Annotated in this window: 192 protein-coding genes, 2 tRNA genes and 4 pseudogenes (1 of these 198 only partly in view); 94 read left to right on the top strand and 104 right to left on the bottom strand. The window is 60.3% G+C overall.

The features are described 5' to 3' along the window. Together aguA and AC1DU9_RS00510 are read right to left on the bottom strand one after the other, a co-directional pair. Positions 1-549: the beginning of an agmatine deiminase gene (aguA, locus tag AC1DU9_RS00505; protein ID WP_223462733.1), read on the bottom strand. It extends 558 nt beyond the left edge of the window; 549 of the gene's 1,107 nt are visible here — the first part of the coding sequence; the start codon lies at positions 547-549; its stop codon lies beyond the left edge, outside the window. Positions 550-824: 275 nt separating this feature from the next. After that, positions 825-3,737 carry an aminotransferase gene (locus tag AC1DU9_RS00510; protein WP_477809620.1) on the bottom strand — a complete coding sequence of 971 codons (2,913 nt, stop codon included), beginning with the start codon at positions 3,735-3,737 and terminating at the stop codon, positions 825-827. A 190-nt stretch (positions 3,738-3,927) separates the two neighbouring features. On the opposite strand from AC1DU9_RS00510, the gene rfbC reads away from it, so the two are divergent. From rfbC to AC1DU9_RS00530, 4 genes are all read left to right on the top strand, one after another. Continuing rightward, positions 3,928-4,473 (top strand): dTDP-4-dehydrorhamnose 3,5-epimerase, encoded by a 546-nt coding sequence (gene rfbC / locus AC1DU9_RS00515; protein WP_223462735.1) that lies wholly within the window; start codon positions 3,928-3,930, stop codon positions 4,471-4,473. 91 nt (positions 4,474-4,564) lie between these two features. Further along, a complete protein-coding gene (locus AC1DU9_RS00520; protein WP_223462736.1) occupies positions 4,565-6,373 on the top strand; it encodes a sensor histidine kinase in 1,809 nt (602 codons plus the stop codon). Next, positions 6,370-7,764: a sigma-54-dependent transcriptional regulator gene (locus AC1DU9_RS00525; RefSeq protein ID WP_477809621.1), complete on the top strand. Its 1,395-nt coding sequence runs from the start codon at positions 6,370-6,372 to the stop codon at positions 7,762-7,764. The genes AC1DU9_RS00520 and AC1DU9_RS00525 overlap by 4 nt, the downstream gene beginning before the upstream one ends. Positions 7,765-7,804: 40 nt before the next feature. Continuing rightward, positions 7,805-8,260 (top strand): YiiD C-terminal domain-containing protein, encoded by a 456-nt coding sequence (locus tag AC1DU9_RS00530; RefSeq protein ID WP_223462738.1) that lies wholly within the window; start codon positions 7,805-7,807, stop codon positions 8,258-8,260. Positions 8,261-8,334: 74 nt separating this feature from the next. On the opposite strand, the gene cysQ is transcribed toward AC1DU9_RS00530, so the two are convergent. Both cysQ and nudE read right to left on the bottom strand, forming a co-directional pair. Continuing rightward, entirely contained in the window at positions 8,335-9,162 is an 828-nt protein-coding gene (gene cysQ, locus AC1DU9_RS00535; RefSeq protein ID WP_477809622.1) for a 3'(2'),5'-bisphosphate nucleotidase CysQ, read from the bottom strand. Then, complete coding sequence (gene nudE, locus AC1DU9_RS00540; RefSeq protein WP_223462740.1) at positions 9,159-9,725, bottom strand: ADP compounds hydrolase NudE; 567 nt, start codon at positions 9,723-9,725, stop codon at positions 9,159-9,161. The genes cysQ and nudE overlap by 4 nt, the downstream gene beginning before the upstream one ends. An 88-nt stretch (positions 9,726-9,813) precedes the next feature. Between nudE and yrfG the strand changes: the two genes are divergently transcribed. After that, positions 9,814-10,476, top strand: coding sequence for a GMP/IMP nucleotidase (yrfG, locus tag AC1DU9_RS00545; protein WP_150755608.1), 663 nt, complete (start codon positions 9,814-9,816; stop codon positions 10,474-10,476). A gap of 128 nt (positions 10,477-10,604) precedes the next feature. Here the strand turns inward: yrfG and lysM are convergent, their stop codons facing one another. Next, a complete protein-coding gene (lysM, locus tag AC1DU9_RS00550) occupies positions 10,605-11,045 on the bottom strand; it encodes a peptidoglycan-binding protein LysM (RefSeq protein ID WP_477809623.1) in 441 nt (146 codons plus the stop codon). 128 nt (positions 11,046-11,173) lie between these two features. On the opposite strand from lysM, the gene AC1DU9_RS00555 reads away from it, so the two are divergent. From AC1DU9_RS00555 to AC1DU9_RS00570, 4 genes are all read left to right on the top strand, one after another. Continuing rightward, positions 11,174-12,061, top strand: a complete 888-nt coding sequence (locus AC1DU9_RS00555) for a LysR family transcriptional regulator (protein WP_223462742.1) — start codon at positions 11,174-11,176, stop codon at positions 12,059-12,061. A gap of 92 nt (positions 12,062-12,153) precedes the next feature. Further along, the gene (gene fdhD, locus AC1DU9_RS00560; RefSeq protein WP_218429609.1) at positions 12,154-12,993 is read left to right on the top strand and encodes a formate dehydrogenase accessory sulfurtransferase FdhD; all 840 of its coding nucleotides are present in this window, start codon (positions 12,154-12,156) and stop codon (positions 12,991-12,993) included. Continuing rightward, complete coding sequence (locus tag AC1DU9_RS00565) at positions 12,990-15,338, top strand: FdhF/YdeP family oxidoreductase (RefSeq protein ID WP_477809624.1); 2,349 nt, start codon at positions 12,990-12,992, stop codon at positions 15,336-15,338. The genes fdhD and AC1DU9_RS00565 overlap by 4 nt, the downstream gene beginning before the upstream one ends. Positions 15,339-15,698: 360 nt before the next feature. Further along, complete coding sequence (locus AC1DU9_RS00570; RefSeq protein WP_223462744.1) at positions 15,699-16,184, top strand: glycine zipper domain-containing protein; 486 nt, start codon at positions 15,699-15,701, stop codon at positions 16,182-16,184. Positions 16,185-16,250: 66 nt separating this feature from the next. Here the strand turns inward: AC1DU9_RS00570 and AC1DU9_RS00575 are convergent, their stop codons facing one another. The 3 genes from AC1DU9_RS00575 to AC1DU9_RS00585 form a co-directional block, all read right to left on the bottom strand. Beyond that, entirely contained in the window at positions 16,251-16,673 is a 423-nt protein-coding gene (locus tag AC1DU9_RS00575) for an acyl-CoA thioesterase (RefSeq protein WP_477809625.1), read from the bottom strand. A gap of 173 nt (positions 16,674-16,846) precedes the next feature. Then, positions 16,847-18,073, bottom strand: coding sequence for a 3-hydroxyacyl-CoA dehydrogenase (locus AC1DU9_RS00580; protein ID WP_477809626.1), 1,227 nt, complete (start codon positions 18,071-18,073; stop codon positions 16,847-16,849). 246 nt (positions 18,074-18,319) lie between these two features. Then, positions 18,320-20,254, bottom strand: coding sequence for a RecQ family ATP-dependent DNA helicase (locus AC1DU9_RS00585; RefSeq protein ID WP_477809627.1), 1,935 nt, complete (start codon positions 20,252-20,254; stop codon positions 18,320-18,322). A gap of 267 nt (positions 20,255-20,521) precedes the next feature. Between AC1DU9_RS00585 and AC1DU9_RS00590 the strand changes: the two genes are divergently transcribed. From AC1DU9_RS00590 to AC1DU9_RS00620, 7 genes are all read left to right on the top strand, one after another. Then, the gene (locus AC1DU9_RS00590) at positions 20,522-21,586 is read left to right on the top strand and encodes a S8 family peptidase (RefSeq protein WP_477809656.1); all 1,065 of its coding nucleotides are present in this window, start codon (positions 20,522-20,524) and stop codon (positions 21,584-21,586) included. A 252-nt stretch (positions 21,587-21,838) separates the two neighbouring features. After that, the gene (locus AC1DU9_RS00595) at positions 21,839-22,129 is read left to right on the top strand and encodes a hypothetical protein (RefSeq protein WP_223462748.1); all 291 of its coding nucleotides are present in this window, start codon (positions 21,839-21,841) and stop codon (positions 22,127-22,129) included. Between the two features lie 240 nt (positions 22,130-22,369). Then, a complete protein-coding gene (locus tag AC1DU9_RS00600) occupies positions 22,370-22,591 on the top strand; it encodes a tautomerase family protein (protein WP_007972813.1) in 222 nt (73 codons plus the stop codon). Continuing rightward, positions 22,588-23,244: a DsbA family oxidoreductase gene (locus AC1DU9_RS00605; RefSeq protein WP_477809628.1), complete on the top strand. Its 657-nt coding sequence runs from the start codon at positions 22,588-22,590 to the stop codon at positions 23,242-23,244. Before AC1DU9_RS00600 ends, AC1DU9_RS00605 begins: the two co-directional genes overlap by 4 nt. Positions 23,245-23,288: 44 nt before the next feature. Further along, the gene (locus AC1DU9_RS00610) at positions 23,289-23,999 is read left to right on the top strand and encodes an SDR family NAD(P)-dependent oxidoreductase (protein WP_477809629.1); all 711 of its coding nucleotides are present in this window, start codon (positions 23,289-23,291) and stop codon (positions 23,997-23,999) included. Between the two features lie 368 nt (positions 24,000-24,367). Next, complete coding sequence (locus tag AC1DU9_RS00615) at positions 24,368-24,742, top strand: hypothetical protein (protein WP_477809630.1); 375 nt, start codon at positions 24,368-24,370, stop codon at positions 24,740-24,742. Positions 24,743-24,913: 171 nt separating this feature from the next. After that, a complete protein-coding gene (locus AC1DU9_RS00620; protein ID WP_477809631.1) occupies positions 24,914-25,789 on the top strand; it encodes a hypothetical protein in 876 nt (291 codons plus the stop codon). Positions 25,790-26,162: 373 nt separating this feature from the next. On the opposite strand, the gene AC1DU9_RS00625 is transcribed toward AC1DU9_RS00620, so the two are convergent. The 9 genes from AC1DU9_RS00625 to AC1DU9_RS00665 all read right to left on the bottom strand — a co-directional run bounded on the left by AC1DU9_RS00625 (position 26,163) and on the right by AC1DU9_RS00665 (position 33,482). After that, complete coding sequence (locus tag AC1DU9_RS00625) at positions 26,163-26,522, bottom strand: hypothetical protein (RefSeq protein WP_477809632.1); 360 nt, start codon at positions 26,520-26,522, stop codon at positions 26,163-26,165. Between the two features lie 515 nt (positions 26,523-27,037). Then, positions 27,038-27,853, bottom strand: a complete 816-nt coding sequence (locus AC1DU9_RS00630; protein WP_477809633.1) for a hypothetical protein — start codon at positions 27,851-27,853, stop codon at positions 27,038-27,040. A gap of 108 nt (positions 27,854-27,961) precedes the next feature. Further along, positions 27,962-28,037: transfer RNA gene (locus AC1DU9_RS00635), tRNA-Thr, on the bottom strand. Positions 28,038-28,115: 78 nt separating this feature from the next. Further along, positions 28,116-28,940, bottom strand: coding sequence for an FkbM family methyltransferase (locus AC1DU9_RS00640; RefSeq protein WP_457265700.1), 825 nt, complete (start codon positions 28,938-28,940; stop codon positions 28,116-28,118). Positions 28,941-29,284: 344 nt separating this feature from the next. Further along, on the bottom strand, positions 29,285-30,514 hold the full coding sequence (locus AC1DU9_RS00645) for a methyltransferase (RefSeq protein ID WP_477809634.1): 1,230 nt from the start codon (positions 30,512-30,514) through the stop codon (positions 29,285-29,287). Then, positions 30,495-31,184, bottom strand: a complete 690-nt coding sequence (locus tag AC1DU9_RS00650) for an ABC transporter permease (protein ID WP_223457877.1) — start codon at positions 31,182-31,184, stop codon at positions 30,495-30,497. The genes AC1DU9_RS00645 and AC1DU9_RS00650 overlap by 20 nt, the downstream gene beginning before the upstream one ends. Next, positions 31,181-31,876 carry an ABC transporter permease gene (locus AC1DU9_RS00655; protein ID WP_477809635.1) on the bottom strand — a complete coding sequence of 232 codons (696 nt, stop codon included), beginning with the start codon at positions 31,874-31,876 and terminating at the stop codon, positions 31,181-31,183. The genes AC1DU9_RS00650 and AC1DU9_RS00655 overlap by 4 nt, the downstream gene beginning before the upstream one ends. Positions 31,877-31,948: 72 nt before the next feature. Further along, positions 31,949-32,695: an ABC transporter substrate-binding protein gene (locus AC1DU9_RS00660; protein WP_223457875.1), complete on the bottom strand. Its 747-nt coding sequence runs from the start codon at positions 32,693-32,695 to the stop codon at positions 31,949-31,951. Positions 32,696-32,708: 13 nt separating this feature from the next. Continuing rightward, complete coding sequence (locus AC1DU9_RS00665) at positions 32,709-33,482, bottom strand: ABC transporter ATP-binding protein (protein ID WP_007972784.1); 774 nt, start codon at positions 33,480-33,482, stop codon at positions 32,709-32,711. 564 nt (positions 33,483-34,046) lie between these two features. On the opposite strand from AC1DU9_RS00665, the gene gabP reads away from it, so the two are divergent. Next, a complete protein-coding gene (gene gabP, locus AC1DU9_RS00670; RefSeq protein WP_457265697.1) occupies positions 34,047-35,438 on the top strand; it encodes a GABA permease in 1,392 nt (463 codons plus the stop codon). Positions 35,439-35,515: 77 nt separating this feature from the next. Here gabP and vapC read toward each other — a convergent pair whose 3' ends face one another. The 12 genes from vapC to AC1DU9_RS00730 form a co-directional block, all read right to left on the bottom strand. Next, positions 35,516-35,923, bottom strand: coding sequence for a type II toxin-antitoxin system tRNA(fMet)-specific endonuclease VapC (gene vapC / locus AC1DU9_RS00675; protein WP_477809636.1), 408 nt, complete (start codon positions 35,921-35,923; stop codon positions 35,516-35,518). Further along, on the bottom strand, positions 35,923-36,153 hold the full coding sequence (gene vapB / locus AC1DU9_RS00680) for a type II toxin-antitoxin system VapB family antitoxin (RefSeq protein WP_056725827.1): 231 nt from the start codon (positions 36,151-36,153) through the stop codon (positions 35,923-35,925). Before vapB ends, vapC begins: the two co-directional genes overlap by 1 nt. A 170-nt stretch (positions 36,154-36,323) precedes the next feature. Then, positions 36,324-36,776: a hypothetical protein gene (locus AC1DU9_RS00685; protein ID WP_223457869.1), complete on the bottom strand. Its 453-nt coding sequence runs from the start codon at positions 36,774-36,776 to the stop codon at positions 36,324-36,326. 6 nt (positions 36,777-36,782) lie between these two features. After that, positions 36,783-37,199 (bottom strand): hypothetical protein, encoded by a 417-nt coding sequence (locus tag AC1DU9_RS00690; RefSeq protein ID WP_008046520.1) that lies wholly within the window; start codon positions 37,197-37,199, stop codon positions 36,783-36,785. A gap of 91 nt (positions 37,200-37,290) precedes the next feature. Beyond that, a complete protein-coding gene (locus tag AC1DU9_RS00695) occupies positions 37,291-38,265 on the bottom strand; it encodes an alpha/beta hydrolase family protein (RefSeq protein WP_477809637.1) in 975 nt (324 codons plus the stop codon). Between the two features lie 68 nt (positions 38,266-38,333). Continuing rightward, positions 38,334-39,392: a PDDEXK nuclease domain-containing protein gene (locus AC1DU9_RS00700; protein WP_223457867.1), complete on the bottom strand. Its 1,059-nt coding sequence runs from the start codon at positions 39,390-39,392 to the stop codon at positions 38,334-38,336. A 499-nt stretch (positions 39,393-39,891) separates the two neighbouring features. Beyond that, positions 39,892-40,683, bottom strand: coding sequence for a TSUP family transporter (locus tag AC1DU9_RS00705; RefSeq protein ID WP_223457866.1), 792 nt, complete (start codon positions 40,681-40,683; stop codon positions 39,892-39,894). A 413-nt stretch (positions 40,684-41,096) separates the two neighbouring features. Next, positions 41,097-41,172, bottom strand: a tRNA-Phe gene (locus AC1DU9_RS00710). 103 nt (positions 41,173-41,275) lie between these two features. After that, positions 41,276-41,548, bottom strand: coding sequence for an oxidative damage protection protein (locus AC1DU9_RS00715; RefSeq protein ID WP_007989188.1), 273 nt, complete (start codon positions 41,546-41,548; stop codon positions 41,276-41,278). Continuing rightward, entirely contained in the window at positions 41,545-42,612 is a 1,068-nt protein-coding gene (mutY, locus tag AC1DU9_RS00720; RefSeq protein WP_477809638.1) for an A/G-specific adenine glycosylase, read from the bottom strand. Before mutY ends, AC1DU9_RS00715 begins: the two co-directional genes overlap by 4 nt. Then, the gene (locus AC1DU9_RS00725) at positions 42,609-44,840 is read right to left on the bottom strand and encodes an AsmA family protein (protein WP_477809639.1); all 2,232 of its coding nucleotides are present in this window, start codon (positions 44,838-44,840) and stop codon (positions 42,609-42,611) included. The genes mutY and AC1DU9_RS00725 overlap by 4 nt, the downstream gene beginning before the upstream one ends. 78 nt (positions 44,841-44,918) lie before the next feature. Continuing rightward, on the bottom strand, positions 44,919-45,323 hold the full coding sequence (locus tag AC1DU9_RS00730) for an acetyl-CoA sensor PanZ family protein (RefSeq protein ID WP_223457863.1): 405 nt from the start codon (positions 45,321-45,323) through the stop codon (positions 44,919-44,921). Positions 45,324-45,555: 232 nt separating this feature from the next. Here AC1DU9_RS00730 and AC1DU9_RS00735 point away from each other — a divergent pair, with 232 nt between their 5' ends. From AC1DU9_RS00735 to AC1DU9_RS00765, 7 genes are all read left to right on the top strand, one after another. Beyond that, positions 45,556-47,220 (top strand): OFA family MFS transporter, encoded by a 1,665-nt coding sequence (locus tag AC1DU9_RS00735; RefSeq protein ID WP_223457862.1) that lies wholly within the window; start codon positions 45,556-45,558, stop codon positions 47,218-47,220. Positions 47,221-47,495: 275 nt separating this feature from the next. Further along, positions 47,496-48,089: an imidazoleglycerol-phosphate dehydratase HisB gene (gene hisB, locus AC1DU9_RS00740; protein ID WP_223457860.1), complete on the top strand. Its 594-nt coding sequence runs from the start codon at positions 47,496-47,498 to the stop codon at positions 48,087-48,089. After that, positions 48,089-48,727 carry an imidazole glycerol phosphate synthase subunit HisH gene (hisH, locus tag AC1DU9_RS00745; RefSeq protein ID WP_007972757.1) on the top strand — a complete coding sequence of 213 codons (639 nt, stop codon included), beginning with the start codon at positions 48,089-48,091 and terminating at the stop codon, positions 48,725-48,727. The genes hisB and hisH overlap by 1 nt, the downstream gene beginning before the upstream one ends. Beyond that, entirely contained in the window at positions 48,728-48,985 is a 258-nt protein-coding gene (locus tag AC1DU9_RS00750; RefSeq protein WP_223457858.1) for a DUF2164 domain-containing protein, read from the top strand. It abuts the gene before it with no gap. Positions 48,986-49,027: 42 nt separating this feature from the next. Beyond that, positions 49,028-49,765, top strand: coding sequence for a 1-(5-phosphoribosyl)-5-[(5-phosphoribosylamino)methylideneamino]imidazole-4-carboxamide isomerase (gene hisA, locus AC1DU9_RS00755; protein WP_020795736.1), 738 nt, complete (start codon positions 49,028-49,030; stop codon positions 49,763-49,765). 10 nt (positions 49,766-49,775) lie between these two features. Further along, the gene (gene hisF, locus AC1DU9_RS00760; RefSeq protein ID WP_007972752.1) at positions 49,776-50,546 is read left to right on the top strand and encodes an imidazole glycerol phosphate synthase subunit HisF; all 771 of its coding nucleotides are present in this window, start codon (positions 49,776-49,778) and stop codon (positions 50,544-50,546) included. A gap of 72 nt (positions 50,547-50,618) precedes the next feature. After that, the gene (locus AC1DU9_RS00765; protein WP_223457856.1) at positions 50,619-51,374 is read left to right on the top strand and encodes a substrate-binding periplasmic protein; all 756 of its coding nucleotides are present in this window, start codon (positions 50,619-50,621) and stop codon (positions 51,372-51,374) included. 36 nt (positions 51,375-51,410) lie between these two features. Here the strand turns inward: AC1DU9_RS00765 and AC1DU9_RS00770 are convergent, their stop codons facing one another. The 5 genes from AC1DU9_RS00770 to gpmI form a co-directional block, all read right to left on the bottom strand. Beyond that, complete coding sequence (locus tag AC1DU9_RS00770; protein ID WP_477809640.1) at positions 51,411-52,829, bottom strand: trypsin-like serine peptidase; 1,419 nt, start codon at positions 52,827-52,829, stop codon at positions 51,411-51,413. 207 nt (positions 52,830-53,036) lie between these two features. Further along, positions 53,037-53,828, bottom strand: a complete 792-nt coding sequence (locus AC1DU9_RS00775) for a divergent polysaccharide deacetylase family protein (protein WP_477809641.1) — start codon at positions 53,826-53,828, stop codon at positions 53,037-53,039. 1 nt (position 53,829) lies between these two features. Then, complete coding sequence (locus AC1DU9_RS00780) at positions 53,830-55,149, bottom strand: S41 family peptidase (RefSeq protein ID WP_223457849.1); 1,320 nt, start codon at positions 55,147-55,149, stop codon at positions 53,830-53,832. 31 nt (positions 55,150-55,180) lie between these two features. Continuing rightward, positions 55,181-56,476, bottom strand: a complete 1,296-nt coding sequence (locus AC1DU9_RS00785) for a murein hydrolase activator EnvC family protein (RefSeq protein ID WP_223457847.1) — start codon at positions 56,474-56,476, stop codon at positions 55,181-55,183. Between the two features lie 253 nt (positions 56,477-56,729). Next, positions 56,730-58,259: a 2,3-bisphosphoglycerate-independent phosphoglycerate mutase gene (gene gpmI, locus AC1DU9_RS00790; RefSeq protein WP_223457846.1), complete on the bottom strand. Its 1,530-nt coding sequence runs from the start codon at positions 58,257-58,259 to the stop codon at positions 56,730-56,732. Positions 58,260-58,411: 152 nt separating this feature from the next. Here gpmI and AC1DU9_RS00795 point away from each other — a divergent pair, with 152 nt between their 5' ends. Genes AC1DU9_RS00795 through secB form a run of 3 tightly spaced genes read left to right on the top strand, consistent with a single transcriptional unit; the run spans position 58,412 to position 59,623 of the window. Next, entirely contained in the window at positions 58,412-58,825 is a 414-nt protein-coding gene (locus AC1DU9_RS00795) for a rhodanese-like domain-containing protein (RefSeq protein WP_110659530.1), read from the top strand. A 1-nt stretch (position 58,826) separates the two neighbouring features. Then, positions 58,827-59,081, top strand: a complete 255-nt coding sequence (grxC, locus tag AC1DU9_RS00800) for a glutaredoxin 3 (protein WP_477809642.1) — start codon at positions 58,827-58,829, stop codon at positions 59,079-59,081. Between the two features lie 56 nt (positions 59,082-59,137). Further along, positions 59,138-59,623: a protein-export chaperone SecB gene (gene secB, locus AC1DU9_RS00805; protein WP_008047739.1), complete on the top strand. Its 486-nt coding sequence runs from the start codon at positions 59,138-59,140 to the stop codon at positions 59,621-59,623. Between the two features lie 118 nt (positions 59,624-59,741). Here secB and AC1DU9_RS00810 read toward each other — a convergent pair whose 3' ends face one another. Next, positions 59,742-60,197: a tRNA (cytidine(34)-2'-O)-methyltransferase gene (locus AC1DU9_RS00810; protein ID WP_223457845.1), complete on the bottom strand. Its 456-nt coding sequence runs from the start codon at positions 60,195-60,197 to the stop codon at positions 59,742-59,744. On the opposite strand from AC1DU9_RS00810, the gene AC1DU9_RS00815 reads away from it, so the two are divergent. Beyond that, positions 60,196-60,636 (top strand): hypothetical protein, encoded by a 441-nt coding sequence (locus AC1DU9_RS00815; RefSeq protein WP_223457844.1) that lies wholly within the window; start codon positions 60,196-60,198, stop codon positions 60,634-60,636. The two genes, AC1DU9_RS00810 and AC1DU9_RS00815, sit on opposite strands and share 2 nt — an antisense overlap. Positions 60,637-61,190: 554 nt before the next feature. On the opposite strand, the gene ntrC is transcribed toward AC1DU9_RS00815, so the two are convergent. Together ntrC and glnL are read right to left on the bottom strand one after the other, a co-directional pair. Further along, positions 61,191-62,627: a nitrogen regulation protein NR(I) gene (gene ntrC, locus AC1DU9_RS00820; RefSeq protein WP_223457843.1), complete on the bottom strand. Its 1,437-nt coding sequence runs from the start codon at positions 62,625-62,627 to the stop codon at positions 61,191-61,193. Further along, positions 62,624-63,709 carry a nitrogen regulation protein NR(II) gene (gene glnL / locus AC1DU9_RS00825; RefSeq protein WP_057712404.1) on the bottom strand — a complete coding sequence of 362 codons (1,086 nt, stop codon included), beginning with the start codon at positions 63,707-63,709 and terminating at the stop codon, positions 62,624-62,626. Before glnL ends, ntrC begins: the two co-directional genes overlap by 4 nt. Positions 63,710-63,732: 23 nt before the next feature. Here glnL and AC1DU9_RS00830 point away from each other — a divergent pair, with 23 nt between their 5' ends. Beyond that, positions 63,733-63,891 (top strand): hypothetical protein, encoded by a 159-nt coding sequence (locus AC1DU9_RS00830; protein WP_223457842.1) that lies wholly within the window; start codon positions 63,733-63,735, stop codon positions 63,889-63,891. 48 nt (positions 63,892-63,939) lie between these two features. Here the strand turns inward: AC1DU9_RS00830 and AC1DU9_RS00835 are convergent, their stop codons facing one another. The 3 genes from AC1DU9_RS00835 to glnA form a co-directional block, all read right to left on the bottom strand. Continuing rightward, positions 63,940-64,560: a DUF4124 domain-containing protein gene (locus tag AC1DU9_RS00835; RefSeq protein WP_223457841.1), complete on the bottom strand. Its 621-nt coding sequence runs from the start codon at positions 64,558-64,560 to the stop codon at positions 63,940-63,942. Beyond that, complete coding sequence (locus tag AC1DU9_RS00840) at positions 64,557-65,072, bottom strand: DUF4124 domain-containing protein (RefSeq protein ID WP_223457839.1); 516 nt, start codon at positions 65,070-65,072, stop codon at positions 64,557-64,559. Before AC1DU9_RS00840 ends, AC1DU9_RS00835 begins: the two co-directional genes overlap by 4 nt. A 299-nt stretch (positions 65,073-65,371) precedes the next feature. Beyond that, the gene (gene glnA, locus AC1DU9_RS00845) at positions 65,372-66,778 is read right to left on the bottom strand and encodes a glutamate--ammonia ligase (RefSeq protein WP_110660758.1); all 1,407 of its coding nucleotides are present in this window, start codon (positions 66,776-66,778) and stop codon (positions 65,372-65,374) included. 328 nt (positions 66,779-67,106) lie between these two features. Between glnA and thiI the strand changes: the two genes are divergently transcribed. Continuing rightward, positions 67,107-68,561: a tRNA uracil 4-sulfurtransferase ThiI gene (gene thiI / locus AC1DU9_RS00850; RefSeq protein ID WP_223457836.1), complete on the top strand. Its 1,455-nt coding sequence runs from the start codon at positions 67,107-67,109 to the stop codon at positions 68,559-68,561. Positions 68,562-68,700: 139 nt separating this feature from the next. Next, the gene (gene typA, locus AC1DU9_RS00855) at positions 68,701-70,521 is read left to right on the top strand and encodes a translational GTPase TypA (RefSeq protein ID WP_116264161.1); all 1,821 of its coding nucleotides are present in this window, start codon (positions 68,701-68,703) and stop codon (positions 70,519-70,521) included. Positions 70,522-70,749: 228 nt separating this feature from the next. Here typA and AC1DU9_RS00860 read toward each other — a convergent pair whose 3' ends face one another. Then, on the bottom strand, positions 70,750-71,187 hold the full coding sequence (locus AC1DU9_RS00860) for a YkgJ family cysteine cluster protein (RefSeq protein ID WP_108216195.1): 438 nt from the start codon (positions 71,185-71,187) through the stop codon (positions 70,750-70,752). Between the two features lie 255 nt (positions 71,188-71,442). Here AC1DU9_RS00860 and AC1DU9_RS00865 point away from each other — a divergent pair, with 255 nt between their 5' ends. The 5 genes from AC1DU9_RS00865 (at position 71,443) to AC1DU9_RS00885 (ending at position 80,590) form a co-directional block, all read left to right on the top strand. After that, positions 71,443-73,893: a glycogen/starch/alpha-glucan phosphorylase gene (locus tag AC1DU9_RS00865; RefSeq protein WP_223457834.1), complete on the top strand. Its 2,451-nt coding sequence runs from the start codon at positions 71,443-71,445 to the stop codon at positions 73,891-73,893. Between the two features lie 303 nt (positions 73,894-74,196). Then, positions 74,197-77,388, top strand: a complete 3,192-nt coding sequence (locus tag AC1DU9_RS00870; protein WP_223457832.1) for a DUF2339 domain-containing protein — start codon at positions 74,197-74,199, stop codon at positions 77,386-77,388. Continuing rightward, positions 77,385-78,758, top strand: coding sequence for a DUF3999 domain-containing protein (locus AC1DU9_RS00875; protein ID WP_223457829.1), 1,374 nt, complete (start codon positions 77,385-77,387; stop codon positions 78,756-78,758). Before AC1DU9_RS00870 ends, AC1DU9_RS00875 begins: the two co-directional genes overlap by 4 nt. Positions 78,759-78,973: 215 nt before the next feature. Beyond that, positions 78,974-79,984, top strand: a complete 1,011-nt coding sequence (locus AC1DU9_RS00880; RefSeq protein ID WP_108216199.1) for a class 1 fructose-bisphosphatase — start codon at positions 78,974-78,976, stop codon at positions 79,982-79,984. A gap of 3 nt (positions 79,985-79,987) precedes the next feature. Further along, positions 79,988-80,590, top strand: coding sequence for a DUF924 family protein (locus AC1DU9_RS00885; protein WP_223457827.1), 603 nt, complete (start codon positions 79,988-79,990; stop codon positions 80,588-80,590). Between the two features lie 115 nt (positions 80,591-80,705). On the opposite strand, the gene AC1DU9_RS00890 is transcribed toward AC1DU9_RS00885, so the two are convergent. Beyond that, positions 80,706-81,470 (bottom strand): methyl-accepting chemotaxis protein, encoded by a 765-nt coding sequence (locus AC1DU9_RS00890; RefSeq protein WP_411740693.1) that lies wholly within the window; start codon positions 81,468-81,470, stop codon positions 80,706-80,708. A 93-nt stretch (positions 81,471-81,563) separates the two neighbouring features. Further along, positions 81,564-82,598: pseudogene (locus tag AC1DU9_RS00895) on the bottom strand (HAMP domain-containing protein); the annotation flags it as partial. 281 nt (positions 82,599-82,879) lie between these two features. On the opposite strand from AC1DU9_RS00895, the gene AC1DU9_RS00900 reads away from it, so the two are divergent. Both AC1DU9_RS00900 and AC1DU9_RS00905 read left to right on the top strand, forming a co-directional pair. Next, a complete protein-coding gene (locus tag AC1DU9_RS00900; RefSeq protein WP_008018937.1) occupies positions 82,880-83,134 on the top strand; it encodes a hypothetical protein in 255 nt (84 codons plus the stop codon). A gap of 30 nt (positions 83,135-83,164) precedes the next feature. Further along, on the top strand, positions 83,165-83,734 hold the full coding sequence (locus tag AC1DU9_RS00905) for a lipocalin family protein (protein WP_223457823.1): 570 nt from the start codon (positions 83,165-83,167) through the stop codon (positions 83,732-83,734). 108 nt (positions 83,735-83,842) lie between these two features. On the opposite strand, the gene AC1DU9_RS00910 is transcribed toward AC1DU9_RS00905, so the two are convergent. Then, a complete protein-coding gene (locus tag AC1DU9_RS00910) occupies positions 83,843-85,207 on the bottom strand; it encodes a formimidoylglutamate deiminase (protein ID WP_223457821.1) in 1,365 nt (454 codons plus the stop codon). Between the two features lie 146 nt (positions 85,208-85,353). On the opposite strand from AC1DU9_RS00910, the gene hutC reads away from it, so the two are divergent. The 18 genes from hutC (at position 85,354) to mdoH (ending at position 108,587) form a co-directional block, all read left to right on the top strand. Continuing rightward, positions 85,354-86,064: a histidine utilization repressor gene (gene hutC / locus AC1DU9_RS00915; protein WP_162135916.1), complete on the top strand. Its 711-nt coding sequence runs from the start codon at positions 85,354-85,356 to the stop codon at positions 86,062-86,064. Between the two features lie 10 nt (positions 86,065-86,074). Then, positions 86,075-86,644, top strand: coding sequence for a HutD/Ves family protein (locus AC1DU9_RS00920; RefSeq protein ID WP_223457819.1), 570 nt, complete (start codon positions 86,075-86,077; stop codon positions 86,642-86,644). Positions 86,645-87,092: 448 nt separating this feature from the next. Further along, entirely contained in the window at positions 87,093-88,775 is a 1,683-nt protein-coding gene (hutU, locus tag AC1DU9_RS00925; RefSeq protein WP_223457817.1) for a urocanate hydratase, read from the top strand. Between the two features lie 178 nt (positions 88,776-88,953). Continuing rightward, positions 88,954-90,423 carry a purine-cytosine permease family protein gene (locus AC1DU9_RS00930; RefSeq protein ID WP_223457815.1) on the top strand — a complete coding sequence of 490 codons (1,470 nt, stop codon included), beginning with the start codon at positions 88,954-88,956 and terminating at the stop codon, positions 90,421-90,423. A gap of 69 nt (positions 90,424-90,492) precedes the next feature. Further along, the gene (locus tag AC1DU9_RS00935; RefSeq protein ID WP_223457813.1) at positions 90,493-91,461 is read left to right on the top strand and encodes an ABC transporter substrate-binding protein; all 969 of its coding nucleotides are present in this window, start codon (positions 90,493-90,495) and stop codon (positions 91,459-91,461) included. A 70-nt stretch (positions 91,462-91,531) separates the two neighbouring features. Beyond that, positions 91,532-92,383 (top strand): ABC transporter permease, encoded by an 852-nt coding sequence (locus AC1DU9_RS00940; RefSeq protein WP_103396924.1) that lies wholly within the window; start codon positions 91,532-91,534, stop codon positions 92,381-92,383. Continuing rightward, positions 92,380-93,210, top strand: a complete 831-nt coding sequence (locus tag AC1DU9_RS00945) for a quaternary amine ABC transporter ATP-binding protein (RefSeq protein ID WP_007975542.1) — start codon at positions 92,380-92,382, stop codon at positions 93,208-93,210. Before AC1DU9_RS00940 ends, AC1DU9_RS00945 begins: the two co-directional genes overlap by 4 nt. Before the next feature lie 164 nt (positions 93,211-93,374). Next, entirely contained in the window at positions 93,375-94,898 is a 1,524-nt protein-coding gene (gene hutH, locus AC1DU9_RS00950) for a histidine ammonia-lyase (protein WP_223457811.1), read from the top strand. Between the two features lie 113 nt (positions 94,899-95,011). Beyond that, a complete protein-coding gene (gene hutH / locus AC1DU9_RS00955) occupies positions 95,012-96,544 on the top strand; it encodes a histidine ammonia-lyase (RefSeq protein ID WP_223457810.1) in 1,533 nt (510 codons plus the stop codon). A 110-nt stretch (positions 96,545-96,654) separates the two neighbouring features. Then, positions 96,655-98,061, top strand: coding sequence for an amino acid permease (locus tag AC1DU9_RS00960; RefSeq protein ID WP_223457809.1), 1,407 nt, complete (start codon positions 96,655-96,657; stop codon positions 98,059-98,061). Positions 98,062-98,078: 17 nt separating this feature from the next. After that, positions 98,079-99,284 carry an imidazolonepropionase gene (hutI, locus tag AC1DU9_RS00965; RefSeq protein WP_223457808.1) on the top strand — a complete coding sequence of 402 codons (1,206 nt, stop codon included), beginning with the start codon at positions 98,079-98,081 and terminating at the stop codon, positions 99,282-99,284. A gap of 10 nt (positions 99,285-99,294) precedes the next feature. Beyond that, a complete protein-coding gene (gene hutG / locus AC1DU9_RS00970) occupies positions 99,295-100,098 on the top strand; it encodes an N-formylglutamate deformylase (RefSeq protein WP_223457807.1) in 804 nt (267 codons plus the stop codon). A 264-nt stretch (positions 100,099-100,362) separates the two neighbouring features. Continuing rightward, positions 100,363-101,319, top strand: coding sequence for a choline ABC transporter substrate-binding protein (gene choX / locus AC1DU9_RS00975; RefSeq protein WP_223457806.1), 957 nt, complete (start codon positions 100,363-100,365; stop codon positions 101,317-101,319). Positions 101,320-101,472: 153 nt separating this feature from the next. Beyond that, positions 101,473-102,378 carry an alpha/beta hydrolase gene (locus AC1DU9_RS00980; protein WP_223457805.1) on the top strand — a complete coding sequence of 302 codons (906 nt, stop codon included), beginning with the start codon at positions 101,473-101,475 and terminating at the stop codon, positions 102,376-102,378. Between the two features lie 104 nt (positions 102,379-102,482). Further along, entirely contained in the window at positions 102,483-103,454 is a 972-nt protein-coding gene (gene pip, locus AC1DU9_RS00985) for a prolyl aminopeptidase (RefSeq protein WP_223457804.1), read from the top strand. Next, a complete protein-coding gene (dtd, locus tag AC1DU9_RS00990; protein WP_223457803.1) occupies positions 103,451-103,888 on the top strand; it encodes a D-aminoacyl-tRNA deacylase in 438 nt (145 codons plus the stop codon). Before pip ends, dtd begins: the two co-directional genes overlap by 4 nt. 321 nt (positions 103,889-104,209) lie before the next feature. Further along, entirely contained in the window at positions 104,210-106,024 is a 1,815-nt protein-coding gene (locus tag AC1DU9_RS00995; protein WP_317851110.1) for a glucan biosynthesis protein G, read from the top strand. Beyond that, entirely contained in the window at positions 106,017-108,587 is a 2,571-nt protein-coding gene (gene mdoH, locus AC1DU9_RS01000) for a glucans biosynthesis glucosyltransferase MdoH (protein WP_223457799.1), read from the top strand. The genes AC1DU9_RS00995 and mdoH overlap by 8 nt, the downstream gene beginning before the upstream one ends. Before the next feature lie 191 nt (positions 108,588-108,778). Here the strand turns inward: mdoH and AC1DU9_RS01005 are convergent, their stop codons facing one another. The 11 genes and pseudogenes from AC1DU9_RS01005 to ubiE all read right to left on the bottom strand — a co-directional run bounded on the left by AC1DU9_RS01005 (position 108,779) and on the right by ubiE (position 116,975). Then, a complete protein-coding gene (locus AC1DU9_RS01005; protein ID WP_458237075.1) occupies positions 108,779-109,651 on the bottom strand; it encodes a methyl-accepting chemotaxis protein in 873 nt (290 codons plus the stop codon). Further along, positions 109,634-110,695 (bottom strand): annotated as a pseudogene (locus tag AC1DU9_RS01010) (methyl-accepting chemotaxis protein); the annotation flags it as partial. The gene AC1DU9_RS01005 and the pseudogene AC1DU9_RS01010, both read right to left, overlap by 18 nt. Positions 110,696-110,918: 223 nt before the next feature. After that, positions 110,919-111,626 (bottom strand): 16S rRNA (uracil(1498)-N(3))-methyltransferase, encoded by a 708-nt coding sequence (locus AC1DU9_RS01015; protein ID WP_223457795.1) that lies wholly within the window; start codon positions 111,624-111,626, stop codon positions 110,919-110,921. Next, entirely contained in the window at positions 111,623-112,417 is a 795-nt protein-coding gene (gene tatC / locus AC1DU9_RS01020) for a twin-arginine translocase subunit TatC (RefSeq protein WP_223457793.1), read from the bottom strand. The genes AC1DU9_RS01015 and tatC overlap by 4 nt, the downstream gene beginning before the upstream one ends. Next, positions 112,414-112,854 carry a Sec-independent protein translocase protein TatB gene (gene tatB, locus AC1DU9_RS01025; RefSeq protein WP_223457790.1) on the bottom strand — a complete coding sequence of 147 codons (441 nt, stop codon included), beginning with the start codon at positions 112,852-112,854 and terminating at the stop codon, positions 112,414-112,416. Before tatB ends, tatC begins: the two co-directional genes overlap by 4 nt. Positions 112,855-112,864: 10 nt before the next feature. Beyond that, positions 112,865-113,137 (bottom strand): twin-arginine translocase TatA/TatE family subunit, encoded by a 273-nt coding sequence (locus AC1DU9_RS01030; RefSeq protein WP_108216223.1) that lies wholly within the window; start codon positions 113,135-113,137, stop codon positions 112,865-112,867. Between the two features lie 25 nt (positions 113,138-113,162). Further along, complete coding sequence (locus AC1DU9_RS01035) at positions 113,163-113,495, bottom strand: phosphoribosyl-ATP diphosphatase (protein ID WP_008047820.1); 333 nt, start codon at positions 113,493-113,495, stop codon at positions 113,163-113,165. Continuing rightward, on the bottom strand, positions 113,488-113,889 hold the full coding sequence (gene hisI, locus AC1DU9_RS01040; protein WP_150796910.1) for a phosphoribosyl-AMP cyclohydrolase: 402 nt from the start codon (positions 113,887-113,889) through the stop codon (positions 113,488-113,490). Before hisI ends, AC1DU9_RS01035 begins: the two co-directional genes overlap by 8 nt. A gap of 91 nt (positions 113,890-113,980) precedes the next feature. Continuing rightward, the gene (gene ubiB, locus AC1DU9_RS01045; protein ID WP_477809643.1) at positions 113,981-115,585 is read right to left on the bottom strand and encodes a ubiquinone biosynthesis regulatory protein kinase UbiB; all 1,605 of its coding nucleotides are present in this window, start codon (positions 115,583-115,585) and stop codon (positions 113,981-113,983) included. Beyond that, a complete protein-coding gene (locus AC1DU9_RS01050) occupies positions 115,582-116,205 on the bottom strand; it encodes a ubiquinone biosynthesis accessory factor UbiJ (protein ID WP_223457786.1) in 624 nt (207 codons plus the stop codon). The genes ubiB and AC1DU9_RS01050 overlap by 4 nt, the downstream gene beginning before the upstream one ends. Next, positions 116,205-116,975: a bifunctional demethylmenaquinone methyltransferase/2-methoxy-6-polyprenyl-1,4-benzoquinol methylase UbiE gene (gene ubiE / locus AC1DU9_RS01055; RefSeq protein ID WP_007989286.1), complete on the bottom strand. Its 771-nt coding sequence runs from the start codon at positions 116,973-116,975 to the stop codon at positions 116,205-116,207. Before ubiE ends, AC1DU9_RS01050 begins: the two co-directional genes overlap by 1 nt. A gap of 155 nt (positions 116,976-117,130) precedes the next feature. Between ubiE and AC1DU9_RS01060 the strand changes: the two genes are divergently transcribed. From AC1DU9_RS01060 to AC1DU9_RS01070, 3 genes are all read left to right on the top strand, one after another. Continuing rightward, a complete protein-coding gene (locus AC1DU9_RS01060) occupies positions 117,131-117,406 on the top strand; it encodes a polyhydroxyalkanoic acid system family protein (RefSeq protein ID WP_108216228.1) in 276 nt (91 codons plus the stop codon). Positions 117,407-117,650: 244 nt separating this feature from the next. Then, positions 117,651-118,073, top strand: a complete 423-nt coding sequence (locus AC1DU9_RS01065; RefSeq protein ID WP_223457784.1) for a phasin family protein — start codon at positions 117,651-117,653, stop codon at positions 118,071-118,073. 10 nt (positions 118,074-118,083) lie between these two features. Then, positions 118,084-118,920: a phasin family protein gene (locus tag AC1DU9_RS01070; protein ID WP_477809644.1), complete on the top strand. Its 837-nt coding sequence runs from the start codon at positions 118,084-118,086 to the stop codon at positions 118,918-118,920. Positions 118,921-119,112: 192 nt separating this feature from the next. Here AC1DU9_RS01070 and AC1DU9_RS01075 read toward each other — a convergent pair whose 3' ends face one another. The 10 genes from AC1DU9_RS01075 to AC1DU9_RS01120 form a co-directional block, all read right to left on the bottom strand. Beyond that, a complete protein-coding gene (locus tag AC1DU9_RS01075) occupies positions 119,113-119,733 on the bottom strand; it encodes a TetR/AcrR family transcriptional regulator (protein WP_223457781.1) in 621 nt (206 codons plus the stop codon). A gap of 59 nt (positions 119,734-119,792) precedes the next feature. Then, on the bottom strand, positions 119,793-121,475 hold the full coding sequence (gene phaC, locus AC1DU9_RS01080) for a class II poly(R)-hydroxyalkanoic acid synthase (RefSeq protein WP_223457779.1): 1,683 nt from the start codon (positions 121,473-121,475) through the stop codon (positions 119,793-119,795). A 115-nt stretch (positions 121,476-121,590) separates the two neighbouring features. Continuing rightward, positions 121,591-122,445, bottom strand: coding sequence for a poly(3-hydroxyalkanoate) depolymerase (gene phaZ / locus AC1DU9_RS01085; RefSeq protein WP_008047834.1), 855 nt, complete (start codon positions 122,443-122,445; stop codon positions 121,591-121,593). Positions 122,446-122,601: 156 nt separating this feature from the next. Beyond that, complete coding sequence (phaC, locus tag AC1DU9_RS01090) at positions 122,602-124,281, bottom strand: class II poly(R)-hydroxyalkanoic acid synthase (protein ID WP_223457778.1); 1,680 nt, start codon at positions 124,279-124,281, stop codon at positions 122,602-122,604. A 259-nt stretch (positions 124,282-124,540) separates the two neighbouring features. Further along, positions 124,541-124,918, bottom strand: a complete 378-nt coding sequence (locus AC1DU9_RS01095; protein WP_096513806.1) for a gamma-butyrobetaine hydroxylase family protein — start codon at positions 124,916-124,918, stop codon at positions 124,541-124,543. Positions 124,919-125,037: 119 nt separating this feature from the next. Then, entirely contained in the window at positions 125,038-126,375 is a 1,338-nt protein-coding gene (gene hslU, locus AC1DU9_RS01100; RefSeq protein WP_477809645.1) for an HslU--HslV peptidase ATPase subunit, read from the bottom strand. Positions 126,376-126,430: 55 nt separating this feature from the next. Next, entirely contained in the window at positions 126,431-126,961 is a 531-nt protein-coding gene (gene hslV, locus AC1DU9_RS01105) for an ATP-dependent protease subunit HslV (RefSeq protein ID WP_046031180.1), read from the bottom strand. Positions 126,962-127,193: 232 nt separating this feature from the next. Beyond that, positions 127,194-127,907 carry an SPOR domain-containing protein gene (locus tag AC1DU9_RS01110; RefSeq protein ID WP_007975583.1) on the bottom strand — a complete coding sequence of 238 codons (714 nt, stop codon included), beginning with the start codon at positions 127,905-127,907 and terminating at the stop codon, positions 127,194-127,196. A 1-nt stretch (position 127,908) separates the two neighbouring features. Then, positions 127,909-129,645 carry an arginine--tRNA ligase gene (gene argS, locus AC1DU9_RS01115; protein WP_223457776.1) on the bottom strand — a complete coding sequence of 579 codons (1,737 nt, stop codon included), beginning with the start codon at positions 129,643-129,645 and terminating at the stop codon, positions 127,909-127,911. Between the two features lie 147 nt (positions 129,646-129,792). Continuing rightward, the gene (locus AC1DU9_RS01120; protein WP_223457775.1) at positions 129,793-132,012 is read right to left on the bottom strand and encodes a primosomal protein N'; all 2,220 of its coding nucleotides are present in this window, start codon (positions 132,010-132,012) and stop codon (positions 129,793-129,795) included. Between the two features lie 286 nt (positions 132,013-132,298). On the opposite strand from AC1DU9_RS01120, the gene rpmE reads away from it, so the two are divergent. The 3 genes from rpmE to AC1DU9_RS01135 all read left to right on the top strand — a co-directional run bounded on the left by rpmE (position 132,299) and on the right by AC1DU9_RS01135 (position 134,792). Beyond that, the gene (rpmE, locus tag AC1DU9_RS01125) at positions 132,299-132,517 is read left to right on the top strand and encodes a 50S ribosomal protein L31 (protein WP_007975586.1); all 219 of its coding nucleotides are present in this window, start codon (positions 132,299-132,301) and stop codon (positions 132,515-132,517) included. Positions 132,518-132,552: 35 nt separating this feature from the next. Then, entirely contained in the window at positions 132,553-133,341 is a 789-nt protein-coding gene (locus AC1DU9_RS01130; protein WP_223457774.1) for a thermonuclease family protein, read from the top strand. Positions 133,342-133,523: 182 nt separating this feature from the next. Beyond that, positions 133,524-134,792, top strand: coding sequence for a malic enzyme-like NAD(P)-binding protein (locus AC1DU9_RS01135; protein WP_056725708.1), 1,269 nt, complete (start codon positions 133,524-133,526; stop codon positions 134,790-134,792). 233 nt (positions 134,793-135,025) lie between these two features. Here AC1DU9_RS01135 and AC1DU9_RS01140 read toward each other — a convergent pair whose 3' ends face one another. Then, positions 135,026-137,467, bottom strand: coding sequence for a penicillin-binding protein 1A (locus tag AC1DU9_RS01140; protein WP_411740691.1), 2,442 nt, complete (start codon positions 137,465-137,467; stop codon positions 135,026-135,028). A 219-nt stretch (positions 137,468-137,686) separates the two neighbouring features. On the opposite strand from AC1DU9_RS01140, the gene AC1DU9_RS01145 reads away from it, so the two are divergent. The 11 genes from AC1DU9_RS01145 (at position 137,687) to hemE (ending at position 153,492) form a co-directional block, all read left to right on the top strand. Beyond that, a complete protein-coding gene (locus tag AC1DU9_RS01145) occupies positions 137,687-138,751 on the top strand; it encodes a pilus assembly protein PilM (RefSeq protein WP_223457770.1) in 1,065 nt (354 codons plus the stop codon). After that, a complete protein-coding gene (locus AC1DU9_RS01150) occupies positions 138,751-139,317 on the top strand; it encodes a PilN domain-containing protein (RefSeq protein ID WP_223457768.1) in 567 nt (188 codons plus the stop codon). Before AC1DU9_RS01145 ends, AC1DU9_RS01150 begins: the two co-directional genes overlap by 1 nt. Continuing rightward, entirely contained in the window at positions 139,314-139,937 is a 624-nt protein-coding gene (pilO, locus tag AC1DU9_RS01155) for a type 4a pilus biogenesis protein PilO (protein WP_223457766.1), read from the top strand. Before AC1DU9_RS01150 ends, pilO begins: the two co-directional genes overlap by 4 nt. Then, a complete protein-coding gene (locus AC1DU9_RS01160) occupies positions 139,934-140,461 on the top strand; it encodes a pilus assembly protein PilP (RefSeq protein WP_223457764.1) in 528 nt (175 codons plus the stop codon). The genes pilO and AC1DU9_RS01160 overlap by 4 nt, the downstream gene beginning before the upstream one ends. Before the next feature lie 13 nt (positions 140,462-140,474). Further along, the gene (locus tag AC1DU9_RS01165) at positions 140,475-142,544 is read left to right on the top strand and encodes a type IV pilus secretin PilQ (protein WP_223457762.1); all 2,070 of its coding nucleotides are present in this window, start codon (positions 140,475-140,477) and stop codon (positions 142,542-142,544) included. A gap of 4 nt (positions 142,545-142,548) precedes the next feature. Then, entirely contained in the window at positions 142,549-143,067 is a 519-nt protein-coding gene (aroK, locus tag AC1DU9_RS01170) for a shikimate kinase AroK (RefSeq protein ID WP_015093141.1), read from the top strand. Between the two features lie 150 nt (positions 143,068-143,217). Further along, entirely contained in the window at positions 143,218-144,318 is a 1,101-nt protein-coding gene (aroB, locus tag AC1DU9_RS01175; protein ID WP_223457759.1) for a 3-dehydroquinate synthase, read from the top strand. A gap of 10 nt (positions 144,319-144,328) precedes the next feature. Next, the gene (locus tag AC1DU9_RS01180; RefSeq protein WP_223457757.1) at positions 144,329-145,924 is read left to right on the top strand and encodes an AAA family ATPase; all 1,596 of its coding nucleotides are present in this window, start codon (positions 144,329-144,331) and stop codon (positions 145,922-145,924) included. Positions 145,925-146,273: 349 nt separating this feature from the next. Continuing rightward, positions 146,274-150,719 carry a glutamate synthase large subunit gene (gene gltB / locus AC1DU9_RS01185; protein WP_223457756.1) on the top strand — a complete coding sequence of 1,482 codons (4,446 nt, stop codon included), beginning with the start codon at positions 146,274-146,276 and terminating at the stop codon, positions 150,717-150,719. A 32-nt stretch (positions 150,720-150,751) separates the two neighbouring features. Continuing rightward, complete coding sequence (locus AC1DU9_RS01190; protein ID WP_223457755.1) at positions 150,752-152,170, top strand: FAD-dependent oxidoreductase; 1,419 nt, start codon at positions 150,752-150,754, stop codon at positions 152,168-152,170. Between the two features lie 254 nt (positions 152,171-152,424). Further along, positions 152,425-153,492, top strand: coding sequence for a uroporphyrinogen decarboxylase (gene hemE / locus AC1DU9_RS01195; RefSeq protein ID WP_223457753.1), 1,068 nt, complete (start codon positions 152,425-152,427; stop codon positions 153,490-153,492). Between the two features lie 153 nt (positions 153,493-153,645). Here hemE and AC1DU9_RS01200 read toward each other — a convergent pair whose 3' ends face one another. Further along, on the bottom strand, positions 153,646-154,920 hold the full coding sequence (locus AC1DU9_RS01200) for an MFS transporter (protein WP_223457751.1): 1,275 nt from the start codon (positions 154,918-154,920) through the stop codon (positions 153,646-153,648). A gap of 118 nt (positions 154,921-155,038) precedes the next feature. Between AC1DU9_RS01200 and AC1DU9_RS01205 the strand changes: the two genes are divergently transcribed. Together AC1DU9_RS01205 and AC1DU9_RS01210 are read left to right on the top strand one after the other, a co-directional pair. After that, positions 155,039-155,941 (top strand): LysR family transcriptional regulator, encoded by a 903-nt coding sequence (locus AC1DU9_RS01205; protein WP_223457749.1) that lies wholly within the window; start codon positions 155,039-155,041, stop codon positions 155,939-155,941. A gap of 523 nt (positions 155,942-156,464) precedes the next feature. Beyond that, on the top strand, positions 156,465-156,731 hold the full coding sequence (locus AC1DU9_RS01210; protein WP_223457747.1) for a DUF6124 family protein: 267 nt from the start codon (positions 156,465-156,467) through the stop codon (positions 156,729-156,731). A gap of 252 nt (positions 156,732-156,983) precedes the next feature. Here AC1DU9_RS01210 and AC1DU9_RS01215 read toward each other — a convergent pair whose 3' ends face one another. From AC1DU9_RS01215 to AC1DU9_RS01310, 20 genes are all read right to left on the bottom strand, one after another. Continuing rightward, the gene (locus AC1DU9_RS01215; RefSeq protein WP_457265692.1) at positions 156,984-158,210 is read right to left on the bottom strand and encodes a beta-ketoacyl-ACP synthase; all 1,227 of its coding nucleotides are present in this window, start codon (positions 158,208-158,210) and stop codon (positions 156,984-156,986) included. Further along, positions 158,210-158,938 carry a 3-oxoacyl-ACP reductase FabG gene (fabG, locus tag AC1DU9_RS01220; RefSeq protein WP_457265691.1) on the bottom strand — a complete coding sequence of 243 codons (729 nt, stop codon included), beginning with the start codon at positions 158,936-158,938 and terminating at the stop codon, positions 158,210-158,212. Before fabG ends, AC1DU9_RS01215 begins: the two co-directional genes overlap by 1 nt. Continuing rightward, on the bottom strand, positions 158,935-159,396 hold the full coding sequence (locus AC1DU9_RS01225; RefSeq protein ID WP_457265690.1) for a hotdog family protein: 462 nt from the start codon (positions 159,394-159,396) through the stop codon (positions 158,935-158,937). Before AC1DU9_RS01225 ends, fabG begins: the two co-directional genes overlap by 4 nt. Continuing rightward, positions 159,393-160,589 (bottom strand): beta-ketoacyl-[acyl-carrier-protein] synthase family protein, encoded by a 1,197-nt coding sequence (locus AC1DU9_RS01230; protein WP_457265689.1) that lies wholly within the window; start codon positions 160,587-160,589, stop codon positions 159,393-159,395. Before AC1DU9_RS01230 ends, AC1DU9_RS01225 begins: the two co-directional genes overlap by 4 nt. Further along, the gene (locus AC1DU9_RS01235; protein WP_457265688.1) at positions 160,586-161,218 is read right to left on the bottom strand and encodes a hypothetical protein; all 633 of its coding nucleotides are present in this window, start codon (positions 161,216-161,218) and stop codon (positions 160,586-160,588) included. Before AC1DU9_RS01235 ends, AC1DU9_RS01230 begins: the two co-directional genes overlap by 4 nt. Further along, entirely contained in the window at positions 161,218-161,943 is a 726-nt protein-coding gene (locus AC1DU9_RS01240) for a class I SAM-dependent methyltransferase (protein ID WP_457265687.1), read from the bottom strand. Before AC1DU9_RS01240 ends, AC1DU9_RS01235 begins: the two co-directional genes overlap by 1 nt. After that, positions 161,940-163,187 carry an NAD(P)/FAD-dependent oxidoreductase gene (locus tag AC1DU9_RS01245; RefSeq protein ID WP_457265686.1) on the bottom strand — a complete coding sequence of 416 codons (1,248 nt, stop codon included), beginning with the start codon at positions 163,185-163,187 and terminating at the stop codon, positions 161,940-161,942. The genes AC1DU9_RS01240 and AC1DU9_RS01245 overlap by 4 nt, the downstream gene beginning before the upstream one ends. Next, positions 163,174-164,331, bottom strand: a complete 1,158-nt coding sequence (locus tag AC1DU9_RS01250) for a sodium:proton antiporter (RefSeq protein ID WP_223457905.1) — start codon at positions 164,329-164,331, stop codon at positions 163,174-163,176. The genes AC1DU9_RS01245 and AC1DU9_RS01250 overlap by 14 nt, the downstream gene beginning before the upstream one ends. Beyond that, on the bottom strand, positions 164,331-166,670 hold the full coding sequence (locus tag AC1DU9_RS01255) for an MMPL family transporter (RefSeq protein WP_223457732.1): 2,340 nt from the start codon (positions 166,668-166,670) through the stop codon (positions 164,331-164,333). Before AC1DU9_RS01255 ends, AC1DU9_RS01250 begins: the two co-directional genes overlap by 1 nt. Next, positions 166,654-167,358 (bottom strand): outer membrane lipoprotein carrier protein LolA, encoded by a 705-nt coding sequence (locus AC1DU9_RS01260; protein WP_223457729.1) that lies wholly within the window; start codon positions 167,356-167,358, stop codon positions 166,654-166,656. Before AC1DU9_RS01260 ends, AC1DU9_RS01255 begins: the two co-directional genes overlap by 17 nt. After that, positions 167,355-167,780 (bottom strand): acyl-CoA thioesterase, encoded by a 426-nt coding sequence (locus AC1DU9_RS01265; RefSeq protein ID WP_223457727.1) that lies wholly within the window; start codon positions 167,778-167,780, stop codon positions 167,355-167,357. Before AC1DU9_RS01265 ends, AC1DU9_RS01260 begins: the two co-directional genes overlap by 4 nt. After that, complete coding sequence (locus tag AC1DU9_RS01270) at positions 167,773-169,317, bottom strand: HAL/PAL/TAL family ammonia-lyase (RefSeq protein ID WP_223457725.1); 1,545 nt, start codon at positions 169,315-169,317, stop codon at positions 167,773-167,775. Before AC1DU9_RS01270 ends, AC1DU9_RS01265 begins: the two co-directional genes overlap by 8 nt. After that, positions 169,298-170,239, bottom strand: a complete 942-nt coding sequence (locus AC1DU9_RS01275; protein WP_223457723.1) for an LpxL/LpxP family acyltransferase — start codon at positions 170,237-170,239, stop codon at positions 169,298-169,300. The genes AC1DU9_RS01270 and AC1DU9_RS01275 overlap by 20 nt, the downstream gene beginning before the upstream one ends. Continuing rightward, on the bottom strand, positions 170,236-170,970 hold the full coding sequence (locus AC1DU9_RS01280) for a glycosyltransferase family 2 protein (protein WP_223457721.1): 735 nt from the start codon (positions 170,968-170,970) through the stop codon (positions 170,236-170,238). Before AC1DU9_RS01280 ends, AC1DU9_RS01275 begins: the two co-directional genes overlap by 4 nt. Positions 170,971-171,116: 146 nt before the next feature. Beyond that, a complete protein-coding gene (locus AC1DU9_RS01285) occupies positions 171,117-172,796 on the bottom strand; it encodes an acyl-CoA synthetase family protein (RefSeq protein ID WP_223457719.1) in 1,680 nt (559 codons plus the stop codon). Further along, positions 172,793-173,338 carry a COG4648 family protein gene (locus AC1DU9_RS01290; RefSeq protein WP_108216270.1) on the bottom strand — a complete coding sequence of 182 codons (546 nt, stop codon included), beginning with the start codon at positions 173,336-173,338 and terminating at the stop codon, positions 172,793-172,795. Before AC1DU9_RS01290 ends, AC1DU9_RS01285 begins: the two co-directional genes overlap by 4 nt. After that, entirely contained in the window at positions 173,335-173,589 is a 255-nt protein-coding gene (locus AC1DU9_RS01295) for an acyl carrier protein (RefSeq protein ID WP_007992314.1), read from the bottom strand. The genes AC1DU9_RS01290 and AC1DU9_RS01295 overlap by 4 nt, the downstream gene beginning before the upstream one ends. A gap of 9 nt (positions 173,590-173,598) precedes the next feature. Beyond that, complete coding sequence (locus AC1DU9_RS01300; RefSeq protein ID WP_223457717.1) at positions 173,599-173,874, bottom strand: phosphopantetheine-binding protein; 276 nt, start codon at positions 173,872-173,874, stop codon at positions 173,599-173,601. Then, entirely contained in the window at positions 173,852-174,664 is an 813-nt protein-coding gene (locus AC1DU9_RS01305) for a lysophospholipid acyltransferase family protein (RefSeq protein WP_223457715.1), read from the bottom strand. The genes AC1DU9_RS01300 and AC1DU9_RS01305 overlap by 23 nt, the downstream gene beginning before the upstream one ends. After that, the gene (locus tag AC1DU9_RS01310; protein WP_223457714.1) at positions 174,640-175,365 is read right to left on the bottom strand and encodes a beta-ketoacyl synthase chain length factor; all 726 of its coding nucleotides are present in this window, start codon (positions 175,363-175,365) and stop codon (positions 174,640-174,642) included. The genes AC1DU9_RS01305 and AC1DU9_RS01310 overlap by 25 nt, the downstream gene beginning before the upstream one ends. Positions 175,366-175,721: 356 nt before the next feature. On the opposite strand from AC1DU9_RS01310, the gene AC1DU9_RS01315 reads away from it, so the two are divergent. Further along, positions 175,722-176,492 carry a ParA family protein gene (locus AC1DU9_RS01315; RefSeq protein WP_223457713.1) on the top strand — a complete coding sequence of 257 codons (771 nt, stop codon included), beginning with the start codon at positions 175,722-175,724 and terminating at the stop codon, positions 176,490-176,492. A 110-nt stretch (positions 176,493-176,602) separates the two neighbouring features. On the opposite strand, the gene trxC is transcribed toward AC1DU9_RS01315, so the two are convergent. Beyond that, positions 176,603-177,037: a thioredoxin TrxC gene (gene trxC, locus AC1DU9_RS01320; RefSeq protein WP_223457711.1), complete on the bottom strand. Its 435-nt coding sequence runs from the start codon at positions 177,035-177,037 to the stop codon at positions 176,603-176,605. A gap of 202 nt (positions 177,038-177,239) precedes the next feature. On the opposite strand from trxC, the gene AC1DU9_RS01325 reads away from it, so the two are divergent. Next, positions 177,240-177,470 carry a hypothetical protein gene (locus tag AC1DU9_RS01325; RefSeq protein ID WP_223457710.1) on the top strand — a complete coding sequence of 77 codons (231 nt, stop codon included), beginning with the start codon at positions 177,240-177,242 and terminating at the stop codon, positions 177,468-177,470. A 9-nt stretch (positions 177,471-177,479) separates the two neighbouring features. Here AC1DU9_RS01325 and selO read toward each other — a convergent pair whose 3' ends face one another. From selO to AC1DU9_RS01350, 5 genes and pseudogenes are all read right to left on the bottom strand, one after another. After that, the gene (gene selO, locus AC1DU9_RS01330) at positions 177,480-178,943 is read right to left on the bottom strand and encodes a protein adenylyltransferase SelO (protein WP_223457708.1); all 1,464 of its coding nucleotides are present in this window, start codon (positions 178,941-178,943) and stop codon (positions 177,480-177,482) included. Between the two features lie 48 nt (positions 178,944-178,991). Continuing rightward, on the bottom strand, positions 178,992-182,360 hold the full coding sequence (mscK, locus tag AC1DU9_RS01335) for a mechanosensitive channel MscK (protein WP_223457706.1): 3,369 nt from the start codon (positions 182,358-182,360) through the stop codon (positions 178,992-178,994). 34 nt (positions 182,361-182,394) lie between these two features. Further along, the gene (locus tag AC1DU9_RS01340; protein ID WP_223457704.1) at positions 182,395-184,137 is read right to left on the bottom strand and encodes a potassium/proton antiporter; all 1,743 of its coding nucleotides are present in this window, start codon (positions 184,135-184,137) and stop codon (positions 182,395-182,397) included. Between the two features lie 244 nt (positions 184,138-184,381). Then, the gene (locus AC1DU9_RS01345; RefSeq protein ID WP_477809657.1) at positions 184,382-185,254 is read right to left on the bottom strand and encodes a methyl-accepting chemotaxis protein; all 873 of its coding nucleotides are present in this window, start codon (positions 185,252-185,254) and stop codon (positions 184,382-184,384) included. After that, positions 185,237-186,007 (bottom strand): annotated as a pseudogene (locus AC1DU9_RS01350) (MCP four helix bundle domain-containing protein); the annotation flags it as partial. The pseudogene AC1DU9_RS01350 and the gene AC1DU9_RS01345, both read right to left, overlap by 18 nt. Before the next feature lie 274 nt (positions 186,008-186,281). Between AC1DU9_RS01350 and AC1DU9_RS01355 the strand changes: the two are divergent. From AC1DU9_RS01355 to AC1DU9_RS01370, 4 genes and pseudogenes are all read left to right on the top strand, one after another. Continuing rightward, entirely contained in the window at positions 186,282-186,491 is a 210-nt protein-coding gene (locus tag AC1DU9_RS01355) for a hypothetical protein (protein WP_095943263.1), read from the top strand. Continuing rightward, positions 186,488-186,790, top strand: a complete 303-nt coding sequence (locus AC1DU9_RS01360) for a cell division protein ZapA (RefSeq protein ID WP_102698611.1) — start codon at positions 186,488-186,490, stop codon at positions 186,788-186,790. The genes AC1DU9_RS01355 and AC1DU9_RS01360 overlap by 4 nt, the downstream gene beginning before the upstream one ends. A 145-nt stretch (positions 186,791-186,935) precedes the next feature. After that, positions 186,936-187,967 (top strand): annotated as a pseudogene (locus tag AC1DU9_RS01365) (HAMP domain-containing protein); the annotation flags it as partial. A gap of 132 nt (positions 187,968-188,099) precedes the next feature. Next, the gene (locus AC1DU9_RS01370) at positions 188,100-188,831 is read left to right on the top strand and encodes a methyl-accepting chemotaxis protein (protein WP_477809658.1); all 732 of its coding nucleotides are present in this window, start codon (positions 188,100-188,102) and stop codon (positions 188,829-188,831) included. A gap of 142 nt (positions 188,832-188,973) precedes the next feature. Here AC1DU9_RS01370 and AC1DU9_RS01375 read toward each other — a convergent pair whose 3' ends face one another. Continuing rightward, the gene (locus AC1DU9_RS01375) at positions 188,974-190,776 is read right to left on the bottom strand and encodes an acyl-CoA dehydrogenase (RefSeq protein WP_477809646.1); all 1,803 of its coding nucleotides are present in this window, start codon (positions 190,774-190,776) and stop codon (positions 188,974-188,976) included. A 255-nt stretch (positions 190,777-191,031) separates the two neighbouring features. Continuing rightward, positions 191,032-194,982, bottom strand: coding sequence for a trifunctional transcriptional regulator/proline dehydrogenase/L-glutamate gamma-semialdehyde dehydrogenase (gene putA / locus AC1DU9_RS01380; RefSeq protein WP_477809647.1), 3,951 nt, complete (start codon positions 194,980-194,982; stop codon positions 191,032-191,034). Positions 194,983-195,443: 461 nt separating this feature from the next. Between putA and putP the strand changes: the two genes are divergently transcribed. The 3 genes from putP (at position 195,444) to AC1DU9_RS01395 (ending at position 200,346) form a co-directional block, all read left to right on the top strand. Next, a complete protein-coding gene (gene putP / locus AC1DU9_RS01385; RefSeq protein WP_223457691.1) occupies positions 195,444-196,928 on the top strand; it encodes a sodium/proline symporter PutP in 1,485 nt (494 codons plus the stop codon). A gap of 267 nt (positions 196,929-197,195) precedes the next feature. Then, on the top strand, positions 197,196-198,608 hold the full coding sequence (locus tag AC1DU9_RS01390) for a PAAR domain-containing protein (RefSeq protein ID WP_477809648.1): 1,413 nt from the start codon (positions 197,196-197,198) through the stop codon (positions 198,606-198,608). A 1,408-nt stretch (positions 198,609-200,016) separates the two neighbouring features. Then, on the top strand, positions 200,017-200,346 hold the full coding sequence (locus AC1DU9_RS01395; protein ID WP_223457686.1) for a hypothetical protein: 330 nt from the start codon (positions 200,017-200,019) through the stop codon (positions 200,344-200,346). A 128-nt stretch (positions 200,347-200,474) separates the two neighbouring features. On the opposite strand, the gene AC1DU9_RS01400 is transcribed toward AC1DU9_RS01395, so the two are convergent. After that, a complete protein-coding gene (locus tag AC1DU9_RS01400) occupies positions 200,475-200,969 on the bottom strand; it encodes a DUF2165 family protein (RefSeq protein WP_477809649.1) in 495 nt (164 codons plus the stop codon). A gap of 207 nt (positions 200,970-201,176) precedes the next feature. On the opposite strand from AC1DU9_RS01400, the gene AC1DU9_RS01405 reads away from it, so the two are divergent. Next, a complete protein-coding gene (locus tag AC1DU9_RS01405; protein WP_223457684.1) occupies positions 201,177-202,016 on the top strand; it encodes a 23S rRNA (adenine(2030)-N(6))-methyltransferase RlmJ in 840 nt (279 codons plus the stop codon). A 54-nt stretch (positions 202,017-202,070) separates the two neighbouring features. On the opposite strand, the gene msrA is transcribed toward AC1DU9_RS01405, so the two are convergent. The 5 genes from msrA to AC1DU9_RS01430 form a co-directional block, all read right to left on the bottom strand. Beyond that, positions 202,071-202,736: a peptide-methionine (S)-S-oxide reductase MsrA gene (gene msrA, locus AC1DU9_RS01410; protein WP_223457682.1), complete on the bottom strand. Its 666-nt coding sequence runs from the start codon at positions 202,734-202,736 to the stop codon at positions 202,071-202,073. Positions 202,737-202,869: 133 nt separating this feature from the next. Next, positions 202,870-203,388 (bottom strand): DUF3299 domain-containing protein, encoded by a 519-nt coding sequence (locus AC1DU9_RS01415; protein WP_477809650.1) that lies wholly within the window; start codon positions 203,386-203,388, stop codon positions 202,870-202,872. Between the two features lie 11 nt (positions 203,389-203,399). Continuing rightward, complete coding sequence (locus AC1DU9_RS01420; RefSeq protein ID WP_477809651.1) at positions 203,400-204,665, bottom strand: ABC transporter permease; 1,266 nt, start codon at positions 204,663-204,665, stop codon at positions 203,400-203,402. Between the two features lies 1 nt (position 204,666). Beyond that, positions 204,667-205,377 (bottom strand): ABC transporter ATP-binding protein, encoded by a 711-nt coding sequence (locus tag AC1DU9_RS01425; protein WP_477809652.1) that lies wholly within the window; start codon positions 205,375-205,377, stop codon positions 204,667-204,669. 130 nt (positions 205,378-205,507) lie between these two features. Then, positions 205,508-206,098, bottom strand: coding sequence for a DUF2796 domain-containing protein (locus tag AC1DU9_RS01430; RefSeq protein ID WP_477809653.1), 591 nt, complete (start codon positions 206,096-206,098; stop codon positions 205,508-205,510). Positions 206,099-206,233: 135 nt separating this feature from the next. Here AC1DU9_RS01430 and AC1DU9_RS01435 point away from each other — a divergent pair, with 135 nt between their 5' ends. Next, a complete protein-coding gene (locus AC1DU9_RS01435; RefSeq protein WP_223457677.1) occupies positions 206,234-206,575 on the top strand; it encodes a hypothetical protein in 342 nt (113 codons plus the stop codon). A gap of 32 nt (positions 206,576-206,607) precedes the next feature. On the opposite strand, the gene trxA is transcribed toward AC1DU9_RS01435, so the two are convergent. From trxA to AC1DU9_RS01450, 3 genes are all read right to left on the bottom strand, one after another. Beyond that, positions 206,608-207,480 (bottom strand): thioredoxin, encoded by an 873-nt coding sequence (gene trxA, locus AC1DU9_RS01440; RefSeq protein ID WP_477809654.1) that lies wholly within the window; start codon positions 207,478-207,480, stop codon positions 206,608-206,610. Positions 207,481-207,678: 198 nt separating this feature from the next. After that, on the bottom strand, positions 207,679-208,332 hold the full coding sequence (locus AC1DU9_RS01445; protein WP_223457674.1) for a class I SAM-dependent methyltransferase: 654 nt from the start codon (positions 208,330-208,332) through the stop codon (positions 207,679-207,681). Then, a complete protein-coding gene (locus tag AC1DU9_RS01450) occupies positions 208,329-208,793 on the bottom strand; it encodes a YbaY family lipoprotein (protein ID WP_108216297.1) in 465 nt (154 codons plus the stop codon). Before AC1DU9_RS01450 ends, AC1DU9_RS01445 begins: the two co-directional genes overlap by 4 nt. A gap of 127 nt (positions 208,794-208,920) precedes the next feature. Here AC1DU9_RS01450 and nrdR point away from each other — a divergent pair, with 127 nt between their 5' ends. The 8 genes from nrdR to AC1DU9_RS01490 all read left to right on the top strand — a co-directional run bounded on the left by nrdR (position 208,921) and on the right by AC1DU9_RS01490 (position 214,895). Continuing rightward, entirely contained in the window at positions 208,921-209,385 is a 465-nt protein-coding gene (nrdR, locus tag AC1DU9_RS01455; RefSeq protein ID WP_003228656.1) for a transcriptional regulator NrdR, read from the top strand. Then, entirely contained in the window at positions 209,382-210,515 is a 1,134-nt protein-coding gene (gene ribD / locus AC1DU9_RS01460) for a bifunctional diaminohydroxyphosphoribosylaminopyrimidine deaminase/5-amino-6-(5-phosphoribosylamino)uracil reductase RibD (RefSeq protein ID WP_223457672.1), read from the top strand. Before nrdR ends, ribD begins: the two co-directional genes overlap by 4 nt. A 47-nt stretch (positions 210,516-210,562) precedes the next feature. Continuing rightward, positions 210,563-211,228 (top strand): riboflavin synthase, encoded by a 666-nt coding sequence (locus AC1DU9_RS01465; protein WP_008018158.1) that lies wholly within the window; start codon positions 210,563-210,565, stop codon positions 211,226-211,228. A gap of 16 nt (positions 211,229-211,244) precedes the next feature. Then, complete coding sequence (gene ribBA / locus AC1DU9_RS01470; RefSeq protein ID WP_090325554.1) at positions 211,245-212,336, top strand: bifunctional 3,4-dihydroxy-2-butanone-4-phosphate synthase/GTP cyclohydrolase II; 1,092 nt, start codon at positions 211,245-211,247, stop codon at positions 212,334-212,336. A 91-nt stretch (positions 212,337-212,427) separates the two neighbouring features. Continuing rightward, positions 212,428-212,904 carry a 6,7-dimethyl-8-ribityllumazine synthase gene (gene ribH / locus AC1DU9_RS01475; protein WP_003228649.1) on the top strand — a complete coding sequence of 159 codons (477 nt, stop codon included), beginning with the start codon at positions 212,428-212,430 and terminating at the stop codon, positions 212,902-212,904. Beyond that, on the top strand, positions 212,901-213,401 hold the full coding sequence (gene nusB, locus AC1DU9_RS01480) for a transcription antitermination factor NusB (RefSeq protein WP_008053839.1): 501 nt from the start codon (positions 212,901-212,903) through the stop codon (positions 213,399-213,401). The genes ribH and nusB overlap by 4 nt, the downstream gene beginning before the upstream one ends. A 28-nt stretch (positions 213,402-213,429) precedes the next feature. Then, a complete protein-coding gene (gene thiL / locus AC1DU9_RS01485; RefSeq protein WP_223457670.1) occupies positions 213,430-214,395 on the top strand; it encodes a thiamine-phosphate kinase in 966 nt (321 codons plus the stop codon). Next, the gene (locus tag AC1DU9_RS01490; RefSeq protein ID WP_223457668.1) at positions 214,392-214,895 is read left to right on the top strand and encodes a phosphatidylglycerophosphatase A family protein; all 504 of its coding nucleotides are present in this window, start codon (positions 214,392-214,394) and stop codon (positions 214,893-214,895) included. Before thiL ends, AC1DU9_RS01490 begins: the two co-directional genes overlap by 4 nt. Positions 214,896-215,213 lie beyond the last annotated feature (318 nt).

Consider the following 215,213-nt stretch of genomic DNA (forward strand, 5'->3'; position numbering starts at 1 on the left):
GTGCGGGTTGCGATTGCGGTTGAGCAGGCATTCTTCGGTGGTGATCAGCGTGCCTTCGCCGTCGACGTGAATCGAGCCGCCTTCCAGCACGAAGCCTTCAGTGCGGTAGCGCGGGCTGCGCTCGATCTCGAGGATCTTGCCACCAACCTGTGAGTCGCGGTTCCACGGCGAATACAAGCCGCCGTCAAAGCCGCCCCAGGCGTTGAAGTCCCAGTTCACGCCACGGACTTCGCCACTGTTATTGATGACGAAGGTCGGACCGGAGTCTCGGACCCAGGCGTCGTCGCTGGACATTTCCACCACACGAATATTCGGCACGTCCAGACGGGCACGGGCGTTTTCGTACTGGCCGGCGGAAACCGCCACGGTCACCGGTTCGAAACGGGCGATGGCCTTGGCCACTGCCACATGCGCGGATTGTGCCGGTTTGCCGCCCAGGCGCCAGTTGTCCGGGCGCTCGGGCCAGATCATCCAGGTCTGGGTTTGGGGTGCCCATTCGGCTGGCATGTAGAAGCCGTCGGCGCGAGGGGTGCTGTTCAACGTGGTCATGGCTCAGGACTCCGGAGTGGCATTGATGCCTGACAGAAATGGAAGCGCATTGGTACACGCCGTGGATAATGGCAACTTTATATCCGATAAATATCGACGTTTAAAGCACCTTACATCCACCGTTACAAAAACAACCGATAAAAGGCCGATATCAATCGAACTAATACCGCCATCCATGTGGGAGTGAGCCTGCTCGCGATGAGGCCATGTCAGACACAGTTTTTTCGACTGAAAGACCGCTATCGCGAGCAGGCTCGCTCCTACAGGGGATGTGTTCACAGGCCTTCCGCAAGCACCTTCGACAGCATGTCCACGAAGAAATCCACGCTCTGGCGCGAAGTGACCATCGGCGGCTTGATCTTGAGGATGTTCAGGTAGTCGCCGGTCGGCTGCATGAAGATCCCCAGCTCACGCAAGCGATCGCACAGTGCAGTGGTTTCTTCGGTGGCCGGCTCCAGGGTTTCGCGGTTGCGGATCAGTTCGACGCCCAGGTAGAAACCGGAACCGTGCACCGCGCCCACTAACGGATGAATATCGATCAACGCTTCGAGGCGCCTCTTGAAGTGCCCACCAACGACCTGGGCGTTCTCCCAGAGTTTTTCTTCTTCCATTACATCCAGCACCGCCATGCCGACCTGGCAACTGACCGGGCTGCCGCCGGCGGACGAGAAGAAGTAACCCTCGGCCTCCAGCGCCTCGGCGATTTCCCTGCGGGTGATGACCGCACCCAGCGGCTGGCCGTTGCCCATTCCCTTGGCCATGGTGATGATATCCGGCACCACGCCCTGTTCTTCGAAGCCCCAGAAGAAATCCCCCATGCGCCCGTAGCCGACCTGCACTTCGTCGGCGATGCACACGCCGCCTCTGGCCCGGACCATTGCATAGACTTGTTTCAAATAACCTGGTGGCAGCGAGATACCGCCGGCATTGCCATACACCGGCTCGCAAATGAAACCGGCCAATTGGCGTTGCTGCTCGGCGATTTTCGCCAGGTTGTGTTCGACGCTACGCACATAATCCGGCGTGCTGTCGGGGCCACGGAATTCACCGCGATAGGTGTTTGGCGCGGTCACCGGGTGCACCCAGTCCGGGCGACTGCTCAAGGCCTTGGGGTTGTCGGCGATTGAGGTCGACACCGAGTCGGCCCCCACCGTCCAGCCGTGATAGGCCTCCAGCACACTGAGCATGTCGCGGCCGCCGCTGTAGGCCCACGCCAGTCGAATCGCCAGGTCGTTGGCCTCGCTACCGCTGTTGACCAGGAACACGCGGTCCATGCCATCGGGGGACAGCTTCAGCAAACGCTCGGAGAACTCGGCCACGGCCGCGTAGTTGAAACGCGAGTTGGTGTTGAGCAACGACCACTGACGACTGGCGACGGCGGCCATGCGCGGATGGCCGTGACCCAGCACCGCGACGTTGTTGAGCATGTCGAGGTAAGAGCGGCCCTGCATGTCGATCAAATGGTTGCGCCAGCCGCGTTCGATGCGCGGCGGATCAACGTAATAATGTTTTTGCGTACGGGCGAAACTGGCGTCGCGCCGGGCCAGCAACGTCGCTCCGTCGAGCTCGGCTTCGGCGTCACACGCCAGCCCCAGCAACGCTGCCGGCGACGGGCATAACGCTTGCCACGCCGACGCGCGCGAAGGTGTACAGAACAACGGCGCATTGATCGACGCGCCACGACACAGTTGCACGATCAATGGCCCGTTGACCGAGCCCAGTACCTGGCCTTTGACCAGGGCTGCGCCGCTGTGCAGCGACGGCGTAACACCCCAAAGCCGCACACTCAGTTCCGGGCCGTCCAGTTGCAGCACGCCCGCCGATGGGTGATGCACCACCCCGGCAAACGGTGCTTCGACCGCCGTGCCCTGAGGCACGCGCAATTCGACGTGCAACGGGCAAGTGTCAGGTTCAGTGGCGCTGTCCGGGCGGGTGTGGGACAGGCGGTATTGCCCGTAACGACTGGCCGCCAGGCCATGTGCCGCGGCCGCTTCATCCAGCAGGCGCTGATCGACGCCTTCCTGCTCCCAGTTCCCGCCCTCGAAATGCGGACTGAGTACGCCCAGGTCGATCAGCGCGAACTCACGTCCCACCAGGCTCGGCAACAACGGCGCGAAGCCTTCACTGCCGATGGGGGTCAGGTTCTGGCCGACGGCCGTGAGGATCGCCGCTTCCATCAGCGCCAACGGCACCGACGTGGCCACACGGAAGATTTCCCATTCATGGACCAGGTTATCGCGGCTGTAGGCATTGCCCGGATCGATGCTGACCTGCTGTTCGCCGCTGAGCACCAACACCGCCGCGCGGGCGACAATCAGCGGCCACAACGCCAGCAGCTCTTCGTGCTGCAACGGATTGACCGCGTGATACGCCTGGATGGCCGGCAGAATGCAGAACGGATCGCCCTCGCCATGATGCAGCAGCGCGGCGCAGGTCACCGACAGATCGGTAATGCGCCAGGTGCGCACCAGATCGCCGAAATCGATCACGCCTTGCAGCAGCCAATGGCGCTGCGCATCACGTTGCCACACCACATTGTCGTCGGTGATGTCCATGTGAATGGCCTGCACCGGCAGTTTGTCCTGCAGTGGCTGCAAATGCCGCTCGGCTTGCCCGGACGCTTCGACGATCAATTTGCGCTGGGCTTCGTCCTTGATCACCGGCAGCAAGTGCGCGATCAGGGCGTGAGCATGGCGGGCGTCCCATTGCAGGGTTCGCACCAGTCCCGGATGGTCGAAATCCGCCAGGGCCAGGTCCATTTCACCGCACAGGCGACCGAAGCCGGACACCACCGTCGGGTTGAAATGACCGAGGCTCGTCAGCGGCTGGCCTTCAATGTAATCGAGCAGGCGAACGTGCACCGCCTGGCCACCCACGTCCAGAGACAGCAGGTCTGCACCGTTTTTCGCAGGAATAACACGCGGCACATGAACATCGGGGTGCTCGCCCAGATGCCTGAGCCCGGCATGCTGTGCCTGAAGCTCAAGTACCGAGTAGTCGCCACGGCAGATTTTCAGGACGAAACGTCCCTGCTCGCTGTCGACGCGGTAATTCAGGTCTTGCTGGCTGCCAAGGGCCTGCAAACTGCCGCTGAACCCGTAATGTTCCTCCAGCAGCGCTCGCGCTTGCTCCGCAGACACCTGCGGGCTGGGCAAACTGGCGCGATGAATCAACGTGGCGAGCGGCATACAACGACCCCTGAAATTTTATTAGGCGCCTATATCGCCACTGGTTCGGGCGATACGCAACCCCCCGGAACCGGTAATGGTCATTTGCGGGGGCTGGAACAGGCCAGTAGATTTTTACTTGAGCACTCGCCCCGGTCGGCGCTTTGCGCAAGAATGGCGACCATTCAACGCACACTGCTGGAGAGCCACCATGAATGTAGTAACCACCGACCTGCCCGGTGTTCTGATCCTTGAACCCAAGGTCTTTGGCGACGAACGTGGTTTCTTCTATGAGAGCTTCAATGCCAAGGCTTTCGAAGAAGCCACCGGCCTGAACACTCAGTTCGTTCAGGACAACCACTCCCGCTCGCAAAAGGGCGTGCTACGCGGCCTGCATTACCAACTGGAAAATACCCAGGGCAAACTGGTCCGGGTAACCGACGGTGAAGTACTCGATGTGACTGTGGACATTCGCCGCAGCTCACCGAACTTCGGCAAATGGGTCGCGGTACGTCTGTCTGCCGCCAATCATCGCCAACTCTGGGTACCGGAAGGCTTCGCCCACGGTTTCGTGGTGCTGAGTGACTACGCCGAGTTTCTTTATAAAACCACTGACTACTACACCCCGTCCGCCGAGCGCAGCATTCGCTGGGACGATCCGGACCTGGCCATCGACTGGGAGCTGGAGTCTGCACCGTTGCTGTCCGCCAAGGATCAGGCCGCGCCACTGTTCAAGGATGCTGACGTTTTTTCCTGACCCTGCGTCCCGATTGCTGCATCACTTGCTGCGCAGACTGCGCCCGCAAGCCTAGGCATAATGCGCCTGTACCCACAGGCGCATGCTGCTCATGAAACCGACTCTCCCCCCCAGACCCCGTTGGCGCAGTCTGGCCCTGCTGGCACTGTGCCTGGCACCGTTGCTGTGGCCGCTGGAGCATCTCGCCGAGCGTTACTACCGCAGCGAGCTGGCCAGTCAGAATCGTCAGACCCTCGACCTCTACGTCGCCAACCTGCTGGGTACCCTGCATCGCTATGAAGTGTTGCCGCAGATCCTCGGCGACCTGCCGGCATTGCGTGCCGTTCTCGGCGCGCCGGACGATGGCGTCACCCAAGGCAACGCCAACCGCCTGCTGAAAAACATCGCCACCCAGACCGGCGCCGAAGTCATGTACCTGATGGACGCCACCGGCAAGACCCTGGCCGCCTCTAACTGGGACAAACACGACAGTTTCGTCGGGCGCAATTTTTCCTTCCGGCCGTATTTCAGCGAAGCCATGGCCGGGCGACTCGGGCGCTTCTTTGGTTTGGGTACAACCTCCGCCAAGCGCGGCTATTTCTTCGCCGCCGGCGTACGCGATGGCGAGAAAATCGTCGGAGTGCTGGTGGTCAAGGTCGACCTCGACCACACCGAAAGCCTCTGGGGCAAAACTCCAGAACAACTGCTGCTGACCGACCACAACGGCGTGGTCATTCTCACCTCGCGACCGGAGTGGCGATTCCGCTCGACTCGCCCGTTGAACGAGGAAGAAAGCAAGGCCATCACAGCGATCCAGCCCTATCCAACCCGCGATCCCAAACCACTGAAGCTCAATCCCAATGCCTGGCTGACCCAGACCCGGCAGATCGCCGAAACCGGCTGGGACGTCAGCATCCTCGCCCCGCGCACCTTGATCGACCGTCCGGTGCGCACGGTGGTGGCCATCGGTGGCGCAGCGTTGCTGGTGTTGATGCTGCTGCTCGGCCTGATGATGCAGCGCCGTCGCCATTACCTCGAACGCATCGCTTTCGAAGCCAAGGCCCGCCGCGAGCTGGAAGGTCGGGTCGCCGAGCGCACCAGCGATCTCGAAGGCCTGAACCGGCGCCTGAAACAGGAAGTGCTGGAGCGTGAACAGGCCCAGCAGGAGCTGGTACGCGCCCAGGATGATCTGGTGCAGGCCGGCAAGTTGTCGGCACTGGGCACCATGTCGGCGAGCATCAGCCACGAACTCAATCAGCCACTGGCAGCGATTCGCAGCTACGCGGAAAACGCCGAGGTGCTGCTCGATCACCAGCGCACCGACGATGCCCGCGGCAACCTCAAGCTGATCAGTGAATTGACCGGTCGCATGGCCTCGATCATCGCCCACTTGCGCGCCTTTGCCCGGCGCGACCGGCATGCCCCGGAAAGCGTCGCCCTGCAACCGGCGCTGGACGATGCCCTGGCCTTGCTGGCCAAGCGTCGACGCAGCATGGAAGTCGAGCTGATCCGCGACTTGCCCGCCGCCACCCTGTGGGTCGAGGCCGGGGAAACCCGACTGCGCCAGGTACTCGGCAATCTGCTGGCCAACGCCCTGGATGCCCTGACGGAAAAAGGCCCGCCACGTAAACTCTGGCTGAGTGCCCAATCCACGGCCGATGGCGTCAACCTGTACATTCGCGACAACGGCCCCGGCTTTTGCATGGAAGCCCTTGGGCGCGCCAGCGAGCCGTTCTACACCACCAAGACCCGAACCCAGGGCCTGGGTTTGGGGCTGGCGATTTGCGAAACCCTGATGCGCGCCTTCGGCGGTGAACTGTCGTTCGCCAACCACAAGGAGGGCGGCGCCCTGATTACCCTGAAGCTGCGCGCAGGCGCACCGGGCGTGAGCCTGCAACCGTCCGAGGACCGAAGTGCATGACCATCGACAACCGCATTCAGGTCGTGTTGATCGACGACGATCCCCACTTGCGCCAGGCCCTGAGCCAGACGCTGGATCTGGCGGGCCTGAAAATCCTGCCGCTGGCCGAAGCCAAGGGCCTGGCCGCGCAACTGGAGCGCGACTGGCCGGGTGTGGTGGTCAGTGATATCCGCATGCCCGGCATGGACGGTCTCGAACTGCTGACCGAACTGCATGCCCAGGACCCTGAACTACCGGTGCTGCTGATCACCGGCCACGGCGATGTGCCGCTGGCCGTGCAGGCCATGCGCGCCGGGGCCTATGACTTTCTGGAAAAACCGTTTGCCAGTGACGCCCTGCTCGACAGCGTGCGCCGCGCATTGGCCCTGCGCCGACTGGTGCTGGACAACCGCAGCCTGCGGCTGGCCTTGAGCGACCGCAATGAGTTAAGCGCTCGCCTGGTTGGTCACTCACCTTCGATGCTGCGCCTGCGCGAGCAGATCGGTGCCCTGGCGGCGACCAAGGCCGATGTGCTGATCCTCGGCGAAACCGGCGCTGGCAAAGAAGTCGTGGCCCGGGCGCTGCACGATTTATCAAGCCGTCGCAACGGTCCGTTCGTAGCCATCAACGCCGGTGCCCTGGCCGAATCCGTGGTCGAAAGCGAGCTGTTCGGCCATGAGCCCGGCGCCTTCACTGGCGCGCAGAAACGCCGCATCGGCAAGTTCGAATTCGCCAATGGTGGCACACTGTTCCTCGATGAAATCGAAAGCATGAGCCTGGATGTGCAGGTCAAATTGCTGCGCTTGCTGCAAGAACGGGTAGTCGAACGCCTGGGCGGCAATCAACTGATCCCGCTGGACATCCGTGTCATCGCCGCGACCAAGGAAGACCTGCGCCAGGCGGCGGATCAGGGGCGTTTCCGTGCCGACCTGTATTACCGCCTGAACGTCGCGCCGCTACGGATTCCGCCGCTGCGCGAACGGGGCGAAGATGCCCTGATGCTGTTCCAGCATTTCGCCGATGAAGCCAGTGCCCGCCACGGCTTGCCGCCCCATGAACTGCAACCGGGACAACGTGCCTTGCTGCTGCGCCACACCTGGCCCGGCAACGTGCGCGAGCTGCAAAATGCGGCTGAGCGTTTTGCCCTCGGGCTGGAACTGGCCCTCGACAACAGCACGCCGCAAGGCGGCGCTGGCAACAGGGTCGAAGTCGTCAGCGGCGGTTTGAGCGAGCAAGTGGAGAACTTCGAAAAAACCCTCATCGCCGCCGAACTGGCCCGCTCGCACAGCTCCGTGCGCAGCGTCGCCGAAGCCCTCGGCATTCCGCGCAAGACCCTGCACGACAAACTGCGCAAACACGGTCTGAGTTTCGCCGACAGTGGCGCCTCGGCCCACCCTGACGACCTCGACTGAGCTACCGTCCAATCATCCACTTCAAGCAAGAGGCCCCTGAATGAGCCGCGACAGTCGACAACTGGAATCAGTCCTCCATCACGACATTCCCCTCACCCGGGACATGGGCCTCAAAGTGCTCGATTGGCATGACCAGCAACTGCGCCTGCACTTGCCGCTGGATGCCAACGTCAACCACAAGAGCACCATGTTCGGCGGCAGCCTGTATTGCGGCGCGGTCCTGGCCGGTTGGGGCTGGCTGCATTTGCGCCTTAAGGAAGAAGGCATTACCGACGGGCACATCGTGATTCAGGAAGGGCAGATCAGCTATCCGCTGCCGGTGACGGGCGATGCCAACGCCATTTGCCAGGCGCCGGACCCGGTGATCTGGAAGAAATTCCTGACCACCTTCCAGCGATACAGCCGAGCGCGGTTGACGCTGCATACGCGGGTCGTCAATGAAGGTCGTGATGAGGATGCGGTGAGGTTTATCGGGCAGTACGTGTTGCACCGGTAAACCAGGACCACCGCAAAACCTGTGGGAGCAAGCTCGCTCCCACAAGGTTTTTGCATCAGCGCGTGGCAGCGATCTTATGCGCGTGCCAATTCCAGCAGTTTCTCCCGCCAGGCCGCTTTCGCCGGCAGCGCCAGAAAGAACGCATTCAACAGCGACTCCCGCGCCGGATAGCTGAACGGTTCGCCGCTCAACTCCAGCACCTCACCGCCAGCGCCTTCCAGCACGCCTTGCGCTGCCGCCGTGTCCCACTGCGAAGTCGGCGCCAGGCGCGGATAGCAATCGGCCGCCCCTTCGGCCAGCAGGCAAAACTTCAGCGAACTGCCGATATTGGCCAGTTGCAGCTCGCCAAGACTGGCGCTCAACCCGGCCAGCAAACGCTCTTGCTCCGGGCTCGAATGGCGACGGCTGGCCACCACGGTGAACGACTCGCCTGGCGCTAATGCATCACGCACCTTGATCGCCACCGGCGTGCCACCTTTATCGCCGCGCCAGGCACCGAGGCCGGCGCCACCGACATAGAAACGACCGTTGGTCGGCATCGACACCACGCCGAACACCACTCGACCGTTTTCGATCAGGGCGATGTTGACGGTGAATTCTTCGCTGCCGCTGATGAACTCCTTGGTGCCATCCAGCGGATCAACCAGCCACCAGCGCTGCCATCCGGCCCTCACGCTTTGGGGGATGTTGGCGTCCTCTTCGGAGAGCACCGGAATGCTCGGGTCCAGTTTCGTCAGCCCGGCCAGAATCAGGTGGTGCGCGGCCAGGTCTGCAGCGGTCACCGGCGAATCATCAGCCTTCGCCGTGACGGCCGTGCCCGTGCGCCAGAACGGCAGGATTGCCTCACCGGCCTGCAAGGCCAGCTCGATGACCGGTGCCATCAACGGATGCGGGAAATTCATGGCTGGAACGCTCCGCGCTGAGTCAGCAGGTCTCGGGCCAGGTACAGCGCCGCCAAGGCTCGGCCTTCAGTAAATTGCGGGTTTTGCGCCAGCGCCGAGAGTTCACGCAGATTGATCTTGTCCACCCGCATCGGCTCGGGCTCGTCGCCTTCCAGACGCTCTTCGTAGAGGTCGGTGGCCAGCACCACCTGAATCTTCTGGCTCATGTAACCGGGGGACAGCGACAGCTCGGTCAGGTGCTCCAGTTGCCGCGCACCGAAACCGGCCTCTTCCTTGAGTTCACGCTCGGCCGCCGCCAGCACGTCTTCGCCCGGCTCGATCAAACCCTTGGGCAACGACATTTCATATGCATCGGTGCCGCCGCAATACTCCTCGACCAGTACCGCATGCTCGGCATCGAGCATCGCCACGATCATCACCGCGCCGTACCCGGCACCCTTGCCAACCAGGCGTTCATAGGTGCGCTCCACGCCGTTGGAAAAGCGCAACTTCAGCTCTTCGACGCAGAACAATCGACTGGTGGCGACAATTTCGCGGGCGAGTATGGTGGGTTTCTGGCGCATGCAAAGCTCCTTGGCGTGAACGCGCTACTATAACGCGGCTTGCCCGATTGTTTACGCCAGAAATCTTTCTACTGCCCGAGACGTTGCCATGCCTTCATTACCCTGGTCCGACATCGATACCGTTCTGCTGGACATGGACGGCACGCTGCTGGACCTGCATTTCGACAACCACTTCTGGATGGAGCACCTGCCCCAGCGTTACGCCGAACTGCACGGGGTCAGCCGGGCCATGGCCGAGATGGAATTGCAGCCGTTGTTCGAGCGCAATGCCGGCCAGTTGCAGTGGTACTGCCTGGACTTCTGGAGCGCCGAACTGAAGCTGTCGGTGCGCGACCTGAAACTGGAAACCGCGCATCTGATCGCCCTGCGCCCGGATGCCGACACCTTTCTGGCGGCGATCAAGCGGGCCGGCAAGCGCGTGGTGCTGATCACCAATGCCCATCGGGATGCACTGTCGTTGAAGCTGGAAAAAATCGAGCTGGCGCCGTACTTCGAGCGCTTGATCAGTTCCCATGACTACGGCTTCCCCAAGGAAAACCCGCAGTTCTGGGATGCGCTGCAAGCCGATATCGATTTCGATCCGGCGCGCAGCCTGTTCATCGACGACACCTTGCCGATTTTGCGCAGTGCACGGGACTTTGGCGTGGCGCATTTGCTGGCCGTGCGTGAACCGGACAGCCGCAAGGGGCCGAAGGATACGGCGGAGTTTGCGGCGGTCGGGGATTATCGGGATTTGATTGCGGGGCTTTGATACCGAGGCGCCTGCTTCGCGGGCAAGCCAGGCTCCCACAGGATCTGCGTCGTTCGCATCCTTCGTGAACGGCTCAGATCCTGTGGGAGCGTGGCTTGCCCGCGATGGCCATCACGCGGTTTGACGACTTACTCAGGAATCCGCAACGACTGCCCCGGATAGATCTTGTCCGGGTGCGACAGCATTGGTTTGTTGGCCTCGAAGATTTTGTTGTACTTGTTGGCATCGCCGTACACGCGCCTGGAAATTGCGCTGAGGGTATCGCCCTTCACGACGGTGACAAATACCGCGGCAGCGACTACAGGCCCGGTCACGATAATCTGATCATCCACACTGCCAACCCCGACAATATTGCCCACCGCCAGCAGGATTTTTTCTTTCTCTTCCTGGCTCGCCACTTCACCGGTCACCGTGACCTTGTCACCCTCGACCGTCGCTTGCACATTCGGGTTACCCAGGCCGACTTTGCTGATGTGCTCCTTCAACTGATCACTGGCATTGGCGTTGCCTGGCGTCAGCAGATCCAGCAGCTTTTCGCCCGCTTCCTTCACAAAGCTCAAAAGACTCATGGTGCACTCTCCTTGGGTTTCGGATTCCAGACGTCAAAGCCTAGACCACGGTCGTCACCTGCGAATCCAGCCCGACCAATGACCCCGCATGCGATAGAATCCGCACCTTCCCAACCCCTGGAGCGCAGATGGACATCAAGCAGCTGAAATTCCTCATCGCGCTCGACGAAACCCGCCATTTCGGTCAGGCCGCCGCGCGCTGCCACATTACTCAACCGACACTGTCGATGCGCCTGCGCAGCCTCGAAGAAGAACTCGACCTACCGCTGGTCAATCGCGGTCAGCGCTTCGAAGGTTTTACGGCGCCGGGCGAGCGAGTGCTGGCGTGGGCGCGCACGGTGCTGGCGGCGTACGACGGCTTGTATGCCGAGGCGGCTGCCTGTCGCGGCAATCTGGTCGGCACCTTGCGTCTGGGCGTGGTGCCGCTGTCGAGCTTCGATCCGCTGCCGCTGCTGCAACGCCTGCATGCCGAGCACCCGAACCTGCGCTTCGAGCTTTCGGCGCTGAGTTCGGAGCAAATACTCGAACAACTGGCGAACAATCGCCTGGACCTCGGTGTTTCCTACCTGGAGCGCCTGGATGCCGAACGTTTCGACTCGCTGGCCTTCAGCGAAACCCGCATGGGCCTGCTCTACGACCAACGCTTTTTCAGCTTTGGCGAGGCGCCGCTGAGCTGGGAATCATTGATCGAACTGCCACTGGGCATGCTCACCAGCGGCATGCACTTTCGCCAATCCATCGACCACAACTTCCACAGCCGCGGCCTCACCCCGCAGCCTCTGTTGCAAACGGATGCCGTGCATCAACTGTTACAAGCTGTGCACGGCGGCTTGTGCTGCGCCGTGATGCCGTTGGACGGAGGTCTGGAAGAGCTGACCGATCATCTGCGCCTGCAACCGATCGAAAACGCCCAGACCCTGGGCCGGCTGGGGCTGATCATGCGTCGCAGCGCGCCACGCTCGGCCTTGGCGGAGGCTTGTTTCGCGATCTATCGACAATCGTTGCCCAGTGCTTGATCGACGGAGTCTATCGGCAGATCAGTACTAACGATTAGACGTGACAAGTTGTCACGCCTAGTCTTAAAGCTGATCAAACCGTCGGTGATGCCATGAACACCAAGCGCCCAGCCTGCGCGGCGCCTGCCCTCGAAACGCCCGCGCCTGCCGCCAGCCAGACTTATAGTTACAGCAACCTTGAAGACACGGAATCGACCAGCACCGCGCTGGCCGAGGAAGTCGCGTTGGCGATTGCCTATAACGGCATCAGCCAGGCGGTCATGCTGGTGACACCCACGGATCTGGAAGACTTCATTGTCGGTTTCAGCCTGGGCAGCGGCATCATCGAGGACGCCACTGATATTTATGACCTGCAACTGACCGGCTCTGGCTCGGCGCAATACGCGCAAGTGACCATCGCCAACCGCGCCTTCTGGAACCTCAAGCAGCAGCGTCGGCAACTGGCCGGCACCAGCGGTTGCGGGCTGTGCGGCGTGGAAGCAGTGGAGCAGGCACTGCCCGAGCTCCAGGTATTGCCTGGCGCACCCTTGCCGCCTGCCGAATGGCTCGACGGCCTGCGTCAGCGCATCGGCGCGTTCCAGCCCCTTGGCCAGCACAGTGGTGCGGTACATGCCGCGGTGTTCATGAATGATCAGGGCGAGTTGCTGCTGGGCCGCGAAGACATCGGCCGGCACAACGCCCTCGACAAACTGATCGGCGGATTGATCCGCCAGAAGATCCCGACCGCTGGCGGGCTGGCGATTGTCACCAGCCGCTGCAGCCTCGAATTGATCCAGAAAGTCTTGCGCGCCGGCATCCAGACCCTGGTCAGCCTGTCGTCGCCCACGGGCCTTGCCGTGCAATGGGCCCGTCGCCACAACCTCAACCTCATCCATCTGCCACAGAAGAATGCGCCGCGGGTCTACAGCCCAACGTTGGAGAAACAAGCGTGAGTCAACACCGTCAAGCCGATCAGACACCTGTCCCTCGCTACAAGCCCTACAAAGGCCCGGCCGGTGGTTGGGGCGCACTGATCAGCGTCGCCCAGGCCTGGTTGACCAGCGATAACGCCTTGAAAAACCTGCGCATAATGCTCAAGACCAACCAGAACGGTGGCTTCGACTGCCCGGGTTGCGCTTGGGGCGACTCTCCGGAAAAGGGCATGGTGATGTTCTGCGAGAACGGCGCCAAAGCGGTGAACTGGGAGGCGACCAAACGCCGGGTCGATGCAAAGTTCTTCGCCAGACACAGCGTCACTTCGTTGCTGGAGCAGAGTGACTACTGGCTCGAATACCAGGGCCGCCTGACCGAGCCGATGAGCTACGACGCCGAAACCGACCGCTACAAGCCGATCAGCTGGGACGACGCGTTCGCGCTGATCGCCAAACACCTGAACGGCTTGTCGAGTCCGGATCAGGCCGAGTTCTACACCTCGGGCCGGGCCAGCAACGAAGCGGCCTATCTCTATCAGCTGTTCGTGCGCGCCTATGGCACCAACAACTTCCCTGACTGCTCGAACATGTGTCACGAGGCCAGCGGTGTCGCGTTGTCGCAAAGCGTCGGTGTCGGCAAAGGCACTGTGACCTTCGACGACTTCGAACACGCCGACGCGATTTTCGTCTGGGGCCAGAACCCCGGCACCAACCACCCACGGATGCTCGAGCCGCTGCGCGAAGCGGTGAAGCGCGGCGCTCAAGTGGTGTGCATCAACCCGCTCAAGGAGCGTGGCCTGGAACGTTTCCAGCACCCGCAGCATGCGATCGAAATGCTCACCAACGGCGACAAGCCAACCAACACCGCATTCTTCCGCCCGGCCCTTGGCGGCGACATGGCGATCATGCGTGGCATGGCGAAATTTCTCTTGCTGTGGGAACGCGACGCACAGAAAACCGGTGCTCCGGCGGTTTTCGACCACGACTTCCTCAATGAGCACAGCGCCAATGTGCTGGAGTACCTGGCGGCCATCGACGACACCCCGTGGGAGCAAATCGTCGAGCAGTCGGGCCTGACGCTGGTGGAGATCGAACAAGCGGCGCGCATGTACGCCAAGGGCAAGAACGTCATCATGTGCTGGGCCATGGGCATCACCCAGCACCGCCATTCGGTGGCGACCATCCAGGAAATCGCCAACCTGATGCTGCTGCGCGGCAACGTCGGCCGGCCCGGTGCCGGTCTATGTCCGGTGCGTGGTCACAGCAACGTGCAGGGCGACCGCACCATGGGCATCAACGAGTGTCCGCCAGTGGCGTTCCTCGATGCCTTGGAGCGTCGCTTCCAGTTCAAGGTGCCGCGCCACAACGGCCACAACGTGGTCGAGGCGATACATGCGATGGCTGAAGGCCGGGCGAAAGTCTTTATCGGTCTGGGCGGCAATTTCGCTCAAGCCACGCCGGACAGCCAACGCACGTTCCAGGCCCTGCAGAACTGCGACCTGACCGTGCAGATCAGCACCAAGCTCAACCGCAGCCATTTGACCCACGGCAAGGATGCGCTGATCCTGCCGTGCCTGGGCCGCACCGACATCGATATCCAGGCCGAAGGCCCGCAAGCGGTGACCGTCGAAGATTCGTTCAGCATGGTCCACGCCTCCAATGGTCAACTGCAGCCGCTGTCGAACCAGATGCGCTCGGAACCGGCGATCCTGGCCGGCATCGCCGCCGCGACCCTGGGCAGCCGCCCGGTGGACTGGAACTGGCTGGTGGCCGATTACCGTCGCATCCGTGAGCTGATCGCCGAGACCATTCCAGGCTTCAAGGGCTTCAATGAGAAGGTCAAGAATCCGGGCGGTTTCTACCTGGGCAACAGTGCCGGTGCGCGCAAGTGGAGCACTGCGTCGGGCCGGGCCAATTTCAAGCCAAACATCCTGCCCGAGGATCTGGTGCACGAACGCACCCGCGCCACCGGGGTGCTGCCGGATCTGATCATGCAATCGATGCGTTCCCACGATCAGTACAACACCACTATCTATGGTCTCAACGACCGTTATCGCGGCGTGAAGGGACAGCGTGACGTGTTGTTCGTCAACGAAGCCGACATCATCCGCCTGGGCTTCAAGCCGGGGCAGAAGGCGGACATCGTTTCACTCTGGGACGATGGTGTTGAGCGTCGGGTAAAAGGCTTCACGCTGCTGGCGTTTGATATCCCGGCCGGGCAAGCGGCGGCCTACTATCCGGAAGTGAACCCGTTGGTGCCGCTGGAAAGCACCGGCGATGGCAGCCATACGCCAACATCGAAGTTTGTGGCGATCCAGTTGAAAGCGGCGAGTGAGACCGGGTTGATCATGGCCAGGTCTGCGTAATGTAGTGGCTGATCTGGCGCCATCGCGAGCAAGCTCGCTCCCACATTTGATCTTCTGTGAGCACAGCATTTGTGTTCGACCAGGATCCATTGTGGGAGCGAGCTTGCTCGCGATGGCGTCGGAAGCTTCAACATACAGACCAGCACTGATGAAATACTTTTCAAGCGCCCACAAAAAAGGCCGTTGTCTCATGAAAACGGCCTTTGCGAAGTAGTAAAAGACCGGCAAAAAAACGTTAAGTTCCGCCCGAAAAACAGTAACTTGCAATATTGTATACAGGTCGTGTTATTCGTCGGATTTCGATTGTCACGCCCATTCCAGAGCCTCAGGATCGCGCCGTCATCCCCTTGAGGTTCCTCCATGAAGTTCTCCTCGATTCTCTTGTTGTCCCTTGGCCTGGTCAGCGGTATCGCGTCTGCTGGCGGCACCACCGAAGCCGGTGTAGGCGGCGCATTGGGCGGGGTTCTAGGCTCGGTCGTCGGTCAGTCGTTAGGCGGCAGTACAGGTTCCACCATCGGCGCGGCCCTGGGTGGCGCGGGTGGTAGCGCCGTCGGCGCAAACAAACACAGTCGTGGCGAAGCAGCCCTTGGCGGTGCGTTGGGCGCAGCAGGCGGTAACGTGGTCGGCCGCAGCATGGGCGGCACCACCGGCAGTCTGATCGGCGCCGCAGCAGGCGGCGGTGCCGGTGGCGCGCTGGGTAACCACATGGGCAAAGAGTACGATGATGAAGACGGCGGTCGTCGTTCCTATCGTGACTATGACGATCGTCGTTACTACCGTGGCGGCCACCGTCACCACGGCCATGCCTATGGCCACCGCAAGCATCGCTGGCACGACGACGACTAAGGCATCCATCGCCTCGCTATAACTGGTACATCAAAAATCGCAGCCCAAGGGCTGCGATTTTTTTCCTTACTGAACCGCCAGACGCTCCAGCGCCCCGCGCAACCCTGCAGGAATCGCCACGGGTTGATTCGACGCACGATCGACAAATACATGCACGAAGCGCCCCGCCGCGCAGGCTTCGTTTTCCCCTTGCTTGAACACGGCCAGTTCGTATTGCACCGAACTGTTGCCCAGCTTGCCCACCCGCAGACCGATCTCGATGCGGTCCGGGAAGGCAATGGAAGCAAAGTAATCACAGGCCGAGCTCACCACGAACCCCACCACTTCACCGTCATGGATATCCAGGCCGCCGACTTCGATCAGGTAGGTGTTCACTGCCGTATCGAAGAAGCTGTAATAGGTGACGTTGTTGACGTGACCGTAGGCGTCATTGTCGTGCCAGCGGGTGGTGATGGGTTGGAAGTGCGGGTAGTCGGTGCGTTGGGGCATTGGCGTTGATTCCTGAGTGGGTTCGCCAGTCTAAGGCGAAAACCGCGTTGTATTCATCGCGAGCAGGCTCGCTCCCACATTGGATCTCGACCAGACACACTAGCTGTCTTCAACGCCGATCACCTGTAGGAGCGAGCCTGCTCGCGAAGGCGCCCTCACAGGCGCCGCATCCATCACTTGTCAGCAAAGCCCTTGCCAGCCGCCGCGAGCTCGCCAATCACCCGTGCCGGTTGCCAGTGATCGCCCTGACGCGTCTCAAGGTCCATCAAGCGCCGATGAATGTCCGCCAGTCCCTGCTGATCCGCCCAGGCCATCGGCCCGCCCTTGTCCGCCGGGAATCCGTAACCATAGAGGTAGACCAGATCGATGTCGTGAGCCGATCCGGCGATGCCTTCCTGCAGGATCTTCGCGCCCTCGTTGACCAATGCCAGTAAACAGCGCTCCAGAATCTCCTCCGGGCCGATCTCGCGACGATGGAACCCCAGCCTTTCGCTGACTTCCAGCACCAGCGCATCCACCTGTGGATCGTGTTCGGCCTGGCGACTGCCCGGCTCATAGTGGTAATAGCCATTGCCACTCTTCTGGCCAAAACGCTCCATTTCGCACAGTCGGTTGTCCACCTGAACCTCCGGCGCATCCTGCCCGATACCGGACAGTTGCCGGGCGCGCCACTGCAGGTCGATGCCCACCACGTCGAACATGCGGAACGGCCCCATGGCGAAACCGAACCCTTGCAGCGCTGCGTCCACCTGGTAGGGATAAGCGCCTTCCAGCAGCATTTTGCGCGCTTCGAGCACGTAGGTATTGAGCATGCGGTTGCCAATGAAGCCGTCGCAATTGCCCGCCACCACACTGACCTTGCCCATGCGCTGGCCGAGCGCCAGTGCTGCGTCGAGAACTGCCGGTGCAGTCTGCGCGCCACGGACGATTTCCAGCAGCTTCATGATGTGCGCCGGACTGAAAAAGTGCAGGCCCAGGACCTGCTGCGGGCGACCCGTAACCGCAGCAATGGCGTCGATGTCCAGCGCAGAAGTATTGCTCGCCAGAATCGCTTCAGGTTTGAGCAGGCCATCGAGCTCGCGGAAGATTTTCTGCTTGAGCTCAAGGTTTTCGTACACCGCCTCGATGACCAGGTCGACATCGTGGATGGCCGTATAACCACCTGCCGCCGTAACGCGCGCGACACGGGCATCGGCTTCGCTCTGGTCAATGCGGCCCTGGCGCACATTGTGGGCATAGGTGTCCGCCACGGTGACCAGCGCCTGCTCCAGCATCTGCGGGTTATTGTCGAGCCACTGCACGGCCACTCCGGCATTGGCCAGGCACATGACAAGGCCACGGCCCATGGTGCCCGCACCGATGACGGCGGCGCGCTGAATATTCAACGGAGTCTGGCTCATGTTTTGTTCTCTTGTTGGCGATCCGAAGACAGCCATCACCATAGTCAGCCACTGGGTTTTTTTGAAATTTATTCCTGTGATGAGCAACATTCAGCGAATGGATGCAGCCCCTTTGAATACACCGCAAATCCCTGTGGGAGCGGGCTTGCCCGCGATGAGGTCGGCACATTCAACAGTGATGGTGACTGACAAATCGCCATCGTCGGAACGCCGCCCGGAGCAAGCTCGCTGCCACAGGGTTTTGGTTCAGCCGGCAAGATTCCGCTCGGCCCAACTGCGTACCTCGGCATACGGATAATCTTCCAGCGCCGCAAACCCCGAAATCGTCCTTGCCTTTAGCTTGGTGAACAGCGGCACACTGATCCCGCACAGAAACCGTGTCACGCGTTCAGCCGAGGGCACGTTGCCCATGTGCTGCTCGTGCCTGTGGATAAAATCGCCACACAGCGCCTCGAAATTCTTATCCACAAGCGCCGGCAACTCCGGTGGTGCGGGCAACCGCGCCACTTGCCCGTGACACACCGAACAATGCCCGCATCGCTGCGGGGCATGGTGGTCACCGAAATACTCGGCCAGGCGATAACCCAGGCATCGGTCGGTAGCGAACAGATCCAGCATCGCATGAATCCGCGCGACTTCGGTGTGCTCATGCCGAGTGAAATAGCCGTGCAGCTCCTCGCTCAACGCGACGTTGTCGAACCCGCTTTGCAGCACGCTGTAGACCTCGGTCATCTGCTTGCTTTCGAGCTCCACCCAGCCCTTCTCCTGGAAGTAATCCAGCGCCTTGACCACCCGACTGCGCTCGGCCTGGTGCTGCTCGTACAACGCCTCGAAATTCACCGTGGCCCAGGTCCGGGCACGGCTGGAAGTCTGGATGATCGCAGCGACAAAATCCCTGCGCTCGCCCTCGAAACGCGCCAATAGCGCCTCGGGCTCAAGCAAATACTTGAAACGGTACTCGGCGTAGTACGCGTAGCGCGGGGCGATCAACCCGCGCAATTCGAGTTGCACCAGCAAGGTCTTGAGCGGCAACTGGCGAATATTACTCTGATCGGCCAGCGGTCCCAGCAGAAACTCCCACTGGCCTTCGGGTGCTGCGGCATGCATCTCGTCAAGCACGCAACGGATGCCATCCAGCTCGGGCGTGTCGCCGTAGACGAAATTCTCCAGCACGTTGAGGCTGTCGCGGTTGGCCAACACCAGGCAGTCCGACGGCTGCCCGTCACGCCCGGCGCGGCCGATTTCCTGGCTGTAGTTTTCGATGGATTTTGGCAGGTCGAAATGCACCACGTTGCGGATGTCACTCTTGTCGATGCCCATGCCAAAGGCGATGGTGGCGACGATGCAATTGGACTGCCCGCCCATGAAGCGGCGCTGGATCGCTTCCCGTTGCTCATGGGGCAACCCGGCGTGATAAGCCTCGGCCTGAATGCCGTTGCGGTTCAGGTGTTCAGCGATGTGCTCGGCGGTTTTTTGCAAGGTGACATAGACGATGCCCGGCTGGTCCGGACGCTGGCTCATCCATTCGACCAGACGCCTGCGCTTGTCCGCTCCGCGAACAGGCTCCACCAGCAAATTCAGGTTCGGGCGATAGAAACCGGTGGTCACCACATCCTCGGCGGCGATGGCGAATTTCGCCTGCATGTCGACGATCACCTTGGGCGTCGCCGTTGCGGTCAGCAGCAGCACCTGCGGGATGTTGAACTGGCGTTGATAGTCGGGAAGCTTGAGGTAGTCCGGGCGAAAGTTATGACCCCATTCGGAAATGCAATGCGCCTCGTCCACCACCAGTAGCGAGATCGGCACCTGCTGCAGAAAATGCCGGAAGCGCTCGTTCTTCAGGCGCTCCACCGAGATCATCAGAATCTTCAACTCGCCGGACCTGGCACGGGCCATGACATCACTGGCGTCATCGCGGCTTTGGGCCGAATCGATACTGCCCGCCGAGATGCCGTGGCGCTGCAGGAACGCCAACTGATCCTGCATCAACGCCAGCAACGGCGAGACCACCAGCGTCAGGTGCGGCAGCAACAGCGCCGGCAATTGGTAGCAAAGGGATTTGCCGGAACCGGTGGGGAAAATCGCCGCCGCCGAACGCCCGGCCAGCACGGCACTGACGGCCGTCTCCTGACCGGGTCGAAATTGTGGATAACCGAAAACCTGTTCCAGGGTGTTGTGCATAAGCTGTCACTCCGTTGACCGCTGCAAAGCCAAAAGACTAGTCGGTGATCGCAGCGAATCGAGAAAAGGTCGGGGCATAAACGATACGGGATGATACAGCCTCAACACGCCCTGCTGACGCCACAGAATGAAACACACAGAGCACTTTGCCACCTGACGCACCGTCTCCCCCCACAGGTATGGTTCACCCCCACACCCGTAACGCTGCGCGAAGTCTTCATGACCACAGGAGGCCTGATGTGCGCGGCCCCTGTCGAAGGACCGATCATGTTTCAACGAACAGTTTTTCCATTTGCTCTGTTGCTGCCAGTGCCGCTGCTGCTCAGTGGATGTCTGACCACGCCCGAAAAGCCCGCAATCAAACCAGGCACATTCGAAACAGCCGAGTATCACGCTCAAAAGGGGTTGGCGGTCATCCAGGCATCACGCCTGTACGCACGTGGCGGCACCGGCCAAGGCGTACCAGTCGCATTGATTGACTCAGGCCTGAACGCCGAACTGCCAGAATTTCAAGGCAGGGTCCGCGACCCCGGTTTTGACTATGTCGAGAATCGTCCCGGCACCCATGATCGCGTTGGCCACGGCACTCAAATGGCCGGCATTCTGGCCGCCAACAAAGACGACCGGGGTATGCACGGCGTTGCGTTCAACGCTCAACTGATCCCCTACCGTTTCGGTGACGACAACGAACCCTTCTTCTTCGACAGTGAAATTTCCCGTTCCTGGCAAGCCGGGTTCGATCTCGGTGCGCGCATATTCAACAACTCGTGGGCCAATGCCATTCCAGCAACGGAAATCACCGAAGCACGTTACAAACAGGTCATGCCCGAGTCGCTGACGAGCGCGCGAAAACTGGTTCAGCAAGGCGCGGTATTTGTGTTTCCGACCGGTAATGAACTCAAACGAGAGCCTCTTGCAGAGCCGGGTTTACCCCTTGCCATCCCTGAGTTGGAAAAGGGCTGGATCGCCGTAGTTGCATTGAAAAACGATGGCAGTGCCATCAATGGCAAATCTAATTATTGTGGTGTCGCAGCGGCCTGGTGCATCGCCGTTCCTGGTGGGGACTCAGGCGCAGACCAGGGATTGCTGACCACTGGAAAGGACGGCAAATACGTCCAGACTGCCGGTACGTCCCCCGCCGCCGCATTGGTCAGTGGCGCGTTGGCGGCAGTCCAGAGCCTGTACCCCGAAATGAGTGCACAGCAAGTGCGCAACCACTTGCTTGAAACCGCAAACCGGACCGGTCTCTACGCCAACAGTGAAGCCTACGGCCGAGGATTGCTCGACCTTGATGCGGCGTCGCGACGTCCTCCCGCACCGGCAGTCGATTGAATCCGGCCCATCGAGCACCCTACATATTTTTCTGCGCAGCTTTGTAGGAATCATTTCCTGTAGAAGCATTCTTCGACAAACCCGGGGGGGGGCGTAGGAGCATTCCTCCCAAGGCAGTAAACGCCCTACAAAACCTGTCCATTGCGGCTGTATTGCTCTGCTTCGCCACACTCTTCATAGTTTTAGCGCGGCTGAAAATACAGTGGCGGCCTGCCGGAGTGACCTCCGATCTCTTACCGGACTGAGACATCAATGCCCTCGCTAAAGACATCTACCGAACGCTATCAGTCGCTTAAATCCAGCTACAGTGAAACCCCGGTGCTGGTCATCGATACCGAGGCCGACCCCTTCGAGATCCTCGACGCCGCCCGACAACGCATCCGCGCCGCCAGCGACCTGCTCGAAACCCTTTATTGCACGTGTTTCAAACAGGCCGAAGCGAGCGACATCCCCAAGATCGTCAGCGCCCTGTACCTGCTGACCCAGGACGGCAACGACATGCTCGACATCGCCCGGCAACGCTTGCCGAAACTCACCGGCTGAAGCACCACCATAATCCCCTGTAGGAGCATTCGCACCGCGGACATTTATGTTCTCGCAGTGCATTGCCATGGCGGCTGCGTGCGGGACGCCTTCGGGCGAGCCGGGAGTTCTACAGCACTAATTACACCAGGTAACGAATGAAGTTCCCGCCCCCACCTTTATCCCCTCCCGCCAACCCCCTACATTCACCTCCAACGCCTCTCCCATCATCCCGACGGGAAGGTCACTGGAGTTTCCCTCATGCCTTTCGTAACCGTACGCATCACCCGCGATGGCGTTACCACTGAGCAGAAAGCTCAGGTGATTGCCGAAATCACTGAAACACTGGAACGCGTCCTCAATAAACGCCCTGACCTGACCCACATCGTGATCGAGGAAGTCGACACCGATAACTGGGGTTACGCCGGCATCACCACCACCCAGTACCGCAAGCAACTGGCCGAGGCAGAGGGGAAGTCATGACGACCTCCGTCACCATCGATTTCATCTCCGATGTGGTGTGCCCCTGGTGCGCATTGGGGGCGACGGCGCTGGAGCAGGCGATCGAGAACGTGGCCGGGGAAGTCTCGGTCGAGCTGACCTACAAGCCGTTCGAGTTGAACCCGAACATGCCGGCCGAAGGTGAGCAAGCGGTCGAGCACCTGATGCGCAAGTACGGGAGAACAGCCGACGACATCGCCGCCGGCAAGGCCATGCAAATCGCTCGCGGCGAGGCCATCGGCTTCAAGTTCGATCTGGAGAAACGCACGCACTTCTACAACACCTTCGATGCGCACCGTTTGTTGCTGTGGGCGTTGCAGGAAGGCCGGCAAGTCGAGCTGAAGAAGGTGCTGCTTCGGGGCTATTTCAGCGAAGGCGAGAACCCGAGTGATCACCAGGCGCTGGTGCGTCTGGCGACTGAAGCGGGGCTGGATGGGGCAAATGCACAAGAGGTGCTGGCGTCCGGCGCGTTCGCCGATGAGGTGCGAGAGCTTGAAGCGTACTACCAGCAGCGCGGCATCAATTCGGTCCCGGCCATGGTACTGAACGGTCATCACCTGGTGTCCGGTTCGCAATCGGTCGAGTACTACGAACAGATGTTGAGACAAATGGCCAAGGCACCGGCCGAAGCCTGATTACAGATTTTCTACCCCACTTTTAATTGTCAGAGGTCTTCATCATGAGCAGTTCGAAAAAAGTCATCGTTATCACCGGCGCGTCCCAAGGTCTCGGCGACGGTATGGTCCAAGCCTTCCGTGAACTCGGTTACCGGATCGTCGCCACATCGCGCTCGATCAAGCCGTCCACCGATCCGGACATTCACACCGTGGCCGGTGACATCGGCGAGCCGGAAACCGCCCAGCGCGTCATCCGTGAAGCGATTTCCCGTTTCGGTCGCATCGACACCCTGGTCAACAACGCCGGGATCTTCATCGCCAAACCGTTCACCGCGTACACCGCAGAAGACTACGCCAATGTGTTGTCGGTGAACGTCAACGGCTTCTTCTACATCACCCAACTCGCCATCGCCGAGATGGAAAAGCAGGGCAGTGGCCACGTCGTCAACATCACCACCAGCCTGGTGGACCACGCCATCGACGGCGTGCCATCAGTGCTGGCTTCGCTGACCAAGGGCGGCCTCAACGCGGCAACCAAATCCCTGGCCATCGAATACGCCAAGCGCGGGATTCGGGTGAACGCCGTCAGCCCGGGCATCATCAAGACCCCGATGCACGGCGAAGAAACCCACGCAGCACTGGGCAATCTGCACCCGGTCGGGCACATGGGCGAGATCGATGATATTGCACAAGCGGTCGTGTATCTGGACGGCGCCAAGTTCGTTACCGGCGAAATCCTGCACGTGGACGGTGGTCAGAGCGCGGGACACTGAAAGCGCTTTTCCAACCCCCCGGAAACAATAAAGCCCCTGCATTTATGCAGGGGCTTTGTTTTGTATGGTGCGGCACCAGACGAACGGTATGTTTCAGGGAGGCTAGGTTTTCTGCGGGTCTGGAAGTCGGTGGAAAATTTGGCGTACCCCAACTAGTAACTATAAATAAATCAGCTAATTATGGTGTTCGGTGGAATCGAATCCGGGAATTTTGAGGTATCAGCACATTGTCGGCTGGCAAGTAAACAATTCAGAGCCGCATACGGAATGGTAAACATCCCCCGAAAATAAGTGGTCTGTCCCCAATTCCTGTCCCCAATTCCTTGCAGAAGGTGGTGTGGTACAAATCGTTGGTCCTGAAATCCGCCATGTTGACCATGCTGCCGATCAAGCGCCTGCTGTCGGACACTACCGGGGAAGTCATTACCGATACCGCCATGCGCGTGCCGTATGCCAGTAAGGAGGACGTCGCCGTCGGCGGCTTCCAACAGGTAATTACCTTGGGTTCGCTGCCTGATGCCAAACTGTGGGGGCCGACGGGGATCTCGGCCAGCGCTGAAATCATCAAGCATCCGGGCTTGTCGAGCTGCGGCTTCTATGTCGCCAATGCTCCGTTCTACAACAAGTTTTATTTCAGCGTGGCCGGCAGCGGACTCGCCACCATGGGTGGCGTCAATCACACCACCACCATTGGTGAAATATGGGACGTGGAGAGTGTGATCAGGATGACAGCGGTCACATAGTGAGGGCTTCGATACCCTGATAGTCTTCCGAATGGTCTCAAGCCCGCACGCAGCGGGCTTTTTGATTGCTACCTCCATTCAAATCAGGATAGCGAACACTAGAACCCTGAACACTTTGCCAATGGAACCGAAGGTCGGATAAAAATACAGTAGACGCCATATGGAGCTCTTATGTGTATAGATATTATGGAAAAAGTAGTTGGTTATTTTCAGTCAATACCGGATGTGGTCTGGTCCGGGATTGTAGCGTCAGTGCTGACTCTAAGTGGCGTTATATTATCCAATAGGAGTAACACAAATCGACTGAATATACAGCTGAAGCATGATGCATCGGAAAAGGCGAAAGAACGTATCGCTGGCATCAGGCGTGAAGTCTACCTGCGAGGAGTCGAGGAGGCTCATAAGGTAATGAGGCATTTTATTAATTTGCCAAATATAGACCTGGCGGAAACCAATACATCTGAAGAATTGCATGGATTTCAGTCGGCTTTATCTAAGGCGAAGCTCGTTGCAGAGCCAAAGACGGTTTCTTTGATAACGTCCCTTGAAGCCGAATGTTCGAAGATTTACATCGGATTGATGTTGGATGTTCAATTAATTCAAGATGCCCGAACATATATGTCAGGGTTTAATGAAAATATTGAACTCTTTGAGACTAAAGCCGAAAAAATATTGGCAGAGTTGAACGGTCAAAGAAACAGTCCAGATGCCGTCATGGAAAATTTAAAGTCGCTGATGGCGGGGTACGAGAAATGCTCCGAAATGATTGCTGGGCATAAGAAGCAAAGAGATATTAAAGAGCAAGAACAAGATCGCCTAGTCGCGGAGTTTAATAAAACAATTTATACAATATTGACACCCTTCGGGAAACTGATGGGAGAGCTTGAGATAGCGATGCGAGGTGAACTCGGACTTGCCACCGATGCAGTGGAATACCGTGCGCAGATGGAGCTTCAGCGTTTGGAAGCGGGCGCGTTGCTAGATAAGTCTCTTGCCCATATGCATGCATCGAATATAAAACCGGATAGAGAAGAAAAAAACGGATAAAAAAGCACTTATCCCCCTCCCGCCGATGGGCTTTGCGTCCTTTTTTTGTGCAAATCCGGATGTAGTGCAAACGAACCTATAGCGCAGACGGGCCATGGGGCTCCGCAGACGATCGGTCATTTCACAAAGTGCAAAGTTTTGAAAGGAAATGCAGCGCGGTTGCACAGCGACAGACTGGGAGGTCACGGAAGGAGTGGTGCTTGAAGCCCCGGATTCATTGGGTGAAAAATTTTAAAACGTGGGTTTCAGGGCGTTTTCAAAAAACGCGCACGATCTTTTTCAGGTGGTAATTGCCTGCGTGCGGGGAGAGGCAAATTCCTCTCCGGGCCATGTGTGGCAAGGGGGGAGGCTGATTACAGCGTTTCAGAGGGTTTCACGCCTCCTCAGAGTTATCCATTCCAAGGTGAACCAGGTTGTGCTTGTTCTGCAGGCGCGTGAATTCTGTGGTCACGAACGGGATGAGCACGCGGTTCAGCGCATCGCGCAACCTCACAGCCTGGTCTTCGTTCAGCTTCTTTACGGTCCCCGTCAGTGCACTGGCACACAACACATTGTCGGGATAAATGCCCAAGTCATCCATGGTGCCGTCGATGTAGCCCCGTAGGTATTCGCGGCGTTTGAACAGGATCGAACTTTCGGGTGCTTCCTGGTAATCCCAATGCACCTCCCAAGTCGCGCCGTTCTTGATGATTTCGATGATGGGGACTGCTGCTCGGGATGCTGTCTTACGCATGCTTATTCTCCTCGATCAGTGCGCGTCGGGGCATTTTGAAGGATAGCCTCGAGATGCCTCATTAATGTTTTTTTAGGCTGACCCCCAAATCCCTGTCAGACCATGGATATCTGTCAGCAAATGCTCTGGAGGCCCCGTATTTACTGGGTTTCAGATCTGAAGCTGAGGTTGGATGTTTGTGTCAGTTCTACCATTAGAAATAAAAAACCCTTATAAATCAGCGGCTTGAGAACTGAAGATCTGACAGTGTTGTTTTGTCAGGTTTTGACAGGTCACTGACACCTTTCTGACACTGACCAAAAGAGCTGAGAGACTTGAATTACAAGGGTTAGACAGTAGTTAGAATATTAATCTGACAAAACTGACAAGCTTTTGAGGGGGCAGCCCTAATTTTTTTGCGCTTCGCCTAAGGGGGTGGTTCGTAACACGCGTACACATAGCAACGGCTCGAAAAAACCGACCTCACACACCGCGATACTGACTGTCCTCATGCCCGCTTAAGTACCTGGTAGGTTCTACTCAAGAGTTTCTAAGTGAAGGCTCTTGGGGTACCTCCGCCTTGTCGACCATGAGCTGATAACCCACATGCCGAGAAAGCTGCCAACCCCGCCCATCAAGCCTTGGAAGAACGAGCTATCCTTCGTTAATTCCAGGAGAAATGTCGGACGAGGGCCGTAGACCGCTAACATAAAACCTGCGAAAGCCAGAACTACGGGAGAAAACACCACAGCCATTACGGTGGAGAGTGGTCCGCTTCTCTTTTTCTTTTGAGGCTTCGGGCGCGTGAATCGGCCAAAATTTCGAAAGCTCTGCGGAAGACCTCTCAAGGTGCCCTTGATACGAGGTTGACGATCGGTACTGGTATGCAGAATTTCCACCACAACCCCATCGTTTGCGTCGAGGAAATTGAAATTAAACTCTGCCTCGTTCATCTCTTTCCCTGGTGGGATAACGGTGAAATCGTTGACTGATCGAGTCGCCTTTAATACTGAAATGGACAGGATTTGCCCGTCGCTTCCTACATGGAAGCGAAGTGGGTCTTTGGCGACAATATCGGAACCCAACACCGTATTTTCGCCACTGTTCCAGAAAATCAAAACGGATTTTGTTAGGCGAGGAATGCTAATGCCGTCGTACTGAACGACTATTGCCGGCGGCAGAGCATCTGAGGCGCTGCCCAAAAGATGCTCACCAAGATGGACGTAGCCCAGGCTTGTACGCTTTCGGGTCCACAGGTAGCTAACTAGCGCGACAACGAGACCTACGATCCCAAGCAGCGTTCCCAGCCAGCTTTTTTCCATGAGACTCAGAACGTTATCAATCCACGACATGACCGTATCCCTACAGGTGATGGTGACGCGAAATACTGCTTGTTACGTGGCTTGTTACGTATTGCAGATAAACAAAAGGCCCGCATTTCTGCGAGCCTTCGTTTTGTATGGTGCCGGCACCAGGAATCGAACCCGGGACCTACTGATTACAAGTCAGTTGCTCTACCATCTGAGCTATACCGGCGTGTCAGGGCGACGATTATAGCGATTGGTTGGCTTCTGTAAACCCCTGAATTCTGACTATTTTTGTTCGGGCTTCAGGTCAGGCGCGCAGCAGGGTTTTCTTGAGTTTCTGAATGGCTTTCCAGGTTCGACTGTTTTGCATTGCGCGCAGCTGTGCTTCGGCCTGTTCGGCGCGTTGCAGGGCGGCGGCGAGTTGGTGTTCGGCGTCGCTGACGGGGTGGCTGAAGTTGTGGCCTTTGCAGAACTGGAACTCGTCCAGGTTGCACGGCGGGATGTCGAAGGCGGGTTTGAGGTTCAGGTGTTCTTCGGCGAGGTAGTAGGTGTTGATGCCGTCGAACAGGATGGATTGGTAGCCGGCGTCGGTGACGAGGTTTTCCCAGGTCTGGTCGCGGGCCCAGGGGGTTTCGATGAGGATTACCCATGGTCGCCATTGGCTGAAGTCCATGCCGCGCAGGACGGTTTCTTCGTGGCCTTCGACATCGATTTTGAGGAAGTGAATGGCGCGGCCCCGGGCGTGTTCTTCGCAGATGGAGGTCAGGGTGCGGGACTTGATCGTTTGGCTGCGCACGTCCATGCCGGCGTCTTTGTGCATTTTGGCCATGGCCGGGTCGAGGGTCGAGAGGCCGGTGCCGGCGATGCCGTAGAAGGTCAGGTCGTCAGCACTTTCCCCAGCCGCGCACTGCAGGTTGGTGTCTTTGGGACGTTGCTGGCAAAGGGCTTCGTAGTAGTTGGGCATCGGTTCGACGTTGATGCCGGTCCAGCCGCGGTCGTAGAACGCCTTGGTGACCGAGTCATGGGTGGGATGGTTCGCCCCCACGTCGATGTAGAAGCCGTTCTCGACAGTCTTGAGGGCGCGCCACAGGCGTATGTCTTCGAAATTCTGTGCGTAGGAAATGAAAGTCACTGGCGCATCCTGTCGGAAGAATGTTCTTGTTCGTGGCCGCGCATGCTGGCGCTCTGGCGTTTGTGTATATCAAGAGAAGTGCAGCGGTGCAATTTCCCCTGTCAGCGGTCCGGGATTAGGCATTTATGTCGTTTTCATTAAATGCTTATGCACAATGCCATCGGCAGCGCACTGGGTTTAGGTCGAATTTGTGGATCCGTTCTCATTTGTCCGCAAATACTTGTTTTTTCGATTTTTTATCCGTGTGTACAAAAAATGAACAGTATGGTTTAAGCCCTGAAACAGGCGTGGATATTGGATCCGTGATAATTCCATCAACAGAGTTATCCACAGGTCGGATGTGTTTAAGCGCGTTCGGCCAGGAGCAGGAAATTACGCGGCGTGAGCGGGGTGTCGCAGAAGGTGCCGACGCGCACGCTGTAACCCTGTTCGGCGAGGAAAAGTGCCCGGTCAAGGACCAGCCAAAGTTCCAGCGGGCGTCGAAAAAGTCCGCGCAGTAGTTCAAGGTTGCGCACTTCGGCCAGTCGCTGCCAACCGGCGGCTTCGAGACCTGGCCAATCTTGCGGGCCGATTGTGGATAACTCTTTAAGTGCCGCCAGGTGATGGCAGTAATCGGCGAAGGGTTTGTCCAGCCAGGCGCTGGGCAGGGAAGGGGTTGGCAGGTACTCGTCCATGCCGCGCAGTTGCCGTTGCAGCAAGTCGAAGCCCAGGCGCCGGGCCATGGAGGTGTCGCGTTGACGTCGCACGCGGGCACCGGCGGTAACGGTTTCGCTCATGGGCAATGCGAGGTCGTCGAGGGAAAGCTGTAAGCCGGAGCCTTTGGCGGCCGAGGAAATTGGCGAGTATTTGGCAAGACCGATCCGGTTGTAGCAGCACGGCGCAATGGCGATTTGTTTGCAGCCTGTTGCGCTGGCAAGTTGAATCAGTCGCACATGCAAATCACCGCAGGCGTGAAGCGCGACGGGCGTGTGATACGCACTCAGTAAAGAAGCTGCGTCTGCCGCGAGCACATCCTGTTCAATATGCAGTGCGTGCAGGTGATGACGTTGGCTGAGTGCCTGGCCGCTGGTGACCAGTGCCGGGTCGTATTCCAGGCATGTCAGTTGTTGCCCCGGTTGTAGCAGACGGCGCCCCAAGTGTCCTTTGCCCGAGCACCAGTCCAGCCAGTGCCGCGGTGCTTCGGAAAACTGCAATCGACTGGCGAAGGCTTCGATCTGCTGCCATTTGCGCCCCGGCACATCGACGTTCAACCGATGGCCGGCCGCTTCGAGTGTGCGTGCGGGCAATTCATCCACCGCACTCAAGGCAACGGACACCCTTGCCAGGCAAGCAAAGGGTTCCGGTGCATCTAGAAGGGCGGGTTGATTGTGAGCGATTTCCGCGTCTTCCAGCGTTCGTTCACGTAACCATGAGGCCAAGGCAGGGTAGGACGCTTCCCAGGGTAGCTGCAGATGAGTGAACGGGCGAGGTTTCCACAGGCCCTGATGCTCTGTCAGAAAAGCATCCAGCGCGGTGAAGCGGGCGAGCAGGACCTCGCCCGTCAACACGCCGGTATCAACGCCCTTGGCAGGCATCGACGCGCAGCCAGCGCTCCAGCAGCTTGAAGCCGCGCACCAGCACATAGGCCATCACCAGGTAGAACATGCCGGCGGCGAAGAAGATCTCCACCGGCAGGTAGGTCCGGGCAATGATGGTGCGGGCCATGCCAGTCAGTTCCAGCAAGGTCACGGTGCTGGCCAGGGCGCTGGCCTTGAGCATCAGGATCACTTCGTTGCTGTAGGCCGGCAGGCCGATGCGCGCGGCACGCGGCAGGATGATGTAGAGCAGCGCTTTGGGTTTGGACATACCCAGTGCCCGTGCCGCTTCGATCTCGCCCGGTGGAATGGCCTGAATGGCGCCGCGCAGGATCTCGGCGATGTAGGCCGCTGTGTGCAGGGTCATGGTCGCCGTGGCGCACCAGAACGGATCGCGCAGGTACGGCCACATCGAGCTGTTTCGAATCGCGTCGAACTGCGCCAGGCCGTAGTAGACCAGGAACAGCTGAACCAGCAACGGCGTACCACGGAAAAAGAAGATGTAGCCGTAGGGAAATGCCCGCACCCACCACAGGCGCGACGAGCGGGCGATGCCCAGTGGAATGGCCAGCAGTAAACCGGCGATCACGGCGATGGCCACCAGTTCCAGGGTCAGGGTCGCGCCCTGGGCCAGTCTCGGCAGCCACTTGATGATGACTTCCCAGTTCATTGGGTGCTCCTCGCGAAGCCGCGAGCGGCGCGTTTTTCCAGGAAGTGCATGCCGGTCATCGCCAGAACCGTCAGGCCCAGGTACATGAACGCGGCCACCATAAAGAAGGTGAACGGCTGTTTGGATACGGTCACGCCGATTTGCGCATGACGCATGATTTCTTCCAGGCCGATCACCGACACCAGCGCGGTGTCTTTCATCAGGATCATGAACAGGTTGCCAAGGCCCGGCAGGGCGATGCGCCACATCTGCGGCATGATCAACCTGGTGAAGATGCGCCACTTCGACAGGCTCAGGGCCACGCCGGCTTCACGATGGCCTTTGGGGATGGCGAGGATCGCGCCGCGAAACACTTCCGTGGCGTAGGCGCCGAAGCACAGGCCCAGCGCAATCACGCCGGCGGCGAAGGCGTTGAGTTCGAGGTCGGGGTTGCCGAAGAACTCGCCCAGGGCGCGCATCAGGTTGACCGTGCCGAAGTAGATCAACAGCACCCAGAGCAATTCAGGGATGCCGCGAACCAGGGTCGAATAAGTGCCGCCAAGCCATTGCAGCGGCTTGTACGGGGAAGTCTTGGCCAAGGCGCCGAGCAGACCGAGTACCAGCCCCAGGCACAGGGCCGAGAGTGCCAGTTTCACAGTCATCAGCGCGCCAGCGGCGAGCGCCGGGCCGAATCCGTAGAGGTCGATAATCATGGATTTCTTTTCAAATCGCGGCAGGCAAGGCCGAGAACCGGCGCCATCAGGCGCCGGTCTGGCAGGTCAGTATCAATAGATGCTGAACGGGAAGTACTTGTCGTTGATCTTCTTGTAGGTGCCATCAGCGACGATTTCTTTGAGCGCGCTGTTCAGCTTCTCGCGGATCGGGTCCTTCTTGCGCACGGCAATACCGATCTTGTCGCTTTCTTCCACCGGGTCGCCCTTGAACTCGTAGGCACGGCCAGCGTCGCTTTTCAGCCACTCGTAGTTGACGTACTTGTCGGCCAGGATGGCGTCCAGGCGGCCGGAAGTCAGGTCGAGATAGGCGTTTTCCTGGGTGTCGTAGAGTTTGATTTCAACGCCCGGCATGTTGTCTTCCATGAAGGTGCCTGCCAGGGTCGAACGCTGGGCGCCGATCACCTTGCCTTTCAAGGAGTCCTTGTCAGTTTTGAAGTCGACGTCTTTCTTGGCGACGAACTGCAGCTTGTTGGAGTAGTACGGGTCGGTGAAGTCCACCGCTTGCTTGCGCTCATCGGTGATCGACATCGAGGAGATCAGGAAGTCGAACTTCTTGGCGTTCAGGGCCGGGATGATGCCGTCCCAGTCGGAGGTCACGACAGTGCACTCGACTTTCATCTTGGCGCACAGGGCGTCGCCGATCTCTTTGTCGAAGCCGACGACATTGCCACTGGCATCTTTATTGTTGAACGGCGGGTAAGCCGCTTCGATGCCCATCTTCAGGGTTTCGGCCATGGCACCGGCGCTGAACGCCAGGGTGACGGCGGCAGCCAGGAAGACCTTTTTGCAGTTCTGCATGTGGATAGCTCCGTTAGCGGTTGCTGGACATGAATTGTTTGCAGCGTGCCGAAAGCGGGTTTTCAAACACCTGCTGTGGCGATCCTTGCTCTTCTACCAGGCCCTGGTGGAGGAACACCACTTCGCTGGAGACCTGACGGGCGAAGCCCATTTCGTGGGTCACGAGCAGCATGGTGCGGCCTTCTTCGGCCAGCGCGCGGATGACATTAAGTACTTCCTGGACCATTTCCGGGTCAAGCGCGGAGGTCGGCTCGTCGAACAGGATGACCTTGGGCTGCATGGCCAGGGTGCGGGCGATGGCCGCGCGTTGTTGCTGGCCACCGGACAGTTGCGCCGGGTAGGCATGGCGTTTGTCGGCGATGCCGACCTTGGCCAGCAGGGCTTCGGCGACTTCGATGGCTTCGGCCTTGCTCTGGCCGAGTACGCGGCGCGGAGCTTCGATGATGTTGTCGAGCACGCTCATGTGCGGCCACAGGTTAAAGTTTTGAAACACAAAACCGATTTCGCTGCGCAGGCGATTGATCTGCTTGCCGTCGGCGGCCACCAGTTCACCGTTCTTCGCGGCCTTGAGCTTGAGTTCTTCGCCGGCGACCAGGATCTGGCCCTGGTGCGGGTTTTCCAGCAGGTTGATGCACCGCAGGAACGTGGACTTGCCGGAGCCGGAGGAACCCAGGATCGAGATCACATCGCCGTCGCGGGCGGTCAGCGAGATGCCTTTGAGCACCTCCAGCGAACCGTAGCGTTTGTGCAAGTTGCGGATTTCAAGCGCGGGCGTGGCCTCAGCCATGTGCGTTCCTCATATATGTTGCGCTCCTGCTGTTGGCGGCCTTCCTGGCGAGGCGGCCAACCTAGCATAGCGTTTCAATGGCAGCCAACAGCGCTACGGACGGTAAACGGCTGGTGTGTGGCAGGTTGTCGCATCGGCGCAGCAGACTGTCGCCCCATCAACAACCGAACAGTCGTTTGAACCTTGCCTGTCGGTAAAAAGCGCGGTGGCTGCCGCAAAAAAAGGCGCGATGTTGCCAGCTTTGACAGGGTGTTGGAAGCGCTATCCGGCCAAATGCACCGCTTGTGCACTTTTAATGTGCGCGGAGCCATTTTCAGGTGTGTTTCCGGTGCGCTGATTCACCACACAACGTGGGTCGCAGGGTAACGCTCTGGCGAAGTGCCATTAAATTCAATGGGTTGCGATGATCGTCCGGTCTAGACGAGATCGCCGGGCTAGAGGGTTATGAAATATTTTGGCGCAATTATTGCGTGCAGAATACAGAACGCCCCGTTGGCTTCTTTTTACGAGAAAGATCGCCGAACGGGATGCACGCATTCGCTTCTCCTTACAAAGGTAGTTTTAATGAGCAGTATCCAAAGCTCTAATGGCCTCGAACAGGGGCTCAAACCGCGCCACGTGACCATGCTGTCGATTGCCGGGGTTATCGGCGCCGGCCTGTTCGTTGGCTCGGGTCACGCCATCGCCGCTGCAGGTCCGGCTGTTCTGTTGGCTTACGCCGCCGCCGGTATGTTGGTGGTGTTGGTGATGCGCATGCTCGGCGAAATGGCCGTTGCCTCGCCGGACACCGGCTCGTTTTCGACTTACGCCGACCGCGCGATCGGTCACTGGGCCGGTTTCACCATCGGCTGGTTGTACTGGTGGTTCTGGGTGCTCGTCATCCCGTTGGAGGCCAACGCCGCCGCGACCATCCTGCATGCCTGGTTCCCTGGTGTGGACATCTGGGCCTTCGCTCTGGTCATCACGATGCTGCTGACCGTGACCAACCTCTTCAGTGTAAAGAACTACGGTGAGTTCGAGTTCTGGTTTGCCCTGATCAAAGTGTTGGCCATCATCGGTTTCATTGTTCTGGGCCTCATGGCGATCTTCGGCTTCCTGCCGGGCAGCCAGGTCAGCGGCGTTTCCCATCTGTTCGACACCCAGGGCTTCCTGCCAAACGGCATGGGCGCAGTGTTGGGCGCGATCCTGACCACCATGTTCTCCTTCATGGGCACCGAGATCGTGACCATCGCGGCCGCGGAATCGAAAGATCCGGGCAAGCAAATCTCCAAGGCCACCAACTCGGTGATCTGGCGGATCGGCTTGTTCTACCTCGTGTCGATCTTCATCGTCGTTGCCCTGGTGCCATGGAACGACCCGATTCTGGCCAGCCTCGGTTCCTACCAGACTGTGCTTGAACGCATGGGCATCCCGAATGCCAAGATCATCGTCGACATCGTGGTGTTGGTCGCCGTGACCAGCTGCCTGAACTCGGCGCTCTACACCTCGTCGCGGATGTTGTTCTCCCTGGGCAAGCGCGGCGATGCGCCGGCGATGTCCACCCGTACCAACAAAAGTGGTACGCCTTACTGGGCGGTGATGCTGTCCACTGGTGCCGCGTTCCTGGCAACATTCGCCAACTACGTAGCCCCGGCTGCGGTGTTCGAATTCCTGCTGGCCAGCTCCGGCGCCATCGCATTGCTGGTGTACCTGGTGATTGCGATTTCGCAACTGCGCATGCGTAAGCAGCGTATAGCGCGCGGGGAGAAAATCGCCTTCAGCATGTGGCTGTTCCCGGGCCTGACCTACGCGGTGATCGTCTTCATCGTTGCGGCCCTGACCATCATGCTGTTCCAGGATGCCCATCGTGTGGAAATTCTCGCGACCGGCTTGCTCAGTGCCCTGGTAGTAGCGACCGGCTTGCTGGTGGCGCGCCGTCGCAAACTGGAACAGCGTGGCGCGGTGGTGCTGAACTGATCCATACCGCGTAACGCAAAACGGCCGCTGTCAGTGATGACGAGCGGCCGTTTTTGTTTGAGTCGATTGTTCCGTATTCAGTCGACATCAACCCAGTCTTCTACGCGTAACCCCGGAACGCGCTCGAACTCCCGCAGGTTGTTGGTGATCACGATAAACCCGCGTGAGCGTGCGTGCCCGGCAATCATTTGGTCGTATGGGCCTATGGGTGTGCCGGCCTTTGCCAGCTCGGATCGAATCATTCCGGTGTGTGCTGCTGCTTCGTTGTCGAAGGGGAGGACTTCAAGCCGGGCGACGAAGCCCTCGATGACCGCCAGGTTTTTTTCGGGGGCTGCCGATTTTTCCGCGCCGAAAATCAGCTCCATCAGCGTGACCGCACTGATGCACAGTTGGCCGTGATGACGATTGAACGCCTCCCGTACCACCTGTGGTTTGTTCTTGATGGTGAAGATGCAGATGTTGGTATCGAGCATGTACTTGATCATCAGAACGACTCACGTTCCTGATCGGCGGGTTGCTCGCGATCGGTCATGAAGTCTGCCGTGATGCTTTCGCCATCGAACCAGCTGTCCCAGGTTTCACCGGCGGGCGTGATGATGCGGCTTCGACCGACGGCAACGACGTCGACTCGTTTCACGTCGCTTGGCATGGCTACAGCTTTCGGCAGGCGAACGGCCTGGCTTCGATTGCTCATGAAAAGGGTTGTCTGTTCCATTTGGACCTCCTGCGCTTTTGCTGGCGCGATGAGTCAGAAGGATAGGTTTTGTGTTGGATATGTCAATGGGATATACGAGGTGCCTGACGGAAGGAGAGTGCTCGATTCAGAGCCAAAAAAAGGCCGCTGTCAGTGATGACGAGCGGCCGTTTTTGTTTGAATCGTAACCTTTATTCGGCTTTTTCTTCCGGAGCTTCCAGCGACTCGCGGTAGACATCCAGCGCAGCGCTGAAGTCAGCAATGAACTGCGGCTCGCTCAGCCATGCCTGGGCGGCGTCGCGGTCCATGCCGTCGGCCCACATGCGGTAGTCGATCAGCATGTCGGCGGCCAGGTGGGTGGCGGCCATGCCTTCGTCGTCGGCGTTTTCCATGTCCAGCAGTTCTGGATGGTCGATGATGATAAAGGCGAGGTTCGTCAGCAGCACCGAGAGCATTTCGCTGCGGCTGACCGCTTCGGCGTCGCGCATTTTGCTGAACATCGCCAGGGTGTATTCCGGGATCGGTTCGGCGAGGTGGCCAAGGTCATCGTCCAGCGCGGCGGGTTTGCGGCCGTGGATATTGATCTGTTTGGCTTTGGCTTTTGCACGCTTGGCGCGTTTCTGTTGCTTGTTCAGGGAGGCCATGGGAACTCAGTTCGGTTTCTGTTGGGTTTGCGCGGCAATGGCGTCGGACGCCGCCACGTAGTCAGCCTGGAAGGCCGGTGATTCGATCCATGCCAGGGCGCCGGCTTCGTCGGTTTCAGCGGACCATTGGCGATATTCGATCAGCGCGGCAAGGATGAAGTCTGTCGCTGTTTCCTCACCTTCCTGCTCCAGTACCAGTGCGATAAGCGGATGTTCCAAAAAGGCCGCGCACATGGCTTGCTGGCTGATTTTTTGTGCGTCGATCATCTCTTTGAACATGTCGGTCAGGTCCACCGATTCGAAGTCGATGCGATCGTCGTTCGGGTCCAGTTCCACCGGTGCAGCAGCCCGCTGGGTGCGGTTCTGCTTGGCCTTGGCCTTGGCGCGGGAGGCGCGTTTTTGCTGCTTGTTGGCGGAGGCCATGGGCGTCGTTCCGTATTCGTTGAAAGGGCAAAAGGCCCAGGGGGCGTTCTCAATTAGTTTTCGCGGCGTGAAAACTAATTGAGAGCGCCCCCTAGCTGCGTGGCACTCGCCGCCCGGGGGTATCGGGGGTCAGTTCGCCATTTTGCAGCCAGGCCAATGCAATGGGCCATAGTGTGGCTTGGTATGCGCTGCGAAAAAAGGCGAAATGTCCGACTTCTTCTTCGCCGATGTCTTCAGGGTGGATACGCAAGTGGGAGTTTGTGCTGCCGGTAAAGTAGCCGAGCAGGCGTTCGATGGCCGGGATCGTGCCGTAAGGGTCGTCGCTGATGCTGATGGCCAGGGTTTGCGCGGTGACACCGGCAAAGGGTAGCTGTCCGGCGGTTTTGCTGATTGTGCGGCTGCTGGAGCGCTTCTCGAAACGGGCGGTGGAGAGGCTCCAGTCACGGACCACGCCGGCGGGTGTGTCTTCCAGCCAGCCAAGGCGTTTGCCCGGAAAGTAGCCGTAGATCATCGTTACCAGTGGCATCAGTACATGCCACTTGCCGAACATGCGCCAGCGATGGGCCGGCGCATAGTCGCGCCAGTAGGCGAATTGCGCACCGACCGTCACCAGACGCCGGATCAGGTGCCCGGACGCCCCCAGGCCCGCTGCACAGCCGCCAAAGCTGTGGCCGACCACATCGATAGGCTGCCTTGGGAACTCACGCTGTGCGCGCTTGAGCATCGCCTCGAAATCCAGCGCTCCCCAATCGGTCCACGAGGCTTGAAGCCCCTTGAGCGATGCCGGCCGAGACTCGCCGATGCCGCGGTAGTCATAGGTGATGACATCGAAGCCGTGGGCGAACAGGTAGTCGGCGAAGCGCGAGTAATGGCGACAACGGACCGAGGTGGCGGCATTGATGATCACGACCGGACGAGCGGCGTCCCGAGAAGGGTGTCGCCAGGTGAAGCCACCGAGGATGAAACCGTCCGAGGCGGTTTCCTTGAACGATTTGCCGGGGGTGGTATCCGGCAGCGGCAACTCGATGGAAGTGGGGGCCAGTGGAGGCGTGTCCTGCAAATTCATCGGCGTCAGACCTTTGCGGGTAGCTGCCAACGATAGTCTTGATGCCGTTGATGAACAATCCATTCACCTCAACGCAATGATTGATCGAGCAGCCGTTCTTCAAGAGCCGCCCGTTCCCGATCCAGTTCGTTACGCAGTTCTTCCTCACTCGGCAGGACAAGCTTGTACTTGTTGGCGAGCAGTTGCTCGTTTCCGTCCTGCACGGAGTAACGCACCACGGATTCATCCTTTTGCGCACAGAGAATTATGCCGACGGTGGGGCTGTCTTGCGCGCTACGTTTGAGGTCGTCGTACATGCGCACGTACATGTCCATCTGCCCCACATCCTGATGGGTCAGTTCACCGCGCTTGATATCGAAGATGACGAAGCACTTGAGCAAGTAGTTGTAGAACACCAGGTCGATGTAGAAGTCTTTGCTGTCGGTACTGATGCGTTGCTGGCGGGCAATGAACGCAAAGCCCTTTCCCGGTTCCAGCAAGAAGCCCTGCAATTGTTCGATCAGCGCTTGTTCGATCTCGCTTTCCTGAAGTTTGCCTGCATTGGGTAAACCAAGAAACTCCAGTACCACCGGGTCACGGATGAAATCCCGAGGGCTGGCCTTCATGTTTTGAATGTTGGTGGCGGCCTCCTGCTTGAGACTGCCGCGATCGCGGCTCGCCAGCAGACGTTCGTAGTACAACGTATTGATCTGGCGCTCCAGGGCGCGGCTTGACCAGTTTTGGGTGGCTGATTCGTTCATGTACCAGAGACGAGCGCTGTCGTTGTCGACCCGAAGCAGGCGGCGGTAGTGGGTCCAGCTCAATTCGTGACGCAGTGCGTCACGAATTGGAAAGGCTTGATAGAACAGGCGCATATACCGAAGGTTGGAAGCGTCAAATCCCTTTCCGAATTCAGCAGTTAGCGCTTTGGCCAAGGTAGACAGTAACTCTTTGCCATACCTCGCCCGTCGTGCGCCGTTCTGTTCGAACTCAACGATGTGCCGACCAATTTGCCAACAGGTCTGCACCTGAACGGTATCGACCGCCCGAAGCACCTTCTGACGTGCCTGATGGATCAATTTGCCAAGGTTGCCAAGCAGTGATGCCAGATGTGGGTCGTGAGTGTCGTTGGATGTGAGGGCCGTCATGAGGTCTTCCGCAGCAGGTTGAACGGCGAAAGAGCATGACAAGTGAGCACCCTTCGAAGATGCCGGGAGTTACTGAGAAACAGGCAGGAAATAACGGGTTCTGCGGCAGGACGGGTCTGAGTCTGGGCGAGGGTTGAGGAACAAGTGGCGTAGTACGTTTCGTACTCAGGCCAAATCAATCCAAGACCCCTCCCACCAACAGGAAATCCAATGGATGTAACGATTGGGTACTGCAGAACCCGGGAGTCGTCATCATGAAATACCTCGATTCACTCCTGTTGCCCCTCACCGCCGTCAGCCTTGACGGGTCGGGGGAATGAATACATTCCGGATGTGAGCGTCGTCATCCAGCAGGCCCGGGGCCAGAAACGACAAAACCCGCGATCCCGGTGATGGATACGCGGGTTTTTTCAAATGAAGATTGAGAGTCTGGCGACATTGAGTGGGTGCATCGTCAGATCCCAGGCAAAAGGAAGCGCTGGTCATCACCGAGTGATGATCATAGCGAAGCCAGTGTCTGGATGAGTGCAACGCGTAAAGGGTTGGTTTCTACGCTCAGCAGCTTGATGGCCAAGGCGCAGCAGACCACGATCAACATAGGTTTGATCAGTCGTGGTCCGACCCGAACAGCGGCCCGTGCACCCAATTGAGCGCCGACGAAGGCTGCCAAAGCCATGGCAATGGCTACCGGCCAGATAATCACACCTTTGGTGATAAAGACCGACAGAGAACCGAGATTGCACGAGGCGTTGGCAAGTTTGGTAAAGCTCATGGCCCGCATCATGCCCAAGCCGCAGAGCAGTACGAATCCGACGATAAAGAAAGAGCCCACACCGGGGCCAAATATACCGTCGTAGAAGCCAAGAATCGGCGCCACGCTAAACGAAAAAAGCAGAATGCCGATTCTCTTGCGTCGATCTTCATTGGCCAGCTTTGGTGAGAGCGCAAAATAGATGGCCACCAGTATCAGCATGATAGGCACGCAAACTTCCAGGTAGCGCTTATCAATGGAGCTGACCAGCAAGGCACCACTGGCGCCGCCAATAAAACCGCAGACAACCAGGAAGCGGCCTTCGCGCCACTCGATCATTCCTTTGCGAGCAAAGGTTACAGTTGCCGAAACAGTTGCCGAAGCGGCCTGGAACTTGTTCGTGGCAATCGCACTGATGGGATCTACCCCAGCCAAAAACAGTGCCGGCAAGGTTATCAGTCCGCCCCCACCCGCAATCGCATCAAAAAAACCGGCGCAGAACGCCACGAGCGCCAATAGGCCAATTACATCCCAAGACATCCCAATCCCTCTTTTACAATTATTGGCAAGTCATCCACGTGACTGGCCACTCAACAGTCAGGGCGTGTGGCAAAAGTCAGCCCTGCAGCCTCAACGGGTCTTCTGAAATAACGATAGGAGATGAAAATTTCGACAGGCCAAAAATGCCCATTCTGTGCAAACCGACGATCAGCGTATGTCGTCCATTTCCGTTAAAGCATACTGAGCATTCTGACAGACCAGGGGCAACCAGGAATTACCGATATCCGATGCCTGAAGGCTTTTCGGGGCTCAGCCCCGGCAACCGATACAGGCGCTTACTGGCGTGGCGAGAGGAGGTGGGAATTGTCGCTTCGATGGTGGCTGGAGCAGTGCCTCGTCAAATCGCAGGCATAAAAAAACCCTGAATCTTTCGATTCAGGGTTTTCGGTATTTGGTGCCCAGAGACGGAATCGAACCGCCGACACGGGGATTTTCAATCCCCTGCTCTACCGACTGAGCTATCTGGGCAACGGGGCGCATTAAACGGGTTTTTCAGGGGGTCGTCAAGCAAGTTTTCAAAAAAAATTTAATTATTACCGTCGCTTACGTTCCGACCCCCGATAAATCGGGGTTATTCCGACGGCGGCACGTAGCCTTCGGCCTTGGCGTAATCCTCGCCGGAGAAGTACTTGTCCATCTCGCCCTGAAGATATTTGCGATCTTCGGCGTTCATCATGTTCAGGCGTTTTTCGTTGATCAGCAGGGTCTGGTGCTTCTGCCAGTCGGCCCAGGCCTTTTGCGAGACGTGGTCAAAAATGTCCTGGCCTTTGGCACCCGGGAAGGGAGCACGCTCCAGGCCTGGCAATTCTTCTTTGTACTTGCGGCACATGATGGTGCGGGTCATGACGACTCTCCTGCGTTCAATACGGCGGCCGCGCGTTCGAGCAAGGTCTTGACCGGGGCGGCAAGGCCCAGGCGCGGCGGGGTGGCGAGGTTATACCAGAGCCAGTCAGCCTCGGCCACGTGATGACCGGACTCCTGGACCTGAACCAGCCAGGGTTCGATGGATAATTGAAAATGGCTGAAGGTGTGCACCAGGCTCGGCAATGCCTGTTGGGTGCCCAGTTCCAGCGCGTGCTGCAATGCCAGATGCGACAGGTCGTCGAGGTCGTCGAGTTCCGGCAGGCTCCACAAACCGCCCCACAGGCCCGTGGACGGGCGACGGTAAAGCAGGATCGCGCCCTCGCCGTTGGCGAGCATCGGCATCAGCGTGCGTTTCTGCGGGATGGCTTTGCGCGGCTTGGGGATCGGGTAGCGGGTTTCCAGGCCGAGCATGTGCGCCTCGCAGCCCTTTTCCAGCGGGCACAGCAGGCAGCTCGGTTTGCTGCGGGTGCAGAGCGTGGCGCCCAGGTCCATCATCGCCTGGGTGTAGGCGTTGACGCGGGTCTGCGGTGTAAAGCGCTCAGCGTTGGCCCAGAGCTGTTTGGCGACCTTCGGTTCGCCGGGGTAGCCCTCTTGTGCAGTAAAGCGCGCCAGCACCCGTTTGACGTTGCCGTCGAGGATCGGCGCACGCAGACCCATGCTGATGCTGGCAATGGCGCCAGCGGTGGACAGGCCGATCCCCGGCAGATCAGTGAGTTTTTCCACGTCCCGGGGAAATTCGCCGCCGTACTGCTCGACGACGATTTTCGCGGTCTTCTGCAAATTGCGCGCGCGGGTGTAGTAACCCAGGCCCGTCCACAGGTGCAGCACTTCGTCTTCCGGTGCCGCCGCCAGGGCTTCGACCGTTGGCAACGAAGCCATGAAGCGGTCGAAGTAGTTCAGCACGGTGCTGACCTGGGTCTGCTGCAACATGATTTCCGAGACCCATACCCGATACGGGTTGATGTCCTGTTGCCAGGGCAAATCGTGACGGCCGTGGCGGTCAAACCAGTCCAGCACCGCCGTTGAAAACTGCTCGGCTCTCATCGCTTGAACAGCTCCTTGAGCGCGTCTTTGAGTTTCGGGTTGACCTTGTCGCCCCATTTCTCGTCGATTTTTTCGCTGATCCTGTCGCCAGCCAGTTTGGCCGCGACCTGGCTCATGCGGTCGTTATCCAGACGGCAAGCCTTGGCGCCCAGCTCCAGCGGGCCGCGGCAGCGCAGTGGCCACTCGATGCCGACAAACTTGTCGCCGACCTGACAGGCCGGGTCCGGCATGGCGCTGGTGTCGCCTTCGACGATGATGCCGACACGGTAGTCCATGCCCAGCACTCGCAGATCGATGTCACCATCACCGTTGACGGTCATGCCCGGGATGCGCACTTTCAGGTCGGGGTTGCTGGCCACGCCATTACGCAAGGTCAGGCTGCCCTTGAGCTCCTGGAAGGGAGTGTCCTTGCCCCGGGGCTCGCCGCTGAGGGTTTTGCGGTTGAGCGTGGCGATACCTTTGCACAGCTGTTGCTCAAGGTTGGCGTTGAGCAGCACGCCATTGTTGATGACGAAACTGGCGTTGCCGTTGAGGGTTTCGATCAACGCTTTCTGGCTGTTGCCGCTACCGGTCAGGCTGCTGTTGAGCGTGACCAGGCCTTTGACCGGCGGGTTCTTGCCCTGGCTTTCGAGGATTTTTTCTGCCGGTACCCGGCTGATCTTCGTCTGCAGGTTCAGCGCCGGCACTGGCTGGCGTACATCGAGCGTGCCGGTGGTTTCGAAGCTGCCCTCATAAAGATCGCCGCTCAGGTTGGCCAGCGTCAGCAGGCCGCCCTGGCCGGTGGCCTTGAGCGCCGCGTTATGGATCGGCAGTTTTTGCAGGGTCAACTGGCCGAAGGTCAGGTCGGCGTCCACATCGAGCTTGCTCAAGCGCTCCACGGGCAACAAGCGCTCACTGCTCCAGGCGTCCTTGGTCGGCGCGGGTGGCAACGGAGTGCTGCCGGCGCCGGCCATGGCATCGGCTTCGGTGCTGGCGACTTCGGCCTGACGCACTTGTGTCGCGCTATTGGCCTCGGCAGATTTCGGCGGCAGGTAACGGTCGACATTGAAGGTGTCGGCCTTGAGTGCTGCGCGCAACGATTGCTTGGCGAAGTCTTCGACGGCGATACGGCCGCTGAAGGTGCTGTCGTCGACTTTCAGGTTGAGGTCGTCGAGCGCCAGGCTGGTCGGTGTCGCTGCCAATCGGCTGACCAGCTCGACTTTGCTCAGGCTGCCTTCGGCCATGGCCGGGAGTTTCTGGCCGATGCTGTCGACGAATTTCGCCAGGTCGAACTGGGCAATCGAGATGCCGCCGCTGACTTGTGGAGTCTTGTCGAGGTCGTTGACCTTCAATTCACCCAGTGCCCGCAGTTGGTTGGCGGAGATCTTGATACCGGTCCATTCGGCAACGTTGGCGGCCTTGTCCAGCACCAGCTGGCCCTGGGCGGCGAACGTCATGGTCTTGCCTTGCAATGGGTCGCCGGTCACTTCGCCGGACAACCTCATGTCTTCGAACTGATAGCGCTGCAATGCACGTGCGATGCGCACCTCACCGTTGAGCTCGGTACGCACTCGCAATGCCGGCTGGTTGGCTGACAGGAAAGCCGTGAGCTTAAGCGGAATGTTGACGGAGTCGTGAACCGCACCGGTGCTCAACTGAATGCTTTCGGCGCTGAAGCTCTTGCCGGTTCGTTCGTCGGTGTATTCAACCCGTGCGTTGTTCACGGTCAGGCTGTCGATGTCCAGGCGAATCGGTTGCGGCGGTTTTTCCGCCGCGACGTTGGCTTCGGGCGCAGGTTCGCCAGCGGCCGGCGGGGTGCTGGTCGCGTCGGTGTTGGCCGGTGCCGGCAGCTTGCCGATGTCTTGCCAATTGCCGTGACCGTCCTTGTCGCGGTTCAGGCGCAGGTTCAGGCCTTCGACGCGCACGTCGCTCATCTGCACTTCGCGGCGCAGCAGCGGCAGTACGCGCACCGACAGGCCGAGCATCTGCAAGTCGGCGTACGGTTCGGTCGGTTTGACCATGGTCGCGACACTGGCGTCGTGCAACTCCAGGCCCAGCCACGGGAACAGGCTCCAGCCGATATCGCCATTGAGCGTCAGCTCGATGTGGGCCTTGTCGCGGGCAATCTGGCGAATCTCGTCTTTGTAGTCGTTGGGATCGAATATGTGGGTCAGGGCAAAGCCCAGCGCCACAATGATCAGCAACAACCCGAGAAGTACCAGACCCAGGATTTTGCCGAACGCTTTCATGGGCGAGTCCTTGTAATTAGTCGAATTCAAAATTTAGCCGAAGAGTATAGCGCCCCCGAACAGACGGCCGGTCAGCGATCACGTCGGCAGTACATCCAGCGGCAGTTTCAACTTGGCCGTCAGTGCTTGCGCCTCCAGATGCCCGGCAGGCGCCAGCAAGCGCAGGGTCATACCCGATTGCTCGGCCATTTTCCGGGCTTCGGCGACCAGTCGCTCGGCAACCCCACGGCGACGGGTAATTTTTCGCACACATATTTGGGACAAGTACCAGGCGTCTTGGTGCCTTTGCAGGCGGGCCGCGCCCAGTAGGCGATCATTGAAGCGTCCGGCGATCAGTGTGCCGTCGCGCAAACAGTCTTCGATCAACTGCGCTTCTCCGGAAAACGGCGCGAACAGCCAGTCCGGGGCGTCGTGGTAGATCTTGTGCAGGTCCTGCCGATCCTGGGCGGTGATTTGGTTCAGTGACTCGACAATGATCGGCATGGTGATTCCCGTGAGGTCATGAGGTGAGAGAGATCTGATGTCGTACAAAAAGATGATGTCATTTTGGTTTTTCTGTCATCTGCAGATGGTAACCTTTGCCCGTTCGTCCGTCCTGCTGCGAGCTGTTGTCGCACAACAAGGCACTCCAGCGAAAAAACGGTCATGTCTGCGTGCATCAAGGCCGGGAGTGAGCCGTGGCTGGCGAACCCTACTGATAATTGGGGGATACACAATGACCACGAGCATCACGGCGGACGGCTTCAGCGCCGACCAGCCTGCGTTCCTGTCCAAGGAACGGATCATCGCCAAGCCTGGTTTCAACCGCTGGCTGGTACCACCGGCCGCGTTGGCCATCCACTTGTGCATCGGCATGGCCTACGGCTTTTCGGTGTTCTGGTTGCCGCTGTCCAAGGCACTGGGCATCACCGCTCCGGTAGCCTGCGCGCCGGACATGAGTTTTATCGCGCAGGTCTTTTCGTCCCAGTGTGACTGGCCGATCTCGATGCTCGGCTGGATCTATACCCTGTTCTTCATCTTCCTGGGCTGCTCCGCAGCGATCTGGGGTGGCTGGCTGGAACACGCCGGGCCGCGCAAGGCCGGTGTTGTATCGGCGTTGTGCTGGTGCGGCGGCCTGCTGATCTCGGCACTGGGGGTGTATACCCACCAGATCTGGCTGATGTGGATCGGCTCCGGGGTCATTGGCGGTATCGGCCTGGGCCTGGGCTACATTTCGCCGGTGTCGACCCTGATCAAGTGGTTCCCGGACAAGCGAGGCATGGCGACTGGCATGGCGATCATGGGCTTCGGCGGCGGCGCAATGGTCGGTGCTCCACTGGCGGCGGCGTTGATGGGGCATTTCGCTTCGCCAACCAGCGTCGGCGTGTGGCAGAGCTTCCTGGTGATGGCCGCGATCTACTTCGTGTTCATGATCGGTGGCGCGTTGTCCTATCGCGTCCCACCAACCGGCTGGAAGCCTGAAGGCTGGACCGCCCCGGCGAAAAAAGCCTCGAACGCAATGATCACTCATCGTCATGTTCACGTGAATGTGGCCTGGAAGACGCCGCAGTTCCGTCTGGTGTGGCTGGTGCTGTGCCTGAACGTATCGGCCGGTATCGGCATCCTCGGCATGGCGTCGCCGCTGTTGCAGGAAGTGTTCGGTGGCAAGTTGCTGGGCAATGACCTGGCATTCGGTCAACTCGATGCTTCACAACTGGCTTCAATCGCCGCCATCGCTGCCGGTTTCACCGGTTTGCTGAGCCTGTTCAACATCGGCGGGCGTTTCTTCTGGGCTTCGTTCTCGGATTACCTGGGCCGCAAAAACACCTACTTCGTGTTCTTCGCCCTGGGTTTTGCCCTGTACGCACTGATTCCGAACCTCGGCCACCTGGGCAATGTCGCGCTGTTCGTGGCGGCGTTCTGCATCATCCTGTCGATGTATGGCGGTGGTTTCGCGACTGTTCCGGCGTATCTGGCGGACCTGTTCGGTACGCAAATGGTCGGTGCGATCCACGGTCGACTGCTGACGGCGTGGGCGGCTGCCGGTGTGCTCGGTCCAGTGCTGGTGAACTACCTGCGTGAATATCAGCTGAGCATCGGCGTCGAGCGCGCAGCGGCGTACGACATCACCCTGTACATCCTCGCCGGCCTGCTGGTGCTGGGTTTCCTGTGCAACCTGCTGGTGCGTCCGGTGGCGGACAAGTACTTCATGACCGACGCCGAACTGGCCGCCGAACAGGCATTGGGTCACGACAAAGGCGCTGACAGCAGCACGTCGCTGGAGTGGAAAGCCGCGCCGGGCACCAAGCCGCTGGCGGTTGCGGCGTGGCTGGTGGTGGGCATTCCGCTGGCGTGGGGTGTTTGGGTGACCTTGCAGAAGACGGCGGTGCTGTTTCACTAAGTAAAACGCACTCCCCCTGTAGGAGCGAGCCTGCTCGCGATAGCGGTCTGACAGTCGACAATGATGTTGAATGTGAGGGCCTCATCGCGAGCAGTCGAGCGTCGACCGGCTGCTCCTACAGTTGTTTTGGGTGTCTGAAATGGCTTGTATGGACATGTCTATCGTCGGCACCCCCGAATTCACTCCGTCAGGGATATCACCTCTCGTGTTTCTGTTTGGCGCCCGCACGCCTATAATGGCTGCCTTTTTCGCCCAATGATTTTGCGGAGCTGGTGATGGCCGAACGTAAGGCGTCTGTCGAGCGCGACACTCTGGAAACCCAGATCAAAGCCTCGATCAACCTCGATGGCACCGGAAAGGCCCGATTCGATATCGGTGTTCCTTTTCTTGAGCACATGCTGGACCAGATCGCCCGTCACGGGTTGATCGACCTGGATATTGTCAGCAAGGGCGACCTGCATATCGATGACCACCACACGGTGGAAGACGTCGGTATCACCCTCGGCCAGGCGTTTGCCAAAGCCATCGGCGACAAGAAAGGCATCCGTCGCTACGGCCACGCCTACGTGCCGCTCGATGAAGCGCTGTCGCGCGTGGTGATCGACTTCTCCGGTCGCCCAGGCCTGCAGATGCACGTGCCGTACACCCGCGCCACCGTAGGCGGCTTCGACGTTGACCTGTTCCAGGAGTTCTTCCAGGGTTTCGTCAACCATGCGCTGGTCAGCCTGCACATCGACAACCTGCGTGGCAGCAACACCCACCACCAGATCGAAACCGTGTTCAAGGCTTTCGGCCGCGCCCTGCGCATGGCCGTCGAGCTCGATGACCGCATGGCCGGGCAAATGCCATCGACCAAGGGCGTCCTGTAATGCAGACAGTCGCGGTTATCGATTACGGCATGGGCAACCTGCACTCGGTGGCCAAGGCCCTCGAGCACGTCGGTGCCGGCAAGGTGCTGATCACCAGCGATGCCAACGTGATTCGCGAAGCCGACCGGGTGGTTTTCCCCGGCGTCGGCGCGATTCGCGATTGCATGGCGGAGATCCGTCGCCTCGGCTTCGATTCGCTGGTGCGTGAAGTCAGCCAGGACCGTCCGTTCCTTGGTATCTGCGTGGGCATGCAAGCCTTGCTCGACACCAGCGAAGAGAACGATGGCGTCGACTGCATCGGCCTGTTCCCGGGCGCAGTGAAGTTCTTCGGCAAGGATCTGGTCGAAGACGGCGAACACCTGAAAGTCCCGCACATGGGCTGGAACGAAGTGAAGCAGAAGGTCAGTCACCCGCTGTGGCACGACATTCCGGACCTGGCGCGGTTCTACTTCGTGCACAGCTACTACATCGCTGCCGCCAACGCGCGGCAGGTGGTGGGTGGCGGTCACTACGGTGTCGATTTTGCCGCGGCGCTGGCCGAAGGCTCGCGTTTCGCCGTGCAGTTCCACCCGGAGAAAAGCCATACCCATGGCCTGCAGTTGCTGCAGAACTTCGCTGCGTGGGACGGTCGCTGGTAAATGGCAATCAAAAAGAAACCGCCGATTCTGACCCTCACTCCCGAGCAGGAGAACGAGGCCAATCGCAAGATCAAGCGTTTCATGGAAGACCGCTTCGAACTCGACCTCGGCTCGTTCGAGGCGGCTGAGATTCTTGAGCTGTTTACCCGTGAAATTGCTCCGCATTATTACAACAGGGCGATTTTCGATGTACAGGCGCACCTCAAAGAGAGGTTCGAAAGCATCGAAAGCGACCTGTGGGCGCTCGAGAAAAACTGATTTCCGAGCCAAGCTGAACATTCAAATTTGAAGGTTTGCCAGATGCTGATTATTCCCGCTATCGATCTTAAAGACGGTGCCTGTGTTCGTCTGCGCCAGGGCCGCATGGAAGATTCCACGGTGTTCTCCGATGACCCGGTGAGCATGGCTGCCAAGTGGGTGGAGGGCGGTTGCCGCCGTCTGCATCTGGTCGACCTGAACGGCGCTTTCGAAGGCCAGCCGGTCAACGGCGAAGTGGTGACGGCCATTGCCAGGCGCTACCCGAACCTGCCGATCCAGATCGGCGGCGGTATCCGTTCCCTGGAAACCATCGAGCACTATGTGAAAGCGGGCGTGAGCTACGTGATCATCGGCACCAAGGCCGTGAAAGATCCGGCCTTCGTCGCCGAAGCCTGCCGCGCGTTCCCGGGCAAGGTGATCGTTGGCCTGGACGCCAAGGACGGTTTCGTCGCCACCGATGGCTGGGCTGAGATCAGCACCATTCAGGTGATCGACCTGGCCAAGCAGTTCGAAGCCGACGGCGTGTCCGCCATCGTTTATACCGACATCGCCAAAGACGGCATGATGCAGGGCTGCAACGTACCGTTTACCGCCGCGCTGGCTGCTGCAACAAAGATCCCGGTGATCGCTTCCGGCGGCATCCACAACTTGGGTGACATCAAGACCCTGCTCGACGCCAAGGCGCCAGGCATCATCGGCGCGATCACCGGCCGGGCGATCTACGAAGGCACCCTCGATGTCGCCGAAGCGCAAGCTTTCTGCGATTCGTACAAAGGCTGAGGAAACGACCATGGCCCTGGCCAAACGCATCATCCCTTGCCTGGACGTGGACAACGGCCGGGTGGTCAAGGGTGTGAAGTTCGAAAACATCCGCGACGCCGGTGACCCGGTGGAAATTGCCCGTCGCTACGATGAGCAGGGCGCCGACGAGATTACCTTTCTCGACATCACCGCCAGCGTCGACGGCCGCGACACCACGCTGCACACCGTCGAACGCATGGCCAGCCAGGTGTTCATCCCACTGACCGTGGGTGGCGGCGTACGCACCGTGCAGGACATCCGCAACCTGCTCAATGCCGGCGCAGACAAGGTTTCGATCAACACCGCCGCGGTGTTCAACCCGGAATTCGTTGGCGAAGCCGCGCAGCATTTCGGTTCGCAATGCATAGTGGTAGCCATCGATGCGAAGAAGGTTTCCGGGCCGGGCGAAACCCCGCGCTGGGAAATCTTCACCCATGGCGGTCGCAAGCCAACCGGTCTCGATGCCGTTGAGTGGGCGAAGAAAATGGAAGGCCTGGGTGCCGGCGAAATCCTGCTGACCAGCATGGACCAGGACGGCATGAAAAACGGTTTCGACCTGGGCGTCACCCGCGCCATCAGCGATGCGCTGGGCATTCCGGTGATCGCCTCCGGCGGTGTCGGCAACCTGCAGCACCTGGCTGACGGTATTATCGAAGGCCACGCCAGTGCGGTATTGGCGGCAAGTATTTTCCACTTCGGCGAATACACCGTGCAGGAAGCCAAGGCCTATATGGCTCATCGCGGAATCGTGATGCGTTAAACATACAGGCTAGTGGACATCATGGCGGGCCCAAGGCACTCTTGGGTACGCCATGGATTTCGGTAGCCAGACATGCTTAAACGCTTTCTACTCGTTCTCGCCAGTGCCTCTCTGTTGTTCATTAACGGGGCACACGCTGCAGATCGTTCCGATACCGACCTGGTGTTGCTGACGGAAAACTTCCCGCCATACAACATGGCGAAGAACGGCAAGAACTTCGCTCAGGACGACAACATCAATGGCATCGCCACCGATATCGTCCGCGAGATCTTCAAGCGCGCCGACATTACCTACAGCCTGACGCTACGTTTCCCTTGGGAGCGAATCTACAAACTCGCCCTGGAGAAACCCGGGTATGGCGTGTTCGTCATGGCGCGACTGCCGGACCGCGAAAAGCTCTTCAAATGGGTCGGCCCGATTGGCCCGGACGACTGGATCATGCTGGCCAAGGCTGACAGCAAGATCACCCTCGAAACCTTGAATGACGCGCGCAAGTACAAGATCGGCGCCTACAAGGGTGACGCGATTGCCGAGACGCTGGCCAAGCAAGGCCTCAACCCGATCGTTGTGCTGCGTGATCAGGACAACGCGAAAAAACTGGTCAACGGCCAGATCGACCTGTGGGCCACCGGTGATCCTGCCGGGCGGTATCTGGCGCGGCAGGATGGTGTAACCGGACTCAAGACCGTGCTGCGATTCAACAGTGCCGAGCTGTACCTGGCGCTGAACAAGGACGTGCCGGACGAAACCGTCGCCAAGCTGCAAGCAGCACTGGATCAGCTGCGCAAGGAAGGCGTGGTCGACGAGATCATGGCGCGGTATCTCTGATACCCGGGTGGTAAAATTCTGTTCCCGCGGAACGTGTTATTGATCCGTAGTGGGTGGCGTTATCAGATCAAACCGCGTTGCAGAGGGTTGCAGGTCTGACTCATTGCTGGCGTAACTACATATTTTCAATGGGCTATCTGGCGACAGCAACTCGAGCTCCGCTGCTTTCTTGTACCGTGTATCTCGAAAGTCGGCACAGGGAGTGCTATCGACAAGGGTTGTATAGAAAAAATGCGAACTGAAATCAGGGTATGCACCTTTCCATTGCAGCGATGTGAATTTTTCATTGTAGCCAAACGCTGGTTCAGGAGCGGGTTCTGCAAGATGTGCAGCATGGGTGAATGCATTTTTCAGTAATGCCGTTGTAAGGTTTTTCTCTATTGAACGCACACCTATTATGCACAGTACATGCATGCGCGTTTCGGGACCTACAGAATCGTTGATATGACCCTTTGTAGCGCTGATTGCGGCGCTATAGCCTTCAGGTTTTTCGCAACTTTGCGCATCTCGTACAGTCTTGTATCGATAATATGGAGTATCGATACTGAATGTAAAATTCCATGTTGGCATAAGTTCATTGCCCGAAGGGTCAACTTCAGGCCGAAGCTTGGTCCTGAAAAACAAGCTCTCAAAGTCAACGTTCACGTTGATTTGTTGCAGGTCGCAGTTTTCAGTGCCATTGCTGAATATTCCATTTATGAAGCAGCTTGACAGGAACGCAGGTGAAAAACCGTAATGGCGTTCGGAAACGATGCTCGTGATTTGGTTTGTCTGCCGATCAACCATTGGGCTGCCTGAGCTTCCATAATCCAGATCCTTGCACTCGTTCACCAAACCTCCGGGAAATGCAGGTGGTACGCCTGAGATAGTCCTGGACACTTCCTGTGCGCAGGCACTCAAGCGCAGAGTCCTGTTGTTGAAGGTGCCGGGAGTTCCGACATTAAGCACATCATGAGAGAACAAGGGAGGCGTAGGTGAGAACTCGAGAGGCATGATCTGGTCTTGTAACAATGCAGACAGAGGATTTTCAAGCTCGAGTATCGCCAGATCCGTCCCCAGCATGCTTGTCCAGATGGCCGTACGAACTTTGTAAGTTTTGTGGTTGTCAGCTGTATCTTGAAAGTAATTGAAAGCCACGCTTGCATTTAGCTCATGATTCAACCTTGAAGTGCCATATTCAGCTACTACACAGTGGCCGGCAGTGATGACATAAGCGGGTGCAGTAGTCGTCCACCCAACACCCCGGGTATCGATCAACGCTGCGGTACAAGTACCATTGGGCGTACTGAGAAGCCCAACGCCGGTCCAGCGTGAATACTGGTTGTCATTGTTGGTTAACGATTGGGAGCGAGAACCGTTCTTTAAATTCTCTCCGAGATCTTTTTGTGCGGCTTCAGCGAACAAAAAGAAGTGACTGATAAAGTAAAGAATAAAACTGAGCTGTTTGAATTTCATGACCAATCCTTGGTTATGGATATTTGTGGTTTTGGGCAAGCAGACACGAATGACTACTGCGTCATTTAAAGTCTCGACGTAGTGTGATCATTATTCAAAGGGGTAGGTGGTACATATTTATAGAGTCGGCCACAGCGCAATGACCGGCGCAAAGTCCTTGCGCAATGAATCCGTCAGCCTGGAGGTGGTGGTAAACAAACAAATGGGTCAATTACCGTGCGGGGTCCGGTAAATGCCGTCCTTCCCATGCCCAGCCATCGCCCGATTGCCCCGCACGCTGATCATCATTTTGATATCGATCCAGTCAATTCCCTGAGCTTTCAGCTTGGGCAGTTCACGCTCCAGCACCGCCAACGTCTGCGGATACGGATGCCCGATCATCACTGCCGAACCCTGCTTGCGCGCCAGGCTGATTGCAGTCTGTAGCTGCGTGAAGATCGCCGCTTCCGTTGGCTCGTCATCCAGAAACACATCCCGCGAAACACTCGCCAAACCAACCTTCTGCGCCTCGGCGGCCGCCACCGTCTGAGCGCTGGTACGGCTGTCGACAAAGAACTTGTGCCGACGTTGCAACTCGGCCATCAGCCAGGCCATGGCCGGTTGCTGGGCGGTCATGCGGCTGCCCATGTGGTTGTTGATGCCGCTGGTGTACGGGACCATATTGAACGCGGCGTTCAGGCGTTTTTCCAGCTCCTCGACGGGCAGCTCGGGATGCCAGGCGAACGGTCCGGTGGCCGGATCCATAGGCATGTGCAGAATGACGATCTTGCCGGCGCGATGGGCTTCGCGGGCGAATTCGGTGGCGTGGGGCGTGTCGGGCATGATTGCCGTGGTCACCGGGCCGGGCAGGGCCAGCACGCGGCGATCCCGGGGCAGGTTCTGCCCCAGGTCATCGATGATCAGACTCAGGTAGGCTTTGTGGGGCGTCGATCCGACGGGTTCTGCGTGAGCAACCCCCGCCAGACAACACAACAGCCCGATCAGCAACCGCAGAAGCATCTCAACGGCCGGACGTGATGCTCAGCCCTTTGAGCAGGCTCAGGGCCTGGGCCAATTGGTAATCGTCGTCCTGCGGCATCGGCTTGGCTTTGCCGCTGGAACCGGTCGGTTTGTCGGCGCCGCCGTTGCCATTGCCCAGGTGGCCCTGCAAGTCGGCTTCCTTGAAGTAGTCGCCGTCTTGCTCGCTGGTGATCTTGGCCTTGCGCACTTCGATGTCCGGGACGATGCCCTGGGCCTGGATGGAGCGGCCGTTCGGTGTGTAATACAACGCCGTGGTGATCTTCAATGCGCGCTCGTTGTTGAGCGGCAGAACCGTCTGTACCGAGCCTTTGCCGAAACTGGTGGTGCCCATCAGCACGGCGCGTTTCTGGTCCTGCAGGGCGCCGGCGACAATTTCCGAAGCCGAAGCGCTGCCGCCGTTGATCAGCACGACCATTGGCACGGCTTCGCTTTCGTCCTTGCCGGTGGCAGAGAAGCGCAGCTCGGAGTTGGCAATACGGCCCTTGGTGTAAACGATCAGGCCCTTGGTGATGAAGTGGTCGACCACTTCGACCGCCGCCTGCAGCACCCCGCCCGGGTTGTTGCGCAGGTCGAGAATGATGCCCTTGAGCTTCTTGCCGTTGTCCTTGCGCAGCTTGGCCAGGGCCTTGGAAACCTCTTCGCCGGTCTTGACCTGGAACTGGGTGATGCGGATATAGCCGTAGCCCGATTCCAGCAGCTGGCTCTTCACGCTCTTCACCTGAATGACGGCGCGGGTCAGGGTCACGTCGAACGGTGTGCCGCCGTCGCGCACCAGGGTCAGGGTGATTTTCTGGCCGATCTTGCCGCGCATCTTGTCCACGGCTTCGGTCATGCTCTGGCCACGGGTCGGTTGGCCGTTGATCTTGACGATGAAGTCACCGGCCTGGATGCCGGCCTTGGAGGCCGGGGTGTCATCGATGGGCGAAACCACCTTGATGAAGCCGTCTTCGGCGCCGACTTCGATACCCAGGCCACCGAATTCCCCGCTGGTGCTTTCCTGCAACTCGGCGAAATCTTCAGGGCCGAGGTAGGCCGAATGCGGATCGAGGTTGCTGAGCATGCCCTTGATGGCGTTTTCCAGCAGGGTCTTGTCATCCACCGGTTCGACATAAGCGGCTTTGATCCGGTCCATCACCTCGGCAAAGGTACGCAACTCATCCAGCGGCAGTGGCGCCTTGGTGGTCGCAGCAGTGCCCGCAGGCGCAACCGCCGGGGCTGGTTGAGCGGCAAACGCCAGAGGCGCGCCGATCACCAGGGCGATCGTCAGGGCCAACGAGGTAAGGCGGGACAAATGCAGCATGTCTAACAAACTCCTGAATTAGGTAACGCGCTTATCCTTGCGCGCGGCACCATTGCGCCGGATCACTCGGGTGACCCTGCTGACGAATAGCAAAATACAGCGCTGGCGTGTCCTGCCCACCACTGTTGCCGACAGTGGAGATGGACTCACCGGCTTTAACCACATCACCCGCAGACTTGAGCAGCGTCTGGTTGTGACCATAAAGACTCAAAAAACCGTTGCCGTGGTCGAGGATCACCAGCAACCCGGCGCCTCGCAGCCAGTCGGCAAACACTACGCGACCACCATGCACCGCATGCACGGTGCTGCCGGCAGACGCGCCGATCATCACGCCATCCCACTTGGTCCGGGCATCGTCGCCACGGCTTTCACCGTAGCGCGCCAGCAGTCGACCATCGACAGGCCAGGGAAGTTTGCCGCGGGTTGATGCAAACGGGCCGCCAAAGGTCTCGCCGGAACTGGAAACCAGTGCGCCTGGTGTCGATCTGACTGGTTTGCGTGGGGCATCGTCGCTGGCATCTGCCTGCGCCTGGGCCTCACGTAAACGCTTTTTTTCGGCTTCCTGCTGGGCAATCAGCGCTTTTTGCCGCGCTTCTTCTGCCTCGCGAGCCTGGCGGGCAAGAGTTTCTTCAATGGTTTTAAGGACTTTAGACAGGTCTGCCTGATCCTGCTCGCGCGCCGCCAGTTTCTGATCGCGAGCCTTTACGTCGTCATTGAGCTTGGCCAGGACTTGCTGGCGCTCCTGGCGAACTTTCTCGAGTTCGCCACGCTGGGTGTCGAGGCTGCTTTGCTGCACCAGCAATTGCGCCTGCTGCATGGCGATATCTTTCTCGACATTTGACAGTTGGCGCAGGGTTTCGTTGAAGTTTTTCAGTTGCTCCAGGCGAGCCTGGCTCAGGTAGTCGTAATAGGTGAGGGTACGGGCGAATTTTTCCGGGTTTTGCTGGTTGAGCAGCAGCTTGAGGTATTCCTGACGACCGTTCTGGTAGGCCGCCCGGGCCTGCATGGCGATCAGTCGTTGCTGTTCAGTGCGCGCGCTCTGGAGTTTTTTTTTCTCTGCATCGAGGCGCTGTAGCTCGGCTTCGCTTTTCTTCAACTCTTTTTGCAGGGCTTCGACCTGTTTCTCGAGCTTGCCCATCTCGGTTTCGGTGCCCTTGAGCTCTTTCTGCACACCGGACTTCTCTTCCTGCAGCTTGCCCAGCAGTTTCTTCAACTCGGCAATGTCCTGACGCGTGGCGTCCAACTGTTGTTGGGTGTCTGCGCGCTCGTCAGCAAAGGCCGGTTGGAGCAGGCATGTCAGAGTCAGGGCTATCAGGACGCGAAGCATAGGGGCGGGCGGCACCAGGGAAAGGGACGGCCTAGTATGCCCGCCATGGGCGGCAAAAAAAATGCCCATTTCTGACTGTGTGATGACTGGATCGAAGTTGTCCCTGAAAACACCCCAAAACCACTGTGGGAGCAGCCGGTCGACGCTCGATTGCTCGCGATGGCGTCCGATCATTCAACATAGATGTTGGCTGTCAGATTGCTATCGCGAGCAAGCTCGCTCCCACAGGTTTTGTGGCGTTTTGGAGATCCAATCAGACCAGAATCGAAGTCCCGGTCATTTCCGCCGGTTGCTCAAGGCCCAGCAACTTCAGCATGGTCGGCGCCACGTCCGCCAGCACGCCGCCTTCGCGGACCTTCAGGTCGCGCTTGCCGACATAGATGAATGGCACCGGCTCGGTGGTGTGCGCAGTGTGCGCCTGGCCAGTGGTCTCATCGGACATCTGCTCGACGTTACCATGGTCAGCCGTGATCAGCGCTTCGCCACCGACCTTTTCCAGCGCATCGACGATGCGACCCACGCACAGGTCCAGGCATTCAACGGCCTTGACCGCCGCTTCGAACACGCCGCTGTGGCCGACCATGTCGCCGTTGGCGTAGTTGACCACGATCACGTCGTAACGCTGGTTTTCGATGGCGTCGACGATGCGGTCGGTGACTTCCGGTGCGCTCATTTCCGGTTGCAAGTCATAGGTGGCGACTTTCGGCGACGGAATCAGGATGCGCTCTTCGCCCGGGAACGGTTCTTCGCGGCCGCCGGAGAAGAAGAAGGTCACGTGGGCATATTTTTCGGTTTCAGCGATGCGCAGCTGGGTCTTGCCGTTTTTCGCCAGGTAGTCGCCCAGCACGTTTTCCAGGCTGCCGGCAGCGAAAGCCGAAGGCGCAGGGATGCTGGCGGCGTATTGGGTCAGCATGACAAAACCGGCCAGTTTCGGCTGGCGGGCACGCTCGAACTCACTGAAGTTGTCTTCGACGAACACGCGGGTCAGCTCGCGGGCACGGTCGGCGCGGAAGTTCATGAACACCACGGCATCGCCGTCTTCGACTTTTACCGGCTCGCCGATGGAGGTGGCCTTGACGAATTCGTCGCTCTCGCCACGCTCGTATGCCGCTTGCAGGCCTTCCTGGGCGGTGGCGGCGTTGAATTCGCCCTGGCCATCGACAATCAGGTTGTAGGCCTGGGACACACGGTCCCAACGGTTGTCGCGGTCCATGGCGTAGTAGCGGCCGATGATGCTGGCGATCCGGCCTTTGCCCAGGGCCTGGAAGGTCGCGTCGAGCAGCTCGATCGATGACTGCGCGCTTTTTGGCGGAGTATCGCGGCCGTCGAGGAAGGCGTGCAGGTAGATGTTTTGCGCACCGCGCTTGAAGGCCAGTTCGGCCATGGCGACCAGGTGATCATGGTGGCTGTGCACGCCGCCATCGGACAGCAGACCCATGAAATGCACGGCTTTGCCGGCGGCGACGGCTTTGTCCACGGCGGCGCAGATGGTCGGGTTCTCGAAGAACTCGCCGTCGCGGATCGATTTGGTGACGCGCGTGAAGTCCTGATACACCACGCGGCCGGCGCCCAGGTTCATGTGGCCGACTTCGGAGTTGCCCATCTGGCCATCCGGCAGGCCGACGTCCATGCCGCTGCCGGAGATCAGGCCGTTCGGCACGGTGGCCCACAGGCGGTCCAGTACGGGCTTCTTCGCGGCGAAGATGGCGTTGGATTCAGGGCTCTCACTGTGACCGAAGCCGTCGAGAATGATCAGGACCAAAGGTTTAGGCGTGGTAGTCATGGAATCCACTCGTGGCTGAGGTAAAAGGGGTAATGGAAAAGGGAGTGGCAGTTTAAAGCGAAGTTCCGGCCACGTCACCGCCGGACGGGGTTTGGCCCACCATAGTGGCTGTGTATACTGGCCGACATTTTAACGCCCTGGAACCTCCTTCGATGGTTGCTCACCTGATTGAATTCGCCACTAACCATTACATTCTCGTCGGTATCTTCGTCGTACTGCTGGCGTTGCTGATTGCCTATCAAATGCAGGGCGGCGGCCGTAGCCTGAGCACCGGCGAACTGACCGGGCTGGTCAACAAGGACGCAGGCGTGGTGATCGACATTCGTCCGACCAAGGATTTCGCCGCCGGTCACATTGTCGGTGCGGTGAACATTCCTCAGGACAAACTGGCCGCCCGCGTTGGCGAACTGGAAAAGCACAAGGCCAAGACCATCATCCTGGTCGACGCCATGGGCCAGACCGCCGGCACCCACGCCCGCGAGCTGATGAAATCCGGCTTCACTGCCGCCAAGCTGTCCGGTGGTATCTCCAGCTGGAAAGCCGACAATCTGCCGCTGGTGAAGTGATATGAGTAGCGTCGTCGTCTATTCCAGCGATTACTGCCCTTTCTGCTCGCGAGCCAAGTACCTGCTCGAGAACAAAGGCGTGGCCTTCGAAGAGATCAAGGTCGATGGCAAGCCGCAGGTGCGCGCTGCGATGGCCCAGAAGGCCGGGCGTACGTCCGTGCCGCAAATCTGGATCGGCAGCACCCACGTGGGCGGTTGTGATGATTTGTTCGCCCTGGAGCGTGCCGGCAAGCTCGACACGCTGCTCAGGGCCTGACGGTAATACCCCAAACAAGCAAACCTAAAAGAACCCTGGATCAAGAAGGATCTGCGATGACTGACCAACAGAACACTGCTGCGAACGAAGAAGAAACTGCACCGCAATTCTCCTTGCAGCGCATTTATGTGCGTGACCTGTCCTTCGAAGCTCCGAAAAGCCCGGCGATCTTCCGCCAGCAGTGGGAGCCGAGCGTCGGTCTGGATCTGAACACCCGTCAGAAGACGCTGGAAGCCGACTTCCACGAAGTCGTGCTGACCCTGTCGGTTACCGTGAAAAACGGTGACGAAGTGGCGTTCATCGCTGAAGTGCAACAGGCCGGGATCTTCCTGATCAAGAACCTGGATGACGCTTCGATGAGCCACACCCTGGGTGCGTTCTGCCCGAATATCCTGTTCCCGTACGCTCGCGAAACCCTGGACAGCCTGGTGACCCGCGGTTCGTTCCCGGCACTGATGCTGGCTCCGGTGAACTTCGATGCGCTGTACGCGCAAGAGCTGCAACGCATGCAGGCTGCTGGCGAGACTCCGACCGTTCAATAAAAGCGTTTCAATACTGTGGGAGCGAGCTTGCTCGCGATGAGGTCACCAGCTTCAACATCAATGTTGACTGATGCACCGCCATCGCGAGCAAGCTCGCTCCCACATTTTTTATGCGGTGTTATTTGAAGTCGTTCTGACGCCAGGCTTCGTACACGGCCACTGCCACGGTATTGGACAGGTTCAGGCTGCGGCAGCCCTCGCGCATCGGCAGGCGCAGGCGTTGCTCGCCGGGCAGGGCGTCCAGCACCTCTGCGGGCAAGCCCCGGCTTTCCGGGCCGAACAGGAACGCATCGCCCGGGGCGAAGCTGGCATCGTGGAACGGCCGCGAACCCTTGGTGGTGAAGGCGAATACCCGCGGATGGCCGAGGCTTTCCAGGCAACTGGCCAGGTCCGCGTGGCGTTGCAGGGTGGCATACTCGTGGTAATCGAGGCCGGCCCGGCGCAGGCGCTTGTCGTCCATCTCGAAGCCCAGCGGTTCGATCAAATGCAGGTGGCAGCCACTGTTGGCGCACAGCCTGATAACGTTGCCGGTATTCGGCGGAATTTCTGGTTGGAAAAGGATGACGTGAAACATGCACGGCTCCGAAGGTAAAGATGACGCGCATTCTACGCCGCCAGAAGGCGTGCGTTCGAAACTATTCCTGCGGGTAATGGGCTCGCTGGCGATTGTCGGGGTGATGGTCGGGATGATGATCGGTCGCCTGACTACGCCAGACCCCAGCCAGTTGCAGCAGGTTGAGGTGACGAGCGACGGGCTGGTGGTGTGGTTCAACAACGAACCCAAGACCCACGGCGAGATGGTTGATGGCAGTGTCGCGCTGCTGTTTGGCGCCGAGGGCAAGGCGCAGAAAGGCCAGCTCAAGCTCGGCGGCAAGGACGTGAACTGGCGGGTACGTTTGAGCGATGGGGGGTTGTTGCTGACACTGGTGGCGGCCCGGCCCCTGCAGGGCGAGTGGACCGGTAGCGAGGTCGATGACCGCTGGCGGCTGGAGATCCATCTCCGGGAGCAATAAAAGAGGGGAATCCCCGGCCTGCCTGTACCAAGGTCCCCAAAACGGGAGGGTTCGCGCATCGCGTCTGAACCCGGTGTAAAGAGGGAATCCCCGGCCTGCCTGTACCAAGGACCCCAAAACGGCTGGGCTCGTCGCGGATGCGATGTGAGCCCGGTGTAAAGAGGGGAATCCCCGGCCTGCCTGTACCAAGGTCCCCGAAACCGGGTAAGTGATCTGATTCACTTGAAAGGGTTATTGCAGGGGGCGTGCCAATTTTCACAAAGAGAAACAAAAAACCGGTTTGAAACGCTGAAAGCCCCGAGATTCGGGGCTTTCGTGTTTTTTCGAAAGGGATTCGATTGCGAAAGCAGGTGGGGATTCGAAGCTGTTTTCGTGCGCGATTGCGGTTCACGGTGCATTGCGGCGGTGCACTGATAACCCAAAAAGCATCGCGAGCAAGCTCGCTCCCACAGTGGATATTCAGTGTTGTCACGATTGTGTGAACACCAATTAACCCTGTGGGAGCGAGCTTGCTCGCGATTGGATCTAACTAGCCGCGATTAACTACAGACTGTTTAAGCCTCATCCCCCTCATCATCATCCCCACCATCCACCTTCATCCCCAATTCCTTGATCTTGCGGGTCAGGGTGTTGCGCCCCCAGCCCAGCAATACGGCGGCATCGCGGCGGCGGCCGGCGGTGTGTTTGAGGGCGGTCTCGATCATGATCCGCTCGAAGGCCGGCACGGCGCTGTCGAGCAGGCTCGACTGACCGCGGGCCAGCGCCTGGTCGGCCCACTGGCGCAGGGCCTGTTCCCAGTTGGTCACGGGCGCCGAATCCTGTGGCAGGCTCAGCAGCTCCGGCGGCAGGTCGCCGATGTGCACTTCGCGACCCGAAGCCATCACTGTGATCCAGCGGCAGGTGTTCTCCAGCTGCCGCACGTTGCCGGGCCACGGCAAGTTCTTCAGGTATTCCTCGGTTTCGCTTTTCAGCAGCTTCGGCTCGACCGCCAGCTCCTGGGCGGCGCGGCCGAGGAAGTGCTTGGCCAGGGTCGGGATGTCTTCGCGACGGTCCGACAGGCGCGGGATGTGGATGCGGATCACGTTGAGGCGATGGAACAAGTCCTCACGGAACTTTCCGGCATGCACCAGGGTTTCCAGATTCTGGTGAGTCGCGGCGATGATGCGCACATCGACCTTCACCGGCACATGACCGCCGACGCGGTAGAACTCGCCATCAGCCAGTACGCGAAGCAAGCGGGTCTGGGTGTCGGCAGGCATGTCACCGATTTCATCGAGGAACAGCGTGCCGCCGTCAGCCTGTTCGAAGCGCCCGCGCCGCAGGTTGGCCGCGCCGGTGAATGCGCCTTTCTCGTGGCCGAACAGTTCGGATTCCATGAGGTCTTTGGGGATCGCCGCCATGTTCAGCGCGATGAACGGCGACGCTGCCCGCGGACTGTGACGGTGCAGGGCGTGGGCCACCAGCTCTTTACCGGTACCCGATTCGCCGTTGATCAGTACGGTGATGTTGGAGTGGCTCAAGCGCCCGATGGCGCGAAATACTTCCTGCATCGCCGGCGCTTCGCCGATGATTTCCGGGGTGCGGGTCAGGGTCGGGGCGACTTCCAGGCCTTGTTGTTCCTGGGCGTGCTGGTTGGCGCGTTTGACCAGGGAAACCGCTTCGTCGACGTCGAACGGCTTGGGCAGGTACTCGAAAGCGCCGCCCTGATAGGACGCGACAGCGCTGTCCAGATCGGAGTGAGCGGTCATGATGATGACCGGCAGTCGTGGATGCTGCTCGCGAATCCGCGCCAGAAGGTCCAGGCCGCTGGCGCCGGGCATGCGGATGTCGGAAATGATCACGTCCGGCTGCTGGCGCGCCAGGCGGCTCATCACACCATCGGCGCTGTCGAAGCTTTGCGTGGTCATGCCTTCCTGCTGCAGGGCTTTTTCCAGGACCCAACGGATAGAACGGTCGTCATCGACGATCCACACGGTTTCACTACGGCTCATGTCGATGTGGCTCCTTGTTCCAGTGGCAGAAAGATCGAGAAGGTGGTGTGGCCGGGGTGGCTGTCACATTCGATCAGGCCCTGGTGCTGGCTGATGATGTTCTGGGTAATGGCCAGGCCCAGTCCGGTACCGTCCGGACGTCCGCTGACCATGGGGAAGAAAATGGTTTCCTGAAGTTCTGCAGGGATGCCCGGACCGTTGTCGATGATCTCGATCTTGGTCACCAGGCGATGGCGCACGTGGCCGATGGTGAACTGGCGCATGGCGCGGGTGCGCAGACTGATGCGACCCAGGCGCAGCTCGTTCTGGCTGCTGATGGCCTGCATGGCGTTGCGCACGATGTTCAGCACGGCCTGAATCATTTGCTCGCGGTCGATCAGGACGTCGGGGATGCTTGGGTCGTAGTCGCGCACCAAGGTGATGCAGCCCTGGCTTTCGGCTTCTACGAGATGGCAGACGCGCTCCAGCACTTCGTGGACATTGCACATGGCCAGCGACGGCAACTTGTTGGAGCCGAGCATGCGGTCCACCAGATTACGCAGGCGGTCGGCTTCTTCGATGATGACGTTGGTGTAGTCGCGCAGGCTTTCTTCCGGCAGTTCCCGGGCCAGCAATTGTGCCGCGCCGCGAATCCCGCCCAGCGGGTTCTTGATTTCATGGGCCAGGCCGCGCACCAGCATCTTGCTGGTTTCCTGCTTGGAAAGCTGTGCTTCTTCCTTGGTGATCCGCAGCAGGCGGTCACGAGGGTGGACTTCGAGCAGCAGCATTGTGTCGCCGTTGCTCAGGATCGGCGTTACCGCGTAGTCGACGGTCAGGGTCTGGCCGGTGAGGGCGGTGAGCATGGCTTCGCGTTTGGTGAACGGGTGCGCTTGTTCGACGGCCTGGCGCAACGAATTCAGCGCTTCGGTCGATTCGGTAAACAACTCACTGATGAACTGCCCATGGCTGCGCTGACCGCTGATGGCCAGCAGCATCTCCGCCGCCGGGTTCATGTACTCGAGGCGCAGTTCGGCGTCGAGCAGGATGGTGGCAGTGGTGAGGTTGTCGAGTAGCAAGCGGTGGAGTGCGTCGCTTATGGTCATCGGGACCTCTTTTAGGGCAGAGCATGCGCAAGAAAAAAGCGCTGGTACGGGCAAAATGCAAAAACCAAACCAAGGCTCCGAAAAGAAGCGTTCAGCGCCTGAAACAGGCGTTTGACGCTCGTTTGCGTGGCGTTCTGCCAGCTATCGCGGGTAGTTTCGAACCAAAATGGGTTGGAATGTGAGTACGGTGCAAGCAGCTGCACCAATATAGTGCGCAAACCTGAACGAGGTTAGAAAAGTCTCAGAAAAGGATTTTTTTCTTCGGCGGGTTTGTCGCTGAGCGGGCATTCCGGTCGCTGGCCGTAGTCTTCGAGGGTGCAGGGTTTGATCCTGCGCTTCTGGGCGAGAGACGTGCGTTGCATGTGGAAAGGCTGGCTGGCGGTGCGTTCGACGATGCGTCCCTGTTCGTCGAGGATTTCCACGGACAGGGTATGGCTGCCGCGATCGATGTTGCTCAACGGGAACACCGGGCTCAGGCCGGGTTCGGCAGTGGGCTGGCCGTCGAGCAGCAACCGGTAGCGATGACCGGGTTGCAGGCCGGGCTCGTTGGTGGCGCTGACGATGACTTCACCGGCGTTGCTGCGGATGGTGGCGTCGGGTTCCGGGACCAGGATGCGCAACAAGTCATAGTGGAACGGCGCTTGAACTTCAGGACTGCTATCAGCACTCAACGGCGTTGCACCGGTGGGGATGGCCGCTATTCGATTGCTCTTTGTCAGCGGTACGCACCTGGCGTTACCGGGTTTTGGCTGGTCGGTGAAAACCCGATTGCCCTGAGCGTCGACATACATGAAGACCTCTGCCGAGGCGGGCAGGGCGATCAGGCAGGCGATCAGTAGCCAGGCCTTCAAGGCTTGTGCACCCGCTGTATGGCGAATGTCACCGCAGGGCTCTGCTGTACAACGTTTTCGCCATCGATCACTTGTACGGCGAGACGGTGTTCGCCGCGATCGATGTTCACCAGTTGCAGGATCGGCACATTGCCTGGCTGGCCGTAGGGCTGATCGTCCAGCAGTAGCTGCAACAGGTGGGGGGCTTGCAGGCGCGGCTTGATCAGCACCGTTATGGTGAACGTGCCGTTGTTGGCGCGCAGGGCTTCGGTGGTGGGCAGGCCGGTCAGCTCCAGCACTTCATAGGTCTTGTGAGGCTGTTCTTTACGACCGGCCTCGGCAGCAGGTGCGACTTCGCCGGGAGGCTGGCGCTCGACGCTGTTGAGGGGCGGCAAGTCGACCGGATGGGCGCTGACGCCGTCGGGCGGTTGATTGCTGTACGCGGTGGCGCCGTTGGCGTCCGTGTATTTGTAGATCTGCGCCGTGGCGGGCAGAACGATCAGCAGCAGGATGAACAGATAACCGCGACCCATAAAAACAACCGGAAACGAAAACGTAGGGTTGCAGCATAGGTCAGGGTTGGTGGTTGGCCCAAGTCGCTAAACATTTGCGCATGATTCACGGAGATCTGGCGGACGCCTCAATCCCCTGTGGGAGCGAGCTTGCTCGCGATTGCGGTGGTTCAGTCAACATTGTTGTTGAATGTCAGTCCGTCATCGCGAGCAAGCTCGCTCCCACAGGGAAACAGATCAGCCATCGAATCGTGCACATAAAAAAGGCCCCCCGAAGGAGGCCTCTCTTTTGTCACGCCGCTTGCGCGGGCGCTACCGGATCAGCAGCTGTAGTACAGCTCGTATTCCAGTGGGTGTACGAAGGTACGTACCTTGATTTCTTCTTCGCTTTTCAGGGCGATGTAAGCGTCGATGAAGTCGTCGCTGAAAACGCCGCCTTTGGTCAGGAACGCACGACCTTTGTCCAGCTCTTCCAGGGCTTCTTTCAGGCTGCCGCAAACTTGTGGGATCTCTTTGGCCTCTTCAGGCGGCAGGTCGTACAGGTTTTTGTCAGCGGCGTCGCCAGGGTGGATCTTGTTCTGGATGCCGTCCAGGCCAGCCATCAACAGTGCGGCGAAGCACAGGTACGGGTTGGCAGCCGGATCCGGGAAGCGTGCTTCGATACGGCGGGCTTTCGGGCTCGACACGTAAGGAATACGGATCGAAGCGGAACGGTTGCGAGCCGAGTAGGCCAGCATTACCGGAGCTTCGAAGCCTGGAACCAGACGCTTGTAGGAGTTGGTCGCCGGGTTGGTGAAGCCGTTCAGGGCCTTACCGTGCTTGATGATACCGCCGATGAAGTACAGGGCGGTGTCGGACAGGCCGGCATAGCCTTCGCCTGCGAAGGTGTTCTTGCCATCTTTCCAGATGGACATGTGCACGTGCATACCCGAACCGTTGTCGCCGTACAGCGGCTTAGGCATGAAGGTAGCGGTGCGGCCGTAGGCATCGGCAACGTTGTGCACGACGTACTTCAGGGTTTGGGTTTCGTCGGCTTTCTTCACCAGGGTGTTGAACTTGACGCCGATTTCGTTCTGGCCGGCAGTCGCCACTTCGTGGTGGTGAACTTCGACGGTCAGGCCCATTTCTTCCAGTGCGTTGCACATGGAGGTACGGATTTCGTGGTCGTGGTCGAACGGTGGAACCGGGAAGTAGCCGCCTTTGACGCCTGGACGGTGGCCTTTGTTGCCGCCTTCGATGTCCTGGTCGGACATCCACGAACCTTGTTCAGAGTAGATCTTGAACATGGAGCCGGAAATGTCGGACTTGAACTTCACCTGGTCGAAGATGAAGAACTCTGGCTCTGGACCGGCGTACACAGTGTCACCGATAGCGGTGGCTTTCAGGTACTCTTCGGCGCGCTTGGCGATCGCACGTGGGTCGCGATCGTAGCCTTGCATGCTCGAAGGCTCGATGATGTCGCAGACCAGGATCAGGGTCGGTTCTTCGGTGAACGGATCCAGAACAGCGGTGGAGTCGTCCGGCATCAGGATCATGTCGGAGGCTTCGATGCCTTTCCAGCCAGCGATGGAGGAACCGTCGAACATTTTGCCGACTTCGAAGAAGTCGTCATCCAGCGCATCGCGAGCCGGCATGGTCACGTGGTGCTGAGTGCCTTTGGTGTCCGTGAAGCGCAGATCAATCCACTTGACGTCATGATCTTTGATGAGTTGAACCGACTTCGACATAGTGTCCTCCGGGTGGCTTCGGGCTAGTAATGGATGCCCTTAAATGTGGGTGATGCCGGCGCGAATACTCTGCCAAGGCAACCTGCCTCACAAGGGAGCAAATTGCATGCCAGTGCCCCACCATGGGTTTTTTGCCCCAATTTCACGCCTGTCAGGTGGAAAAGCACCTTAAATCGGAAAATCCCGCCCTACAATGTGGCGTTCATTTCAATAAATGACCTGTTTTGGTGCGCGCAAAACCTTCTACACATTAACTGGTTAAACCTTGAGCAATTTCCGCTATAATCCGCGCCCCCCTTTTTCGGCAGACCCTGCGCGCGCTGTTTCCATGAAATTAATCGTAAAAGTCTTCCCCGAGATCACCATCAAGAGTCGACCTGTCCGGACGAAATTTATCCGCCAGTTGGCCAAAAACATCCGCGCCGTGCTCCGCGATCTGGACCCGGCCGTGGTGGTGAACGGCGTGTGGGACAATCTCGAGCTGGAAACCCGCGTCACCGACCCGAAAGCCTTGAAAGAGATGGGTGAGCGCCTGACCTGCATGCCGGGCATCGCGCACTTTCTGCAGATCGACGAGTACCCGCTGGGCGACTTCGACGACATCACCGAAAAGTGCAGGCAGCACTACGGCGATGCGCTGGCCGGGAAGATTTTCTCGGTGCGCTGCAAGCGTGCGGGCAAGCACCCGTTCAGCTCGATGGACGTCGAAAAATACGTCGGCAGCAAGCTGCGTCGTGAATGCGGCGCCGCCGGGATCGACCTGAAAGCGCCGGAAATCGAAGTCCGCATCGAAGTTCGCGACCAACGGTTGTTCGTGATCCACAGCCAGCACAACGGCATCGGCGGATATCCGCTGGGCGCCCTGGAACAGACCCTGGTGCTGATGTCCGGTGGCTTCGACTCCACCGTGGCGGCCTACCAGATCATGCGCCGCGGCCTGATGGCGCATTTCTGCTTCTTCAATCTGGGCGGACGTGCCCACGAACTGGGCGTCATGGAAGTCGCGCATTTCATCTGGAAGAAGTACGGCAGCTCCCAGCGCGTGCTATTTGTCAGTGTGCCGTTCGAGGAAGTGCTGGGCGAAATTCTCGGCAAAGTCGATAACAGTCATATGGGCGTAGTATTGAAGCGTATGATGTTGCGCGCTTCGTCCCGAATTGCCGATCGACTGCACATCGACGCACTGGTCACCGGTGAGGCGATCTCCCAGGTGTCGAGCCAGACGCTGCCGAACCTGAGCGTGATCGACTGTGTGACCGACAAGCTGGTCTTGCGTCCGCTGATCGCCAGTCACAAGCAGGACATCATCGACCTGGCCAACGAAATCGGCACCGCCGATTTCGCCCGGCACATGCCGGAGTACTGCGGTGTCATCTCGGTCAATCCGAAGACCGCGGCCAAGCGCTATCGCGTCGAGCATGAAGAGAAAGAATTCGATATGGCGGTACTCGAGCGTGCGCTCGAAAACGCCAAACTGGTGCCGATCGATCGCGTGATCGACGAATTGGGCCAGGACTTGCAGATTGAAGAAGTCAGCGAAGCGCTGGCCGGTCAGATCGTCATCGACATCCGTCACCCGGATGCCGCTGAGGACGACCCGCTGGAACTCGCTGGCATCGAGGTACAAACGATGCCGTTTTATGCAGTGAACGCTCGTTTCAAGGAACTGGACCCTACTCGCCAGTACCTGCTGTATTGCGACAAAGGCGTGATGAGTCGCCTGCATGCCCACCATTTGCTCAGTGAGGGGCATGCCAATGTGCGCGTTTATCGACCGAGCTAAGTGCCCGGGGCTGTTTGCCTGTGGCCTGCGTCACCGGCCCCCCGACGCCACCGTCAAGCTGTAACGGCTTTCACGGACGCTACTGTTAATCGCTGCCAAGACTTGTCAGCACACCGAATCCTCTGATCGAGATACACAAGTGATCGAAAATCTACGCAACATCGCCATCATTGCCCACGTTGACCATGGTAAGACCACCCTGGTAGACAAACTCCTGCGTCAATCCGGCACCCTGGAGCGCAACGAGCTCAACGACGAGCGCGTGATGGACTCCAACGACCAGGAAAAAGAGCGCGGTATTACCATTCTGGCGAAAAACACCGCCATCAACTGGAACGGCTACCACATCAACATCGTGGACACCCCGGGCCACGCCGACTTCGGCGGCGAAGTTGAACGCGTAATGTCGATGGTCGACTCCGTTCTGCTGCTGGTTGACGCTCAAGACGGCCCTATGCCGCAAACCCGTTTCGTGACCAAGAAGGCTTTCGAAGCCGGCCTGCGTCCGATCGTGTGCATCAACAAGGTTGACCGTCCAGGCGCGCGTCCGGACTGGGTTCTGGACCAGATCTTCGACCTGTTCGACAACCTGGGCGCCACCGAAGAACAGCTGGACTTCAAAGTCGTCTACGCCTCGGCCCTGAACGGTATTGCCGGTCTGGACCACACCGAAATGGCTGAAGACATGACCCCGCTGTACCAGTCGATCGTCGACAACGTACCAGCGCCGAAAGTCGACCGTGACGGTCCGTTCCAGATGCAGATCTCCGCACTGGACTACAACAGCTTCCTGGGTGTTATCGGTGTTGGCCGTATCGCTCGTGGTCGCGTCAAGCCGAACACCCCGGTTGTGGCTATCGGCGCCGACGGCAAGAAGCGTAACGGTCGTATCCTGAAGCTGATGGGTCACCACGGTCTGCACCGTGTAGACGTTGAAGAAGCTGCTGCAGGCGACATCGTGTGCATCAGCGGTATGGACTCGCTGTTCATCTCCGACACCCTGTGCCACCCGGACACCGTTGAACCGATGAAGCCGTTGACCGTCGACGAGCCAACCGTTTCCATGACCTTCCAGGTAAACGACTCGCCTTTCTGCGGTAAAGAAGGCAAGTTCGTGACTTCCCGTAACATCAAGGAACGTCTGGACAAAGAGCTGCTGTACAACGTTGCACTGCGCGTTGAAGAAGGCGACTCGGCTGACAAGTTCAAGGTTTCCGGCCGTGGTGAGCTGCACCTCTCGGTACTGATCGAAACCATGCGTCGCGAAGGCTTCGAAATGGCTGTAGGCCGTCCGGAAGTGATCATCCGTCTGGTTGACGGCGTGAAGCACGAACCATTCGAAAACGTCACCATCGACACCCCTGAAGAATCCCAGGGCAAGGTGATGGAAGAGATGGGCCTGCGTAAGGGCGACCTGACCAACATGGTGCCGGATGGCAAGGGCCGTGTACGTCTGGAATACAACATCCCTGCTCGTGGTCTGATCGGTTTCCGTAACCAGTTCCTGACCCTGACCAACGGTGCTGGCATCCTGACCTCGATCTTCGACCGTTACGACGTGATGAAGTCCGGCGACATGTCCGGCCGTCAGAATGGCGTTCTGGTTTCGGTTGAAACCGGCAAGGCGCTGACCTACTCCCTGGAAACCCTCCAGGCACGTGGCAAGCTGTTCGTAGAACACGGTCAGGAAATCTACAACGGTCAGATCGTTGGTCTGAACAGCCGTGACAACGACCTGGGCGTTAACCCTACCAAGGGCAAGAAGCTCGACAACATGCGTGCTTCGGGTAAAGACGAAACCATCGCCCTGGTTCCACCTGTTCGCTTCACCCTGGAACAGGCTCTGGAATTCATCCAGGATGACGAGCTGTGTGAAGTGACTCCTAAGTCCATCCGTCTTCGCAAGAAGATCCTGGACGAAAGCGAGCGTACCCGCGCTGCCAAGAAAGCCAAGGCATAAGATTTAGCCTTGCTTAACGAAAACGCCCCCGGTCGAAAGGCCGGGGGCGTTTTTGTTTGTCTGGGGTTTGTGCGGTGTTTGTGCGGTGTTTGTGCTGGCCTCATCGCGAGCAAGCTCGCTCCCACAGTGTTCGAGGTGAACCACAAATTGTGTGAACACCACAGAACCCCTGTGGGAGCGAGCTTGCTCGCGATGAGGCCAGTACCAGCGCCGCAAATTCCAGGGGTGTCAGAACCGCTCGATACTCCGCGAACTCCGCTCGCGCTCCACTTCCTTGGGCTTGTACGCACAATACCCCGGCCGCGGGCCGATTTTCGGGTGGTTGCGGCAGGTATCCGGGCGCTTTTCATAAATAGTGCACAGACGGCTCTTACGATCCAGGTACAGGCAATCGTTGTTGCTCATGCGCTGGAGGGTGAAGATTCCTGACTTCTGGTTGAAGCGCTCGACCAAGCCTTCCTTTTGCAGGCGTTTGGCGATGTTCTTCGGCGGATCGCCCAGCTCGAACTCATCGACCACGCCGATGCGGATCAGATCCTTGATCTTGACCTCGACGGGCAGGGTGCAGCAGCTGGACATGCACGAGCCGCACATCGGGGCAGAGTACTTGGCCCAGGTATCGAGGCGGTCGATCTCTGCGGCAGCGATCAGGTTCGGCTTCATCATCGTTTGTTACCAGCGTGTGCATCAGGGCGCGCGATAATACCGGGACTGGTGGATTTTTGAACAACCTTTCGCCAGATTTTTTCACTGCCGGCCAATAAACCGCTAATCCGGCACGCCCCCTGCATTGAATCAGGTACACGACAATGTATTGCCGACCCGATTCGCACTCACAGGAAAAACTGCCGAACCAGAGCCTCTACTGCCTGTCAGACCGTCTAGGCTCAGACAACTTCAAGCTCGCTCGAGGTCCTATCGATGACTCAAGAACCACTTGTTCGCGAAGCAGAGGTGGCCGCATTCCGCGACGCCGTCTTGACCAAACTCACTTATGCAGTGGGTAAAGACCCGGATCACGCCTTCGACCATGACTGGTTCGAAGCCATTGCCCTGGCCGCGCGGGACCACATGGTCGAGCACTGGATGGACCATACGCGGCAGATCTACCGCAAAGGTCAGAAGCGTGTTTATTACCTCTCCCTGGAATTTCTCATCGGTCGGCTGCTGTTCGACAGCCTGAGCAACCTCGGCCTGCTCGACGTGGCCCGCGAAGCCCTGACCGAACTCGGCGTCGACCTTGAGCGCATCCGTCTGCTGGAACCCGATGCGGCCCTGGGCAACGGCGGCCTCGGGCGTCTGGCGGCGTGTTTCCTGGAAAGCATGTCGACCCTCGGCATCGCTGGTCATGGCTACGGCATCCGCTATGAGCACGGGTTGTTCCGCCAGGCGATTGTCGATGGCTGGCAGCAGGAGCAGACCGAACACTGGCTGGATTTCGGTAACCCGTGGGAGTTCGAGCGGCCGGAGGTGGTGTACCCGATCGGCTTTGGCGGCAGCGTCGAAACCGTGGCCGATGAAAACGGCAAGTCCAGGCAAGTCTGGCACCCGGCGGAAACCGTGCGGGCCATTGCCTACGACACGCCGGTGGTCGGCTGGCGTGGGGCGAGCGTCAACACGCTGCGCCTGTGGCGCGCCCGGGCCATGGAAGATCTGCACCTGGAGCGTTTCAACGCCGGTGACCACCTGGGCGCCGTGGCCGAAGTGGCCCGGGCCGAAAGTATCTCCCGCGTGTTGTACCCGGCGGACAGCACCGAGGCCGGCCAGGAACTGCGCCTGCGCCAGGAATACTTCTTCGTCGCGGCGTCCCTGCAGGACTTGCTGCGCCGCCATCGCAACATGCACACCTCGGTGCTTACCCTGGGCGATCACGCTTCGATCCAGCTCAACGACACTCACCCCTCGATTGCCGTAGCTGAACTGATGCGACAACTGGTCGACGTGTATGACGTGGCATGGGATGCGGCGTGGCAGGTCACCGTCGATACGCTCTCCTACACCAATCACACATTGCTGCCCGAAGCGCTGGAAACCTGGCCGGTCGGCCTGATGGAACGCATGTTGCCGCGGCACATGCAGATCATCTACCTGATCAACGCCCAGCACATCGACTCCCTGCGAGCCAAGGGCATCCACGATTTCGATGTGCTGCGTGCGGTGTCGCTGATCGAGGAGGACAACGGTCGTCGGGTGCGCATGGGCAACCTGGCGTTTCTCGGTTCCCACAGCATCAACGGTGTGTCCGGTTTGCACACGCAACTGATGCGACAAACGGTGTTCTCTGAACTGCACAAACTGTACCCGGAGCGAATCAACAACAAGACCAATGGCATTACCTTCCGCCGCTGGTTGTATCAAGCCAACCCCGAGCTGACCTCGATGCTGGTCGATGCCCTCGGGCCTAAAGTGCTGGATAACCCGGAAGAGCGTTTGCTCGCCCTCGAACCGTTCGCCGAGAGAAATGCATTCCGCAAGGCGTTTGCCGAGCAACGCCTGCACAGCAAGAAAGCCCTGGCGTACCTGATTCATGAGCGGCTGGGCGTCGCGGTCAACCCGGCGGCGATGTTCGACGTGCAGGTCAAGCGAATCCACGAATACAAACGCCAGTTGCTCAACCTGATGCACACCGTGGCGTTGTACCAGGCGATCCGCGCGGAACCGGAAATCGACTGGGTACCACGGGTGAAAATCTTCGCCGGCAAGGCCGCCGCGAGTTATCACCAGGCCAAACTGATCATCAAACTGACCAACGATATCGCCCGGGTGGTGAACAACGATCCCACCGTGCGTGGTTTGCTCAAAGTGGTGTTCCTGCCCAACTACAACGTCAGCCTGGCGGAGAGCATCATCCCGGCGGCGGATTTGTCCGAGCAGATCTCCACCGCCGGTTTCGAAGCTTCGGGCACCAGCAACATGAAATTCGGCCTGAACGGCGCGCTGACCATTGGCACCCTGGACGGCGCCAACGTGGAAATGAGCGAACGCATCGGCACCGAGCACATGTTCATCTTTGGTCTCAGCGCACAGCAGGTCGAGGCGCGCAAACAGAACCATGAGTTCAATGCGACGCCGGATATCGCCGCCTCCCATCGTCTCAACGATGTGCTGCAAGCTATTCGCAGCGGCGTGTTCTCGCCGGATGATCCGTCCCGTTACACCAGTCTGATCGACTCGTTGGTGGATTACGACCGCTTCCTGGTCTGCGCCGACTTCGACTCGTACTGGAACGCACAGATGCGCGTCGAAGCCCATTGGCACGATTCGAACCAGTGGTGGCGTTCGGCGGTGTTGAACACGGCGCGGATGGGCTGGTTCTCGTCGGACCGAACCATTCGCGAATACGCCACGGAGATCTGGAAGGCGCTGGAGTAGTTTTCAGCCAGAACTGCGAGCAAGGCCCGGTTGTCGCCGGGCTGGATCGATATACTAGGTGACGGATTACCGGGCGGCAGGGATCAGCCAGATTTGGAACGCGCCACAATCCTTTGTGGGAGCGAGCTTGCTCGCGATAGCGGACTTACATTCAACATCAGTGCTGAATGCTATGGCCTCATCGCGAGCAATCGAGCGTCGACCGGCTGCTCCCCCAGGGTTTGTGGTGTTTTCACACTAGACTGATCAGACGCTGTACCGCTTGGACTTGCCCCACGACGGGGCTGCTTAGGGATATCGACCATGCAATGGATGTTCATGCTGATCGGACTGGTGCTCGGCTGGATACTCGACGAGTCATTCAGTGATGCACTGCTGGGCGGATTACTCGGATTGGGTATCGGCCAGGCCGTTCGCATGGCTCGCTTGGACCTTCGGGCAGTCGAGCAGCAGCGACTGCTGGAACAGGCGCAAGTAGCGCTGCAAGCGGTCGAGCAACGGCTGGCACTGCTTGAAGCATCGGGCGTCAAGGCGCCGCAAACCCGTGAACCGCTTGTCTCACCTGAAACCCGCCTTGATGAAGTACCCGCTAACGCCCCGGAGTTGATCTGGGAACTGCCGCCCGAACTCGAGCCAATCCCCGCAGCGGCCAGCGAAATCGCCGATGCCTGGAAACCCGGGCCGACTGCTCGCGAAGCACAACCACCGGTCTCCCCGCGTGGCCCGAATCTCATCGTCCGCGCCATCAGTCGCGCCCGCGCCTGGTTGTTCGGCGGCAATACCGTATTGCGGGTCGGCGTGGTGCTGCTGTTCCTCGGCTTGGCCTTTCTGCTGCGCTATGCCACCGAAGGCGTGGTGGTGCCGCTTGAGTTGCGCTACGCAGGCGTTGCGGCGGCAGCCTTGGGGTTGCTTGGATTGGGTTGGTGGTTGAGAGCCCGCAACAGCAGTTACGCGTTGATCTTGCAGGGCACCGGGATCGCCGTGTTGTACCTGACAGTATTTGCCGCGATGCGCCTGCATCCGTTGCTCGATCCCTCGGCGGCGTTTGGCCTGCTGGTGGCGGTGACGATCTGTTCGGCGATTCTCGCCATTACCCAGGACTCCCTGGGGCTGGCTGCCGCTGCCGCACTGGGTGGCTTCGCCGCGCCCATCCTGGCCTCCACCGGCGCCGGCAGCCACGTCGCGCTGTTCAGTTACTTTTCCCTGCTCAACGCCGGCATCCTCGCCATCGCCTGGTTCAAGGCCTGGCGGCTGTTGAATGTCATCGGATTCACCGGCACCTTCGGCATCGGTTTCGCCTGGGGCCTGCGCTCCTACTCTCCGGAGTTGCTGTGGAGCACCGAGCCGTTCCTGATTGTGTTTTTCCTGATGTACCTGGCCATCGGTCTGTTGTACGCCCGGCGCAAGCTGATGCAGATGAGCGATGCACCGGCAGAGGGCAATCGCGAAGCGCTGCTGCAGTGGTCGGCGCGCAAGGGTGACTATGTCGACGGCACGCTGCTGTTCGGCCCGCCGCTGGTGGGTTTCGGCTTGCAGTTCGCACTGGTGCAGCATCTTGAATTCGCGGCGGCGTTCAGTGCGTTGATGCTGGGCATGATTTACATGGGGCTCGCCCGTTGGCTGATGGCCGGGCGCCCGCTGTTGCTGGGGGAAACCTGCCTGGCCCTGGGCGTGATCTTCGCCAGCCTGGCGATTCCGCTGGGGCTCGATGCGCGCTGGACGACGGCGGCGTGGGCGGTGGAAGGCGCAGGGATCTTCTGGCTCGGTTTGCGTCAGCAAAGGCCCGTGGCCCGGGCCTTTGCCTTGCTCCTGCAACTGGGGGCGGCGCTGGTGTTTCTCAGCGAGTTGCACAGCAGCGAGAGCAGCCTGCTCGGCGGTGTACCGCTAGGCGCGCTGTTACTGGGCGTCGCATTGCTGTTCAGCTTCTACCAGTTACGCAAAGCCTTGCCGGAACAGATCAGGCCTTGGGAGCTGATAGGCCTGCCAGTCCTGGCGTGCCTCGGCCTGGCGTTTCTCTATTTGCTGGCACCGCTGTTTTTCTTCAGCCACGGCACGGTGATCGGTTGGGCCTTGGCCGGGGTGCTGACATTGTCGGTTGGCTTGCGCCTGCCATCGCGCACGTTCGTGTTCACCGCGCTTGCTGTGCAACTGTTGGGTGGCGCGCTGTTCCTGGTGACAGGACCGCTGTTCAGTGACGGTCTGCGACCCCTGGCCCATGGCGGGTTCTGGGCACCGCTGGTGCTGGGGCTGGCCGCGTTGGTCGGGGCCTGGCGTTTGCAAAAGGGTCATGTGCGTGGAGCGTTGAAAGGGTTGAGTTTGTTGCGGTTGTCCCAGGCGTTGCTGGTGTGGGGCGCAGGCTGGTGGGCGCTGGCCTGGGTCATCGAGGTGCTGCATTTCGCGTCGCTGCCGATGCAGGCGTCTTTATTGTTGAGCATCGCTGCCGTGAGTGTCGCGCTGTGGGCAGCGTTGGCGCTGCGCCTGAGTTGGCCGTCACTGGGCGTGCTCTGCACGGTGTTGGTACCTGCTGCAGCGCTGGTGCTGCTAGCGGCCTGGCACTCGCGTTATCACCCGGCGGCCAACTTCGGCTGGCTGGCATGGGCTGCCGTGTTCGTCGTGCATTTCATGTCCCTGCGACGCCTGGCACCCATGCTGCCGGCGCGCGTGCTGAGTGTCGCCCATGTGCTCGGCTGTTGGCTGTTGATGGGGGTGCTGGCTTTGCAACTGCGTTACGGCTTGCTGGTGTTGTCCGAGCAATACAACGCCTGGCGCTGGTTGGGTTGGGCGATTCTGCCAAGTCTGTATCTGGTGTCGATGGCGGCACCTCGTGCGTGGCCTTGGCCGGTGTCGGCGTATTCGAGGGAATACCGTGTATACGCCGCCGCGCCGCTGGCGTTGCTGATGCTCGGCTGGTTCTGGCTGGCGAATGTCGCCAGTGACGGCAACGCTGAGCCACTGCCCTACGTGCCATTGATCAACCCGCTGGAGCTGGGCCTGTTGTTTGCGTTGTTCGGCGTCTATGTCTGGTCCCGCAGCGCCATGACACAACTGGCGGTCCGCAAGGATTACGCCGCGAACGCCACGCAAGGGGTCGCCGGCGCCTCGCTGTTCGTGTTCTTTACTGCATTGGTGATGCGCACCGCGCACCATTGGAGCGGGGTACCGTTCGAGCTGGATCTGTTGCTGGCGTCGATGCGGGTGCAAGCCGGCCTGTCCATCGTCTGGACCCTGATGGCCCTGAGCCTGATGATCGGCGGCCATTTGCGTCGCCGCCGCGAAATCTGGCTGATTGGCGCCGCCTTGATCGGGGTGGTCGTGGCCAAGCTGTTTTTTGTCGAATTGAGCAATCGCGGCGGGCTGGCGCGGATCGTGTCGTTTATCGGTGTCGGCGTGTTGCTGCTGGTGGTGGGCTATTTCGCCCCGTTGCCGCCCAAGCGCGCCGACGCTGTGTCGGATACCGGGAAACCGCTCGCGGAATCCGAAGGAGTGTCATCTTGAGTCAGAAGCTGAACCTGGGTTGGCTGGGCGCTGTTGCCATGGGCGTGGTGTTGTCGGCGGTTGCCCTGGAAAAACCGGCGGACTTCACCACCCAAGTACCCCTGTCGGTGACGGGCGAAGGCCCTTGGTACCGCCTTGAACTGCCCCTGAACGTACAACTGAATGCACGCCAGGCCGACCTGAGGGATCTGCGGGTGTTCAACGCTGTCGGTGATGTTCAGGCTTATGCCCTGGCCCGGCAGTCGGCGCAGAGCAGTGAAGCGCGCACCTTGAGCGAGGTGAAATGGTTTCCGTTGTACAGCTCGGTGGACACCACTGAAGCCGCGCCGGGCGTGCGGGTGCAATCGAGCGCCAACGGCACCTTGGTCGAGGTGCAGCCCTCCAGTCAGCTGGAGGCGGGTGAGGAGGAGTTGCGCGGCTGGTTGCTCGACGCTTCCGCGATCAAGGCGCCGTTGCAGCAGTTGATTCTCGACTGGACCAGCGAGCGCGACGGCTTCCAGCGTTTCACCGTCGAAGCCAGTGACGATTTACAGCATTGGCAGTTCTGGGGCGAAGGGCAGGTGGCGCGCCTGACCTTTTCCGACGAGCGGGTCGAGCAGCATGAAATCGGCCTGCCGGGCCAGTCGGCGCGCTACTTGCGGTTGCTGTGGATCACTCCGCATTCGGCACCGACCCTGACTTCGGCGCAACTGCAAAGCGCCAGTACCCGCAGCCTGCCGCTGCCGTTGGTCTGGTCCCAGGCGTTGACCGGCAGCAGCACGAAGGCGGGTGAATACACCTGGCAGTTGCCGATGGGGCTGAATGTCGAGCGAGTGCAGGTCGAGCTGAGCCAGCCCAACAGTCTGGCGCCGGTGAGCCTGGCCGGTCGGCGCGACAGCAGCCTGCCATGGCAGCCGTTGAGCAGCGGTTTGCTCTATCGTTTGACCCAGAACGGTGAGGACGTGGTGCAAAACGAATTGCAGCTGTCAGGGCAAATCGTCCAGCAATTGAAACTGACCGTGGACGAGCGCGGCGGCGGCCTGGGTGATCAGGCACCGACGCTGAAGTTTGCCGTGCGCGCCACGCAACTGGTGTTCCTGGCGCGCGGGCCTGGGCCTTACACGCTGGTCGTGGGGAATGCGACGGCGAAGGCGGCGAACTTGCCGCTGTCGACGCTGATTCCGGATTACAGCCCGGCGAAGCTCGCGACCCTGGGCCGGGCCATGGTGGATGTCGGGGCGGTGGTCTCGAATGCATCGACAGAGAAAACGCTGGCGACGACGGACACCCAGTGGAAGAAGTTCGGCTTGTGGGCGGTGTTGTTGCTCAGTGTCTTGTTCCTGGCGGCGATGGCGTTCAGTTTGCTGCGTAAGCCATCGGCAAGACCCTAGGCTGGCGCTTCGCGCCAGATCGCGGGCAAGTCGGAACTGACACCAAAAATATCGAATTCGCCCCCCATTCACGGCTCACATCCAGCCCTTTTCCAACTACGCTCATCCCCGCGCATGAACTCTCTTCGGCCGATCACGTCTGATAGGAGGAAATGCGCCCCGACTCGCGCTAAACTGCGCGGGTTTTTAGCCCCCCCATTCCTCCGGAGCCTTCCATGTCCCGCGTTACCTTGAGTCGCTATTTGATTGAGCAGACCCGCAGCAACAACACTCCTGCCGATCTGCGCTTCCTGATCGAAGTGGTGGCGCGTGCCTGCAAGGAGATCAGCCACGCCGTGTCCAAAGGCGCCCTGGGTGGCGTACTGGGCAGCATGGGCACTGAAAACGTCCAGGGCGAAGTGCAGAAGAAGCTCGACGTGATCTCCAACGAAATCCTGCTCGAAGCCAACGAATGGGGCGGTCACCTGGCCGGCATGGCGTCCGAAGAAATGGACAACGCCTACCAGATCCCGGGCAAATACCCGAAAGGTGCGTACCTGCTGGTATTCGACCCGCTGGACGGTTCGTCGAACATCGACATCAACGCGCCAGTCGGAACCATCTTCTCGGTACTGCGTTGCCCGAACGAATACCTGAGCCAGAACGAACCTTTGAATGAAAAGGCCTTCCTGCAGCCAGGCACCCAGCAGGTAGCCGCCGGTTACGCGATCTACGGCCCACAGACCATGCTGATCCTGACCTTGGGCCACGGTGTGAAGGGTTTCACCCTGGACCGTGAAATGGGCAGCTTCGTGCTGACCCACGAAGACATCACCATTCCTGAAACCACCCAGGAATTCGCCATCAACGCGTCCAACCAGCGTCACTGGGAAGCTCCGGTACAGCGCTACGTCGGCGAATTGCTGGCAGGTGAGACCGGTCCGTTGAAAAAGAACTACAACATGCGCTGGGTCGCTGCGATGGTGGCCGACGTGCACCGCATCCTGACCCGCGGCGGTTTGTTCATGTACCCACGCGACAGCCGCGAGCCTTCCAAGCCGGGCAAACTGCGCCTGATGTACGAAGCCAACCCGATGTCGTTCCTGGTGGAACAGGCGGGCGGTGCGTCCACCGACGGCCACCAGCGCATCCTCGACATCCAGCCGGAAGGCCTGCACCAGCGTGTTGCGGTGTTCCTCGGTTCGAAAGAAGAAGTTGCCCGCGTCACGGCTTACCACAAGGAATAAATCATGACCGCGCCCTGGCAGCCGTTGCTTGACTGGTGGTTCGGAAGCTCCGAATCAGCGAGGGAAGTGGCGGCGCAGAAGGGCAAGTTGTGGTTCGGCAAGCGCGACAGCCAGGACCTCGAAGCGCGCGAGCGTTTCGGGGACTGGACCGAGCAGGCACTGGCCGGCGGATTGACCGAGTGGATGCAACATCCCGAAGGTTGGCTGGCCCTGGTGCTGTTGCTCGATCAAATCCCGCGAATGATCTTTCGCGATATTCCCAAAGCCTTTGCAGGCGATCTCCGGGCGCAGATGCTGGTAGCCCAAGGCATTGCCGCGGATTTCGATCGGCAGTTGCGGCCGATTCAGCGGGTGTTCATCTACCTGGTGTTCGAGCACAGCGAAGACCTCGCGGTGCAGAACGAAGGCGTCTCGCGCTATATCGAATTGGTGGCGCAGCAGCCTGAAGGTGACCGAGCGTTGTTTGCCGATTACCTGGATTACGCCGAGCGGCATCAGAGGGTGATTGCGCATTTTGGGCGGTTTCCGCATCGCAATGCGGTGTTGGGAAGGGAGTCTACGGCTGAGGAGTTGGCGTTTCTCTCAAAGCCTGGGTCAAGGTTCTAATTTTGCGCTGTTGCTGAATCCGTCATCGCGAGCAAGCTCGCTCCCACAGTAGATCTCCGGTGCGACAAAGATCCCTGTGGGAGCGAGCTTGCTCGCGATGAGGCCGGTGAAGGTCTTAGATCCTGAAGCTACCCACCAACTGCTTCAACCGCGCCGCCTGCTGCTCAAGATCGGCACACGCACGCAAGGTCGACTGCAGGTTCTCCACACCTTCCTGGTTCAGCGTGTTGATCTCGGTGATGTCGACGTTGATCGACTCCACCACAGCCGTCTGTTCTTCAGTGGCGGCGGCGACCGACTGGTTCATGCCATCGATCTCGCCGATGCGCTGGGTCACGCTGCCCAGGCGTTCGCCTGCCTGATTGGCGATGCCGACGCTGCTTTCGCTCTGGCGCTGGCTGTCGGTCATGATGCCCACCGCTGCCCGGGCGCCGACCTGCAGCTCTTCGATCATCGTCTGCACCTGCTGCGCCGAGTCCTGGGTGCGGTGAGCGAGGTTGCGCACCTCATCGGCCACCACCGCGAAACCACGCCCGGCCTCACCGGCACGTGCTGCTTCAATGGCTGCGTTCAGTGCCAGCAAGTTGGTCTGCTGGGAGATGCTGGTGATCACTTCCAGAATCTGCCCGATGTTGACCGTGTTGCTGTTGAGGGTTTCGATGTTGCCGCAAGAGTCGCTGATCTTGGCCGACAGCTGCTGCATCGCTGCGATGGTTTTATCCACCACCTGCTGGCCGTCTTCGGCCAGGCTGCGGGCATCGCTGGAATGTTGCGAGGCGAGGGCGGCGTTCTGGGCGATTTCCTGGGCGGCGGCACCGAGCTGGTTGATCGCCGCGGCCACGCTGCTGGTGCGCGAGGCTTGCTGGTCGGAGTTGAACATCGACGAATTCGACGCGGCCACTACACGCAGCGCCACTTCGTTGACCTGGCCGGTGGCCGAGGACACTTCGATGATCGAGGTATGAATGCGTTCGACGAAGCGGTTGAACGACAGTCCCAGCGCGCCGAATTCGTCGTGGCCGTGAATGGTCAGGCGTTTGGTCAGGTCACCTTCACCTTCGGCGATGTCGTGCATGGCGCGGCCCATGGTCAACAGCGGCTGCATCAGCAGGCTGATCAGCATGCCCAGCAGCACAATGATGATCACCACGGCAATCACCATGGCGATGATCGCCGAGGTGCGGAATTCGCTGAGCATCGAGAACGCCGTTTCCTGGTCAAGCACCAGTGCCACGTACCAGTTCGCCGATGGCACGCCGTTGACGTGGGTGAAGGAGATGAACTGGCGCTTGCCGTCGATCTCGACTTCTTTCATGCCCGGGCTGACTTTGGGGGTGTCGCTCGGATAGGCCTCGGTCAGGTTCTTGAGCACCAGCTTGCTGTCCGGGTGAACCAGGATCTTGCCATCGGCACCGACGATGAACGCATGACCGTGACCGCCGAAGTTCAGCGAATTGATGATTGCGCTGACGCTGGACAGGTCGATGTCGGCGCCGGCGACGCCGATCATCTGGCCTTGGTGCTGCACCGGGGTGGCCACGGTGATCACCAGTTTGCCGGAAGACGCGGCAATGTACGGTTCGGTGACAATGGTCTGTTGTGCGCTATTGGCCGCCTTGTACCAGCCACGGACACGTGGGTCGTAGTCCGCCGCGCGGTTGCCCGCCGGGACCGAGAACATCACCCCGTCGGCGCCACCGAAGTAACTCAGCTGGAAGTTGCCGGTGTAGGCGGGCAGGTCGATGATCCGTTTCAGGCTGGCGGGAGCATTGCCATCGGCGGTGATCTGTTGGGCCATCGACAGCAGCAATTGCATGCGGCTTTCCAGCCAGGTCTGGATGTTGCTGGTGGTCAGGCTGCCGAGTTCCTGCATCGAGGCTTCGGTACTGTTGCGCAAGGTTTCGCGCTGGCGATAGTCGTTGAACAGGATGAAACAAGCGAATGCGACGGCCACCACGAGGGCGGCAGCCAACAAGATCTTGTGGCTGAACTTCATGTTTCTGGTCATGGATGAGCTACCGCAGAGGGTCAGGTCTACAAAAGGGGGGTGCAAATACCACCGACTTGGCTTTGCGTTGCATGTATGTCGACTGATCGGCGCCAAAGATTAGGCGGATTTGCTGAAAAACGACGAAATGCTCGATGAACAAGGAAAGTGATTGATTTTCGGCAAAAGGTAGACGAGTGGCCCGATAAATAGCCTGCCGGGTACGGAACCTCACAGGGGTTTTCTCTTCTAAGCTTCAGCTTGGCAGCCATGCCAATCCCTACGCCCCCCGGAGTTTCACCATGTCGCTGCGTTCCATCGCCCTGCTTTCGTTTTGCGTGTTGCTGGCTGCCTGCAGCAAAGTCAATCAGGAAAACTACTCTAAGCTCTCGTCCGGCATGGCGAAAGCCGATGTGGAGACCCTGTTGGGCAAGCCCGCCGATTGTTCAGGCGCGCTCGGCATGTCCAGTTGCACCTGGGGCGACAAGAACAGCTTTATCAGCGTGCAGTTCGCCGGTGACAAAGTGCTGATGTTTTCCGGCCAAGGCCTGAAGTAAACCGGGGCGTTTGCCCGCGGGAGAAAAATAATGAAGCGGTTATTGATCATCCTTTTTGCCGGCCTGGTATTGGCCGGCTGTGCCACGTCTGTCCAGGATCCATTGGCTCCCAAGACGGTCAAAAGCGTCAACCTCAAGCGCTACCAGGGCACCTGGTACGAGCTGGCTCGTATGCCGATGTACTTCCAGCGCGACTGCGCGCAATCCGAAGCCCATTACACGCTCAAACCCGACGGCAACGTCGCGGTGTTGAATCGCTGCCTGACGGCACAGTGGCAATGGGAAGAGGTCAAGGGCACGGCTTATCCACAGGAGCCCGGCAAGGGCGACAAGCTGTGGATCGAGTTCGATACCTGGTTCTCCAGGCTGATCCCGGGTACGGCGAAGGGCGAATACTGGGTGCTGTACGTCAGCGATGACTACAAGACCGCCATTGTCGGTGATCCGAGCCGGAAGTATTTGTGGCTGTTGTCGCGCTCGCCGACCGTGAACGGTGTGGTGCGTGAGGAGCTGCTGAGCAAGGCGCGTCAGCAGGGTTACGACACCACGCGGCTGATCTGGCGGGCGTCGGAAGAGCAGATGGCCGAGACCTCGAACTAACAACGCATGACCCTGTAGGAGCGAGCCTGCTCGCGATGGAGTATCAGACACAATGATGTCGACTGACACACCATCGCGAGCAGGCTCGCTCCTACAGGTTTTTTTGCATTAGTTCAGAAGATCGCGCAGTACCTGAGTGAAGGCACGGCTGCTTTCTTCTTCCCCGGCATGCCGCCCGTCACGCACCACCCACTGGCCGTTCACCAGCACATCCCGCACCTGGCGATCACCGCCGGCAAACAGCCAGCGGTTGAGAATTCCGTCACCATTGGCTGTCGCCAGATACGGATCGTTGCCATCGAGCACCAGCCAGTCGGCACGCTTGCCGACCTCCAGCGCGCCAATCGGCTGGCCCAGCGCCTGGGCGCCGCCATCCAGCGCGGCATCGAACAACGTGCGGCCGACCATTGGCTGATCCGCGCCATACAGACGATTACGCCGCTGGTCGCGCAGACGCTGGCCGTATTCCAGCCAGCGCAATTCTTCCACCACGCTCAATGACACATGACTGTCGGAACCGATGCCCATGCGCCCGCCTTGGGCGAGGAAATCCACCGCCGGGAAAATCCCGTCGCCGAGGTTGGCTTCGGTGGTCAGGCACAGGCCGGCGATAGCGCGACTCCTGGCCATCGACGTGACTTCTTCCGGGTTGGCGTGGGTCGCATGAACCAGGCACCAGCGCTGATCGACGTCGATGTTTTCGTACAGCCATTGCAGCGGGCGACGACCGCTCCAGGTCAGGCAGTCGTCGACTTCTTTCTGCTGCTCGGCGATGTGGATGTGTACCGGGCATTGCTTGTCGCTGGCCGCCAGTACTTCGCTGATCTGCTGCGGCGTGACCGCGCGCAGCGAGTGGAAACACAAGCCGAGCGACTGCGCCGGTTGCTGCGCCAGCACCGGTTGCAGGCGCGATTGCAGCTTGAGGTAGTTTTCAGTGCTGTTGATAAAGCGACGCTGACCGTCGTTCGGCGCTTGGCCACCGAAGCCTGAATGGCTGTAGAGCACCGGCAGCAGGGTCAAGCCGATACCGGCGGAGCTGGCGGCCTGGCTGATGCGCAGGGCCAGTTCGGCCGGGTCCGCATAAGGCTGACCATTGATGTCGTGATGCACGTAGTGAAATTCCGCGACCGAGGTGTAACCGGCCTTGAGCATTTCGATATACAGCTGGCGGGCGATGACGCCGAGTTGTTCCGGGCTGATTTTTCCGACGAGGCGATACATCAGATCGCGCCAGGTCCAGAAACTGTCGTTCGGATTGCCCGCCACTTCCGCCAACCCGGCCATGGCCCGCTGGAAGGCGTGGGAGTGCAGGTTCGGCATGCCAGGCAGCAGCGGACCGCTCAGCCGCTCGGCGCCATCTGCCTTGGAATCGGCCTGGATATGGGTCAATACGCCGTCGGCGCTGACCTCAAGACGTACATTGTTGGCCCATCCACTAGGCAGCAGCGCGCGTTCGGCAAAGAAGGCGGACATGGTTCATCACCCTATCGTGTGTTATTTGTATATACATATACAGACGTTTGCCTGCCCGGTAAACTCCGGCAAGCTAGCGACATCATTCAAATAACCAAGGATTAACCGTGCCGACTCCGCCTCCAGTCTCTCCGTTGGCCGCGAACATGGGCGACAGTCCGGCGCCCTTGTACGCCCGCGTCAAACAAATGATCACCCAGCAAATTGACAGTGGAAACTGGCCGCCGCACTACCGCGTGCCGTCGGAAAGTGAACTGGTCAGCCAGTTGGGCTTCAGCCGCATGACCATCAACCGCGCCCTGCGCGAGATGACCGCCGATGGCCTGCTGGTGCGCATGCAAGGCGTCGGTACGTTCGTCGCCGAGCCGAAAAGCCAGTCCGCACTGTTCGAAGTGCACAACATCGCCGATGAAATTGCCTCCCGCGGTCATCGCCACACCTGCAAGGTCATCACCCTTGAAGAAGAGGCCGCCGGCTCCGAGCGCGCCCTGGCCCTGGACATGCGCGAAGGACAGAAGGTGTTCCACTCGCTGATCGTGCATTTCGAAAACGATATTCCGGTGCAAATCGAAGACCGTTTCGTCAATGCGCTGGTGGCACCGGACTACCTCAAGCAGGACTTCACCCTGCAAACGCCCTATGCCTATCTGAACCAGGTCGCGCCGCTGACCGAGGGCGAGCACGTGGTCGAGGCGATCCTGGCCGAGCCGTCCGAATGCAAATTGCTGCAGATTGAAAAGGGCGAGCCGTGCCTGCTGATTCGTCGCCGCACCTGGTCCGGTCGTCAGCCAGTGACCGCCGCTCGCTTGATCCACCCCGGTTCCCGTCATCGTCTGGAAGGTCGGTTCCATAAATAGAGAGCCATAAATGAATCAGTTGAAGGTTTTACGCGCCAAGGATTACCCGCGCATGCCGTGGAAAAACGGCGGCGGCAGCACTGAAGAAATCACCCGTGATGCCGGCACTGGCCTGGATGGCTTTGGTTGGCGCCTGTCGATTGCCGACATTGGCGAGTCGGGTGGTTTTTCCACCTTCGCCGGTTATGAGCGGGTGATCACCGTTTTACAGGGCGACGGTATGACCCTGACGGTGGATGGTCAGGACGCTCGGCCACTGTTACCGCTGGATCCGTTTGCCTTCAGCGGTGAAAGCAAGGTGTCCTGCACATTGCTCGGCGGTCCGATTCGCGATTTCAACCTGATTTACGCACCGCAGCGTTACGCTGCGCGGTTGCAGTGGTTGAGTGGCGAGCAGCGGTTCTTCAGTTCGGCGGGCACGGTGTTGGTGTTCAGCATCAGCGAAGCACTGGAAGTGAAGGTCGGTAACAACACTTCGCAACTGGGCCGGCATGATTGCCTGCAACTGGACGGTAACACTGGCCTGCTGGAAGTCTCCGTCAACGGGCCATGCTGTGTGATTGAGCTGTCCGCGCACTGACCCAAAACTCAAGCGACACAATCGCGGGCAAGCCCGCTCCTACAGGTCCTGCGAAGATCCTGTGGGAGCGGGCTTGCCCGCGATGCTTTTTGCCACTTCAAATCCGTTCCCCATCGCGCACCACTTTGTTACCGAACGCCCCAGCGTGGCGCAAAACCACGCTCAAGTAACAAAATCCCATCGCCACAAAAATCCTCCCGAAAAAATTTCATCTACGCCAGAACCCTTGTCCCAGGCGCTCTCCAGCCGTTTCAGGATTTTTCTTGAATGCTCATCCAACAAGTTGGCCGCTTGATTGCATATGCTTGTATGTACAAGTAAAGACGTATGTGTATGAGTCACGAGGACTCAACCATCGTCCACTGATTCGCCGGTGTGCATTGATGCCCATTGGCTTGCTCGCCCACTGCCTGGGTTGGTTTGGATTGATTGCTGAGGAGTCTTTTTCGTGACTGACATTAAACCCACTAAGTTTCGTGACGTTGAAATCCGTGCTGCACGCGGTAACAAGCTGACCGCCAAGAGCTGGCTGACGGAAGCGCCGCTGCGCATGCTGATGAACAACCTCGACCCGGAAGTCGCCGAGAACCCTAAAGAACTGGTGGTTTACGGTGGTATCGGTCGCGCTGCACGTAACTGGGAATGCTACGACAAGATCGTTGAAAGCCTGACCAACCTGAACGACGACGAGACCCTGCTGGTGCAATCCGGCAAGCCGGTCGGCGTGTTCAAGACCCACGCCAACGCCCCGCGCGTACTGATTGCCAACTCCAACCTGGTTCCACACTGGGCGAGCTGGGAACACTTCAACGAACTGGACGCCAAAGGCCTGGCCATGTACGGCCAGATGACCGCTGGCAGCTGGATCTACATCGGCAGCCAGGGCATCGTCCAGGGCACCTACGAAACCTTCGTCGAAGCCGGTCGCCAGCACTACAACGATGACCTGAAAGGTCGTTGGGTCCTGACCGCTGGCCTCGGTGGCATGGGCGGCGCTCAGCCTCTGGCCGCAACCCTGGCTGGCGCTTGCTCGCTGAACATCGAATGCCAGCAGGTCAGCATCGATTTCCGTCTGAAAAGCCGCTATGTCGACGAGCAAGCCACTGACCTCGACGACGCGCTGGCCCGCATCGCCAAATACACCGCCGAAGGCAAAGCGATCTCCATCGCCCTGCTGGGCAACGCGGCAGAAATCCTGCCGGAACTGGTCAAGCGCGGCGTGCGACCGGACATGGTCACCGACCAGACCAGCGCCCACGATCCGCTCAACGGCTACCTGCCGGCCGGCTGGACCTGGGACCAGTACCGCGCTCGCGCCAAGACCGAGCCTGCCGCTGTGATCAAGGCCGCCAAGCAATCGATGGCCGTTCACGTTAAAGCGATGCTGGACTTCCAGAAAATGGGCGTGCCGACCTTCGACTACGGCAACAACATCCGCCAGATGGCACAAGAAGAAGGCGTGGAAAACGCATTCGACTTCCCTGGCTTCGTACCGGCCTACATCCGTCCGCTGTTCTGCCGCGGTATCGGCCCGTTCCGCTGGGCTGCGCTGTCGGGCAACGCCGAAGACATCTACAAGACCGACGCCAAGGTCAAAGAACTGATCCCGGACGACGCCCACCTGCATAACTGGCTGGACATGGCTCGCGAGCGCATCAGCTTCCAGGGTCTGCCGGCACGTATCTGCTGGGTTGGCCTGGGCCTGCGCGCCAAGCTGGGTCTGGCGTTCAACGAAATGGTCCGCAGCGGCGAGTTGTCCGCGCCGATCGTGATCGGTCGCGACCACCTGGACTCCGGTTCGGTATCGAGCCCGAACCGCGAAACCGAATCGATGCAGGATGGTTCCGACGCCGTGTCCGACTGGCCACTGCTCAACGCCTTGCTCAACACCGCGAGCGGCGCGACCTGGGTGTCCCTGCACCACGGCGGCGGCGTCGGCATGGGCTTCTCCCAGCACTCGGGCATGGTGATTGTCTGCGACGGTACTGACGAAGCGGCCGAGCGTATCGCTCGCGTGCTGCACAACGACCCGGCGACCGGCGTCATGCGTCACGCCGATGCCGGTTACCAGATCGCCATCGACTGCGCCAAGGAACAAGGGCTGAACCTGCCGATGATTACCGGCAAGTAACACAGAACCTGTGGTACCGCTTTACCTGTGGGAGCGAGCTTGCTCGCGATGAGGCCGGCACATTCAACATCTGTGCTGACTGGCAGATCTCAATCGCGAGCAAGCTCGCTCCCACAGAAAGCAAAGCCCACAAGCAGTTTCACCGTGAATTCCCAGAACAATCCACAGAGGTTGAACCATGGCTGTTAACAGCGAACGTGCAGGCAGTAAACCGTTGATCGAGAAGCGCTCGATCGACTACATCCCGGAAGCGGAAAGACACGGTCGTCTGTTGAGCCAGTTCACCCTGTGGATGGGTGCCAACCTGCAAATCACCGCGATTGTCACCGGTGCCTTGGCGGTGGTGCTTGGCGGTGATGTGTTCTGGTCATTGATCGGTCTGTTGATCGGTCAATTACTGGGTGGCGGCGTGATGGCGCTGCATGCGGCGCAAGGCCCCAAGCTTGGCCTTCCACAGATGATTTCCAGTCGGGTACAGTTCGGCGTGTACGGCGCGGCCATCCCGATCGTGCTGGTCTGCTTGATGTACCTGGGTTTCACCGCAACGGGAACCGTGTTATCCGGCCAGGCGCTGGGCCAGTTGTTTGGCGTCAGCGACACCGTCGGTATCCTCCTTTTCGCCAGTGTCATCGTGTTGGTTACGGTGCTCGGCTATCGGGTGATCCATTGGATCGGCCGTGTTGCCAGTGTCATTGGCGTGATTGCCTTTGTTTATCTGTTCAGTCGTCTGATGAGCCAGGTTGACATTGGCGCACTGTTGCAAATCCGCCACTTCAGCTGGAGCAGTTTCTTGCTCGCGGTGTCGCTCGCAGCGTCCTGGCAGATCGCCTTCGGCCCTTATGTGGCTGACTATTCTCGCTACCTGCCGAGCAAGATTTCTTCGGTAAAAACCTTTTTCGCCGCTGGCGCAGGTTCGGTCATTGGTGCACAGGTGGCGATGGTCCTCGGCGTGTTCGCTGCCGCTTCGGCCAACGGGCAATACGCCGGCCACGAAGTGGCCTACATCGTTGGTCTGGGTGGTACCGGTGCCACCGCTGCGCTGCTGTACTTCAGCATCGCGTTCGGCAAGGTCACCATCTCCACGCTGAACTCCTACGGCAGCTTCATGTGCATTGCGACCATCATCAGCGGTTTCCGGGGTGACCTGAAGGTAACGCGCTTGCAGCGTCTGGTGTTCGTGCTGGTCATCGTCGGGGCTGCGACCCTCATGGCGTTGCTCGGTCAGCACTCGTTCCTCGGTGCGTTCAAGTCCTTCATCCTTTTCCTGCTGGCGTTCTTTACACCTTGGAGCGCGATCAACCTGGTGGACTACTACTGCATCACTCGCGAGCGCTATGACGTACCGGCGCTGGCCGATCCGAATGGTCGCTACGGTCGTTGGAACCTTCTCGGTATCAGCGTCTATGTGTTCGGTGTGCTGGTGCAACTGCCGTTCATCTCCACCAAGTTCTATACCGGTCCGCTGGTGGCGGCCCTGGGTGATGTGGATATTTCCTGGATCATCGGTCTGCTGCTTCCCGCAGCCCTGTATTACCTGTGTGCAAAAAAATGGCACGGCACAGTGCCTGATCGTTTGATCCTGCCGGTCGAGCAGGGCGCGATCACCGAACAAAAGCTGAATGTGGGTCGCGCTGCGGCGCAGGCCTGATTGGACGTGGACAGGGCTGGATGCCTCTTGACTGCCGTAAGCCAACTCATGATTAGGAGCGTCACAACAATGAAATCGAACAAGACCCTGCTGACCACATTGCTTTCCATGGGCCTGCTGGCCAGCGCCGGCGCCACTCAGGCGGCGGGTTGGTGCGAGTCGGGGAAACCTGTGAAATTCGCCGGCCTGAACTGGGAAAGCGCCATGCTCCTGACCGACGTGCTGCAGGTCGTGCTGGAGAAAGGCTACGACTGCAAGACCGACAGCCTGCCGGGCAACTCCATCACCATGGAAAACGCCCTGAGCAGCAACGACATCCAGGTGTTTGCCGAAGAGTGGGTCGGCCGCAGCGAAGTCTGGAACAAGGCTGAGAAGGCCGGCAAGGTCGTCGGTGTCGGCGCGCCAGTGGTGGGTGCCGTCGAAGGCTGGTACGTACCGCGCTACGTGATCGAAGGCGACGCCAAGCGCAAGCTGGAAGCCAAGGCCCCGGACTTGAAACACATTGCTGACCTGGGCAAATACTCGGCGATCTTCAAGGACGCCGAAGAGCCATCCAAGGGCCGTTTCTACAACTGCCCGGCCGGCTGGACCTGTGAGCTGGACAACAGCGAAATGCTGAAAAGCTACGGCCTGGAAAGCACCTACACCAACTTCCGCCCAGGCACCGGCCCGGCGCTGGATGCCGCCGTGCTGTCGAGCTACAAGCGTGGCGAGCCGATCCTGTTCTACTACTGGTCGCCAACGCCGCTGATGGGTCAGGTTGATGTGGTGAAACTCGAAGAGAAGCCAGGCGTGAACAAGACCGTGGATATCAAGGTCGGTCTGTCCAAGACTTTCCACGACGAAGCACCAGAACTGGTAGCCGTGCTGGAAAAGGTCAACGTGCCAATCGACCTGCTGAACCAGAACCTGGGGCGCATGACCAAAGAGCGGATCGAATCACCAAAACTGGCCAAGATCTTCCTGAAGGAACATCCTGAAGTCTGGCACGCATGGGTGAGCGAAGACGCAGCCAAGAAAATCGACGCGGCCTTGTAGGTTGGGCCTCTCCGGCTGCCAAAAGCGGCAGCCGGAAGCTTGATCGCAACCCCTTGATTGAGAGTCTCTTATGTTTCCCGAAAGCTTTACCTTTTCCATCGCCGACTGGGTCAACGGTTGGGTCGATTCGCTGGTCACCAACTACGGCGACGTGTTCCGGCACATCTCCGACACCCTGTTGTGGGCCATCGTCAATCTCGAAAGCCTGCTGCGTGCGGCGCCCTGGTGGCTGATGCTGGCGATCGTGGCCGGTGTGGCCTGGCACGCGACCCGCAAGGTCGTGACCACCGCCGTCATTGTCGGCTTGCTGTTCCTGGTGGGTGCGGTCGGCCTCTGGGACAAGCTGATGCAGACTCTGGCGCTAATGATGGTGGCGACGATCATTTCGGTGTTGATCGGCATTCCGCTGGGCATTCTCTCGGCGCGCAGCAACCGCCTGCGTTCGGTGCTGATGCCGTTGCTGGACATCATGCAGACCATGCCGAGCTTCGTGTACCTGATTCCGGTGCTGATGCTGTTCGGCCTGGGCAAGGTCCCGGCGATTTTCGCTACCGTGATCTACGCCGCGCCGCCGCTGATCCGCCTGACCGATCTGGGCATTCGCCAGGTCGACGGCGAAGTGATGGAAGCGATCAACGCCTTCGGTGCCAACCGCTGGCAGCAACTGTTCGGCGTGCAACTGCCGCTGGCCCTGCCGAGCATCATGGCCGGGATCAACCAGACCACCATGATGGCCCTGTCGATGGTGGTGATCGCCTCGATGATCGGTGCCCGTGGTCTGGGTGAAGACGTGCTGGTGGGGATTCAGACCCTCAACGTCGGACGCGGCCTTGAAGCCGGTCTGGCGATCGTGATTCTGGCTGTGGTGATCGACCGCATTACACAGGCGTACGGTCGCGCACGGCATGAGGTGAGCAAATGAACAACGCAACCGTGAGCAAGATCGAAGTCAAAAACGTCTTCAAGATTTTCGGCAACCGTGCCAAGGACGCGCTGGCCATGGTCGGCCAGGGCAAGACCAAGGACCAGGTGCTGGCCGAAACCGGCTGCGTGGTGGGCGTGAACGACCTGTCGCTGAGCATCGGCAGCGGCGAGATCTTCGTGATCATGGGCCTGTCGGGTTCCGGCAAGTCGACCCTGGTCCGCCACTTCAACCGCCTGATCGACCCGACCAGCGGCGCGATCCTGGTGGACGGCGTGGACATCCTGCAATACGACATGGAAGCCCTGCGCGAGTTTCGTCGGCGCAAGATCAGCATGGTGTTCCAGAGCTTCGGTCTGTTGCCGCACAAGAGCGTGCTGGACAACGTCGCCTACGGCCTGAAAATCCGTGGCGAAAGCAAAGCCATGTGCGCCGAGCGCGCGCTGCACTGGATCAACACCGTGGGCCTCAAGGGCTACGAAAACAAATACCCGCACCAGCTTTCCGGCGGCATGCGTCAGCGTGTGGGCCTGGCCCGTGCCCTGGCGGCAGACACCGACATCATCCTGATGGACGAAGCGTTCAGCGCCCTCGACCCGCTGATCCGCGCCGAGATGCAAGACCAGTTGCTGGAGCTGCAAAAGACCCTGCACAAGACCATCGTTTTCATCACCCACGACCTCGACGAGGCCGTGCGCATCGGCAACCGCATCGCGATCCTCAAGGACGGCCGCCTGATCCAGGTCGGCACGCCGAGAGAGATCCTGCACTCGCCGGCGGATGAATATGTCGACCGCTTTGTGCAGCGTCGGGCGGCGGTGGTTTAAAAGGTTTGTGCCGGCTGTGCCGGCCTCATCGTCGGAACGCCGCCCGGAGCAAACTCGCTCCCACAGTGGGTCCCCGGTGTTCACAAAACCTGTGGGAGCGAGCTTGCTCGCGATGAGGCCGGAAAAGCTGCATCAATATTCAGGTTTGTACGCAGAGGTTGAAGATGTCCCAGGCTGAAAAAATCGTTATCACCGAAGCGCAGGTAAGCTGGCAGGATGTGGTCGCCGTTGCCCGTCATGGCGCACAGCTTGAACTGTCGGCGCCGATCTGGGCGCGCATCGAAAACGCGCAGGCCATCGTCCAGCGCATCGTCACCAGCGGCGAACGTGCCTACGGCATCAACACCGGCTTGGGTGCGCTGTGCAACGTCTCGCTGCAGGACGAACAACTCAGCCAGTTGTCGCGCAACACCTTGCTCAGCCACGCTTGCGGCGTGGGTGCAGCGCTGAGCAACGAGCAGACCCGCTCGATCATGTGCGCCGCCATCGTCAACTACAGCCACGGCAAATCCGGTCTGCACCGTCAGGTCGTCGAAGCACTGCTGGCGCTGCTCAACCGTGGCATCACCCCGCAAGTGCCGTCCCAGGGTTCCGTGGGCTATCTGACCCACATGGCCCACATCGGCATCGCCCTGCTGGGCGTCGGCAATGTCAGCTATCGCGGTCAGATCGTTTCCGCGCAGCAAGCGCTGGCCGAAGAGGGCCTGCAACCAGTCAAGCTCGGCGCCAAGGACGGTTTGTGCCTGGTCAACGGCACACCGTGCATGACCGGCCTGAGCTGCCTGGCCATTGCCGATGCTACGCGCCTGCTGGAATGGGCCGACGTGATTGGTGCCATGAGCTTCGAAGCCCAGCGTGGGCAGATCGACGCGTTCGATGCCGAGATCATCGCGCTCAAGCCGCACCCGGGCATGCAAAAGGTCGGGATCAACTTGCGAGCCTTGCTCGACGGCAGCGAAGTGATCGCCCAGAGCAAAGGCATTCGTACGCAAGATGCCCTGAGCATCCGCTCGATCCCGCAGGTGCACGGCGCCGCACGCGATCAACTGGTGCATGCGACCAAACAGATCGAAACCGAACTCAACGGCGCCACCGACAACCCGCTGGTGCTGGGCACCGCAGACAATTACCGCGTGGTGTCCCAGGCCAACCCCCACGGCCAGTCCGTGGCAATGGCGGCGGACCTGCTGGCGATTGCCATGGCGGAAATCGGCTCCATCGCCGAGCGTCGCCTGGACCGCTTGATCAACCCGCATGTCAGTGGCCTGCCGGCCTTCCTGGTGGCCAATCCGGGGGTGAACTCCGGGATGATGATCGTGCAATACGTGGCCGCTTCACTGTGCGCGGAGAATCGTCAACTGGCGCAACCGGCGGTGCTGGATAACTACGTGACCTCGGGCCTGCAGGAAGATCACCTGAGCCTGGGCACCAACGCCGCGCTGAAGCTGCACCGCGCGCTGGAAAACTGCACGCAGATCCTCGCCATTGAGTATTTGCTGGCGGCCCAGGCGTTCGAGTTCCTCAAAGAACAACGCTTTGGCGCAGGCACCGATGCTGCCTGGCGTCTGCTGCGTGAGCACGTTGCCCCCTACGACCAGGATCGCTGGTTGGCACCGGACATCGCCGCCGCTGCCGCGGTATTGAAAGACCCGATTTTGCTGCACAACGCTTTTCCTAACCTGAACTGATTTCAACAACACCAGCGTGCCAAGGCGCGTCTCCCCAAAAGGCAGACGCGACGGACAACGGACATCTCCGGAGCGTCTGGTGAGTTAACAACAACTCTCAAAAGGAGCACAAAATGACTGCGCTAAACCTGATTCCCGGCCAACTGGCCCTCGCCCAACTGCGTGACGTCTATCAGCAGCCGGTGAAACTGACCCTCGACCACAGCGCCTCGGCCCAGATCGAAGCCAGCGTTGCCTGCGTGGAACAGATCCTCGCCGAGAACCGCACCGCCTACGGCATCAACACCGGTTTCGGCCTGCTGGCCTCGACCCGCATCGCCAGCGAAGATCTGGAAAACCTGCAGCGCTCGCTGGTACTGTCCCACGCCGCCGGTGTCGGCCAGCCGATCAGCGATGAGCTGGTGCGTCTGATCATGGTGCTCAAGGTCAACAGCCTGAGCCGTGGTTTCTCCGGCATCCGTCGTGTGGTGATCGATGCACTGATCGCCCTGATCAACGCCGAGGTGTACCCGCACATTCCTCTGAAAGGTTCGGTCGGTGCGTCCGGTGACCTGGCGCCTCTGGCGCACATGTCGCTGGTGCTGCTGGGCGAAGGCAAGGCGCGCTACAAAGGCGAGTGGATGGAAGCCACCGAAGCGTTGAAAGTCGCCGGTCTGACCCCGCTGACCCTGGCCGCCAAAGAAGGTTTGGCGCTGCTCAACGGCACTCAAGTCTCCACCGCGTTTGCCCTGCGTGGCCTTTTCGAAGGTGAAGATCTGTTCGCTGGTGCCTTGGCCCTGGGTGGCCTGACTGTTGAAGCGGTGCTGGGTTCGCGCTCACCGTTCGACGCACGCATCCACGCTGCCCGTGGCCAGAAAGGCCAGATCGACGCCGCCGCCGCGTACCGCGATCTGCTGGGCGAGCGCAGCGAAGTCTCCGACTCCCATGAAAACTGCGAGAAAGTACAAGACCCGTACTCCCTGCGTTGCCAGCCACAAGTCATGGGCGCGTGCCTGACCCAGTTCCGTCAAGCGGCTGAAGTGCTGGCGATCGAAGCCAACGCCGTGTCGGACAACCCGTTGGTGTTCGCCGCTGAAGGCGACGTGATCTCCGGTGGCAACTTCCACGCCGAGCCGGTGGCCATGGCCGCTGACAACATGGCATTGGCCATCGCTGAAATCGGCTCCCTGAGCGAACGCCGTATCTCACTGATGATGGACAAGCACATGTCGCAACTGCCGCCGTTCCTGGTGGCCAACGGTGGCGTGAACTCCGGCTTCATGATCGCCCAAGTGACCGCGGCGGCACTGGCCAGCGAGAACAAGGCGCTGTCCCATCCGCATTCGGTGGACAGCCTGCCGACTTCCGCCAACCAGGAAGACCACGTATCGATGGCTCCGGCGGCTGGCAAGCGTCTGTGGGAAATGGCCGAGAACACCCGTGGGATTCTCGCCGTGGAATGGCTGGCGGCAGTCCAGGGCCTGGACCTGCGCAACGGCCTGAAGACTTCGCCGAAACTGGAAAAGGCTCGGGGCATTTTGCGTAACGAAGTGCCTTTCTATGAGAAAGACCGCTTCTTCGCGCCGGACATCAATGCGGCGTCTGAATTGTTGGCCTCGCGTTGCCTGAACGAACTGGTGACGACGAAGTTGCTGCCGAGCCTGTAATAGCCCCTTCGCGAGCAGGCTCGCTCCCACAGGTTTCATGCAATCCTATGTGGGAGCGAGCTTGCTCGCGATTCGATTTTGCGTCGAATAACAATAATTAGGGACGAGAAATGCAACAGCCAGAAAAAGGTTTGAAACGCGGGCTCTCTGCCCGACATATTCGCTTCATGGCGCTGGGGTCGGCGATCGGCACCGGGCTGTTTTATGGATCTGCCTCGGCCATTCAAATGGCCGGGCCTGCAGTACTGCTCGCTTACCTGATAGGTGGTGCGGCCGTGTTCATGGTCATGCGCGCCCTCGGTGAGATGGCGGTGCACAACCCGGTGGCCGGTTCCTTTGGCCAATACGCCAGTACCTATCTTGGGCCGATGGCGGGCTTCATCCTCGGTTGGACCTACGCATTCGAAATGGTCATCGTCGGCATGGCCGACGTCACGGCATTTGGTATTTACATGGGCTTCTGGTTTCCGGAGGTCTCCCGCTGGATCTGGGTGCTGGGTGTCGTTTCCATCGTCGGCGGCTTGAACCTGTGCAACGTCAAAGTCTTCGGTGAAATGGAGTTCTGGCTGTCGCTGCTCAAGGTCGCGGCCATCGTCGCGATGATCCTGGGCGGTTTCGGCATCATGCTGTTCGGCATCAGCTCGGCCCCTGGCCAGGCGACCGACATCAGCAACCTCTGGACCCAGGGTGGCTTCATGCCCAATGGCATGGGCGGTCTGATTGCTTCGTTCGCGGTGGTGATGTTTGCGTTTGGCGGTATTGAAATCATCGGCGTAACGGCAGGTGAGGCCAAAGACCCGCAACACGTGCTGCCCCGGGCGATCAATGCCGTACCGTTGCGGATCCTGCTGTTTTACGTGCTGACGATGCTGGTGCTGATGTCGATCTTTCCATGGCAGCAGATCGGCAGCCAGGGCAGCCCGTTCGTGCAGATTTTCGACAAGCTGGGCATCAGCTCGGCGGCCACCATCCTCAATATCGTGGTGATCACGGCGGCGATTTCGGCGATCAACAGTGACATCTTCGGCGCTGGCCGCATGATGTTCGGTCTGGCCCAGCAAGGGCATGCACCCAAGGGCTTCGCGCGCCTGTCGCGCAATGGCGTGCCATGGATGACCGTGGTGGTGATGAGCGCCGCGCTGCTGCTGGGCGTGTTGCTGAACTTTTTGATCCCGGAAAACGTGTTCCTGTTGATCGCTTCCATCGCGACCTTTGCCACGGTGTGGGTCTGGCTGATGATTCTGGTGACCCAAGTGGCCATGCGCCGGTCCATGAGCGCCGAGCAGGTTGCACAATTGAAATTCCCGGTACCGCTCTGGCCCTATGCGCCGGCGGCGGCGATTGCCTTCATGCTGTTCATTTTCGGCGTGCTGGGCTATTTCCCGGACACCCAGGCAGCGCTGATCGTCGGCGTGGTCTGGATCGTGCTGCTGGTGCTGGCTTACCTGACGTGGGTGAAACCGGCGGCGGGCCAGGCAGCCCTGGTGACACAGGACCCTGTTTTTTCTCATCGATAACCTAATGGAGGCCAAGGATGAAAACTCTCTGGCAACACTGCCACGTCGCAACCATGGTACAAGGCGTCTACTCGATCATCGAGGACGCGGCCATCGTGACGTCAGGAGCGCACATTGAGTGGATCGGCCCGCGCGGTGAGTTACCGGCGGGCGAGTACCCGGCCGTCAACGACTTGAGCGGGGCCTGGGTCACACCGGGCCTGATCGACTGCCACACTCATACGGTGTTCGGCGGTAACCGCAGCGGTGAATTCGAACAGCGCCTGCAAGGCGTCAGCTACGCGCAAATCGCCGCCAGCGGCGGCGGTATCGCCAGCACCGTGCGCGCCACCCGCGCGGCCAGCGAAGACGAACTGTTCGCCAGTGCCGCCAAGCGTCTGAAAAGCCTGATGCGCGACGGCGTCACCAGCATCGAAATCAAGTCCGGCTACGGCCTGGACCTGGCCAACGAGCGCAAGATGCTGCGTGTGGCCCGTCGCCTCGGCACCGAACTGCCGGTCAGCGTGCGCAGCACCTGCCTGGCGGCTCATGCCCTGCCGCCGGAGTACAAGGACCGCGCTGACGACTATATCGATCACATCTGCGCCGACATGCTCCCGGCCTTGGCCGCCGAGGGATTGGTGGACGCGGTGGACGCGTTCTGCGAGTACCTGGCGTTCTCTCCGGCGCAGGTCGAGCGGGTGTTCATTACCGCCCAGAAACTGGGCCTGCCAGTGAAGCTGCACGCCGAGCAGTTGTCGTCGCTGCATGGCTCGAGCCTGGCGGCGCGTTATCACGCGCTGTCCGCCGATCACCTGGAGTTCATGACCGAGGACGACGCCATTGCCATGGCCAAGTCCGGTACGGTTGCCGTGCTGTTGCCCGGCGCCTTTTACTTCCTGCGCGAAACCCAATTGCCGCCGATGGATGCCTTGCGCAAGCACGGTGTGAAAATCGCCATCGCCAGCGACCTCAATCCGGGCACCTCGCCGGCACTGTCGTTGCGCCTGATGCTGAACATGGCTTGCACCTGTTTTCGCATGACCCCGGAAGAAGCCCTGGCCGGCGCGACGATTCACGCCGCCACGGCCTTGGGCATGGCCGACACCCATGGTTCGCTGGAGGCGGGCAAGGTTGCGGATTTCGTCGCCTGGCAAATCGATCGTCCGGCCGACCTCTGTTACTGGCTGGGCGGCGATCTGGAAAAACGCGTCGTGCGCCACGGCGTCGAATCAAGTCTGTAGGAGATCTGTTGTGGATAAGGTTCTGAACTTCAAACAAGGCCGCGTGCCGCTGCTGATCAGCATGCCACACGCCGGTGTGCGCCTGACGCCAGCGGTCGAAGCCGGGTTGATCCCGCAGGCAAAAAGCCTGCCGGACACCGACTGGCATATCCCGCAGTTGTACGATTTCGCCGCTGAACTGGGCGCCAGTACCCTGGCCGCCGAGTACTCGCGGTTCGTCATCGACCTTAACCGGCCGTCCGACGACAAGCCACTGTACGTGGGCGCAACCACGGGCCTGTACCCGGCGACGCTGTTCGACGGCGTGCCATTGTTCCGCGAAGGGCTGGAGCCTTCGAAAGAAGAGCGTGCGACCTATCTGGAACAGATCTGGACGCCTTACCACAGCACCCTGCAGCAGGAACTGGCGCGATTGAAGGCCGAGTTCGGCTATGCGCTGCTGTTCGATGCGCACTCGATCCGCTCGCTGATCCCGCACCTGTTCGACGGTAAACTGCCGGACTTCAACCTTGGTACCTTCAATGGCGCCAGTTGCGATCCACAGCTTGCGACCCAACTGGAAGCGATCTGCGCGCTTCACGACAATTACACCCACGTGCTCAACGGGCGCTTCAAGGGCGGGCACATCACCCGTCATTACGGCAATCCGGCCGAGAACATCCACGCCGTGCAGCTGGAGCTGGGGCAGTGCACGTATATGGAGGAGTTCGAGCCGTTCCGTTATCGCCCGGACCTGGCGGAGCCGACGCGGGTGGTGTTGAAGGAGTTGCTGCAAGGGTTGTTGGCCTGGGGCGAGAAGCACTACAACCGCTAACCTGCCGCATAACTTGTGGGAGCGAGCTTGCTCGCGATGGCGGCCTGGCAGGCAACATCAATGTTGAATGTCATGGCCTCATCGCGAGCAAGCTCGCTCCCACAGGTTTTCATATGCCTCAATATCTGCTCATGACAGTCGCCACCGTGCAAAACACGGTCGCCACAGTTCGCTTCTACCGCTCGTCTGCTGCGTAATGTTCTGGCCACGGTGCACAAAGACACCGCCCCGACAATAATCCGCTGCCGCACGAGAATGCTCTCTATGACAAGCCCCAAAGGTCTGTTCACCCGCTGTCTCTCAATCTTCTGCGGCACCGCTCTGTTGAGCGCCGGCGCCATGGCCGCGGACGACGCTTCCTGCAAAACCGTGCGCATGGGCGTGGTCAACTGGACCGACGTGATCGCCACCAGTGGCATGGCCGATGTGCTGCTCAACGGTCTTGGCTATGAAAGCAAGCAAACCAGCGCCGTGCAGCAAATCATCTTCGCCGGCATCCGCGACAACCGCCTGGACATCTTCCTTGGTTACTGGAAACCGGCGATGGATAAAAACATCGCACCGTTCGTAGCTGCCAATCAGGTCAAGGTCATGGACAACCCGAGCCTGGCCGATGCCCAGGCCACCCTCGCGGTCCCGGACTATGTGGCGGCGGCCGGGCTGAAAACCTTCGCCGACATCGCCAGATTCAAGGATCAGCTAGGTGGCAAGATCTACGGCATCGAGCCGGGCAGCGGCGCCAACACCACGATCAAGACCATGATCGAGACCAATCACTTCGGCCTGAAGGATTTCAAACTGATCGAGTCCGGTGAGGCCGGGATGCTGGCGGCCGTGCAGCGGGCGGTGAATCGCAAGGAATTCGTGGTGTTCGTCGGCTGGACCCCGCACCCGATGAACATCAACATGAAAATCAACTACCTGACCGGCAGCGAAGATGTCTATGGGCCGAATGAAGGTGCCGCGACCGTTTCCACCGTAACCGCGCCGGATTACGCCCAGCGTTGCCCGAACGTCAATCGCCTGCTGGAAAACCTCACGTTCAGCGCCGCCCAGGAAAGCCAGTTGATGGTGCCGATCATGGAGCGCCAGACAGCTCAGGATGTCGCGAAAAAATGGCTGCGTGACCATCCCGAAGACTTGCAGCGCTGGCTGGCGGGTGTCAGCAGCTTCGATGGCAAGGATAGCGTGGCGACGGTTCAGGCCAGCCTGAAGAACTGACCCCTGTCTGCTCTGTGCAAGACCTGTGGGAGCGAGCTTGCTCGCGATGGCGGCGTATCAGTTGACATCAATTTTGAATGTCCTACCGCTATCGCGAGCAAGCTCGCTCCCACAGGTGGTCACCACACATCTCCCTGAACGGGCACCAGGCTAATGACTCCTTACCCGCTTTCCGAGCAAATGACGGCATTCGTCGAGAAAACCGTCAGTTTCAACAGCACCGACAGCAGCATCGCCGGATTGCGCCAGGCTTACAGCGAGATGTGCCGGGCGTTTACCCCGGCGCGCCCTGCCGGGTTGTCTGTGGTTGATTTCGAGTTGGCCGGTGTTGCGGTTCGTTCCTATCAACCACCGGCCAGCGGTGCGTCGTGCATCGTTTACCTGCATGGCGGTGGCTGGGTGGTGGGGGGCCTGGACTCCCACGATTTCATCTGCGCCGAATTGGCATCGACACTGGGTGTACGGGTGATCGCCGTCGATTACCGCCTGGCGCCGGAGCATCCGTTTCCCGCCGGGTTCGATGATTGCCTGAAGGTCTGGCGAGCACTGCTCACCAGGCCGTTTCAACTCGACCCTGCGCGCATGCTGGTGGCCGGCGACAGTGCCGGTGGCAACCTCGCGGCGGCGTTGTGCCTGGCGCTGCGCGATACCGGCGAGCCGCTGCCGTGCGCGCAGATTCTGATCTATCCGGGATTGGGCGGCGATTACCGGCTGCCATCGCGCAGTGAGTGCATCGACGCGCCGTTACTCAGCAGCAGTGACGTCGATTGCTATCACGCGCTCTACCTGCAAGGCACCCGTCATCCGAACGCCTACGCCATGCCATTGCTCGCCACGGATTTCAGCGGTCTGCCAACGGCATGGATCGCGGTGGCGCAATTCGACCCGTTGCGCGATGACGGCGTGCTGTATGCCGAGCGACTGAAGGCTGCGGGCGTGGCTGCCACGCTATATGTCGGCGAGGGTTTGGTTCATGGCTGTTTGCGGGCTCGCGGGCAGGTGGCCGAGGTCGATACGCTGTACGAAACCTTGTTCGGATATCTGGCGGCGAAACTCTGACTTCGCACGGGCATGCTCATTGACGTAATTCGGGTTTATGATGCCGGACGGCAGAATAATAGAAGTCCCCCCAGGGATGACCTTGACCCCTTACGGAGTGCGCAATGCAGACTTTGTACCCGCAGATCAAACCCCACGCCCGGCACGATCTGGCCGTCGACGAGACTCACACGCTGTATGTCGACGAAAGCGGTTCACCGGAAGGTTTGCCCGTGGTGTTCATCCATGGTGGTCCCGGTGCCGGATGTGATGCCCAGAGTCGTTGCTTCTTCGATCCCAATCTCTATCGCATTGTCACGTTCGATCAGCGCGGTTGCGGTCGCTCCACGCCCCACGCCAGCCTGGAAAACAACACCACCTGGGATCTGGTCGCCGACCTCGAGCGGATTCGCCAGCACCTGGGAATCGACAAATGGGTGCTGTTTGGCGGCTCATGGGGTTCGACCCTGGCGCTGGCCTACGCACAAACCCATCCTGAACGTGTACACGGTCTGATCCTGCGCGGGATCTTTCTCTGCCGTCCGCAGGAAATCGAATGGTTCTACCAGTCCGGCGCCAGCCGCCTGTTCCCCGATTACTGGCAGGACTACATCGCGCCGATCCCGCTGGACGAGCGCAATGACTTGCTTACCGCGTTCCACAAGCGTCTGGTCGGCAACGACCAGATTGCCCAGATGCACGCGGCCAAGGCCTGGTCCACCTGGGAGGGCCGCACCGCGACCCTGCGTCCTAACCCGCTGGTGGTCGATCGTTTCTCCGAGCCGCAGCGTGCATTGTCGATTGCCCGCATCGAATGCCACTACTTCAGCAACCACGCCTTCCTGGAGCCGAACCAGTTGATCCGCAACATGGACAAGATCGCCCATTTGCCCGGCGTGATCATCCATGGTCGCTATGACGTGATCTGCCCGCTGGATAACGCCTGGGAATTGCATCAAGCCTGGCCGAACAGCGAACTGCAGGTCATCCGCGATGCCGGTCATGCCGCTTCCGAACCGGGCATCACCGACGCGCTGGTGCGCGCCGCCAATCTGATGGCCCGGCGACTGCTTGACCTGCCGCCTGAAGAAGCATGAAGGGCCTGTTGCAACGGGTGCGCGGCGCGCGGGTCGAGGTCGCGGGCGAAGTCGTAGGTGCCGTCGATCAGGGATTGCTGGTCCTGGTAGCCGTCGAGCCCGACGACACGCGGGCCAGCGCCGACAAACTTCTCAATAAGCTGCTTAACTATCGGGTGTTCAGTGACGCTGAGGGCAAGATGAATCTATCCTTGGCGGATGTGGGCGGCGGGCTGCTGCTGGTCTCTCAGTTCACTCTGGCTGCCGATACTAAAAACGGGCTGCGTCCGAGTTTTTCGACTGCGGCCCCTCCGGCGCTGGGCGAGGAGCTATTCGACTATTTATTAAACAAAGCGAAACAGGTGCATGGCACTGTGGCATCAGGTAGATTCGGCGCGGATATGCAGGTGCACCTGGTCAATGATGGCCCGGTAACCTTCCTGTTACAGACCTGAAAGCGTTTGAAACAAGTTTTTACGCTCAATTCGACTGAAAGCAGGGCTTTTTCGCGATAAATACTTTGTTACCCCTGATGCGTTGTAACGCGGCCTACTAGATAATCGCGCGCTACGGGGATCAGCGTTCGTTGGTCCATTTTGACTTAGGTAGAGACTTGTCCGGATCCGATTGGGGAATCATTTCGCCCCAGCGGAGTCGGAACAATGCTCGCCAACTTGGCAAGAGTGGTTTGCAAGGGCGGTTTTTTCATACCGTACACCGTGCAGACCCTTTAACTGGCCGTTGGTTTTTTGATCTGTTTTCGGCGAGGGTTGCTCGTGATTGTTAGTCCCTGTAACGCACCAAAATTGTCTGCCAAACGGTTACGCAGCGCCCTGGTAGCGGGCTCTGCATTGCTCTGCCTGCTCAGCGCCGGCCAGCTTTGGGCATTTAGTCTGGATGATGTATCGGCCAAGGCAAAAGAGCTGGCCGGGCAGAAATACGAAGCGCCGCGCAGTAACCTGCCGAACGAGTTCCGCGACATGAAATTCGCGGACTATCAGAAAATTCGCTTTTTGACGGAAAAAGCCGAATGGGCTGATCAGAAGACGCCGTTCAAGCTGTCCTTCTATCACCAGGGCATGCATTTCGATACGCCGGTGAAAATCAACGAAATCACTGCGAACACCGTCGAAGAGATCAAATACGACCCGAGTCGTTTCGATTTCGGCGACATGCAGTTCGATCCCAAGGCCACTGAACAACTGGGTTATGCCGGTTTCCGTGTGCTGTACCCGATCAACAAGGCCGACAAGCAAGACGAAATCATGACCATGCTCGGCGCGAGCTACTTCCGCGTCGTCGGCAAGGGTCACGTCTATGGCTTGTCCGCTCGCGGCATGGCGCTTGATACCGCGTTGCCGTCCGGCGAAGAATTCCCGCGCTTTCGCGAGTTCTGGATTCAGCAGCCCAAGCCAGGCGACAAGCACCTGGTGATCTTCGCCCTGCTGGATTCGCCACGTGCCACCGGCGCCTATCGCCTTATTTTGCGTCCGGGCAGCGATACCATCGTCGACGTCAAGGCGCAGATGTTCCTGCGTGACAAGGTCGGCAAGCTGGGTATCGCCCCGTTGACCAGCATGTACCTGTTCGGCGCCAACCAGCCGTCGAAAGTACTGAACTACCGTCGCGAGCTGCACGACTCCAGCGGTCTGGCGATCCATGCCGGCAACGGCGAGTGGATCTGGCGTCCGCTGAACAACCCGAAACACCTGGCCGTGAGCAACTTCAGCGTGGAAAACCCGCGCGGATTCGGTCTGCTGCAACGTGGCCGTGACTTCAGCCACTACGAAGACCTCGACGATCGCTACGACAAGCGCCCAAGCGCCTGGATCGAGCCGAAGGGTGACTGGGGCAAGGGCACGGTCGACCTGGTCGAGATTCCGACCGCCGACGAAACCAACGACAACATCGTTGCCTTCTGGAACCCGGAAAAATTGCCGGAACCTGGCCAGCCGCTCGATGTCGCTTATCGTATGCACTGGACCATGGACGAAGAGACGATTCACGCGCCGGACAGCGCCTGGGTCAAACAGACCCTGCGTTCCACCGGTGACGTCAAACAGTCCAACCTGATTCGTCAGCCGGACGGCAGCGTTGCCTATCTGGTGGACTTCGAAGGCCCGTCTCTGGCGGCATTGCCGGCAGATGCGGAAGTTCGCAGCCAGGTCAGCATCGGCGACAACGCCGAACTGGTGGAAAACAGCGTGCGCTACAACCCTGAAACCAAGGGCTGGCGCCTGACCCTGCGGATGAAGATCAAGGATCCGGGCAAGGCCACTGAAATGCGTGCTGCACTGGTGCAGAATATTGTGCCGGCGGACCTGGCCAAGACTTCGATCCCGTCGTCGAACTCGTCGGTTGCCAAGGCCGACAAGGTTGCCGCCAAGCAACAAGAGAAAGCGGACAAGGAAGCCAAGCAAGCGGAGGCCAAGCAGTCTGAAGCGAAGCCTGCTGCAGAGGCCAAGGACAAGGCCAATAAAGACGCCAAGCAGCCTGCCGCTGCCGACGCGGCCCCAGCCACACCGGAATCGGCCCCGACTGAAGAAGTCCTGACCGAAACCTGGAGCTATCAGTTGCCTGCCGATGAGTAACTCTCAAGTACGGCCAGAAACTCTCTCCGAGTATCTGGCGCATCTGCCGATGACCGACGAGCAGCGCGCGGAACTCGCGGGCTGCCAGTCTTTCAGCGAATTGCACGAACGCCTGTCGTCATCGACGTTCGATGCCCCGACCGAAGCCGCCCAGGCTTCGGTCGGCAAACGCCTGACCCTGAGCACCGCCGAGGAGCTGCAGGACGCGGAAATGCTGGCGCTCGACGCCAACGGCCGGGTCTGCCTCAAGGCGACCCCGCCGATCCGGCGGACCAAGGTCGTGCCGGAGCCGTGGCGCACCAACATTCTGGTGCGTGGCTGGCGCCGGATGACCGGTCGAACCAACCCGCCGAAGCCGCCGAAGGACGAACGGGTGTTGCCTGCCGCGCGCTGGCGCACCGTGGGTTCGATCCGTCGCTACATTCTGTTGCTGCTGATGCTCGGCCAGACCATCGTTGCCGGCTGGTACATGAAAGGCATCATGCCGTACCAGGGCTGGTCGTTCGTCGACCTCAACGAAGTGCTGCACCAACCGCTGCTGCAAACCGCCACGCAAGTGCTGCCGTATGCGTTGCAGACCAGCATCCTGATCCTGTTCGGGATTCTGTTCTGCTGGGTATCGGCCGGTTTCTGGACCGCACTGATGGGCTTCCTCGAATTGCTGACCGGCCACGATAAATACCGTATCTCCGGTAAAAGTGCCGGCAACGAGCCGATTCCCAAGGATGCGCGCACCGCCCTGGTGATGCCGATCTGCAACGAAGACGTGCCACGGGTATTCGCCGGTTTGCGCGCGACTTTCGAGTCGGTCGCGGCCACGGGTGACCTGGACCGCTTCGACTTCTTCGTCCTCAGCGACAGTAACGACGCCGATATCTGTGTCGCCGAGCAACAGGCCTGGCTGGATGTCTGCCGTGAAGCCGGGGGCTTCGGCAAGATCTTCTATCGCCGCCGTCGTCGTCGCGTAAAACGTAAAAGCGGCAACCTCGATGACTTCTGCCGTCGTTGGGGCGGTGACTACAAGTACATGGTCGTACTCGACGCCGACTCGGTGATGAGCGGCGAGTGCCTGACCAGTCTGGTGCGCCTGATGGAAGCCACGCCGGACGCCGGGATTATCCAGACCGCGCCACGTGCGTCAGGCATGGATACCCTGTATGCGCGCATGCAGCAGTTCGCCACTCGTGTGTACGGCCCGCTGTTCACCGCCGGTCTGCACTTCTGGCAGTTGGGCGAGTCGCACTACTGGGGCCACAACGCGATCATCCGCATGAAGCCGTTCATCGACCACTGCGCCCTGGCGCCGTTGCCCGGTACAGGCGCGTTCTCCGGCTCGATCCTGTCCCACGACTTCGTTGAGGCCGCGCTGATGCGCCGTGCCGGTTGGGGTGTGTGGATTGCCTACGACTTGCCGGGCAGCTACGAAGAACTGCCGCCAAACCTGTTGGACGAACTCAAGCGAGACCGTCGCTGGTGCCACGGCAACCTGATGAACTTCCGCCTGTTCCTGGTCAAGGGCATGCACCCGGTGCACCGTGCGGTGTTCCTGACCGGTGTGATGTCTTACCTGTCGGCGCCGTTGTGGTTCTTCTTCCTGGTGCTGTCGACCGCGCTGCTGGCGGTCAACACGCTGATGGAGCCGCAGTACTTCCTCGAACCGCGTCAGCTTTATCCGCTGTGGCCACAATGGCACCCGGACAAAGCGATTGCGCTGTTCTCGACCACTATCGTGCTGCTGTTCCTGCCGAAGCTGTTGAGCATCATCCTGATCTGGGCCAAGGGCGCGAAAGAGTTTGGCGGCAAATTCAAGGTGACCCTGTCGATGCTGCTGGAGATGCTGTTCTCCATGCTGCTGGCGCCGGTGCGGATGATCTTCCACACCCGCTTCGTCCTCGCCGCGTTCCTCGGCTGGGCCGCGACCTGGAACTCGCCGCAACGTGACGACGACTCCACGCCGTGGAGCGAAGCGGTCAAGCGCCACGGCCCGCAAACCCTTCTGGGCTTCTTCTGGGCCATGCTGGTGATCTGGCTGAACCCGAGCTTCCTGTGGTGGCTGGTGCCGATTGTCGGTTCTTTGATGCTGTCGATCCCGGTGTCGGTGATTTCCAGCCGCGTCGGTTTGGGCCTCAAGTCCCGCGACGAGAGCCTGTTCCTGATCCCTGAGGAATACAATCCGCCGCAGGCCTTGCTGGCCACCGACCAGTACACCCACGAAAACCGCTGGCATGCGCTGAACGACGGCTTCGTCCGTTCGGTGGTCGATCCACAGCAGAACGCCCTGGCGTGCTCGCTGGCGACTTCCCGTCACCGTCAGGCCGAGCCGATCGAATGGCTGCGGATCGAGCGGGTGCGGCACGCGATGAAGGTTGGACCTGAAGGTCTGACCAACAACGAACGTGTGCAGCTGTTGAGCGACCCGGTGGCTTTGGCCCGCCTGCATGAGCAGGTCTGGAGCGAAGGGCACCCAGAGTGGCTGGACGCCTGGCGCAAGTCGGTCAAGGCCGATCCCCATGCGCCGTTGCTGCCGCTCAAGCCGATGAGCGAACAGCCTCAGTTGGCATAATAAAAAAACCCGCGAAAGCGGGTTTTTTTTTGACGGCGATGACCAGTGTGAGACAGCGGGCGCAGGCGTTCTTGCGTCAGGCTCCCTAATTGCGGCGACCTGTAGGCCGCCATCGCGGGCAAGCCCGCTCCCACAAGGTTGTGTACAACGCAATTCCCTGTAGGAGCGGGCTTGCCCGCGACGGCATCACCTCAAATCTTGAATCTGCCCACCAGCATCTGCAAATGTGTACCCAGTCGCGCCAGTTCAACACTGGAGGCTGCGGTCTCCTCACTGGCTGCCGACGTCTGATCCGACACATCCCGTACGTTCAGCACGCTGCGGTTGATCTCTTCGGCCACGGCGCTCTGCTGCTCGGCGGCAGCGGCGATCTGCTGGTTCATCGCCTGAATCGCCGAGACGGTGCGGGTGATGCTTTCCAGTGAGCCGCCGGCGCGGCGGGTCAGTTCGACGCTGCTGTCGGTCAGGTTGCGGCTGTTGTCCATGATGGTCGCCACTTGCTGCGTGCCGCTTTGCAGGCCGACGATCAGCTCTTCGATCTCTTCGGTGGACTTCTGGGTGCGCTGGGCCAGGCTGCGGACTTCGTCTGCCACCACGGCAAAACCACGCCCGGCTTCACCGGCGCGGGCGGCTTCAATCGCCGCGTTGAGCGCCAGCAGGTTGGTTTGCTGGGCCACGGATTTGATCACGTCGAGCACGCTGCCGATCTTGTCGCTTTCGCGCTTGAGATGACCCATGGCTTCGGTGGAGTTGCCGACTTCGACGGCCAGGCGCTCGATCTGGGCGATGGCTTCGCCGACCACTTTGTCGCCTTCGCGGGCCTGCTGGTCAGCAGCGACTGCTGCTTCGGATGCTTCTTCAGCGTTGCGCGCGACTTCCTGAACGGTGGCGGTCATTTCGTTCATGGCAGTGGCGACCTGATCGGTCTCGACTTTCTGGCTGTTGACCCCGGCGCTGGTCTGCTCGGTGACGGCGGACAGCTCTTCGGCGGCGCTGGCGATTTGCGTGACGCCATCGCTGATGCCGCCGATCAGTTCGCGCAGACCCTGGGTCATGCTCTGCATGGCACGCTGCAACTGGCCGAGTTCGTCGCGGCGCTGCGACGTCAGGTTGTGGGTCAGGTCACCACTGGCGACGCGTTCGGCGACAGCCAGGGTCTGATTCAACGGAATGATGATCTGTCGGGTGATCGCCCAGGCGGCCAGCAGCCCGAAAGCAATGGCCAGCACAGTGGCGAGGGTCAGCATGTTCTTGGCGTGGGCGGCATCGGTGTCGCGCACGACGGTTTGCGAGACGGTGAGTTTCTGGCTCATGTCCAGCAGGATCTCGCCTTGGGCGGACATGCGTACCAGGGCCTTGGCACTGGCCACCTGGGAGTCGCGGAACTGGCTGACCGCGGCGCGGTAGGCCTTCAGCGAATCAGTCGCCTGTTTCAGGTTGGCGATGTGTTCTTCAGGCAGTTTGGCCGGCAGGCTCTCGAGGTTCTTCAGGGCGTTGTCGATCGCGTCGAGGGCTGGCTGTTCGGCCTCGCTCTTGCCGCTGTAGGTGTAGCCGCGCACCTGGAAACGCGCCTGCTGGATCAGTTTGCTCAGGTCGATCACGCTGTTGAACGCCGCCACGCTGTCGCCTTGCAGCACGGATTTTTCCACTTCGGCGACGCGGGCCACGGCGTTGTCGGCGGTGGCGCCGAGTTTGCTGCGGGCGTCTTCACGCTGGGCGCCGGCCTGGGTCATGTCGCTGAAGGCACGGCGGTATTCGGCGACAGCGGCCAGTTGTTGATCGACCATGGCCGTATCAGCCGGTTGCTCGATCAGGCCGCGAGCGGTCTGCAGGCCGCTTTCGAGTTTGCCCAACAGATCGTTGACGGCGCCGGGACCTTGTTCGCCGCGACGCATCTCGTAATCCAGGCGAGCGATGCGCAGGTCCTTGGTCAGGTCGTTGAGACTGGCGATGAACCCCAGTTTATCGCCACGGCTGGTAACGCCGCTCAGGCCGCTCCAGCCGGTGAAGGTGATCAGCAGGGTCAGTAACAGCACCAGGCCGAAGCCGATCCCCAGCTTGCGTTTGACGCTGACGTTTCCCAGATTCTCGGCTAGCCATTGGTACATGCTGGAACTCCCCGGACCACATTTTGGTTTTATGGGGGGTGTATCGGCAGGGGCGCGAGGTTCTGTAGGCGCTGCCCGATGTATGGGCAAGTGAGTTTCCGGGGCAGATGATGAATTTGTGGGAGCGAGCTTGCTCGCGATGACGGTGTGTCTGCCACTGCAATGGCGGCTGGTAAATCGCCATCGCGAGCAAGCTCGCTCCCACAGGGGGATTGTGTCTGGTTTAGAAGAGTCGGGCCAGCAGCGCGGTCACGGCGGTTTCGACGCGCAGGATGCGCTCGCCCAGTTGCACCGGTTGCAGGCCGGATTTGCCCAGCAGGTCGATCTCGTAGGGAATCCAGCCACCCTCGGGGCCGATGGCCAGGGTCACCGGTTCGCTGAGTGCGCGAGGGCAGGGCGGGTAATTGCCCGGATGCCCCACCAGGCCGAGGGTGCCTTCGGTGATCGCCGGTAAACGGTCTTCGACGAAGGGTTTGAAGCGCTTCTCGATGACGACTTCCGGCAGCACGCTGTCCCGTGCCTGTTCGAGGCCGAGGATCAACTGCTCGCGAATCGCCTCGGGCTCCAGGAACGGCGTCTGCCAGAAGCTCTTCTCGACGCGATAGCTGTTGACCAGCACGATCCGTGGCACACCCATGGCCGCCACGGTCTGAAACACCCTGCGCAGCATCTTGGGCCGTGGCAGAGCCAATACCAGGGTCAATGGCAGCTTGGCCGGTGGCGGCTGGTCGAGGGTGACGCGCAATTCCGCCTCGTCGGCGTCCAGGCGCAGCACTTCTGCCGAGCCCATCAGCCCGCCGATCCGCCCGACGCGCATGCTGTCGCCCACTTCACAGCGGTGGACTTCCTGCATGTGCGTCAACCGGCGATCACGCAGGATCACCCGGTCGGCCGCAATGAAGTCGGCCTCGATGAGCAGCAGCAGGTTCACGGTTGAGTCGCTGGCGGCTGGTCGTTGTTGTCGTCAGCCGGCTGGTCGTCCGGGTGCTCGCCACGCTTGCTGATCAGGCTGCCAAACAGGATGCCGATCTCGAACAACAGCCACATCGGCACGGCCAGCAAGGTCTGCGAGAAGATGTCCGGCGGCGTCAGGATCATGCCGACCACGAAGCAGCCGATGATCACGTACGGGCGGATTTTCTTCAGGTATTTGACGTCGACCACACCGATCCACACCAGCAGCACCACGGCTACCGGGATTTCGAACGCCACGCCAAAGGCAAAGAACAGCGTCATGACGAAATCGAGGTAGCTGGTGATGTCGGTCATCATTTCCACGCCGGCCGGAGTGGCGGAGGCGAAGAACTTGAAGATCAGCGGGAACACCAGGAAATAGGCGAAGGCCATGCCGGCGTAGAACAAAAAGATGCTGGAGACCAGCAAGGGCACGGCAATGCGTTTTTCATGCTTGTACAGGCCGGGGGCGATGAAACCCCAGATCTGATGCAGGATCACCGGAATCGCCAGGAACAGCGAGACCATCATCGTCAGTTTCAGTGGCGTGAGGAACGGCGACGACACGTCGGTGGCAATCATCGTCGCGCCGGCTGGCAAGTACTGGCGCAGCGGTGTGGAGACGAAGGTGTAGATCTGCTGGGTGAAAGCAAACAGGCCGGCGAAGATGATGAAAATCGCCGCTACGCAGCGCAGCAGTCGGGTACGCAACTCGGTGAGGTGCGAAACCAGCGGCATGTGCTGGTCGTTTTCGGGAAGGTCGCTCATGGGGCTCGCGGCGGCAGTGTTGGGTCATGAGGGGCCGGCGCAACGGGCGCAGCCGCAGGTGTAACGGGTTCAACCGGAGTGGCTGCAACAACGGGTGCAGGTTCTGCCGTTGCAGCAGGTGCTGCGACGCTAGCGGCGGGAGCCTGAATCGTTTGCTCTCCCACATGCTCCACCGGCGTCGGCTCCTGCTGGGTCGGCGTGAAGATTTTCCGCGCCTCCTGCTCAAGCGACAGGATGTGCTCGTTGTGCAGTTGCCGACGAATCTCGTCGGCACCGATTTCACGTTCAACTTCCTGTTTGATCGCGTTGAAGCTGCGCTTCAGGCGCCCGACCCACAGGCCAGCGGTGCGCGCAGCGCCCGGCAAGCGCTCGGGGCCCAGCACCAGCAGGGCGACGAGGCCGACGAGCAGCAGTTCAGAGAAGCTGATACCAAACATTAGTCAGTGCTCACACGTCTTTGCGGATCGGCTCTTCGACTTTCTGTGCCTGCACGTCGATGGTGTGCGGCTGGTTCACCGAGGCCTGTGGCTGTACCGGTGGCACTGGTTGGGCCGGGTTCGCATTCGGGTCAGCCGGTTTTTCGTCGTCGTTCATGGCTTTCTTGAAACCCTTGATCGATTCGCCGACGTCGGTGCCGAGGTTTTTCAGTTTCTTGGTGCCGAACACCAGTACCACGACAACCAGGATGACGATCCAGTGTTTCCAGTCAAAAATGCCCATGCTGCTGCTCCTCTCTAATAGTTATTCAGGCGGACGGGCGCGAGGCTTTCTCGGCGTGTCCGGAGAGACCGAAGCGACGGTCCAGTTCATCGAGTACAGCCTGTGGATGCTGCCCCAATTGGGCGAGCATGACCATGCTGTGGAACCACAAATCGGCGGTTTCGTAGATCACATCGCTGCAGTCGCCGCTGATGGCGGCATCCTTGGCGGCAATGATGGTTTCGACCGACTCTTCGCCGACTTTTTCCAGAATTTTGTTCAAGCCCTTGTGATACAGGCTGGCGACATACGAGCTGTCGGCGGCGGCGCCTTTGCGCTCTTCCAGTACTTCGGCCAGACGGGTCAGTGTGTCACTCATGTGTATGCCCTGCGGAGTAGATTGCGTGCGGATCTTTGAGCACCGGGTCGACCGTTGTCCAGTCTCCGTTTTCAAAGACGCGGTAGAAGCAGCTCTGGCGGCCGGTATGGCAGGCAATGTCGCCGATCTGCTCGACCATCAGGATGATGACGTCGGCGTCGCAGTCCAGGCGCATCTCGTGCAGGGTTTGCACATGGCCGGACTCTTCGCCCTTGCGCCACAGCTTGCCACGGGAGCGCGACCAGTAAATGGCGCGGTTCTCGGCAGCGGTCAGCTCCAGTGCTTCGCGGTTCATCCAGGCCATCATCAGGACGCGCCCGGTCTTGTGATCCTGGGCAATCGCCGGCACCAGGCCGTCCGCGTCCCACTTGATCTCGTCCAGCCAATTCTTCATCTACGACTCCGATACGGGCCCGCACTTCAGTAATCGGGGGCCTACGTTCAATGCAGCGTCCAAACAGTGTGCCAGCGTGTTGCGCGACTGGCTATCGGCGAACGACCAGATACAAACCGACGGCCATCATGATGCCAGCTGGCCAATAGTCCAACTGATTCAGCGGTCCGCCAGCGGCAAGGATGGCGCCACCAGCCAGGTGCGCCGTACCGAGCAGGCGCAGGAACCAGTCGTCACGGCGTCGATGCCACGGTGGAGGCGGGTCGTAGGCGTGGGGTTGGGACATGCGTTCGAGCAGGTCGCGGGCCATGTTGGCCAGGTGCGGGATCTGTTCGACCTGGCTGTGCACGTTGCCGAGCAGGGCTTTGGGGCTGACCCGCTCGCGCATCCAGCGTTCGAGGAACGGCTGCGCGGTGTTCCACAGGTCGAGCTCCGGGTACAGCTGGCGGCCCAGGCCTTCGATGTTCAGCAGGGTCTTCTGCAGCAGCACGAGCTGTGGCTGCACTTCCATGTTGAAGCGTCGCGCGGTCTGGAACAGGCGCATCAGCACCTGGCCGAAGGAAATATCCTTCAGTGGTTTTTCGAAGATCGGCTCGCACACCGTGCGGATCGCTGCTTCGAATTCGTTGAGTTTGGTTTCTGCCGGCACCCAGCCCGAATCGATGTGCAACTGCGCCACGCGACGGTAATCGCGCTTGAAGAAGGCGAACAGGTTGCGCGCCAGGTAATCCTGGTCTTCCGGGGTCAGGCTGCCGACGATGCCGCAGTCGATGGCGATGTACTGCGGGCTCCACGGATTCACGGTGCTGACGAAAATATTGCCCGGGTGCATGTCGGCGTGGAAAAAGCTGTCGCGGAACACCTGGGTGAAGAAAATCTCCACGCCACGCTCGGCGAGCATTTTCATGTCGGTACGCTGGTCGGCCAGGGTCGCCAGATCGGTAACCTGAATGCCGTAGATGCGTTCCATTACCAGCACTTTCGGCCGACACCAGTCCCAATGGACTTGCGGCACGTACAGCAGCGGCGAGCCGTCGAAATTGCGCTTCAACTGGCTGGCGTTGGCCGCTTCGCGCAGCAGGTCGAGTTCGTCGTAGATGGTTTTTTCGTAATCGCTGACCACGTCCACCGGGTGTAGCAGGCGCGCATCGGCCGAGAGTTTTTCGGCGGCGCGAGCGAGGATGAACAGCCACGCCAGGTCCTGGGCGATCACCGGTTTGAGGCCGGGGCGGATCACCTTGACCACCACTTCTTCACCGGTTTTCAGTTGCGCGGCATGCACCTGCGCCACTGAGGCCGAGGCCAGCGGCTCGACGTCGAAACGGCTGAAGACTTCGCTGATTTTCTTGCCGAGTTGTTCTTCGATCAGCTTGACCGACACTTGCGAGTCGAACGGCGGAACGCGGTCCTGCAGCTTCATCAGTTCGTCGGCGATATCTTCGGGCAACAGGTCGCGGCGGGTGGACAGGATCTGCCCGAACTTGATGAAAATCGGCCCCAGGTCCTGCAATGCCAGGCGCAAGCGCGCGCCACGGCTCAGGTCCAGGGTCTTGCGCGGGAACCAGCGCCACGGCAGGGCATAACGCAGCGCCCGCAGGAACCAGGGCAGTGGCAGGGCGAACAGCAGGTCATCGAGGCGGTAGCGGATCACGACGCGCTGGATGCGCAACAAACGGCGGACGGCAAGCAGCTTCATGCGTTATCGCTTGGGTCGAGGGATCGGGAAAGGCGCTCGAAACGCGCCTCGAGACGTTCCAGATCGAGCTTGATCTGGTCCAGTTCACTGAATCGGGCTTCGGCTTCGCGCTGACCGACCAGGGTGCGCGACTCTTCGGCCAGGTATTCGCCCAGGTTCTGGCCCAGGCTGGCAAAGCCTTGCTGATACCAGCGGGCGCGGCTGCGCAGGTGACCGCCGACCAGTTGCGTGGCCACAGGGCCCAGCACGCGTGCGAGTTCGTACTCCCAGTCCAGCTCCAGGTCCTGGAGGATCGCCGCCAGTTCCAGCAGCACGCCGCTGTCCCCGTCGAGTTCGACTTCAGGGCTGTGCAGGGTCGAGGTCTTGTCCTTGCTCGTGGCCAGTTTCAGCAGGCTCGAAGCCGGTGCACGCAGGGTACAGTCGGCGCCGGTTTCCCACTGGGAGGCGAGCATCAGGCCTTCGTCGCTGGGCAGGATGAACAGTTGCAGCGCCGGGCTGCGGCAATCGACGGCAATCACTTTGCCGGTCAAATGCGCCAGCCGCGGCAGCGCCGTGCTGTCGAGACGCAGCACCCGGTTCAGGCCGAGTTCAACGCTGGCGAGCAGGCCGGCGAGCAGCATCAGGGCTTGATGCCGCGGTGCAGGGCGACGATGCCTGCGGTCATGTTGTGATAGGTCACGCGGTCGAAACCGGCCTCGACCATCATCGACTTCAGGGTTTCCTGATTCGGGTGCATGCGGATCGATTCGGCCAGGTAGCGATAGCTTTCCGAGTCGTTGGTGATCAGCTTGCCCATCAGCGGCATGAAGGCGAACGAGTAGGCGTCGTAGGCCTTGGACATCAACGCGTTGGTCGGCTTGGAGAACTCCAGAACCAACAAACGGCCGCCAGGCTTGAGCACGCGCAGCATCGAGCGCAGGGCATCTTCCTTGTGGGTCACGTTGCGCAGGCCGAAGGCGATGGTCACGCAGTCGAAATGGTTGTCCGGGAACGGCAGTTTTTCCGCATCGGCCTGGACGAATTCAACGTTGCCGGCCACGCCGAGGTCCAGCAGGCGGTCACGACCGACCTTGAGCATGGACTCGTTGATGTCGGCCAACACGACCTGGCCGGTCGGGCCTACCAGATGCGAGAACTTGCGGGTCAGGTCGCCGGTACCGCCGGCGATATCCAGCACGCGGTTGCCGGTGCGCACGCCCGACAGTTCGATCGCGAAACGCTTCCACAAACGGTGCATGCCGCCCGACAGAAGGTCGTTCATCAGGTCGTACTTGGCGGCTACCGAATGGAAAACCTCAGCGACTTTTTCCGCTTTCTGGCTTTCCGGAACGTTTTTGAAGCCGAAGTGAGTGGTGGGTTCGGCATCGCTGCCTTTGCGCTGATCAGTCATATCGCTGTCACCAAAAGAGAATGCGCGACATTCTAATCCCCAAGCCATGCTTTGTCTTGGCAAGGCTGAAGGTAAGATGGGCAACCATCGGGACGTTTTGACGCAGCAGAGGTCAAGATGCCTCGGGAAAGCATCCATAAAGCAGGAGTCATTTGATGGCCCGTATTAGTGTTGAACGTGCCCATGGCCTGGGTAAGGAAGCGGCTCGCGAGAAGGCCGACAAGCTGGCGCAGAAACTTTCCGATCAGTATGGCCTGGAGCCGCAGTGGTCCGGCGACACCCTGAACCTCAAGCGCTCGGGTGTGAAGGGCGCGGTGCATGTCGCCGAGGATTCGATTCGCGTCGAAGTGGAACTGGGCCTGATGATGTCGGCCATGAGCGGCATGATCAAAGCGGAAATCGAAAAGGCGCTGGATAAGGTCCTGGTCTGATTCCCGATTGAAATCGCATCCCTTGTAGGAGTGAGCCTGCTCGCGATGACGGAATGTCAGCCAACATCAATGTTGACTGGTTAACCGCTATCGCGAGCAGGCTCACTCCTACATTTTTTATGTGGCGTGCCCGACGGTTTATGTCAGTTGTTAGGGTGCCGTTTCTAATTTTTCTCCCTACTTTGTGCCAGTGCCCGACACTTATCCGGGCGGTTCCTCAAACCTTCTGCGCGTGAGGTGCACCATGGCCAAAGCCATTTTGAAGAAAAAAACCGACGCATCGACCGGCACGCTGAGCGACGTCAAATCCTATGCCCGCAAGATCTGGCTGGCAGGCCTGGGTGCCTACGCCAAGGTCGGTCAAGAGGGTAGCGAATACTTTCAAGAGCTGATCAAGGCTGGTCAGGTTGTTGAAAAGAAAGGCAAAAAGGTAGTCGCCGAGAAACTGGAAGCGGCCAATGCCGAAATCGATGAAGCCAAGAGTGAAGTCAGCACTTTCAAAGGCCGCGTCGAAGTTCAACTCGACAAGGTCGAGAAGGCGTTCGATACGCGTGTCGCAAGTGCCTTGAATCGTATCGGCATTCCGTCTAAACATGACGTTGAGACACTCTCTGCTAAGCTCGATGAGCTGACGGCATTGCTCGAACGTGTCGCGCGTAAATCTTAAGGAGAACGGGATGGCTGTTAAAAAGAAAACCGAAAAAGAAGGCAGCTCGTGGATCGGGAAGGTTGAGGAATATTCCCGAAAAATCTGGCTGGCTGGTTTAGGCGTGTACTCGAAGATCGACACTGACGGCAGCAAGCTCTTCGATACATTGGTTAAGGACGGCGAGAAAGCCGAGAAGCTCACCAAGAGCGCTGTTGGCAAGACAGTCGACGCCGCCAAGGACTCCGCTTCTTCGGCCAAGTCGCGCATCAGCGGCGTGAAAGATCGCGCACTGGGCAAGTGGGATGAGCTGGAAGGCGCCTTTGACAAGCGTCTGAACAGCGCCATTTCGCGTCTGGGCGTGCCGAGCCGCAACGAAGTCAAGGCACTGCACAGCAAGGTCGAAACACTGACCAAGCAAATCGAAAAACTGACCGGTGCCAAGGTTGCGCCTGTTGCGGCGAAAACCGCGGCGGCCAAGCCTGCTGCCAAGCCGGCCGCCAAAACCGCAGCCAAGCCACTGGCAAAAGCAGCGGCTAAACCTGCTGCTAAAACCGCTGCTGCAAAACCTGCAGCGGCGAAGCCAGCAGCCAAGCCAGCCGCTAAACCGGCTGCCAAGCCTGCGGCTAAAACGGCTGCAGCAAAACCTGCTGCTGCCAAGCCAGCGGCCAAACCCGCTGCGGCGAAAAAACCTGCAGTGAAAAAGCCGGCCGCTCCAAAAGCCGCCGCGCCGAAACCAGCAGTGGCAGCTGCCAAACCGGCAACGCCGGCAGCTCCGGTCAGCGCATCGAACTCCGCTACCGCGCCGACCCCTGCTGTCACCCCGACTGTCGCGCCAACTCCATCGACGCCGACCAGTCAGTCCTGATTCTCAGGGCTCAAGAAAACGCCCGGCCTGTAAAGGTCGGGCGTTTTTGTTTGTGCGCGAATCTCTGAGCGACACAAGCCCACTGTGGGAGCGAGCTTGCTCGCGATGGCGGTGGATCAACCAACATCAATGTTGGATGTGATGGCCTCATCGCGAGCAAGCTCGCTCCCACAGGGTTCGTTGTGGCCAGAGTTATTCGTGGTCTTTCAGATACTCCAGCGCCATCTGTTCGGTCGCAGCCTTCATCGACGGCAGCAAGTGTGGCGCCACCAGCATCATGATCTGGTAAACCACCAGCCGCACCTCGCCTTCGCGATCGAGAATCCGCTGGTAATCCAGTGAGAACAGCAGGGTCAGGGTGATCTGCTCCACCAGTTGCCCCAATGCCTGGGTATCGCTGACCAGCAGCCCTTGCGCCTGTAATCGTGCCAGCAGCGACGCTAGTGTGCGCTTGAGTGCATTGAGCAGATTGCGAATGCCCTTGGCCAGTTTCGGCAGGCGTCCGGCGAGGTTCGACAGATCCTGGAACAGGAACCGGTAGTGGGACAGGCGCTCGACGATCAGGTGCAGGAACAGCCAGTAATCTTCGGGTGCCAGTTCGACATCGGCCGGTGGATCGAGCAAGGGCGCCAGTTCGCCCTGAAAGCGCTCGAACAGCCCGAGAATCAGCGGTTCTTTGCCGTGGAAGTGGTAGTAGAGGTTGCCCGGGCTGATGCCCATTTCATTGGCAACTTCCATGGTGGAGACATTCGGTTCGCCCTTTTGATTGAACAATTGCAGGGCACATTCGAGGATCCGGTCGCGGGTTTTCATCCAGTCTTCTTAATGATCGGGTCTTGCCACGGCCGGCGGAGGCCGCGGCGCGTTGAACGTCAGCGCACGCGCACGTAAGTACCGGGTGCTGCCTCCATCGGTGGGTAGTTCTGGTTGCCGAGCGCCATGTGGGTTTCCTTCTGCGCGCCGGAGCGTTCCTGAATCCAGCCCAGCCATTGGGTCCACCAACTGCCGTCGACACGCTTGGCGTCGTAGTACCAGGCCCGTGGGTCGCTGCTCAGTTTGCCGTTCTCGACGAAGTTGGCTTTCGGATTGCTCGGCGGGTTGAGGATGCTCTGCACATGACCGCTGTTGGACAGCACGAAGCGCCGCTCGCCACCGAGCAACAGCGTCGAGCGATACACCGCATCCCACGGCGTGATGTGATCGTTGATGCCGGCGACGCTGAAGCTGTCGATGGTGACCTTCTGTAAATCGATCGGCGTGCCACACACTTCCAGCCCGCCCGGGTGAGTCAGCGGGTTGTGCTTGAAGAAGTCCAGCAGGTCGCCATGCAGGGCCGCAGGCAGACGTGTGTTGTCGTTGTTCCAGTAGAGGATGTCGAACGCCGGTGGCTCCTTGCCCAACAGGTAGTTGTTGACGAAGTAGCCCCAGATCAAGTCATTGGGGCGCATCCAGGCGAAGACCTTGGCCATGTCGCGGCCGTCCAGCACACCTTTTTGATAGGAGCGGCGCTTGGCTGCCTCCAGAGTCTGTTCGTCGACGAACAGCGAAACGGGGCTGTCCAGTTGGCTGTCGAGCAGGCTCACCAGATAAGTCGCGCTGGACACCCTGCGCAACTGCCGCTTGGCCTGCAAGTGACCCTGCAGCGCGGCAATGGTCAGCCCGCCGGCGCAGGCGCCCATCAGGTTGACCTCGCGTGCGCCGGTGATCGCCCGGCAGACATTCATGGCCTCTTCCACGGCTTCCACGTAAGTCGAGAGCCCCCATTCGCGGTGACGCACATCCGGGTTGCGCCAGCTGATCATGAAGGTTTGCAGGCCGTTTTTGAGGGCGTACTGGACGAAGCTGTTGTGGGGGCTGAGGTCGAAGATGTAGTACTTGTTGATTTGCGGCGGCACCACCAGCAGGGGCTTGGAATACTGCTTTTCGCTCATCGGCTTGTACTGGATCAACTCCAGCAGTTCGTTGCGAAACACCACGGCACCAGTGGTGGTGGCGACCGTCTTGCCGATCTCGAACGCTTGCTTGGTGACTTGTCGGGGCAGGCCATCGTTATGCAGCAGGTCGTCCACCAAATGGCTGATGCCACGCACCAGACTGTTACCGCCTGAATTGAAAAGTTCCTTGACCGCCAGTGGATTGAGCAGGGTGTTGGAGGGCGATACGGCGTCGTTGAGCAAGGCGAAAGCGAAGTGGGCGCGGGCGCGGTCGTCCGGGCTCATGTTGCTCTCGTCGATCCAGCTTTTGACCTGCTTCTGCCAACTCAAATAGGCCTGCAGGCTACGGCGATAAAATGGGTTGAGGCTCCACGCCGGGTCGGCGAAGCGAGCGTCTTGCGGGTTGGTCGGGTGCAGGGTTTCACCCAGCAGCACACGGCCAAGCTGACCGCCAAGTTTGAGGGCATGTCGGGCACTGTGTACCGGATTGCGCAAGCCATGGGCGGCCACGCTGCGCAGGGTCGACAACAGATCCCGGCCGCGCAGGCCGGTAATCGCACTCTGTGCATTGATGAACGCGGCGGGATTCGGTAAGGAATCCCTCGCTGGTTTCTCGCGCATGAGTCAACACTCCTTCGTCTTCAGGCTAAAAACAAATACATCGAACCAGAACACCATAGACGCTGTAACGGGTTGTTGCGCGGCGCGGCGTCCTGCCGACCGTTGATGCAGCGGTTTAGCCGCCCAATGGCGCCGGACGCGGATGCATCACCGCGCGCTGGCGCTCCTCTTCCAGGAATTTCATGATGATCGGGGCCACCGCTTCGGCCCGGGTAATCAGGAACAAATGCCCGTCATCGATGATGTGCAACTGGGCGTTGGGAATCCGCCAGGCCAGCAAGCGCATGTTGACTAGCGGGATCAGTGGGTCATCGTCGCCGGCCAGTACCAGGGTCGGCTGGCGGATCTTGTGCAGCCAGTGAATGCTGGTCCAGCCGAGGCCGGCGAACAGCTGCCAGTAGTAACCGAGCTTGCCCGCTGAACGAACCTTGGCTGCATGGCTGGCGGCCAGCGTCGGGTCGCGACGGAACGCACCACCGTAGATCATCGGTGCAATGCGGATCACGTGGGATGGCTGGATGTAACGTCGCGGGCTGGCCATCATCCACAGCACTTTCGGTTTGCCCGGCACCATCACCGCACCCGCCGCCGTTGCGGCCAGCACGAGTTTCTTGCAGCGCTCCGGATAGTCGTAGGCGAACTGTTGGGCCAGGGCGCCACCCCAGGACACGCCGATGACGTTGACCTGCCCGTAGTCGAGATAGTCGAGCATCCGCGCCGTGAGTTTCGCCAGGCTCGGAAAACGGTACGGCCGGTTCGGTGTCGACGAACCACCGACACCGGGTACGTCGAAGGCGATGACTTCCAGGTCCGGATCCAGAGCCGCGATGAACGGGAACACCAGCTCCAGGTTGGCGCCAATGCCGTTGAAAATCAGCAGGGGCGTCAAGTGAGGCTTGCCGGGGCGTACCGCCGTGCGGAGCGTCTGGCCATCCAGATCGACGGTACGGAATATGAAGGGTTGCGGCATGCTTCAGGCCCTGTGGGTCGCTTTCTCAAATTCATCCCCGCCCCCTGTGGGAGCGAGCTTGCTCGCGATAGCGGAGTGTCAGTCAGCGCAAATGCCAAACCTGCCACCGTCATCGCGAGCAAGCTCGCTCCCACAGGGGTGGGGCGGGTGTGTCAGTTACCGCTCATGCACATAGGTGCCTGGCGCCGCTTCACCCGCTGGATAGGCCTTGTTGCCCAATTTCAGCGGAGCTTTTTTCAGGTTGCCCGAACGCTGTGCCTGCCATGCCTGCCAGTGCAGCCACCAGGAGTCGGCATGTTTGGTCGACTCTTCCTGCCAGTCATCGGCATTGGCGGGCATTTCGGTGCTGGTCATGTAACGCGATTTCGGATTGCCCGGCGGGTTCAGAATGCTCTGGATGTGCCCGCTGCTGGACAGCACGAATTCAACGTTGCCGCCGAACAGTTGCGCCGATTTGTAGCAGGAACGCCACGGGGTGATGTGGTCGTTCGTGCCAGCCAGCGAGAAGATGTCGGCGGTGACTTTTTTCAGGTCGATCGGCGTGCCGCACACTTCCAGTGCATCGGCACGGGTCAACGGATTACTTTTGAACATCTCGATCAGGTCGCCGTGGAACGCGGCGGGCAATCGGGTGGTGTCGTTGTTCCAGAACAGAATGTCGAACACCGGCGGTTCATTGCCCAACAGGTAGTTGTTGACCCAGTAGTTCCAGATCAGGTCGTTGGGGCGCATCCAGGCGAAGACTTTCGCCATGTCGCGGCCTTCGAGGACGCCGGCCTGGTAGGAGTGACGCTTGGCGGCTTCGAGGGTTTGCTCGTCGACGAACAGGGCCACGTCGCTGTCCAGAGTGGTGTCGAGCACACTGACCAGCAGGGTGAGGGCGTTGACCTTGTTCTCGCCGATTGCCGCGTAGTGGCCCAGCAGCGCGGTGCAGGTGATGCCACCGGAGCAGGCACCGAGCATGTTCACGTCTTTGCTGCCGGTGATCGAGGTGACCACATCAACCGCTTCCTTGAGCGCTTCGATGTAGGTCGACAGGCCCCACTCGCGCTGCTCCTTGGTCGGGTTGCGCCAGCTGACGATGAAGGTCTGCACGTTGTTGCGCAGGCAGAACCGCGCCAGGCTTTTTTCCGGACTCAGGTCGAAAACGTAGAACTTGTTGATTTGCGGCGGCACCACCAGCAGTGGGCGCTCATGCACCTGCTCTGTGATCGGCTTGTACTGGATCAGCTCCAGCACGTCGTTGCGAAAGACCACCGCGCCCTCGGTCACGCCAAGGGTCTTGCCGACCTCGAAGGCGCCCATGTTGACCTGGCTCGGCATGCCGCCGTTGTGCACCAGGTCCTTGGCCAGGTGTGAGAGACCATCGAGGAGGCTCTTACCGCCGGTTTCGAAGAAGCGCTTGACCGCCGCGGGGTTGGCCGCCGTGTTGGTCGGCGCGAAAGCTTCGGTCATGAGGTTGATCACGAAGTGCCCGCGACTGACATCCTTGGCTGGCAGGTTACTGTCGTCGATCCAGGCGTGGAGTTCCTTGCGCCACGCCAGGTAGGTTTGCAGATAACGTTTGTAGAGCGGGTTCTGGCTCCAGGCCGGATCCGCGAAGCGACGGTCATCGCTGGTCGGTTGCAGCTCGGATTTGCCGAACAGTACGTTCTTGAGTTCGAGGCCGAAATGCGCAACATGCTTCGCGCTGTGCACGGGTTGCCTGATGGCCTGCCTGAGTACCATGCGAGCAGATGCCAGTAGATCCTTTCCACGCAGCCCAACGACAGGATTCAGACCCAGGGTGTTTTCCGAGGCCTGATACTTCAAGTCATCGTTATTCTGTTTACTCATCTACGACGCTCCATTGTCCTGAGACGAGTACCGGGTCCTGCTGTGTAGTCACACAGCCAATGCCAGGTACTACTGCTCGGGGTGACCGTTAATACTGCATCGCTGCTTTTTTAATGCAGAGAGCACTGCAGGGAACTTGCCAGTTCCATTGGTTACCCGAGTTTAATTTTTTTCGCAAGCAGGCCATTCCGCGGCCCTGAAGCGGAGCATTCAAACAGATGAAATTAGAAAATGCCCTCTAATGAGCGAGAGGCTCGGATTAGAGCATCAGCTTGACGATGGATTCGTTCGGGTCGCGGGTTTTTCCGGCGGCTTTGAGCTCGGCCAGATAATCTTCCCAGAGTGCGTCATAACGTCGCCCCAGCTCGTACAGATATTCCCAGGTGAACAGACCACTGTCGTGACCGTCATCGAAGGTCAGTTTCAGTGCGTACTGACCGGCCGGTTCTACCTTGGTCAGGCCGACGTTGATCTTGCCGAATTGCAGGATGGGTTTGCCGTGGCCCTGGACCTCGGCGGAAGGAGAGTGCACGCGCAGGAACTCCGCGGGCAGGGTGTATTCCTCGCCGGACGCGTATTTGAGCGTCAGGGTTTTCGAGGCTTTGTGCAGCTTGATGTCGGTGGGGAGTTGGGTCATGAGCGCCGTTCCGTTGTGGATGGAACCCTGTAGGAGCGAGCCTGCTCGCGATGGTGTGTCAGTCGACATCAATGCAACTGACCGACCATCGCGAGCAGGCTCGCTCCTACAAGTATGGCTTACAGGATATAACGGGACAGGTCTTCGTTCTGCGCCAATTCGCCCAGGTGGCTGTTGACGTAGTCGGCGTCGATCTGGATCACCTTGTCGTCATGGACGCTGGCCAGGTCGCCGGCGCTGAACGACACCTCTTCGAGCAGGCGCTCGAGCAGGGTGTGCAGGCGACGGGCACCGATGTTTTCGGTTTTCTCGTTGACCTGCCAGGCGATCTCCGCGATGCGCTTGATGCCGCTCGGCAGGAACTCGATGCCCAGGCCTTCGGTTTTCAGCAGCGCGCAGTATTGCTCGGTGAGCGAGGCGTGCGGTTCGCTGAGGATGCGTTCGAAGTCTTCCGGGGTCAGGGCCTTGAGTTCGACACGAATCGGCAGGCGGCCTTGCAGCTCGGGCACCAGGTCGCTTGGCTTGCTCAGGTGGAACGCACCGGAAGCAATGAACAGGATGTGGTCGGTCTTGACCATGCCCAGCTTGGTGTTGACGGTGCAGCCTTCGATCAGTGGCAGCAGGTCACGCTGCACGCCTTCGCGGGACACATCGACGCCACCGGAATTGCCACGCTTGGCGACCTTGTCGATTTCGTCGATGAACACGATGCCGTGCTGCTCGACCGCTTCCAGGGCCTTGGCCTTCAACTCTTCATCGTTGACCAGGCGGCTGGCTTCTTCGTCGCGCACCAGCTTGAGCGCTTCTTTGACCTTGAGCTTGCGGGCTTTCTTCTTGGCCTTGCCCATGTTGGCAAACAGGCTCTGCAACTGGTTGGTCATTTCTTCCATGCCCGGTGGCGCGGAGATGTCGACGCCGGCCATTTCGGCGACTTCGATTTCGATCTCCTTGTCGTCCAGCTGACCTTCGCGCAGGCGCTTGCGGAACAACTGACGGGTGTTGGAGTCGGCAGTCGAGGCGTCGTCACTACTGAAGCCCATGCGTGCTGGTGGCAGCAGTGCGTCGAGGATACGCTCTTCTGCGGCGTCTTCGGCGCGGTGGCGAACCTTGACGATTTCCTGCTCGCGCAGCAGCTTGATCGCGGCATCGGCCAGGTCACGAATGATCGATTCGACGTCGCGGCCGACATAGCCGACTTCGGTGAATTTTGTCGCTTCGACCTTGATGAACGGCGCATTGGCCAGTTTTGCCAGGCGACGGGCGATCTCGGTTTTGCCGACACCGGTCGGGCCGATCATCAGGATGTTCTTTGGCGTTACTTCAACACGCAGCTCTTCAGGCAGCTGCATGCGGCGCCAGCGGTTGCGCAGGGCAATGGCGACGGCGCGCTTGGCATCGTCCTGGCCGATGATGTGGCGGTTGAGTTCGTGGACGATTTCACGGGGAGTCATGGACATAGTATTTAGCGGACCTCAAGCAAGAATGAGCCGTGGCGCGATGGCCAACACGGGCTTACTCGGCGCAGTCCTGCTCCTCAATGGTCTGAGTGTGATTGGTGAATACGCAGATGTCGGCGGCGATGCCGAGAGCGGTTTCGACGATTTCCCGGGCTGACAGATCGGTTTTCTTCAGCAGCGCGCTGGCAGCAGCCTGGGCGTAACCACCGCCGGAACCCATGGCAATCAGGCCTTCCTCAGGTTCGACCACGTCGCCGTTGCCGGTGATGATCAGGGAGGCGTCTTTGTTGGCGACGGCGAGCATGGCTTCGAGGCGGCTCAGGGAGCGGTCGGTGCGCCATTCTTTGGCGAGTTCGACGGCGGCGCGCACCAGGTGGCCCTGATGTTTCTCAAGCTGGCCTTCGAAGCGTTCGAAGAGGGTAAAGGCGTCAGCGGTGGCACCGGCAAAACCGGCGATGACCTGGCCGTGGTACAGGCGGCGAACTTTTTTCGCGTTGCCTTTCATCACGGTATTACCAAGGGAAACCTGGCCGTCGCCGCCCATGACGACTTTGCCGTGGCGGCGAACTGAAACGATGGTGGTCAAGGGAAGAGTCTCCACGCAGCGGGGCGAAAATGCCTTATGCCCATTCATATGGGGGTGCTGGAGAGGATTTCAACTGCGGGGCGAGGCGAGGGACGAATGGTGTGAATCGAGTTCTGGATATAGTGCCCTTTCAGGCGCATTCGCTGGCAAGCCAGCTCCTACAGGGTTTGTCGAATATTCTGTAGGAGCTGGCTTTCCAGCGAAGAACGATGACGCGGTGGTCCTGACGGGATCAGCGGCTCTGGCGTTGTTGTAACAGCAAGTTGCTAAAGCCTGCGCCGGCCAGTTGTTTCTGCGCCGTGGTCAGTTGTTCGCGGTTACTGAACGGACCGACCAGCACCCGATACCAGGTTTCATCCTTCACCGTGCCCGATTCAACCGCCACGGCCTGACCCAGCAGGATGATCTGCGCCCGAACCTTGTCCGCATCAGTCTCTTTGCGGAACGAGCCGGCCTGCAGGAAAAACTTCGTCACAGGCGCAGCCTTGACCGGAGGCGCTGGTGGCGGCGTGATTCCGGCCAGGGCTGCCTGGGCGCGAGCCGTGTCGATCTTCGCCGCTTCGGCCGGGGTGACCGGCGTGGTCGGGATGGCTGGCACTTGCGGCGTCGGCAGGGTTTTTTCCGGCACGGCATCCGGCGGCACGATGACTTCCGATTCCGGCAGCAAGGTGTAGAAGTCGTACTTTGGCTTCACCGGTTGCGTCGGGCTCGGCGGGGTCTTGTTGGCCTCGGCGATCTTGCTGGCTTTCTGCTGTTGCTGTTGTTCGACCTTTTCACGCTTGACCGTGTCGCTGCCCTTGCCCGGCTCCAGCTTCATCAGAAATACGATGAAGGCGCCGACCGTCAGGCCGATGGCCATCCACAACCAACCCGGGATCGGTTGCTTTGCAGGAGCTTGGTAACGGCTGGCGCCACGTTTGGGTGCAGGTTTTTTCTTGGCAGCCAACTTACATACGCTCCAGAGTTTCCAGGCCCAAGAGTTCCAGGCCTTGCTTGAGAGTGCGTCCGGTCAGCGCGGCGAGGCGCAGGCGGCTCTGCATTTGTGCCGGGGTATCGGCGGCGAGGATCGGGCAGTTCTCGTAGAAGCTGGAGAACAGGCCGGCGACGTCGTACAGGTAAGTGCAAAGGATGTGCGGGGTGCCTTTTTCGGACACGTTGTTCAGGATTTCACCGAACTGCGCAAGTTTCGCCGCCAGTTCGTGTTCGTGCGCCGCTTCCAGAACGATCTGGCCGTCGACTTCGCTGAAGTCCTTGCCGAGCTTGCGGAACACGCCGGCCACGCGGGTGTAGGCGTACAGCAGGTACGGCGCGGTGTTGCCTTCGAAATTGAGCATCAGGTCGAAGTTGAAGCTGTAGTCACTGGTGCGGTGCTTGGACAGGTCGGCGTATTTCACTGCGCCGATGCCCACCACTTTGGCGATGTTGCGCAGCTCGGCTTCGGCAAGTGTAGGGTTCTTGTCCTTGACCAGGGTGTAGGCGCGTTCCTGGGCTTCGGTCAGCAGGTCGATCAGCTTCACGGTGCCGCCATCACGGGTCTTGAACGGACGGCCGTCAGCGCCGTTCATGGTGCCGAAGCCCATGTGCTCCATTTCCATCGGATGGGTCACGAAACCGGCCTTGCGTGCCACGGCGAACACTTGCTGGAAGTGCAGGGCCTGGCGCTGGTCGACGAAGTACAGTGCGCGATCGGCCTTGAGCTTGCCGCTGCGGTAGCGCACGGCCGCCAGGTCGGTGGTGGCGTAGAGGTAACCGCCGTCGGCCTTGACGATGATCACCGGCAGCGGGTCGCCGTCGGCGTTCTTGAACTCGTCGAGGAACACGCACTGGGCGCCGTTGCTCTCGACCAGCATGCCTGCGGCCTTCAAGTCGTTGACCACGTTGATCAGGTCGTCGTTGTAGGCACTTTCGCCCATCACGTCGGCCATGGTCAGTTTGACGTTGAGCAGTTCGTAGATCTTCTGGCAGTGGGACAGCGAGATGTCCTTGAACCTGGTCCACAGTGCCAGGCAATCGGCGTCGCCAGCCTGCAACTTGACCACCAGGCCACGGGCGCGGTCGGCGAACTCTGCGGATTCGTCGAAGCGTTGCTTGGCGGCGCGGTAGAAGTTCTCCAGGTCCGACAGCTCGTCGCTGGTGATCGGGTTTTCCTGCAGGTAAGCCATCAGCATGCCGAACTGGGTGCCCCAGTCGCCGACGTGGTTCTGACGGATCACGGTGTCGCCGAGGAATTCCAGCACGCGGGCCACACCGTCGCCGATGATGGTCGAGCGCAGGTGGCCGACGTGCATCTCTTTGGCCAGGTTCGGTGCCGACAGGTCAACCACGGTGCGCTGCACCGGGCCGGCCTTGCGCACGCCGATGTGGGCGTCGGCCAGGGCGGCGTCCAGGCGGGTCGCCAGGGCGTCGGTGTTCTGGAAGAAGTTCAGGAAGCCCGGGCCGGCGATTTCGGTCTTGGCGACGTTTTCGTCAGCCGGCAGCGCAGCGATGATTTTTTCCGCCAGATCGCGGGGCTTCATGCCGGCCGGCTTGGCCAGCATCATGGCGATGTTGCTGGCGAAGTCGCCGTTCTTCTTGTCGCGGGAGTTTTCCACCTGGATCGCCGGCGACAGGCCTTCAGGCAACACACCTTCGTTGACGAGTTGGGTGATGGCTTGTTGGATCAGCTGGCGAATGGTGTCTTTCATGGTCTTCTCTTTCGACCGCAGGCGCGGCGGCGCATCATGCGCTGGTGGAAAAACTGGGCATTATCCGTTGCGAAGACGGGCTTGCCAACCTTAGCAGGCAGGATGTGGATGTGTGGTGACAATTCGTCCGCCATCGCGATTTATCAATCAATACAAATCGACGGGATCAACATCAAGCGACCAACGCACCGCTCGCCCGCTCGGCATCTGCTCCAGCACCAACAACCAACTGGCCAGCAACCGATGCAGCGGTGCCCGCGCCGTCGCCTGCAACAACAACTGCGCGCGATAACGCCCGGCCCGTCGCTCCATTGGCGCCGGCACCGGTCCCAGCAATTCAATGCCGGTCAGATTCTGTTCGGCCAGCAAACGTTCGGCCTCGCTGCACGCCTCATCCAGGAAACCTTCGGCCTGACCCGGTTTGTGCGCCTCGGCCCGCAGTAGCGCCAGGTGCGCAAACGGCGGCAGTCCGGCCGCACGACGTTCGCTCAAGGCCTGTTCGGCAAAGGCGAAATAGCCTTGCTCGGTCAATTGCACCAACAGCGGATGGTCAGCCAGGTGCGTCTGGATAATCACCTTGCCCGGCTCTTCGGCGCGGCCTGCGCGGCCGGCGACCTGGACGATCAGTTGAGCCATGCGCTCGCTGGCGCGGAAGTCGCCGGAGAACAGGCCACCGTCGGCGTCGAGGATCGACACCAGCGTCACCCGTGGAAAGTGGTGGCCTTTGGCAAGCATTTGCGTGCCGATCAGGATGCACGGCTGGCCTTTTTGAATGGTCGCGAACAACTGGTTCATCGCGTCCTTGCGCGACGTGCTGTCGCGGTCGACTCGCAGCACCGGATAGTCCGGGAACAGAATCGCCAGGCGCTCCTCGGCCCGTTCGGTGCCGGCGCCGACGGGGCGCAGATCGACCTTGTTGCACTTCGGGCACTGGCGCGGCGCGCGTTCGACGTAGCCGCAATGGTGGCAGCGCAATTCACCGTGACGCTGGTGCACGGTCATTCGCGCATCGCAACGCTGGCACTCGGACATCCAGCCACAGTCATGGCACAGCAGGGTCGGGGCGAAGCCGCGGCGGTTGAGGAACACCAGGACTTGTTGTCCGGCGGCCAGGGTCTGTCCAATGGCCTGTTGCATCGGTCCGGAAATGCCGCTGTCCAGCGGACGGCTTTTGACGTCCAGGCGCAGGAAACGCGGCTGTTTGGCGCCTCCGGCGCGCTCGTTCAAGCGCAGCAGCCCGTAGCGGCCGGTATAGGCGTTGTGCAGGCTTTCCAGCGAAGGGGTGGCGGAGCCGAGGACGATCGGGATGTTTTCCTGTCGCGCCCGCACCAGCGCCAGATCGCGGGCGTGATAGCGCAAACCTTCCTGCTGTTTATAGGAGCCGTCGTGTTCTTCGTCGATGATGATCAGGCCGGGGTTCTTCATCGGCGTGAACAGGGCCGAGCGGGTGCCGATGATGATGTCGGCCTCACCGTCCCGGGCGGCCAGCCAGGCCTCGAGGCGTTCGCGGTCATTGACCGCCGAATGGATCAGCGCGATACGGGCATTGAAACGCTGTTCGAAGCGCGCCAGGGTCTGCGGGCCCAGGTTGATTTCCGGGATCAGCACCAGTGCTTGCTTGCCGGCCTCGAGGGTTTCGCGGATCAACTGTAAATAGACTTCGGTCTTGCCGCTGCCGGTGACGCCAGCCAGCAGGAATGCGTGATAGCTGTCGAAGCCGGCGCGAATCGCCTCATAGGCGGCGCGTTGCTCCGGGTTCAGCGGCAGTTCCGGTTGCGCCAGCCAGTGTTCGTGGCGTACGCCCGGGGCGTGGCGGCGGATCTCGACCTGCACCAACTCTTTGGCCAGCAGCAAATCCAGGCTGTCCTTGCTCAGCATCAGTTTACTCAGCAGCTGATGGGCGACGCCGTGGGGATGCTGGGCCAGCGTGGCCAGGGCTTCGCGCTGGCGCGGGGCGCGGGCGATGCGCGGATCATCGAGGCTGGCCCCCGGCGCGGCGGACCAGAAGCGCTCCTGGCGCGCTTCGGCCAGCTCACCCTGGCGCAGCAGCACCGGCAGCGCCCAGCTCAAGGTGTCGCCAAGGCTGTGCTGGTAATACTGGGACGTCCACAGGCACAGCTTGAACAGCGCCGGCGGCAGGGGGGGCGTAGCGTCGAGCAGGGCCAGGGCCGGCTTGAGTTTCTCGGCCGGCACTTCGCTGGTATTGGTGACTTCCACCAGAATCCCGATCATCTCGCGCCGGCCGAACGGTACCCGCAGGCGCATGCCGGGGTGCAGTTGCGCGCGCAGGACGCCGGCCGGAGCGCGGTAGTCGAACAGGCGGCGCAGCGGCGAAGGCAGGGCGAGGCGCAGAATGGCGTTGGGCACGCGGGGGATCTCGATCGACAAACAATAGGGGGCGTGACAAATAACCTGTAGGAGTGAGCCCGCTCGCGATAGCGGTCTGGCAGTCAGCGCTGCGGCGACTGGCAGACCGCTATCGCGAGCGGGCTCACTCCTACAAGGGATCGCGTATTGGGCCGGGAGCCTAGCAGACGACTGGTTTCAGGGACAGCTTGCGTGATCAGGATTGTCTGGTAGAATCCGCGGCCTAATTACGTGCGGTATTCAACAATAGTGTTGGGTGGCGGCACGCTAGCCTGAGGAAGACACCATGAAAGCTGATATCCATCCAGAATACCCGGCAGTTGCTGTTACCTGCAGCTGCGGCAACAAGTTCGAAACCCGTTCGACCTTCGGCAAAGCCCTGGCGATCGACGTTTGCAACGAATGCCACCCGTTCTACACCGGTAAGCAGAAGACTCTGGACACCGGTGGTCGCGTACAGAAGTTCGCCGACCGTTTCGGTGCTTTCGGCGCGAAAAAGGCCTAAGGCCGATCAACTTGGGAAGCCGCTACGGTTTTTCCATGCTGATGAAGAAGGCGTCCCTGGCGGGCGCCTTTTTTATGTCCGCGATTTGGCTGTCTGGCGCCCAGGCCTTTTGCCCGACGCCAAGCGGCCTGACGCCCGTCGCGGTGCAGCGGGTAGTGGACGGCGACACTCTGCGCCTGAGCGATGGCCGCAGCGTGCGCATGATCGGCTTGAACACGCCGGAGCTGGGCAAGAAGGGCCGTTCCGATGAACCGTTCGCCGTGGCCGCGCGCAAACGCCTCGAAGCCCTGGTGGCGGCGAGTGACGCGCGGGTCGGGTTGGTGCCTGGCAAAGAAAGCAAGGACCATTACGGCCGCACCCTGGCCCATGTCTACGGTGCCAATGGAGCCAACCTCGAAGCGCAGATGCTCGCCGAAGGCCTGGGTTTTCTGGTGGCCGTGGCACCGAATGTCGATCTGGTCGCCTGTCAGCAGGCGGCCGAGCGCAGTGCGCGTCAGTCCGGGCTCGGGTTGTGGCGCCAGTCACCTATACTGAAAGCGGAGCAAATCAGCGCCTCCGGTTTTGCCGTGCTCAGCGGTCGTGTGAGCAAAGTGCAGCGCAATCGCGGCGGGGTTTGGATCGAGTTGCAGGATTCGGTTGTATTACGCGTTGCACCCAATCTGCTGACGCGTTTCGATGTGAACTCGCTGGAAAGCCTCAAGGGCAAGCAGGTCGAGGCGCGCGGCTGGGTGCTGGATCGCTCGCGCAAAGGCGATCTCAAGGTTGGCCAGGCGCGCTGGATGTTGCCCTTGACCGATCCGGCGATGCTGCAAGTGGCGCAGTGATAAAAAATTGTAGACATTTTTTCTTCTGATTGTGAACAGTATAGCCCTTGTGTGCCGTGGCTCTTGGCCCAAAGTCGTAGGGCCGGGCGCTTGACAGGGGTGACCAGTCAGTCTTGTGGGGACTTTGCGAGGCGCGTATCCTCGCTGACCAGTCTGTCCAACAGTAAAAGCGGAATGCCAAAATGTCTGATCTGAAAACTGCCGCTCTCGAATATCATGCCAATCCTCGTCCAGGGAAGCTGAGTGTCGAGCTCACCAAGGCCACTGCTACCGCTCGCGACCTGTCGCTGGCCTACAGCCCGGGCGTAGCCGAACCAGTACGCGAGATCGCCCGCGATCCTGAACTGGCCTACAAGTACACCGGCAAAGGCAACCTGGTTGCAGTCATTTCCGATGGCACCGCGATTCTCGGCCTGGGTAACCTCGGCCCATTGGCTTCCAAGCCAGTGATGGAAGGTAAAGGCGTACTGTTCAAGCGCTTCGCCGGCATTGACGTTTTCGACATCGAAGTCGACTCCGAAAGCCCGCAAGCCTTCATCGACACCGTCAAGCGTATCTCCATCACCTTCGGTGGCATCAACCTGGAAGACATCAAGGCACCAGAGTGCTTTGAAATCGAACGCGCTCTGATCGAGCAGTGCGATATTCCGGTATTCCACGATGACCAGCACGGCACCGCTATCGTGACCGCCGCCGGCATGATCAACGCCCTGGAAATCGCTGGCAAAACCCTGCCGGAAGCCAAGATCGTCTGCCTGGGTGCCGGCGCCGCGGCCATCTCCTGCATGAAGTTGCTGGTGAGCATGGGCGCCAACATCGAAAACATCTACATGGTCGACCGTACTGGCGTGATCCACTCCGGCCGTGACGACCTGAACCAGTACAAGGCGGTGTTCGCTCACGCGACCGACAAGCGCACCCTGGCTGACGCCCTGCAAGGCGCTGACGTGTTCGTTGGCCTGTCCGGCCCGAACCTGCTGAGCGCTGAAGGCCTGCTGTCGATGGCGCCGAACCCTATCGTGTTCGCGTGCTCCAACCCTGATCCGGAAATCTCTCCGGAACTGGCGCACGCCACCCGTAACGACGTGATCATGGCCACCGGTCGTTCCGACTACCCGAACCAGGTCAACAACGTACTGGGCTTCCCGTTCATCTTCCGTGGTGCCCTGGACGTTCGCGCCAAGCGCATCAACGAAGAAATGAAAGTGGCTGCAGCCAACGCCCTGCGCGAACTGGCCAAGCTGCCGGTGCCTCAGGAAGTGTGCGACGCCTACGGCGGCATCAAGCTGGAATTCGGTCGTGAGTACATCATTCCGAAGCCAATGGATGCCCGCCTGATCACTCTGATCTCCGATGCTGTGGCTAAAGCCGCCATCGAGACCGGTGTGGCGACCCTGCCGTATCCGAAGAACTACCCGCTCAAAAGCGTGGATGATGTGTTCAACGGCTAAGCCGTTGTAGCGCTTCAACGAAAAGCCCCGGCTTGTGAGAGTCGGGGCTTTTTTGTGCCTGACAGTTTTTGGCTGGCTTTCAGGTTGCTATCGCGAGCAGGCTCGCTCCTACCTTGGAATGCGTAGCCCCTGTAGGAGCGAGCCTGCTCGCGATGGCGGTATTACAAGAAACCCGGATATCAAAAAGCCCCGGCTTCCAAAGAAGAGCGGGGCTTTTGCCTTGCGTCATCCAATCAGAACAAATCGATCGGCGCCGCTTCATCCGCTGGCAGCGGGCTGCCTGGCACTGAGCCGTTGCCCAGTTCGTTGACCGACGGCGGCGTATCTTCGGCCTTGAACAGCTCGAAGTAGGCCCCTGGCGTGCCCGGAGTGGCTGCGCGGCCACTGATCGGATCGACTCGCAGGCTGAGGATGCCTTCCGGCTCCGGCTGCGTATGCGGCGGTTTGCCTTTGAGTGCGGGGCCCATGTAGTTCATCCAGATCGGCAGCGCGACGGTGCCGCCGAATTCCTTGCGGCCCAGGCTTTCCGGTTGATCGAAACCGGTCCACACGGTCGTCACGTAATCGGCGTTGTAACCGGAGAACCAGGCGTCCTTGGATTCGTTGGTCGTACCGGTCTTGCCGGCAATGTCGGGGCGGCCCAGGGCCAGTGCGCGGCGACCGGTGCCGAGCTTGATCACGTCCTCAAGCATGCTGTTGAGGATGTACGTGGTGCGTCCGTCAATGATGCGTTCAGCCACGGCGGGTACTTGTGGCGTCGACGTAGTGCCTGGGGCTTCGCCCACCGTTGCGTTGACTGTGAAGGCTTGAGGGGCGGTTGGCACGGCAATGCCATCGCTGGCCGCACCGCCCTGAGGCACGCTTGGCGGGTTGGCGACGAACAGCGTGTCGCCGTTGCGGCTTTCGATCTTGTCGATGATGTACGGGGTGATCTTGTAGCCGCCGTTGGCAAAGGTGCTCCAGCCTGTGGCGATCTCCATTGGCGTCAGGGTCGCGGTGCCCAGCGCCAGGGACAGGTTGGGTGGCAGGTCCTGTTTGTTGAAGCCGAAGCGAGTGATGTAATCGATGGTCTTGCCTACGCCCATCGCTTGCAGCAAGCGGATCGACACCAGGTTGCGCGACTTGTACAGCGCTTCACGCAGGCGAATCGGGCCGAGAAAGGTGTTGGTGTCGTTCTTCGGGCGCCAGACCTTGTCCAGATACTCGTCGACGAACACGATCGGTGCGTCGTTCACCAGGCTGGAGGCGGTGTAGCCGCTATCCAGTGCGGCGGCGTAGACGAACGGTTTGAAGCTCGAACCCGGCTGGCGCTTGGCTTGCAATGCGCGATTGTAGTTGCTCTGTTCGAAGGCGAAACCGCCGACCAGCGAACGAATGGCGCCGTTCTGCGGGTCCAGGGACACCAGCGCGCCCTGGGCCTGCGGGATCTGGCTGAATTTCAGCGAAGTGTCCGGCTGACGCTGCACGCGAATCAGATCGCCGACCTGGGCCACGTCCGATGGTTGTTTCGGGCTGGCGCCCATGCTGTTGGTGTTCAGGAACGGCCGGGCCCATTTCATGGTGTCCCAGCTCACGTGTTCCTGGCCGGTGCGGGTCAGCACTTGCAGGCCGTTCTTGTCGACCTGGGTCACGATGGCCGGTTCCAGGCCGCTGATGGTGCGTTGTTTGGTCAGCTCGGTGGCCCAGGCTTCGCGAGTCTTGCCTGGCAGCCGCGACTCGGGTCCGCGATAGCCGTGGCGCTGATCGTAAGTCATCAGGCCTTCGTGGACCGCGGTGTTGGCCAGTTCCTGGAGGTCGCTCGGCACCGTGGTGGTGACGCGAAAGCCCTCGGTATACGCATCGCTGCCATAACGTCCGACCATTTCGGCACGGGCCATTTCGGCGATGTACGGGGCATTCACTTCCGGAGTCGGCACGTGGTAGCTGGCGTTCAACGGCTCGTTGACCGCAGCGGTGTAGTCGGCCTCGCTGATTTTCCCGAGCTTGTACATGCGCCCCAGGATCCAGTCGCGACGCTCCTTGCTGCGCGCCGGGTTGGCCAGCGGGTTGAAGCGCGACGGTGCCTTGGGCAGGCCGGCAATCATCGCCATCTGCGCCAGGCTGACATCACGGATCGATTTGCCGTAATAAACCTGCGCCGCCGCCTCGATGCCGTACGCACGGTTACCCAGATAGATTTTGTTGACGTACAGCTCGAGGATCTCGTCCTTGGTCAGCTGCCGTTCGATCTGCAGGGCCAGCAGGATCTCGGTGGTCTTGCGCGAAAAGCTGCGTTCGCTGCTCAGGAAGAAGTTTTTCGCCACCTGCATGGTGATCGTGCTGCCGCCGGACTGGATGTGTCCGCTTTTGACCAACTGGGATGCCGCACGCATCAGGCTGCTCGGATCGACACCGTAGTGGTTGGCGAAATTGTCGTCTTCAGCACTTAGTAACGCATTGATGAAATTGGGCGGAATGTCGGCGAAACGGATCGGTGTACGGCGCATTTCGCCGAATTCTGCGATCAACTTGTTATCGCTGCTGTAGACCCGCAAAGGGATCTGCAACTGGATGCTTCTCAGTGCCTCCACGGACGGCAGCCCGGGACTAAGGTAGAGGTACGCCCCGCTCAGACCCAGAAGGAGTCCGCAGAAAACCGCGACGATGGACCAACCGAAAAACTTCAGCAGACGAATCAAGGCTTTTGGATATCCAGGGCAAAAAATGAATTGGGCAACAGGGTTCAGGCTAAATGAGAACGACCCGCGCATTAAGCAAATGCGGAAAAAAAGCGCTGGGCATTATAAGCATTTTTCTGCTCGGGAGCGTGGTTGGCGCTGCTCTCAAGACGGGTGGATTGAACGCAATTGACAATGCAGAGTCCGTAACTCACGGAAAGTCATAGGGAATTGGTTGTGCCAGGACTCTTCAACAAAAAATCCAATACGCTGCTGGGAATCGACATCAGCTCCACCTCGGTGAAACTTCTTGAGTTGAGCCGTCAGGGTGAGCGCTACCGTGTCGAGGCCTATGCGGTCGAGCCGTTGCCGGTCGGGGCGGTGATCGAAAAAAATATCGCCGAGCTCGAAGGCGTGGGGTCGGCCCTCGCCCGCGCGCTGGCCAAGGCCAGAACCGGCCTCAAGAACGTGGCCGTGGCCGTGGCAGGCTCGGCGGTGATCACCAAGACCATCGAGATGGAGGCCGGTCTTTCCGAGGACGAGATGGAAAGCCAGCTGAAAATCGAGGCTGACCAGTACATCCCTTATCCCTTGGACGAAGTCGCGATCGACTTTGAAGTCCAGGGCACCTCCGGGCGCAATCCCGAGCGCGTCAACGTGCTGCTCGCTGCTTGCCGCAAGGAAAACGTCGAGGTCCGCGAGGCAGTCCTGGCCTTGGCGGGGCTTACCGCCCGCGTGGTCGATGTCGAGGCCTACGCGCTGGAGCGCTCATTCGCGTTGCTGGCCAGTCGGCTTGCGGTTTCCGGGGAGCGTTTGACGGTCGCAGTGGTGGATATCGGTGCCACCATGACCACTCTGAGCGTGCTGCACGGCGGGCGGATTATCTACACCCGCGAACAATTGTTCGGTGGTCGGCAATTGACCGAGCAAATCCAGCGTCGCTATGGCCTGACGCTGGAGCAGGCGGGGCTGGCGCAAAAGAAGGGCGGCCTGCCGGATGACTATGCCAGTGAGGTCTTGCAGCCATTTCGAGAGGCGCTGGTGCAGCAGGTGTCGCGCTCGTTGCAGTTCTTCTTCGCCTCAGGCCGGTACAGCACCGTCGACCATGTCCTGTTGGTCGGCGGTACCGCGTCGATCCCGGGACTGGACCGTTTGATCGAGCAGCAATTGGGCACGCCGACCCAGGTTGCGAATCCTTTTTTCGAAATGACTCTGGGCAGCAAGGTCAATGGTGCTGCTCTGGCGAGTGATGCCCCGGCGTTGATGATCGCCTGTGGCCTGGCCCTCAGGAGCTTCGATTGATGGCACGGATCAACCTTTTACCCTGGCGCGAGGAGCGGCGTGAAGCCCGCCGCAAGCGCTTCCTGCTGATCCTGGTGGCCGTGATGGTGGGCACGATGGGCGCGGTGCTGGTCGCGAACCAGGCCATCAGCGGTGCCATCGACCGGCAAGTCGCCCGTAACGACTACATCGGCAAGCAAGTCGCTGTGGTCGATGAGCGAATCAAACAGATCGATGATCTCAAAGCGCGCCGTCAGCAACTGGTCGAGCGCATGCGCATCATCCAGGACCTGCAAGGCAATCGCCAAATCAGCGGGCGAATATTTGACCAGTTGGCGCGAGCACTGCCCGACGGCGTGTATTTCACCGAAGTGAAAATGACCGCAAAGACCTTGTCCATCACCGGCGCTGCGCAATCCAACAACCGTGTTTCAGACTTGATGCGCAACCTCGAGGCATCAGACTGGTTCGATGCGCCGAGCCTGACTGAGGTCAAGGCCACAGCTGCCGGTCAGGTGGAGCCGGCCAACGTCTTCCAGTTGACCGTGCGCCAGACTCGACCCGCAGCACCGGAGGGGGGCAAATGAGTCCATCCGAATGGTTCGAAGGGCTGCGCAAGATCGACATCAATGAACTGGATACCAGCAACATGGGTTCCTGGCCGCCGCCGATCAAGTTTCTGGTGGCCGGGTTGCTCATGCTTCTGGTGCTGGCCCTGGGCTACAACTTTTCCACTCGCGACCTTGAGAGCCAACTCGATCTCAAACGCGAGGAAGAGTCGACTCTCAAGGAGCAGTTCGCCGGCAAAGCCCGCATGGCGGCGAATCTGGATCTCTACACCCGGCAGTTGAAGGAAATGGAGAACGCCTTCGGCGAGCTGTTGCGGCAACTGCCCGGCGACACCGAGGTGCCCGGTTTGCTGGAAGACATCACTCGTACCGGTCTGGGTAGTGGTCTGGAGTTCGAAGAGATCAAGCTGCTGCCGGAGGTCGCCCAGCCGTTTTACATCGAACTGCCGATCCAGATCACGGTCACCGGGGATTACCACGATCTGGCCACCTTCGTCAGTGGTGTGGCCGGGTTGCCGCGAATCGTCACCTTGCACGATTTCGACCTTGCCCCCGTCAGCCCCCAGGGGGGGCCGAAGCTGCGCTTGAGCATCCTCGCCAAGACCTACCGCTACAACGACAAGGGACAGCATCAATGAGACCGGCGCAGTGTTTTTCGGTAATGGTGGTGCTGTCTGCTCTGTCCGGTTGTGGCGCAGGCGATGACTACGACGATCTGGACGCGTACATGGACGAAATGCGCCTGCGTGGGCCGGGCAGGATTGAACCAACGCCGGTATTCCGGTCTTACCCGACATTCACTTACAACGCGGCGAATCTGCGCAGCCCTTTTTCACCGCAGGTCAGCAGCGATCTGGCGGCTCAGCGGCGGGGTTCACGTAACGTCAAGCCCGACCCTGGTCGGGTCAAGCAATACCTTGAAGGTTTCAACATCGAGCAGTTTGAAATGGTCGGCACCCTTTCCAATGCAACGGGCTCTTATGCCTTGCTGCGAGGGGCGGGCGGGGTCCATCGGTTGAAAGTCGGCGATTACCTGGGGCGAAACGACGGACGGATCGTTGCGATCAGTGGCTCGCAAGTCGATGTGGTTGAAATTGTCCCTGATGGTCAAGGCGCGTGGCTGGAGCGTCCCCGGACCATTCCTTTGAAAGAGCACTCATAGTGGAACTCCAATAATGAACAGGATTCTCTCCACCGTCGGCCTTTCGCTATGGATAGCGTTGTTGTCGCCGATGGTACAAGCGGCCAATCTCAAGGCGCTGGATGTCGCTGCGCTGCCGGGAGACCGTGTCGAGTTGAAGTTGTCGTTCGATGCGCCACCCCCGGTGCCCCACGGCTATACGACGGAGTCGCCGGCCCGGATTGCCCTGGATTTGCCGGGTGTCGCCAGTCAGCTGGCCAGCAAGACTCGCGATCTCGGCAGTGGAAATGCCCGTAGTGCAACGGTGGTGGAAGCCCGGGACCGTACGCGGTTGATCATCAACCTGACCCAGTTGGCCCCGTACGACTCGCGAATTGAAGGCAACAATTTGCTGGTAGTTGTCGGGCAGGGTGTCAAACCGTCGACATCCAGGCCGGCGGCCACGGCAATGCCGGTTCCGGCACGCGCCGCTACGCCGGCAGGCAAGGCCATTCGGGGTGTGGATTTTCAGCGCGGCACGCAGGGCGAGGGCAATGTGGTGATCGACTTGTCGGATCCATCGATGGCGCCCGATATACAAGAGCGCGAGGGCAAGATCATCGTTGGCTTTGCCAAAACCCGATTGCCCGAGCCGTTGCGCGTGCGTCTGGATGTGAAGGATTTCGCCACGCCAGTGCAGTTCGTCAATGCCAGCGCGAGCGGCGATCGAGCGACCATCAGCATTGAGCCTGGTGGCAGGTTCGATTATTCGACCTATCAGACCGACAGCAAGCTCACGGTCAGCGTTCGCCCGGCGACGGCCGACGACCTGCAAAAGCGCAATGCCGGGCAACACGCCTACAGCGGAGAGAAACTTTCGCTGAATTTCCAGGACATTGATGTGCGCTCGGTACTGCAACTGATCGCCGACTTCACCAACCTCAATCTGGTGGCCAGCGACACGGTACAAGGGGGGATTACCCTGCGCTTGCAGAGCGTGCCGTGGGATCAGGCGCTGGATCTGGTGCTGAAAACCAAGGGGCTGGACAAGCGCAAGGTCGGCAATGTCCTGCTTGTTGCGCCGGCCGATGAAATTGCTGCCCGTGAGCGCCAGGAGCTGGAATCACAGAAGCAGATCGCCGATCTGGCGCCATTGCGTCGGGAGCTGTTGCAGGTCAACTACGCCAAGGCGGCGGACATCGCCAAGCTCTTCCAGTCGGTGACCAGTGCCGAAGCGAAACCCGACGAACGGGGGTCGATCACCGTCGATGAGCGCACCAACAACATCATTGCCTACCAGACCCAGGACCGGCTTGACGAGCTGCGCAGGATTGTCACGCAGCTGGATATCCCGGTGCGTCAGGTGATGATCGAGGCGCGGATCGTCGAAGCCAACGTCGACTATGACAAAAGCCTTGGGGTGCGCTGGGGTGGTTCGATACAGAACAAGGGCAACTGGAACACCTCCGGCGTCAGCAATGGACTCAATGGGTCATCGACCATCGGTACACCCGGCAGTACCAGCACCAACTCACCGTTCGTCGACATGGGCGTAGCCAACAACACCTCGGGAATCGGCATCGCGTTCATCACCGATAACGTCTTGCTGGACCTGGAGCTGACGGCGATGGAAAAAACCGGTAACGGGGAAATCGTCTCACAGCCCAAGGTGGTCACGTCCGACAAGGAAACCGCCAAAATCCTCAAAGGCACTGAGATTCCCTATCAGGAAGCCAGTTCCAGTGGCGCGACTTCGGTGTCGTTCAAGGAGGCTTCGCTGTCGCTGGAGGTGACGCCGCAGATCACGCCCGACAACCGGATCATCATGGAGGTCAAGGTGACCAAGGACGAACCGGACTTCCTGAACAAGGTCCAGGATGTGCCGCCGATCAAGAAAAACGAGGTCAACGCCAAGGTCCTGGTCAACGATGGCGAGACCATCGTCATTGGCGGTGTTTTCTCAAATACTCAGAGCAAGGTCGTAGATAAGGTGCCATTTATTGGCGATGTGCCGTATCTTGGCCGCCTTTTCCGGCGTGATGTGGTTTCGGAGAAAAAATCCGAGCTGTTGGTATTCCTCACTCCGCGTATCATGAATAACCAGGCGATTGCTGTGAGTCATTGATTCTGTGCGAAATTTGATTCTTGTTGGACCGATGGGTGCTGGAAAAAGCACCATCGGCCGGTTGCTGGCCAAAGAGCTGCGCCTGCCATTCAAAGATTCCGATAAGGAAATTGAATTGCGCACGGGCGCCAATATCCCTTGGATCTTCGATAAAGAAGGCGAACCGGGCTTTCGTGATCGCGAGCAGGCAATGATTGCCGAGCTGTGCGATTACGACGGTGTGGTGCTGGCGACAGGCGGGGGCGCGGTCATGCGCGAAGCCAATCGCCGGGCACTGCATGCCGGTGGGCGAGTGGTTTATCTGCATGCGTCGGTCGAGCAGCAGGTCGGTCGCACGGCCCGCGACCGCAATCGGCCACTGTTGCGTACTGCCGATCCGGCCAAGACCCTTCGGGATCTGTTGGCGATCCGCGATCCGCTTTATCGGGAAATTGCCGACCTGGTGGTCGAAACCGATGAGCGACCGCCACGAATGGTCGTACTCGACATTCTAGAGCGCTTGCAGCAGCTGCCACCCCGTTAAAGCGCCGCGCGAAATGCGCTATCCTCGACGTCGCGCCATGACCGCTCAAGGTTGTGGCGGATGGCTACCGAACGGCGTCACACCAGCAGAGGCCGTGGATATTCGTAAACTCAGGGCAGGATGCCTGATTCATCTTCACTGTGGGGACACATGCAGACACTCAAGGTCGATCTAGGCGAGCGCAGCTACCCGATTCATATTGGCGAAGGTTTGTTGGATCAGCCCGAGCTGCTGGCCCCGCATATTCGCGGACGGCAAGTAGCGATCATCACCAACGAGACTGTTGCGCCGCTCTATCTCGAGCGTCTGACCCGCAGCCTGGCGCAGTTCTCGGTGATTTCCGTGGTGCTGCCCGACGGCGAAGCCTTCAAGACCTGGGAAACCCTGCAACTTATTTTCGACGGCCTGCTGACTGCCCGGCATGACCGCCGCACCACAGTGATCGCCCTCGGTGGCGGTGTGATCGGTGACATGGCCGGCTTTGCCGCCGCCTGCTACCAGCGCGGCGTCGATTTCATTCAGGTTCCGACCACGCTGCTGTCTCAGGTCGACTCTTCGGTGGGCGGCAAGACCGGGATCAACCATCCGCTGGGCAAGAATATGGTCGGCGCCTTCTACCAGCCCAACGTGGTGCTGATCGATACTGCCAGCCTCAATACCCTGCCGGCGCGCGAGCTGTCCGCCGGATTGGCCGAAGTCATCAAGTACGGGCTGATCTGTGATGAGCCTTTCCTGACCTGGCTTGAAGACAACGTCGACCGCCTGCGCAATCTGGATCAACAAGCCCTGACTTATGCCATCGAGCGCTCCTGCGCGGCCAAGGCGGCGGTGGTCGGCGCCGATGAGAAAGAGACCGGTGTTCGTGCCACCTTGAACCTGGGCCACACTTTTGGCCACGCGATCGAAACCCACATGGGCTATGGTGTGTGGCTACATGGTGAAGCTGTGGCTGCTGGCACCGTAATGGCGCTGGAAATGTCCAGGCGACTGGGCTGGATCAGCGAGCAGGAGCGTGATCGCGGCATTCGTCTGTTCCAGCGTGCGGGTCTGCCGGTCATTCCGCCAGAAGAGATGACAGAAGCCGATTTTCTCGAACACATGTCCATTGATAAAAAAGTGATCGACGGTCGTTTGCGCCTGGTGCTGCTGCGCCGCATGGGTGAAGCGGTGGTGACCGACGATTATCCGAAAGAGGTTCTACAGGCCACGCTGGGGGCAGACTACCGCGCCCTGGCCCAGCTTAAAGGTTAATAAGAACACGATGACTAGTTTGCATGCCGACGAGGCTTTCCTCGGCCATTACCAGTTGAGTCATGACCCTTTTGCTCCTCGGGTGCCTGGCTTCAAATTTTTCCCGGCCCAGCGCAAGCCCGTGCTGGGACAACTGCATCACCTGGCGCGTTACAGCCAGTTGCTGCTGGTGGTCACCGGTCCCGAGGGCAGTGGCAAGACCCTGTTGCGTCAGGCCCTGGTTGCCAGCACCAACAAGCAATCGGTACAAAGTCTGGTGGTGTCCGCCCGCGGCGCCGGCGATGCGGCCGGGGTGTTGCGTCAGGTGGCCCAGGCGCTGAACGTTGCCCAGGCTGATGCCGACGCTATTCTGGCCCAGGTGGTGCAGCTTGCACTGACCGGGCAGGAAGTCTATCTGCTGGTCGATGACGCCGAACAACTCGACGAGTCCGCCCTTGAGGCGCTGATGACCCTGGCTGCCGGCGCGCCTGAAGGCCGCCCGCATGTGTTCCTGTTCGGTGAAACTTCGCTGATTGCTCAGCTTGAGGCTTTGCATCTCGAGGAAGAGCGTTTCCATGTCATCGAGTTGCAACCCTACACCGAGGAAGAAACCCGCGAATATCTGGAGCAGCGGCTTGAAGGCGCTGGTCGCGGTATCGAACTTTTCACCGCAGATCAGATCTCTGATATTCACGAAAGCTCCGAAGGTTGGCCTGGCAGCATCAATCAGGTCGCCCGCGATGCAATGATCGAAGCCATGATCGCCAGCCGCTCAGCGGTCAAGCGTCCAAAAATGGGGTTCAATATGCCGAAGAAACACGTATTGGCGATTTCCGCCGTGGTCGTGGTCGCGGTAGCTGCCGCCTGGCTGATGCCGGGTCGCAACAAGGCACCGACCACGGGTGCACCGGCCAACGAACAGGCGCAACTGCCGCTTGGCCAGGGTCAGCCAACAGCGAATGGCGGTGCTCCGGCCGTCGAATTCGCCGGTAATACGCAGCCGATGCCGTTGCCGTTGGTCGGTAACTCGCAACCGGTCATGCGCGGTCCGCTGGCTGAAGCCGCGGGTGGCATTACCGAGGGCGACGACGGCGTGCCGGTTGAAGGTTCCAGCGCCACACCGCCGACCGTCACCACAACCGCACCGCCTGTGGGTGTTCCTGCCGGTCCTGCGCCGACGCCAGCGGCCAAGCCGACCCCTGCGCCGACTCAGGTCGCCACCGCCAAGCCAGCGCCTGCTCCAGTGGCCAAACCTGCTCCAGCCCCAGCCAAGCCAGCCGTTGCTGCTGCGGCCAAGCCTGCCGAGAAACCGGCTCCGACTCCGGCGGCCAAGGCTGCTGGCGGCACCTGGTACGCAGGGCAAGCACCGGGCAACTACGTGGTGCAAATCCTTGGCACCAGCTCTGAAGCGAGCGCGCAAAGCTTCGTCAAGGAGCAGGGCGGCGAGTACCGTTACTTCAAGAAAGTCCTCAACGGCAAGCCGCTTTACGTGATCACCTACGGCAACTTCGCCAATCGTGATGCAGCTGTTTCCGCCATCAAGGCCTTGCCAGCGAAGGTTCAGGCTGGTAAACCTTGGCCTCGCACTGTCGCCAGCGTCCAACAGGAACTGGCAACAACTCGCTGAAGATTCGGCGGCCTTACCCAGGCCGCCTCTCCAAGCACCTCAAAATTTCTACAAGCGCGCGCCGCCTTCCGGGCTGCGTGCCTTGTGGTGTCTGCGTCACAGTAGTCTTTGAGTCGTTGCGGTCAAAATTAAAAAAAGTTTTGACTAGCACAGCAGATCGCTTTAAACCTTTCACAAATGCGACATAGATTTGCGGCATTTCGTCGTCAAATTTGTGAGGCTAAGTGTCGGTGTGTACAATGACCTCCCTTTTGTCCCCGCAAAGCTGGCGTACGTTCGGCGTGGATGGCAAGTGGTTGAATTGAAAAGAAATTTGCTTCGCGAGAAGCAGCCTGGTGAGAAAGTGTCTATGAAAGCAGGTCTGTACCAACCAGATGAATTCAAGGATAACTGCGGTTTCGGCCTGATAGCCCATATGCAGGGCGAGCCCAGTCATACCCTTTTGCAAACGGCCATCGAGGCCCTGACCTGCATGACCCACCGCGGTGGGATTAATGCCGACGGCAAGACCGGTGACGGTTGCGGTCTGCTGATTCAAAAGCCGGACGTGTTCCTGCGAGCCATCGCCCAGGAAACCTTCGGCGTCGAAATGCCCAAGCAATACGCTGTGGGCATGGTTTTCTTCAACCAGGACCCGGTCAAAGCCGAAGCCGCTCGCGAGAACATGAACCGCGAGATCCTTGCCGCCGGCCTGCAACTCGTCGGCTGGCGCAAAGTGCCGATCGACACCAGTGTCCTCGGCCGCCTGGCCCTTGAGCGCCTGCCGCAGATCGAGCAAGTGTTCATCGGCGGTGAAGGCCTGAGCGATCAGGACATGGCCGTCAAACTGTTCACCTCCCGTCGTCGCTCGTCTGTGGCCAACGCCGCTGACACCGACCACTACGTCTGCAGCTTTTCGCACAAGACCATCATTTACAAAGGCCTGATGATGCCGGCGGACTTGACCGCCTTCTATCCGGACCTGAGCGATGAGCGCCTGCAAACCTCGATTTGCGTGTTCCACCAGCGCTTCTCCACCAACACCCTGCCGAAATGGCCGCTGGCCCAACCGTTCCGCTTCCTGGCGCACAACGGCGAGATCAACACCATCACCGGCAACCGCAACTGGGCCGTGGCCCGTCGCACCAAGTTCACCAACGATCTGATGGACCTGGAAGAACTCGGCCCGCTGGTCAACCGCGTGGGTTCCGACTCTTCGAGCATGGACAACATGCTGGAGCTGATGGTCACCGGTGGCATCGACCTGTTCCGTGGCGTGCGGATGATCATTCCGCCGGCGTGGCAGAACGTCGAGACCATGGACCCGGATCTGCGTGCGTTCTACGAATACAACTCGATGCACATGGAACCGTGGGACGGCCCGGCCGGCGTGGTAATGACCGACGGTCGTTACGCGGTGTGCCTGCTCGACCGTAACGGTCTGCGTCCGGCGCGTTGGGTCACCACCAAGAACGGCTTCATCACTCTGGCCTCGGAAATCGGTGTCTGGAACTACCAGCCTGAAGACGTGATCGCCAAGGGCCGTGTGGGACCTGGCCAGATCTTTGCCGTGGACACCGAAACCGGTCAGATCCTCGACACCGACGCCATCGACAACCGCCTCAAGTCCCGTCATCCGTACAAGCAATGGCTGCGCAAGAATGCCCTGCGCATCCAGGCGACCATGGAAGACAATGACCACGGTTCAGCGTTCTACGACGTCGATCAGCTCAAGCAATACATGAAGATGTACCAGATCACGTTCGAAGAGCGCGACCAGGTGCTGCGTCCGCTCGGCGAACAGGGCTACGAAGCCGTGGGCTCGATGGGCGACGATACGCCGATGGCCGTGCTGTCCCAGCGCGTGCGCACGCCGTACGACTATTTCCGCCAGCAGTTCGCGCAGGTCACCAACCCGCCGATCGACCCGCTGCGTGAAGCCATCGTCATGTCGCTGGAAATCTGCCTCGGTGCCGAGCGCAACATTTTCCAGGAGTCGCCGGAACACGCTTCGCGCGTGATTCTCAGCTCGCCGGTCATTTCCCCGGCCAAGTGGCGCTCGCTGATGAACCTCGATCGTCCGGGCTTCGAGCGCGCGATCATCGATCTCAACTACGACGAAAGCGTCGGTCTCGAAGCGGCAATCCGCAATGTTGCCGATCAGGCTGAAGAAGCCGTGCGCTCCGGTCGCACTCAGGTCGTACTGAGTGACCGTCACATCGCTCCAGGCAAATTGCCGATCCACGCATCCCTGGCGACCGGCGCGGTGCACCACCGCCTGACCGAAAAAGGCCTGCGCTGCGACTCCAACATCCTGGTGGAAACCGCGACCGCTCGCGATCCGCATCACTTCGCCGTGTTGATCGGTTTCGGCGCCTCCGCCGTTTATCCGTTCCTGGCTTACGAAGTGCTGGGCGACCTGATCCGTACCGGTGAAGTGCTGGGCGACCTCTACGAGGTGTTCAAGAACTACCGTAAAGGCATCACCAAGGGGCTGCTCAAGATCCTGTCGAAGATGGGCATCTCGACCATCACTTCGTACCGCGGTGCGCAGTTGTTCGAGGCCATCGGCCTGTCCGAGGAAGTCTGCAGCCTGAGCTTCCGAGGCGTACCGAGTCGCATCAAGGGTGCGCGTTTCGTCGACATCGAAGCTGAGCAGAAGGCCCTGGCCACAGAAGCCTGGAGCCCGCGCAAGCCAATCCAGCAGGGTGGTTTGCTGAAGTTCGTCCACGGTGGCGAATATCACGCGTACAACCCGGACGTGGTCAACACCCTGCAGGCCGCCGTGCAGCAGGGTGACTACAGCAAGTTCAAGGAATACACGTCGCTGGTGGACAACCGCCCGGTGTCGATGATCCGCGACCTGCTGAAAGTCAAAACCCTCGACACGCCGTTGGATATGAGCGAAATCGAACCGCTGGAATCGGTGCTCAAGCGCTTCGACTCCGCCGGTATCTCCCTGGGCGCCCTGTCGCCGGAAGCTCACGAAGCCCTGGCCGAAGCCATGAACCGCCTCGGTGCGCGTTCCAACTCCGGCGAAGGCGGCGAAGACCCGGCGCGCTACGGCACTATCAAGAGCTCGAAAATCAAGCAGGTCGCCACCGGCCGTTTCGGTGTGACCCCGGAGTACCTGGTCAACGCTGAAGTGCTGCAGATCAAGGTCGCCCAGGGCGCCAAGCCTGGCGAAGGTGGTCAACTGCCAGGCGGCAAGGTCAACGGTCTGATCGCCAAGCTGCGTTATGCAGTGCCGGGCGTGACCCTGATTTCGCCGCCGCCGCACCACGACATCTATTCGATCGAAGACTTGTCGCAGCTGATTTTCGACCTGAAACAGGTCAACCCGCAGGCGCTGGTCTCGGTGAAGCTGGTAGCAGAAGCGGGCGTCGGCACCATCGCTGCCGGTGTGGCCAAGGCCTATGCGGACTTGATCACCATCTCCGGCTACGACGGCGGCACCGGTGCATCGCCGCTGACCTCGATCAAATACGCGGGCGCTCCGTGGGAACTCGGCCTGGCCGAAACCCACCAGACCCTGCGCGGCAACGACCTGCGCGGCAAAGTCCGGGTGCAGACCGACGGCGGCCTGAAAACCGGCCTTGACGTGATCAAGGCGGCAATCCTCGGCGCTGAAAGCTTCGGCTTCGGCACCGCGCCAATGATCGCTCTGGGCTGCAAATACCTGCGCATCTGCCACCTGAACAACTGCGCCACCGGCGTTGCGACCCAGAACGAGAAGCTGCGCAAGGATCACTACATCGGTACCGTCGACATGGTGGTGAATTTCTTCACCTACGTCGCCACCGAGACCCGTGAGTGGCTGGCCAAGCTGGGCGTGCGCTCCCTCGAAGAGCTGATCGGCCGTACCGATCTGCTGGAAGTCCTCGAAGGACAGACCGCCAAGCAACATCACCTGGACCTGACTCCGTTGCTGGGCAGCGACCACGTGCCGGCGGACAAACCGCAGTTCTGCGGTGTGGAACGCAACCCGCCGTTCGACAAGGGCCTGCTGGCCGAGAAAATGGTCACCATGGCCACCTCGGCGATCAATGACCTGAGCGGTGCCGAGTTCGACCTGGAAATCTGCAACTGCGACCGTTCCATCGGTGCGCGCATCTCTGGCGAAATCGCGCGCAAGCACGGCAACCAGGGCATGGCCAACGCGCCGATCACGTTCCGCTTCAAAGGCACGGCCGGGCAAAGTTTCGGCGTGTGGAACGCTGGCGGCCTGAACATGTACCTGGAAGGCGACGCCAACGACTACGTCGGCAAGGGCATGACCGGCGGCAAGCTGGTGATCGTTCCGCCCAAGGGCAGCGTCTACCGCACCCAGGACAGTGCCATTATCGGCAACACCTGCCTGTACGGTGCTACTGGCGGCAAGCTGTTCGCTGCCGGCACCGCGGGCGAGCGTTTTGCCGTGCGTAACTCTGGTGCCCACACTGTGGTGGAAGGCACTGGCGATCACTGCTGCGAGTACATGACTGGTGGTTTCGTCTGCGTATTGGGCAAGACCGGTTACAACTTCGGCTCTGGCATGACCGGCGGTTTCGCCTACGTGCTCGACCAGGACAACAGCTTCGTTGACCGGGTCAACCACGAACTGGTGGAAATCCAGCGGATCAGCGGCGAGGCGATGGAAGCCTACCGCAGCCACCTGCAAAACGTGCTGAACGAGTACGTCGAGGAAACAGATAGCGAGTGGGGTCGTGAACTCGCCGAAAACCTCGATGACTACTTGCGCCGTTTCTGGCTGGTCAAGCCCAAGGCTGCCAACCTGAAATCGTTGCTTTCCAGCACCCGTGCCAATCCGCAGTGATATGCGCCTGAAGAGTTTGATGAGGTTTTAAAATGGCTGAACGTCTGAATAATGACTTCCAGTTCATCGAGGTCGGGCGCAAGGATCCGAAGAAGAAACTGTTGCGTCAACGCAAGAAAGAGTTCGTGGAAATCTACGAACCCTTCAAACCCCAGCAGTCGGCCGACCAGGCCCACCGCTGCCTGGGTTGCGGTAACCCGTATTGCGAGTGGAAGTGCCCGGTGCACAACTTCATTCCCAACTGGCTGAAGCTGGTGGCCGAGGGCAACATCCTCCAGGCCGCCGAGCTGTCGCACCAGACCAACACCCTGCCGGAAGTCTGCGGCCGGGTGTGCCCGCAGGATCGTCTGTGCGAGGGTGCCTGCACCCTCAACGACGGTTTCGGCGCGGTGACCATCGGTTCGGTGGAGAAGTACATCACCGACACCGCGTTCGCCATGGGCTGGCGCCCGGACATGTCCAAGGTCAAGCCGACCGGCAAGCGTGTCGCGATCATCGGTGCCGGGCCTGCAGGCCTGGGCTGTGCCGACGTGCTGGTGCGCGGCGGCGTGACCCCGGTGGTGTTCGACAAGAACCCGGAAATCGGCGGTCTGCTGACCTTCGGCATCCCCGAGTTCAAGCTGGAAAAGACCGTGCTGAGCAATCGTCGCGAAGTCTTCACCGACATGGGTATCGAGTTCCGCCTCAACACCGAGGTAGGCACGGACGTGACCATGGAGCAACTGCTCGAAGAATACGATGCGGTCTTCATGGGCATGGGCACCTACACCTACATGAAGGGCGGCTTTGCCGGGGAAGACCTGCCGGGCGTGCATGACGCACTGGACTTCCTGATCGCCAACGTCAACCGCAACCTGGGCTTTGAAAAGTCGCCGGAAGACTTCGTCGACATGAAAGGCAAGAAGGTTGTGGTGCTGGGCGGTGGCGATACGGCGATGGACTGCAACCGTACGTCGATCCGCCAGGGCGCCAAGGCAGTGACCTGTGCCTATCGTCGTGACGAAGCGAACATGCCGGGCTCGCGCAAAGAGGTGAAGAACGCCAAGGAAGAAGGCGTGAAATTCCTCTACAACCGCCAGCCGATCGCCATCGTTGGTGAAGACAAGGTCGAAGGTGTGAAGGTGGTCGAGACCCGTCTCGGCGAACCGGACGCCCGTGGCCGTCGCAGCCCCGAGCCAATCCCGGGCTCCGAAGAGATCATCCCGGCCGACGCCGTGGTCATCGCCTTCGGTTTCCGCCCGAGCCCGGCGCCGTGGTTCGAACAGTTCGAGATCCAGACCGACAGCCAGGGCCGCGTGGTGGCGCCGGAACAAGGTCAGTACAAGCACCAGACCAGCAACCCGAAAATCTTCGCCGGTGGCGACATGGTGCGCGGTTCCGACCTGGTGGTAACGGCGATCTTCGAAGGCCGCAATGCGGCGGAAGGGATCCTGGATTATCTGGGCGTGTAACCCCCGATCCAGAGCCAAATGCAATACCCCCTGTGGGAGCGAGCTTGCTCGCGATAGCGGTGGACCAGTCGACAGAAATGTTGAATGTGACGCCGCCATCGCGAGCAAGCTCGCTCCCACAGTTGTTTCGCGGTGTTGCTAAACTCTGTATTTCATTGCGACAAATTGACCCGAAAGACAAAAGCCTCCGCTCTTGCCGTGCCTTTTGCGCCCGGCTCTGAGAAAATGCCCTCACTTTTTTTCCGGATGCCGACATGACTGCCCTGAAGAACGACCGTTTCCTGCGCGCCCTGCTCAAGCAACCCGTAGACGTCACCCCCGTGTGGATGATGCGTCAGGCCGGTCGCTACCTGCCTGAATACCGCGCCAGCCGCGCCAAGGCCGGCGATTTCATGAGCCTGTGCATGAACCCGGCGTTCGCTTGCGAAGTCACGATGCAGCCGCTCGACCGTTATCCACAGCTGGATGCGGCGATCCTCTTTTCCGACATCCTGACCATCCCCGATGCCATGGGCCAGGGCCTGTACTTCGAAACCGGTGAAGGTCCGCGCTTCAGGAAAGTCGTCAGCACCCTGGCCGACATCGAATCCCTGCCGATTCCTGACCCACAGAAAGACCTGGGCTATGTGATGGACGCGGTCAGCACCATCCGCCGCGAACTGAATGGCCGCGTACCGTTGATCGGTTTCTCCGGTAGCCCATGGACCCTGGCGACCTACATGGTCGAAGGCGGCTCGTCGAAAGACTTCCGCAAGACCAAGGCCATGCTCTACGACAACCCGCAAGCCATGCACCTGCTGCTGGATAAACTCGCGCAGTCGGTCACCGGCTACCTCAACGGCCAGATCATGGCCGGTGCACAAGCGGTGCAGATCTTCGACACATGGGGCGGCAACCTGTCCGCTGCGGCGTATCAGGAATTCTCCCTGGCCTACATGCGCAAAATCGTCAGCGGCCTGATCCGCGAGCACGAAGGTCGCAAGGTGCCGGTGATCCTGTTCACCAAGAATGGCGGCCTGTGGCTGGAGAGCATTGCCGAGGCTGGCGCCGATGCGTTGGGTCTGGATTGGACCTGCGACATAGGCAACGCCCGTGCCCGTGTTGGCGACAAGGTCGCGCTGCAAGGCAACATGGATCCGACCGTGCTCTACGCCAAGCCGGAAGCGATTCGCGCTGAAGTCGGGCGCATTCTGGCCAGCTACGGCAAGGGCAGCGGCCACGTGTTCAACCTCGGTCATGGCATTACGCCTGAAGTCGATCCGGAACATGCTGGTGCATTCCTGCGTGCCGTGCATGAATTGTCGGCGCAATATCACGAGTGATCGCTGCCCGATAAAAAACGCCCAGTACAAAATGTGGGAGCGAGCCTGCTCGCGATAGTGGTGGATCAGTCAGCAAAATGTATTGGCTGACACTCCGCAATCGCGAGCAGGCTCGCTCCCACAGTGGTTTGTGGCTGGCAGAAAAAGGCTATCTCAGGTCTTTGCATCACTCAACAACGGCAACTTCGCCAGCTTCAACGCGACCAGCAGCGCAATCACCAGCAGCGTGCCAATGAACAACCCGATCCCGTTCCAGCCGCCCAGGTGCCAGAACACGCCGCCTGCCGTTCCGGCGATGCTCCCACCGGCGTAATAGCTGAACAGGTACAGCGACGATGCCTGCCCCTTGGCCGTGGTGGCGCGGCGGCCGATCCAGCTGCTGGCCACCGAGTGGGCGCCAAAGAAGCCGAAGGTAAAGATCAGCATGCCAATGATCACCAGCGGCAGCGGCGTGAACATCGTCAAGGCGAGACCACCGATCATCAGCGCGATGGTACTCCAGAGCATTTTGCGGCGACCGAGTTTGTCGGCCAGCGAGCCGATTTTCGCTGAGCTGTAGATGCCCGACAGGTACACCACCGACAGCAAGCCGACAAAGGCCTGTTCCATGTGGTACGGCGCGGCCAGCAGGCGATAGCCGATGTAGTTGAACAGCGTGACGAACGCGCCCATCAACACAAAGGCTTCAAGAAACAGCAGGGGCAGGCCGGCGTCGCGAAAGTGCATGGTGAAACCGTCGAGCAGGCTGCGCGGGTGAAGCGAGCGGGCGCGGAAGTTGCGCGATTCCGGGAGGATTTTCCAGAACACCGCCGCGGCGATCAGCGCCAGGCCACCGATCACCAGCATCGCCGTGTGCCAGCTGACGAAGTCGATCAAAACCCCGGTGATCAAGCGTCCGCTCATCCCGCCAATCGCGTTGCCACCGATGTACAAGCCCATGGCGAGGCCGATGTGCTGTGGGTGGATCTCTTCGCTCAGGTAAGTCATCGCAACCGCGGCCAGACCGCTCAACGACAATCCAATCAACGCCCGCATCAGCAGCACACCGTGCCAGCTCGGCATCATTGCACTGGCCATGGTGCACAGCGCAGCGGCGAACAGTGCGGCCACCATCACTGGTTTACGCCCGATACGGTCGGAAATCGGGCCAGTGATCAGCAGGCCGATGGCAAGCATACCGGTGGCGATAGACAGGATCAGGCTGCTCTGCGCCGCGTTGATGGAATACTCGTGGGACAGCAGCGGCATCATCGGCTGCACGCAGTAGAGCAGGGCGAAGGTCGCGAAGCCGCCGCAGAACAACGCCAGCACCGTGCGCATGAACGCCGGCGTGCCTTTTTCGATGTAGATCTCCGCCCGCTCAGCGGCGATAGCGTCCGCTGCTGCGGGAGGAACTTCATGGGCGAGTGGGGCGACAGCAGTTTTCACGTTGGACCTCGGAGGGCGCAGCCGGTCAGGCAATGAAAAAATCATATAGCTGGCTAATGATTCAATCCAATATATTGTTCGACCTGTTTGATAGCTTTTACGACCTAATGGGGTTTTCATGGAATTGCGTCACCTGCGCTACTTCATCGCCGTCGCCGAAGAACTGCACTTCGGCCGCGCCGCACAGGTACTGGGCATCTCCCAGCCACCGCTGAGCCAGCAAATTCAGGCGCTGGAACAGGAAGTCGGCGCACGGCTGTTCGAACGTACCAATCGTCGGGTCGAGCTGAGCGAGGCCGGTCGGCTGTTTCTGCAAGAGGCACGGCTGGTGCTGGCGCAGGTCGACAAAGCGGCGGATGTCGCGCGACGGGCGCAACTGGGCGAGTTGGGTGAGCTGAAAATCGGCTTCACCTCGTCGGCCCCGTTCAACTCGACCATTCCCCAGGCGATTTTCTCTTTCCGCCAGCGCTTCCCGGCGGTGCACCTGAACCTGCGGGAAATGAGCAGCACCCAGGTGGCCGATGCGCTGGTGGACGAGTCGATCGAAGTCGGCATCATGCGCCCACTCGGGTTGCCGGACTGCCTCAGCGTGGTCGAGCTGATGCGCGAGCCGCTGGTCGCGGTGCTTAGCTCCAAGCACCCGTTGGTCGAGGGCAGCGAGGAAGGCTTGTTCCTGTCAGCCCTGGCGCTTGAGCCCTTTGTGTTTTTTCCGCGCAGCTACGGTAGTGGCCTGTATGCGCAGCTGCTCAGCCTGGCCCGGGACTCCGGCTTCAGCCCGCACTTTGCCCAGGAGGCCGGAGAGGCGATGACCATCATCGGGCTTGTGGCCGCAGGTCTTGGTGTATCGGTGCTGCCGGCGTCTTATCAGCGGATGCGCATCGACGGTGTGGTCTACCGCTCGCTGCTCGATCCGGCGGCGGTGTCGGCGGTGTGGCTGGTGCAGCGAAAGGATCAGAAGTCGGCGATGGCGAGGGCGTTTGTCGAACTGCTGACGAGGAAGGTTGAGCCGTTGCAGGCGTGACTGCTGCGCAGTCAATCGCGAGCAAGCTCGCTCCCACAGTGGGTGGGTGGTGTGGCGAGCATTGTGTTCACAGCGCTGGACCCTGTGGGAGCGAGCTTGCTCGCGATGGCGTCCGAGAGAACACCAAAAAGACCAGCTGTCTGGGGCGAGAATGTACCAACCCTGCCGGAAGCTTCACCACCCGCCGTAGGACATTTCCGAAATCCTTCGCAAAGGCTACAGCGCCTTGCGACGTTGCCTGCAACTACTCCAGAATCCGCCGGCTTGTGCGCTGTGAGGGCCATCGCTAACTTGATTCGTGTCACTGATGGTCAGTGATCGGGTTTAGCAGCCCGTAGTTACATGTAGCGTATTAGCGCTCCTGAAAGGCAGGTATCTCCATACCTGCTCTTGACGGCCGCTGTGCGCAGGGCGCCTTCGGGTGCGCCGGTTCATGTAACCCGGTCTGCTAACCTGCGTACAGCTGCCACCCTTTTGATTCGTAGCGACTCGGTGTCGGCTCCTCTTTTCTGGGCACTGAATCATGACCAATAAAGCAAAAAACCGGTCGGACACCGATCCGGATACCTCACGCCAACCCAGCAAAATCTTTCTCGTCGCTCCTGAAGTCGACAACCACACTCTGCTGGAGTACGCATGTGTGTCACTGGCATCTGCGAATGCCATGGCGAGCGACTTTGCGAGGAGTCTGAACGGAGCGCAAAGCAACACCCTGCTGGGCATTCAGCAGTCGATCATGCTGGGGGAAATGGCGGTGAACCGGGTGTTGGATAACCTGGAGTCGCGCTAGTAAATCACTGGTAACTGATCGTTCCCGAAAGGGGCTTGTGAGACTTTGAGGATCCTGGGCAACCAGCCATCGCAGAGCCAGACAGGTCGATGCAGAGTCGACCTGTTTGAGAAAAACCTATTGTGGCGAGGGAGCTTGCTCCCGCTGGACTGCGCAGCTGTCGCCTTTTGGGGCCGCTAGGCGACCCAGCGGGAGCAAGCTCCCTCGCCACAGGTTATTCATTGCTTACCGGTAATTCTTCAAATTGCCTTGTTACGGCCAGCGCTTGAAAATCAGCGAAGTATTCACCCCGCCAAACGCAAAGTTATTGTTCATCACATACTGGTTGCTCATCTGCCGAAACTCGCCGCGCAGGTAGTCTAGCTTGCCGCAATGGGGGTCGACTTCGTCGAGGTTGAAGGTGTGCACGTAGAGGTCACGGTTCATCATTTCGATGCTGAACCAGGACTCCAGCGCACCGCAGGCGCCGAGGGTGTGGCCGAGGAAGCTTTTCTGCGAGCTGATCGGCATGTGTTCGCCGAACAGGCTGCTGGTGGCCAGGGTTTCGGCGATGTCGCCCTGCTCGGTGGCGGTGCCGTGGCCATTGACGTAGCCGATGTCCGAGGGTTTCAGCCCGGCGTCCTCCAGGGCCAGTTCCATGGCCCGGCGCATGGTGACTTGCTCGGGACGGGTGGTGTGCTGGCCGTCGGCGTTGCTGCCGAAACCGACGATCTCGGCATGGATGTGGGCGCCGCGGGCCAGGGCGTGTTCCAGTTCCTCAAGCACCAGCATGCCGCCGCCTTCGCCGATCACCAGGCCGTCGCGTGCGGAGTCGTAAGGGCGCGGGCTGCGTTGTGGGGTGTCGTTTTTCAGGCTGGTGGCGTAGAGCGCGTCGAAGACCATGGCTTCGGTCGGGCACAGTTCTTCGGCACCACCGGCGAGCATCAGTGGCAGGCGCCCGAACTTGATCGCCTCGTAGGCATAGCCGATGCCCTGGCTGCCGCTGGTGCAGGCGCTGGACGTCGGGATCAGGCGACCGGTGAGGCCGAAGAAGATGCTGATATTGGCTGCCGTGGTGTGCGGCATCATGCGGACGTAGGAGTTGGCGTTCAGCCCCTCGGCCACCGAGTTGAGCAGCATGTTGCCGAACGCCTTGATCTCGTCGGTGCTGCCGGTGGAGGAACCGCAGGCAACGCCCATGCGCCCGTCCTTGATCGATTCGTCGCCCAACAGGCCGGCGTCGGCCAGTGCCAGTTCCGACGCGCCGACGGCCAGCCGTGATACCCGGCCCATGCTGCGCAGTTGCTTGCGGGTCCAGTGGCTCGGCACCTTGAAGTCATCGATGGGGCCAGCCAGGCGCGTGTTGAGCTCGGTAAAACGATCCCACTCGTCCATCCGGCGAATGCCGCTGCGGTTGGCCGCGAAGTTGCCGGCGATGGTCTTCCAGTCGCTGCCCAGTGAGGTGATGCCGGCCATGCCGGTGACGACGACGCGCTTCATCAGCACAGGCCTCCATTGACGGCCAGAACCTGCCGGGTGATGTACGAGGCTTCCGCCGACATCAGGAAATTCACCGCGCCGGCCACCTCTTCAGGAGTGCCCATGCGTTGTGCCGGGATCATTTTCATCAGTTCTTCCACCGGCACGTTTTCGTCGAGCATGGCTGTGTCGATCAGACCGGGGGCGACACAGTTGACGGTGATTTTGCGCTTGCCCAGTTCAATCGCCAATGCCTTGGCCGCGCCGATCAACCCGGCCTTGGAGGCGCTGTAGTTGACCTGGCCACGGTTGCCGATCAGCCCCGACACCGAGGTGATGCAGACAATCCGTCCGGCGGCGCGACGCCGAATCATCGGCATCATCACCGGGTGCAGCACGTTGTAGAAACCGTCGAGGTTGGTGCGCATCACCACATCCCAGTCTTCCTCGCTCAGGGCCGGAAAGGCACCGTCGCGGGTCAGGCCGGCATTGAGTACCACGCCGTAATAGGCGCCGTGGGTTTCCACGTCGGCTTCGAGAATTTCCTTGCAGCGGGCGCGGTCGGACACGTCGAACTGCAGGATGCGCGCACGACGTCCCAAGGCCTCGACTTCACCCTTGACGGCTTCGGCGTCGGCCAGGCCGCTGCGGCAATGCAACACGATGTCGCGCCCGGCCTGGGCCAGGCGCAAGGCGATGGCGCGGCCGATGCCACGGCTGGAACCGGTGACCAGTACGGATTCAGTCATGACTGGACTCCTTCGGGTTCATGGAGATATTGAGCGGCCTGGGGTGGGCGGTACACGTTCAGACGGGCGGTGACGTGAATGCCGGGAGCGTTGATGTGGCACTCGAACACGCCCATGCCGTTATCGTCTTCCAGGGAGCGAATCCCGTGGATGGTCAACTCGGTACCGGCCGGAAAACTTTCAACGTTGCATTCGAATTTGCGGCTGCCGAGCAGGAAGCCCAATTCCACCGCATCACCACGCTGACGCGCATGGCAACCGGCGAAGGCGGCCACGCTCTGGGCCATAAGTTCGATGCCGACCCAGGCCGGCAGGCTGCCGTCGGGGAGGTTGAACAGGCCATCGGGCTTGACGGTCAGGCGGGTGTGAATCTGCTCTTCATCGAACGCCAGGATCCGGTCGATAAGGATCATATCGCCAGCGTGGGGCAGCAGTTCGGCGAGCGGCCAGTCAATCATGGGGCGTCTCCGATAATCAGGCTGACGTTGTTGCCACCGAAGGCAAAGGAGTTGCTCATCAGGTAGCGGGGTGCAATGGACGTCAGGCGAGTGGCCGGGGTCACCCATTGCAGCGGTGGCAGTTCGGGGTCGGGCTGCCCGTCCCAGACGTGCGGCGGCAGGGCGTGCGTGCGATTGTCCGGGCTCAGGCTCAACCAGCAGAACGCTGCCTCCAGCGCCCCGGCTGCACCGAGGGTGTGGCCGGTCATGGGTTTGCTCGACGAACAGGGCACGCCGGCCGGGAACAGCGTCGCCACGGCCTGGCTTTCCATGGCGTCGTTGTGCTGGGTGGCGGTGCCGTGCAGGTTCAGATAAGCGATCTGCTCCGGTTGCAGGTTGGCGCGGCCCAAGGCTTTGCGCATGGCTTGCAGGGCGCCACGCCCGCTCGGTTCCGGAGCGGATATGTGATGCGCATCGGAACTGGCGCCGCTGCCGAGCAAGGCAATCGCTTGGCTGTCGCCTGCACGCTTGGTCATCAGGAACAGCACCGCCGCTTCGCCAATGTTGATGCCATTGCGGTTCACCGAAAACGGATTGCAGCGTTGTTCCGAGACCGCTTCCAGCGCCGAGAAACCGTTGAGGGTCAGCTTGCACAAGGTATCGACACCGCCACACAGCACCGCGTCGCAAATGCCCAGATCCAACAGGCGCTGGGCGCTCATCAAGGCTCGGGCGCTGGAAGTGCAGGCTGTGGAAATGACATAGGCCGGCCCGCTCAATTGCAGCCATTCGGCGAGGAAGTTCGCCGGTGCTCCGAGTTCCTGTTGCTGATAGTCGTAGTCGGAAGGGAACTGCTTTTCTCGCAGGTAATGCGCCAGGCCCTGGCTGGCTTCGTCGATGCCCGAGGTGCTGGTGCCCAGCACGACACCGATGCGGTCGCGGCCGTAGGTCTGGATCGCGCTGTCGATGTCCGGACGGATTTGCAGCGTGGCTTCCAGCAACAACTGATTGTTGCGACTGTGATGGTGCGACATGTCGGCTGGAATGGTTGCCAGTTTGCCTTGGACCGCACCGACCGGCAGCGTGCGTTGCGGCACCCACCCGGCTTGTTCGCGCATGCCGCCGCAGTCGCCGGCAAACAGGTTGCGGGCAACTTCCTGCTTCTCGCGGCCCAACGCGCAGACCAATCCGAGGGCATTGAGGTATGCCGTCATGGCGTTTCACCGCTCAGGGGCGTGACTTGATAGGTCGGACCGTTCGCAAGCTGCAATTCAAAGTTCTGCGGTTGTGCGTAGCGGATGTCCCAGCGCTCGGGCAGGGACCGTTGTTTGCCGTGCTGCCAGGCACCGGGATAGTTGGCCGCCAGTTCATCTTGCGGCGTCAGTGCAAACAGCAGCGCTGCGAAGAGCTCCCGGGCTTGCGGATTGGGCGGCAGGAAACCATCGGACTCCCAGGTTTTGTCGATCAATTTCTGGCGGGCCTGGGGAATGCCCAACAGGTCCATCATCGACCAGCGGATGCCAGGCTCTTCACGCTGGATCACCAGTATCCAGTCCTGGCGTTCGTCGGCCTGCCAGCGCTGGATGTGCAGTTGCAGCGGCAACGGCAGATCCGGATTGTGCTCGGGCAATGGCGCCCGGCTGGTGCAGGCGCTCAGCAGCAGGGTTGCGGCGATTAACAGAAATCGCATAGCACCGATAACCCCTGTAGGAGCGAGCCTGCTCGCGATGGCGGCGATACATTCAGCATAAGTGTTGACTGATCCACCGCTATCGCGAGCAAGTCGAATCGTCGCACCGTCGCTCCCACAGGTTTGGTATTTCAAGCGGTTGGTAATCAACATCACACAGTTCCTTCAAAAGGTTTGTGCGCCACCACATTGACCAGGGTTTCTTCCCGTTGGCCAAAGGGTTTTGGCTTGCACACACCCAATAGTTCGAGCAGGCCGAAATCCTTGGCGCGACTCCACCACAGGTACGGATAAGACACGTTTTTCTCGGTAAATTCGAAACCCTGCTGGCGAATCATTTGCAGATACTGCGCGGCGCTTTTCTGCACGTGCATGGGGTGGCGGAACAACCAGCGGATCACCCAGGTATCAATGTAAGCCTCGGTGGATTCGGCGAACAGCAGATAACCGCCGGGTTTGAGTACACGGTAAAACTCGGCCAGTGCCTGTTCCTGCTCCACCAGATGATGGAAGGTCTGGTGGCAGAACAGCAGGTCGATACTGGCGTCCGGCAGGTTCAGGCTGGCGCAGTCGCCGCCGATCAACTCCACTTCCATGCCCTGGCGGGCCGCTTCTGCGCGGCTCTGTTCCAGGCTGTGGGGATCAGCATCGACGCCCATCAGACGACCGGGCGCAAAGGCCTGGCGCAGCAGCGGGAACGACTTGCCCTGGCCGCAACCGGCATCCAGCAGCACCGGGCTGACAGGCAGCGCTTCGCTGAACAGGTTACGCAAATCGTCGATCGCCAACCGCAGCACATAGTGTTGCCAGATCTGGCTACGCAGGAACCACAAACCGAAACGGGTTTCTTCGACGTATTTGTCGCTCAAGTAGTTCATGACGCAGCCTTCGCACAGAATTCCGAAATCACCTTCAAACGGCGCCTGGCTTCGCTGACGAACGGATTGCGTTGATCCCAGGCGTATCCGGCAAGAATGGAGCTGATCATCCCGCGGATTTCCGGCGAACTACTCTCATGGAAAATCACATCCTGGAAGGTCCCGGCATACCAGCCTTCGACGTAGCAACGGAATGTGTCGACGCCGCGCTTGAGCGGCTCGGCGAACTCGGTTTGCCAGTCGACGGCTTCGCCTTGCAGCTGACGGTGCAAGACCCCGGCGGCCATGCTCGCCGAACGCATGGCGATGGTCACGCCGGAGGAAAACACCGGGTCGAGGAATTCCGCGGCATTGCCCAGCAGCGCGAAGCCCGGGCCGTGCAAGGTTTTGACATTGGCCGAGTAACCGCCAATGGTTCGCGCCTCGGTGTCCCACTGCGCATTTTGCAACACGCTGGCCAGGCTTGGCGTCTCGGCGATAAAGCCGCGCAGGCACTCGTCCAGATTGTCGCTGCGGCCGGCGAAACGTTCCTCGGCGGCGACCACGCCGACCGAGCAGCGCCCGTTGCTGAACGGGATGGTCCAGAACCACACGTCGCGCTGGGTCGGATGAGTGGTGACCAGGATCTTGCTGCGGTCGAAGGCCGGGAGGTCGATACGGTCTTCGACGTGCGTGAACACGGCCTGACGCACCGGGAAGTTCGACGGCGCCTCGAGGTCGAGCAAGCGCGGCAGTACGCGGCCGTAACCACTGGCATCGAGCAGGAAATCGGCTTCGACGCGGTACTCGCTACCGTCTTCGCGGCGCACGCCGAGCTGCGGTTTTCCAGGGGCAATGTCGACGCTGACGATGGTTTCGCCATAGCGGATCTCCACGCCTTGCAGCGCGGCCTGATCGGCCAGCAGCTTATCGAAATCGGCGCGCTGGACCTGAAACGTCGTCGATTTGCCGTGGCTGAACGTATCGCCGAAATCGAACGCGCTGTAACGCTCGCCCCAGGCAAAGGCGGCACCGGTTTTCAGCTGGAAGCCGGCCGCGTTGACGGCGTCGAGCATGCCCGCTTCCTCGACGAAGTCCAGGCAATGGGCCAACAGGCTTTCACCGATGGAAAACCGTGGGAAATGCTGACGCTCGATCATCAGCACATCGTGTCCCTTGCGCTTGAGCAACGCGGCGGCGATGGCACCGGAAGGGCCGGCGCCGATCACCACGACCTGGCGACATTCCATTTCAACGATTGGCATGGGGGCTCCTTGCCGGGACAGCGGTTTTCAGGGGGATTCGGTGCATGCCGGCCAAGGCTGGCAGCAGTGTGGCGATCAGGCCCATCAGCATCAGGGCAAAGTACAGCGGTGGGCTGATGAGTTGCTGTTGCAGCAGCAGGTTGAGAAAAACGATTTCGCTCAAGCCACGAATGTTCAGCAGCACACTTTCGCGCCAGCGGCTGGCGCCCTGGAACGAGGCCCCGGCCCAGCCGAGGCCGAGCCAGTTACCCAGCAGTTTGCTTAGCATCGGCAACAGCAGCAGGGCCGCCAATTGCATCCAGCCGAGGCTGTCGATCGCGTTGTGCACGTTGATCTGCACAATGCCGAACGTGAGGATCAGCGGGATGGCGATGTACGTCTGCAGGCGGCTCATCCACAAGGCCGGCAACGGCAGCACCAGCGGTGCTTTCAACGCGGCCATGATCAACACATAGCCGATGCCGAAAATCAGCGCATTGAGCTTGTAGTGCTCGGCGACGACCAGCAGGGCGAAAAAGCACAGGCTGTAAAGCCATGTCTGGCGCAAACCGAGCAGCCGCAGTAGCACCGGCAGGCAGGCGCCGGCCAGGGGCAGCAACAGGCTGCTCAGGTGCAGGCTGCCTTGGGCGATGCCGAACAGCGTCCAGCAGGCGAGATCGATGAGGATCGCGGTTTGCACCAGTCGCCGGGTGGCGGCGGGCGGGTAATCGATGTGCCGCAGGTACAGGTACAACACCGGAATCGCGGTGATGGCGAACAACAGGCCGACGGCCAGCGAGCTGATCCACGGTTGCGCCGGCAACAACCAGACCGCCGTGGCCAGGCCGCAGGCAAACGGAAGGCAAAAGCTGGGCAGGGCGATTTTCAGGCTTTGGCGATCCAGTTGCAGGTCGATCACATCGCTGAGGATGTAGCCCAGCAACAGGGCAAAGCTCAGGCTGTAGAGGCTCTTCAGCCAGCCCGGCGACACCAGCAGCGCACCGCTCAATTGCCATTGGGGCTCGATCCAGAAATACATCAACAGCGGCAGGCCGAGGGTCGCCAGCAACAACTGGCTGACGATGGGAATCAGGCCGAAATGCCGGCCGACACGGGTCGCCACCGCGAATAATGCCAGCGCCATTGCCCAGAACAGCACGACCATCACGCTGCCCGTTCCACGGCCGCAGCCCCATGTACCTGTCGACCGGCCCAAGGCGCGAGCAGGAAGCTGAAGATCAGGCCCAGGCTTACCGACAATCCGAAATTGCTCACCGCCGGAGTGCTCGACACCGCCAGCAGGCCGAATGACAACCATGTGGTCAATGCCGCCAGCAGGGTGCCCAGCAAGCTCACGGCCGCACCGCCGACCTGTTCGCGCATCAGGATTGCGTAATCGACGCTGATCGCCGTCACCAGCAGCAGGCCGAACAGACTGAACAGGGTCAACGGCTGCCCCAGCCAGCCGAGGCTGGCCAGGCTGCACAACGCCGCCAGCAGGGGTAGGGACACGATACGCAACGCACCGCCGAGGCCGAATGGCAGGATCAGCACCAGCACGATCAGCACGCAGGAGGCGAGTTTCAGTTCTGCGGCACTGATTTGGGTGGCCGCGAAGACGTGGTTCAATTCATCCAGTCGATCTACCAGTGTCACGCCGGGTAAATCCTCACCCTGGAGCCGCAGCAGGGCCGGGTTGTTGATGCCTTGCAGGCTGACCATCGCTGCCACGCCGTCATCGGTCGGCCCCAGCCACAGGGGCCGGTAGGGTTCTGCCAACGGGCCGCTGAGCGCTGCGTCGATGTCCACGGTCGGCAGTGCCTGTAGCTTCGTCAGCTCGGCTTGCAGCGCTTCGGCCGGTATGCCGATGTCGAGCAACGGTTGCCAGAACGACGGCAGTTTGCTCAATGCTGCGCGCACCTGTTGCTGTTCGTTCGGCGGGCTGACCAGTTGATTGAGCGACAGATAACCCTGGAGCTTTTCCAGGCCAATCAATTGATCCAGTCGCTCTCTCAGGGCTGTCTGGCGTTCGAGCAACTGCTGCTGATTGGCGGCACGTATCAGGAAGAACTGGCTGGTGGGTTGATAGCCGGTAATCCGGGCAATGGTCCGGGCTTCGTCGGTCAATTGTTGCGGCGCGCTGATCCACTGGCGGATGTCGTTTTTGCTGCCCAGTTGCAACAGGCCGGCCACGCAAAAGGCGATCAGCAACGCCAGCAAGACAGGTGTTTTCAGCTGTTTGAGCAGGGCTTCACGACAGCCCAGCAAAATCTCGCAAACGCGCAATGGCCATTGCGCCGGGCGCAGGTCTACGCCCTTGAGCAATGCCGGCAGCAGGCACACGGCGGACAAGTAAGCGCCGAGCAAACCGGCGGCAGAGAATGCGGCAATCTGGGTCAGCGCCGGGAAGGGGGTCCAGGCCAGGGCCAGATAACCGATGCCGCTGGTGATCAGGCTCAGGGTCAATCCGGGCAAGGTCATGCGCAGGGCAGGCCAGCTGTGCCAGGGTTTCAGGCTCCAGCTCTTGGACAGGTAGTGCAACGGGTAATCGACCGCGACACCGATCAGGCTCGAGCCCAGCACCAGCGTCATCACGTGCATATGGCCGAACAACGCCACACAGGCCACCGCACCGAAGAGCATCCCGACCAACACCGGCACGAACGCCAGCAAGACGCGCCAGCGCCGGAAAGCCAACAGCAGCAGCAACAAAATCCCCACGGTGGCACCGCCGCCGACCCAGGTCATCTCCCGGGCAGCCTGCTGTTGCCCGCTGGCTGCGTACAACAGGCCGCTGGCGGCGAGCAGTTGCACGTCGTGCCGGGCGGCTTCTTCGCGGCTGTGCTTGAGCAGGTCGGCCACTTGCAGCGGCAGGTTCATGTCGAAGGCGTTGCCGGTGGTGCGTGCGCGCAGCAGGACCCAGCTCTTGCCGTCGGCATCGGCGACCAGGGCGCCGCTGCCGATGTCCAGTTGCACCGAACCACGTTGCGGTTGGCTGTTCTGGATGCGCCCGGTCAGGCCCAGCCAGTCATCCTGGCTCGGCACCAGGCTGTAACCGTTGAACGGGTCGAACAACGCCTGCACCCGTTGCTGGATAAAGGTGTCGGGGTGCTCGATAAGCAGTTGTCGGTCTGCCGCCTGGAGCATCGCCAGGCGACCTTGCAGCAACTGCGTGCGCAGCGCTGGCAAGTCGGCTTGCAGGGTCCACTGGACCTTTTCGAACAGTCCGCTGGCCTGCCATTGCTCGCCGAGGGTCTGCGCCATGGCGACGGCCTGCTGGCGATCGGTGTGGCCGACCAGCACCAGCATTTCGCGGTTCAGCGGTTCCTGCATGCGTTGTTCGGCGCGCAGTTCCAGGGCATCGGGCGCCGTGCCGGGCACCAGTTCCATCAGGTTGGCTGACAGTGGCGCGGCGTCACGCCATTGCCAACCGGCGAGCGCAAGTACTGCCAGCAGCAGGATCAGAAACAGCCGTGGCAACCAGCGTTCACTCGGCAAAGTCATGCTGCTCCGCGTCGCTCAATGGTTGGGTGCTGGTGCTGTCCTGCATGCGCAATAATGTACTGTCGCCCTGGGTTTCGAGCAGTTCGATGCTGTGCACCAGCTCTGCGCCGGCAATGTTGATCTGGTTGAACACCTGCTTGAGCAGCATCGAGCGCGGCAGCAGCGTGAGCTTCCAGTTCTGCGCGTCGCCGCTCAGGGACAACTCGAAATCCCGTTGCAGGCCACTGCTGTCACCTTGCAGCACGGCCAGGAACAAACGGTTCTGCTCGGCACCGGCGCTTTTGCCCGGCAGCATTTGCCAGACAATGCCGTCACGCCGGGCAATGCCTTTGGCGGTGATGCGATAGTCCTGTTGCAGTGGTGTTTTGAGCAGCCACAACAAGCCGTGGTTTTTTGCCAGCACGAACGTGCCCTTGCTGGTCAGCGGCTGGGGCAGGGCGCGCAGGTGTTTTTCCTGGGTGAAACTGCCGTGGATGACATCAGGTTTGGCCAGTTGATCGCTGAGTTGTTGCAGGTCGAAGGCGTTGGCCAGCCCTGGAATGCCTAGTAACACGCAGAACACTGTAGGAGCGAGCCTGCTCGCGAAAAACCTGAGGGCGCCGCGGACTGTCAGGTGCCCAGTGTCATCGTTAACGACCATCGCGAGCAGGCTCGCTCCTACAGGGGAGCGGGAGGGGCAGAAAATCATCGCAGAGCTCTCTCTACGGCGTCGGTGAGCACTTTCGGCGAGGCCAACTGCATCTCGCGGCTGACGAGGTCGACGGCGACCTGTACCGACATGGCCCGGGTCAAACGTTCACCGGTTTGCAGATCGCTGATCAGGTAATTGATCTTCAAGCGGTTCTCCCACTCCACCAGGTTGGCGCGCACGTTGAGTTTCTGGCCGAACACCGCGCCGCGCACGTAGCGCAATTGCAGGTCGATCACCGGCCACGCGTAGCCGGATTCGTTCATCGCCGTGTAGTTGTGGCCGATCCTGTCCAGCAGCGCACAGCGGGCGACTTCCAGGTATTTGACGTAATGGCCGTGCCAGACCACGTGCATGCTGTCGACGTCAAAGAACGGTACGACGATTTCCGTGTCGGTGTGCAGGAATCCCTTGCTACGCATGCAGCCTCCAGTGTTGTTCGGCGATGCGTTGCAGGCACAGGCGTAATTCGCCTTCCAGCGCGCGGTCTTCGATGACCGGCGGGAAGTCCTTGGCCAAGGCTTCATGCATGACGGCCAAAGCGGGTGGCAGGGGTCGTGCATCTTTGGCCTGGCCACGCAGCCAGACACCCTGATTGGCCGCCAGCAGCGTGGCGGCGGCCACCTGTTCGGTGAGCTCCAGAACGCGGATGGCATCGCGGGCGGCGATGGTGCCCATGCTGACCTTGTCCTGGTTGTGGCATTCGGTGGAGCGCGAGAAGACGCTGGCCGGCATGGTGTTCTTCAGCGCTTCGGCGGTCCAGGCACTGGTGCCGATCTGCACCGCCTTGAAGCCGTGGTTGAGCATGGCGCGGTCGGCCGTGGCTCCGGACAGGTTGCTCGGCAAGCCATGGTTGTAGCGCTCATCCACCAGCAGCGCGAGTTGCCGGTCCAGCAGGTCGGCGACGTTGGCCACGAGGTTCTTCAGGCTGTCCATGGCGAACGCGATGTGCCCGCCGTAGAAGTGCCCGCCGTGTAGCACGCGCTCGGCCTCGGCGTCGATGATCGGGTTGTCGTTGGCGCTATTGAGCTCGATCTCGATGAACGAGCGCAGCCAGTTCAGGCTGTCGGCCAGCACGCCCAGCACATGGGGCGCGCAGCGCAGGGAATAGCGGTCTTGCAGGCGATGCAGTGGCGCGGTCGGCGCGTCGATGGCCAGATCCTGGCGCAACCACGCAGCGACCTGCATCTGCCCCGGATGCGGCTTGGCGGCGAACAGGCGCTCGTCGAAGTGCTCCGGGTTGCCTTGCAGGGCGACCACGTTCAGCGCGGTGATGCGCGTGGCCAGTTGCAGCAGGTAATCGGCGCGGGCGTAGGCCAGGCAGGCCAGACCGGTCATCACAGCGGTGCCGTTCATCAGCGCCAGGGCTTCTTTTGGACGCAACACCAGAGGCTGCCAGCCGAGTTCGCGGTGCACATCGGCGGCCTGCCGGCGCTCGCCTCGGAACATCACCTCGCGTTCGCCGGACAGCGTGGCGGCAACGTACGACAGCGGCGTCAGGTCACCGCTGGCGCCCACCGAGCCTTCTTCCGGAATCAGCGGCAGGATGTCGTGTTCAAGGAACGCCTGCAGGCGCTCCAGCAGCTCCACGCGCACCCCGGACACACCGTGGCACAACGACTGTAAGCGCGCCGCCAGTACCGCGCGGGTGGCCTGGGCGTCGAGCAGTTTGCCCAGGCCACAGCCGTGGAAGGTGTACAGATGACGGGGCAGCGCCTCGACGTGATGCAGTGGCACCGCGACCACGCAAGAGTCGCCATAACCGGTGGTCACGCCGTAGATCACGCCTTCCTTGTCCAGCAGCGAGTCCAGAAAACGCGCGCCCTTGGCGATGCGCTCGCGGTAGGCGGGATCGCTTTGCAACTGCGTCGGCACCTTGCGGTTGGCCAGGGCCAGCACGTCTTCAATGCGCAAAGGGCGTTCGCCGAAGGTTACCGGCTCAAGCGTTGGCGTCGTCATCGGTCTTCCAGAAAGGGTAAAAGTTGAACCATTGTTGGGGCGCTTCGAGGCAATAGTGACCCAAGCGTTCGGCGTAGCGGGAGGCCCACTGATGAATGACCTGCTCGCGGTCGCTGCGCTTCCAGGTGATTGCCTCAGCGAACGGCTCAATGGTCAGTCGATAATCGCCGTCGGGCTTTTTCAGGCACAGCAGCAGGTTGACCGGGCATTTCAACAGGCCGGCCAGCAGCCACGGGCCCTGGGGGAACCTGGCCGGATGACCGAGGAAGTCCACGGTCGCGCAGCGTCCGCCATGCAGCGGCACGCGGTCGCCAGCAATTGCCAGCCACTCGCCGCGTTCCAGGCGCTCGCTCAGTTGCAGCATGATCCCGGGGTCCAGTTCGCTGACCTGAATCAGGCGCAAATTGGTCGCCCCGGCCTCACCCAGCAAACGGTTGAACTGTTCAGCGTGCTTGGTGTGGACCAGCACGTTCATCGTGACCTTCTCGCCGATTTCCGCCAGTGCGCGGCAGACTTCCAGATTGCCCAGGTGCGCGCCCACCAGCATCTGCCCGCGGGCACCACGCAACTGGTCACGCAGCAGCGCCGGGTCGATGATTTCGATTTGTTCGATGCTCAACTTGCCGTTCCATACGTCGAGTTTGTCGAGCATGGAATCAGCGAAGGCCATGAACTGGCCGAATACGCGCCAATGGCTCGGACGCAATTCGCTGCGACCGCTCCAGTCAGTCAGGCGTTGCTGGTATTGCCAGGCACTGTGTCGGGCGCTGCGACCGAACAGGAAAAAGTACAGGACGATGCCGTACAACACTGGGCTCAGTACTCGACGGCCCAGCACTTTGGCGCCGAACGCGGTGAGTTTCATCAGCCAGAAACTGCCCCGTTCTTCGCGGTCGGCCCAGTGTTGCTTGTCTGCGCTCATGCCCGCCACCGTCGCCAGAGGATCACTGGCGCCCGCAGCAACATGCCGAAGAACAGCCGCGTGTGCATGCTGGAAATCAGCACGTTGTCGTGGAACATCCGAAAATGCGAAACGCCGTCCAGCGGGTAGTGGACTTTGGTTTGCAGCCATTGCATCGGCTGATTGCGCCAGGCCAGGCGCACCAGGATGTCCGAGTCGAAGTCCATGCGCTTGCCGATTTTCGCTGACTCGATCAACGCCAGGACTGGCGGTAACGGGTAAACCCGGAATCCGCACATGGAGTCGCGAATCTGCAACGACAAGGTGTTGATCCAGACCATGACGTGGGTCAGGTAGCGTGCATACAAACGGCCTTTCGGCACGCTGGCGTCATATAGCGGATAACCGCAAATCACCGCTTGTGGGTGACGGCGTGATTGTTCGATGAAGCGTTTGATGTCCTGCAAATCGTGCTGGCCATCGGCATCCACCTGCAAGGCATGGCTGAAACCCAGACGCGAAGCTTCGCGCAAGCCGGTCATGACCGCACCACCCTTTCCCTGGTTTTCGGCGAGGCGAATCAGGTAAACCATTTCACGCTGGGCCAGGCGATCCAGCACCCGGGCGCAGCGCGGGCTGCTGGCATCGTCCACCAGAATGCACGGCAGATGGCTGGCGATCAGGGCGTCGACCACTGTGGTGATCGCGTCTTCGTGGTTGTACACCGGGACGATGGCGCAGGGGCTATGCATGTTGGTGTGCACCTGAAAGACCGAGGTGTCTGCATCGCGAGCAAGCTCGCTCCCACAAGGGGGCTGTGTCGTTCACAAATCCAGTGTGGGAGCGGCGGTGCGACGATTCGACCTGCTCGCGATTGAGTGCGCAGCACTCACCCAGCTTATGCATTTGCAGCCTCCAGCAAGATCCGCCCGCTGGAGCAAGTGGCGGTTTCGTTGCGATAGGCGAAATACAGTTTGCCGCGCACCGGGTCAAAGCGCAGGTGCAGCTGGATTTCATCGCCCGGGCGCACCAGTTGCTGGAACTTCAAGACTTCCATGCCGGCGAATTTTTTCGGCAGGTTCATCAGTTGCTGGCCCAGACTCAGCGCCCAGTCCACCTGCACCACGCCAGGCAACACCGGCGCCGTGGGGAAATGACCGCTGAAATAGGCCAGGTCCGGTGGCACGGCCAGTTGCAGGCTCCACTCGCCATTGGTTTCGACTTGCTCCAAGACCTCCGGGGCTTTGGAGCGCGGCGCCAGCAGCAGGGCATCGACGTCGGCCTGGGGCAGTTTGCCTTGAGTGTTCAGCGGCAGTTGTCGTAGCAGGCGCCAGCGTCTTGGCAGGGCCAGGGCTTCGCAGTGTTGGCTCAGGTGTTGGCGCAATTGCTCGGTAAGACTGCGTCGGCCCTGATTGCGCAGCACATGCAAGCCGGCCTCGTTCAGCACCAGCAATGCCCCCAGGGAGGCGCGGTTTTCCTGAACGACGCCGAGCCGCGCTTCGACAACCCATTCATGGGCTGTCAGCGCCTGTTCCAGCATCGGTAGCGAGATGCGTTTTTCTTCCAGTTTGACGATCCGGTCCAGTCGCCCGAGCAATTCGAAGCGACCATCGGCGGTGATGCGCGCTGAGTCGGCAGTTTGTTCAACATGGCCGTCAGGCAAGTAGGGCGAAGCGATCAACAGCGCGCCATCACTGTCTTGAGTCAGCGTGACATCGGCAAAGGGCCGCCAGAGTTCATCGCCCTGACGCCAGGCGATGCCGCCGGTTTCCGAACTGCCGAAAATTTCCGCTGGCCATTGCCCCAGACGCTCATGCAGGCGCTGTGCGGCCTCGACCGGCAATGCACCGCCGGAGGAAAAAACCCGGCGTACGGAGCTCAACGCAGGCCAGTCGAGGTTGTCGCCCATGCGTTTGAGCAGCGCCGGGCTGGCCACCCAGGCGAAGGCCGGGCATTCGCGGCTGGCGCGTTGCAGGTCTTCCGGAAAGGCCAACTGTCGACGCACGAACGGGCGTCCGGCGCATAGCGGCCACAGCACCCGAAACAGCAGACCGTAGATGTGCTGGGTGGCGACGCTGCCGATGATGCACGCCGGGCCCAGATCAGCGCCCCACAGCTGTTCCAGGGCTTCGACTTCATTGGCCAGTTGGCGCAGGTTTTTTTCGATGCGCTTGGGCTCGCCACTGGAGCCCGACGTGCACAGGCTGAGTTGACAGTGATCCGGATCCAGCACAGCGGTACTGAGCGGAGGCTGTTGGAAATTGCCAAGGTGTTCATCGTCGGGCTGATCGGTCAGCCAGAGATCAACTTCACCTGACCAGCGTTGGCGAGTCTGCGGTTGCAGGTCAGACGGCAGCAGCACACTGACCCCGGCACGCCAGGCGCCGAACAGGGCAATCGCCAGATCGGCGGCATCCTCAAGGTGCACGGCCATCTGCCGTACATTCCGGGCTTGCAGGCCGGCAGCCAGGCGCAGCGCCTGTTCGCACAGTTGGGCGTGATCCAGTGCCGGAGCGGTCGTTACGGCGCGCACCGGCTGAGCCTTGAGCAGCATGTGCTCAAGTTTTATCCAATTCATGGGCGGCCTCGTACCCTTTGTCGTATGAGCCATTCAATGGCAAACATCAGGCCTATCAATCCGTAGGAAATCAGGCCGGTGTACAGCGTCCACCAGCTCAGCGGCGCCCAGAGGGTCAGGGCGGCGGCGCACACACCGTTGCAAAGAAAAAAAACGCTCCAGGCGATGGTCACCTGACGGGTATAGCGAATGCCCTCGGCCGGCAATTGCGGCTCGCGTACCCGGGCCAGGCGTTCAACGATCGGCGGGCCGAATGTCAGGCTCGATCCGAACAGCACCAGCATGAAGCTGCTGATCAACACCGGATACCAGCGCAACAGCGCCGGGCTGTCGAACAGTGCCAGCAACAGACAGAACACAATGGCCACCGTGGCCATCCACAGGCTGCCAGGCCGTCGTGTGCCGGTCAGCGCCCGGGCCAGCCACAGTCCGCCCAGCAGCAGCCCGAACTGCCACGGGGCGAAATGCTCCATGCCGAAATACACCGCAAAGGGATACAAAAGACCCGCCAGCAGCAGGCCGAGGCCAATCAGTCGATTCATGCGGCCGGTTGAACCAGACGGTAGACCGCCTCGACCACGTCACTGACGGTTCGCACCGATTTGAATTCTTCGGCGGCGATTTTCTTGCCGGTCTGGCGTTTGATGTGATCAATCAGGTCGACCGCGTCGATGCTGTCGATTTCCAGGTCCTGATACAGGTTGGATTCCAGGCTCACACGCTCGGGGTCCAGTTCGAAGAGCTCGACCAGGGCATCGCGCAGGGTGTTGAAAATGTCGTCACGAGTTTGCATGGTCCGGTCTCAAGCTGCCTGTTTTGCGGTGACGAACGCCGCAAGGCTCGCCACGTTACTGAAGTGATTACGTGTGTCCTTGGCATCGGCGTCGATTTTGATGCCGTACTTTTTCTGGATGGCCAGGCCCAGTTCCAGGGCGTCCACCGAGTCCAGGCCCAGGCCTTCGCCGAACAGCGTCTGCTCGTTGCCGATGTCTTCGGCGCTGATGTCTTCGAGGCCGAGGGCTTCGATGATCAGTTCTTTGATTTCCAGCACCAGGCTATGGGTGTACAGATCGCTCATCTTCGGCGAGCTCCTTGATGAAGTAAGAATGCAAATAATCGTTGAGCTTGCGCGAGGCTTGCGGAGCCGGCCCCAGCGTGGCGAAGGTCTGTGGGTCTATATCGGCCCCAACCCGAAAACTGAAGTGCACGCGCCGCTTGGGGATGCGATACCAGGGCTCGGCCTTGGTCAATGTGGTCGGGTTGACCTTGATAATGACCGGGGTGAGGATTTTCGCACCGCGCAGGGCGATTGCCGCGCCCCCCCGATGAAAGGCTGGCGCCTGGCCGGGTTGGGTGCGTGTACCTTCAGGGAAAATGATCAGGGTCTGGCCGTCTTTCAGCGCGTCGGCAGCCGCGTCGAGCATGTCCATGCTGCCGTCATTGCTGATGTATTCGGTGCTGCCCAGCGGTCCGCGGGTGAAAGGGTTTTCCCAGAGGCTTTGCTTGACCACGCAGTTGGCGTGACGCACCAGGCCGATCAGAAACACCACGTCGATCAGTGACGGGTGATTGGCAATGATCATCTGCCCGGGACGACCGAGTTTTTCCGCGCCTTCAATGTTATAGGTCAGCACCCCGGTACGGGCCATGAAACGCACAAAAATCCAGAAACAGCGGCTGACCGTTTGTCTGGCCCGCAGCCGATGGGTCTGGGCGTCGCCGGGCAGACAGTTCAGCACAGGGAAAATCACCAGACGCAGGCACAGCCCACCCAACCCGAACAGGGCAAAGCTCGCGGCGGTGGCCAGCAAGCGCCAGTAATAGGCGTCGCGGTTTTTTTCGGTCATGGGTTGCGTTGCCAGGTCCATACGCGATTTTTCCAGGCATGTTGGCAAGTGGTTTGCTGGCCGAGCATCGTACGCAACAGATTCAGCGCGTGGGGCCAACGGGTGTTGGACAACGCATCCGCGGGGCTGTTCAGGGACAACTGCCAGTCGGTACCGGGTGTGATCAGCAGGCCGACGGCATAAGGGAACGGCACGTCGTCGATCCAGGTTGAGTAAGCCTCGGGTGGTTGCTCTTCGGTGACCACCAGAAGTACTGCCGGAGCGCCTTCAGCCAGCAATGCGGCAGCTTCCAGCATGCCGTGTTCCAGGCCGTCGCCTGCGGCGGCCAGGGCCGTCATTTCGCTGGTTTCACCGCGCATGATCGACCACAAGCCAATAATCGCGTTATGCACGGACAAGCTGAACTGGGTTGGCGACAGCGGCTGGTCGGCGGCCAGATCACTGAGAATGTCGACGGTGCGGGGCGTTTCGCCGTGACGGGAAACAAAGACCAATGGCAGATCCTGCCGACCTTCGGCCAATGGCCAGCCGACACTGAAGGCCATCCGCGCCAGACGGCTGAGCCGGCGGCGCTGCATGGCCGGCAGAAAGGAAACGTCGGGAGCGGCATCGCTGTCCGGCAGCACGACCGGTTGTCGGCTCCAGGCCTGCCAATCGCTCACGCTTTCAAGCCCCGGGGCCCAGGCGCGCCATTGGGCGATGTTGAAGTTGATCACAGACATTCATCCCGCCCTCACGGGCTTACTTGACGCGGGGGAGCGGCCGAGAGCCGAGACTCACCCTGCGTGGCGTTTGGCGCCGAGTGGCGCGCATTATCCCGGTGCCGGGAACGTGTAGCAAATGCTGGTTACATTTTGCTCAATAAGATGAAGCGGCTGACTCGAAAAAATTGAACGATTGGTAATTATTCACAAAATCATGCCTCCGTCTGTCGGCTCTGACGTCGAGCCATCGGGCCGTTCAGGGCTTTTCAAGCAGGAGAAGGCAACTGACGGTGTAGTCCCTTTGCTGACAAGGTAGCGAAGCGACGCGGTGGACCACTACACTCGGTCATTCTTTGGTACACGGAGGTTTTGACATGCGGCGCGTGGTGTTCAATCAGAAAGGTGGCGTTGGCAAATCCAGCATTGCCTGCAATCTGGCGGCGGTCAGTGCCAGCGAGGGTTTTCGCACCTTGTTGGTGGATCTCGATGCCCAGGCCAACTCCACTCAGTACCTGACGGGGCTCACCGGTAACGACATCCCGATGGGTATCGCCGATTTCTTCAAGCAGACGCTGTCTTCCGGGCCGTTCTCCAAAAAGAATCAGGTCGACATCTACGAAACCCCGTTCGATAACCTCCATGTCGTGACCGCAACCGCCGAGCTGGCGGACTTGCAGCCAAAGCTTGAAGCCAAGCACAAGATCAACAAGCTGCGTAAGTTGCTTGAGGAGCTTAGCGAAGACTACGACCGGATTTACCTCGATACTCCGCCAGCGCTGAATTTCTACGCGGTTTCAGCGTTGATTGCCGCCGATCGTGTGTTGATCCCCTTCGATTGCGACAGTTTTTCACGTCAGGCACTGTACGGCCTGATGGCGGAAATCGAAGAGTTGAAGGAAGACCACAACGAGGGCCTGGAAGTCGAAGGCATCGTCGTCAACCAGTTCCAGGCCCGCGCCAGCCTGCCCCAGCAAATTCTCGATGAGCTGATCGCCGAAGGCCTGCCGGTGTTGCCGGTGTACCTGGCCAGCTCGGTACGCATGCGCGAATCCCACCAGGCCAACACGCCGCTGATCCATCTCGACCCGCGGCACAAGCTGACCCAGCAATTCGTTGAGCTGCACAACCTGTTGGAAAACGCCTGAAAAACCTGTGGGAGCGAGCTTGCTCGCGATGGCAGTGTGTCGGTCAACAGAGATGTTGAATTTGACGCCCTCATCGCGAGCGAGCTCGCTCCCACAGGGTCTGTGTTGCTTCAGATCCCCTGGCTACGCAACCAGCTCATCAGTTGCGGTAACGGGAAAGCCCCGCTCTGCCGGGCGACTTCCCGGCCGTTCTTGAACAGGATCAGGCTCGGAATCGAGCGAATCCCCAATTGCGCCGACAACTGCTGGTTCGCCTCGCTGTCCAGTTTGGCCAGCCGACACTTGCCCGCCAGTTGCCCGGCTGCCTGTTCGAACACCGGCGCAAACGACTTGCACGGCCCGCACCAGTCCGCCCACACGTCCACCAGCAACGGCAGATCGCCCTTGATCTGGCTGGCGTAGTCGCCTTGCTTCAATTCAAACGGTTTGTTCAGCAGGACTTCGGCCTTGCAGCGACCGCATTTTGGATGATCGTCGAGACGCTCGGCGGGAATGCGGTTGAGGCCGTTGCAGTGAGGGCAGGGGATGAGGAGTGGGTCGGTCATGGTGAGGCTCTTCGGAAGTTGGTAGTCAGAGCGTTGATCTGGAGGTAAGAACCCTGTTTATCAAGATTCGGATTTGTAGGCAGGAGCCTTCTGCAATTGGAGAGGCCACCTACAGGCGACGGTGCCTCTGTCTGCTAGGTAGCGAGTTATTCAATTTGTAATCTTTTCGCGCACTTTCCGATAACAACCAAGAGGCGCAAAAATGCAAAGAATCGTTAAGCAAGCCATTGAACACTGGTCATCCGTATCTTGGCTGCTAAAACGGCCTCAATCAGAAGTTGAATTCGACCGGTTGGTCAAATCGCGGGATGAGTTGCTAGTGATGATGGGCGGTGATGAATTGCACTCACTTGAGGGTTTGGTGTCGATCATAAGCGATCATATCGAAGCCTATGATCGGGAGCGCCGTTCATCGCCAATCCAAAATGTTTAATGTTCTGCCTCACGACGAACAACTGATCTCCAGATGCTTGCCCCACTCCGGTGGTCGCTCGGCATAACTTTCCATCCCCGGTTGTTCCACGAACGGATTGCTCAGTACCGCGTGCAGTCGGCGGACTTCCGAGTAGTCGCCGCTCTCTGCCGCATCGATGGCCTTTTGCGCCAGGTAGTTGCGCAGGATGTACAGCGGGTTGACTGCGTGCATCCGCTGGCGGCGCTGCTGTTGATCGAGCGTGCCTTCACGGGCCACCCGGGCGACGTAGAGCTCGCCCCAGGCGTCAAAGCCCTTGAGGTCGACGAAGTCATCACGCAATCGGGTGATGGCCTGTTCCGGTGCTTCATCACCCAGGCGGCGGAAAAACAGGCTGTAGTCGACGCCGCTGTTTTGCATCAGTTGCAGCAGACTCTCCAGCAGCTTCTGGTCGTCGTCTTCGGCCGTTGTCAGGCCGAGGCGGCGGCGCATCAGGTCCAGGTAATGGGCCTGGAACAGCGGCAGGTACAGGCCGAGGGTTTCGCGCAGGGCTTCGATGCTGATGAACGGCGTCAGGGCCTGGGCCAGCGCGCTGAGGTTCCACTGGCCAATCGGCACCTGGTTGCTGAAGGAGTAACGGCCCTGATCGTCAGAGTGGTTGCAGATGAAGTTGGCGTCGAAGTCGTCGAGGAAGGCGAACGGGCCGAAGTCGAAAGTAATCCCGAGGATCGACATGTTGTCGGTGTTCATCACTCCGTGGCAGAAACCGTAGGCCTGCCATTTGGCGATCAGTTCGGCATTGCGCTCGACCACTTCGCGGAACATCGCCAGGTACGGCTCCGGTTGCTCCAGGCACTCCGGGAAGTGCATGGCCAGCACGTGATCCCCCAGCTCTTTCTGCTGCTCGGGGCGCTTGGTGTAGTAGAAATATTCGAAGTGGCCGAAGCGCACATGGCTTGGCGACAGACGCAGGATCATGGCCGCGCGCTCCTGCTTTTCGCGCCACACCGGGGTATCGGAGCCGATCACGCACAGGGCGCGTGTGGTCGGGATGTTCAGGGCTTGCAGGGCTTCGGACGCGAGGAATTCGCGAATCGACGAACGCAGTACCGCCCGGCCATCGCCCATGCGTGAAAACGGCGTCTGGCCGGCGCCCTTGAGGTGCAGGTCCCAATGTTCGCCGGCCTCGTTGTACACCTCGCCCAGCAACAGGCCGCGACCGTCGCCCAGTTGCGGGTTGTAGAAACCGAACTGATGCCCGGAATAGACCATGGCCCTTGGGATCGCATCGGCCCAGAGCTTGTGGCCGCTGAACAGTTCGGCGAACTCCGGGGTTTCGGCCACGGCCGGGTCGAGGTCGAGCAGCGCCATGGCGGCGGGGCTGGCCACTACCAGGCGCGGATTATCGATGGGCTCGGGCAGCACATGGGCGGAAAACGCATCGCCCAGGCGGTCGAAGCGGTTATCGAAGGTGAGTTCGTCGAGGGCTTTCAAGGGCCGGCTCCAGCAGAATGTCCGAGCATTCTGCTGGGGAATGGCCGGTTAGTCGAGTTCGGCGGCGGGCGGCTCTTTCGGCGGTTTGCCGTCGACCAACGGCACGATGGTCTTCGCTTCCGGTTCGATTGGCACCATCTTGTATTCCTGGCCGTGCAGGTTCTTGAGGTAAACCTCCATCTGCCGGAACGAGATGTTGATGTGCTGTTTCTTGAACTCGCGGTTGATGAAGCGGTTGACCTCGTCGAGCACCGGGTTGCGGTCACCGAGGTCGCGCACGTGCATGCGCAACTCGTGGTCGAGGGTGCTTTCGCCGAAGTTCAGGAAGTACACGTGCGGCTCCGGGTCTTTCAGGACGCGCGGGTTATCGCGTGCTGCCTTGAGCAACAGCTCCTTCACCAGGTCCAGGTCCGAGCCGTAGTCGACACCGAGCTTGAGGGTCACCCGGGTGATGGTATCGGTCAGCGACCAGTTGATCAGTTGCCCGGTAATGAACGTCTTGTTCGGGACGATGATGTCCTTGCGGTCGAAGTCGGTGATGGTCGTGGCACGGATGCGAATCTTGCTCACCGTACCCGACAGGTTGCCGATGGTGATGGTGTCGCCGATCCGTACCGGGCGCTCGAACAGGATCATGATGCCGGAAATGAAGTTGGCGAAGATCTCCTGCATGCCGAAACCGAGACCGACCGACAGCGCCGCTACCAGCCATTGCAACTTGTCCCAGCTCACGCCAAGGGTCGACAGCGTCGAGACGAAACCAACGCCGGCGATCACGTACGACAGTAGCGTGGTGGTCGCGTAGGCGCTGCCCTGGGCCAGGTTGAGCTTGGACAGCACGAACACTTCCAGCAGACCCGGCAGGTTGCGCGCCAGGGCAAAGGTGATGCCGATGATGATCAGTGCACCGAGCATGTCGCCGATGCTGATCGGCACCATGCTCATGTTGGCGCCGGTGCCGCTGGTGTATTCGTAGAGAGTGACGTTGTCCAGGTACGAGAACACGCTGATCAGGTCGGACCAGACCCAGTACAGCGCGACCATGAAGCCGCCCAGCAGCGCCAGACGGATCAGGCGCAGGGACTGTTCGTTGACCTTCTCGATGTCCATTGTCGGCTCTTCGACGACTGCTTCGCCGTCGGCGGTCTCTTTTGCTGCGTTACGTTTGGCCAGGGCGCGCTGATAAGCCAGGCGGCGCGCCGCTACGCTGAGACCTCGCACGAACGTGGCTTCGATCACCAGCCAGAACATCAACAGGTACAGGGTGTTGATCAAGCGGTCGCTGAGCTTCAGCGCGGTGTAGTAGTAGCCGAAGCACACCGCCACGAACAGCGCGACGGGCAGGGCGGTGAACAGGATCCCCACTAGCTTGCGGAACAGCGAGGCGTTCTTGTGGGTCGGGCTACTGATGAGCAAGCGGCTGAGCAGCAAGGTCATCAATGCGTAGCAGGTGAGTACCACCGGCATGCCGATCACGTCATCGGCCAGCGCCGCCGGTTGCAGTTCGGCAACGGCCACTACGGTCACCAGTGCCATCACCACGATGCCGAGGCGGCGGACCCAGATGCGCAGGAATTCCACCTGGGGCTTTTCCCAGCGGAAATGCAGTTCTGCCACACCGCCCGGCGCGAGGATCCGGTAGGCGGTGTAGAACACCAGCCAGGCCCCGGCCATTTGCAGCAGCGCCGCGCCCATATTGGCGTTCTGCCCACGGGCGTCGATTCGCAGGGCCAGTCCGCACAAGGCGAGCCCCAGGGAAACCGGCATCGCCAGCAGAATATTGATCAGAATCGCCTGCGGCGTGTGCCACTGGCTATCGCGTTTGAAGTGACCGATGTCCTGGTGAACCTTGTTCAGTCGCGCGTACAGATTCTTGCGGCGCCACAGCAGCGCACCGATCAGCAGTGCCAGTGGCAGGAACAGCAGCGGGCGCTGGGTCAGACCGTCGGTCAGTTCGCTCAGGCTTGAAAGTACCGGCAGCGAATCGAGTTGTCGCTGCAGGCGATCCGGCACACTGCTAATCCACTCCAGTTCCAGCGGCTTGTTGCTCGGGATCCAGAACATCTGCTCATCGAGGGTCGCCCGCAGGCTTTGCGCCGTGCTGAGCAATTGCTTCTGGTTCAGTTGCAGGGTGATGGATTCATTGAGCACCGCGCTCAGTTCGCGATTGAGGCGTTCCAGCAGATCGGCGCGGGTGGTGGCCAGTTCCATCAGGCTTTTGCGCAGCTGCGGCGTGACTTGCTCGGGCGGCTGGGTCGCCAGCAGGTTTTCGACGTAGGTGGTCGGACTGCTCAGCAATTCCCGTTGCTGGCTGACTTCGAACTGATACAGGCGAATGTCGGCGATCTGGTCGGCCAGGTTGCGGTCGAGCCGCAGGCGCGGCAACGCCTGTTTCTGTTTGTAGAGAATCTTCGAGAGCAGCAGGCTGCCTTTGAGCACGTTGATTTGCTCGTCCAAGGCCGAGTCGCTCTGGGTCAGGCTGTCCAGCTGTTGCTTGGTCTGCAGATTTTGCTGGGTGACTTCGTTGAGGCGGTCGGTGCTTTTGAGCAGGTAGTCCGAAAGCTTCAGGTTGGTCGCGCTTTCGGTGGCCAGCAGGCTGCTGCCGCCAGCCTTCTGCGCTTCGATGGATTGCTGGGTGACCGTTTCCTGGGACAACGCCAGTCGCTTCTGGTTGATCAGGTTTTGCAATTCCTGGATTTCCCGATCCAGGCGGTCGGACCGCTCCGACAACAGGTCATGCTGGCTGTTGCCGAGGTCTTGCAATTGGGTATTGCCGGCCAGTTCCTGGCGCCGTAACGGGATCAGGGCGTTCAGCGCAGCCAGCTCGGCGTTGAGCTGGTCGCGCTGCTCGGCGCTCAAGGTCTTGCCGGCGTCCTTGCCGTTTTTGAGGATGGTGTTGATCTGCTGAATGCGCGTCTGGCTGCTGGAAATCTCCGCTTGAGCACGCTCGGGGCGGGTCTGGGCGGTGATGATCAGGCTGTTGGCATCGGCCAGGGCTTTTTGCAGGTCGCTTTGCTGGGTGGAACGCTCTGTGAGCAATTGTTCCAGCTGCTGGATCGGTTCTTTGGCGAAACGCTGCGCCACCGGCACCACGGTGCTGGCCTTGAGGCGGGTCAGTTCACGCTGGTTCTCGAGGGTCTGTTTGGGCGCATTGTTCAATTGCTGCTTGAGCGCGGTCAGTTTCTGCTCGTAGTCACGCTTGTTGTTGAGCTGGCTCAGCGTGTTTTGCAGAACGGTTTGCAGGGCCTTCTGATCGGCTTCCGGCAATTTGCGGTCGGCGATCTTGTCCAGGCTCGCCTGCACGGCTTCGCTGGAGGGTGGTTCGGCCGCTTGCGCCGCTGGCGATAAACCAAGGGTGCCGACAGAGAGACTCAAGCCCAAAAGGGCAATGGCGAAAAGGTAGCGCAGGTTAGGCATAAAGACCGGTCAAGCAAGTGATAGTGGAAGCAGTTTAGAGGAAGAGTCCGGGACCCGGGCGACTTCCTTCGGGGAATCTGACGCCCACTTTGCCGATCTTGTTCCCGTCCATGACCGCCACGGTCCAGATGGTGTTGTTCCATTCCACCTGGTCACCCACCACCGGCGCGCCGCCGACTTTCTGGGCAATGAAGTGGCCCAGGGACATGTCCGGATCGATGCCTTCGACCTTCAGGCCATAGAGGGCCGCAACCGCGGCCAGTTGGGCGTCTCCTTCGAGTACGAAGTCGCCGAAGAAGCGCAGGTCGAGGCCCCGTTGTGGCGCCTGGCTGAAGAGTTTTCCGAGGGCCGGCAGGTTGTGTTCATGGCCGATAACACACAGCAAATCATCGACTTCGAGCACCGTACTACCCGACGGATGGAGCAATTGTTGACCGCGAAACAGGGCAGCGATACGGGTGCCTTCGGGCATTTTCAGCTCGCGCAGGGGCGAACCGATGCACCATTTCTCCGCGCCGAGACGATAAACGAACAGCTCCCACTCGCTGGTGACGTGCACTTCCAGGGCCGACCGCGAGATGGGTGCAGGTTCCGGGGGCACCGTTACTTTCAACAACCTGGCGACCCACGGCAGGCTCGTGCCCTGAACCAGCAGCGACACCAGCACGATAAAGAAGGCGAGGTTGAAATAGAGCTGGGCGTTGGGCAGGCCGGCCATCAACGGGAACACCGCCAGGATGATCGGAACCGCGCCGCGCAAGCCGACCCAGGAAATGAACGCTTTCTCGCGACCATGGAACGCCTTGAACGGCAGCAGGCCAACCAGCACGGACAGTGGCCGGGCAAACAGAATCATCCACAACGCCAGTGCCAGTGCCGGTAAGGCGATAGGCAGCAGATCGTGAGGCGTCACCAGCAGCCCCAGCACCAGGAACATGCCGATCTGCGCCAGCCAGGCCATGCCGTCGAGCATGTGCAGGATGCCGTGACGGCTGCGCACCGGGCGGTTGCCGATCACCAGGCCGCAGATGTACACCGCCAGGAAGCCACTGCCGTGCAGGGCGTTGGTCAGGGCAAACACCACCAGGCCACCGGCGATGACCAGAATCGGATACAGGCCGGTGGCGAGGTTGATGCGATTGACCAGTTGCAGCATCAGCCAGCCACCGCCCAAGCCAATGACGCCACCGATACCGAACTCGCGCAGCAGATGGGTCAGCAGGCTCCAGTGCAGGCCGGTCTGGCCGCTGGCGAGCATGTCGATCAGGGTGACGGTGAGGAACACCGCCATCGGGTCGTTGCTGCCGGATTCGATTTCAAGGCTGGCGGTTACCCGCTCGTTCAAGCCTTTTCCGCCCAACAGCGAGAACACCGCCGCGGCGTCGGTGGAGCCGACGATGGCCCCGATCAGCAGGCCCTGGATCAGGTTCAGGTTGAACAGCCATGCGGCCGCCATGCCGGTCAGCCCGGTGGTAATCAGCACCCCGACCGTGGCCAGCGAGAGCGCCGGCCATAACGCCACGCGGAAACTCGACACCCGGGTGCGCAGGCCGCCGTCGAGCAGGATCACGGCCAGCGCGAGGTTGCCCACCAGATAGGCCGTGGGGTAGTTATCAAAAAGAATGCCGGCGCCATCGACACCGGCCGCCATGCCGACGGCCAGGATGATCACCAGAATCGGGATGCCGAGACGGGACGAAAGTGAGCTCACCAGAATGCTCGCACCTACCAGCAACGCGCCGATCAAGAACAGGCTGTTGATGGTCGTCGCATTCAAAGGCAGTACTCCAGAAAGCTGAAAGGCGGGCGCAAACTGACCATGCAGTCTGCGTGCCAGCGATTCTAACCTGTTGAAATGTGATGCTGTCAAAAAGCTTTTGAGTCATCGCAGAACCCCTGTGGGAGCGAGCTTGCTCCGGGCGGCGTTCCGACGATAGCGGTGTATCAGTCGCCATCAATGTTGAATGTGCCGGCCTCGTCGCGAGCAAGCTCGCTCCCACAGGGGGCGCGTTACCGGATGATTAGAGGCTAAACCGCCCAACCATCGTGTTCAGGTCCACCGCCAAACGCGATAGCTCATTGCTCGCCGCACTCGTCTGATTCGCCCCGGTGGCCGACTGCACCGACAGATCGCGAATGTTCACCAGGTTGCGATCCACTTCACGGGCCACCTGCGCCTGTTCTTCGGCGGCGCTGGCGATCACCAGGTTGCGCTCGTTGATTTCGACGATGGCGCTATTGATGGTGTCCAGCGACATCCCGGCACCACGGGCGATGTTCAGGGTCGATTCGGCGCGTTCGGTGCTGTTGCGCATCGAATCCACCGCGTGCTCGGTACCGCTCTGGATGCTGCCGATCATGCGTTCGATTTCGCTGGTCGACTGCTGGGTGCGGTGGGCCAGGGCGCGCACCTCATCGGCCACCACGGCGAAACCACGACCGGCCTCACCGGCGCGTGCGGCCTCGATGGCGGCGTTCAAAGCCAGCAGGTTGGTCTGGTCGGCCAGGCCACGGATCACGTCCAGCACCTTGCCGATGTCGCGGGACTCGTTGGCCAGGTCGCCGATCAGGGTCGCGGTGCTCTGCACGTCGGCGCTCATGCGTTCGATGGCGCTCACGGTTTCCTGTACCAAGTCACGGCCGTCGCCGGCAGACGTGGTGGCGTTCTTCGACGCCTCGGACGTGCTGACCGCATTGCGCGCGACTTCTTCCACGGCGCTGGTCATTTCATTGACTGCCGTGGCGGCCTGTTCGATTTCGTTGTTCTGTTGGGTCAGGCCACGGGCGCTTTCGTCAGTAACGCTGTTGAGTTCTTCGGCAGCGGACGCCAGCTGCGTGGCCGAGCCGGAAATGCGCTGCAGCGTGTCACGCAGCTTGTCCTGCATCTTCGCCATGGCCAGCAGCAAGCGGCCGGCTTCGTCTTTGCCGTCGACGTTGATCGGGCGGGTCAGGTTGCCTTCGGCAATTTGTTCGGCGGCGCTCAGGGCGTTGGCGAGCGGTTGGGTGATGCTGTTGGTCAGCAACCAGGCGAACAGCAACGTCAGGGCAGTGGCGATCACCAACAGGGTGATCACCAGGTTGAACGCCGAATCATACTGATCGGCTGCCTGCTGGTTGGTGTCGTGGCTCTGCTGGGTGTTGATCTCCAGCAGGCGGTTCAACACGGCGTTGACCGCTTCGGAGTTGTTGAGCAAATCGGTGTTGAGCAAGCTGCGCAGTTCGTCGACCTGATTGTTGCGCGACAGGCTTTTCATCCGGTCTTCGATCTGGCGGTACTGACCCAGCAACTGTATGTATTGATCGTAGGCCGCACGTTCCTGCGGGCTGGAGATCAGTTTTTCGTAGGTCGCCTGGGCGCTGCGAATCTGCTGGTTGCGCGTCTCCAGCAATTCCACGGTTTTCTGCTGCACGTCCGGCTCGCGATTCACCAGCAAGCGGTACGACAACACGCGCAGGCGCAAAGTGAGTTGGGTGAACTCGTCCAGGCTCTTGATGCTCGGCACACTGTTGTTGGTGATGTTCTCGGCGGCGCCGCGGATCTTGCTCATCTGATTCAAGGCAAACACCCCCAGAACCATCATCAAGCCGCCGATCAGGGCAAAGCTGAGGAACGCCCGAGGGGCGATATTCATATTACGAAGGGACATGGCGATCACCGAAAAGAGCGCATCCGTGCGCGGCTGAGGCTGCTGTATGAATGACTTATCGGTCGCCTGGCTGAAGTCTTGAGCCCGGCCTGTTTTAGCCGGTTGCACCTTGTGGCGACGAAGTGCAGGAACCAGATTGGCCAATCACAGTCTTTAAAACTCGCGAGGAAGGTTGCCCGTCAGCAAAATCAAGGCTTTGCGCCTGTATAACCCTGGCATCCAGGGTGACTTTTCTTTATCGTACGCGCCCATTGAAAAAGCCCGGAAAATCAAAATGTTGGAAGCATCCCTAAGCCAATTGGAACAACTGGTCAGCGACCTGGTGCAACAGAACCAGAACCTGACCGCGGAACTGGCCCAGGCCAAAGATGAAAACGAAAGCCTGCAACTGAGCCTGATGGAACACGAAGAGAAGCAAGGCGCCACGGCGGCTCGCATTCAGGCCTTGGTTGAGCGCGTCAGCGCAGGTCCTGTCAGCGCATGAGTTACAACGCCGCAGGGGTAAAAGTCGTCTCGATCCTGGGGGAGGACTATTCGATCAAGGCACCGGCCGGGGAAGAGCAGACCCTGCTGGACGCCGCGATGATGTTGAAGGCAGCCCTGGCCGACACCAAAAGGAAGTACCCGACGCTGATCGGTGACCGACTGCTGGTGCTGGCGGCGATGAATCTGTGCTCCCAGCAGATCGAAATGCAGAAACAGCACAAGCTCGAACTCGACCGTTACCAAGAGCAAGTCAGCGCCACGGTTGAAGTGATCTCAAAGACGATCAATCAGGCCTGATCGGCTTTGCGCACAACCAAAGAATAAATTGTCGGTTGGATTGTATACAATCGGCACGGCTGTTGCAGTGTTTCAGCCTCTTATTCTTTGGGGGTGCTCCATGCAGTTCTGGCGACGCAGTATTCAATGGCAGTTGATCCTGAGTATGGGCAGCTCCTTGCTGGTCAGTATTCTGATCGTGGTGGGCATTTATACCCTGGTGGTCAATCGTCTCGCCCAGAGCTATCTGGTCGAGCAAGCCTTGCCATCGAGCATCGAAGCGATGCGCAACGACATCGAGCGCATCCTCGTCCAACCCCTCACCGCCGCCAAGGACATCGCCAGCAACAGCATGGTGCGCGACTGGCTGGCAGGGGGTGAAGACGGTGCCCAGGCCAACACCTTTACTACCTATCTCGAAGGCATCCGCGCCGAGCACAAGGCTTTTACCGCGATTATTGTCGGCACCGCGTCCAACCATTACTTCACCGAAAAAGGCCTGGACCGGACCCTCAGCCGATCCAATCCGAAAGACGCCTGGTTCTACTCATTTCTCGACAGTAACCAGCCGCGCACCCTCAATATCGACAATGACACGGCAACCGGAGAATTGGCGCTTTTCATCGACTTCAAAGTCGAGCAGGCCGGTAAAGTCGTGGGCGTTGCCGGGCTTGGCCTGAGCATGAAAGAGCTGTCGGAGCTGATCCACAACTTCAGCTTCGGGGAGCGCGGCAAGGTCTATCTCGTGCGTTCCGACGGTTTGATCCAGGTCCATCCCGAGGCGCAATTGAGTGGCAAGCGCAGCCTGACCGAACAGATTGGTGCTACGGCGGCACAGGCAGTGATGGGTCAAAAAACTGCCACCACCAGCAGCAGCTTCCAGCGGGAAGGCGAGGACTTTCTTGCGTTAAGCCTGCCATTGCGCGATCTCGGCTGGACCCTGGTGGCGGAAGTGCCGCAATCACAGATCTACGCCGAAGCCCGCCGTGCCATGTGGATGAGCAGCGGCATCGGCTTGGCGGTGGCGATTGTGTGCCTGTTGCTGGTGGTGTTGCTGGCCCGTGGGCTGGTACGGCCGATTCGTCAGGTAACAGCCGCGCTGGTTGCCATTGGTAGCGGTGGTGGCGATTTGACCCGCCGGTTAGATTCCAGCCGCGCCGATGAGCTGGGTGATCTGGCGCGCGGGTTCAATCGGTTCCTCGACAGCCAGCGCGACATGATCGGCGAAGTACTGACCACCAGTGAACGATTGCGCACTGCGGTCGGGCAGGCGGCTCGAGTGGTGGACAACACCGCCGAACGCTCTGGCCGCCAACAGGAAATGACCGACATGGTCGCCACCGCTGTTCACGAAATGGGCCTGACGGTACAGGAAATCGCCCAGAACGCAGGCAATGCAGCGGTCGCGTCGCAAACAGCTCGGGATGAGGCGATGCAGGCGCGGGAAGTGGTGGGTGGTTCGATCCGCCACATTGAAAGCATGTCCCGGGAAATCGGCGTCGCGGCCACGGCGGTGGGTGAACTGGCCCATCAAGTGGCGTCCATCGATCAGGTGCTGGCGGTGATTCGCGGGATTTCCGAGCAAACCAACCTGCTGGCGCTCAACGCCGCTATCGAAGCGGCGCGGGCCGGGGACATGGGGCGCGGGTTTGCCGTGGTCGCCGATGAAGTGCGCACCCTGGCGCGACGTACGCAATCGTCCACCGATGAAATCCAGCAGATGATCGGCAGCCTCAAGCAAGGCGCGGAAAACGCGGTGTCGTCGATGCATTCCGGGCAGGCGGCGACGGGTACGGGGGTCGAGTCGAGCCAGCGTACCGGCACTTCGTTGACCGCGATCACCGGGCAGGTTGAGCGCATCAGCGATATGAACCATCAGGTGGCGACCGCGACCGAAGAGCAGTCGGCGGTGACCGAAGAGATCAACCGTAACGTGCAGGGGATTTCCGATCTGGCCCGGGCCACGGCGGGGGAGGTCAGGGCTTGCCGGGATGATTGTCAGACGTTGCAGCGGTTGGCGGATGATCTGGCGCGGCAGATGGGTGGGTTCAAGCTGAAGTGATGTGTTGATAGTGCTGGCGCCATCGCGAGCAAGCTCGCTCCCACAGGGGTTGTGTGTTGAACACAGGATTTGTGAACAACAGAGATACCTGTAGGAGCGAGCCTGCTCGCGATTGGACTTCAGCTACACCATAGATCCGGGGTCAGAACCACTCATCCTGCATCCCCAGGCACACATCATCCCGCGCCTCAAGAATCGCCAGCTCATGGTGGCAACCCGGCACTTCCCACGTCAGGAAATACCGCGCCGCCTGCAGCTTGCCTTTATAGAAGCTCACATCCGCCGCATTACCTTTGGTCAGGCCTTCCTCGGCACGGACCGCCTGCTCCAGCCAGCGCCAACCAATCACCGTGTGCCCGAACACCTTCAGGTACAGCGCCGAATTCGCCAGGCTGCTGTTGACATTGCCTTGTGCCAGATCAGTCAGCAGGCCGATGGTCACGGTTTGCAGACGCGCCACCAGTTTCTCCAGCGGTTCGCGCAGTGGCGTCAGCGACTCAAACGTCTGCGCGCGTTCGGCGGTGTCAGCGATCAGGCGGATCAGTTGCTTGAGTCCCGCACCGCCGTTCTGCGCCAGTTTGCGGCCCAGCAAGTCCAGCGACTGAATGCCGTGGGTGCCTTCGTGGATCGGGTTCAGGCGGTTGTCGCGGTAGTACTGTTCCACCGGGTATTCGCGGGTGTAGCCGTGGCCGCCGAGGATCTGGATCGCCAGTTCGTTGGCCTTAAGGCAGAACTCCGACGGCCAGGATTTGACGATTGGTGTCAGCAAATCCAGCAATTCATGGGCCTGTTTTCGTTCAGCTTCGGTCGCAAGCGTGGTGGTGTCGTCGAACAGTCGCGCCGCGTACAGGCCGAGATCGAATGAGCCTTCGACGTAAGCCTTTTGTGTCAGCAACATGCGTTTGACGTCGGCGTGCTGGATGATCGCCACCGGCGCAGTGTTCGGGTCCTTGCTGTCCGGCACGCGGCCCTGCGGACGCTCGCGGGCATATTCCAGCGAGTACAGGTAGCCGGCGTAACCGAGCATCACCGCACCCATGCCGACGCCGATCCGCGCCTCGTTCATCATCTGGAACATGTAGCTCAAGCCCTGGTGCGGCTTGCCCACCAGATAGCCGACACACTCACCGTTATCGCCGAAGTTCAGTGCGGTGGACGTGGTGCCACGCCAGCCCATCTTGTGGAACAGCCCGGCCAGCAGCACATCGTTACGCTGACCGAGACTGCCATCGTCGTTGACCAGGAACTTGGGCACGATGAACAGCGAAATGCCTTTCACCCCGGCCGGCGCGTCCGGCAGCTTGGCCAGCACCATGTGCACGATGTTTTCCGACAGCGGGTGATCGCCACCGGAGATGAAGATTTTGTTGCCCTTGAGGCGATAAGTGCCGTCGGGCGCCGGCTCTGCGCGGGTACGAATATCCGACAGCGACGAGCCCGCGTGGGGTTCGGTCAGGGCCATGGTGCCGAAGAAACGGCCGTCGATCATCGGTTGCAGGAAGCGGCGCTTTTGCTCCTCGGTGCCGAAGCTTTCGATCAGGTTGGCCGCGCCCATGGTCAGGAACGGGTACGACGTCGAAGCAGCATTGGCCGATTGAAAGTGCGCGAAGCAGGCCTGGGACAGCAGCGTAGGAAGCTGCATGCCGCCGGCGTCGAAACTGCGCGCGGCGTTGAGGAAACCGGCTTCGAGAAAGGCGTCCACCGCCGGTTTCACTTCCGGAATCAGAATTACCTGACCGTTGTCATAGCGCGGCTCGTTCTCGTCGCCCTTGCGGTTGTGCGGGGCGAAGAACTTCTCGGCGATGCTGCGGGCGGTGCCAATGGCCGCATCGAAGGTTTCGCGATTGTGTTCGGCGAAACGCTCACGCTGGGTCAGGCCCTCGGCATCAAGGACTTCATACAGCTCGAAAGCCAGATTACGGGAACTGAGCAACGTCTCGGACATGGCGGCCTACCTATTGTTGGAATGGGCCGAGTCTAGGCGTGGGAATAAAGACTGAACAGGATGATTGATGAGCGTGATAATGGGCCAGCGCAGCAACTTTGCAGGCACCACAAAACAACTGTAGGAGTGAGCCTGCTCGCGATGACGGCGGCACATCCGAAACAGATGTGACTGACAGACCGCTATCGCGAGCAGGCTCACTCCTACAGAGATTTGACTGCCAGGCGGCCATTGCGGCAGCCCGGATTGTCGGTGTTAACCGATCGTCATCAAGCTTGCGTTACCACCCGCCGCCGCCGTGTTAACGCTCAACGCCCGCTCGATCACTAAACGCTCCAGCGCAATATTGGTTTCGCCTTGCGACAGACCCTGCACACCGACGATGGCGCCGGCACGCTTGGCAACCTGCTGGCACACCGCACGCAACTGGTCGGAATGGCCGTGATGCACAACCGCATCAATCACCACTTCGTCCTTGTTCCAGTCGGAAACCAGCTTGATGCGCGCCTGAATATCCTTCGGCAGACGTGCGAACAATGCCTTGGTCAGTTCAGCTTCCGGCCAGACCGCCGAACCACCGACAGCCAGTACTGCCGCCAGTTGAGTCAGCAAGTCGCCTTCGACTTCCGCCAGGCACAACACGTGCTCACGTGGCAGGATCGCGTAGCTGTTGCGCTCGCCGGTCGGGCCAGCCAGAACGCGGGTGATGCCGCTTTGCGATTGTGCGGCGAACTGCACGCACAGGGTGCTCAGGTCGGCGAACTTGTGGCTGTCGGCCCAGGCTTTCAGGGCGGTCAGCGGTTTGCTCATGGCGTCGCGCAGACGAACGTCCGGTGCTGCGGCAGCATCGCCACGAGCGAAGGATTGTTCGATCGCATCCGCAGGGCGGGTCGACAACAGACGGTACAGGTACAGCGGGCCGCCGGCTTTCGGGCCGGTGCCCGACAGGCCTTCGCCGCCGAACGGCTGCACGCCTACTACTGCACCAACGATGTTGCGGTTGACGTAGACGTTACCGGCGTTGACGTTGTCGATCACCTTGGCGATGGTCTCGTCGATGCGGGTGTGAACGCCCAGCGTCAGGCCGTAACCCGAAGCGTTGATCTGGCCGATCAGTTGATCGATGTCTTTGCGCTTGTAGCGAACCACGTGCAGCACCGGGCCGAAGATCTCCCGCTGCAACTCGTCGAAGCTTTCCAGTTCGATCAGCGTCGGCATCACGAAGGTGCCGCGTTTGACTTCTTCGGCATCGGCGATGGCCACCTGGTACACGCTGCGACCTTTGTCGCGCATGGCCTGGATGTGCTTCTCGATGCCGGCTTTGGCTTCGGCGTCGATCACCGGGCCGATGTCCACGGACAGGCGCTCAGGGTTGCCGAGACGGCTTTCAGCCATGGCACCTTTGAGCATTTCGATGACGCGGTCGGCGGAGTCTTCCTGCAAGCACAGGACGCGCAGGGCCGAGCAACGCTGGCCGGCGCTGTCGAAGGCCGACGAAACCACGTCGATCACAACCTGTTCGGTCAGTGCCGAGGAGTCGACGATCATTGCGTTCTGGCCACCGGTTTCGGCGATCAGCGGGATCGGACGACCCTGGCTGTCCAGGCGGCCGGCGATGTTGCGTTGCAGCAAGCGCGCGACTTCGGTAGAGCCGGTGAACATCACGCCTTTGACGCGATCATCGCCGACCAGGCCGGCACCGACGGTTTCGCCACGGCCCGGCAGCAGTTGCAGCACGCCTTCCGGGATACCGGCTTCGAGCAGCAGGCGCACGGCTTGAGCGGCGACCAGCGGAGTCTGTTCCGCAGGCTTGGCCAATACCGGGTTACCGGCAGCCAGTGCGGCAGCCACTTGACCACTGAAGATCGCCAGCGGGAAGTTCCACGGGCTGATGCACACCACTGGACCCAACGGACGGTGAGCGTCATTGGTGAAATCGTTGCGTGCCTGCACTGCGTAATAACGCAGGAAGTCCACGGCTTCACGCACTTCGGCGATGGCGTTGGCGAAGGTCTTGCCAGCTTCGCGGGCCAGCAGGCCCATCAGCGGCTGGATCTCGGCTTCCATCAGATCGGCGGCGCGTTCCAGGATCGCAGCGCGTTCGGCGGGCGGCGTGGCCTGCCAGATCGGTGCAGCGTTCAGGGCGCACTGGATGGCGTTGTCGACGTCTTCGACGGTCGCTTCCTGTACATGGCCGACCACGTCACGCAGATCGGACGGGTTCAGGACCGGTGCCGGAGCTTCGCTGCTGGAGGCGCAACCGAGCATCGGCGCCGCTTTCCAGTGGTTGTGCGCGGTAGCCAGCAGGGCGCAAGACAGCGACGCCAAGCGATGTTCGTTGGCCATGTCGATGCCGCTGGAGTTGGCGCGTTCGGAGCCATACAGGTCACGCGGTAGCGGAATGCGCGGGTGCGGCAGGCCGAAACCACCTTCCACGGTCGCCATCTGCTCGATGCTGGCTACCGGATCGGCCACCAGTTCCTGGATGGAGATCGACTGGTCGGCGATGCGGTTGACGAACGAGGTGTTCGCGCCGTTTTCCAGCAGGCGACGCACCAGGTAAGCCAGCAGGGTTTCGTGGGTGCCGACCGGTGCGTACACGCGGCACGGACGGTTCAGCTTGCCTTCGGAAACTTTGCCTACAACTTGTTCGTACAGCGGTTCACCCATGCCGTGCAGGCACTGGAACTCGTACTGGCCCGGGTAATAGTTCTGACCGGCGATGTGATAAATGGCCGACAGGGTATGGGCGTTGTGCGTGGCGAACTGCGGGTAGATGACTTCCGGCACCGACAGCAGTTTGCGGGCGCAAGCGATGTAGGACACGTCGGTGTACACCTTGCGGGTGTAGACCGGGTAGCCTTCCAGGCCTTCGACCTGGGCGCGCTTGATTTCGCTGTCCCAGTACGCGCCTTTCACCAGGCGGATCATCAGGCGATGACGGCTGCGGCGAGCCAGGTCGATCACGTAGTCGATCACGTACGGGCAACGCTTCTGGTAAGCCTGGATCACGAAACCGATGCCGTTCCAGCCAGTCAGTTGCGGCTCGAAGCACAGGCGTTCGAGCAGATCCAGCGACAGCTCGAGGCGGTCGGCTTCTTCGGCATCGATGTTCAGGCCGATGTCGTAGTGCTTGGCCAGCAGGGTCAGCGACAGCAGGCGCGGGTACAGCTCGTCCATCACGCGCTCGTACTGGGCGCGGCTGTAGCGTGGGTGCAGGGCCGACAGCTTGATCGAAATGCCCGGGCCTTCATAAATCCCGCGACCGTGGGAGGCTTTGCCGATCGAGTGGATGGCTTGTTCGTACGAGGCCAGGTACTTCTGCGCGTCGTGCTCGGTGAGTGCGGCTTCACCCAGCATGTCGTAGGAATAACGGAAGCCTTTGGCTTCGAACTTGCTCGCGTTGGCCAGGGCTTCGGCGATGGTTTCGCCGGTCACGAACTGCTCGCCCATCAGGCGCATGGCCATGTCGACGCCCTTGCGGATCATCGGCTCGCCGCTCTTGCCGATGATGCGGCTCAGGGACGAGGTCAGGCCGGCTTCGTTGTGCGTGGACACCAGTTTGCCGGTCAGCAGCAAGCCCCAGGTGGCAGCGTTGACGAACAACGACGGGCTGTTGCCCAGGTGCGGCTGCCAGTTGCCGGTGCTGATCTTGTCGCGGATCAGCGCATCGCGGGTGCCTTTGTCCGGGATGCGCAGCAGCGCTTCGGCTAGGCACATCAGCGCCACGCCTTCCTGGGACGACAGGGAGAACTCCTGTAGCAGGCCCTGGACGATGCCGGCACGGCCGCCGGCGCTCTTCTGGTTGCGCAGTTTTTCCGCGATGGACGCGGCGAGTTTGTTGGTGGCGTCGGCCATCGGCGCCGGCAGGCGCGCCTGCTCGATCAGCATCGGCACCACTTCCGGCTCAGGGCGACGGTAGGCGGCGGTGATCGAGGCACGCAGTACCGATTGCGGCAGGATGCTTTCGGCGAATTCAAGGAAGCACTGGTGGGCGTGATCCAGAGGCGCGTCGACGCTGTCGTCGGAATCCTTGGTCAAACCGCTCAGCTCGGTCAGGGTTGCACCACCCTCGAGTTTTTCCAGGTAATTGAAGATTGCCTGCTTGATCAGCCAGTGCGGCGTGCGATCAATCGAGGTCGCGGCGGCCTTGAGGCGTTCGCGGGTCGGGTCGTCAAGTTTGACCCCAAGGGTGGTGGTAGCCATGTTTTTATCCTCATGTTTGCCACGACTGCGTGGCATCAGCTGGCGGCAAGATTAGCCGTGCAGCTGTTGAGGTGCAACCGGGTGCAACCCTTTTTTTGTCGGAATATTACGCAGCTCGTCAGGAAATAAATTCTCGTACGGCTGTGCTGCATTTGCCTGGTGCTTTTCCAGCGAGTTAACACTCGTTTTTGCTCCGAAAAGGAGCAAAAAACGTTTTTTAACGTTTATTTCCGACTAGGTGCAACTTATTCCCAAGAAACTGGTTGCACCTTATTTGCTTTGTTGAATAGCATTCGCGCCCAAGGTGCAACCCGGACAAAAGCCGGGTGCTCCGGCTGATGGCTTTCCTGGGGAAACATCAGTCATAAATGCGCGGGAATCCGGATCGTCTGTCAAACCTATGCGTTTGCGAGCGGTTCACCAGCCGCCGCTACATAAAAACAAAGCCAGGGCGTAACTTAATGAGCGTAAGCAATCCAACCTTGATCACGTTCGTGATCTACATCGCAGCAATGGTGCTGATCGGCTTGATGGCCTATCGCTCCACCAACAACCTTTCCGATTACATCCTGGGCGGCCGTAGCCTGGGCAGCGTCGTGACCGCACTGTCCGCCGGCGCCTCCGACATGAGTGGTTGGTTGTTGATGGGCTTGCCCGGCGCGATCTACATGTCCGGTCTTTCCGAAAGCTGGATCGCCATCGGCCTGATCGTCGGCGCCTACCTGAACTGGCTGTTCGTCGCCGGCCGTCTGCGTGTGCAGACCGAGCACAACGGCGATGCACTGACCCTGCCGGACTACTTCTCCAGTCGCTTCGAAGACAAGAGCGGCCTGCTGCGGATCATCTCCGCGGTCGTGATCCTGGTGTTCTTCACCATCTACTGCGCTTCCGGCATCGTGGCTGGCGCCCGTCTGTTCGAAAGCACCTTCGGCATGTCCTACGAGACGGCGCTGTGGGCCGGTGCTGCGGCGACGATTGCCTACACCTTTGTCGGCGGATTCCTGGCCGTGAGCTGGACCGATACCGTACAAGCTACCCTGATGATCTTCGCGTTGATCCTGACGCCGGTTATCGTGCTGCTGGCCACTGGCGGCGTCGACACCACTTTCCTGGCCATCGAAGCGCAAGATCCAGGCAACTTCGACATGCTCAAGGGCACCACTTTCATCGGCATCATCTCGCTGATGGGCTGGGGTCTGGGCTACTTCGGCCAGCCGCACATCCTGGCGCGTTTCATGGCTGCCGATTCGGTTAAATCGATCGCCAAGGCCCGTCGCATTTCCATGACCTGGATGATCCTGTGCCTGGGCGGCACCGTGGCAGTCGGCTTCTTCGGTATCGCCTACTTCTCGGCCAACCCGGCCGTGGCCATGCCAGTGAGTGAAAACCACGAGCGTGTGTTCATCGAACTGGCCAAGATCCTCTTCAACCCATGGATCGCCGGTATCCTGTTGTCGGCCATTCTGGCTGCGGTGATGAGCACCCTGAGCTGCCAGTTGCTGGTGTGCTCGAGCGCCCTGACCGAAGACTTCTACAAAACCTTCCTGCGTAAATCCGCTTCCCAGGTTGAACTGGTCTGGGTCGGCCGTGCCATGGTGCTGTTGGTTGCCCTGATTGCTATCGCGCTGGCGGCCAACCCGGAAAACCGTGTACTGGGTCTGGTGAGCTACGCCTGGGCCGGTTTCGGTGCCGCATTCGGTCCGGTCGTACTGATCTCCGTGATCTGGAAAGACATGACCCGCAACGGCGCACTGGCCGGTATCCTGGTCGGCGCGATCACCGTGATCGTCTGGAAACACTACGAGCTGCTGGGCCTGTACGAAATCATCCCAGGCTTCATCTTCGCCAGCCTGGCGATCTACTTCGTCAGCAAAATGGGCACGCCGACTGCTGGCATGTTCCAGCGTTTTGCGGCTGCAGAGAGTGATTATCGTTTGAACAAATGATGAGTGATGGGTTGAACTCTACCCATCTCTGATAAAAGAACGGCTCGCAGCTATATGGTGCGGGCCGTTTTTTTTGCAAGCCAGCTCCGAAAACAGGCATTGGCCCTCCAATATCCGTGGTCCTTTTCAGTGCTGGTCGTAAGACATTTCCTGATTTTCTCGGCCATCTTGAGTTTCCTCTCTGTCCACGTACTTTGCGTTAGCCAGCTCATCGCGAGTCAGTGGTGCGCTCTCATAACTGAGGCGCCGTAGAAAGGGAGAACAGCAATGGCCAAGGGGTACTTCATTCGCGAAGGTGACGAGACCACTTGCGGTGGCAAAGTTCTGGAGTGCGATACTCATATCATGATGTTTGGCTTCGCCCATGCGCGCGACGGTGACCCGGTTTCCTGCGGCAAAGACAATAAAATTTACGTGATCGCTGGCGGTGTTTCCTACTTCACAAGCAATGGCAGGATGGTAGCGGGATCGCTGGATAGTTTCAGTAGTTGTCCTTGCAAAGCCGGGCTGATCCCATCGCAGGACACGGCGGGCTACCAGTCCGAGCGCAGTGCTGCACCTCACGCCACGCGAACCGCCACTGCGCAGGTTGCGCCCGCCGCTACCAGCGCTCCAGTAACGTCGCGATCAACCAGCTTCGCGCCTGCGCCAACCCCTCCCATGCCGGTGCGTGACAACGGCACGGAGGCGGTAGAGCCAGGCTTTTTCATCGTCCCGAAGAGCACCACCCGCGAACAACTCGAGGCCTCGCTGTTCACCCTGCGCGACCCGGCGGTGATGGGCAAATTCAAGTTGCTCAATCCCAACCCGGGCGACATTAAAGCCGGCTCGATGATCGTGCTGAGCGACCCCAATAACTACCAATGCACCCGTGAAGAAGCCCTGCTCATGGACGTGGCAGCCAAGACCAACCAGGTACTTGCAACGCTCAGCCCGGAAGAGGCGGATTTCATGGTGCAGCACCGTGATGTCATCCAGACCTTTCTGACCTATGGCTCGGGCGCAATAGGTGTCGGCGCGAGTATTTTCAAAAACAATCTGGATAACGTCAGCGACACCCTGAAAAAAATCGAAGCGTTGCATCAACAGTCATTTCTGCGCGATGGCCACCTGAGCTCGCCGACATTCGTGGCAGAACGGCAAAAGCTGCTGGCACAACTCGATAGCCACCTGACCAGCCTGACGCGCAAAGGCATCGGTTTCCCGGACCACCCCAACTTGAATCGGGCGCTGTTCCTCTCGCCTCCCAGTCTGGTTCACCGCTGGACCGAAGCCGGTGGCGTGGGGCAGATACCGGGGTATGCGACTCATCTTGAGGGGGTGGCCAAAGCCTCCAAGTACCTCCAGTACGGGGGCTGGGTTGGCACGGCCATTGGTGGAGGGGCCTCGGCCATGAAGGTTCAGGATGTGTGCACGGCGGGCAATGCCGAGGCCTGCAAGCGAGTTAAATTCACTGAGGCAGGGAGCTTTGCTGGCGGGATTGGGGGCGGCGCATTGACTGGCGGTTTGACTGCTCCCTTAGTGGGTGGACTCTGTGTGGCATTAACTGTACCTACTGCCGGAGTTGCGCCATTGGCATGTAGCATTTTGGTCGTTGGAATTAGTTCTTATGCAGGAGGAGAATTTGGTGGCGCACTCGGCGAAATGGTTGGAGAGCAAATTTACGAGGCGGTGAAGTGACTACAGCTAAACTAATCATTGGCGGTTTGGGTGGCGTGGTAATTATCTGCCAATTCATCTGCATTGGAATAGCCTTGTATCTGAGCTATGCGAAAGGTGACTTGATGTTGTCGCACTTCAAAAATAGTTCGTCTCTACTGACTTTCGGAATATATAGACGTACAAGCCTCTATGGAAGGTTAAAGTTGGTAGGAAGCATTTCTAGCATTCTTGCATTTCCAGGGTTCTTCCTTAAACGAGGTCTAGCCAATGCCGAGGACATAGACAGCTTCCCCATCCCACTTAAACGACAACTTGTAATGTTGCAATGGGGTTTTATTTGGCTTGTGGTTGCAATGGTATTGCTTGTCGCAATAGGAAAGTCAGGGATACTCAAGTAACTCAAGATAATGGGCCCCAAACTTGGTTGGTGTGCCCATTTTTCACTCCATCCCCCTACCCGCTACTTGGGCTTGGAGGACGACTTACGGATTAACGCTGTCCTTCAATGACTTGCCCGGCTTGAACAGGTGGATCGTGCATAAATGAAGTCTAGAGTAAAGAAATGCAAGAAATGTGGAGTGCTGGATAGAGACGGCTTGTCGCTAATAGAAGGTGAGTGCTGTCTTTCGTGTCGATTAAAAAAGTACGAGATGGGAAACTTTAATATTTTGAAGGAAGCACCACTCCGGTTGAAAGTTCTACTTGGTGGGGCTTCGTTGATTTTTATAACGCTTTCAATTTATGCAATATATTATCAATATCTCCTATTGCCTGGAGGCGCTCGCGGTCAACCATTTCTGGTAGAGTTTTCAGGGCTTGGAGTGCTGATGCCGGTGTTTTCAATAAGCTTTTTGTCGTTAATTATTTCCAATTGTCATCGGCATTCTAGCGATCATACTTATAAAAAGGTAATAAGGTACAGCTTTCACGCTGGTTGGATTTTGTACTTGATTTCTATATTCTTTTTTTCGGAAATAACCAGGCAGCTAACAGTTGGCAATTGACAAGCGCATCGTAAGTCGGTCGATAAGGTTCTCCCTTTGCGCCATTCAGCCTCAAATTAATTTGATAAATTGTAGCTGTTACAGCTTTTTCGGGTGAGGTCCTAGGACGTTTCCTTCAAACCCTAGCGGTTTTCATGAACTGGTGCGATGTGAGTTCCGTCGTTAGTCTTTGGCGGTCACTGACAATTCAGTGGTGGGGTGTAGGAACCTCTCAAGACCGTTAGAGCTACTTTGGCGTCACTGCTTGGTTTGCGGCCGTTTGCATGCGGCCGTAAGATCAGTTGCGGTGGCTATGCGCGGGCACGCTTCGGCGTGGTCGAGTTTTGCTCTAAGGGTCTCGATATTCCTACCCCGTGCATAGCTGCCACCCTGGCCCGTAGGAAGGCTAATGGCAGGTCCATTTCTTCCTTAGAGCGTTAAAAATGAAATCAATACATCCCGATCCACCCTACGAAAAACCAACCCCCCATCCCGACAACCGCTTCATGGCATTGACCAGCAACTGCTCCGACATGCCCACCCTATTCGTCGACACCCACGCGCCACTCGACATCCTCACCGACGCCGCCAACTACAGAATCCGCGCAGTTACCCAAGTGCTTGAGAACCTGTCGATGCGCGGTTCGATCGAGTGTGAGTCGTTCATCCTCAGCGATTTCGCCTTGCTCTGCGCTATTACGTTGCGCGATGGCTGTGATGTGCTGGATGTGGTTGGGCGGCGGTTGCGGGGGCGGCCTACCGCTGCGGCGTAGGCGTCGCCACAAGATCAAGAGATCCCGGGCTTCATGCTGAACAGATGAGGCTTTCAGCGAGGCTTTTAGCTTCCTGATTGAAGAAGACGGCCCGCATCCGATGGATGCGGGCCGTCTTTTATTGGGGATCAGTCAAGATCGGCATCGGGCTGATTAAGAAAGATCAGCACGCCCAGTATTGCCATGTAGAACCTGAAGGCTGCGTCCTGGCCATTCCAGATGTCGGATTGCCACATCAGAAACCACTCGCCTCCAACAACCATGAAGCCGAAAAACCACACGAAAAACCCTGTCGTCAAGCCCGCTACAGCCCACTTCCTGGCCAGTCTGAATTCATGCCCACCGGCTGACCGTGAGCGCCAAAGCCGTAGTGCGCCGTAGCCAAGAAGTCCGCAGGTAATGGCTTCGCCAAGGATGATCAGCCAGTAGGCCCCATGCCACACCCAAGGCAGATCAATTGCGCGATACCGGGCGGCGTTGTCAGGGAAGGTGGTGTCCATGCTCAGCACGTGCCGGACGAAGTTGAAGTTGGAACCGTAGTTGGTGATGTTGTTGAACACGGTCATGAAGGCGAATGCGGCGAGCGCCAGGGTCATTGCAATCTTTGCGTAGCGAATGGTCATTGGTGCGTCCTTTGCTTTTTTCGACAAAGAACGCTATCACGCCGGTTTGCAGGTTCGGGAATCTTCCTGTTGTGAGGCGTTTCTGAATTTGTCGAGTGATTGTGCATGTTTGTTGCCGCTATGAATGCTCGGAGTGTCCGCTCGGCCGCCAGGTCCTGACTTGCCGGCCGGTAAAAGGTAAACTCCCCGGCCTTCGCAGGAGCAGCCATGAATTATCGTCACGCCTTCCATGCCGGCAATCACGCCGATGTGTTCAAACACCTGACCTTGACCCGCCTCATCGCCCTGATGTCGCGCAAGGAGCAGCCGTTTGCCTATCTCGACACTCACGCCGGCATCGGTCTGTATGACCTTCAGGGTGATCAGGCCAACCGTACCGGCGAGTACTTGGAAGGCATTGCGCGTTTGTGGGATCAGCCGGATCTGCCGATCCTGACCGCTGATTACATGCAGGTGCTGCACGAGATGAACCCGGATGGCCAGTTGCGCTATTACCCGGGCTCGCCGGAGCTGGCGCGACGCCTGACTCGCCCGCAGGACCGTGTGTTGCTCAACGAGAAGCATCCGGAAGACGGTGTGCTGCTCAAGGACAACATGGCTGGTGATCGCCGGGTCAAGGTGCACCTGGGTGAAGGCTGGCATGTGCCGCGAGCCTTGCTGCCGGTGCCGGAAAAGCGTGCGGTGATGTTGATCGATCCGCCGTTCGAGAAGCTCGACGAAATGCAGCGCTGTGCCGCGTCGTTGAAAGAAGCGATTGGCCGGATGCGCCAGACCGTGGCGGCGATCTGGTACCCGGTGAAGGATCAGCGTGCGCTACGCCGCTTCTATCAGGACCTGGCCGGTACCGGTGCGCCGAAGTTGTTGCGGGTGGAGTTGCTGGTGCATCCGCTGGATACGCCGAACAGTTTGAACGGTTCGGGGCTGGCGATTGCCAATCCGCCGTGGGGGCTGGAGGAAGAGTTGCGTGAGTTGCTGCCGTGGTTGTCCCAGAAGCTGGGGCAGACCCAGGGTGGGTGGCGGATGGATTGGTTGATTGCCGAGAGTTGATCAGCAATCAACAAACGGTGGCGAGGGAGCAAGCTCCCTCGCCACCGTTCAGGGTTAGTTGCCCGCCAGGCTCGGTGGCATGCACACGCCGGTACCGCCAATCCCGCAATAGCCTTCCGGATTTTTCGCCAGGTACTGCTGGTGATAAGCCTCGGCAAAGTAGACGGTTGGGGCCTGGTCGATTTCAGTGCTGATTTCACCGAGACCGGCCTTGGTCAGCTCGGCCTGGTAGATTTCCTTGCTCTTGAGCGCCGCGTCCAGTTGTTCCTGGCTAGTGGCGTAGATCACCGAACGGTACTGGGTGCCGATGTCATTGCCCTGGCGCATGCCCTGCGTCGGGTTGTGCAGTTCCCAGAACATCGCCAGCAGTTCTTCGTAGCTGACCCTGGCCTTGTCATACACCACCAGCACCACTTCGGCGTGGCCGGTCAGGCCCGAGCAGACTTCTTCGTAGGTCGGGTTCGGCGTGAAACCGCCGGCGTAGCCGACCACGGTGCTGACCACGCCTTCACGCTGCCAGAAGCGGCGTTCCGCGCCCCAGAAGCAGCCGAGGCCGAAGATCGCGAAGTCGACATCTTCGAAGAATGGGCCAAGCAAGGGGGTGTCTTTAAACACAAAGTGCTTTTCAGGCAGGGTCATCGCGGTTTCGCGGCCGGGCAGAGCTTGTTCTTTAGTCGGGAGCACGTTTTTGTTCACCAGGATTTCCGAGCGCAGAACCATGATCAGTCCTCTCAGTCAGGTTGGGTTGTAAATAAACAGACCGTCAGTGTGCCCAATACCTTTCAGATAATCACTAGCCAGGCGGGAGGTTCCATGTTGCAGGGCAACCCTGCAACTTCAGGCTGGCTGGTTTTCACTCCGGCAGTTCATACAAGTAAATCTTGTCCGCCTCCATCTGATACCCCGCATCCGCCAGCTCACTGCTGGACGCCTTGACCTGCAACGCGCCTTCGATCCAGTACGGCTGATACAACTCGTCGAGTTTCACGCCGACTTCGCTTTTGACGTGCACGATCTGGTTCGACGGCGGTGGCGGCACATGGATGCAGGCGCCAAAATACGGCACCAGCAGGAAATCCGTGGTGCGTCCTTCCTCGCTCACTTCCAGCGGCACGATGTAACCCGGCAGGCGAATGTTCTGGCCATCGAGGGCCTTGACCACCGGTGCGTTGGGCATGTCCTGTTTGGCTGCTGGCGCCGACTCTGCCGAGAGCGTGCTGCTCATCTGCGACAGATCGTGCAGCGGCGTCATGTTCGGCACTTCTTTCGGCGCGTCGGGCGGGATCATCTCCGACCAGGTCAGGTCTTTTGGCTGGGCCGCCCACAGGGGCAGGGCGACCAGCATCAATAGCGCAAGTACAGCGCGGGGCATTTTCAACGTCCTCATAAACGGATCGACAGGCCATCGGCCAGGGATTGGCGATAGGCGCGCCAGGCCGGCACGCTGCCCATCAGCAGCGCGGCGATCAGGATGCCACCGAGCAGCGTCCATTCATACTCGCTCGGCCAGGACAGCGGCAGGAACAGGCCGTAGTTGGCTTGCACATAACCCTGGGCCGCCGCGATACACACATACAGCAACGCTACGCCGGCGATCACGCCCGACAACGCCAGGGCAAAGGCTTCGAGCACCAACAACGTCGCGATATGCCATGGCCGAGCACCCACCGAGCGCAGGATCGCCATTTCCCGGCGGCGTTCGTTGAGGCTGGTGAGAATGGCCGTGAGCATGCCGATCAATCCGGTCAGCACCACAAACAGCGAGACCACGAACAAGGCTTTTTCCGCAGTGCCCATCAGACTCCACAGCTCTTGCAACGCCACGCCCGGCAGGATCGCCAGCATCGGCTCACCACGGAATTCGTTGATTTCCCGTTGCAGGGCAAAGGTCGAAATCTTGTTGTTGAGACCGAGCATGAACGCGGTGATCGCTTGCGGCGTGAGGTCCATGTTGCGCGCCTGATCGGCGGTGATGCGACCCTCGCCCCGGGCCGGCACGCCGTTATGCCAGTCGATGTGAATCGCTTCCATGCCGCCGAGGCTGATGTGCAGTGTGCGGTCCACCGGTGTGCCGGTGCGTTTGAGAATGCCGACCACGGTGAACGGCTTGTCGTCGTGCTTGACCAGGCTGATCGCCGCCACGCCGTGGGCCAGCACCAGTTTATCGCCCAGTTTGTAGTGCAGTGCCTGGGCCACTTCGGCACCGAGCACCACTTCGAACGGGTCGGTTGCAAACGCCCGGCCATCGGTCAGTTCCAGGTGTTGCTGGCGTCCGTACTGGTAATGCTCGAAGTAGGCTTCCGTGGTGCCCATCACTCGGTAGCCACGATGGGAGTCACCGAGGGACATCGGGATTGCCCACTTCACTTTTGGGTTGCTGGCGAAGTGTTCGAAGCTGTCCCAACGAATGTTGTTGGTGGCATTGCCGATGCGGAACACCGAGTACAGCAACAGGTTCACCGAGCCGGAGCGGGCGCCGACGATCAGGTCGGTGCCGCTGATGGTGCTGGCGAAACTGGCCTTGGCTTCGGTGCGCACACGCTCCACCGCCAGCAACAGGCACACCGACAAGGCGATGGCGAACGCGGTGAGGATCGCGGTGAAGCGGCGATTAACCAGGCTGGCCATGGCTAGACGAAACAGATACATCTCAGACCTCGGACGGGGTAGCGGCGCGATTGAGTTCGGCCAGCGACAGGTTGTGATCGAACAGCGGCGCCAGGCTCTGGTCGTGGCTGACAAACAACAGGCTCGAGCCGGCTTCGCGGCATTCGGCGAACAACAGGCGAATGAAGTTCTCGCGGGCGTCGTAATCGAGGGCCGAGGTCGGCTCGTCGGCGATCACCAATTCCGGTTGACCGATCAGCGCGCGGGCGGCGGCGACCCGTTGCTGCTGGCCGATGGACAGCGAGTCGGCGCGGCGACCGAGGATGTTTTCATCTTTCAAACCCAGGTGGGCGAGCAGCGTGGCGGCGGCTTTGTCGACGCTGCCGTGACGTTGTTTCGCCCGTTCGGCGCGCAGTCTGGAGAAGTGGCAGGGAAGTTCGACGTTTTCACGCACCGACAGAAACGGCAGCAGGTTGAACTGCTGAAAGATGTAGCCGGTGTGATCGACGCGAAAGTGGTCACAGGCGCCGGCCGAGAGTTGCGTCAGTTCCTGGCCGAGCAGGCGGATGCTGCCGCGATCAGGCTTTTGCACGCCGCCGAGCAGGCCGAGCAGGGTGGTCTTGCCGCTGCCGCTGGGGCCTTTGAGGAACAGGGTTTCCCCGCGCTCCAGGCGAAACGCCGGGATGTCCAGCAGTGGCGGGTGACCGGGCCAGCTGAAGCCCAGGTCGGACAGTTCGATGAGTGCTTGGGTCATGTGAAACCGGTCTGGTTGGTGGTGAACTCCTGTAGGAGCGAGCCTGCTCGCGAAGGAGTGTCAGCCATGTTGATGTCGACTGGTACACCATCGCGAGCAGGCTCGCTCCTACAGGGGGTCTTCAGTGAATTCAGAATTTAAGGCTGGCAGCCTTGGCCGTCACATCAACCCCCTGCTGCCCGCTCGGGCCGATCAGTTGTACCTGAATTGTCCGGGTGGCCGGGAAACTGGTGAAGATATTCGCCAGGTCCAGCGTCTTCAGGGCCGCCGGCGTGGCGCAGGTGAGCTGATAATGAGCGTGGATTTCGCTGTGATCATGGTGATGTTCGTGGCCGTCTTCGTCCTTGGCGTCTTCATCGTGATCATTGTCAGCATCGGGCTGGTCGCCGAACAGCGGGCTTTCCAGTTCCTGGTTTTCCACCACGCAACCGGCGGCTTTTGGCAGGTTGAACAAGGCCAGTGGCTGTTCAAGCCGGGCGCGGGCGGCGGCGACTTTGGCTTTGTCGGCATCGCTGGTGGCGACATGCTCGAAACCCACCAGGTTCATGGCCGGGCTTTCCAGTTCCAGCTCCAGGGTCTGCCCGTCCAGCCCGGCGTTCAGGCGTCCAACGCCATGTTCGTGGGCACCCAGGCTGCCATGCTCATGATCGTGTTCGTCGGCGGCATGGGCGACAGCCAGTGGCAACATGGCAAACGGCAGGGCGAGAAGCAGACGACGCATGGCGAGTCTCCGAAAAGTAAAATGAAGAAAATGTTATGTAATCTTATAACGTAAGTGCGAAGAGTTTGACTGCCTGCTTGGCGTTGCACAAGTCCCATGGGAGCATGCCGGGAAGAAAAGTGCGGGAGCAGACCTATGTTGCGAATTCGCGGAAGCATCGGCGACTGGCCGGTGGATTTGACCCTGGAGATGGACGACGCGGACTGGGCGCGACTAGGAGCGCAGTTGCAGGTGGAAAAATCCACCGTCAGCGCGCCAGCGGCCAAACCTCTGAATCAGGATGATGCGCTGTGGCAGATCGCCAGGGATTTGCTGCGCAAGGCCGGGCAGCTCAGCGGACCGGATTTGCTCGATCAGTTGGAAGGGTTGACCGGCAGTGCGGCGGCGGGCAAGCGCCTGCTGGTGCGCCTGCGCCACAGTCCGGATGTGAAGGTGGAGAGCGGCGGAGATACGCCGCTCTACCGCTGGTTGTTGTAGGAGCGAGCAAGCTCGCTCCTACAAGGTCGTGATCAGTACAGCGCGGCGAACAACTTGCGGCGGTAGGTGCTCACCAACGGATGATCGTTGCCCAGCAACTCGAACACCTGTAGCAAGGTCTTGTGCGGCAAGCCTTCGCTGTAGCTGCGGTTGCGGATGAACAACTTGAGCAATGCGTCCAGCGCGGCGTCGTACTGCTGACGGGCCAGTTGCTGGATCGCCAGTTGATAGACCGCCTCATCGTCCAGCGGGTCTTTCGCCAGTCGGGCCTTCAGGTCGGCGGCATCCGGCAAGTCCTTGGCCAAACCGAGAAACTTGATCTGTGCCTTGGCGCCGGCCAGCGCAGCCTTGTGCTCGTCGCTCTTGACCGCATCCAGCACGGTTTGCGCTTCGCCCAGTTCACCGCGCTCGGTCAGGCAGCGGGCGTACAGGATCAGTGCCTTGGCGTTGGTGTTGTCTTCACCCAGCAGTACTTTGAGCTGGGCTTCGGCATCGGCAAAGCGGCTGTCATCGAACAGTGCCTGGGCCTGTTCGAACGGATCGGCGGCGGCCGGTGGCGGCACTTGCACATGGGGTTCGAGCAGGGCGCGGATGGCGGATTCCGGCTGCGCACCGGCAAAGCCGTCGACAGGCTGGCCGTCCTTGAACAGCACCACGGTCGGCAGGCTGCGGATGCCGAAGCGGGCGACGATGTCTTGCTCGATGTCACAGTTGACCTTGGCCAGCAGCAATTCACCCTGATAACTCTCGGTAATGCTCTGCAACATCGGCATCAGCACTTTGCAGGGCGCGCACCATTCGGCCCAGAAATCCACCAGCACCGGCTTGTGGAAAGAGTTCTCGATCACCGACTGGTCGAAATCGGCAGTCGTGGCGTCGAAGATGTACGGCGTTTCCTGACTCATGGGCAATCTCTTGGAAGCGTGAATGGGGCAACTATACGGCTTGGTGGGGGGCGGCCGGAAGCTGTTGGCCGCTAGTCTTCTGTTGCCTGACAAACCGTCATCGCGAGCAAGCTCGCTCCCACAGGGATTGAAGTCGGCCACAAGATTTGTGGTTCACACCAATCCCTGTAGGAGTGAGCCTGCTCGCGAAGCTCTTGGCTAACGCTGCGCGTGGTAGAGGCTCACATGCCGAAACTCGCGGGGCTCGGCCAGGTCCGGCAGGGTCATCGCCTCCAGCATCTCTATGCGCCGGTACAACGGATGGCGAAAGTCCCGCACTCGGGAATCCGCCACCAGCGCTTCTCGGCCGCGACTGAGGAACTGGTCGAGCAGTGGCAGGTTCGCCCGGTCGTACAGCACATCCGCCACCAGGATCAGATCGAAGCGATCGGCCTCGGCGAAAAAATCCGTGGAGTAATTGAGCTGCACGTCATTGAGCTCGGCATTGGCCCGGCACGCGGCAATCGCCAGCGGGTCGAGGTCGCAGGCCAATACTTCGAGCGCTCCGGCCTTGGCCGCGGCAATCCCTGCCACCCCGGAACCGGCACCGAAATCCAGTACCCGCTTGCCTTCGACCCAATGCGGGTTTGCGGCCAGATAACGGGCTACGGCGAGGCCGCTGGCCCAGCAGAAACTCCAGTACGGCGGCTCATGCAGAATGCGCCGGGTTTCTTCCGGGCTGAAAGCGCGGTCCATGTTGTCGCCGTCGATCAGCCACAGTTTCAAATCGGTTCCGGGTAAATCACAGTCCACCAATCGCGCGTCACCGAGCAGATCCCCCAAGGCCATTTGCAGGTCGAGCGGTGCACTCATGGGGCTTTGACGAATTGCAGTTGGCCCAAGGCCTGGGTGGTCGGCTGGGTAATCAGCTGCGACGGCAAGTGCAGGATCAACTGCCCGGACTGGCTGGCGCGGCCTCGCAGTTCAACGCGGGCGCCGACCGGAAAGGCATCCGGGTTGAAGCGCAGGTGAAACGGCAACACCTGGTTGTTGCCGATCAGGCTGGAACTGGCGAGCAATTGCTGCGGACGGTCTTTATCGTCGATCACCAACAGCGCCAGCTCGACTTCGGCGCCGGCCGGCACACCTTGCAAGGTGCCGCTCAATTCACGCTGATACGCGGGTAGCGGGCCAAGTTCGGCGGCCTCCCGGGCTTTCTTCTGCGCTTGCTGCGGCGCCGGGCCAGGCGTTGGCGGCTGGGGCTTGGGTGCGTCGCTGCCGCAAGCCACCAGCAGGCTGAAAACACTGAGCAAAATGAGCGGACGTAACGACATTGGTGGCTCCATAAAGCTGAATTCCATGGATCAAGTGATCATCCCGTCTGTATACCGCAAACCCTATGGCTTGTCTTGCCACCGGGATGCGCTACCATGGCCCTCCCTTTTTTTGTTGCCTGCCACCATGCACTGTCCCTTCTGCGGTGCCAACGACACCAAGGTCATCGACTCGCGTCTGGTCGCCGAGGGCGAACAGGTGCGCCGCCGGCGTGAATGCCTGGCCTGCGGCGAGCGTTTCACGACGTTCGAGACGGCTGAACTGGTGTTGCCGCGCCTGATTAAAACCGACGGCAGTCGCCAGCCGTTCGATGAAGAAAAACTCCGCGCCGGCATGCAGCGTGCGCTGGAAAAGCGCCCGGTGAGCGTCGAGCGCCTCGAATCGTCGTTGGTGCACATCAAACACAAACTGCGTGCCACCGGCGAACGGGAGGTCAAATCCCTCGTGGTCGGCGAACTGGTGATGGCCGAGTTGCAGAAACTCGACGAAGTCGCCTACATCCGCTTCGCTTCGGTATATCGCCGCTTCCAGGACCTCAACGAGTTCCGCGAAGAGATCGATCGCCTGGCCCGTGAACCGGTGAAAGAATGAACACGCCCGCAGAACTTGCCATCCTCGATGCCCACTACATGGCCCGTGCCCTGGAACTGGCGCGCAAGGGCCATTACACGACGCACCCCAATCCACGGGTCGGCTGCGTGATCGTGCAAGGAGGGCAGATTGTCGGCGAAGGCTGGCACGAGCGCGCCGGTGAACCCCATGCCGAAGTCCACGCCCTGCGCGCGGCCGGTGAGTTGGCCCGTGGCGCTACTGCCTATGTCACGCTTGAACCGTGCAGCCATCACGGCCGTACGCCGCCGTGTGCCGATGCGCTGGTGAATGCCGGTGTGGCGCGGGTGGTCGCGGCGATGCAGGACCCGAACCCGGAAGTCGCCGGTCGTGGTCTGGAGCGTCTGGCTCAGGCCGGTATTGCCACCGAAAGTGGTGTGCTGGAGGGTGAAGCGCGAAAACTCAATCAAGGTTTCCTGAAACGCATGGAACATGGCTTACCGTTCGTGCGGGTCAAATTGGCGATGAGCCTCGACGGTCGCACGGCAATGGAAAGCGGCGAAAGCCAATGGATTACCGGTCCGGCCGCACGTTCGGCAGTACAACGCCTGCGTGCCCAGGCCAGCGTGGTGCTGACCGGTGCCGATACGGTGCTGGCGGACAACGCTCGTTTGACCGTGCGCGCCGATGAGCTGGGTTTGGACGCCGAGCAAACGGCCTTGGCCATGAGCCGTCCACCGCTGCGGGTGCTGGTCGACGGTCGCCTGCGGGTGCCGCTGGATGCACCGTTCTTCAAGGCTGGTCCGGCGCTGGTCGCCACCTGCGTGGCGGTGGAAGAGCAGTATGCCAACGGTCCGGAATGCCTGATCGTGCCCGGCTACGATGGTCAGGTCGACCTGCGTCAGCTGCTGGTCGAGCTCGCCGCCCGTGGCGTCAACGAAGTGTTGGTCGAGGCCGGCCCGCGTCTGGCAGGTGCCTTTGCCCAACTCGGTTTGGTGGACGAGTTCCAGATTTTCATCGCCGGCAAGTTTTTGGGTTCCTCGGCGCGGCCGCTGCTGGACTGGCCGCTCGCGCAAATGAAGGATGCGCCGGAACTCAAAATCACCGAAATTCGTGCGGTTGGCGATGACTGGCGAGTCACTGCCATTCCTTTGCCAGCAGCAAGCGTATAATTTCCGGCCATCGCGCAAGCGCGGGCTTTGTTCTCGAGGAGAACCTCATGTTTACCGGCATCATCGAATCCATCGGCAGTATTCGTGCATTGACCCCAAAGGGCGGTGATGTACGGGTACACGTCGAAACCGGCAAGCTCGATCTGAGCGACGTCAAACTGGGCGACAGCATCGCGGTCAACGGCGTGTGCCTGACCGCCGTTGAGTTGCCGGGCAACGGCTTTGCCGCCGACGTCAGTCGCGAAACCCTCGACTGCACCGCCATGAACGACCTGAAAAGCGGCAGCCCGGTCAACCTGGAAAAAGCCCTGACCCCGACCACTCGCCTCGGCGGGCATCTGGTCAGCGGTCACGTCGACGGCGTGGGCGAAGTGGTTGCCCGTACCGAGAACGCGCGGGCCGTGGAATTCCGCATCCGCGCGCCGAAGGACCTGGCCAAGTACATCGCCCATAAAGGCTCGATCACCGTCGACGGCACCAGCCTGACCGTGAACGCAGTCGATGGCGCCGAGTTCCTGCTGACCATCATTCCGCACACCCTGAGCGAAACCATCATGGCGTCGTACCAGCCAGGTCGCCGGGTGAACCTGGAAGTGGACTTGCTGGCCCGTTACCTGGAACGTCTGCTTTTGGGCGACAAGGCTGCAGAGCCGACCGCCGGCAGCACCATTACCGAAAGCTTTCTGGCCGCCAACGGCTACCTCAAATCCTGACTCAAGGGGGTGCCTTGTGGCGCTCAATAGCATCGAAGAACTGGTTGAAGACATCCGCCAAGGCAAGATGGTCATCCTCATGGATGACGAAGACCGCGAGAACGAAGGCGACCTGATCATGGCCGCCGAGTGCTGCAAGCCCGAGCACATCAACTTCATGGCCAAGCACGCCCGTGGCCTGATCTGCATGCCGATGAGCCGCGAGCGCTGCGAACTGCTCAAGCTGCCGTTGATGGCGCCGCGCAACGGTTCCGGTTTCGGCACCAAGTTCACCGTATCGATCGAAGCGGCCACCGGCGTGACCACCGGCATTTCCGCCGCCGACCGTGCGCGCACCGTGCAGGCCGCCGCCGCCCGTGATGCCAAGGCTGAAGACATCGTCAGCCCCGGTCACATCTTCCCGCTGATGGCCCAGGCCGGCGGTACCCTGGCCCGCGCCGGCCACACCGAAGCCGCCTGCGACCTGGCGCGCATGGCCGGTTTCGAGCCGAGCGGTGTGATCTGTGAAGTGATGAACGACGACGGCACCATGTCCCGTCGCGCCGAGCTGGAAGCTTTTGCCGCCGAACACGACATCAAGATCGGCACCATCGCCGACCTGATTCACTACCGGATGATCCACGAACGTACCGTTCAGCGGATTGCCGAGCAGCCACTGGACAGCGAACTGGGCCAATTCAACCTGGTGACCTACCGTGATTCGGTGGAAGGCGACGTGCACATGGCCCTGACCCTGGGCAACGTGTGTGCCGAAGAACCGACCCTGGTTCGCGTGCACAACATGGACCCGCTGCGTGACCTGCTGATGGTCAAGCAACCGGGCCGCTGGAGCCTGCGCGCCGCCATGGCTGCGGTCGCCGAGGCGGGCAGTGGCGTGGTGTTGTTGCTGGGTCACCCGCTCGATGGCGACGTGTTGCTGGCGCACATCCGCGAAACTGCCGACCACGCGGCCGTGAAAAAACCGACCACCTACAGCATTGTCGGTGCCGGTTCGCAGATCCTGCGTGACCTCGGTGTGCGCAAAATGCGCCTGATGTCGGCACCCATGAAATTTAATGCGATATCCGGTTTCGATCTGGAAGTTGTAGAATACGTGCCCTCCGAATAATGACCGGTTGTTTCCGGCCCTGAATTCGCGGTTCAAATATCACCGAGGGACGCGTACGAGACGCGTCCCGGCTCTTTAAGAGATCTATCGAATGACCCTGAAGACCATCGAAGGTACCTTCATCGCCCCTAAAGGCCGCTACGCTCTGGTAGTGGGCCGTTTCAACAGCTTCGTCGTTGAAAGCCTGGTCAGCGGTGCAGTTGATGCCCTGGTTCGCCACGGCGTGAGCGAAAGCGACATCACCATCATCCGCGCGCCTGGCGCCTTCGAAATTCCGCTGGTTGCGCAGAAAGTCGCCCAAAAAGGCGAATTCGCGGCAATCATCGCCTTGGGCGCGGTCATTCGTGGCGGCACTCCGCACTTCGAATACGTGGCTGGCGAATGCACCAAGGGCCTGGCCCAGGTGTCCATGGAGTTCGGCGTTCCGGTCGCATTCGGCGTGCTGACCGTTGATTCCATCGAGCAAGCCATTGAACGTTCCGGCACCAAGGCCGGTAACAAAGGTGCTGAAGCTGCCCTGTCCGCTCTGGAAATGGTCAGCCTGCTGGCGCAGTTGGAGGCCAAGTGATTAGCGACGAAAGCGATCGTTTCAACCCGCGCGACCCAAAGCCTGCGGATGCCGGCAAGCCATCGAAAAGCGTCAAGCGTCGCGAAGCCCGTCAGCTCGCGACCCAGGCGCTGTACCAATGGCACATGGCCAAGCAGTCGCTGAACGAGATCGAAGCTCAGTTCCGGGTCGATAACGATTTCACCGATGTCGACGGCGCGTACTTCCGCGAAATCCTGCACGGGGTTCCGCAGTTCAAGACCGAAATCGACACCGCACTCACGCCATGCCTGGACTTGACCATCGAAGAGCTCGACCCGGTTGAACTGGCGGTTCTGCGCCTGTCCACCTGGGAACTGCTCAAGCGCGTCGACGTGCCGTACCGCGTTGTGATCAACGAGGGTATCGAACTGGCCAAGGTCTTCGGTTCCACCGACGGCCACAAGTTCGTCAACGGTGTGCTCGACAAGCTGGCCCCGCGTCTGCGTGAAGCTGAAGTGAAGGCGTTCAAGCGCTGATTGGCGCTTGGAATGTCGACACGAAGCCATGGGCGAGTTTGAGCTGATCCGCAATTTCTTCGCTGCCGCGCCTTGTGCGCAGGGCGGCGAAGGCGTTGCCCTCGGGATTGGCGATGACTGCGCCTTGCTGACTGTTCCCCCGGGGGAACAGATGGCGATCTCTACCGATACGTTGGTGGCCGGCGTGCACTTCGCCGATCCCTGCGATCCGTTTCTGCTCGGTCAGCGCTCGTTGGCCGTGGCCGTCAGCGACCTGGCTGCCATGGGCGCCACCCCGGTTGCCTTTACCCTTGCCCTGACCTTGCCGACGGTGACTGCCGAATGGTTGCAGGACTATGCCCGTGGTTTGAACACCATGGCGCAAAGCTGCGGTGTGGCGTTGGTAGGTGGCGATACCACCCGTGGGCCGTTAAGCATGACCATGACCGTATTCGGTCGCGTACCGGATGGCCTGGCGTTGACCCGCAGCGGCGCACAACCGGGCGACCTGTTGTGTGTCGGCGGCGACCTGGGCAATGCAGCGGGTGCCTTGCCATTGGTGCTCGGCCAGCGCACGGCCCCAGCGAGCATCGCCGAGCCGTTGCTGGCGCATTACTGGTCGCCGCAACCGCAGCTCGGCTTGGGTCAGGCGCTGCGGGGCAAGGCCACTTCGGCAATGGATATCTCCGACGGTCTACTCGCTGATTGCGGGCATATCGCGCTGGCTTCGAAGGTCGGTATTCAAGTCGAGCGAGATCGCCTGCCGCTCTCCAAAGCGCTGCTCGACTTTCTCGGTCAAGCGGGCGCACAAGCTGCGGCCCTGAGCGGCGGCGACGATTACGTCCTGGTCTTCACCTTACCGTCCGTCGAGTTGCCGCTATTGCTGGCCGACGGTTGGCCGATCCATGTGATTGGGCGGGTGGTAACGGGGCAGGGCGTGACACTGCTGGACGCCGATGGCAAAGACATCACCCCGCAAACCCGGGGTTATCAACATTTTCGGGAGTCACCGTGACAGATCATCCCAAGCAGGTCCCGGCGGAAAACGTACCGCCGTCGGTCTGGCGTAATCCGTGGCATTTTTTGGCGTTCGGCTTCGGCTCGGGCACCTTGCCAAAGGCGCCGGGCACTTGGGGGTCGTTAGTTGCGCTGCCTTTTATCCCGTTGTGGCAAATGCTTCCCGACTGGGGTTACTGGCTGATGCTGGGCATCACCATGTTGTTCGGCTTCTGGCTGTGCGGCAAAGTGGCCGACGATTTACGGGTACACGACCATGAAGGCATCGTCTGGGACGAAATGGTCGGGATGTGGATCACCCTGTGGCTGGTGCCGGAAGGTTGGCAATGGTTGCTCGCGGGTTTCTTGATATTCCGCTTCTTCGACATCCTCAAACCGTGGCCGATTCGCTGGATTGACCGGCACGTACATGGCGGCGTCGGCATCATGCTCGATGATGTCCTGGCCGGGGTGTTCGCCTGGTTGGCGATGCAGGGACTGGTGTGGTTTTTCGCCTGACCGGGGGGGACACCGCCGTCACCCTGTGGGAGCGAGCTTGCTCGCGATGGCGGACTTTCAGTTGACGAATACGCTGCTGATACACCGCTATCGCGAGCAAGCTCGCTCCCACATCTATGGTTACCCCCTTTTCTGCAATACTGTTGTTGATGTCGTGTTTGGCTTGCTTTCATCTATCCGGCGTCTGAGTTGGGGTTGTGGCCCCCGCGCCTCGATGAGAATCGATGCCCAACGACCCTAATTAGGGGAACGGCCTTGCAGCCGTGTGAGAGCCCAGGGTTGTCGTCAGGCCGGTTGGCCGTTCATGTCATCAGTTAT

The sequence above is a fragment of the Pseudomonas sp. P4_C1 genome (assembly GCF_056402155.1).

Excerpts from the sequence above, each read along its gene's own strand:
- secB (WP_008047739.1), top strand. The coding sequence starts at position 59,138 with ATGACTGACCAACAGAACACTGCTGCGAACGAAGAAGAAACTGCACCG.
- hisF (WP_007972752.1), top strand. The coding sequence starts at position 49,776 with ATGGCCCTGGCCAAACGCATCATCCCTTGCCTGGACGTGGACAACGGC.
- AC1DU9_RS01325 (WP_223457710.1), top strand. The coding sequence starts at position 177,240 with ATGCAAAGAATCGTTAAGCAAGCCATTGAACACTGGTCATCCGTATCT.
- AC1DU9_RS01035 (WP_008047820.1), bottom strand. The coding sequence starts at position 113,495 with ATGAGTGACACACTGACCCGTCTGGCCGAAGTACTGGAAGAGCGCAAA.
- ribD (WP_223457672.1), top strand. The coding sequence starts at position 209,382 with ATGAACACGCCCGCAGAACTTGCCATCCTCGATGCCCACTACATGGCC.
- AC1DU9_RS01240 (WP_457265687.1), bottom strand. The coding sequence starts at position 161,943 with ATGAACTACTTGAGCGACAAATACGTCGAAGAAACCCGTTTCGGTTTG.
- AC1DU9_RS01450 (WP_108216297.1), bottom strand. The coding sequence starts at position 208,793 with ATGTCGTTACGTCCGCTCATTTTGCTCAGTGTTTTCAGCCTGCTGGTG.
- AC1DU9_RS01005 (WP_458237075.1), bottom strand. The coding sequence starts at position 109,651 with ATGCAGAGCATGACCCAGGGTCTGCGCGAACTGATCGGCGGCATCAGC.
- AC1DU9_RS01310 (WP_223457714.1), bottom strand. The coding sequence starts at position 175,365 with ATGTCTGTGATCAACTTCAACATCGCCCAATGGCGCGCCTGGGCCCCG.
- msrA (WP_223457682.1), bottom strand. The coding sequence starts at position 202,736 with ATGGTTCTGCGCTCGGAAATCCTGGTGAACAAAAACGTGCTCCCGACT.
- AC1DU9_RS00960 (WP_223457809.1), top strand. The coding sequence starts at position 96,655 with ATGCAACAGCCAGAAAAAGGTTTGAAACGCGGGCTCTCTGCCCGACAT.
- AC1DU9_RS00510 (WP_477809620.1), bottom strand. The coding sequence starts at position 3,737 with ATGCCGCTCGCCACGTTGATTCATCGCGCCAGTTTGCCCAGCCCGCAG.
- mdoH (WP_223457799.1), top strand. The coding sequence starts at position 106,017 with ATGAGTAACTCTCAAGTACGGCCAGAAACTCTCTCCGAGTATCTGGCG.
- AC1DU9_RS01345 (WP_477809657.1), bottom strand. The coding sequence starts at position 185,254 with ATGGCGAAGATGCAGGACAAGCTGCGTGACACGCTGCAGCGCATTTCC.
- rpmE (WP_007975586.1), top strand. The coding sequence starts at position 132,299 with ATGAAAGCTGATATCCATCCAGAATACCCGGCAGTTGCTGTTACCTGC.
- AC1DU9_RS00630 (WP_477809633.1), bottom strand. The coding sequence starts at position 27,853 with ATGTCGTGGATTGATAACGTTCTGAGTCTCATGGAAAAAAGCTGGCTG.
- AC1DU9_RS01180 (WP_223457757.1), top strand. The coding sequence starts at position 144,329 with ATGACTAGTTTGCATGCCGACGAGGCTTTCCTCGGCCATTACCAGTTG.
- AC1DU9_RS01250 (WP_223457905.1), bottom strand. The coding sequence starts at position 164,331 with ATGGTCGTGCTGTTCTGGGCAATGGCGCTGGCATTATTCGCGGTGGCG.
- AC1DU9_RS01295 (WP_007992314.1), bottom strand. The coding sequence starts at position 173,589 with ATGCAAACTCGTGACGACATTTTCAACACCCTGCGCGATGCCCTGGTC.
- AC1DU9_RS00865 (WP_223457834.1), top strand. The coding sequence starts at position 71,443 with ATGACTCAAGAACCACTTGTTCGCGAAGCAGAGGTGGCCGCATTCCGC.
- fdhD (WP_218429609.1), top strand. The coding sequence starts at position 12,154 with ATGAACACCAAGCGCCCAGCCTGCGCGGCGCCTGCCCTCGAAACGCCC.
- AC1DU9_RS00555 (WP_223462742.1), top strand. The coding sequence starts at position 11,174 with ATGGACATCAAGCAGCTGAAATTCCTCATCGCGCTCGACGAAACCCGC.
- pilO (WP_223457766.1), top strand. The coding sequence starts at position 139,314 with ATGAGTCCATCCGAATGGTTCGAAGGGCTGCGCAAGATCGACATCAAT.
- AC1DU9_RS00900 (WP_008018937.1), top strand. The coding sequence starts at position 82,880 with ATGTCGCTGCGTTCCATCGCCCTGCTTTCGTTTTGCGTGTTGCTGGCT.
- AC1DU9_RS00665 (WP_007972784.1), bottom strand. The coding sequence starts at position 33,482 with ATGGCTGAGGCCACGCCCGCGCTTGAAATCCGCAACTTGCACAAACGC.
- AC1DU9_RS01095 (WP_096513806.1), bottom strand. The coding sequence starts at position 124,918 with ATGACCCAACTCCCCACCGACATCAAGCTGCACAAAGCCTCGAAAACC.
- AC1DU9_RS00705 (WP_223457866.1), bottom strand. The coding sequence starts at position 40,683 with ATGTCTTGGGATGTAATTGGCCTATTGGCGCTCGTGGCGTTCTGCGCC.
- lysM (WP_477809623.1), bottom strand. The coding sequence starts at position 11,045 with ATGAGTCTTTTGAGCTTTGTGAAGGAAGCGGGCGAAAAGCTGCTGGAT.
- AC1DU9_RS00750 (WP_223457858.1), top strand. The coding sequence starts at position 48,728 with ATGGCAATCAAAAAGAAACCGCCGATTCTGACCCTCACTCCCGAGCAG.
- AC1DU9_RS01285 (WP_223457719.1), bottom strand. The coding sequence starts at position 172,796 with ATGAATTGGATAAAACTTGAGCACATGCTGCTCAAGGCTCAGCCGGTG.
- AC1DU9_RS00860 (WP_108216195.1), bottom strand. The coding sequence starts at position 71,187 with ATGATGAAGCCGAACCTGATCGCTGCCGCAGAGATCGACCGCCTCGAT.
- AC1DU9_RS00610 (WP_477809629.1), top strand. The coding sequence starts at position 23,289 with ATGAGCAGTTCGAAAAAAGTCATCGTTATCACCGGCGCGTCCCAAGGT.
- hisB (WP_223457860.1), top strand. The coding sequence starts at position 47,496 with ATGGCCGAACGTAAGGCGTCTGTCGAGCGCGACACTCTGGAAACCCAG.
- AC1DU9_RS01060 (WP_108216228.1), top strand. The coding sequence starts at position 117,131 with ATGGCCCGTATTAGTGTTGAACGTGCCCATGGCCTGGGTAAGGAAGCG.
- hutH (WP_223457811.1), top strand. The coding sequence starts at position 93,375 with ATGTCCCAGGCTGAAAAAATCGTTATCACCGAAGCGCAGGTAAGCTGG.
- nrdR (WP_003228656.1), top strand. The coding sequence starts at position 208,921 with ATGCACTGTCCCTTCTGCGGTGCCAACGACACCAAGGTCATCGACTCG.
- AC1DU9_RS00910 (WP_223457821.1), bottom strand. The coding sequence starts at position 85,207 with ATGTCCGCCTTCTTTGCCGAACGCGCGCTGCTGCCTAGTGGATGGGCC.
- AC1DU9_RS00795 (WP_110659530.1), top strand. The coding sequence starts at position 58,412 with ATGGTTGCTCACCTGATTGAATTCGCCACTAACCATTACATTCTCGTC.
- AC1DU9_RS01445 (WP_223457674.1), bottom strand. The coding sequence starts at position 208,332 with ATGAGTGCACCGCTCGACCTGCAAATGGCCTTGGGGGATCTGCTCGGT.
- glnL (WP_057712404.1), bottom strand. The coding sequence starts at position 63,709 with ATGACCATAAGCGACGCACTCCACCGCTTGCTACTCGACAACCTCACC.
- AC1DU9_RS00980 (WP_223457805.1), top strand. The coding sequence starts at position 101,473 with ATGACTCCTTACCCGCTTTCCGAGCAAATGACGGCATTCGTCGAGAAA.
- hisH (WP_007972757.1), top strand. The coding sequence starts at position 48,089 with ATGCAGACAGTCGCGGTTATCGATTACGGCATGGGCAACCTGCACTCG.
- AC1DU9_RS00595 (WP_223462748.1), top strand. The coding sequence starts at position 21,839 with ATGCCCTCGCTAAAGACATCTACCGAACGCTATCAGTCGCTTAAATCC.
- AC1DU9_RS00615 (WP_477809630.1), top strand. The coding sequence starts at position 24,368 with ATGTTGACCATGCTGCCGATCAAGCGCCTGCTGTCGGACACTACCGGG.
- hutH (WP_223457810.1), top strand. The coding sequence starts at position 95,012 with ATGACTGCGCTAAACCTGATTCCCGGCCAACTGGCCCTCGCCCAACTG.
- pip (WP_223457804.1), top strand. The coding sequence starts at position 102,483 with ATGCAGACTTTGTACCCGCAGATCAAACCCCACGCCCGGCACGATCTG.
- choX (WP_223457806.1), top strand. The coding sequence starts at position 100,363 with ATGACAAGCCCCAAAGGTCTGTTCACCCGCTGTCTCTCAATCTTCTGC.
- rfbC (WP_223462735.1), top strand. The coding sequence starts at position 3,928 with ATGAATGTAGTAACCACCGACCTGCCCGGTGTTCTGATCCTTGAACCC.
- AC1DU9_RS00650 (WP_223457877.1), bottom strand. The coding sequence starts at position 31,184 with ATGAACTGGGAAGTCATCATCAAGTGGCTGCCGAGACTGGCCCAGGGC.
- trxC (WP_223457711.1), bottom strand. The coding sequence starts at position 177,037 with ATGACCGACCCACTCCTCATCCCCTGCCCTCACTGCAACGGCCTCAAC.
- mscK (WP_223457706.1), bottom strand. The coding sequence starts at position 182,360 with ATGCCTAACCTGCGCTACCTTTTCGCCATTGCCCTTTTGGGCTTGAGT.
- AC1DU9_RS00770 (WP_477809640.1), bottom strand. The coding sequence starts at position 52,829 with ATGAAATTCAAACAGCTCAGTTTTATTCTTTACTTTATCAGTCACTTC.
- dtd (WP_223457803.1), top strand. The coding sequence starts at position 103,451 with ATGAAGGGCCTGTTGCAACGGGTGCGCGGCGCGCGGGTCGAGGTCGCG.
- vapB (WP_056725827.1), bottom strand. The coding sequence starts at position 36,153 with ATGGAACAGACAACCCTTTTCATGAGCAATCGAAGCCAGGCCGTTCGC.
- AC1DU9_RS01355 (WP_095943263.1), top strand. The coding sequence starts at position 186,282 with ATGTTGGAAGCATCCCTAAGCCAATTGGAACAACTGGTCAGCGACCTG.
- AC1DU9_RS00660 (WP_223457875.1), bottom strand. The coding sequence starts at position 32,695 with ATGCAGAACTGCAAAAAGGTCTTCCTGGCTGCCGCCGTCACCCTGGCG.
- AC1DU9_RS00715 (WP_007989188.1), bottom strand. The coding sequence starts at position 41,548 with ATGACCCGCACCATCATGTGCCGCAAGTACAAAGAAGAATTGCCAGGC.
- AC1DU9_RS00735 (WP_223457862.1), top strand. The coding sequence starts at position 45,556 with ATGACCACGAGCATCACGGCGGACGGCTTCAGCGCCGACCAGCCTGCG.
- tatB (WP_223457790.1), bottom strand. The coding sequence starts at position 112,854 with ATGTTTGGTATCAGCTTCTCTGAACTGCTGCTCGTCGGCCTCGTCGCC.
- AC1DU9_RS01070 (WP_477809644.1), top strand. The coding sequence starts at position 118,084 with ATGGCTGTTAAAAAGAAAACCGAAAAAGAAGGCAGCTCGTGGATCGGG.
- AC1DU9_RS01400 (WP_477809649.1), bottom strand. The coding sequence starts at position 200,969 with ATGACCATTCGCTACGCAAAGATTGCAATGACCCTGGCGCTCGCCGCA.
- AC1DU9_RS01425 (WP_477809652.1), bottom strand. The coding sequence starts at position 205,377 with ATGACCCAAGCACTCATCGAACTGTCCGACCTGGGCTTCAGCTGGCCC.
- AC1DU9_RS00810 (WP_223457845.1), bottom strand. The coding sequence starts at position 60,197 with ATGTTTCACGTCATCCTTTTCCAACCAGAAATTCCGCCGAATACCGGC.
- hslU (WP_477809645.1), bottom strand. The coding sequence starts at position 126,375 with ATGTCCATGACTCCCCGTGAAATCGTCCACGAACTCAACCGCCACATC.
- mutY (WP_477809638.1), bottom strand. The coding sequence starts at position 42,612 with ATGAGAGCCGAGCAGTTTTCAACGGCGGTGCTGGACTGGTTTGACCGC.
- AC1DU9_RS01190 (WP_223457755.1), top strand. The coding sequence starts at position 150,752 with ATGGCTGAACGTCTGAATAATGACTTCCAGTTCATCGAGGTCGGGCGC.
- AC1DU9_RS01315 (WP_223457713.1), top strand. The coding sequence starts at position 175,722 with ATGCGGCGCGTGGTGTTCAATCAGAAAGGTGGCGTTGGCAAATCCAGC.
- AC1DU9_RS00585 (WP_477809627.1), bottom strand. The coding sequence starts at position 20,254 with ATGCACAACACCCTGGAACAGGTTTTCGGTTATCCACAATTTCGACCC.
- AC1DU9_RS00600 (WP_007972813.1), top strand. The coding sequence starts at position 22,370 with ATGCCTTTCGTAACCGTACGCATCACCCGCGATGGCGTTACCACTGAG.
- AC1DU9_RS01230 (WP_457265689.1), bottom strand. The coding sequence starts at position 160,589 with ATGACGGCATACCTCAATGCCCTCGGATTGGTCTGCGCGTTGGGCCGC.
- hisA (WP_020795736.1), top strand. The coding sequence starts at position 49,028 with ATGCTGATTATTCCCGCTATCGATCTTAAAGACGGTGCCTGTGTTCGT.
- AC1DU9_RS01030 (WP_108216223.1), bottom strand. The coding sequence starts at position 113,137 with ATGGGCATTTTTGACTGGAAACACTGGATCGTCATCCTGGTTGTCGTG.
- AC1DU9_RS00890 (WP_411740693.1), bottom strand. The coding sequence starts at position 81,470 with ATGTTCAACTCCGACCAGCAAGCCTCGCGCACCAGCAGCGTGGCCGCG.
- AC1DU9_RS01360 (WP_102698611.1), top strand. The coding sequence starts at position 186,488 with ATGAGTTACAACGCCGCAGGGGTAAAAGTCGTCTCGATCCTGGGGGAG.
- AC1DU9_RS01415 (WP_477809650.1), bottom strand. The coding sequence starts at position 203,388 with ATGCCCCGCGCTGTACTTGCGCTATTGATGCTGGTCGCCCTGCCCCTG.
- yrfG (WP_150755608.1), top strand. The coding sequence starts at position 9,814 with ATGCCTTCATTACCCTGGTCCGACATCGATACCGTTCTGCTGGACATG.
- aroB (WP_223457759.1), top strand. The coding sequence starts at position 143,218 with ATGCAGACACTCAAGGTCGATCTAGGCGAGCGCAGCTACCCGATTCAT.
- AC1DU9_RS01210 (WP_223457747.1), top strand. The coding sequence starts at position 156,465 with ATGACCAATAAAGCAAAAAACCGGTCGGACACCGATCCGGATACCTCA.
- hemE (WP_223457753.1), top strand. The coding sequence starts at position 152,425 with ATGACTGCCCTGAAGAACGACCGTTTCCTGCGCGCCCTGCTCAAGCAA.
- gabP (WP_457265697.1), top strand. The coding sequence starts at position 34,047 with ATGAGCAGTATCCAAAGCTCTAATGGCCTCGAACAGGGGCTCAAACCG.
- AC1DU9_RS00880 (WP_108216199.1), top strand. The coding sequence starts at position 78,974 with ATGTCCCGCGTTACCTTGAGTCGCTATTTGATTGAGCAGACCCGCAGC.
- AC1DU9_RS00625 (WP_477809632.1), bottom strand. The coding sequence starts at position 26,522 with ATGCGTAAGACAGCATCCCGAGCAGCAGTCCCCATCATCGAAATCATC.
- AC1DU9_RS00645 (WP_477809634.1), bottom strand. The coding sequence starts at position 30,514 with ATGCCTGCCAAGGGCGTTGATACCGGCGTGTTGACGGGCGAGGTCCTG.
- ubiB (WP_477809643.1), bottom strand. The coding sequence starts at position 115,585 with ATGAAGCTGCTTGCCGTCCGCCGTTTGTTGCGCATCCAGCGCGTCGTG.
- AC1DU9_RS00730 (WP_223457863.1), bottom strand. The coding sequence starts at position 45,323 with ATGCCGATCATTGTCGAGTCACTGAACCAAATCACCGCCCAGGATCGG.
- AC1DU9_RS00605 (WP_477809628.1), top strand. The coding sequence starts at position 22,588 with ATGACGACCTCCGTCACCATCGATTTCATCTCCGATGTGGTGTGCCCC.
- AC1DU9_RS00930 (WP_223457815.1), top strand. The coding sequence starts at position 88,954 with ATGGCTGTTAACAGCGAACGTGCAGGCAGTAAACCGTTGATCGAGAAG.
- AC1DU9_RS01245 (WP_457265686.1), bottom strand. The coding sequence starts at position 163,187 with ATGCCAATCGTTGAAATGGAATGTCGCCAGGTCGTGGTGATCGGCGCC.
- ntrC (WP_223457843.1), bottom strand. The coding sequence starts at position 62,627 with ATGAGCCGTAGTGAAACCGTGTGGATCGTCGATGACGACCGTTCTATC.
- AC1DU9_RS01215 (WP_457265692.1), bottom strand. The coding sequence starts at position 158,210 with ATGAAGCGCGTCGTCGTCACCGGCATGGCCGGCATCACCTCACTGGGC.
- AC1DU9_RS00935 (WP_223457813.1), top strand. The coding sequence starts at position 90,493 with ATGAAATCGAACAAGACCCTGCTGACCACATTGCTTTCCATGGGCCTG.
- AC1DU9_RS01300 (WP_223457717.1), bottom strand. The coding sequence starts at position 173,874 with ATGAGCGATCTGTACACCCATAGCCTGGTGCTGGAAATCAAAGAACTG.
- trxA (WP_477809654.1), bottom strand. The coding sequence starts at position 207,480 with ATGAGTCAGGAAACGCCGTACATCTTCGACGCCACGACTGCCGATTTC.
- AC1DU9_RS01265 (WP_223457727.1), bottom strand. The coding sequence starts at position 167,780 with ATGCGTAGCAAGGGATTCCTGCACACCGACACGGAAATCGTCGTACCG.
- AC1DU9_RS01405 (WP_223457684.1), top strand. The coding sequence starts at position 201,177 with ATGAATTATCGTCACGCCTTCCATGCCGGCAATCACGCCGATGTGTTC.
- phaC (WP_223457779.1), bottom strand. The coding sequence starts at position 121,475 with ATGCGCGAGAAACCAGCGAGGGATTCCTTACCGAATCCCGCCGCGTTC.
- gpmI (WP_223457846.1), bottom strand. The coding sequence starts at position 58,259 with ATGACTACCACGCCTAAACCTTTGGTCCTGATCATTCTCGACGGCTTC.
- AC1DU9_RS01305 (WP_223457715.1), bottom strand. The coding sequence starts at position 174,664 with ATGGACCTGGCAACGCAACCCATGACCGAAAAAAACCGCGACGCCTAT.
- AC1DU9_RS00580 (WP_477809626.1), bottom strand. The coding sequence starts at position 18,073 with ATGAGCCAGACTCCGTTGAATATTCAGCGCGCCGCCGTCATCGGTGCG.
- AC1DU9_RS00530 (WP_223462738.1), top strand. The coding sequence starts at position 7,805 with ATGAGCCGCGACAGTCGACAACTGGAATCAGTCCTCCATCACGACATT.
- AC1DU9_RS00885 (WP_223457827.1), top strand. The coding sequence starts at position 79,988 with ATGACCGCGCCCTGGCAGCCGTTGCTTGACTGGTGGTTCGGAAGCTCC.
- AC1DU9_RS00690 (WP_008046520.1), bottom strand. The coding sequence starts at position 37,199 with ATGGCCTCCGCCAACAAGCAGCAAAAACGCGCCTCCCGCGCCAAGGCC.
- AC1DU9_RS01225 (WP_457265690.1), bottom strand. The coding sequence starts at position 159,396 with ATGATTGACTGGCCGCTCGCCGAACTGCTGCCCCACGCTGGCGATATG.
- AC1DU9_RS00525 (WP_477809621.1), top strand. The coding sequence starts at position 6,370 with ATGACCATCGACAACCGCATTCAGGTCGTGTTGATCGACGACGATCCC.
- argS (WP_223457776.1), bottom strand. The coding sequence starts at position 129,645 with ATGAAAGACACCATTCGCCAGCTGATCCAACAAGCCATCACCCAACTC.
- AC1DU9_RS01270 (WP_223457725.1), bottom strand. The coding sequence starts at position 169,317 with ATGACGACGCCAACGCTTGAGCCGGTAACCTTCGGCGAACGCCCTTTG.
- putA (WP_477809647.1), bottom strand. The coding sequence starts at position 194,982 with ATGGCTACCACCACCCTTGGGGTCAAACTTGACGACCCGACCCGCGAA.
- AC1DU9_RS00840 (WP_223457839.1), bottom strand. The coding sequence starts at position 65,072 with ATGGGTCGCGGTTATCTGTTCATCCTGCTGCTGATCGTTCTGCCCGCC.
- AC1DU9_RS00945 (WP_007975542.1), top strand. The coding sequence starts at position 92,380 with ATGAACAACGCAACCGTGAGCAAGATCGAAGTCAAAAACGTCTTCAAG.
- AC1DU9_RS00920 (WP_223457819.1), top strand. The coding sequence starts at position 86,075 with ATGAATCAGTTGAAGGTTTTACGCGCCAAGGATTACCCGCGCATGCCG.
- cysQ (WP_477809622.1), bottom strand. The coding sequence starts at position 9,162 with ATGAATTTCCCGCATCCGTTGATGGCACCGGTCATCGAGCTGGCCTTG.
- AC1DU9_RS00905 (WP_223457823.1), top strand. The coding sequence starts at position 83,165 with ATGAAGCGGTTATTGATCATCCTTTTTGCCGGCCTGGTATTGGCCGGC.
- AC1DU9_RS00725 (WP_477809639.1), bottom strand. The coding sequence starts at position 44,840 with ATGAAAGCGTTCGGCAAAATCCTGGGTCTGGTACTTCTCGGGTTGTTG.
- AC1DU9_RS01290 (WP_108216270.1), bottom strand. The coding sequence starts at position 173,338 with ATGAATCGACTGATTGGCCTCGGCCTGCTGCTGGCGGGTCTTTTGTAT.
- thiI (WP_223457836.1), top strand. The coding sequence starts at position 67,107 with ATGAAATTAATCGTAAAAGTCTTCCCCGAGATCACCATCAAGAGTCGA.
- AC1DU9_RS01065 (WP_223457784.1), top strand. The coding sequence starts at position 117,651 with ATGGCCAAAGCCATTTTGAAGAAAAAAACCGACGCATCGACCGGCACG.
- AC1DU9_RS00830 (WP_223457842.1), top strand. The coding sequence starts at position 63,733 with ATGCGCAAGAAAAAAGCGCTGGTACGGGCAAAATGCAAAAACCAAACC.
- AC1DU9_RS00765 (WP_223457856.1), top strand. The coding sequence starts at position 50,619 with ATGCTTAAACGCTTTCTACTCGTTCTCGCCAGTGCCTCTCTGTTGTTC.
- AC1DU9_RS00785 (WP_223457847.1), bottom strand. The coding sequence starts at position 56,476 with ATGCTTCGCGTCCTGATAGCCCTGACTCTGACATGCCTGCTCCAACCG.
- AC1DU9_RS01420 (WP_477809651.1), bottom strand. The coding sequence starts at position 204,665 with ATGTATCTGTTTCGTCTAGCCATGGCCAGCCTGGTTAATCGCCGCTTC.
- AC1DU9_RS01255 (WP_223457732.1), bottom strand. The coding sequence starts at position 166,670 with ATGACTTTGCCGAGTGAACGCTGGTTGCCACGGCTGTTTCTGATCCTG.
- vapC (WP_477809636.1), bottom strand. The coding sequence starts at position 35,923 with ATGATCAAGTACATGCTCGATACCAACATCTGCATCTTCACCATCAAG.
- AC1DU9_RS01235 (WP_457265688.1), bottom strand. The coding sequence starts at position 161,218 with ATGTTGATTACCAACCGCTTGAAATACCAAACCTGTGGGAGCGACGGT.
- AC1DU9_RS00780 (WP_223457849.1), bottom strand. The coding sequence starts at position 55,149 with ATGCTGCATTTGTCCCGCCTTACCTCGTTGGCCCTGACGATCGCCCTG.
- AC1DU9_RS00695 (WP_477809637.1), bottom strand. The coding sequence starts at position 38,265 with ATGAATTTGCAGGACACGCCTCCACTGGCCCCCACTTCCATCGAGTTG.
- AC1DU9_RS01375 (WP_477809646.1), bottom strand. The coding sequence starts at position 190,776 with ATGTCCGAGACGTTGCTCAGTTCCCGTAATCTGGCTTTCGAGCTGTAT.
- AC1DU9_RS01465 (WP_008018158.1), top strand. The coding sequence starts at position 210,563 with ATGTTTACCGGCATCATCGAATCCATCGGCAGTATTCGTGCATTGACC.
- fabG (WP_457265691.1), bottom strand. The coding sequence starts at position 158,938 with ATGACTGAATCCGTACTGGTCACCGGTTCCAGCCGTGGCATCGGCCGC.
- AC1DU9_RS01160 (WP_223457764.1), top strand. The coding sequence starts at position 139,934 with ATGAGACCGGCGCAGTGTTTTTCGGTAATGGTGGTGCTGTCTGCTCTG.
- AC1DU9_RS01435 (WP_223457677.1), top strand. The coding sequence starts at position 206,234 with ATGTTGCGAATTCGCGGAAGCATCGGCGACTGGCCGGTGGATTTGACC.
- AC1DU9_RS01165 (WP_223457762.1), top strand. The coding sequence starts at position 140,475 with ATGAACAGGATTCTCTCCACCGTCGGCCTTTCGCTATGGATAGCGTTG.
- AC1DU9_RS00520 (WP_223462736.1), top strand. The coding sequence starts at position 4,565 with ATGAAACCGACTCTCCCCCCCAGACCCCGTTGGCGCAGTCTGGCCCTG.
- AC1DU9_RS00590 (WP_477809656.1), top strand. The coding sequence starts at position 20,522 with ATGTTTCAACGAACAGTTTTTCCATTTGCTCTGTTGCTGCCAGTGCCG.
- ubiE (WP_007989286.1), bottom strand. The coding sequence starts at position 116,975 with ATGACTGATCAGCGCAAAGGCAGCGATGCCGAACCCACCACTCACTTC.
- AC1DU9_RS01275 (WP_223457723.1), bottom strand. The coding sequence starts at position 170,239 with ATGAGCGCAGACAAGCAACACTGGGCCGACCGCGAAGAACGGGGCAGT.
- AC1DU9_RS01150 (WP_223457768.1), top strand. The coding sequence starts at position 138,751 with ATGGCACGGATCAACCTTTTACCCTGGCGCGAGGAGCGGCGTGAAGCC.
- hisI (WP_150796910.1), bottom strand. The coding sequence starts at position 113,889 with ATGAAGAATTGGCTGGACGAGATCAAGTGGGACGCGGACGGCCTGGTG.
- AC1DU9_RS00940 (WP_103396924.1), top strand. The coding sequence starts at position 91,532 with ATGTTTCCCGAAAGCTTTACCTTTTCCATCGCCGACTGGGTCAACGGT.
- AC1DU9_RS01050 (WP_223457786.1), bottom strand. The coding sequence starts at position 116,205 with ATGCTGCTCGCCGGCCTGCTCGCCAGCGTTGAACTCGGCCTGAACCGG.
- tatC (WP_223457793.1), bottom strand. The coding sequence starts at position 112,417 with ATGAGCGACCTTCCCGAAAACGACCAGCACATGCCGCTGGTTTCGCAC.
- nudE (WP_223462740.1), bottom strand. The coding sequence starts at position 9,725 with ATGCGCCAGAAACCCACCATACTCGCCCGCGAAATTGTCGCCACCAGT.
- ribH (WP_003228649.1), top strand. The coding sequence starts at position 212,428 with ATGACCCTGAAGACCATCGAAGGTACCTTCATCGCCCCTAAAGGCCGC.
- hutI (WP_223457808.1), top strand. The coding sequence starts at position 98,079 with ATGAAAACTCTCTGGCAACACTGCCACGTCGCAACCATGGTACAAGGC.
- grxC (WP_477809642.1), top strand. The coding sequence starts at position 58,827 with ATGAGTAGCGTCGTCGTCTATTCCAGCGATTACTGCCCTTTCTGCTCG.
- phaC (WP_223457778.1), bottom strand. The coding sequence starts at position 124,281 with ATGAGTAAACAGAATAACGATGACTTGAAGTATCAGGCCTCGGAAAAC.
- AC1DU9_RS00700 (WP_223457867.1), bottom strand. The coding sequence starts at position 39,392 with ATGACGGCCCTCACATCCAACGACACTCACGACCCACATCTGGCATCA.
- AC1DU9_RS00570 (WP_223462744.1), top strand. The coding sequence starts at position 15,699 with ATGAAGTTCTCCTCGATTCTCTTGTTGTCCCTTGGCCTGGTCAGCGGT.
- AC1DU9_RS00655 (WP_477809635.1), bottom strand. The coding sequence starts at position 31,876 with ATGATTATCGACCTCTACGGATTCGGCCCGGCGCTCGCCGCTGGCGCG.
- putP (WP_223457691.1), top strand. The coding sequence starts at position 195,444 with ATGAGCGTAAGCAATCCAACCTTGATCACGTTCGTGATCTACATCGCA.
- AC1DU9_RS01280 (WP_223457721.1), bottom strand. The coding sequence starts at position 170,970 with ATGCATAGCCCCTGCGCCATCGTCCCGGTGTACAACCACGAAGACGCG.
- AC1DU9_RS01260 (WP_223457729.1), bottom strand. The coding sequence starts at position 167,358 with ATGATTTTCTGCCCCTCCCGCTCCCCTGTAGGAGCGAGCCTGCTCGCG.
- AC1DU9_RS01395 (WP_223457686.1), top strand. The coding sequence starts at position 200,017 with ATGAAATCAATACATCCCGATCCACCCTACGAAAAACCAACCCCCCAT.
- AC1DU9_RS01205 (WP_223457749.1), top strand. The coding sequence starts at position 155,039 with ATGGAATTGCGTCACCTGCGCTACTTCATCGCCGTCGCCGAAGAACTG.
- thiL (WP_223457670.1), top strand. The coding sequence starts at position 213,430 with ATGGGCGAGTTTGAGCTGATCCGCAATTTCTTCGCTGCCGCGCCTTGT.
- phaZ (WP_008047834.1), bottom strand. The coding sequence starts at position 122,445 with ATGCCGCAACCCTTCATATTCCGTACCGTCGATCTGGATGGCCAGACG.
- glnA (WP_110660758.1), bottom strand. The coding sequence starts at position 66,778 with ATGTCGAAGTCGGTTCAACTCATCAAAGATCATGACGTCAAGTGGATT.
- AC1DU9_RS00620 (WP_477809631.1), top strand. The coding sequence starts at position 24,914 with ATGTGTATAGATATTATGGAAAAAGTAGTTGGTTATTTTCAGTCAATA.
- AC1DU9_RS00870 (WP_223457832.1), top strand. The coding sequence starts at position 74,197 with ATGCAATGGATGTTCATGCTGATCGGACTGGTGCTCGGCTGGATACTC.
- AC1DU9_RS00775 (WP_477809641.1), bottom strand. The coding sequence starts at position 53,828 with ATGCTTCTGCGGTTGCTGATCGGGCTGTTGTGTTGTCTGGCGGGGGTT.
- AC1DU9_RS01370 (WP_477809658.1), top strand. The coding sequence starts at position 188,100 with ATGGTCGCCACCGCTGTTCACGAAATGGGCCTGACGGTACAGGAAATC.
- hutC (WP_162135916.1), top strand. The coding sequence starts at position 85,354 with ATGGGCGACAGTCCGGCGCCCTTGTACGCCCGCGTCAAACAAATGATC.
- AC1DU9_RS01075 (WP_223457781.1), bottom strand. The coding sequence starts at position 119,733 with ATGAAAACCCGCGACCGGATCCTCGAATGTGCCCTGCAATTGTTCAAT.
- AC1DU9_RS00815 (WP_223457844.1), top strand. The coding sequence starts at position 60,196 with ATGCACGGCTCCGAAGGTAAAGATGACGCGCATTCTACGCCGCCAGAA.
- gltB (WP_223457756.1), top strand. The coding sequence starts at position 146,274 with ATGAAAGCAGGTCTGTACCAACCAGATGAATTCAAGGATAACTGCGGT.
- AC1DU9_RS00575 (WP_477809625.1), bottom strand. The coding sequence starts at position 16,673 with ATGCCCCAACGCACCGACTACCCGCACTTCCAACCCATCACCACCCGC.
- AC1DU9_RS01430 (WP_477809653.1), bottom strand. The coding sequence starts at position 206,098 with ATGCGTCGTCTGCTTCTCGCCCTGCCGTTTGCCATGTTGCCACTGGCT.
- AC1DU9_RS01135 (WP_056725708.1), top strand. The coding sequence starts at position 133,524 with ATGTCTGATCTGAAAACTGCCGCTCTCGAATATCATGCCAATCCTCGT.
- AC1DU9_RS01130 (WP_223457774.1), top strand. The coding sequence starts at position 132,553 with ATGCTGATGAAGAAGGCGTCCCTGGCGGGCGCCTTTTTTATGTCCGCG.
- AC1DU9_RS00685 (WP_223457869.1), bottom strand. The coding sequence starts at position 36,776 with ATGGCCTCCCTGAACAAGCAACAGAAACGCGCCAAGCGTGCAAAAGCC.
- AC1DU9_RS01390 (WP_477809648.1), top strand. The coding sequence starts at position 197,196 with ATGGCCAAGGGGTACTTCATTCGCGAAGGTGACGAGACCACTTGCGGT.